Here is a 224,171-nt window from a genome sequence, read left to right as displayed (position 1 = left end):
GGGAGTGGACGTTGTTGAGCCATCGCGTGATCTTTCACGGCCGCCGCGTCTGCCACGCCCGTCGCCCGGCGTGCGGGGTGTGCGTCCTGGCCAAGGACTGCCCGTCTTTCGGTGCCGGCCCCACGGATCCGATCACGGCGGCAGCGCTGGTCAAGGGCCCCGAGACCGAGCATCTGCTGGCGCTCGCCGGGCTGTGAGCAGGTCTGCGCGCTGGACCGCGGTGGTGCTGATCGTCTTCGTGGCGCTGGCCGTCGCGCTGTGGCGGGAGATCGGGACGGATCGGACCACGGCACCGGGCTCACCTGAGGAGGCGCTCACCGCCCGCGATCACCGCGACGCGGACACCCCCGCGGCGCTGCAGGGCCCGCGGGCAGCGGCTGATCTGCCACCGTGCCCGCGGCCGGGTCCCCAGCCGGGACCGCCCGCCCTGCGCGGGATCACCCTGGAATGCGCCGGCAACGGCGAACTCGTCGACGTCGCGCCGGCGCTGGCCGGGCGCCCGGTGGTGCTCAACCTGTGGGCCTACTGGTGTGGACCGTGCACCGACGAGCTGCCGGCGATGGCCGAATACCAGCGCCGGATGGGAACCGAGGTGAGCGTCGTGACCGTGCACCAGGATGAGAACGAGTCGGCCGGTCTGATGCGGATGGCCGAACTCGGCGTGCACCTGCCGATGCTGCAGGACGGCCGCAGGCTGGTCGCCGCCGCGCTGAAGGTGCCCAACGTCATGCCTGCCACCGTCGTGCTGCGGGCGGACGGTAGCGTGGCCGAAATCCTGCCCCGGCCGTTCGCCCACGCCGACGACATCGCCGCGGCGGTGAATCCATCGATAGGAGTGCCGGGATGAGCACGCTCGATGCCGGCCAGAACGCCGGTGTGACGCCGGCGGCCACGCCCGAGTGGCTGCGCGGGCTGGTGGACAACGTCGGCCGGGTGCCGGACGCGTATCGGAGCCGGGTCCCCGCCGACGTGCTCGCCGCGATCGCGGACGCCAACTCCTCGGCGACCCGCTCCGGCACCAAACGCGATGCGGCGGTGCTGGTGTTGTTCTCCGGGCCGCAGGACGCGCCGGCCGGCGGGCTGCCCGAGGACGCCGACCTGCTGGTCACGGTGCGGGCGTCCACGCTGCGCAACCATTCCGGCCAGGCCGCTTTCCCGGGTGGGGCAGCCGACCCGGAGGATGGCGGCCCGGTGGGCACCGCCCTGCGCGAGGCCAGGGAGGAGACCGGGGTGGACACCGCCAGGCTGACACCGCTGGCGACGCTGGACCGGATGTTCATCCCGCCCTCGGGGTTCCACGTGGTGCCGGTGCTGGCGTATTCGCCGGACCCCGGCCCCGTCGAGGTCGTCGATCCCGCGGAGACGGCCATCGTGGCGCGGGTACCGGTCCGCGCGTTCACCAATCCGGAGAATCGGCTGATGGTCTACCGGCAGCAGAACACCAGCCGTTTCGCCGGCCCGGCGTTCCTGCTCAACCAGATGCTGGTGTGGGGATTCACCGGCCAGGTGATCTCGGCGCTGCTGGATGTCGCGGGCTGGGCCCAGCCCTGGAACACCGGCGACGTGCGCGAACTCGACGAGGCAATGGCGCTGGTTGGGCGGGCCAGCCAGTACGGTGTAGAGCAATAATGACCTCGTCTCAATGGCTTGACCTCGTCATCCTCGCCTTCGCCGTCGTCGCTGCGCTGTCGGGTCTGCGCTCCGGTGCACTCGGCTCGTTGCTCTCCCTGGTCGGCGTCGTACTCGGTGCCGTCGCCGGGGTGCTGCTGGCCCCGCACATCGTCAGTCATATCGACGGGGCGCGCACGCGGCTGTTCGCGACGCTGTTCCTCATCCTGGCGCTGGTGGTGATCGGTGAGATCGCCGGCGTGGTGCTCGGCCGTGCGGTGCGCGGCGCCATCCGCAACCGACTGCTGCGCGGTGTCGATTCGCTCGTCGGTGCGGGTCTGCAGCTGGTCGCGGTGCTGTTGGCCGCCTGGCTGCTGGCCGCCCCGCTGACCTCGTCCAGCCAGCCCGGTCTGAGCGCGGCGGTGCGCGGCTCGCGGGTCCTCACCGAGGTCAACGGGCTCGCGCCGGAGTGGATGCGCAAGGTGCCGACCCGGCTGGCCGGCTTGCTGGACACCTCCGGTCTGCCCGATCTGCTGCCGCCTTTCGGGCGCACCCCGATCGTCGCGGTGGACGCACCCGACGGCGCCTTGGTCAACACCCCCAACGTCGCTGCCGCCCGCGCCAGCGTGGTCAAGATCCGCGGCGTCGCCCCCAGCTGCCAGAAGGTGTTGGAGGGCAGCGGGTTCGTCATCGCCCCGAACCGGGTGATGTCCAACGCGCACGTGGTGGCCGGTGCCGAGACCGTCACCGTCGAGGTGGACGGCAAGTCCTATGACGCCACCGTCGTCTCCTACGACCCCGACGAGGACATCTCGATTCTCGCGGTGCCGGACCTGCCCGCGCCGCCGTTGCTGTTCCACGACGCCGAGGCCAAACCGGCGACCGACGCCGTCGTGATGGGGTATCCCGGTGGCGGCGAATTCACCGCGACCCCGGCGCGCATCCGCGAGACCATCGAGCTCAACGGGCCCGACATCTACCACACCACCACGGTGAACCGGACTGTCTACACGATCAGAGGGACCGTCAAACAAGGCAATTCGGGCGGCCCGATGATCGACACCGACGGCAAGGTGCTCGGGGTCGTGTTCGGCGCGGCCGTCGACGATGCCGATACCGGATTCGTGCTCACCGCCGAGGAAGTGCTGCAGCAGCGACTCAAGGTCGGCAACACCGCGCCGGTGCCGACCGGCAAGTGTATTTCTTAGCGCGGATACACCTGGGTCAGGAATCGCGTCAGCTGCGCGTTGACGGCCTCCGGGGATTCCTCGTGGGCGAAGTGCCCGGCGTCGTCGATCGAGACGAAATGCCCGCGCGGCGCGAACTGGCGGGTGCGGTGCACCGGATCGGTGAGCACATACGGATCGGCGTCACCGCGCATGTGCAGGACGGGAATGGCCAGCGGCCGTTTCATCGACCGCATGAACCGGCGGCCCTCGGCGCGTAACTGGCTGCGGACTGCCCAGCGCTGATACTCCAGTGCGCAGTGGGTGGCCCCAGGAATCCGGGCAGCCGTGCGCACATGCGCAATGGTCTCGGCGAAGTCCTCGGAGACCTGCCATTTCGCGCTCGCCCGGGCGCGGACCAGGTGTTCCAGCCCGGCCGCGCCATTGCGGGTGAGTTCACGCTCGGGCCAGAATGGCACCTGGTACCGCAACATCGACGGCAGCAGCGCTCTGCCCTGGTCGAGCCGGGTCAGGGCGGAGGCCCGCAACGCCACCGGATGCGGTGAGCTGACCAGTCCGATGGCCGTCACCGCGCGCGGGTGCAGGACCGAGGTGGCCCAGCACACCAGCCCCCCGTCGGCATGTCCGATCAGCGTCGCGCTGCGATGCCCCAGCGCGCGCACCAGACCGGCCGTGTCACCGGCCAGGGTCCAGCCGTCGTACCCGCGCGGGGGTTTGTCGCTGCCGCCGTAGCCGCGCAGATCGACCGCCACCACCCGCGCGCTGGTTCCGGCGGCCAGGCCCCGCAGTTGGTGACGCCACGACCACCAGAACGAACCGAAGCCGTGCAACAGGATGACCAGCGGGCGGTCAGGATTGTCGGCCTGGTCGTCCGGTGAACGCTCGGCCTCCACCACGTGGAAGCGGATGCCGTTCGCGTGGACCTGAAGATGACGCCACGGGCCGTCGAGGTAGACCACCGACGGATCGGGCGGGTGCATTTACCAGCCCGACGGGTCGGTCGGAGCCGGGCGCGCCACGTCGGGGGTCTTGTCGTGGCCCGGGGTCAGCGCGGCCGGGATCTCCCTGACGGTTTCGATCGTCTGCTGGGGCCCACGGATCCGGCGCACCTTCAGATAGCCGAACAGCGCCAGTGCACCGGTCGTCAGCACCATGAGCACGAAGACGATCAGGAAGGCGACCCACCGCCAGATCCACTCATCGAGCAGCTCGGCCAGGAAGAAGAAAAAGAAGAACGTCGAGTAGAACAGCACCACCAGGGCGGCGATGAAGAAGATGCTGCCGGTGAGGCCCTTCTTGACGTCGCGGGTGATCTCGGCCTTGGCCAGCTCCACCTCGGCGCGTACCAGGGTCGACACCTGCGCGGTGGCGTCCTTGACCAGGTCGCCGATCGACGGGTCGACCTTCGGGGCATGCGGGTCAACGAGGGGAATGGATGCGACCGTGGTCGGCACGCCGTTCTTGCTTTGCCCTGTCGTCATGGGGCTATGGTGCCATGTCGCGTCACATCCATCGATCCAGCCCGACGATAGGATGGGTGCCGGTCGTCGGGGCCATGTCGAATTGAGGATGCTTGTGAGACACCGCTGGCATGCGGCGGTCGCGGCGGCTGTGACGGCCCTTGCGACGATCGTGACCGCACCGATGGCCCACGCCGCCGGCCCGGTCGATCTGGGCGGCGGGTCCGGCATCGTGATCGAGGGGGACACCTTCTGCACGCTGACCGCGATCGGTAACGACGCCTCCGGCAGGCTCATCGGATTCACCTCCGCACACTGCGGCGGGCCCGGTGCGAAGGTCGGCTCGGAAGCCGTGCCCGACGCCGGGGTACTGGGCACCATGGTCGCGGGCAACGACGGGCTGGATTACGCGGTGATCGAGTTCGACCCGCAGAAGGTGCGTCCCGTCGACACTGTCAACGGATTCCGCATCGACGGTATCGGTCCCGATCCGGGTTTCGGTGACGTCGCGTGCAAGCTCGGGCGTACCACCGGCTACTCCTGCGGGGTCACCTGGGGGCCGGGCAAGGATCCGGGCACCATCCTCAACCAGGTGTGCGGACAACCCGGCGATTCCGGCGCACCCGTCACCGTCAACAACCGGCTGGTCGGCATGATCCACGGTGCCTTCACCGAGGACCTGCCGACCTGCATCGTGAAATACGTGCCGTTGCACACCCCGGCGGTCACCGTGTCGATGAACGCCGTGCTGGGTGACATCGCGGCCAAGAACCGCCCGGGGACGGGATTCGTTCCCGTCCCCTGAGCCGATTCCCCGTCGGTTACTTGCTCGCGCGGATGGCCTCGAACACGCTGGGGTCCACCAGGGTTGAGGTGTCGCCGAGCTCGCGGCCCTCGGCCACGTCGCGCAGCAGCCGCCGCATGATCTTGCCGCTGCGGGTCTTGGGCAGCTCGGGCACGACGTGGATCTCGCGCGGTTTGGCGATCGGTGAGATCTCGATGGCCACCTGGGTGCGCAGTTCCTCGACCATGCCCTCGGTGCCGCCGTGCGCGCTGGCCTTGAGGATGACGAACGCGCAGATCGCCTGGCCGGTGGTGTCATCGGAGGCGCCGACGACGGCGGCCTCGGCTACCCCGGAGTGCCCGACGAGGGCGGATTCGACCTCGGCGGTGGAGATCCGGTGTCCGGAAATGTTCATCACATCGTCGATGCGGCCCAGCACCCAGATGTTGCCGTCCGAGTCGTAGCGCGCGCCGTCACCGGCGAAATACCAGCCCTGTTCGGCGAACCGGGACCAGTAGGTGTCCGTGAAACGCTCCGGGTCACCCCAGATCCCGCGCAGCATCGCCGGCCACGGTTGATCGAGCACCAGGTACCCGGTGACGTGCTCGGCTTCGTCGGCGCCGGGCACCAGTTCGTTGCCGTCATCGTCGACGATCTTGGCCGAGATACCGGGCAGCGGGGTCATCGCCGAGCCGGGTTTGGTGGCCGTCACACCGGGCAGCGGGGAGATCATGATCGCGCCGGTCTCGGTCTGCCACCAGGTGTCCACGATGGGGGCCTTGCCCGCGCCGATGTACTCGCGGTACCAGCGCCAGGCCTCGGGGTTGATCGGCTCGCCCACCGAGCCGAGCAGCCGCAGGCTGGACAGATCGTGGGCGGCGGGGATCTGGTGGCCCAGCTTCATGAAGGTGCGGATGAGCGTCGGCGCCGTGTAATAGATGGTGACGCCGTATTTTTCGATGATCTCGAAATGCCGGTGCTCGGTCGGCGAGGTGGGCGTGCCCTCGTAGACCACCTGGGTGGCGCCGTTGGCCAGCGGGCCGTAGGTGATGTAGGTGTGCCCGGTGACCCAGCCGATGTCGGCGGTGCACCAGTACACGTCGGTCTCGGGTTTGAGGTCGAACACGTTGTAGTGGGTGTAGGCCGCCTGGGTGAGGTAACCACCCGAGGTGTGCACGATGCCCTTGGGCTTGCCGGTGGTTCCGGAGGTGTACAGCAGGAACAGCGGCTGCTCGGAATCGAACGCCTCGCAGGTGTGCTCGGCCGACGCCGGCTCGACGGTCTCGTGCCACCACCGGTCGCGGCCGTCGGTCCAGTTCACGTCTATCCCGGTGCGGCGCACCACCAGCACGTGCTGCACCGACGGCTGATCCGCCACGGCTTCGTCGACCGCGTCCTTGAGCGAAGCCGCCTTGCCGCGGCGGTACTGCCCGTCCGTGGTGATCACCAGCTTGGCCGCGGCGTCCTCGATCCGGGCCGCCAGGGCGGTCGCCGAGAACCCGGCGAAGACCACGCTGTGCATCGCGCCCAACCGCGCACACGCCAGCATCGCCACGATCGCCTCGGGCACCATCGGCATATAGATGGCGACCCGGTCCCCGGCCACCACCCCCAACTCGGTCAGCGCGTTGGCCGCCTTGCAGACGTCCTCTTTGAGCTGGGCGTACGTGATATCGCGGGCATCGCCGACGGGCTCACCCTCCCAGTGGATCGCCACCCGATCACCATTGCCGGCCTCGACGTGGCGGTCCACACAGTTGTAGGCGACGTTGAGCTTGCCGCCGACGAACCACTTCGCGAACGGCGCCTGCGACCAGTCCAGCACCTCGGTGAACGGCGTCGCCCAACTCAACCGGTTGGCCTGGGTGGCCCAGAACCCCAACCGGTCGGCCGCGGCGTCGTCGTACAACTGACCCGTGGCATTGGCATTCGCCACGAAATCGGCGGGCGGCGGGTAGACGGACGGAACGTCGGCATGCGTCAGCGGCGGTGTGGTCATGGGTGTGAGCGTAGTCACCGAACGTTGCACAAGTGTTGGAGCGTCACAGCGTGCTGCGGGCGGCGGGGCCGCTGCGATGAACGGTCGGGGAATCGGCGCCCAACGGTCGGCTAGCGTGCTCGTTGTGACCGACCCACTTGCACCACTGGCCGACCTCGAAGGGGTGACGGCTGCCGGCGAAGAGGCCCGGGAGGCGCTGGGCCGGGCGCACCGGCACCGAACCAACCTGCGGGGCTGGCCGGCGACCGCGGCCGAGGCGTCACTGCGGGCGGCGCGGGCCTCGTCGGTGCTCGACGGCGGCGCGCTGAGCCTGAATGAGTCGGGTGACCCCGACGCGGTACTCGCGGGTGCGCTGCGGGTGGCCGAAGTCCTGGAGGGTGGAGCCGGCGCGCTGATCGGGGTGTGGAAGCGGGCCCCGCTGCAGGCGCTGGCCCGGCTGCACGCCCTGGCGGCCGCGGATCTGGTCGGGGATGACCAACTCGGCCGCCCGCGGCCGGACCCCGAGGTGGGCCCGCGCCTGGAGTTGCTCGCCGATCTGGTGACGGGCGGCACCAAGGTTCCGGCGTTCGTGCTGGCGGCGGTGGCACACGGGGAGCTGCTGACCCTGGCGCCGTTCGGGGTGGCCGACGGTGTGGTGGCGCGCGCGGTGTCGCGGTTGATCACCATGGCCAGCGGGCTGGATCCGCACGGACTGGGTGTGCCGGAGATGTTCTGGATGAAACAGTCCGGCAATTACCGCGCGGCCGCGCGCGGATTCGCCTCGGGAACGCCGAACGGGCTGGGCGCCTGGCTGGTGCTGAGCAGTCAGGCACTGCATGCCGGTGCGCGAGAAGCACTTTCGATCGCCGAGGCGGCGAAGAAGTAGGGAAATACGAAGCGGGCGACGTTCCGGTATCGGACCTGCATCCGATTCGGCTCGCCGCCCGCTAGCACGGACTCCGGTTACCAAGCGTGCTCTGGTGGCTGCGTGGGTGGCCTCGGCGTTCTTCCGTTGCGCTCTGTCTGCGATCCCACCCAAGGGATCGTCGATGTCAGCCGCTTTCGCAATTCCGCAGGCCCGCAACACTTTTACCTCTATCGCGGTATGTGCTCCGCGTGGGTGCCGGGATCCGTGCTGGGAAGTTCGGTTCGGGAGATCACACCTTCTCTTCTGGTGTGGCCTTGGCCTTACCGCTCTTCCGTGACTCCTTTGTACTCCGTGACCGCGATCACATCAAGGGTCAATTGATGCCGATTCCGGATCGTTACGCGGCTCGGTGTCACTACGACCGGGTGTCGTACTACCGGCCTTGAAATACGAACCGGCGCAACAACGAATACGTCAGCGCCCCGCCTGCCAAGGCGCTGAGGCTCACCGCGAACGTCGTCGCGACGGCCGCCCCGGACGGGGCGGGCAGTCGGTCCCGCAGGGATACCGGCCGGCTGAAGGTCAGGACGGGCCAGTCCCGCGAGGTCGCCTCCTTGCGCAATGCGCGGTCGGGATTGACCACCGTGGGATGGCCGACCGCTTCCAGCATCGGCAGGTCGGTGACCGAATCGGAGTACGCGTAGCAGTGCTCGAGTGCGTACCCCTCGCGCGCGGCGAGCTCCCGGATCGCGTCGACTTTGCCCTCGCCGTAGCAGTAGAACCCGACCTCGCCGGTGTACTTGCCGTCCTCGACGACCATCCGGGTGGCCATGGCATGAGTGGCGCCAAGGGCGCGCGCGATCGGCGCGACGATCTCCTCGCCCGAGGCGGAGACCACGACGACGTCACGTCCGCACAATTTGTGGTCGGCGATCAGGTTCGCGGCTTCGTCGAATACCAGCGGATCGACGATCTCGTGCAGGGTCTCGCCCACCACCGAGCGCACTTGCTCGACATCCCAGCCGGCGCACATTTCGGTCAGGTACGTGCGCATCCGATCCATCTGCTCGTGGTCGGCACCCGACATCAGGAAGAGGAACTGCGCATAGGTGGACTTGAGGACCGCGCGGCGATTCAGTAGTCCTTGATCGAAGAATGGTTTGCTGAACGCCAGCGTGCTGGACTTTGCTATCACGGTCTTGTCGAGATCGAAGAATGCCGCCGTGCGGACAGGTTGCCCGGATTCGGCGCGGCCATCTGCGGCGGCGGGTGCGTCAGGGGTCCCGTCGGATACCGTCACGACGCCCAGCATAGGCCCGTGCCAGGGGAGGCTTCTCCCATAGCTGGGAAAGTGGCAGCTCACACGCGGTATCGCTAACCGCTGGTTTTTCCGTTCCCGGACGCATTCTCTGGCAAGCGCAACTTGCGCCGCGGGACACGCTCGTGTGTATAGTGAGCATTACCCGGCTTATGTCGGGTGTGGATCAGCCCGACCCCCCGGGGCTGATACACGACGACCTCCGCCTCCTCCCCCCCTGGCGGGGGTCGTCCCTTTTCTGGGGGTTTTTCTTTCGGCCCGCAGGGGCAATCTCATCCTCCCGGCGTTGCGGAATGTCATTCTCAGTGTCGAGTTCCGGCTGGATTCATCCACAGTTGCCGATTCATCCACAGATGTTCAACCGCCCTCTGGCGTGTGGTCGCCGTCTGTTCGCACAGTGGGTGGGTGACCACTTCCGGGACGGCTTCGGTGCTGGCGATGCTCGGTGACGGGCCGATGCGCGATGACGTCGACCGGGTGGCCGCCGCGGCCGGTGTCCGGGTGGTGCATGCCGGTGAACCGTCCAGTCGAGCGGTGTGGACCGGTGCGCCGGTGGTACTCCTCGACCGCGTCGCCGCCCAGCGCTGCGTGGCGCACGGACTGCCGCGCCGTGACCGGGTGCTGCTGCTGTCGCCTGCCTTGACCAGCCAAGACTGGGAATCCGCGGTCGCTGTGGGTGCTGAACGGGTGTTGCACCTGCCAGGACAGGACGGGGAGCTGGTGGCCACGCTGTCAGCCGCTCCGGACGGCCGCGGTGCGGGTCCGCGGCGTGGTCCGGCAGTGGCGGTGCTGGGCGGAACCGGTGGTGCCGGTGCCTCACTGCTGGCGGTTGCCATCGCGCAGGCGGCGGCCGAGGCTCTGCTGATCGACGCCGACCCGTGGGGCGGCGGCCTGGATCTCGCGTTGGGTAACGAGGGTGAGCCGGGGCTGCGCTGGCCCGATCTCCGTCTGAGTGAGGGCCGGCTCGGCTATGACGCCCTGCGCGACGTGCTGCCGACCCACCGCGGGGTCACCGTGCTGTCGGGCGGCCGGATGGGCACCGAGATCAGGCCCGGCCCGCTCGCGGCGGTCATCGATGCGGGCCGCCGCGCCGGAGTGACCGTGGTGTGTGACGTGCCCCGGCAGCCCGGCCCGGCCACCGAAACCGCGATGCGTGCCGCCGACCTGGTCGTCCTGATCACCCCCGCCGACGTGCGGTCCACGGCTGCGGCCGCCGTGACGGGCGGGTGGGCGGGTGCCATCAATCCCAATGTCGGCCTGGTGGTTCGCGGCCCGGCTCCGGGTGGATTGCGGGCCGACGATGTGGCGCGGACGGTGGGCCTGCCGCTGCTGGTGTCGATGCGCCCGCAGCCGGGCCTGGACGGCTCGATGGAGCGCGGTGGACTGCGGGTCCGGGCCCGATCGCCGTTGGCGACAGCGGCCGGCCGGATTCTCGCCCTCCTACGGCAACAGCGGGTGGCGGTGCCGGGATGACGGCATCGTTGATCGAGCGGGTCCGCGAAAGGCTGGCCGTCGAGGATATTCCGTTGCGGCCGGCGGTCGTCGCCGCCGCCATCCGCGCGGAATCGGGCGGTCTGCTCGGCGACACCGATGTGCTTGCCACCATGCGGGTGCTGCAGACCGAACTGACGGGCGCGGGCCTGCTGGACCCGCTGCTGCGCCTGCCCGGTACCACCGATGTCCTCGTCACCGCCCCGGATGCGGTCTGGGTGGATGGCGGAAACGGTTTGTACCGCACCGAAATACGCTTCGCCGACGAAGAGGCGGTGCGGCGGCTCGCGCAACGGCTGGCCCTCGCCGCGGGGCGCCGGCTCGATGAGAACCAGCCGTGGGTGGACGGCCAGCTGACGTGTCTGGGGTCCGACCCGGTGCGGTTGCACGCGGTGCTCCCACCGGTCGCCGCCGGCGGGACGTGTCTGTCGCTGCGCGTGCTGCGCCCGGTCGACCAGGACCTCGATGCGCTGATCGACACCGGGGCCATCGCCGAACCCGCCGCCCGGTTGCTCGATCAGATCTTGCGGGCGCGTCTGGCGTTTCTGATCTCCGGCGGCACGGGTGCGGGGAAGACCACGCTGTTGGCGGCGCTGTTGGGCGCGGTCGACGCGGGGGAGCGGATCGTCTGTGTCGAGGACGCCGCGGAGCTCGCGCCCCGGCACCCGCATCTGGTCAAGCTGGTGGCCCGGGGCGCCAACGTCGAAGGTGTGGGCGTGGTGACGGTGCGCGACCTGGTCCGACAGGCCCTGCGGATGCGTCCCGACCGGATCGTGGTCGGTGAGGTGCGCGGCGACGAGGTCGTCGATCTGCTGGCCGCGCTCAACACCGGTCACGACGGGGGAGCGGGCACGGTGCACGCCAACAGCCCTGCGGAGGTGCCGGCCCGGCTGGAAGCACTGGCAGGCGCGGGCGGGCTGAGTCGCGCGGCGCTGCACAGTCAGCTCGCGGCCGCGGTCTTATCTGTAACGACTCCGGAGGTGTGTACGACTGTGTACGACGTGGAGTCGACACCACTGAATGTCCCTTGGAGACAGTGTTATCTGTAACGGTGTAACCGACGTGAGATCGCATCAGCCGACTCCGCGTGGCATCATGTAGTACCGGCATCCGCAACTGCACTCGGCGTGTACTGCTCGGATTTTTCCAGTGGACTCATCGAACGCGGTCACGTTCATGTGCGAACCCTCCATGTGCCCGCACGCAGGGCAGCGCGACAGCTTGGCCTTCAGGGATTCGGGCATAGATAAGCAGACCGCGTGATGCGGGAGGCCAATCCGACCGCCATTGAGGTCAAACTCCGCCTCGCCCTCTGGGATATCTTCACCGCACGTTGTGCACTGATCCGCCATTTTCACTTCTCCTAACTTTGAGTTCCTTCGTCGTGCACATGCGAAGCTGATCAGCTGAAGCCGGACACGCCCTACCCATGTGTAATTGGTTGGGACCGTTGGCGATGGGCGCGTCCGTCCGGTTCGTTACAGATAAGCACCGCAGGTGGTGCTGCACGTGCGCCGAGACGCGACTGCCGGCCGCAGGCTCGTCGAGATCGCGGTGCTGGAGCGCGGCACCGACGGATGTGTGCGCGCGGCGACGGTATGGCATGCGGACCACGGATTCGGTTCTGGTGCAAAGGTCTTGGACCAGTTCATCGCCGACAGGAGCGGCCGATGATCATCGCCGCGCTGCTGCTGGCCGCCGCCCTGCTCGTCACGCCTCCGGTCGCCCGGATACGGCTGGGCGTGGCAGGACGCCGGATCGCCGGCCACCTCCCGCCGTGGGCAGTTGTGGTGGCGGGCGTCGCGGTGGCTGCGTTTGTCCTACCGCTGGGGACCGTGGTGGCCGGCGGGCTGATCGGCGCGACGGTGCTCGCGCGTCGTCATCGGGCCCGTCGCCGCACGCGAATGCGGTCGGAAGCGGCGGCGTTGCGCGATGCCCTCGACGTCCTGGTGGGTGAGTTGCGGGTGGGCGTGCACCCCGTGGTGGCCTTCGGCGTCGCCGCCGGGGAAGTCGACGGACCGGTGGCGCAGGCATTGCGCGGTGTGGCGGCCCGCGGGCAGCTCGGCGCCGACGTGGCCGCCGGACTACGGGTGGCCGGCCGGACATCTGCGCTACCCGCACACTGGGAACGCCTGGCGGCGTGCTGGCAACTCACACAGACCCATGGCCTGGCCATCGCCACGCTGATGCGGGCCGCCCAGCGCGACATCATCGAGCGCGAACGGTTCTCGGCCAAACTCGATGCCGGCCTGGCCGGTGCGCGCGCCACGGCCACGATTCTGGCGGCGCTGCCGGTGCTCGGTATCGCGCTCGGCCAGCTCATCGGTGCCGACTCGCTGCAGTTCCTGGTCTCCGGCGGAACCGGTGGCTGGCTTCTGGTCATCGGTGTGGCCCTGTGCTGCCTGGGATTGTGGTGGTCGGACCGGATCGCCTCGGGAGCCCTGGAATGACCTGGTCCGCTTTGCTTCTGGCTGCCGCTCTGCTCGTCGGCACCGGACCCGTTCGGTCCGGGATTCGGCCCGCGGAGCCGACACCGGTACGTCCGGCCTCGGATCCGCTGGCCGCGGCATCGTGTTTCGACATCCTGTCCGCCTGTCTGGGCGCGGGCATGGCCACCCCGGCCGCGGCCGCGGCGGCAGCCGCCCTGGCTCCCGCGGAGCTCGCCGAACGGCTCACTCGCGCAGCAGGGTTGCTCGCGCTGGGCGCGGACCCGGCCGCCGCCTGGGCGCAGGCCGAGTCCGCCTCCGACCCACATGGCGAGTCGTTGGCCCGGATGGCCAGGCGCTCCGCCGAATCGGGGGCGGCGCTGGCTCAGGGGGCCGCCGAACTGGCCGATCAGGTGCGCAGCGAAGCCGGTGCCGCGGCAGAGGCCGCCGCAGGACGGGCTTCGGTGCTGATCGCCGGACCGCTGGGTCTGTGCTTCCTTCCGGCGTTCGTCTGTCTGGGCGTGGTGCCGGTGGTCGCCGGGCTGGCGGGCGATGTGCTGGGGTCGGGCCTGCTGTGAAGATCACATCCATCGAGGGGAGAAGCAATGGTAAGGAACATGATTCGGTCATTTCAGGCGAGAATGACGGTGATCGCCACCGACGAGTCCGGCATGTCCACCGTCGAATACGCGATCGGCACGATCGCCGCCGCGGCCTTCGGGGCCATTCTCTACTCGGTGGTGACCGGCGATTCCATCGTCACCGCGCTGTCGAACATCATCACCCGGGCGCTCAACACCAATGTCTGAGCGCCGATGACGGGGCGGTCACGGTCGAGGCCGCGTTCGCGGTCGCCACACTGGTGGCGGTTCTGGTCTTCTGTGCGGCGGGCCTCACCGCGCTGGGCATGCAGGTGCGCTGCATCGACGCGGCACGGGAGGCGGCACGACTGGCCGCACGCGGCGCCGACGGGACCGCGGCCGTCGAACGGGTCGGCCCCAGGGGCGCGATGGTGGCGCTGCGGCGAGACGGTGCGTTCGTCGTCGCCCGGGTCAGTGCGAAATCGCCACTGCTACCCGGTGTCACCGTCGCCGCCGAAGCAGTGGCGGCCGTCGAACCCGGTCAGTGACGACCGCGGTTCGGCGACGCTGATCGGCGCGGCCATGGTGGGCGTGCTGGTCGCGGTCACCATGGGTATGGCGGTGCTCGGAACGGCGGTCATGGCCCGGCACCGGGCGCAGGCGGCAGCCGATCTGGCCGCCCACGCCGCGGCTACCGCACTGCCATCGGGCCGGCACGCCGCCTGTGCCCAGGCGACGTCGGTGGCCTCCGCGATGGGGACGGCACTGTCGGGTTGTGTCATCGACGGACTGGACGCGGTGGTCACCGTCGACGCGGTCACCGGGGTGCGGCAGTGGCGAGCCCGCGCGCAGGCCCGGGCGGGCCCGGCGTGATCAGCCGTGCGGATCGGCCGATTTGCCCAGCCGCAACAGCGTTTTCAGGGAGGGCCGGGAGCTGGGTTCGGCGGGCTCGGCCACCATCGCACCCTGCTGGGCGGCGGCGAGTTCCTCATCGGTCGGCAGCCGCAACGCCAGCAGCGCGGCGATGGTGTTCTCGTCGATTTCGACGCGGGTGGCCGTCACGTGGATCGGGGTGTAGCCGCCGTCGTGGGACCGCAGACCCAGCACGCGGGAGGTCGGGCCGACCGCGAATTCCTGTGCCATCGAGAGGATCTGGTGTTCGTCTGCGGGATCGAGGGTGGGGGCGTCCACCTCGGTGGCGCGCCAGTCGTAGAACGGGCAGGGCTCATCCAGCCACTTCAGCAGGCGCCAGCTGTTGAGGTCCACCAGGGCTCGGTGGACGCCCGGCGTCGCCAGCCCGTCGAGGATGCGCTGGGCCAGATCGTCGGGTCGCGGCACCGGTTCTTCACGCTCGGCGCGCCAGTTCATCGACCGGCAGATCAGCCGCTCGGTGCCGTCGTCCTGAGGTTCGCGACGGGCCCGGGCCACGAAGCCGACGGCGATGGGCGCGCCCCGGTAGTCGGTGACATTCCAGGTGCTGCACATGACATTGCCAGGTTTGGCGCGGATCACCATCGACAGCACACTGGATTCGTCCGCGTTGAGTGCGTGCGCGGGCAGGTCCTCGGCAAACGCGCGACCGTGCGTCGCCTCCCGGGACGCGTCGCGGCCACTGATGGTCAGTGATTCGGGCGTATCGGTTGCCACACCGGAATCCAGATCCCATTTGAGTGGCCCGATCAACGGGCGTTCCGGCGCCTCGATATCCGGCGGTCCGATCCACAGCTGCACACCATGGATCACCCCGTCGGACATCCGCACCACGTCGGTGCGAATCACGCGGTCGTGTTTGGAGGTGATGCTCGTCAGTGGCTGTCCGCCGCGGACGGTTTCGCCGATCGCCGACTGGATCGCCATCAGGTGCGGATTCCGTCGCAGAAACGTCGTGATGGGCACGAGGTTCTTGGTGCGTGACCCCTGGGCGACCACTGCGGGCTCGTCTCCGAGCGTCTCCACGAGCAGCCAGTCGTGGTCCATGGAGAGCAGTTTAGCTGGCGGTGGGCAGCCCGCCGGTAATTTGCGGTAGCAACGAAATCCATCGTATGAGGCTGGTCCGCGCCGGTGATCCGGTGTTAGTGCGGTGTCGCTGCGCCCCGGCCGGGTTGCGGGTGCCCAGGTCTCGGGGTATTTTACGTCGGCACCGGGTTTCGCCGGGTTGAAAACGGATCGCGTCGTCCGACCGTTTGTCGCAGTGTTCATGTGCTCGGCATGCCGGCATCGGTGCGTCGAGGCGAGCAAATCACGATTCTCGAGGGGTGAGTCGTCACCGCTCGTGGCGAGCCAGTATGCCGAGCACCATGCGCAGCACGGTGATCGCGCCGGCCTTGTCCAACGGGTCATTTCCGTTGCCGCACTTGGGCGACTGCACACACGACGGACATCCGGACGGGCATTCGCACGCCTCGATGGCTGCCGCGGTGGCGTCCCACCACGTGCTGAACTGGCGGAACCCCCGGTCGGCGAACCCCGCGCCGCCCGGATATCCGTCGTAGACGAAGATCGTCGGCAACCCGTCCTCCGGTCCGGATGCGGTCGACACCCCGCCGATGTCACCGCGGTCGCAGCTGGCGACCAGTGGCAACAACCCGATGGCCGCATGCTCCGCGGCGTGCAACGAGCCGGGCACCTGCAGCATGTCTATACCGTTGGCGGCCAACAACTCCGGTGTGAGTGTGCACATCACCGCGACGGTGTCCAGTGTGCGTGACGGCATGTCGAGTTCGACGAAGTCGATGACCTCGCCGTCGACCCGGCGACGCAGATACCCGGTCACCGTATTGGTCACCGATACCGGAACCAGCCCAAGTGTGATGGGCCCGAACGTGTTTCGCTCGCCGGGGCCGGTCACGCTGATATCGGTGACTTCCCGGGCCGAGGTGGTGTAGCCGGGGTCCTCGGCGTGCACGAAGGCGATCCCGTCGTCGAAATCGAGCGAATCGACCAGATAGCTCTCACCTTGATGCAGATAGACGGCGCCGGGATGGACCGCGGCCGGGGCCTGACCGGTGCCGGTGGTGCCCAGCATGCGCCCGGTGCCGTCCTCGAGGATCGCGATCTGACCGCCCGTCCCGCCCCGGATGTCGACGGCGTGATGCGGGTCGACACCGGGGGTGGGGAAATACCCGCCCGCCCTGCGCCGCAACAGGCCGTCGTCGACCAGTTCGCCGGCGACGGCCTCGGCGCTCCAGGCCCGCACCTCGGCATCGGACAGCGGCAGTTCGGTGGCCGCACACAACAGCTGCGGGCCCAGCACGTACGGATTGGCCGGATCGATCACCACCCGTTCGATCGGCTTGTCCAGCAGCGCCGCAGGGTGGTTCACCAGGTAGGTGTCCAGCGGGTCGTCCCTGGCGATGAGCACGATCAGCGCGCTCTGTCCCCTTCTGCCCGAACGGCCGGCCTGCTGCCAGAACGAGGCGACGGTACCGGGGAAACCGGCCAGCACCACGGCGTCCAGCCCGGCGATGTCGACGCCGAGTTCGAGTGCGTTGGTGGTCGCCAGTCCGCGCAGCTCCCCTTCGGAGAGCGCGTGTTCCAGTTCCCGGCGGTCCTCGGCCAGATAACCGGCCCGGTACGACGCGACCTGACCGGCGAGCTGCGGTGCCACTTCCTCCAACCGGTCCCGCGCCCCGAGCGCGGTGAGTTCGGCACCCCGCCGGGATCGCACGAAGGTGAGGGTGCGCGCTCCCTCGGCCATCAGATCTGCCATCACGCGGGCGGCTTCGGCACCCGCCGACCGCCGCACCGGTGCGCCGTTCTCGCCGACGAGATCGCCCAGCAGAGCCGGCTCCCACAGCGCGACGGTGCGCTCACCGTGCGGCGATCCGTCCTCGGTCACCGCGGCCACGGTCTGGCCGATCAGCTCGGCGGCGGTCTCCCCGGGCAGCGCCGTCGTCGCGCTGGCGAAGATGACGGTGGGTGTGCCCGAGTACCGCTCGCACAGCCGCAACAGGCGGCGCAACACCATCGCCACGTTCGACCCGAAGATGCCGCGGTAGTAATGGCACTCGTCGACGACGATGTAGGTGAGGTTGCGCAGGAACACCGCCCAGCGGGCATGGTTGCGCAGCAGTGACAGATGGATCATGTCGGGGTTGGAGAAGATCCACCGCGACCGCTCGCGGGCGAACCGGCGGGCCTCGGTGCTGGCATCGCCGTCGTAGGCGCTCGGTGCGATATCACGCAGGTTCTCGACCGCCAGGGTGAGGGCTTGCGCGCTGCGCAACTGATCGTGACCGAGTGCTTTGGTCGGGGAGAGATACAGCGCCCTGGCCCGTGGATCGGCGGACATCGCGGTGAGGATCGGCAGTTGGTAGGCCAGCGACTTACCCGATGCGGTGCCGGTTGAGAGCACCACGTGGCGACCCTGATGTGCCAGCTCAGCGGCGGCCAGTTGGTGCGACCACAAGCCGGTGATCCCGCGGTCGGCGTAGGCCGCCACCACGGCGTCGGGAGCCCACTGTGGCCACGGCCGGCGCTGTGCACGGCGGGCGGCCAGATCGGTGACGTGCCGCAGCGGATGTTCGCCGGCCGGCGTGCCGTCGATCGCACGGGCCAGCAGTTCGCGCCCGAACTGCGACCCCGATTCGGCCACCGAACCGCTCACCTGCTTCCTTTCTCAAATTCCGGGAGGATTCCCGGGATGTGTCCCCAGGTGAATTGTTAACTACCGGATCGTGCCGACACTGTCGCAGACGCCCCGAACATGATTCACTTATCGCGGTCGCAGCTTCTGTGTTCGTGTACTCGCACTCGCAGGATCGTCGTTGCGATCGCGGTTCCTGCGAGGGTTGTGAGTCGGGTCAAGTTCCGACGACTCCACGAAGGATTGGCGGTCGGAACGGGCCCGGTACACCGGAAGTCGGTGAACCGCACCCGGTAAGAGAAGGAATGTACGGAAAATGCCACAGGGAACTGTGAAGTGGTTCAACGCGGAGAAGGGCTTCGGCTTCATCGCCCCCGAGGACGGCTCCGCTGACGTTTTCGTCCACTACACGGAGATCCAGGGGTCGGGCTTCCGCACCCTGGAGGAGAACCAGAAGGTTGAGTTCGAGGTCGGCCAGAGCCCCAAGGGCCCCCAGGCCACCGGCGTTCGCGCCGTCTGAGCCACGCGCTGTTCGATCTACTGAGTCTGACGGAGCACCCCCGGCCACGCCGGGGGTGTTTTCGTTTACGACGCCGTTAGTGTCGGACGTGTGAGTCAGCTGTCGTTCTTCTCGGCTGAGTCGATACCACCTCAGGTAGCCGACCTCACGGGGATTCTGGCGGCGTCCGGCCAGGTGGTGATCTCCGGCGATGAGGCGCGGCTGTCGGTGGTCGTCGACCGGCTTTGGCGTGCCGAGGGGCTGGCCGAGATGATCACCGACGCCGGCTTGGTCCCCGAGATCGCCCGCACCGACGAGAACAACCCGCTGGTGCGCACCGGCATGGACACCCGGCTCGCCGGTATCGCCCGGGACTGGACCAGGGGTGCGGTCAAGACGGTGCCGGCGCAGTGGTTGCCGGGCCCCCGGGAGCTGCGGGCCTGGGTGCTGGCCGACGGGCTGCCGGAGGCCGATCGGTACCTGCTCGGTCTGGACCCGCACGCGCCGGACACCCACGCGGCGCTGGCGGGGGCCTTGATGAGGGTGGGAATTGCGCCCACTCTGATCGGTACCAGGGGGTCGCGTCCGGCGCTGCGAATAAGTGGTCGCCGACGGCTGTTAAGGCTGGTAGAGACGGTGGGGGAACCTCCCGGCGATATCGACGCGTTCGCACAGTGGCCACGAATATAAGGACAGGTGGCGGGCGAGCCAGTTTGCGTTGGTAGGCGTGGGGTGCGAAATTGTCAGTTGCTGTCGCGCCCCGAGGCGTGGAGAAGTGGAGAGTAAGAGCAGGTGGCTGAGGAGGACCGGAGCCGGGGAGGCGCCGGTAACATTCGGCGGCTCGTGATAGTCGAGTCGCCGACCAAGGCGCGCAAAATAGCCGGCTACCTGGGCTCCAACTACGTCGTCGAATCCTCCCGCGGACATATCCGCGATCTCCCGCGCAACGCCGCCGACGTCCCGGCCAAGTACAAATCCGAGCCGTGGGCCCGACTCGGGGTCAATGTCGACGACAACTTCGAGCCGCTCTACATCGTCAGCCCGGATAAGAAGGCCACCGTCGCCGAGCTGAAGGATCTGCTCAAGGGTGTCGACGAGCTCTATCTCGCCACCGACGGTGACCGCGAGGGTGAGGCCATCGCCTGGCACCTGCTGGAGACGCTGAAGCCGCGTATCCCGGTCAAGCGGATGGTGTTCCACGAGATCACCGAACCCGCCATCCGCGCGGCGGCGGAGAACCCTCGCGACCTGGACATCGACCTGGTCGACGCGCAGGAGACCCGCCGCATCCTGGACCGCCTCTACGGCTACGAGGTCTCACCCGTGCTGTGGAAGAAGGTCGCGCCCAAGCTGTCGGCCGGCCGGGTGCAGTCGGTGGCGACGCGCATCATCGTGCAGCGGGAACGCGAACGCATGGCGTTCCGCAGCGCCGGCTACTGGGATGTCACTGCCGAACTGGACGCCAGCGTGTCCGACCCGCAGGCATCCCCGCCCAGGTTCACGGCGAAGCTCAACACCGTCGACGGCCGCAGAGTGGCCAGCGGTCGCGATTTCGATTCACTCGGCGCGGTGCGCAAACCCGACGAGGTCATGGTCCTGGACGAGGCCGCTGCCAACGCCCTGGCCGCCGGTCTGCGCGGCGAGCAGCTCGCGGTGTCCTCGGTGGAGCAGAAGCCCTACACCCGTAAGCCCTATCCGCCGTTCATGACCTCGACGCTGCAGCAGGAGGCCGGCCGAAAGCTGCGCTTCTCCTCGGAGCGCACCATGAGCATCGCGCAGCGGTTGTACGAGAACGGCTACATCACCTATATGCGTACCGACTCGACGACGCTGTCGGAGTCGGCGATCAACGCCGCGCGTACTCAGGCCGGGCAGCTCTACGGCGAGGAGTACGTGCACCCGTCGCCGCGGCAGTACACCCGCAAGGTGAAGAACGCGCAGGAGGCGCACGAGGCCATCCGGCCCGCCGGTGACGTCTTCCAGACCCCCGGGCAGCTGCACAGCGCGCTGGACACCGACGAGTTCCGGCTCTACGAGCTGATCTGGCAGCGCACCGTCGCCTCCCAGATGGCCGACGCCCGTGGCACCACGCTGTCGTTGCGGATTTCGGGTCAGGCTCGTACCGGCGAGCAGGTGGTGTTCAACGCCAGCGGCCGCACCATCACCTTCGCCGGCTTCCTGAAGGCCTACGTCGAGAGCCTCGATGAGCAGGCCGGTGGCGAAGCCGACGACGCCGAGAGCCGGCTGCCCAACCTGACCCAGGGGCAGCGCGTCGACGCCGCAGGTCTGACCGCCGACGGGCACACCACCAGCCCGCCGGCCCGCTACACCGAGGCCTCGCTGATCAAGGCCCTCGAAGACCTCGGTATCGGCCGGCCGTCGACCTACTCGTCGATCATCAAGACCATCCAGGACCGCGGCTACGTGCACAAGAAGGGCAGCGCCCTGGTGCCGTCCTGGGTGGCGTTCGCCGTCATCGGGTTGCTGGAACAGCATTTCGGGCGGCTGGTCGACTACGACTTCACCGCGGCGATGGAGGACGAGCTCGACGAGATCGCCTCCGGCAACGAGCGACGGACCAACTGGCTCAACAACTTCTACTTCGGTGGCGAGCACGGCGTGGAGGGGTCGATCGCCCGCGCCGGCGGCCTGAAGCATCTGGTGGGCGGCAACCTCGAGGGCATCGACGCGCGGGTGGTCAACTCCATCAAGCTGTTCGACGACGCCGAGGGGCGGGCCATCAACGTCCGGGTCGGCCGTAACGGTCCGTATCTGGAGCGGATGATCGTCGATCCGGAATCTCCCGACGGCGAGTTGAAGCCGCAGCGCGCGAATCTCAAGGACGAGCTGACTCCCGACGAACTCACCCTCGAGCTCGCCGAAAAGCTTTTCGCCACACCGCAGGAGGGTCGCTCGCTGGGTGTCGATCCGGAGACGGGCCACGAGATCCTGGCCAAGGACGGGCGTTTCGGCCCGTACGTCACGGAGGTGCTCCCGGAGCCGCCGGAGGGCGGGAGCGCAGCGACTGGGGGGAAGGGCAAGGAGGATCCCGAAGACGGGGTCACGGCCAAGAAGGGTAAGAAGCCGACCGGGCCCAAGCCGCGCACCGGCTCGCTGCTGCGCTCGATGGATCTGGAGACCGTCACCCTCGAGGACGCGCTGCGGCTGCTTTCGCTGCCCCGCGTCGTCGGCGTGGACCCGGCCTCAGGCGAAGAGATCACCGCGCAGAACGGCCGCTACGGCCCATATCTCAAGCGCGGCACCGATTCCCGGTCGCTGGCCACCGAAGAGCAGATGTTCACCGTCACCCTCGACGAGGCGCTGAAGATCTACGCCGAACCCAAGCGACGGGGCCGCCAGGGTGCGGCCACCCCGCCGCTGCGCGAACTGGGTACCGACCCGGTGTCCGAGAAGCCGATGGTGATCAAGGACGGCCGGTTCGGCCCGTATGTCACCGACGGTGAGACCAACGCCAGCCTGCGTAAGGGCGACGACGTGCTCACCATCACCGATGCCCGCGCCTCGGAGCTGCTCGCCGATCGCCGGGCCCGCGGTCCGGTGAAGAAGGCCGCGAAGAAGGCGCCGGTGAAGAAGGTTGCTGCCAAGAAGACGCCGGCCAAGAAGGCACCGGCGAAGAAGGCCGCCAAGAAGGCCTGAGCCGGTCTCAGGTGGCCGCGTCGTGGCCGATCTGGATGCGCCCGCTCGGGGTGGCTCGTACCAGCGGCCGGGCCAGTTGGGTGGGCATGGTGCGGCCACGCAGTTCGACGATCTCGCCGACATCCCAGCGCAGGGCCTCCGCGTCGAGTGCGCCGCTGACCGCGATCGCGGAGGCGAGCACATGGCCGGCCTCCAGCTTGGCGAGCTCGGTCAGCCGTGCGGCCTCGTTGACCGGGTCGCCGATCACGGTGTACTCGAAACGGGCCTGCGCGCCGATGTGTCCGGCGATGGCCCGCCCGGCCGACACCCCGATGCCGAACTCGGTCTGGCCCAGCACCGTCACCAGCTCGTCGTGCAGTTCGCGGGACGCGGCCAGCGCGGCGCCGGAGGCGTCAGGGTGTTCGATCGGGGCGCCGAAGATGGCCAGCGCGGCGTCACCCTGGAACTTGTTGACGAAGCCGCCGTGCCTGTTCACGGTGTCGACGATGACGCGGAAGAACTCGTTGAGCAGGTTCACCACCTCGGAGGCGGGCACCGTCGACGCCAGCTGCGTCGAACCGACGAGGTCGACGAACAGGACCGCGACATCGCGTTCCTGGCCACCGAGCTCGGTGCCCCGCTCCAGGGCGCGACGGGCGACGTCCTCGCCCACGTAGCGGCCGAACAGGTCACGCAGGCGTTGTCGCTCGGCCAGGTCGCGGACCATGTCGTTGAATCCGGCCTGCAGCAACCCCAGCTCACTGGCGTCATAGATCTGCATGTGTGCGTTGTAGTTGCCGCGCTGTACCTCACCGAGGGCCCAGCGCAGCTGCCGCAGCGGGTCGGCGATGGACATCGCCACCAGCACCGTGCCGGCCAGCCCGATCACCAGGGCGGCGATGGCCAGCAGCAGCAGGGGAGTGTTCAGGCGTTCGGCGGGTGCGGTGAGGATGGCGAACTTGCTGGCCACCAGCGCCAGCACGATGGCCAGCAGCGGCACCCCGGTGGACAGCACCCAGGTGAGCACCTGGCGCAGGATGACCCCGGGTGCCCGGAAGTTCTCCGGCACCCCGCCACGCAGCGCGGCCACCGCGACGGGGCGCAGCACCCGCTCGGACTGCAGGTAGCCGATGATGGCGGTGGCGGTGGCGCCCAGTGCGGTGGCCACCGCGACGACGGGCGCGGACTTGCTGGCCACCGGCCAGCTGGCGACGATGAACACGATCGAGCCGAGCAGCCAGTTCGAGACGCTGATCAACGTGCGGTAGAAGGGCATCTTCAGCGCGCGGACGCGGGCCAGCCCGGTGATGGTCGGATCCCCGTCGGCGAGCAGGGTGTCGCGCCGCTGCCAACGGATGACCGGAAGCAGCAGCCGCAGACTGAGGTAGGCGCCCACCGTGAAGGCCACGAACAGGTAGCCCAGGAAGACCGCCAGATTGACGGCCGGCAGGTCCTGCAGCTGGATGCGGTCCTCGGCGGGCAGCCCGAACCGGAGGAAACCCAGGACGAACAGTGCGCCGATGATGTCGGACTGCACCATGCCCAGCGTGAACACCGGCCACGGCGTGCGCGCCACCCAACGGACGAATGCGCTGATCCGTCCGATCGGGTTGGTTAACGTGCTCACCCGTTTACCGTATCGGTCGGGTGTGACCTCGTGCGCCGCTGTGATGCCCCGTGTCCGGACGTCCCACTACTGTTTGAGCGGTGGGAAGCGGTGTATTCGAGCGATTGGTGGGCCAACACGCCGTGGCGGCGGAGTTGGTGGCCGCCGCGCGCGCCGCGCGCGGTGATTCCTCTCACAGCGGGCTGACAGCGGGTGGGATGACCCATGCCTGGCTGATCACCGGCCCGCCGGGGTCCGGCCGCTCGATCGCCGCGGTGTGTTTTGCCGCCGCCCTGCAGTGCCAGTCCGAGGGTGAACCCGGCTGCGGTGAATGCCGCGCCTGCACGACGACCATGGCGGGCACCCACTCCGATGTGCGGCGCATCATCCCGGAGGGGCTGTCCATCGGAGTCTCGGAGATGCGCGAGATCGTGCAGATCGCCTCGCGGCGCCCCGGTACCGGCCGCTGGCAGATCGTGGTGGTCGAGGACGCCGACCGGCTCACCGAGGGCGCCGCCAACGCGCTGCTGAAGGTGGTGGAGGAACCGCCGCCGTCGACGGTGTTCCTGCTCTGTGCCCCGTCGGTGGATCCCGAGGACATCGCGGTCACGTTGCGGTCGCGCTGCCGGCACATCGCGCTGGTGACGCCACGCTCGGAGGCCATCGCGCAGGTGCTGGTCGACAACGACGGCCTGACCGCCGAGGTCGCCGCGTGGGCCGCCTCGATCAGCGGTGGTCATGTCGGCCGGGCGCGCCGGCTGGCGACCGATCCGGAGGCCCGCCAGCGCCGCGAACGTGCGCTGGGACTGGCCCGCGACGCGGCCACCCCGGCCAGGGCGTACGGCGCCGCCGAAGAGCTGGTGACGACGGCCGAGGCGGAGGCCAAGGCGTTGACGGCCGGCCGGAACGAGACCGAGACCGAGGAATTGCGCACCGCGCTCGGCGCGGGCGGCACCGGCAAGGGTGCGGCCGGCGCGATCCGCGGTGCGGCCGGGGCGATCAAAGACCTGGAGAAGCGGCAGAAATCACGGCAGACCCGGGCCTCCCGGGATGCGCTGGACCGGGCCCTGATGGACCTGGCGACCTATTTCCGTGACGCGTTGGTGGTGTCTGCGGGTGCGGGCGGCGTGACGGCCAACCATCCCGATATGCACGACAAGGTCGCGGCCCTGGCGGCGCATGCGCCACCGGACAAACTGCTGCGCTGTATCGAAGCGGTACTGGGGTGCCGGGAGGCGCTCGAGATGAATGTGAAACCGAAATTCGCCGTCGACGCCATGGTCGCGACGGTGGGGCAGGCCCTCAAGAGCTGAGTGGGGCCACCTTTTGGGAGGCGGGCGGGAACTACCGTAGACTCACCTGCGCCTGCCAGATCGGCCAGGCACCGCCGCCCTAGCTCAGTCGGTAGAGCATCTCACTCGTAATGAGAAGGTCGCGGGTTCGATTCCCGCGGGCGGCTCTCTCCACCCCCACCGCCGTTTGGTGTTGTGCGGCCGGTCATCAGCCAGTAGTCGTTGCAGCCGGTGTGGCTTGCGATCTTCAGGCAGACATCGTCGAGGTCGCGCGGTCGGCGACCTTCAAGCTCCCATCCGCGCCACGACGTGCCTTTGACGCCGCACGCGAAGGCCGCTTCTTTGATGTTCCAGCCCATGCGCTGGCGCACCATCGCTAGTCGCGCTCCAAAGGCGCTGTCGTCTGGTACCCATGGTCGCGATTCTGGCTCCACGCTCATGGGTGACATTTTGCACGTTCCGCACTGTTCGCGCAATCTGCCCGGTTTGCACGCCTAGAAGCGAATCGCACCGTAAGTGGACCTTGACACTACTTACACGGATGTGATTCTCTTTCGGCATGCCCAAAGTGGACCTTATTACTACAAGCGGTGTTGCTGATCGCTTCGGCGTTGATTCGTCAGCGGTGCGCAGATGGGTCTCCGAGGGCAAGATCACGCCCGCATTCACCACGCCCGGCGGGCACTACCGCTTCCGCCTGAGTGATATCGAGGCGCTGCTCGGGGTCGAGGCTTCCGCGTGAGCGCCGCCGAGGTGTTCGGCGACGACGGCGTGATCCACATGCACGCCTACGTCAAAGGCCTATCCGAGGCTAAGCGGCGGACCAGCCACCGCGATCGAGATGCCCGGGCCAATCAAAAAGTTCAATACTGCGCTCTCACCGGTATCCAGATCAGTCGCCTCCATGACCGCGACGCCGTGGGTCCCAAGCGTGGCCTTACGCATCGCCTCGAAGATGTCCTGCGCGTGCTCCGTCATCACGGCGTAACGCTGACCTCCGTAGTGCAGCACGTGCGTGAACTCACCCATCGACAGACCTTCGGTCGTCATGATTCTTCTCCTTCGCTCGTCGTTGACACCGGAAGCGTAGGAGACCGGCCGGTGGCGGGCGGTACCACGCCGACCGCCACCGGCCACCCCGACGAACCCTGCTGGGGCGACCGATGAACCTCGACGGCCTACTGCTGGCCTTCGCTATCGCCGCCGCGCTGCGCTTCGGCGCCTGGCTGGCATTCCGCAGAACTTCCGGCGCCCGCGGGGTCCCGGACTGGTGTGGCCCGGCTGGGGAAGTCGGGCCACACCACCCACAGCACCACCTCTAGATCGGGCGCCACGCCCCGGTCCAGGGGGCGCGACGCCCTTCGACATCAGGAAAGAAGGGCAAATCCCATGTCAACAACCAACTCTAATTCCGAACAGTGGCGGGTCGTGCCCAGCCACCCGGAATACGAGGTGTCCGACCGCGGACGGGTCCGAAGCGCTACCTCTGGCGCACCCATACCGCAACACCTCAAATCCCAGCGTGGCTACCCGAGCGTAAGCGTGCCCCGCGGGAAAACGCCGTACGTGCACGCGATGGTTCTTGAGGCGTTTATCGGACCCCGGCCAAGCGGTGCCGTCACTCGACATATCAATGACGATCCCCGGGACAACCGGTTGGAAAATCTGACTTGGGGGACGCACTCGGAGAATGCTCTGGATCGAGTAGCAAACGGCAATGACCCGTACGCGCGGCGCACCCATTGCAAGAATGGCCACCCCCTCACAGGCTCCAATGTCTGCCCTGGCCTGAGCTTTCGCCGCTGCCGTACTTGCCAGCGACTCGCCAAACAACGATCCCGCACGAGGCTTCAGTCAGCCCTGATCCCGGCAGGTGCGCAGTGATTACGCGTGCCGTCACCAACGAACTGTCCGCGAAGGTCGGCCACCAGCTCCGCACGGCGATCTTCACGCCGGCCGACGCGCGCCGCCTGGCCGCGCTCGCCGCCCAGCAGCAGGGGGCCGCCCAGTGATCGCGCTGCTGCGCCGCCACCTCTACCGCGGCCGACACCGAGCCAACCGATTCAGCCTGCGCGTGACCGACCTGAAGGAGCAATCATGCTGAGAGAGAAAGTCATTCCGATCATGTGGCTGATGATGGCCGCCGTCGAGGTCGGGGCCTGCATCGGGGTGATGGCCCGATGAAATCGATTCGCGTACAGGGCCCGTTCCTGTCCGACGCCGAGCGGAAGGCGGCAGCGACCGGTTACACCGGGCCCGCGGCCGACACGTCGAAGCTGCTCGGCAAGTGGGAGCCGGCCGAGGGGCGGAAGTTCCGGCCGTCGCCGATCTTCGCCGCGCTGCAGGGCAAGCACATCTATGCCGGGACAGTCGATCCGGCTGTGGTTGCGCATCGTCGGAAGCGTAACAAGGCTGCCCGCCGGTCGCGTCGCATCAACCGCCTGGCAGGTGCACGATGACCGACAGTGTGACCGCCGCTGGCGGCGGACGCGGCGAGCCGGCAGCCATCCATAGTCGCGGTGCTGTAACCGTCGGTGCCTGCGGTGGCGGCGGTGGCCGACCTCGATCCGTGTCCGCTGAGTTTCAGCTCCTCGACCTACCGACGCGTATGCGGCTCGCAGCCGGCGTCCTCGAAGAGGCCACCGTCGAGTACCACCGCGGCGTGGCGCTCGCTCGGGCTGTCACCGATATCGAGTGGAGCCCATCCAATCTGCGGCACGTCGCCGAGCAGCTCGACGCTCGCGCGGTCCAGGAGCGCACCGAGGCGGCACTCATCCGCCGTCTGTCGAAGATCCACGAGGCCAACACCAGCGATCTCCCGGCGATCGTCGGGGCGATCATGGCTGACTTCGACGTGACGCCAAAGGCGGGTGTCCAGTGACGCTGCTGAATGGTGGTCTCGCGAAGGCCAAGAACATCAAGACGATGGGTGAGTTCGCCGACCAGTTCATCCTCGGCATCACCGACGAGGAATGGCGGATCTGTGCCGCGCTCGGTGGTGCGGTCGACATCATCTCGCTCATCGCGCTCGTGGCCGCGATCCGGACAGCACCGGACTACCCCCTGCCGCCGGATCATCCACTCAACCCGGCAAGCCGATACGCCGAGCAGGTGGCGTCGTGAGCAGCGGGCGGCCATTCACCGAGGCCGACGCCCAAGCCGCGAAGACGCTCCTCGAGGAGGGTGCTTCGTACCGGGAGGTGGCCCGCACGCTCGGCCGGAACGCGTCGATCATCTGCCGGCGGTTTCCCGGCCGCGGCTGGTCGGAGGACGTGAAGCGGGAAGCGGCTCGCACGCAGCAGCTGATGCGGCGGCGCGGCGGATGGATCGCGCTGTGACCGCGCCGCCGGTGAAGTGCCAGGGGTGCGGGTACTCCAGCCGCCACACCCGCCAGCTCGTCGGCGAAAAGCTCAGCCACCAGGCGTGCTGCCGAATGTGGTTGTGCGCGGCATGCCGAGATCAACGCGGGTGCACAGGGGAGTCTGATCACGTGGCGCTCCCGGGGGTACGCACCGATCTGCCGCCTGGCGTCCCACCAAATGACGCCATGTACTCGCCACTCGTCGTGCCCGAGAACATCTACCACGCAGACCCCACCAGCTTGTCGTCGACTGGGGCGCGCACGCTGATCAGGCAGACCCCGAAGCAGTTCTACAACGATCGGCACGAACCGCAGAAGCCTAAGCCCGAGTACGACTTTGGCCACTGCGCACACAAGATGGTGCTCGGCGAAGGCAACCAGTTCAAGGTCATGGACCCAAAAATTCATGGTCTCACCGCGGACGGTAAGCAGTCCCAAAAGCCCACAGCGACCGGCATGTGGAAGGCCACTGAGGCGAAAGCGCGGCTGGACGGTCTGACGCCGATCACGAAGGCACAGATGGAAACTGCACAACGTATGGCAGGCGTTGTGTTTGACCACCCGTTAGCACGCAACCTGTTCACAGACGGCACCGCCGAGATGTCTGGCTACTGGCATGACGACGCGACGAGAATCCGCTGCAGGTTGCGCACCGACTGGATCACCGAACCGACAAAACGTCGGCCTCGCCGCATCGTCGTCGACTACAAGCAGTCGACCTCTGCGGAGGTAGATCACTTCGAAGACATGGTGTTTAAGTTCGGCTACCACCAGCAGCAGGCCTGGTATGAGGACGGTCTGATCCAGCATGGGTTCGAAGGATTCGGATTCGTGTTCGTCTTGCAGTCGAACAAACCCCCGTATGACGTTGCCGTGTGCGAGATCGACCCCGAGATTGTAGATCTGGGGCGGCGTTTGAACCGTCGAGCCATCGAGATCTACGCAGAGTGCGAAGCCAGCAATGAATGGCCCGGCATCCCCCCGGTTGTTCACCGTGTCGGCATGTCGAACTGGCGGCGGGAACGCCAGGAATCCCTACTACACGTCGCCAGCTAGTCCACGCCCGGAAGGAAACATCCAATGACCACAACCGATATCGCCACCCGCGGAGAATCCGCCATCAACGTCCTGCCCGCCGCGCACAACCCATCTGCCGTCGCGCAGCAGATGCTCGTCGCGCACGCCGAGATGATGCAGACCGCCTACGAGCTGGCCTCAAAGATGGTGCTGACCACGATGGTGCCCACCCGGTTCTTCCGGAAGGAGGAGGACGCCACCGCCGCGATCCTGTACGGCGCCGAGCTTGGCCTGAACCCGATCCAGTCGCTGCAGCGCATCATCCCGATTCACGGCATGCCGTCGCTGGAGGCCCGGACGATGGTGGCGCTGCTCAAGGCTCGCGGTTACCGCATCCGCACCTCTGCCCAGTCGGAGGAGTCCGTCACCGTGGTCGGTGTCGATCTGGAAGGCGATGTCTACGAGTCGACTTGGACTATCGAGCGCGCTACCAAAGCTGGCTACGTGCCCGAGATCGACCCGAAGACCGGCAAGTACAAGACCAACGCGCGCGGCAATCTGCAGGGCAACGAGAAGTACATCACCGACCCGATCGCGATGCTGAAGGCCAAGGCCCAGTCCGAGGTGTGCCGCGAAATGGCGCCTGATGTCCTGCTCGGTATCTCGTACACGAGCGAGGAGCTGGAGTCCGAGCGTTGGGATGATTCGGCGCTTCCACCCGCGCCGACCGAACGCGGCGTGGCGAAGCCCGTCACCACCGACGACATCCTCGGCGCCCCGGCTCCCGCTACGAAGCCGAAGCGCACCCGCGCGAAGGCTGCGGCACCCGCTGCCGAGCCGCCCCAGGACGCCGAAGTGGTGGACGATCCCGCGGACAACACGGAAAGCAACAATGCCGGTAGAAATTCCACACCGAATGAAGCAAATCCGGACAAACCGCAGGTAGACGAGTCGGCCGAGGCCTCGATCTCGGGGGAAAAACCGGAACCACCTGCGGACAATCCGCCGGCCGCCACCGCGCCGAGCTCGGATCTCGAAAAGTCGGCCCGCGCATCGCTGACCGGCGCCATCTTCTCGCTGTTCGGTGAGGTCGACCTGGCCAAGAAGGAGAACCACGAGGACCGCCTGGTCGTCATCGAGGCCATCGTCGGCCGCCAAGTCGCGTCCTCGAATGAGCTGACCACCGACGAACTGCAGAAGCTGCGCAACTCGCTACACGGCCACAGCGAGGCCGGGACACTCGCCGACGCCGTCAACGACTGGCTCAACGCAGCCGCGCTGAAGGAACTCGAAGCCGAAGAAGCCCAGGCTTCCAATGACTGAGCGCTGGCGGCCTGTTCCCGACTGGGAGGACCTCTACGAGGTGTCCGACCATGGCCGCGTCCTCGCAAAGCCGCGGCAGGTCCTCCGGTGCCACTTGACCAACCAGCCTGGCCGGATGCTCAAGCCCGAACTTGCAGGGCCGCCGTGGAAGAAGTATCTGCGGGTGACCCTCAAATCAGGTGAGCGGCAACGGCGGATCAAGGTCCATCACCTCGTGCTGCTGGCATTCGTCGGGCCGCGCCCGCCGGGCCTCCACGCACTCCACTGCGACGACGACCCGCTGAACAACCATCTCTCGAATCTTCGGTACGGCACGCCGTCCGAAAACCAGCACGATCGCTTCCACCGCAACACAACCCAACCGATAGGAGTCTGACCATGCTCGTTACCGATAAGCCCGAAGACATCCCGACCACCAACGCGCTCGACAACGTCGAAGACCCGGACGCCAATCTGGAGATCAAGCCCGCGTACCTCGCGCTGGGCACCACCCCCGCCGCAGTAGTGAATCCGCCGGCAGTCGGCGATATCGAGTACTTCATGGTGCGCACCCGCTGCACAGGAGAGCATGGCCCGCTGCTGCGCTCCGATGGTGAAGTGCGCTACCGCCGCGATCTCCAGATCCAGGCCATCTGGAAGCCGGGCGATCCGGAGCCGGAGATCGAGAAGACCCAAGCCCAGAAGGACGCCGAGTCCGCGGCCGAGGCGGCGGCGAATCAGCCGACGCTGTTCGACGGCCAGGATCCCGACGCCGACGATGAGGGTGTTGACGGCGAAGGGTCCGACGACGAGTCGGATGCAGAGGTCGAAGAGCACGAGGTCGACCGCCCCGGCTTCTCCGACGCCGAATAGCCCGTGGGCACCGGGAGAGAGCACTACGCCGGCACCGTTCTCGGGTTCCTGGTGCAGTGCGAGATTTGCCCGCAGCGTGCCATGGTGGCCGCCCAGCCGTCTGAGGACGGCTGGGTGTGCCCCCGCTGCACCGAAGTGACTGGGCCCAGCCCCGATCCGGCCTCCGAGGCCGACGACGAGTACCCGATCGGGAAGGTGCGCGGCTGATGGCGATCGGGCGTGGTGTCGATCTGGACATCATCGAGGTCAAGCGCGAAGGCCAGCCGTTGACCGGCGACGGCGGCGAGTCGGTGATCCTGCCGAATCGCGTGCTGCTCAACGGTCTGCCGGTGCTGGTGCCGTCCGAATCACCGATCTATATCAGCGCGGGTGACACCACGGCGGTGACCGCGACGCTGAAGGTGTTCGTCAACCGGCTGTCCATCCACGCCGAGCACCCGGTCGTGGATGATGTCGACCCGCCGCTGTACGAGCAGCTGTGTGGTGAAACCGACTGCAATCCAATCCAACTCAGCCGCATTATTTTCGCGGCCTCATGCCTACGAAGCGCATGGTGATGCTGACCTTAACTGACATGTTCTGTGGCGCCGGCGGATCGTCGACCGGCGCCATCCAGATCCCCGACGTCGAAGTGGTAATGGCGGCGAATCACTGGCCACTGGCCATCGAGACGCATAGCGCCAACCACCCCACCACTGATCACCGCTGTGCTGATCTGTCGCAGATCAGCCCGCGCCTATTCCCTCGTACGACGATGGGGTGGTTCTCGCCAGAGTGCACGAACCACACCATCGCGAAAGGCCGCAAACGCGCTGATGCGCAGCCGGACCTGTTCGGCGAGATCCTGCCCGACGAGGCCGCCGAGCGGTCTCGGGCCACCATGTGGGACGTTGTCCGCTTCACTGAATACCACCGCTACGAGCTGGTGTTCGTCGAGAACGTCGTTGATGCCTATCACTGGCAGCCTTTCCGAGCGTGGCTGATGGCGATGGACAGCCTCGGATACGAGCACCACATCGTGTTCGTCAACAGCATGCACGCACAGGCGTTTGGGCCCGGCGCGCCGCAGTCCCGCGATCGCATGTATGTCGTGTTCTGGCGCAAGGGAAACCGACGCCCTGACTTCGACCGGCTCACCCGGCCGGCGGCTGTGTGTCCAACCTGTGGGCCTGTCCGCGCCATCCAGTCCTGGAAGCGTGCCGACCGGCCTCTGTGGGGCCGCTACCGCGCACAGTACGTCTATCGGTGCCCGAACGTGGCTTGCCGCAACCAGACTGTCGAACCGGCGTTCCGCTCGGCCGCTGAGATCATCGACTGGGATCTGCTCGGTCAGCGTATCGGTGACCGAGCGAAGCCACTCGCGGACAAGACGATGGCCCGCATTCAGGCGGGCATCGAACGGTACTGGGCGCCGCTGCTGGTCCCGGTGGAAGGCCGTGACGGTAAGCGAGCGACACCAGCCGGCCAGCCGGTTAGGACCATGACCGCTCGGGCCGAGACAGCGCTGGCGTTCATGGCCGAACTGCGCGGCGGCGGGTCGAAGCATCGGCCGGTATCGGATGCTCTGGCTACCGTCACCGCATCCGGCAACCATCACGGCCTGGTGACCGCCTACTACGGCAACGGGTCGACAAAGCCCGCAGGTGAGGCGCTGGCCACGGTCACCGCCACTGAGCGCCACGCCTTGCTCACGCCGACCGGCGGAACCTGGCGCGACGCCGCGGCACCGGATACAGATCCCATCGCAACCCGCACCACCCGCGAGACGGACGGCCTGGCGTTCGGACCGGCCATCGACATCAACGATGTGCTCTTCCGGATGCTGGAGCCGCGAGAGACGAAGCGGGCGATGGACTTTCCCGCCGACTACGTGATGCGAGGCAACCGGCGCGAACAGTCCCGGCTCGCAGGCAACGCGGTGTGCCCGCCGAACGCGCGAGATCTCGTAGGCGTTGGCGTCGAATCGCTGACCCCCGGATCGGAGACGACAGCGTAATGCCGTGGTTCAACGTCGATGACGGCTTCGCCAACAGCAAGCCCGTCATGCGCATCCCGCGCCGGTACCGGACAACGGCGATCGGCCTCTGGACCCTCACCGGCTCGTGGTCGGCCAAGGAACTGACGGACGGACACATCCCCGCCGAGGTGGTCGAGGAGTTCGGCGGAACCCCGAAAATCGTCGACCTGCTCGTCGACTCCGGACTGTGGGAGCGCGTCGAGGACGGCGTGCAGTTTTCGAATTGGGCGAAGTGGCAGAAGACCAAGCAACAGGTTGTGGATTTCCGTGCGGCTGAGGCTGAACGGAAACGCAAGCAGCGCGAGCGCATCAGTCGACCGTCTAAGCAGGGGGAACGTGAAATGTCCCGCAACGGTCACGAGACTGTCCCGACGTCTGTCCCGGTGGGACACCAGCGGGAGTCCGCCCTACCAACACCAGAACCATTACCAACACCATCACCATCACCTAATCCTGTGGTTACGTATGGGGGAGAGGTCACCTCAGCAGACGCGGGCGTGAACACCCCGCCCCCCGAGTTCTGCCCGCAGCATCCGGAAGGCACCGACGCGCCGTGCCGCGCCTGCGGCGGCGCCCGGCAGCGACGCCAGGCATGGGAAGCCGAGCACGGCAGCGCCGTCGAGGCATCGGCGGCCGCGGCGAAGGCCGAGCGCAAGCGGGTCCTGGCCGACTGCCCGGATTGCGACGAGTACGGCTGGACGACCGACGAGACCGGCCAGACGACACCGGATTCGGTGAAGTGCACCCACGGCGCCGCGGTGGTGTCCCATGCCTGATCGCAACGCCGAGCTGCTCGCCGCGGACCGCGCCGCCCGGCTGCAGGCCTACGAGGCCGGGATCGCCGAGTACCACGACCAGCACCCGGAAGCTGGCGCACACCTCACCCGGGCCGCCATCGCCAACTGCAGGCTCTGCGACGACGACGGGTACCGCGGCCTGCAGGCGTGTGACCACGTCGACCGCACCGCGGCGGCGGCCCGCGGCTCCGCGCTCGTCCGAGCCCAACTCCCACCCCGGAAGGACCAGCGATGAACCGCACCTGGTGCTGCAACACCCCGATCACCGGACCACACATCAGCGGGTGCATGTTCTCGCCCGACGCCCCAATCGACTACCTCGACCCGGCGGTGGTGCTCCCCGAAGGTCACGTGTGGTTGCCGAGCGAGATGCAGATGATGGCCGCCCGAGCGGCAATCTCGCGCTACATCACCGACATCGCGCTCAGCCACCTGAACCCCACGCCGAAGGTGCTCGACACGATCATCCACGCCGCCGTGATCGCTATCCGCGAGGTGCGCGAATGATGCCCACCGACGACCTGGCCGCCATCGCCCACCTCGACTGGAAAACCGTTCGCTGCCAATGCGAAATGCACGGCTGCGACAAGGACTGCAAGAGCAACGCCGCCGTCCAGGTCGAATTCCACGCACTCGACCACTGCAACACCCAGGCCGCCGACACCAAGATCAACCACTTCGGGAACTACACGTTCCTGCTCTGCCTCAAGTGCCTGTCCGACCTGACCATCGTCGTCGCCCAACATCTGGTCCGGCTCAACATGATTGGCCGCTATACCTGCGGAACCTGCGGTGCGCCAGCGCGAGACACCCGGCCTGATGTCCTGCGCGAGGTCAAGCAGCTGTGAGCAACGTAGAGGCGAGATTCTGGGCGAAGGTTGACCCCTCGGGTCCATGGTGCGAACTACTGGGCAGCAACTGCTGGGTCTGGTTGGGCAGCACGAAAGGCAAAGGCGGGTACGGATCGTTCTTCTCTGGCAGAGGCGAGACCACCGGCGCGCACCGTTACTCGTACGAGCTACACGTCGGCCCGATCCCGGCTGGAGCCGATATCGACCACCGTTGCCACCGGCCAAATTGCGTGAACCCGAGCCACCTCCGGCCGTCGACCCGCAAGCAGAACATGGAGAACCTCACAGGTGCCCATAGTGATTCACGGACAGGCATCCGCGGAGTATGGCGGCATCGCGGACGCTGGCGCGGCGCCGTTATGCACTTCGGGAAGCGCGTCTACGTCGGCGTATTTGACACACCAGAGCAAGCCGAGGCCGCGGTAGTCGCGAAGCGCAATGCCCTGTTCAGCTTCAACGATGCCGACCGTATCGAGGTGGCCGATGTCTAAGGAATCGATCTCGCGTGACCGTTGGCGCCAAGGCGGCCAGGCCAACTACTCCGATTGGTGCAAGGGCTGTGGACTCCACCTGAAGGCGACCGGTCAGCACCGCGCCGATTGCACCATGTTCCCGCCACCGTGCCAGGTCTGCCTGTACTACCCCGCCGTCAACGGTCGCCACCGCGACGACTGCCCACACCGGAAGGACCAAGTCGCATGATCATCTGGTGCCAAGGATGCAACACCGTCCCAATGGAAATGGGGCCCGGTAAAGAGATCGGCGAACCGGCCGACGCTTTCCACCACCAGCACTACCTCCGCCCGCTCTGCGTGATCTGCATGGCCGCGCGGCTCGCACTCAACACCGTCTCAGAGCTGGTGACCGGGCAGACGCTCTACCAATACCCGGAGTACTTCGGCGAACCACCCAGCCCATACACGCTCTCCGCGGCGCCGCATACCTTCCGGCGGCCCCGATGATCGTCGTCGGGATCGACCCCAGTCTCACCAGCACGGGCGTAGCCGTCATCAAAGACGGACGCCTCGTGCACCACAACCACCACGGCCGGCCAGGCAAGAACGGCGCGAGCTACCAATCGCGCAGTCGACGTATCCGCCGCCTCGCCGCTGACGTCGTCAACGACGTCGGCCGCTGGAAACCTGACCTCGCGGCCATCGAGCAGCACCCCTACGCAGTCGGTCACCAAGGCAACGAATTTGACCGAGCTGGCCTGTGGCACGGCATCTTCGGCCAACTCGACTGGCTCGGTATCCCTACCGTTGTGGTGCACCCCTCAACGCACAAGGTCTGGCTGACCGGCAAGGGCAACTCGAAGAAGGCCGAAGTCGTCGCCGCGGTGCAAGCCATGTACCCCGGTCAGACGATCACCTGCGACGACGAAGCCGACGCGATCGGCCACGCACTCATCGGCGCATTCCACCTCGGCGAACCCATGCCATTCGACGTGAAGCCCCGGCACACCACCGGACTAGAGAAGGTGCAATGGCCAGCCACGGCGTGATGATGAACGTCTGCCAGGCATGCAAGCGCCAGGCCCAGCTCTACCTCTGCGACGACTGCGAGACCACCCTGGCCAACATGCTTGACCAAATCCCTTGGCTGCTCGACGAACTCGACGCCCGCATCCAAGGAATGGACCGCATCCCCCACGGCACCATCGGCCGCCAACGCCGCCCGCACGAAATGTCCGTCATCGACTTCGATGCCTGTGAGACCGCCCGCGAGACACGAAAGATGCTGCAGCAGTGGGTGGAGACGGTCACCAAGAAGCACACCGGCCGCATCCCGCCCGGACTCGACACCAACGCCACCCGTGACTTCGCGCGGTGGCTACAGGTCAACACCGCGGCCATCGCGCGGCTCGACTGCGCGGGCGCGCTCTACCACGACATCAACAAGCTCGTCGGCGCCAGCCAGCGCGGCGGCCAGCTCGTCACCGCAATCAACCGCGTTGAACGCCACTTCGCCGGACCCTGCCCAACCGTCCGCGGATACGACAACACCGGCAAGCCCATCGAATGCGGACACGGCCTGTACGCCGACGTAGACGAGCGCACCGTGGTCTGCCCAGTGTGTGACCAGAAGATTGACGTCGCACGCAACCTCGACAAGGCCGCCGTCGACCGCGACCTGCTACCAGAACCGAAGCTGCTGGAGGTGCTCAAGAACCTCGGTGAACCGGTCTCCCGCGTGAAGCTCTACCAGTGGATCCGTGAAGGCCGGATCCGGCCGCGTGGATGGATGCACCAGGGCAAGATCGTCCAATTCCGCATCCGCCGCGGCGATCCCGCCGTCTACAGCCTCGCCCGGGCGCGCAAGCTCCGCACCAAGGAAATCGGCCAGTGACCGACGACGAGCTCACCGTCCGATACGAGCGCTGGCTCCCGCCGGCACCAGAGCCGGAACTGCCACGGTTGCCGGCCAAGTGGGACGGCCGCCCGTTCCCCGGACGCTGTACCCACGTCGACGACCAGGGCGCCCAATGCGACAACCAAGCCATCAGCTCGATCGGCTGGTGGGACGGCGGCGGCCCCGGCCTCGGCAACTGGCGTCAAATCGCCCACTGCCCAATCCACTGAATTCAGTTACCGCGTCCGCGCTTCTCATACTCCGAACGGTGATAGTCGCAGCAGGCCGGACCCCAAAACTCGTCGTAGTAGCCGAACCCGAGATCGTCGTCGTAGTGGTAGTGCGGATCCGGCAGCGGCACGCCATTGACGAACTTGATCCCCCAGCTATGCGCTGGCACCTGCTCGGCCACTATGCGCCTTCGCGTTCGATCAGCTCGTCGATCGCGATCCGGAGCACCTTGGACACCCCGACACCGCGGCGGTCCGCGATCACCTTGAGCTTGTCCCGGGTCACCTCCGGCACGCGGGTCTGAACAATCGGGGAGTGCTTCCCGTCGCCGGTCAGCGACTTCCCACCCGGCACGAGAGTCTCGGCATGGCCGCGCGCCTTCGCGAGCACGTCGGCCGCAATCTCGTCGGCCCGCTCGTCGGTGAGACGCGCACCGTCGACGATCACCTCGGTCTCAGCCAGGTCGACGTCCTCGATCTCGGCGTCGCTGAAATCGAAATCGGCCGGGCGGATGTCCTTGTCGCTCATGGTGTTCACCAGTTCTTCCGGTAATGGATGGGCATGGCGTGGATCAGGGTCCACGAGTCGGCATCGCGGTCGTCGGCCACCAGGATCATCTCGAAACGGACGCCCTTGCTGTCGGTGCCGATCAGGTACGCACGGTTGCCGTCGACCAGCAGCGGGTTCCCGGCATTGCGGAGCGCGGCCAACATGTTGGCCCGGCTGCCGATGCGCCGACGAGCCTTCGCGGTGACCTTGATCCGTGTGCGTCCCATGTATCGAGTATGTCATACATAGTCGCTCAAAGTCAACGTGTATGTCATACATACTCGCCGAGTATGCCCGCGAACCCACGCACGCGCAAGAGCTGTTAGCTGGATGCCCGACACACCGGATGGCCCGCCAACGTTGCGACCTGCAGATTTATGAGCGATACTCCGATTTGCCGAAGGCACAACTGTCTGGAGACCCAGATTCCTCGGCCATTCGCCGCTTAGCTAAGCAGCCCCCATCATGACAGCACCCTCATACAGCGCTGTCCACGCCCGCGTCCAGAACGCCCGTGGACGGGCAAGACGCCACGCCTGCATCGACTGCGGTCGACCCGCGCGCCAATGGTCATACGACCACGCCGATCCAGCCGAACTAGTCGACGCCCGCGGCATGGAATACAGCACGGACCCAACGCATTACGATCCCCGCTGCAACCCCTGCCACCGCGCCTTCGACAGTGCGTACCGGAAGCAGGGCATTCCCCGGCTGCACGCCCTGGCCGCCGAGCTCGAACCGCAGATCCGTGCAGCGATTGCCGCACGGAAGGAAGCACGCAAGGCCAGCGACGTGCTGGCTGTCGAGTACTGGGACGACGAGCTGGAACGCTTGTCCGCCCCGTTGCGGAACGACCCGCGTGCCGAGCGCACCGCCTAGAGCCTGCGCACGCTGCGGAAAACCCGCGCCAAAGGGTCAACGATGCGCGTGTCGCCCTGCCTGGGAAGGCTCAACCCACGTCGGCGGCCACGACGACCGACGCATGGCCGGATCGATGAAGGCCTACCGCCTCCAGTTCCCTTACTGCGCACACCCCGGTTGCACACGCCTCGGTGACCACGTCGACCACATCGTGCCCCTGGCCGAGCTCACCAAGAACGACCACCGCCGATACGCCTGGTCCAACTACCAGACCCTCTGCGAGCCACACCACCAACAGAAGACCACCGCGGACGCCCTCCGCGGCAAGACCAGATTGAGGTAACCCATGGACCCCGAGCTCGCCCCGCCGCTGAACGTCACGATCAAGCAGCTCAGCATCGCTCGACTCTGGGACAAGGACTTCAAGCTGCTCGCCTCCGCGCTGGTCGACCCCGACATCACGCCGGACCGCATCAGGATCACCGTCGAAGGCGACGGCCCGATGCACGGAGCAGTCCGCACCATCGTCAACGAGGGCTCGATCCTCGACGTCCACCACCTGACGATCGATCCCGAACCGACGAAACTGTGTGACTTCGCCAACCGTATTGGCGCCATCGTCAACCAGATCTCAGTCGACACGAGGCTCTGCGAATGCGGCCGCCCGATCATCACCACAAGCATTCGCGCCAGCCGGATCCCCGCATGAGCTGGCAGACCGGCGTGGCCCGTGTGCTCCACGACAACGGCCCCACCATCATCGTCAGCTGCCCACACTGCAAAGGCCGACACAAACACGGACGCGGCATGGCAGGCTCACGCAACGTCGCGGCCGGATGCCACGCGGGACACAGCCGCTGCCGCTCCTACGCCATCCCAGCCATCCCGAAACCCGCCGATGCCTGACCTCGACGCTCCACGGGCCACACAGCCCCAGCACGAGGCCACCCACAGGGGTAAGGGGGTCCGCATCTCCACGACCGCCACCCACGCCCCCCGCCGCGGTAGCTCTGAATTTTTCTGCACAACCTCCTCACAGTGGGGGGTGTGACCGGTGGGGGCTCAGCAGCCGGCCACGTTGCTGCTGCTCAACGGCCGTAAAGAGGGCCAGGACAGCGCGGGTCGACCGGTTCCGAAGCCGCCGGCATTCAAGCGGCTGGCGCCGAATCCGCCCACGTGGCTGTCCCGCGAGGCGAAGGCCGAGTGGAAGCGCGTCGTGCCGGGCCTGGTGCTGTTGGACCTCGTGAAGCCGGAGGATCGGGCAACGCTGACGGCCTACTGCGAGGTGTGGTCGCGGTTCGTGAAGGCGACGCGGGATATCGCGAAGAACGGCCTGGTGGTTCGCAACACGTCGGTGCGCAAGGACGGCACCGAGTCGACGTGGTTCACCAAGAATCCGGCGGTGGCCATCGCCGAGCAGGCCGAGACACGGCTGCGGCAGTACGCGAATGACTTTGGGCTGACGCCAGCCGGCGAACGCAACGTGTCGAAGCGGGATGATGACCGCGGGTCGGACGAGATCAACCCGTTCGCAACCGGCGCGCTCGGCGACGACTGACAGCCCCTGGGCCGACGTCGATCTCGACGAGCTGAAGCTCAGCCCCGAGGTCGCCTGGTATCTGGAGGACCGCGGGTATCCGGTTCCGGACTGCCCGCCGCTGATCAAGACGCCGGAGCCGCGGGACTTCCCGGGTGCCCGGTTCGATCCGGCGCGGGTTGACAAGGTGATCGCGGCATTTCGGCAGCTGCGCCACACCAAGGGCCGGTTTGCGGGCCAGCGGTTCGATCCGGACTGCTGGCAGGTGGCGTACATGATCGCCCCGGTCGCCGGGTGGGTGCATCGCTCGATCGACTCGGGCAAGTGGGTGCGCATCATCACGATCGCGTACTTCGATATGCCGCGTAAGAACGGCAAGACGACGACGGCGGCCGGGTGGGGCATCTACCTGACGGCCGCCGATGACGAGTTCGGTGCCCAGGTGGTCGCGGCCGCGACGACGAAAGAACAAGCCGGGTTCGTCTTCGAGCCGATCCGACAGCTGGTGAACAAGTCGCCGGGGCTGAAGCGGCACCTGCGGGCTCTGAAGCATCGGATCACGCACGCGGCCAGCGGTAGTTACTTCCAGCCGATCGCGAACGCAGGTGATGCGCAGCACGGCGCAGACATCCACGGCGGGATTGTCGACGAGCTGCACCTGCACAAGGACATGGTGCTGATCGAGGCACTGGAGACCGGCACCGGTTCGCGTGAGCAGCCGCTCATCATCTACATCACGACGGCGGACGCCGGGCGGCGGCACACACCGTATGACGAGAAGCGGCAGCTGATCGAGAAGCTGGCGCGCGGTGTGCTGAAGCGGGCCACCACCTACGGCGTGGTGTTCGCCGCGGAGAAGACCGACGACCCGTTCGCGGTGTCGACGTGGAAAAAGGCGAACCCCGGCCTGGGGATCTCGCCAACCATGCGGTTCATGGTCGAGGCCGCGGAGAAGGCCAAGGATTCGCCGGCCGAGCTGGCCCGGTTCCTGCGGCTGCATCTGGGGATCCGGACCAAGCAGGAAACCCGATATCTGGACGTGGATCACTGGGACGTCAACGCCTCGATAGTGATTCCGGAGAGGTTGAAGGGTCGCGAGTGCTATGGCGGCCTGGACCTCGGATCGACCTCGGACCTCACGGCGCTGCTGTGGGTGTTCCCGAACGACGACGGCACGTTCGATCTCCTGGCCCGGCATTGGGCGCCAGAGGATTCGATCGCGGCGCTCGACGAGCGGACGGCGGGCGCGGCGTCTGGGTGGGTGAAGCAGGGCTGGCTGACGACGACGCCGGGCAACGTGACGGACTACGACTTCATCGAGGCGCAGATCGGCCGGGACCGGGATGAGTTCCTGGTCAAGGAGATCGCTTTCGACCGCTGGAATTCGCAGCAGCTGATCAACAACCTGATCAGCGACGGCGCTCCGATGATCACGATGGGCCAGGGCTTCGCCAGCATGTCGGCCCCGACGAAGGATCTGCAACGGCTGATCCGGGTCGGTGCGCAGGTGGATGACCAGGGCGTCCCGGTGAAACCGATAGTGCGGCACGGCGGCAATCCGCTGCTGCGGTGGGAGATCGACAACTTCGCGGTGGTGATGGACCCCGCGGGAAATGTGAAGCCTGACAAGGCGAATGCCGGCGACAAGATCGACGGTGTGGTGGCACTCATCATGGCGATATCGCGAGCGATCGCGGCCCGTGAAGCGGCGGCCACCTCGGCATATGACGACGACGAAGGCGAAGGGCTGATGGTGGTATGAGGCGCAGGCATCCTGGGCTGAACCGGCAGGTGCTGGTATCGCTGTTCTCGGGCAACGCGGTATCGGGTGTGCTGGTATCGACGCCGGGCCGGTTCCTGGTCTTGAAGCGCTGCCAGATTCACGACGAGGGCGCTTCGGCGCCGTCGCCCGCTGATGGCGAAATCGTCATCGACGCAGTGAATGTCGACTACGTGCAGATCGTCGGCGACTGATGTCGTTCGTCGTCTCTGGCGGGTCGGTGCAGAGCTTGTCGCGCGCGAGCTTCAACGTGCCGCTCCGATTGCCGGTGTCCGCGTCGGCGATGCCGTGGGAGTACGACAAGCTGTGGCGCACCCAGCCCGCGGTGCGCACCGTCGTCACATTCCTGGCCCGCAACATCGCCCAGCTCGGCCTGCCGCTGTACCAACGCGAGAGCGACACGGAACGGAAGCGGCTGCAAGATCATCCTCTGGCGACGCTGCTGCGCCGGCCGAACCCGTGGACCACGCGATACCGGTTCATCAACGCGCTGGTGCACGACTACGCCATCTATGACGTGGCGTACCTACTGAAGTCGAAGGTCGACGACGGCACCGTGGGCCTGATCCGACTGCCACCGTCGATGGTCACGCCCAAAGGCGATAACTGGCTGACCCCGGCGCAATTCGAGGTGGTTGGCACCAAGGAACGCAAGACATACGACGCCGATCAGGTGGTGTACTTCCGCGGTTACAGCGCCAACGAGGACGTCGGGGTGTCCCCGCTGGAGTCGCTGCGGCAAATCCTGCTGGAGGACTGGGCCGGGTCGCGGATGCGCGAGCAGACCATGAACAACGGCGCCCGGGTATCGGGTTACATCAAGCGGCCGCCGAAGACCGAATCCGGTGACTGGTCGAAGGAATCGCGGGATCGGTTCCGGGAGCAGTGGCAGCAGCAGTATGTCGGCGAAGGCGCGAAGGCTGGCGGAACACCGATCCTCGAGGACGGCATGACGTTCGTTCCGGCCGCCCAGACCGCGAAGGAATTGCAGTACGTCGAGGGTCGGAAGCTGACTCGAGAAGAGGTCGCCGCGGCGTACTTCATCCCGCCGCCCATGGTCGGGATCTTGGATCACGCCTCGTTTTCCAACATCACCGAGCAGCACAAGATGCTGTACCAGGACACGCTCGGGCCGTGGCTGACGATGATCCAGGACGAGATCGCGCTGCAGCTGGTGCCCGACTTCGAGAAGTCCAAGCCGCACGACTTCTACGTGGAATTCAACCTGCGGGAGAAGCTCACTGGCGCATTCGAGGAGCGTGCCAGTGCGATGCAATCGGCGATCGGTGGTCCGTACCTGACTGTCAACGAGGGTCGGGCGATGGACAACCGGCCGCCGGTCGAGGGCGGCGACGAGTTGATCCGGCCGCTGAATGTCACTCAGAACGGTGATCAGAACCCGGTGCCCGCCGAAGATGGCGGCCCGGCGCCAGCGACGACACGCACCGAGAAGCCGCCGGCCGAACCGGACGACGAGCAGGACCAGGAGGACTGATGCTCACCAAGAACACACCGGTATCCAAGGTGAAGGCCGGTCCTGATGACGGCTTGGCCGAAGGCGAATTCATCGTCTATCCATCCACATTCATCAAGCAGCCCGACGCCTATGGCGACATCGTGGCACCAGGCGCGTTCCTCAAGACCATCGCGACGTGGAAGAACTCTGGTCTGGTGCTGCCGGGTCTGTTCGGTCACCGCATGGACGACCCCGATTTCTACGTGGCCGGCGCCCAGGACATGGGCGAGGACGGGCACGGCTGGTGGGTCAAAGGCCTGTTCGATCTGGAGTCGCCGAAGGGTCCGCACGTCTACCGGCTTGTGAAGGGCCGCAGGCTCAATCAGCTGTCGTTCGCGTACGACGTGATCGACGCGGCGGGTGTCGAGCTGGAGAACGGTGTCCGCGCGTACGAGCTGCGCGAGCTGAAGGTCTATGAGTTCTCGTTTGTGCCGATTGGCGCGAATCAGGACACGTCGGTCGTGGCAGTGAAGGCAATCGCCGAGCACGTCATCATCGACCTCAAAGCTGGCCGCGTGCTGTCGGCCAAGAACGAGAGCGCATTACGCGACGCCCACGCCGCTATCGGCACGGTGTTGTCAGCTCTCGACAGCAGCACATCTGACGAGGGGAAGGCCAGCGGTGATGGTCCGTCTCGCAAGGAATCCGAGGCATCGGGTACCGGTGAGGCCAGCCAGGAGCCGTCCGTCGATACCTCGGCGCTGGATCTGCTGGAGCTCGATATCGAGCTCGGCGCAACCAATTCCGAGATAGGAGCAGCAACATCATGATGACGGCAACCAAGCTGGCGGACCTCCAGAAGGCCGCGCTGGCGCAGACCGCGAAGGCCCGCGAGATCATCGAGGCCAACCCCGACAAGGCGCCCAGCGAGTGGGGTGACAACACCCGCGTCGACTACGACACCGCGATCAAGGCCGCCAAGGATCTGCTCGATCAGATCAAGACGGCCAAGCAGGATCTGGCGATCCTCGATCAGGCCAAGGGCCTGGCCGCGGAGATCGGCGAGCCCGCCGTCGAGGACCTGGACGTCCAGGGCAAGCAGCCGATCCGCGAGCGGGTCAAGGCACTGGGCCTGCAGGTCGTGGAGTCGCCGGAGTTCAAGGCGATGCTCAAGCCCTTCGGCGGCCTGGACGCCGCGCGTATCCCCGAGAAGGCGCGCATCCAGTCCGACCCGATCGGCATCAAGGGCCTGTTCGTCGGCGGCACCGACACCAGCGCGGGCGCGTTTGTGGTCAACGAGCAGACCGGCATCGTGGAGATGCTCGGCCGCAAGGAGCTCAAGATCCGCGATCTGGTCTCCGTGCGTCGGACCGGTTCGGACACCGTGGAATACGTCGAGCAGACCGCACACACGAACGCCGCGGCGGTCGTGCCGGAAGCCACCAGCTCGGCGGCACCGCAAGCTCCGGCCGGCACCGTGCAGGCCGACCTGGTGCGCGATCCCAACGGCGGCTACAAGCCCGAGGGCTCGTGGGCATTCGTGCGGCGCACCGCGGTCGTCAAGACCATCGCCGAATGGGTGCCGTCCACCAAGCGAGCACTCGCCGACGTCGCCCAGCTGGAAGGGCTGATCAACGACGAGCTGCGCGCCGACATCGCCGAAGCCGAAGAGAGCCAGATCCTCTCGGGCGATGGCACCGGTGAGAACTTCACCGGCATCCGCAACTGGTCGGGCATCCAGACCCAAGCCTTCTCGACCGACATCTTCGAGACCGCCCGTAAGGCGATCACGAAGGCGCGCGTCGTTGGCCGGGTCAACCCGAATGCCATCGTGGTCTCCCCGGCGACGGCCGAGATCATCGACCTGGCCAAGGACCTGAACGGCCAGTACCGCTACGGCGGTCCGCAGTCGATCGGCCCGCGCACGCTGTGGGGCCGGCCGGTCGTCGAGTCGGAGACCCAGCCCGACACCGACATCCTGGTCGGCGACTTCTCCAAGGCCGTCCTGTGGGACCGGGAGCAGACCACGGTGACGATCTCGGATTCGCACGCCGACTTCTTCATCCGGAACATGGTCGCGATCCTGGCCGAGGAGCGGTGCGCGTTCGCCGTCACCCGTCCGAAGGCCTTCGTCAAGGCCGCGCTGTCCTGACCTGATGGCGCTGTTCAATTCGGGCTCGGCCGGGGCGACCCCTCGGCCGGGTCCGACTTCACAGAAGGGTGACCCCATGGGGCTCAAGGAATACGACGTCGAAGTCAACGGTCACGCGACCACGCTGCAGCTGTCCGATGAGGACGCCAAGGAGCTGGGTCTGACCAAGAAGGATCTGGCGTCGGCGCGGATCGAGGCGGCGGCCAAGGCGGAGGCCGAGGCCCGCGAGGCGGCGGAAGCCGCGGCACAGAAGGAGGCCGAGGAGTTGGAAGCCAAGAAGGTCGCCGAGGCGGCGGCCGAAGCCGCCCGGGCGAAAGCTGCTGCAGCACCGGCCAACAAGCAGGCGAAGGCGCCGAGCACCAAGCAGGCCGCCGCGGCTGCTGACGCGCTCGGTGCCGGATCCGCCGGTGGTAGCACCGAGGGCGCTCAGGCCTAATGCCTGAACTCAACGCAGCTGCCGTCGAGCAGTACACCCAGGGACGGCTTCACCGTGACGATCTGGAGACGTTGCGACTGTTGCCCGCTGGGATTGCTGCTGCTCGACGGTACTGCGGGTGGCACGTGTCACCGGTGATCGATGACGACGAGATCACCCTCGACGGGCCGGGGGGCCGGCTGCTCACGCTGCCGACCCTCCGGCTCGACGAGCTGACCAAGCTCACCGAGGACGGTATCGACCTCGTGCTCGCCGATCTCGAAATCTCCGGTAAGGGCATGGTCCGCAAGCGCTCTGGGGCGTACTGGACCTGCCGATTCAGTGGCCTCGTGGTGAAGATGACCCACGGCTTCGATGACGCCGATGACTTCAACGCCGCGGTCCTCTCGTGGATCGACCGTTCATCAATGGCATCGGTCGGCGGCCGGCCCACCGTGGTCGGCCCCTTCCAGTACCCGTCCGAGGCGATGGCCGCCGGGTCAGCTTTCAGCGACGTTGAGCGGTCGCTGCTCGACAAGTACCGGCTGGAGCCCGCGGCGTGAGCGAGCTGGTCACGATCACCCCGCAGGCCGAGCCGAACACTGACGGTGACCCGCAGCCCGCCGGGGCGCCGTTCGATGTGATGGCCATGGAGATCGCACCAGGCAACACTGTGAGGCGCTTCGGTGTCGGCGGCGACCTGGACTCGGTGGAGTTCACCGTGTTCCTGCCGTTGCGGCGCCGGATCCCCGACACCCAGGACTACCAGGCGACCGTCGAGGCGCTCACCGACAACTTCCGGATCCTGGTCCGGGACCGCGATTGCGCCGGCCGCGCCCAGGTATGGGATGCCGGCGGACGTGGCGGTGTCGTGGTCCTCTGCCATTCGGCGCGGGGCAAGGCGTGATGGCCCAGAAGCCGGGGTTCAAGCGCAACGCCAAGGTCGTCGAGCAGATCCTGAAGAAGGGTCCGGGGCTGCAGGCGGCGCTACGCGCGGCGGCCGCGAAGGTCGCTGCGGACATCGGCGGTGAGGCCGTGCTCGAAGAGTACGAGACCGACCGTTTCGTGGTCGGGATCAAGGTGCCGGCCGACGCGCAGGCACGCGATGGTGTGGCGACGCGGGCGGCAGGGCGTGCGGGGCTGACGCCGGGATGATTCCCGATTACGTGCGGGGTGTGAAAGACGCTCTGCGCGCAGCTCCTACGCCGTTCGACGCGACGCTGGAGGTCCCCGCCACCTTCGATGTGGTCGCCGGGACACCGGTGGTGCTGGTCGCCGACGACGGCGGACCCCCGGTCCTGCGCGGCCCGTGGATGGCCAAGGCAACCCCGTACCTGACGGTGCTGCGGCTCACCAGTTACGCGACCGGCCGCACCGTGGCCCGCGAAACCGTCGTCAACGCCGCGGAGTTCGTCGTGGCCAACAAGCCGGGCATTGCCCGGATCGAAAGCGTCTCGGTTCCTCTCATCACGAAGGACCGGGAGACAGGCGCCATGTTGGCGTCGATCACGGTGTCGGTCACCGTGAGGCAAACCGCTTAACCCCTTTCAAGACAAGGAGATTGCTATGGCTGGTGATGCCAGCAACATCTCGATCCTGGTGACCGGTGACGTGTTCATCTTCGATCCGGACGTGGTGTTCGTTGCGGGTACCCATGTGCCCGCTGATATCGACGCGGCGCTGCCCGCGGCGTGGTTGCCCGGTGGCCTGATGAAGGGCGACCCGGGTGCTGAGATGCCGCGCGATATCAACCGCGCCGACGTCGACACCTGGCAGCAGGGCGTCGTGCTGGAGCGGTTCAAGAATCCGAAGTCGACGCTGAACTTCAACCTCTACGAGGACAACGAAGCGACGGTGATCCTGGTCCGACCGGGCAAGGTGCCCCGCCCGGTGATGACCTACGTGGCATTGGAATTCGTACACGAGGACGGATATCTGGAGCGCCGGATCTCGAAGAAGAAGGCGACGTTCTGGGTGCCCAAGGACGACAAGACCGAGGACGTCAAGGGGCGTGACGTCCAGGTCACGCTCACTCCGGATGGTCAGGACATCTGGACGATTCAGGAAGGAATCCCGGCATGAGCGGTATCCACAAGCGGCGCGGTCGCGTCCTCATCGAGTTCACGGAGGACACGGTCGACGAGCTCGACGGCTCGCCGAAGCGTCGGATCGGCGAGCAGGTGTGGGTCGATCCGGCATCGGCGAAGTCGTTCGTCGACATCAAGAGCGTGGCGAAGCGGGTCGAGGACGAGCCCGAAGTCGTCGACGCCGAGGTGGTCGAGGACGCCATCGAGGGCCAGGCGCCGGAGACCAGCGACACGGTGCCCGAGGTCGCCAAGGTCGAGGACGAGAAGCCGGAGAAGGCCCCCGTCAAGGCGGCCGGCAAGACCGCCGGCAAGCAGGCCACCGAAACCCCGGTGACCGACGCGCCGCCGGTCGGTGACGCGTAACCCCATAGAGGCCGAAGCAGCGGGCCAGGAATTCGTCACCGCGGACTACCGCGGCCACGAGTTCCTGGTCCCGCTCGACCTCGACCGCTGGCCACTCGACAGCATCCGTCGCTGCCGGCTCCTGAACACCACCACCAAACAGATCACGGTCAACCAGCAGCTGCTCGTCCTGGCGTTGCGCGAGCTGCTCGGCGCCCAGTGGCCCGCGTTCGTGGCGGCCACCCCGAAGAAGCGGCACCTGGTCCCAGCATCGAATGCGTTCGCCGCGGCGGTCGGAGTCCCGGCTGACGAGGGCATCAAGACCGATATCGCATTCGGCGGCGTCCCCCGCCTGCTTAACCTGATCGACGAGTGGCCCGGCAAGGTCGAATCTGACCTGAACCGGTTCTGGCACATCGACTACCGCGATCGGTGGCGATTCACCCGCCGCGGCCAGCGCAAGCTCACCCTGCGCCAGATCCACGAGCGACTGTCCAATCTGCCGGTCGATTCGGCGCTGGCGATCGCGATCAACAACGGCCGGCTGCACTACACGAACACCGATCTGCTGCTGATGGATCTGTTCGAACTCTGGGCCAAGCGCCGGCACCCGTCCAGGCCGATGTCGGCGGCCGAGAAGCGGGAACGTGATGCCGTCGCAGCCAAATCCGAGCAGGACGCAGCAGACCACAAGGCCCGGATGGACAAGCGCCGCGCCGCTCAGAAGAAGACCACCGCGCTCAGCAGTGCGCGCGCGAACGCTCAACGAGCCCTACAAGAGGAGACAGCCCATGCCCAAGGATGAGAAGAACCCCGCCGAAGATCAGGAATCGTCAACGGTCACGGTCGAATTCAACGGCCAGAAGTTCACGATCCCCCAGGACTCCGACGACTGGCCGACACAGGCGTGGATCGCGCGCGTGCAGGCCTCCACGACCGGCACTCTGCTCGACTGGCTGAAGTTCGTCGAGCAGCTGGTCGGCCCGAAGCAGTGGAAGCGGTTGACGGACAACACCACCAAGGCCGATTTCAAGCGGTTCCTGGACGTGTTCCTGACCGCGGTGGCCAAGGAATGCACGCTGTAAATGTCCGGTAACGAGCTGGGCGAGTACTACACGCTGCCGGTCATCGCCTCATTCGAGGGGATCGACAAGCAGGTCGAGTCGAAGCTGTCGAAGGTCTTCGGCGGGATCGGCAAGAAGGCCGGCGGCGAGATGGCGGCCGGTGCTGCCGATGGCCTGAAGGCGCTGGAGCGTGAGGTCGAGGCGGCGTCCAAGGCGTATCAGAAGCTGAAGGACAAGGCCGACGACGCGCTCGGCAAGGTGCGTGTCGAGGAGGAGAAACTTGCCAAGGCTCGCGCTGGTGGCAAGTCGGATCAGATCGCGGCGGCCGAGGAGCGGCGGGCGAAAGCTCTCCGGGACTCAGCGCGCGCGGCCAAGGATGCTGAGGCGAGCGAAAGGTCGCTGCACGATGCCCAGCAACGGCTCGCAGACGGGACTGATGATCTCGGCGGCCGGTTCGGGAAGCTGTCCGGCTCGTTGTCCAGCGTGGGCGCGCTCGCCGGTGGAGTCGCGCTGGCCGGTATCGCTGCGCTGGGCGCGGGCGCGCTCACTGTCGGCAATCGGCTCTACGAGCTGGGCTCTCAGTTCGATGATCTGTCGGACAGCCTCCAGACGAAGACGGGCCTGTCCGGAGACGCACTCGACCGGCTGAAGATGTCCGTCGAGGAACTCGGCACGACCAACGTCCCTTCCACGTTCGGCGAGATCGGCGACGTAGCAGCGGAAGTCACCCGCAGCTTGCACCTGACCGGCGAGCCGCTGGAAGAGATGACGTCGCGTCTGGCGAACCTGCAGCGCATGGGCCAGGACGTCAACATCCGCGATCTCGGCAAGGCGTTCCGCGCTTTCGGTGTAGATGTCGCTGACCAGCCCGCCGCGCTCAACGCGCTGTATGAGGCGTCGACCAAGAGCGGCCTTCAGATCGACGACATGACGGCATCGGTCGTCAAGAGCGGTGCGGCGCTGCGTGCCGCCGGCCTGGACTTCGGAGAGTCCGCCGCGCTGGTCACCACCTTCGAAGAGGCCGGTCTGGATGCGGACAAGATGCTGGCCGGCATCACCAAGAGCGCGGTGGTGTTCGCGAAGGACGGCAAGACCGCGTCGCAGGGGCTGCGGGACACCGTTGCCGAGATCAGCCGGTTGATCAAAGCCGGCGATCAGGCTGGCGCGCAGAACCTGGCCAACAAGGTGTTCGGCGCGAAGGGCGGCGTCAACTTCTTCGACGCGATCAAGTCAGGCAACCTTGACGTGCAGGCCCTCTCAGACTCACTCAATCAGTCCGGGCTGGACATCAACGATGTGTCGGACGACACCGCCGACTGGGCCGAGCGCTGGCAGGACCTCAAGAACGAGGTCGCAGTCGCGTTGGAGCCGTTGGCAGGCAGCGTCTTTGACGGTGTGAACGACAAGCTCACGGAACTCTCTGAGTGGGTGTCCGGGCACAAGGGTGAGGTCATCGACTTCTTTGTCGATTTCGGTGAAGCGGCGATCAGTTCAGCAGAGGTCACCACGAAGGTGATGGCCGGCATTGTCGACCTGGTCCATCTGTTCGACACGCTGGTGATGAAGAGCCTGAGCTGGCTTCCGGGCTACGACGACGAGGCGGCGAAGGCATTCAACGACAGCCTCGGTGACCTGAGCGTGAAGTTGAATGCGGCTGCGGACGGTGATCTTTGGAAGACGCTGCGGGATGGCATTCACAATCTGGGCGAGGAGGCCAAGAATGCTGCCGGGAAGAACGACGATCTGAGCACCTCCGTCGACGGCATTGGCACCGCGGCGGGCACAGCGTGGGACAACGTCAAAGGCCTCAAGGCGGAACTCTCGGCGATCGGCAATCTGCCGGTCCCTGCATTGCTTGGCCAGGCACCGGCACCGGGGCAGGGCGTTCCGGGTCAGAACCCGCTCGATGTTCTCTCGGGGCCGCCCTCTGGTCAGCTCCCCGGTCTGCCGCCGCTGATCCCCGGCGGGGGTGGCCGCGGTGCGGGATTGAATCTGCAGATCGCCGCAGCCGGCGGCGCAGGTGGTGTTCCACGCAAGGTGGGTAGTGATGCTGGACTGCTGCCGCAGACCGTCGCGGTGAAGGACGACATCGCGTCGAAGTTCACTGAGATCAGCGATATCGGCGGGTACCGGGCTGATGCCAACTTCCCGAATGAGCACCCCTCGGGCAAGGCGATCGATGTCATGATCCCGAACTGGAATACCCCGCAGGGCAAGGCCTACGGCGATCAGGTCGCCGCCGAAGCGCTGAAGCAGCCCGGCGTGTCCTACGTGCTGTGGCAGCAACGGCAGTGGAACCCGGACGGCACCTCGACGCCGATGGAGGATCGCGGCGGGTCGACAGCGAATCACCTGGATCACGTCCACGTGCATGTTGAGCCGGGCGGCAAGGACACCGATGCGCCGGCCCAGGGGCAGACCTATCGAACGACTAGCGCGACCACGTCCCTGCCCGGCACATCGACGGGCCAGAACCCCAACAAGGTGAGCGCATTCGGCGCCAGCTACGAGCCCGGCAAGGGCACACCGGGCTACAACGAGGACGGCGAGCCCGGTTACTACGAGCAGGACCCCAAGGCGATCCGGCAGGCTCAGCAGGCGATCGACGATGCGAATGAGCGGGTCAAGCGCGCGGATCAGGCGGTGGCGCAGGCCGAGGCGCGGCTGGCCGAGCTGGACGCCGACGCATCCGAGTCGCAGCAGCTGAGCGCTGAGAACGCCGTCGAGAACGCCAAGTCGGATGCCGCCAAGGCCCGCCGCGAGGCCGACGACGCGAAGACCGACGCGGCCGAGACTTCCAGGGGCAAGTTCACCGCGGCGAAGGAGGCCAAGAAGAAGGGCGGCAAGGACGGCGGTTCCGGCCTGGGTCCGATCGGAGAGATATTCGGCTCGTTCCTGAAAGAAACCACGGGCCTGGATATCTCGTCCTGGCCGATCATGCAGACCGCGAGCACTCTGCTGAACAACATCGTCCCGATGGTGTCGCAGTACCAGTCCGGCGAGTGGACACCCGGCGGCCTGCTGGGCGATGCGCTGGGCACGACGTCACCCACCCCGTTCGGTATGCCCGATATCGCGGTCCCGCCGATGCCCGCTGACGGTGTGCACCCGGGCTCTGGGCAGCTTCCTGGTCCCGCCCCGGTGACCATCGACGCCTCTACCACCATCGCGGGCAACGTCGGTTGGTCGGCCGACGAAATCGACAAACGCCAGCAGCGCAACCAGCAGCGCGCCATCCCGAGGATCCCCATCCAATGACCGCACCTGTGATCCGGCCGCGCTGGCGTGACGTCCCCGCCCACCGCGCCGCCAACGGCATCAACATCAAATGGATCGGCTGCAACGATCGCGTCTGGGATATCGGCGGCTACAACGAGGGCGCCCAGGGCGTCATCATCACCGGCCCGATCTCCGGCATGGTGCACGTCCCGTTCACCAGCGTCTGGTCCGAACCCGCTTACGGGCCGCCCCGTTTCGAGCGCATCGTCGACGAGCGCCGCGAGATCAGCATGCGCGTGATGACCATGTCGGACACCGAATACGGTTGGTTCGACACCGAATCGCTGTGGTGGGACGGCATGACCGGCGACAACCCGGGATGGTTCTGCCCGTTCACCCGCTGGGGCGGCGAGTACTACCTCCCGATGCAGCTCCTCGACAAGGTCGAGACACCGCTCGAGGTTGATCCCACGGTCAACGGCGGCAACATGCAGGAGTGGGACATTCTGCTGGCAGCTGACGGCGAGCCGCGGTGGCGCCAGCCTGACCGCCGGCCGGAACCGTGGTTGGTGCGCCAGTCCGATCCCACGATGTATGTGAAGCGTGACAGCGGGAAGCTGGCCCCGAAGATCCCCGTCAAGGCCGGAAAGATCATCGTCGCGAACGCCTCGACGATCCCGACCTGGCCGGTCTACGTGGTCAGCGCGCCGGGCCGGTGCTGGCTGCCAGATGGGCTGTCCGGGCGCATGATCCGCGTCCCGCGCCTGTACGCAGGGGAGACGTGCCTGATTGACACCGACCCGTCGCACCGTATCGCGATCAGTGAGAAGGATCCGGTGCAGAACTGGATGCTGAACATTCTCGACAACGCCGAGCTGCTCAAGTGGCTGGGCATCGATATCGGCCAATCGTCCACTGAGACCGTGCTGGAGCGCTTCGACGGGCAGGGATTCACCCAGCCGATCCCGGCGAACACCGTTGCGACGCTGCCGATCTACCACTCACAGGTCGGTGCGCGGGTGTCCGTGCGCCTGCCGCAGCGCTTCGAGAGAGCTATCAGCTAAGTGGTCGCTGCCGCCACCCGCCTCCCGCACTGGGACGGCGGGCATAACCCGTTGGGGACGTGGTGCTGAGCGCCACCGAGTTCGCGCAGATGGAACACCATCTGTTCGATCGCCGCCACGCCTACCTCACGCGGAAGATCCCGAAGCCGCTGATCCGCGTGTGGGACAAGAACCACAAGTTCCTGGCGCGCATCGAGATTCCGGAATCGTGGGATTGCGAGGAGCTGGCCCACGACGACGGCATGTCGCACATCGAGATCGTCGGCAAGGACAACGACTGGCTGCGCGAAATCATCGTGTTCAAGACGCGCCCGGCCGAGGACCTCCACGTCACGATCGACCCGGACCCCGAGAAGCCCACGGATTTCAAGAACCGTTGGGGCGGCAAGGTCGACACGATCGAGGACGTCGAGGAGCGCGGAAAGCCCACTCGGACAACGCTCAACGTCGTATCGAACCGGAAGCATCTGGAGCATATTTACCTGGCTGCGATGCCTCTGCTTCCCGAGGCCGTGCAGATCCCGAAGATGTTCCTCTGGGGTGGCAGCTGTGTCACGGCGTGCGCCACCGCGACGATGATCAACCTCGCGCGTATCTACACGCTCAACGGTTGGTCGCCGATCCCGCGCCGGGTGTTCTCGCCGCAGACGTGGCTGGAGAACATCTCCCCGCTGAACTGGCCAGTCCAGGTGATGCCGGTCAACCCGGTCTTCGATCAGTCGCGGTGGGTGACGTTCGGCGCCAGGTGGAAGGACGCCAAGACGATCCTGACGCCGGTCATGAAGGACGCCGGAGTCATCTGCCACGCGTACACATGGCTGCCGGGAGATCCGGCCCCGTACACCGTGTTTGGGCCGGATCTGGCCGAGAAGCTCAAGCCCACCCGCGCGTGCGTGATCCTGTCCTTCGAGGACCAGTCCGGCGTCGGCGGACCCACGGGCACCGCGATCGACGGCCTGCTCAACCTGTTCGCGGCCACCGCCGATGACCTGATCACCGAATCGCTGATCAACGTCGACAGCGACGGCGACGGCGTCACCGACCCGTTCATCCGCAAGATCCTCGGTGTCGCACCCAAGCGGCCCCCGTTCGTGTACCGCGACGTCGGCTATGGCGGCGCCGAGAAACGCACGATGGTGATCCACAAAAGCCGAGCACTTCGGATTCTCACTGGCGGGAAATCACCCCAGTGGGTCAACATGGCCATCACATTCGCAATCCGTTATGGCATAAGCCAATTGGCGAATGTGATCCTCGGAACCCAGGCCACCGGCACCGAGGGTTTGGACAACCTGTATCAGGGTCAGCTCGACGACACCCTGCTCGCCTTCATCGCATTCGTTGACCCACGCCGCACCGATGAGGTTGGCCCGTACGGATTCAATGAGTACTTCGAGGTCGGGTCCGGGTCCGCATTCACCATCAGCTCGGTCATGACGCTGCGCGAGGGCTGGTGGAAGACCAGGCCTTACACGTCATTCAAGTTCGACGTCGGCGACGGCTCACCGTACGTGCTCGGCGAAGACGTCCGCCTGGGCTCACGCTGCTCGGCCGAACGCCGCCACGTGCTCTACACCGACCAGATCATGGCGGTCAAGCGCGGCGGCACCCGCAAGGGATCCAACCGCCCCACCTTGTCATTCGGCGACGACTCCCGCGAAGAAGACCCGCTGGCGCAGGGGTTTTCGGCCATCGCGAACATCGCAAATTTTGCAGCCCTCCTAGCTGGAAGTGGGGATATGTTTTGAGCAAAGAGATTCCGGAGCGCGTCGGCCAACGTGCCTTCGACCGTTGGACTCTCGGCGAGAACGGCTGTCACATCAGCACGTACTCGGTGCAGTCGCGCGGCTATGCGCAGATCGGCTGGCGCGACGAGAAGGGCAACCACGGCACCACCGCGCACCGGGCGGCGTGGGTGCACGTTCACGGCCAGGTCGCCGATGGGTTCGACGTCGATCACTGCAACCCGGAGCACTGCGACAAGCGGTGTGTGAATGTCGACCATCTGCGGCTGCTGACCGTGGCTCAGAACCGCCGGCAGGAGGGGCGCGGGTTCCCGCTGGGGTTCTGTAAGCGGGGTCATCCGAACAGCGGGCGGGTGCAGAACCACCGTGGCGCGTGGATCTGCCCGACGTGTAAGCGCGACCAGACTCGTGAGTCGTATCTGCGTTGCCAGGCGCGGAAGGCGGCTGCCTGATGCCGTACCAACAGTCCGCGGACATGATCAACCCGAACACGTTCCCGTACATGAACGCGGTCCCGAAGATGGATCTGCCCGCTTTCCTTGATCGGGTGGACCGGCTGCGCGACGCGATGACCGACCCCGTGGGGCCATCTGGTGTCGCGATGATGGTCGACGAGGGCTCAATCGCCAACATTGCCTTCCACCTGGCGATGGCCGGCGGGGACGTCGATGACGAGAAGTCCTACATCTGGCCCGATGTTGACGAGGACGACGCCGGCATGTTCCGGCTCATCAACTGGCGACTCAAGTCCGAGTTCGATCCGCCACCGAAGGCCGAGGTGGACCCCGAAGAGGTCGAGCGCATGGCCGCCCGGGCGCGCGAAGAGCTGGACAAGCAGCTCCCGAAAGAGGTGCGCGACTTGCTCCTTCAGCAGATCGCGAAGGAATTCACGGTGGACACCACCGAACCTGACGACGAGAAGAAGGGCGGCGGGGCATGACCATTCCACTCGGTGAACCCACATTCATCGGCAATGCTGATGTGCGGCTGGGGTTCTGGGGTATGCCGCGCCAGGCAGGCGACCCACGCCGGGTCGGCGGCACGTTCACCGTCGTCAACGGTGAGGGCGAGCTGCTCCTCGACGTGTTCATCGGCCCGAAGGGCGACCCCGGCGAGCCGATGCCGGTCATGGATGTGCAGTGGGACTCCTCGGTGGCCACCATCGGCGACCTGCCCGACGTCACCACCCTCAACGAGTCCGACAACGGCCGGGCATGGATCATCGGCACCACCTGGTACGTCTACGTCGACAAGATCGGCACAGACGGCACCTACAAAGCTGTCGACGCGGGCATCCCCGGCCCGCGCGGCATCACACCAGATGTGAACTTCACGGCCAGCTTCCGCGAAACGTCCGACCCGGATGACGACGACATCAACGTCACGCCGGCCGGCACGCTGGTCGCGCCGTGGTTCAACATCGAATTCCCGTCCGAGAAGCTGCGCGGACCGGTGGGCCCGTCGACGATCCTGCGCGGTGCACCGGACTACGACAACACCCTGCCGCCGCAGGACGGCCAGGGGATCGTCTGGTCGGACTTGCTCGGCAAGTTCAAGCCCGGTGATCTGTCGCCGACCGCGGCCACCATGGTCACGATCCCGGAAGCGAATTTCACGGCATACCAGGGCAACGCGGGCCGCCAGCTGTTGGCGTCGTTGGATCTCGATCCACTGGCCTACGCCTGGTACCCGGACGTGACGGGGCATCTCTACTGGGCGCGCTACAGCCCGAACATTCTGTCTCCGTCGTCCGCGCAGGTCGAGATCGAGGTCCGTATCGGGATCACCGGGGCGTCCACGGGTGAGAACGAGCCGCTGTGCGGCCTGGGCCGGTACGACCCGTCGACGCTGGACTCGTTGACGGTGTCGCACATCCACCCGCACTTCTCCGACACCGAGGACCCGACTCGCGCGGTCGGCCCGGACTCTGGCACCGGGCGCGTGCCCGCCGGCCAGGCGATGACGCTCTACGTGTTCGGGCACAAGAAGGGCGGCACCGGCTCGTGGAAGTTCACGACGCCGCAGTCGCAGGTCCGGCTGCTGCAGTTCCCGGTGTCCTGACATGGCCTGGGATCGGCGGCGGCCCGATAACGATCGGTCGCCGCTGCGGAACCTGCTGGACTTCGAGAGTATCGATGACACCGTCCGAAAGTCTGGCAACCCGATCAATCAGGCTCTCGCCGGGTTGGGCCAGTTGTTCAATCTCCCCACGCCGACAGACGTCATCAACGCGGTCAACAATGGCGTCGAGGCGATCTGGGACGGCATCACCTACTTCGCCCGGCTCATCGGCGGTTTCCTCGACCCCTTCCAGATCCCGATCCTGGACCCGTCGAAGATCTTCAATCTGCCCGGCCTGTTCACCAACTTCGATGACGTTCTCAAGGGGATCTTCAACGGCTGGTTTGGATCTGGTGCGACCGGCACGGTATTCGAGGTCACCTACACCATCGAGAGCATCAAAGATGCGGTGGTCAACGGCTACACCGTGCACACGATCACCTCCGATGAGGTGAACTGGGTTGTCCCGTCGCCGCTGCCCGCGGAGTTCAACGTCGGCATGTTCAGCGGCGGGAAGACCGGCAACAACGGTTCCTCCGGCGGCGGTGGCGGTGGCATCGGCGGCCTGCACGGCTCGTACATCGTGCACCGCGTAGACCTGACAGGCATCACGGCCCTGGACACACGGATCGCGACGGCCGGCAACCTGTCCTACGTGCGCGAGCACAACGCCACCCCGCACACCGGGGCGATCCTGGCGCAGTCGGCGGTGCACGGGTCCGCAGGCGGGATGTCCACTCCGCTGGGCTACACCCCGTCCGCGTCGATCCCCGGATCTGGCGGTGACGGAAGCGATTACAACACGTCCAACGGCACACCGGGCTCACCGTCGCTTCTGGCTACCGGCGGCAATCGTGGCGGCTCAGGGTCGTTCGGATCGTCGGGTTCCCCCGGCAACTCGGTATCGGCCGGCGCATCGGTCAAGTGCGGTGGCGGCGGTGGTGGCGGTGGCGGCGCGGCGACCGTCGCACTGAACGGTGGCGGCAACGGCGGGGCCGGCGGCTACCCCGGCGGCGGGGGTGGTGGTGGCGGCGCATCCAACGGGCTGCCCGGCTCCGGTGGCAGCGGCGGGCCCGGGGCGCCCGGCCTGGTGATCTTCTACTACAAGTAGGTGGGATAGATGGAGACAGCAACCCTTGTCACAGAGAATGTTTCGCACTTCTGCCCGATGACGAACTTCTATCAATGTTCGGATGGCACGTACCTGCTCGTCACGATTCCCCGGCTCAGCACAGACATGGTGCACGAGATGCTCGGTGTTCGGGTGCCCATCGTGCAGCTGCACCTACCCGACACGGCTGATGTGTTCCGGGCAGACGCGGATGCGGTGGTGCTCGACGCCGATGGCGACCCGTCCAACGGTATGACGCCGCTCGTATCAGTGCCAGGGTGCGAAGTCTTTGCCGAGGCGCTCGCCGCGGCGGGTTACACGCTCACAGCCACAGAGGAGGCCTGATGGAACGACCGCGCACATACCAGGATCTGCGGGAGGATTCGCCGACGTTCGGCGCCGTCGCGGTGAAGCTGCCGGAGGGCAGCACGCTCGGCGATTACGGTGCGATGACGCTCGACCGCGGCGGCAACTACCCGCGGGCTGCCCGGATCGAGGGCTGGACCGAGCTGGTGCCGGTCGTCGGCGAGCAGCCCGCCCTTCCGCCCGGCTCTGGTGCCTGATGGCCTTCCGCACCTTCAGTGGCCGCCGGTTCTCTGAGAACGGCTGGCCCTACGTTGACGAGGGCTCCTGCAAGTGGTTTCAGGTTGCTCCGGGCGTCTCGATGCAGATCCAAGAAGGCGCCCCCTACGAGGTGCTGGGAGCATTCGCACGGGACTACCACGAGTTCGTCGAACCGATCTTCGACCCCGACTGCTGCTGCTGGACACCGGGCAACTCAGTGCCCTCGTCCAATCACCCCGGCGGGACCGCATACGACCTCCGGTGGCAATCGCACCCCTTCCAGAAACGCGGCAGCTTCACCACGGCGCAGCTCCGCACCATCCAGGAACTGCTCGACTGGTACGAGGGCACTGTCTTCTGGGCTGGCATCGACTGGAAGAAGCTCGACAGGTCGCAGGGCGGCTGGGGCTCGCCGATCGATGAGATGCACTGGCAGATGGGCTACGGCACTTACGACCAAGCCGCCGGCCGCGTCCAGCCCTGGGTGAGCGACTTCATCGCCCGCAAGATCCGGACGGACGGATTCTCGACGTTCCGCCGAGGTGGAACTGGCGGCGCGCCGACGCCGAGCGTGGATGCAGCTGCGGTCCTAGCGAAGGCTGCCGGCATCCCCATCGCCAAGGCCACTGAGATCCTCCCGGAGGTGGCGGCCGGCCTGCGGGGAAGTCAGTGCACGTCGGTGCTGCGCATCGCTATGTGGCTCGCCCAGGTTGGCCACGAGTCGGACAACTTTGAGGCCACCGAGGAGTACGACAAGGGCGACGGCGGCGTCACCGAGAGGTGGATCTACCTCGGCCGCACCTGGATCCAGCTCACCTGGAAGTCCGCGTACGCCGGTTTCGGCAAGTGGTGCTGCGACCGCGGTCTGGTCACCGACCCGAACGTGTTCGTCAACAATCCCCGATCGCTCGCTGGCCTCCAGTGGGCAGGCCTCGGCGCCGCTTACTACTGGACGGAAACCGTTCGGACTCAGCGCAAGTACCACACGCTCAACGAGGCGTCCGACGCTGGCGACGTCCTGGTGGCCACCCAGATCATCAACGGCGGTACCAACGGCTTGGAAGACACCAACGGCCGTCCTGGACGCCGCACCCGATACAACCGGGCGCTCGCGCTCGGGGACCAGTTGCTCACCCTCACAACCCAGTCAGGAGACGACGATTTCATGTCAGCACTCAACGCCGACGAGCAGCGCGAGGTACTCAACCTGCTGCGCGTGCTCGCAAAGATCCCCTACCCGTCGCGGTCGCCGCTGCGCCGCCTCGGTGAGGGCAACATCGACACCATCGCCGGGATCGGGCTGAACGAGGACGGCAACGTGCACGTCCTGGTATCCATCCTGCTCGGGCTGGTGGGCGACCCGAACACGCTCGACGATCTCGCCGAGCTGGCCGACGCCGATCTCACCAAGTTCCCGGACCGGGCCGGAGGCAAGGCCTTGGCGCACCGGATTCTCGTCTTCATCGCAACCATCAATCCCACCGTCCTGCAAGGAGTTACGGCATGAACACGATCATCAAAGCCCGCGAGAATGCAAAAGCACTGGCTACCCTGATGGGGTCGTTGGCCACGTTCTTGGCGGCGGTGAACGCGCCGCCGCAGTGGCAGCTGTGGGTCGGCGGGTCCGGCGTGGTGCTCACCAGCCTGGCCACCTGGGGCGTGCCGAACCGGCCCCGGGACACCGCCACTCCGGTCGATGAGCGAGTTATCGGCGACGTGCAGGCCGCCGTCCAGGACCGCGATGCTCAGGCGGCAGCCGCTGCGGACGCAGACACCCGGCTCGGGAACATCCTGCAGGGGATCACCGAGGTCATCGGCGCTACGCCGGTTGTCGGGCCGGGCGCTGCCGCTGCGGTGGATCTCGTCGAGGCGTTCCTGAAGTCCTCCCGGCGGTGACCGGGTTGACGCCCTTCAATCCGGATTCGTGGATGGACGTGGTGGTGCTCATCGTGCTGGGCATTCTTGGGCTTTCCGCCACCGTGGTTCCCTTGTGGCTGAAGGCGAAATCCACACAGTCACAGGTCGCCGAGATCCACGAGCAGACCGTCAACGATCACGGCGACGAGGTGAATCTGCGCGTCCAGCTCGATCGCATGGAGCAGAGCCAGCTTCTCCTCGATGAGCGGATGGTGTCGATGGCCAGCCAGCAGGACGAGGCGGCGGCCGATATCCGGGGCTTCCGGAAGGACTTCGGGGAGCTCCGGGGCGAGATGCGTGAGGACCGCGGGAATCTGCGCGATCTGGAGCGGCGCGTGACCGGCTTCGCGCGGCGCGTGCATCCGGATCAGATCCCGCCATAGACCTCTGCCCGGCGTCGTCCGACGCGGTCGCGGTAGGGCTGTGCTGCGGCCAGCTCCGACGCCGGGCAGAGCCCGAATGAATCAGATCAAGCGGAACACACTCCCGAGGAGGGCGTAATGGCTGTGCCGATGTTCTGGGTGCCCTACCTGAAATGGGACGCGTTCGTCGCCGATGCGCCGGCCGAACTCGGCGGCGACGTCGATACCGACCCGGAAGAGAAGGGCATCCACGGCGGTGTCGAGATCACCGCGAAGTTGTCGAAGGGCGATATCCGTGCGATCCGCGGGTTCACGGAGCCGAAGACGCGGCTGTACTCACTGGCCAAGCAGGACGCCCGCCTCGATGACGGACTGCTGAAGCTCACGGCGGCACAGGAGGAGTTCGGCCTGCTGGCGAAGTGCTCGATCCTCGACCTTCCGGATGACGTGGACATCGTCTACACGTTCCGGCCGCACCACGTGACCTACAACGGTGCGGCGCAGGATCTGCCGACCATCACGGTCAAAGCCCCCGTGGTGCCGGATGATTGGGATGTCGCGGTGTCGGGCCCATTCACCCAGAACCTCGCGGATATGGAGTGGCTGAACGAGTCGACCGCGGCCAAGGGTGGATTCATCATCCGCCAGGTGCCCGACGACGTGACGCTGGTGGGCCCGAACTCGGTGCAGTTCTGGGCCAATGGTTCTCCGCTCGGTGACCCGATCCCCCTGGTGCTGAGCGGCGGGTCCGGACCGACGAGCACTGATGGCTTGCCGGAGGGCACGGCCAATAAGTACTTCACGGATAGCCGGGTCGATGCGCGGATCACCGCGGCGCAGCTGGTCGCGAAGGCCGCGGCGTCGACGTCAGGGTTCGGGTTCGTCGACAATGACCCGGCGCTGGCGGCCAACTCCGGCACGAAGCTCGCGACACAGCAGGCGGTCCGCGCGTTCGTGGCCGCCAAGATCGCCGAGCTGATCGGCGCCGCACCTGCCAGCCTCGATACCTGGACCGAGCTCGTCGCCGCGATCCAGGCCGACCAGGGCGCCATCTCCGGCATCATGACGACGCTCGGCACGAAGGCGACCCCGGCCGACATCACGGCGGCGACGGACGCTCTCGTCGGCGGTGCGACCAGCGCGGGCAACACGCTGAAGAAGCTCGAAGATCTGATCACCGCTTTGAGCGCGTCGGTCGGCGGGGCCCCGCCGATGAAGTTCAACACCACCACGAGCGCCTGGCCGTCGCGCCCGTCTGTGAGTTTCCCGGTCTTCTGGGTCGGCGGCGACGCGCCAGTCGATCGCCCACCGGGCTACCAGCCCAGTGATGTGTGGTTCCCTGCGACGGGTGACGACATCGACCTCGGGGTGGTGCTGGAAGCGCTGCAAGGTATCTCGGCAGCGGCGAACACGGTCCCGTACTTCGACGCGATCAACCACGCCGCGAGTCTTGCGTTCAAGATCGCGTTCTCCGCGACGCCGACCGACACCGCGATCGTCAGCGAGAAGTGCGTGAAGAACTACGTCGACCGGATGCCCAACCAGACGAAGACCGGCGACTACAACGTCGTCGGCACGGACAAGGGCACGATGATCGAGCACAACAACTCGACGCCCGCGACGTTCACGGTCACGAACGACTTCGAGGAGGGCAATGTGGTGGCGTTCCGCCAGAAGGGCACGGGCACACTCACCATCGCGGCAGGCGCTGGGCTCACCAAGGACGGGGCTGGCGGGAAGTTCCGCACGGCAGGCCAATTCTCGGAGTGCTCGATTCACTTCGACACGCCCACGCACTTCTACGTGACCGGCGATCTGATCGTCTGATGGTCACCGCCACCCGCCAGCGACGGCGGAACCACACCAAGCCGAACGTCGCAGGGCTAACGTCCTGGGGCTACGCCAGTTTCACCGCGAGCGTGACACCGCCCGATATCTCCAGCCTTGCGCTCAACGCCGGTGCTGGCGCGGTTGCTGTCGACGCGAACAGGCGTCTCCAGCCTGCGTTCACAGGGGCGAGCAGCACGTTCTACAGCGCGGCTCGGGGGCCCGCGATGGATGACGGCCCGTACAAGGTATCCGCGGGGCACGGTGGCGGCACGTCGTCAACCGACCGCGGTTACGGGCCGGGCTACAGCAATGGCGACGGATCGATCGCCGTGTTCGCGACGTGCTTTCAGTCGGGGTCCGGCCGACTGTTCACCGCGATCGGCGGCACCATCACCCAGCGGTCTACCGGCAGCACAGCTACATCAGCCACCGGTACCGATGTCATCGACATCCGATATGCCGTAAGCGGTTCAGACATCGTCTACACCGTCTACAAGAACGGCACTGCGACCAACCTGACGTGGACCGACACTGATGCGGCCATCGTTGGCATCCCGGGGCGGTACCCGATCGACGTCCTGCGATCCATTCGTACGGCCGGAACCAACTATCAGTCCCCCGGCAGTGATCTATTCCAGGCGGTGATGCTCTGATGCCCATCGTTGCGAAAGAAGACGGCTGGGAACTTCCGACCGCGCTATGGGAGCGCACCCGCGCCAGTCACCGATACGACCCGGTACGCGGCCTGATCCCCTCCGGAGTGGTCACGGTCGGCGCGTTCTCCGCGGCGGCCCAGACCTACACGAACCTGGCGACGATCCTGTGGAACTCGGGACTGTTCAGCACCCAGGGCCAGCACTGGCAGGCGGTCGATGGCACACCGAGTAACGGGTGCAAGAACGTTGCGACGCCCCGCATTTCGGGTGGTTCGCCGATCAATCACGTCATCGCGTTCGAGTTTCTGCATGCCGGCGGGAACCTCGACGTGGTGATGGTCGGCAGCGCCTCCTACGACTGCCAGGTCTTCGTGGAGTACTTCGGCAAGCTGTACAAGGCCACTGCCGCCCCGGTGGTCGGCACGACGCCCGGCGTCATCCACCTGCCGCTGACATTCCCAGCGGGCTACACGGGCCGGGTCCGGGTGCACATCGGCGGCGCCGCGCTGGTCGGCATCAAGACCGAACAGAGCTCGATCGTCGCGAAAGCCCCGGACCGCCCATTCGCGATCCTCGACGGCGGCAAGTGGGCCGACGCAGCCGGGCTCAAGCAGGCCTCCGGCACGTCCTACCTCACCGCCGGGGTCGCTGAGCTGTTCTTCGAGCGCACCGGCATCGTCACCGCGGCCCGCGGGATGCCCTCGGGATTCTTCTACAACGGTAGCGCCACGGTCTCGGACGATACGCCCGCAGCAGACGGCGGCAGCCGGTTCTTCTCAGCCAGCCGAAAGGCGATCCTGGAGTCGGACTTTCAGGACAAGCCACTGTTCTACATCCTGCTCGGCACCCTCGACGACGGCGGTCGATCCGGTGCGACCGGCGCCAGCAATGGCCCGATGGCCACCCGCGCTGACGAGTGCTACGCGTGGTTCCGCAGCAAGGACACCCGATGCTTCATCCTGCACGTGTCACCGCCGCCGTTCACCGGGGCCGGTGGCCCGGGCACCGTCACGGGCCCGCCCACCGCTGACAGCAGTAACGATTTCAACCGGCGCGAGCAGGCCGCCGCGATTGCTGACGTCGAGAACGCCGCCTATCTGAATCTGTTTGGGCCGACCGCGCCGGCATTCAACCTGGCGCAGCAGGCGCCGCTCATCGGTGCTGACGGGCAGAATCCGAACCGCGACGGTAACGCGTGGCTGGCCGCACTGCTGGCCGTCGAGGCGGGCAAGCAGATCGTCGACACGCTGCGCGCGAGGCGGATTCGGTGAGCAAGTTCTCCGATTATGTCCTGCTCGGTGACTTGATGAAGCCGGTGGCCGGGATCATCCCGTCTGGGATCCTGGCCACCAATGAGATCAGCGCAACCGCGCTCAACTTCACCTCCGGGGGCCGCACGGCCAAGGAATACCGGTGGGGGGACTGGGCGACCAACACTGACGGATCGCAGACCAACCTTCGACGGCTGGACGGATCGGTTAGCGGCGGCGCAGGCGGAAGCTACGACGCGGCCAATCCCTACCCATTCAATACCCTTGGGCAGAAATGGATTAGGCATATCAGGCCCACGCTGTCTGGCCCGCAGACGTACGGCGGCGTGTGCAATTGCGCGACTCCCAGACGGTTCAGCGCGCCTGGTGCCGGGCTGAGTGACGAGATCTTCCCGCACATCACCGAGCTTGAATTCCTGTTCACCGGTATCGCGTTCTCCGACGTGCACATGAATCTCGGCGGCAACAACACCGCGCCGAACTACGCCGGCAACATCGAAATGTTCATCGAGGTTGACGGCGATTACTACGCCTGCCAGACGACGCCGATGCTCGTCACGAGCACGAGCGGGTACCACACATTTCACAACGTGGTGTTCAACAACTGGCAGTCCGAGACGAAGATCAAGCTCCGATTCGGCACGTGTGGTTTTACTGGGATCCGCACGGACACAACGTCAATCATCCGTCCATCGCCCTATCAGGCCCCGATCGGCATGGAAACGGACTCCTACGGCGAGACGTCGCAGGCACTGTGCACTGACAACGTCAACCAGTTCTACCTCGGCACGATCTACCGCCAGATGTGGATGCTCTCCACGATTCCGATCGTCGGGTTCGGCCAAGGCTCAACAGGGTTCTTCACGAACGGCGCGGGCTACGTCACGGACGACAGCGTCGGCACAGCGGTCAATACCGTTTTCCCGGTCGGAAACGTCACCACCACAGGGCTCTCCCGCTACTTCTCGGGGGCAGGTGCCGGATTCTCGTCGCGGCGCGGTTGGATGACCGACGCCAACACCGCAATCCAGGGCATCGGCAAGCCAGCATTTCAGAACTACGTCGGAGAGTTCTTCGGCGGACCACTGGGCACCCGGCCGCTCGCGCTCGGCGTCCTGGGGACGTGGAACGACCGGTCGCTGCTCACGAACATCACCGACGCCCAGATGTACGCGCGCATCGCCGAAAACTGGGACTGGGTGCATAGCGTCGATCCGTACTGCCAAGTTGTCCACTTCGGGGTAGAGCCGTTCGACGATGGTCTGTTCAACAACAACACGGGCGTGGGCAGTGTCGGTGCGCCGCGTGACGGTGACAGCGGCGACGTCTACACGAAGGCGCAGCGGCGGGCCGCGCAGGAGCGCGACTGGGTGAAGTTCGTCAACATGTTCGGTCCTGACGCTGCGAGCCGCTGGTGGACCGGGATGGGGCCGGCACTCGCGTCGGCCGGCGGCACCCGCGGTGTGCCGACGAACTCTCAGCAGGCCCGCCTGCTGTCCACCGTCGACAGCATCCACCCGGACCTACCCGGAACGGTCTACCTCGGCACGAAGATGATCCTCGACGGGTTCGCGGACCGGCCGGTGCACAAAGACCGCGTCAACGGACTCCGGTAGTTACTTGCGTCGGCCGCGAAGGGTGTGCTGAATCGCGAACGCGGTCCAGATCAGCGTCCACATCCCACCCCACAACATCCACAGGGTGCCCATCGTGGCCGATACGCCACCGTGCGGTTCTGTGGCGCGAGACAGCAGCGGGATGCCGAACAGCAGAGTCCCGAGCAGCGAGAAGATCGCCAGCAGGGCGAATCCGTAGTGGATGGTGAACCGGCGCTCGGCTGCCTCGCCGGTCGGCGGGGCCGGCAGATCCAGCCACTTCGCGCCGTCCCAGTACTTCTGCTTACCAGGCGTGAATGGGTCCGGGTACCAGCCCGGGGCCGGTTTCGGTGCGCTCATGACCGCACACCATAGCTGCGCTAACAGGTGGCTCGCAGTCCATGCTCAGGATTGTCACTCGCACGTACCCAGCACCACCTACGGAGGCGTCCCCCACCGTGGGCCCCCGTTGGGGTTCATATTCTCGCCAAATGTGGTGGTGATCAGGTATCTCGGTGTCACGGAAGTGGCCGAACGCACCGGGCTCACCGTCAACACGGTGAAGTCCTACAGCAAAATCCCCGGCCGCATGCCCCAACCTGACGTCATGATCGGCCGTGTCAAAGGCTGGCTCCCTGAGACAATTGACCGATGGATCGAACGCCGCGGCCAACGCCCCGGCGCGCACCAGAATGACGACTAGGCCGCATCGGCATCGGCGTCCCGCCACTCGGCGCTCACGATCGCCTGCGCCTCCGGAGACAGCGGCTTCGGAAGCGCCACCCGGAACGGGTCCAGACACTCGATACCCTCTGCTCGGCGCCGAGCAGATACCAGCGTGTAGATCTCCGTGCTACTGAGATTCTGATGCCGCAGCAGCACCTGCACGGTGCGCACGTCGACGCCGGCCTCCAGTAGCGCAGTGGCGAACCAATGCCGCAAGCAGTGGCCGGAGCCAGCCACACCGGCCCGGATCATCGCCTCCTTCACGGTCGAGCAGATCGACTCCCGCCGCTGGTGACCGCGGTCGACCCCGGCGAACCAGAATCCACGCCGGGGCATCTGGTACGCGATCTCGATGACCCGGTGGTGCAGCGGCAACGTGGCCTCGACGCCACCCTTGCCGACCACGGTGATGGTGCGCTCCACGAGGTCCAGGTGCTCTCCCTTGATCTTCGCGACCTCGTGCGCGCGGAACCCCTGAAACGCCATCAGCAGAATCATGGCCTTGGTCCGGCGGTGCGATCGGACGGCTAGCAATCGCTGCATTCCTTGGTTCGACACCGGCCGTGGCTCGGTCCTCGGCCGCTTCGACTTGGTGATATTGATCATCGGGTTATCGACGCGCTCGTCCTGCTTCTGCAGCCACAGGAACCACGCCGCCAGCTGCGTGTGATAGGTCCATCTCGTGTTGGCGCACCACTCGCCACCCTCGGCCAGCCAGCTCGCGATGTCGTCTGCGCTGGCGCGGTCCGGCTCGACGCGGCACCACGCGGCCATGCGCATCACGGTCGCGACGCGCTCGTCGACGGTCCGCGCGGATAAGGACTGAGCAAACTGCCACGTGCGCCATTTTTTGACGATTCGGGGGAGTTCGGGGCTGCGAATTTCCGCGCGCGATATTTCGTTCACAGTCGCAAAGTTATCCACCCGCAGCGAATTCACAGACTGTTTCGTCGTCACCATTCGGCCAACCTTTGATCACGAAACATGGCACGTCACGATGGGTCTGCGGGATCGGCAAGGTACATCCGTGCCAGCACGTCAACCCACTGTCGCGCGTACTCCTCGTCGCCAACAGTGAACGCCATCCCCGGAGGGCAGCCGATGGTGCCTGTGGCGTCCAGGCCGAGCATCACGAACCAACTGCCCGGCTCGGCGTAGTTGCCGGTGTGCGGCGAGGCCGACGCGATCCAGTGCAGACCGTCACCCGCATAGGCGCTGAACCCAGGTAGGCCGTCAGTGCGCTCGGTGACGGTGTAGACCTGCTGTGTCGCGGTCACGCTGGGATCCTGCCCGGCACGTCAGCGGGCGACCATTCCCGGCGCCGCGGTGGAGCCAGGGGAACTACGTTGCTCCAGGAAAGTGGGACGATCGCACCCCGATTGGTTGCCTTGTAATGAGAAGGTCAGGGGTTCGATTCCCCTGGGCGGCTCTCTTTGTTTCTGCAGGTCAGGCCGGTTGCGTGGCTCGGTGCCACGCCAGCGGGTTGAGTTCCCGGTAGGGATCCTCGGCCCGGATCGCGAGCAGCTCGTCGAGCGTGCGCTCCAGCGTCTTCTTGGTTTCCTCTCGGATCGTCGCGACCCAGTCCTGCTCGTCGATACCGGCGGGTTTGGTGGTGTCGATCGGCGGGGCGAAGCGCAGGTACATGCGCTGCGGTCGCGGGATCAGGGTCGGCCCGATACCGCGCAGCAGCGGCATGGCCATATCGGGCTTGCCGCCGAGCTTCTCGGCCAGGCCCTGGCTGAACCGTCCCCACAGACCGTCACGCCGGGTCAGGCTGGTGTAGACGTCGTCCCCGCCGATCAGCGCGGCGGGCACGATCGGGTAGTCGTTCTCCACAGACAATCGGGCGAAGCCGGCACGGCCCTCCCAGCGCAGGGTGTTCTGCTCGCCCTTGAATTTCGCGATCTCGCGCCCGCCGCCGGGGAACACCAGGATGGGCTGGTTGTGCCGCATCAACTCGCGCGCGGAGTCGGGTGCGCCGACGGTCGCGCCGAAGGCGGCCATCAGGTCGGCCACGGGGAACGGCATCTTGCCGAATCCGCGGTCGGTGAGTGGCCGGACCAGGTTGCCGAGCTCGCGGCGCACCACGTAGGGGATCAGGAATCCCTCGACGCCGGCCTGAGAGTGGTTGCCCACAACAGGAATCGGCCGTCGCGGGGGAGGTTCTGCAACCCGTCGACATACGGTCGGTACAAATCGACCAGGGGTGCGGCGGCGTCGGCGGCGGTCTCTGCGGCCCGGCGCATGGCCCGGATGTGACCGGGCGGGTCGATCAGGGTGTCGACGTTGGTCATGGCGGAGGAAGTCATGACTCCAGAGTACCGAACGAACTAGTTCGTCTGGCTATGAACCGGCTGTGAGAAGCATGACTGCGCGGGCGATGAGATCAGCCGGCCTCGGCTTGTAGCGCGTCCCGGCGCACCGCGAGGCGCTGCCACAGGTCTTCGAGATCGATATCGTGGGCCTGACGCGGCCTGCGCTGATGGAAGCGCGTCTGGTCGAAGCTCTCCGGGCAGGCGAACTTGTGCAGCTGCAGACAAGTCGCCGGCCAGCGGCTTTCGAGGACATCGTCGAGATCGATCACCTGGCGGGACTGCCGCCGGATGGCGAACCGGTTACCGGCCGCGCTGTCCTCGGTGGGGTGCATCCGGGCATCGAAGAGCTGCCAGCTGCCGTAGGCCAACTGCAACCAGACCGTCTCGGTATCGCAGTGCGGGCACGGTGCGACGACCGAGGGTCGAGAATCTGGCCAACTCATGTGCAGCAGCGTAGGGAATGGCACCGACAAGTCCTCTCGGCACACGCCGGGGCCGCGCAGAAACTACTTCGGTGCCACGAACCCGACGGGCCCCGATGCGATGCACACCGACAGCGCCGCGGTGTTGGCCCGCACCTTGATGGCCGCACCGGCGCCGGACAGCCGGACGAACACCCGGTTCAGTCCCGGCCGCACCGGCACCTTCGCGGTGTTCCCTTCCGGCAGCGTCATCGTCAGGGAGCCGTCGTTGTTGGCCAGGTAGTTGATCTCGGCGGTCCAATCGGCGGGTAGCAGTGGTCCATCCAGCGGCATGGTGACCTCGTCGTCGGGTTGGACGAGGTAACCGCAGTGCGGTGCCGGGCCGGGCGTGATCGTGCGCACCCAGGTGACCTTGGCGTCCAGTAGCCGGCCCACGCTGTCGAACATCCGGAGTTCAGTTGTGGCGGTGGCGAATTCGGGGCGCGGACGGACCAGTGCGAACATATGGCTGGCCAGGTTCTCCGGCCACGCCACCCGCTGCAGGATCAGCGGATCCACCTCCTGGTCCAGCAGCGGGGTGCCCACCGCGGCCAACCCGGCCCGGGCATTGGCCACATAGACCGGCACCGGACTGTCCCGCCAGACCCGCAGGAACGTCACCGTCGAATACAGACTGCTCGCCACGAAGGCGACCGCGACGGCTCCAACCACCACCGTGCGGGTCGCGGAGGCGTCCAACCGAGGTGACGGGCGGTTGGGCGCGCAGAACGCCACGGCGGCCAGCAGGGCCAGCACCACCACGAGATCGGGCAGATACCGCAACGTCTGCGCCAATTCCAGTGCGGTGAACCGGGAGGACCGCATCAGATAGATCGGAACCTGGCAGGCCACCGCGTAGCCGAGCGCCGCGGCCCACACCGCACCGATCCGCTGCTTGCGGGCCCACGACACCGCCAGCACCGCCGCCAGCACCAGCCAACCCAGCACCATCACGGTCGTACCCGGCGTGGCCCACGGCGAGGCCGGTGCCCAGCGTTGCCACTCCCACGGTCCTCCGGCCAGTCCCGGCACGATCGCGTGGGTCACCGAGCGCCGCAACAGGTCCCACGTCATGACGGGATCCAGCGTCCAACGCTTCTGGTCGACCACCGCCAGATACACCCCGATCCAGGCCGCGGTGACGAGCAGCAGCGACAGCCACAGCGCCCGTCCCCGCTGCCACACCACCCGCACCGAATCGCCGCAGACGTGGGCCAGCAGGGCGGCGACCGCGAAGGCGACGAACGGGATGACGGCGGCTTTCTCGAAGAACAACAGCGTGCCGAAGTACACCAATACCGCCGAGATCAGATGGCGTCGATTGCCGGTGCGTACCAACAGAATCGCCTCGCCGCACACCCACGCCAGCCCGGCCTGCAGCGGCAGCGAGTTCAGCCCGGCCGCCCACCACGCGAAGGCCGGCACCGTCAACGGGGTGAACAAGGCGAAAGTCAAGGGAATCAACAACACCGGACGCCGGCCGAGGATGATCGTCAGCGTCCGCAGCAGTGCCGCCGAAGCCAGCAGCTGCAGCATCAGCAGGCTCAGTGCGGGCAAGGCCCAGTTGAACGGTGCCAGCCGGGTGATGGCCCCGGCCACCAGGAACGCGCCCGGCATGACGTGCCCGTCGTGATCATCGAAGAGATACCCCGGTGACAGCAGGCCCTGGGTGCCGGCGCGGCCGATGAGGATCAGGTCATCCCAGTAGAAGTAACCGCCGAAGGCCACCACGCCACGGATCGCCAGCTGCGCCACGATCAGTGCGACAGCAACGCGGGTCGGCCATTTCATCGCTGCCGACTGTACGGACGCACATCTTTCGTCGCTAAAGTGAGCCCGTGCGCACACTGGTCACCGGAGCTGCCGGATTCATCGGATCTACCCTGGTCGATCGTTTGCTCGCCGACGGGCACACCGTGGTGGGTATCGACGATCTGAGCACCGGTCGGTGGGTCAACCTGACCTCGGCGGAAGCCCATCCCGACTTCACCTTCATCGAGGCGGATATCACCGACGCCGACCTCGGCGCGATCGTTGCCGAGGCCGAACCGGAGGTGATCTTTCACCTGGCCGCCCAGATCTCGGTGCGGCACTCCGTGGACAACCCGCAGTTCGATGCCACGGTGAATGTCGTGGGCACCATCCGGCTCGCCGAGGCCGCCCGCGCGCACGGTGTCCGCAAGATCGTGCACACCTCGTCGGGCGGATCCATCTACGGCACCCCGCCGGTGTACCCCACCGGCGAAGACGTGCCGACCGACCCGGCGTCGCCGTACGCGGCCAGCAAGGTGGCCGGCGAGGTCTACCTCAACACCTTCCGTCACCTGTACGGCCTGGACTGCTCGCATATCGCGCCCGGAAACGTCTACGGCCCGCGCCAGGATCCGCACGGCGAGGCGGGTGTGGTGGCGATTTTCGCCAAGGCGCTGCTGGCCGGCCAGGCCACCAAGATCTTCGGCGACGGCACCGACAGCCGGGACTACGTCTACGTCGACGACGTGGTGGACGCCTTCGTGAAGGCCTCCGGCGAGGCCGGCAGCGGCCAGCGCTTCAACGTCGGCACCGGGATCAGCACCACGGTCCGCGATCTGCACTCTGTGATCGCCAAGGCCGTGGGCACCGCCGACGACCCGGAGTTCTACCCGCCGCGCCTGGGCGACCTGCGTAAATCCCAGCTCGACATCAGCCGCGGTGCCGAGGTGCTGGGCTGGCGTCCGCAGGTGGACATCGACGAGGGCATCGAGCGGACGGTCGAGTTCTTCCGCGCCTGAAACGGCAAGAAGATTGTGAGCGCTCGCTATCTAACCTAGGGTGGCGGGATGCCCTATGACGTGATCATCCGCGACGGACTGTGGTTCGACGGCACCGGCCGGCCGCCGCTGACCCGCACCCTGGGAATCCGCGACGGCGTCGTCGCCGACATCTCGGCGGGGGCACTCGATGAGACCGGCTGCCCCGACGTCATCGACGCGGCGGGGAAATGGGTGATCCCCGGCTTCATCGACGTGCACACCCACTACGACGCCGAGGTGCTGCTCGATCCTGGCCTGCGCGAGTCGGTACGCCACGGTGTCACCACCGTGCTGCTGGGTATGTGCTCACTGTCCACGGTGTACGCCGACACCGAGGACGCCGCCGATCTGTTCAGTCGCGTGGAGGCCGTGCCGCGCCAGTATGTGCTCGGTGCCTTGACCGACCACAAGACCTGGACCGACCCGGCCGGTTACGTCGATGCCATCGACGCCCTGCCGCTCGGCCCGAATGTGGCGTCGTTACTCGGACATTCGGATCTGCGCGCCTCGGTGCTGGGACTGGATCGCGCCACCACGCGCGATGTGGTGCCCACCGACGCCGAACTGGAGACCATGGCACAGCGTCTGGAGCGGGCGCTGGACGCCGGGATGCTGGGCATGTCCGGGATGGACGCGGCGATCGACAAACTCGACGGCGACCGGTTCCGTTCCCGGGCGTTGCCGTCCACCTTCGCCACCTGGCGGGAACGCCGTCGTCTGATCAAGGTGCTGCGCAAGCGCGGCCGCATCCTGCAGAGCGCGCCCAATGTCGCCAAAATCCAAGAGGCGCTGAACTTCTTCCTGGAGAGCAGCGGATGGTTCGGCCGGCGCCGCGGGGTTCGGATGAGCCTGCTGGTCTCCGCCGACGCCAAATCCTCACCCGGGGCCGTGCACATCCTGGGGCCCGGCGTTCGGCTGCTGAACCGCATCCTGAACTCGCAGGTGCGGTTCCAGCACCTGCCGGTACCGTTCGAATTGTATTCGGACGGCATCGATCTGCCGGTGTTCGAGGAGTTCGGGGCCGGCACTGCCGCCCTGCATCTGCGTGATCAGCTGGAACGCAACACACTGCTCGCCGATCCCGAGTACCGCCGCCGCTTCCATCGCTCCTTCGATCGGCGCAAGCTCGGACCGGCGCTGTGGCACCGCGATTTCCACGATGCCACCATCGTCGAATGCCCGGACGCCACGCTGATCGGCAAGAGCTTCGGGCAGATCGCCGACGAACGCGGTATCCATCCGCTGGACGCCTTCTTGGACGTACTCGTGGAGAACGGGGAACGGCGTGTCAGGTGGACCACCATCGTGGCCAACCACCGGCCCAAGCAGTTGGACAAGCTGGCCAAGGAGCCGTCGGTGCACATGGGCTTCTCGGATGCCGGTGCGCACCTTCGCAATATGGCGTTCTACAACTACGCCCTGCGCATGCTCAAGCGGGTCCGCGATGCCGACCGCGCCGGTCGGCCGTTCTTGACCACCGAGCACGCCGTGCACCGGCTCACCGCCGAGGTGGCCGACTGGTTCGGCCTGGATGCGGGCACCCTGCGCCGCGGGGATCGCGCCGACTTCGTGGTGATCGACCCTGCCGCCCTGGACGATTCGGTGAACGAATACCACGAGGCGACGGTTCCGTTCTACGGCGACCTGAGCCGGATGGTGAACCGCAACGACGCGACGGTGGTCGCGACCGGAGTCAACGGGCAGGTGGTCTTCCGCAACGGTGAGTTCCGCGACGGCTACGGCGCCACCGTCCGCTCCGGCCGGTATCTGCGGGCCGGGTCGGATTCCGCGTCGCTGCGCTCGCCTCGGTTGAATTCCCCGTCGCTGCGCTCGCCTGGCGCGGCCACGGTCTGAGATGGCGCGGACCCAGCAGCAGCGGCGCGAGGAGACGATCGCCCGGTTGCTCGACGCGAGCATCGAGACGATCATCGAAATCGGTTATGCCCGCGCCTCTGCGGCGGTCATCTGCAAGCGCGCGGGCCTGTCGGTGGGCGCGTTGTTCCGGCACTACCCGACCATCGGGGATTTCATGGCCGCCACCGCCTACGAGGCGCTGCGCCGTCAGCTGGAACTGTTCAGCAAGCAGGTGGTCCAGATACCGACCGGCGAGCCCGCGCTTCCGGCGGTGCTGACGGTCCTGCGCGATATCACCGGCAACGACACCAATGCGGTGCTCTACGAATTGATGATCGCCGCCCGCACCGACGAGAAGCTGCGCGCCACCCTGCAGGATGTCTTCACCGAATACAGCGCGAAGATCTTCGAGGCGGCCAGCGCCGCGCCCACCGCCGAACAGTTCCCGGACGGAACCCGCGCGGTGGTGACCGGATTGCTGACCAACACGTTCGACGGCGCGGCCATGCTGCGGCCGGTGCTGTCGGATCCGGAGTTCGAGGCCCGCAAGATCGAACTGCTGGCGAAACTGCTGGGCGGCTACTGAGCCGGATCGTCGGACGGTGCGCGTGCCCCGTCGAGCGCCACCGCACGCGCCAGCCGCGCGAAGCGCAACTCAAGATCCTTGAACCGCATGTAGGTACTGATCGTGGTGAACAGGAACGCGATGATCAGTGCGTACTCCAGCAGATCCGCCCCGCGCTTCACCCCGAGCCAGTTGGCCACCACGGTGGTGTCGTCGGGGCGCACGATCGCGTAGATCGCCGCGATGACGAACAGCAGGTAGCCCAGCTTCACCCAGGCCTTGGCGTGCGCGCTGCGCCGCGACCGCAGCAGGTAGACCATCAGCGTGATGATCGAGGCGATCAACAGCACCTGGATCCAGTTCATCGGGACATCCTCCCGCGCAGCAGGCCGTCGAACAGGATGTTGACCCCGTTGACCAAGGGCTGGCCCTTGGACTTCGAGTAGTCGGTATAGAGGATCTCGACCGGCTCTTCGGCCACCCGCCAATGGTTTTCGACTGCCAGCGCGATGAACTCGCCGGCGTGCGCCATCCCACTCATGGTGATATTGAGCTCGTCGGCCACGACCTTGTCGAACACGCGCAGCCCGTTGTGGGCGTCGGTCAGGCCCAAACTGCGGCTGTGCGGGCTGATGATCGCCGCGGCCCGCAGGATGACCCGCTTGAGTGGAGGGGTGTGGGTCACCGCACCGCCGAACCGGGTCCCGATCACCACATTGACGTCATCGCTGGCAAGCCGGTCGATCATCCGGATGACGTCCTTGACCCGGTGCTGGCCGTCGGCGTCGAAGGTGACGAACACCGCCGCGCCGGGACGTGCGCGCGCGTACTCCACGCCGGTCTGGATCGCCGCACCCTGCCCGAGATTCACCGGGTGGCGCACCACATGCGCGCCCGCGGCGTACGCGGCATCGGCGGTGCCGTCGCGGCTGCCGTCGTCCACGCACACCACATGAGGAAAGACGGTGCGCAGATCGGCGACGACGTCGGCGATGACGCTCGCTTCGTTGAAGGCGGGGACGACGATCCAAACGTCCTGGTACGAGGTATCGATGGGCACCAAAATACACCGGCTTCAGTGCGGTGGCCGCAGCCGCTCCGATCCGCGGCGGGAGCCGCGGGCCAGCGCGGCCAGGTGCACGGCGATTCCCGCCACCGGTCCGCACAGCAGCGCGACGATCGTGCGCGTCTCCAGTTCGAGGGGCAGCAGCAGAAGAAGGGTCGCGGCGACCGTCGCACTCACCCACCCCGTCGCGTAGGCGCGGTGCAGGGCGGCGGCCACGGTGGCGGCTCCGGTCAGCGTCAGCAACGCGATGGCCACCGCGCCGGCCGTGAGCCAGGCCAGCAGCCCGCCGCCGGCCACGTAGTCCGGGCCGAACGCGGCCCGCAACAGCCACGGGCCGGCGAGGCCGGCCGCAACGATGCCGACCAGCCCGATCGCGCCCACCACCAGGGCCGGGGTGACCAGCGCACGCAGGCGTTCGTGCGGCTTGTCGACGAAGTAGGCGATCAGATTGCCCTGCAGTGCGGTGAGCGGCACCAGCAGCGGGGCCCTGGTCAGGGTGACGGCCAGGATGACGACGCCGCCGGTGGCGCCCAGATGCGCGGTGGTGGCCTTGAGCAACACCGGAAAACCCATGATGAGGATGGCGCTGGCGCCCGCGGCGGCGATGGAGTGCGACGCGCCGGCCAGGAAGGTGCGCACACTGCCAGGGGTGGCGAGCACCGCGGCCGCCCGGCTTGCCGGGGATGCGAGGAGCAGCAGCAACCACGCCACCGAACCGGCGACCGTCGCCCACAGATAACCGGCCAGCCCCCACCCGGCCAGGAAGCTGGCCGCCGCGATCACCACGCGCAGGCCGGCGTCGGTGACCATCAGCGCGCCGTACTGGGTCCATCGGTCCACGCCGGCGAGCATGCCCAGCAGGGTGGCGTGCATACAGAAACCCGCCAGCCCGATGCTCAACAGCAGCACGGACAGCAGCCGGGACTGGGCGAACACATGGGCCGACCACAGCGGCGCGGTGACCGCGATGAACACCGCGGCCGCAACGCCCAGGCCTGCGGCCACCTGCATCGGATGCGTGCGCGGACCGGTGACGGCGGCGGTGTGGCGGGCGGCGCGGACCTCGCGAGTGGCCTCCTGCAACAGGCCGAAGGCGGCTCCGGTCACCAACCCGAACGCACCCCAGAACACCCCGAACAACGAGAAGCCGGCCGGCTCCAGACTGCGGGCCGCCAGGTAGAGCACGGCGTAGCCGCACAGCGCGGACACCGCCGTGGCCACCCCCACCCGGGCGACGCTGTTGCGTGCGACCGGCCCCCCTGTCACGCGTGGCTCACAGGTCCGGCACGGCCGTCGAGTACAACCAGGCATCCCACAACGGGCGCAGTGACACGGTGGCGTGATTGGCGGCCAACCCGGTGAAATCGTCGGTGACGGCGGTGCTGTGCCGGTACCGGGTCGTCCAATCCTTCAGCAGGGCAAAGAAACTCGGGTCGCCGATCACGCCGCGTAGCGCATGCAGCGCACATGCTCCCCGCTTGTACACCCGGTCGTCGAACATGTCGGCGGGGCCGGGGTCGGTCAGCAGCAGATCCTGGGGCGAATGCTGCAGTCTGCGGTGATACGAACGGGCTCGCTCGTCGGCGCTGGGTCCGCCGGACTCCTCCGACCACAACCACTCGGCGTAACAGGCGAATCCCTCGTGCAGCCAGATATCGCGCCAGCGGCGCACCGTCACCGAATTGCCGAACCACTGGTGGGCCATCTCATGGGCGATCAGTCGTTCCGCGGTGCGCTTGCCGTCGCAGTGGTTGGCGCCGAAGATCGAAAGGCCCTGCGCTTCAAGCGGAATCTCAAGGTCGTCATCGGTGATGACGACGGTGTAGCCGTCCGCGAGCGGGTACGGCCCGAAGAGCCTGGTGAACAGCTTCATCATCTGCGCCTGCCGGCCGAAATCGTGATCGAAGTTGCGGCGCAAGCGGTCGGGCAGAACCGCATACATCGGTACCGGGCTCTTCTGCAGGCGGAGCCGCTCGTACATCCCGATCTGCAGGGTGATCAGGTAGGTGGACGTGGGTTCGGCGAGCTCGTAGGTCCAGATGTTCAGGCTGGCCCTGTTCTGCCGGGATACCAATTCGCCGTTGGCGATCGCGTAGTACGGGTTATCGGTGGCGATCCTGATACGGAAGCTGGCCTTGGCGGCCGGGTGGTCGTCGCACGGGAACCACGATGCCGCGCCGTTGGGCTGCCCGGCGACCAGGGCGCCGTTGGTGAGTTCTTCGAAACCGACTTCACCCCAGAGGCTTCGGATGGGGCGCGGGGTTCCGCCGTAGCGGATCGCGATGGTCATCGCCGCCCCGGCGGGCAGGCGGTTGGGCAGGGTGATGTGCAGCTTGCCGTTCGAACATCGGAACTGGTTGGGGCGGCGCCCGTTCACCGTGACCTTGGCGACGGCCATCGGGTCGGCCAGATCCAGGGTGAACGTGCGCAACTCGGCCAGTGTCACGGCGGTGATGGTGGCCGAACCCGACAGCCGGTTGGCCGAGACCTTGTACTCCAGATCCAGCTCGTACCGCGACACCCGGTAGCCGAAGTTACCGTTGCGCGGCAGGTACGGATCGATGACGGGCGGGCTGGTGGCCGCACCGGCTGCCTTCCTGGCCGCCTTTTTCGGGCTCACGCGTTCTTCTTCTTGCGCGACGGATCCCACACCGCGATCGGGTTACCCTGCCAGCGTGAGAACGGGGGCACCTCGTCACCGCGCATCACCAGTGACGCCGGACCGACGGTGGCCCCGGCGCCGATCTTGCTGGCAGGCAACGCCACACAGTGCGGTCCCAGGGTGGCCCCGTCCTCCAGGACGACGGTGTCCATCCGCATGATCCGGTCGTGGAACAGGTGCGTCTGCACGACACAACCACGGTTGACGGTGCTGCCGGCACCCAGGCGCACCAGATCGGCCTCGGGCAGCCAGTAGGTTTCGCACCACACACCGCGGCCGATCTTGGCGCCGAGCCCGCGCAGCCAGATGTTCATCACCGGCGTACCGGTCGCCGCCCTGGCGAACCACGGCGCGGCGACCGTCTCGACGAAGGTGTCCGATACCTCGTTACGCCACACGAACGAGGACCACAGCGGATGCTCGACCGCCCGGATGCGGCCGATGACAAGCCATTTGGCGAGGACGGCGATACCGCCGGCCACCGCGCCGGCAGTCAGCAGCACCAGCCCGCCGGCCAGGGCGGTGAGTGCGTATCCGAACGCGCCGGCCAGTGCCTGCAGCCCGGCCAGCACCGCGACGCCGATCCCGAAGGTCACGATGACCGGGATGATGCGGCAGGTCTCCACCACCGAACGCATGATCTTCAGCTTCGTCGACGGCTGGAAGGTGCGCAGCACGTCGGCATCGGTCGGGTTGCGGCGCAACCGGATCGGCGGGCTGCCCAGCCACGAGGAACCGGCCTTGGCTTTGTGGGGTGCAGCCGAGAGCACCGCGACCAGTCCGTCGTCGGGAACCCGCCGTCCGGGCTGGGTGATCCCGGAGTTACCCAGGAAAGCCCGCTTGCCGATGGTGGCCCTGGCGACGTGGATCCAGCCGCCACCGAGCTCATAGGAGGCGACCATGGTGTCGTCGGCCAGGAATGCGCCGTCCTCGACCACGGTGAACTTCGGGGTGAGCAGGGCGGTCGAGATCTCGGTGCCCTTACCGATCTTCGCGCCGAGCAGCCGCAACCACCACGGGGTGAGCAGCCCGGCGTAGATCGGGAACAGGTAGTTGCGGGCGGCATCCATCAGTCGTTCGGTGGCCCACAGCTGCCAGCCCACCCGGCTGCGCACCGGGTGATAGCCCTCGCCGAGGCCGATGGACAGTACCCGGACACCGATGACCGTCAGCGCGGCGTAGGTCGCCATGGCCGCCAACGCCGCGACCGGGGTCCACAGCAGCGCCGGGCCGGTCGCCGCCGCGGGGCTGGCGGTGCCGCGGATGCCCCAGGCCAGCACGGCCAGGCCGGCGGCCAGGGCCGTCAACGGCAAGGCGCCCAACAACATCGACGTCACGCCGTAGATCGTCACCCACACCGTCGCGCGTGGCGGGCGTTCGTCGGGCCAGGGGTGCCGGGCCTTGCCGGATTTCGCCGCCGGCGAGCCCTTCCAGTACTGCCCGTTCTTCACCTTGCCGACCACACCGGATCCCGGTGCCACGTCGGCGTTCTTGCCGACCACCGCGCCGGGGAACAGGGTGGTGCGTGCGCCGATGGTGGCGTCGTTGCCGATGCTGATCGGCCCGACATGGAACAGGTCGCCGTCGATCCAGTGCCCGGTGAGGTCGACCTCGGGCTCGACCGACGCGCGGTGGCCGATGGTGAGCATCCCGGTGACCGGTGGCGCGGAATGCAGATCGACGCCCATGCCCACCGAATTACCCAGGGCGCGTGCGTAATACACCAGCCATGGGGCTCCGGCCTGATTCTCGGCGCCGCTCGCGTCGGCGAGCCGTTCGGCGAACCACACCCGCAGGTGTTCGGACCCACCGCGGCGGTAGGTGCCGGGCGCCAAGTTGGACAGCAGCGTCCGGGCCCCCAGCACCGCGATCCCCATCCGGCCCGGCGGGGTGATGAACACCGCGAAGCCGGCCAGGATGATCCACCAGTTCAGGTGCACCGCCCACGGCACCAGATGGGTCGCGGCGGCAATGTTGTTGAGCACGCTCAGCCAGATCACCCACTGCAGGCCGGTCAAGGTGGCCAGGGGTACCGACATCGCCACCTGGGCCAGCTGGGTGAGCAGCGGTGTGGGGGCGACCTCGCGGGTGTGGACTTCGGGAGGCGGGGCGAGCTCGTCGAGATAGCCGGCCAGGGAGCCCAGACGGGGATGGTCGTAGAGGTCGGCGACGGTCACCTGCGGGTAGCGCGACCGGACCGCGGTCACCAGCTGAGCGGCCGACAGCGATCCGCCGCCGAGGGCGAAGAAGTCCGCCTCGGGTCCGTCCACCGTCGCGCCGAGCACATCCCGCCACAGCCCGGCCAGCCAGCCGGTGGTGCCGGTGCCCAGGTCGGGTTCGTCCTCTGGGCCGGCGCCCGGGGGTGGCCACGGCAGCGCATTGCGGTCGACCTTGCCCGACGTCCGGGTTGGTAGCTCGTCGAGCAGCACCAGTCGCGGGACCAGCGCGGCGGGCAGTGCGGCGGCCAGTGCGGCCCGTGCCGCGGTCAGATCGAAAGCCGGGTCGGCGCTGGCGATGTAACCGACCAGCAGCGGGGTGCCGCTGGCGGTCTTGCGCACCGCGGCCGCGCCGCCGCTGACCCCGGGCAGATGCACCAGGGCCGAGTCCACCTCGCCCAACTCGATGCGGCGGCCCCCGACCTTGACCTGATCGTCGGCGCGGCCCTGAAAGTAGAGGCCGTCCGCCTCCAACCGCACCAGGTCCCCGCTGCGGTACGCCCGGTCCCAGCCGAGGCTCGGCATGGGGGCGTATTTCTCGGCGTCCTTCTCCGGATCCAGATACCGGGCCAGGCCCACCCCGCCGATGACGAGTTCACCGACTGCGCCGAGGCCGACGGGTTGCCCCTCTTTGTCCACCACCGCCAGGTCCCAGCCCGGCAGCGGCAGGCCGATACTCACCGGCCCCTTGCCATTCAGCGGCGCGGCGCACGCCACCACCGTCGCCTCGGTGGGGCCGTAGGTGTTCCACACCTCGCGTCCTTCCACGGCCAGGCGCTCGGCGAGTTCGGGCGGGCAGGCCTCGCCGCCGAAGATCAGCAGTCGCACCGCTTCCAGCGCCTCGGCCGGCCACAGCGCGGCCAGCGTCGGCACCGTCGAGACCACGGTGATATCGCGGGAGACCAGCCACGGGCCCAGATCCATCCCGCTGCGCACCAGTGAGCGGGGGGCGGGCACCAGACAGGCACCGTGCCGCCAGGCCAGCCACATCTCCTCGCAGGACGCGTCGAAGGCGACCGACAATCCCGCCAGCACCCGGTCACCCGGGCCGAGGGGACTCGACTGCACGAACATCCGCGCCTCGGCGTCGACGAAGGCGGCCGCGTTGCGGTGCGTCACCGCCACGCCCTTGGGCGTGCCGGTCGAACCGGAGGTGAAGATGATCCAGGCATCGTCGCGGTTCAGCGGCGGCGCCGCGCGCCAGCCGCGCGATGAGCCGGTCGCCCGAACCAGGCCCTTCTCGGTGATCACCGCGACCACCTGGGCCTCGCCGAACACCAGTGCCGCGCGCTCGTCGGGGTCGTCGGCATCCACCGGGACGTAGGCGGCGCCGCAGGCCAGGGTGGCCAGGATGGCCGTGTAGAGCGCGTAGCTGCCCGAGGGCATCCGGATGCCGATGCGGTCACCGCGGCCGATCCCGCGCGCCGCCAGCCACGCCACGCTCTCCTCGATATCGCCGATCAGTTCGGCGTAGGTGAGCTGGACCTCGCCGTCGTCGATGGCGGGTGCGTCGGGGTAGCGACGCGCCGTGTCGTAGAGGATGTCGACCAGCGTGCGAGGCTCCGGCGCCGAGGAAGACAAGAGGTACTGAGGAGGGATCGCCGGTACGGGTGCCGCTGTCACCCGTACAAACTACTGGGCCCCGGTGACGGGCACGTGATGACGCACGGGGGCGGGGACATTCCCTTTGGGTCTGGCTGCTTTGTGGTCTGGGTGATCGCAACCGTATGCAGTCTCACGTGCCGCACCTACTGTGGCGGCGTGCGGTTATTCCTGGCAGACGATGCGTGGAGCGAGTTGACGTCCGGTGCCGAGCCGGTGGTGCGGGTGGCGGCCGCTGATCTCGGTCAGGCCCGGCGGGCCCGAGCCAGGTTGCGGGGCGGCCCCGAACGGGTCGCGGTGATTCTCGACATCGAGGTCACCGTGGCCGCACACGGTGATGTCCGGGCGGCCTATGCGTCGCTCGACGGTAAGACCGCGGGCGTCCGGTACGCCGGAACCGTGGACGGGCTGGCCGGGCTGATCGCCGATATCGAATCGGCCGAGGTCGCCGATGGCGTAACGCTGGTCGCGGCGGACTCCCCGCAGGACCTGCGCGGGCTGGGCGAGGACGTGTTGCGCCGGCTTGCCGAGCGGGGTCGTATCTCGGCCTGAGTCTGCACCATTGCTAATGCAATTCATGCATTAGTGCGCGCCAAAATAGTCTTGGACATGAATTGATCAGGGTCCTAGCGTTGAACGCGTGACCACCCGACTGACCGCCCGCCCGACCGGCCAGATGCTCATCGCCGGCAACCCCGTCGCCGGAACCGGTACCGAAATCCGGGGATTCAATCCCGCCACCGGCCAGACGTTGGAGCCCGCCTACCGCTACGGCGACGAAGCGCATGTGGACGGCGCCTGCGCCGCTGCCGCCGAGGCGTTCGGCCCGTACCGGGCGACCACCTCGGAGCAGCGCGCCCGGTTCCTGGAGACGGTGGCCGCGAGTATCGAGGCGATCAAGACCGAGTTGGTGGAGCGCGCCGTCGCCGAGAGCGGGCTACCCGAGCCGCGGATCGCCGGCGAGGTCGGCCGCACCACCGGTCAGCTGCGGCTGTTCGCCGCGGTGCTGCGCGAGGGCAGCTGGAACGGCGCACGAATCGACCCGGCCCAACCCGACCGCAGCCCGCTGCGGCGTCCGGACATCCGGCAGCGCGAGGTACCGCTGGGTCCCGTCGCGGTGTTCGGCGCGAGCAACTTCCCGCTGGCGTTCTCGGTCGCCGGTGGCGACACCGCCTCCGCGCTGGCGGCCGGCTGCCCCGTGGTGGTGAAGGCGCACGACGCCCATCCGGGCACCTCGGAGCTGGTCGGGGCGGCCATCGCGCGCGCCGTCGCGCAGAGCGGGATGCCCGCGGGCACCTTCTCGCTGTTGTTCGGTTCCGGCCCCGGGCTGGGTGTCGCGCTGGTGGCCGACCCGCGCATCAAGGCCGTCGGATTCACCGGATCACGCTTTGCCGGAATGGCTTTGGTGGCCACCGCGGCCGCTCGACCGGAGCCCATCCCGGTGTATGCGGAGATGAGTGCCGTCAACCCGGTGTTCCTGCTCGACGGTGCACTTGCCGCGCGTGGTGCCGAGATCGGCACGGCGTTCGTCGGGTCGCTGACCATGGGCTCCGGGCAGTTCTGCACCAACCCCGGGCTGGTGCTCGCGGTGGACGGTCCCGGCTTGGAGGACTTCCTGACCGCGGCCGGCACCGCGCTCGCCACGGCCGCGGCGACCCCGATGCTGACTCCGGGTATCGCCGCGAGTTACGCCAAGGGGGTGGACACGTTGCGCGCCGTGTCCACCGAGGAAGCCCGTGGCCAGGCGGCCGCCGGCGAGACCTATTGTCAAGCCGCCTTGTTCAGCACGGACGCGGCGACCTTCCTGGCCACCGACGCGCTGCAGGCCGAGGTGTTCGGAGCCTCGAGCGTGCTCGTGCGGTGCGCCGACATCGAGGAGATGGTGGCCGTCGCCGCCGGCCTGGACGGCCAGCTGACGGCCACCGTGCACGCCGAGGAATCCGACTATCAGGTGGCGGCCGAGCTGTTGCCCGTACTGGAGCTCAAAGCCGGGCGCATTCTGTTCAACGGCTGGCCCACCGGGGTCGAGGTCGGGCATGCCATGGTGCACGGCGGGCCGTACCCGGCGACCTCCGACTCGCGCACCACGTCGGTGGGGGCCAGGGCGATCGAGCGTTTTCTTCGTCCGGTGTGTTACCAGGATGTCCCCGACGCCTTGCTGCCCAGCGTCATCGCCGACGGCAACCCGGACGGTGTGTGGCGCCGGATCGACGGCCAACTCACCCGCGACTGACGTCAATCAGTCCACGGCGAGATCAACCTCGAAACGTCGGCCGCGTAATCGGTTTCAGAGGGCATCGGTTTCAGAGGGCGTCGTAGATCAGCCGGAAGTACCGGTCGGTGCGAGGCGACCCCTCGACGCCCGGGCCCATCTTGTTCATCACGTACGCGATGGTCGCGTGGCGGTCCGGATTCATGGTCTCCCATGACCCACCCCAGCCGCCCCAGAAGCAGATCTTCTCGTCGGGTACATACGGAATCGTCTCGGGCTTGGGCAGGCCGAAACCGAGGCCCCAGCGCAACGGATGGCCCGCGAGCACCAGATCGGGTCCCTCCAGCTGGACCTCGAAGATCTTCTCGACGGTCTCCGGCCGCAACAGGGTGACGCCGTCGACGGTGCCGCCGAGTGAGATCACCGACAGGATCTTGGCCAGCGCGCGGGCATTGGTGTGCCCGTTGGCGGCGCCGATATCGGCCGCGCGCCAGGCCGCGGTGTTGGCGATGCCCGGCTCGGGGGCGGGGCCGGTGAACGTCTTGAGCATCGGCTCCGACCACTGATCCAACGGTGGGAACTCGAAACGTTCTGTGGCTGGGACGATCTCGGCGATCCGGTCGGTGTCCTCGGGTGCGCCGATCTGGAAGTCGGCGCCCAGCGGCCCGGCGATCTCGTCGCGTACGAAGTCCTTGAGCGGGCTACCGGTGACGCGGCGCACCACCTCGCCGATCAGATGCCCGTAGGTCAGCGCGTGATAGCCGGACGCGGTGCCGGGTTCCCACCACGGGGCCTGGGCGGCCAGCGCGGCGGTGGACCTGTCCCAATCCAGGATGTCCTCGGGGACCACCGGCTGATCCCAGCCCGAGACACCGGAGGAGTGGGTGAGCAGGTGACGGATCTGCACGCCGTCCTTGCCGTTGGCGGCGAACTCGGGCCAGTATTCGGCGACGCGGTCGTGTGCGGCGATGAGGCCGCGGTCGATGAGCATCAGCGCGGCGAGGGAGGTGACGGTTTTGGTCGACGACCACACGTTGACCACAGTGTCCGCGGCCCAGGGCCGGGTTCTGGCGGCGTCGGCATGACCGCCCCACATGTCGACGACGCTCTGGCCACCGATATCGATGGCAATGGCCGCGCCGACCTCCTCGCCGTCGGCAATGGCGGTCTCCAGCGCAGCGGCCACCTGAGCGAAGCGGTCGTCCCAATGTCCTTGCAAGGTCATCGGGCCATCATCTGCCAGATTCAGGAGCTGGCAGCCCAGATTTGTCGAACCTGTTGCAGCCCTTGCGAAGTCAACGTGCCGAACAGGCGCAACCGGGCCATTCCGCCGTCCGGGTAGATATCGAGCCGGGCCTCGGTGACCGGGCGGTCGTCCCGGATCAGGAACCGGTGCCGGGTATCGGGTTGCAGATCGGTGCGTGGCAGCAACTCGAACCAGTCGCCGGTGCCGTCCCGGCCCGACAGTCGCGCCCAGCCCGGGGCGTTGCCGACGAAGTAGGAGGTGTCCAGCTCGGCGGCTGCCAGCACGCCCTGGTTCGCCAGGTGTACCTGCACCCAGTCGTTCCCGGCATCGCGGCGCCGGGAGGTCTCCCAGCCCTCACCCATGTGCCGGGGCGTGCCGGGCAGCAGCAGGTTGTTCGGCGAGCTGTAGAACATGTTGGAGCAGGCGGTGATCCGGCCGCCGTTCTCCAGGGCCGCCAGATCCAGCGGCAGCGCCTCGGCGAAACTGGGATCGAGTAGACCTTCGCCGTGCACCCGGAACCGTGCGATCCCGCCATCGGGGTACATCGACAGACGCACATGCGTCCACCGTCGGGTTGATTTGACCGGGAACGGGTTTCGGGTATCGCCGTTGACCGCGCTGCGCTCCACGATGGGCGTCCACTCGGTCTTGTGCACCAATTCCTCGACCGAGGGATGGCCCGTGACGTTGGCCGCCTCGACCGAGATGTGCGGCGGATAGTTGCCGGTGAACCAGGCGGTGTCGACGACCACACCGCGCACCACGCCGGCCGTCCCGAGCCGCACGATCGCCGAATCGCAGGAATCGGCGGTGGCGCCGCGGCGCCGCCGCGTCTCCCAGCCGTCATAGACCTGGCCCTTGTGCCCGAACGTCGCGGGCCGGAACTCGGCCGCGGCGGGGGTGATCAGGTTCTCCTTCTCGGCGAACAGATCGTCGTTGGCCCATATCACCGCGCCGCCGGCGGCACGCGAAGCCAGATCGGGGAAGGCCAGGAAGTGTGGAGGGGTACTACTGCTCACGCGCAGAGCCTAATGGCTCACCAGTTGTCGAACCCGCCCTCGGGCCCGAGCATCCGCTCCAACCGGGTCCGGTTGATCTTGGCCAGTTCGTTGCGCACCACCTTGCGCTCGGTCTCGACGTCGTTGTGCATGCGGTCGGCGATGGTGGTGAGCACGTCCGGCGCGCACAGGCCCGCGACGTACATCACATAGTCGAAGCCGAACCGGTCCCGGTAGCTGTCCTCGGCGGTTCGCAGGGCGGCCCGCTCGCTGTCGTCGCAGGGCCGTACCGAGCACGGATAGGCCTGCAGGATCGCGTCGACGGACTGCTCGGACAGGGCGAACAGCAGCGCGTCCGCGCGCCGGAACAGGCTGTTGTGATCGGGATAGGGCCGCCCGCCGGCCAGATCGCCGGCCAGCGTCACGCAGTGACAGCACTCGTAGAGCGCGTGTACCGCTTTGCGTTCGGGCAACGCGTTGAACGCGTCCAGGCCGATCCCTTGATGCATCAGCACAAAGCCCATGATCGAAGGCGCAAAGCACGGCGGCGTTACCCCGTGTTACGGCAGTGCTAAATCACTTACCAAAGCGAAAGTTCGGGCGGGCTCGGCCCGGCGCGCCGATCAGTGACCTGTGGTCTTGAAACGCTCGACGGAGCGCGCCAGCTCGGCCTCGGCGGCCTCGCGTCCCGCCCAGTCGGCAGCCTTGACGAACTTGCCCGGTTCCAAGTCCTTGTAGTGCACGAAGAAGTGCTTGATGGCGTCCAGCTCGAAGGACGACACATCGCTGAGATCCTGGATGTGATCCCAGCGCGGATCACCCGCGGGCACGCACAGCACCTTGTCGTCACCGCCGGCTTCGTCGGTCATCTGGAACATCGCCACGGGCCGGGCCTCGACGATCGCGCCGGGGAAAACGGACTCGGGCAGCAGTACCAGTGCGTCCAGCGGATCGCCGTCCTCGCCGAGGGTGTTCTCGAAGAACCCGTAGTCGGTGGGGTAGCCCATCGGGGTGTAGAGGTAGCGGTCCAACTTGACCCGCCCGGTCTCGTGATCCACTTCGTACTTGTTGCGCGATCCCTTGGGGATCTCGATGACGACGTCGAACTGCACGCTCAAAGCTCCTCCATGGGCACTGTGTCTGTGGGGGTCGCCACCTGACGACGCGGGTCCACCCTAGAGGTACCGATACCCTGCTCTATATGCGGCCCGCTCGGTGGCGCCGATCCACCCACCTGGTGATCGGCCTGGTGGTACTGGTGCTCGTTGCTGCCGTCATCGGGGTCGCCGCGGTGCTGACCTCGGGTGACACCTCGGCCCGCAATACCGACGCGGTCCGGCCGCAGCCCGCCCCGGCGACCGCCGCGCCCGGCGTGCAGGCCCTGGCCGACGACACCGACAAGCCGTCCCCGGCGGGCCTGGCCGCCGCGCTGGCGGGTCCGTTGGCCGACCCCAACCTGGGGGCGCTGACCGGCAGGGTGACCGACGCCGGCACCGGCGCCGAACTCTGGGCCCAGGGCGCCACCATCCCGATGCTGCCGGCCTCGACCAACAAGGTGCTCACCACCGTCGCCGCACTGGCCACCCTGGACCGGGACGCGACGCTGACCACCACGGTGCTGGCCGGCCCGACGCCCGGTCTGGTGGTGCTGCACGGCGGCGGCGACCCGACGCTGTCGGCGGCACCCGCGGACAAACCCACGTGGTACAAGGGGGCGGCCCGGATCAGCGATCTGGCCGATCAGGTGCGGCGCAGCGGTGCCACCGTGACCGCGGTGCAGGTCGACCTGTCCGCGTACAGCGGGCCCACCATGGCGCCGGGCTGGGATCCCGCCGATATCGACGGCGGCGATATCGCCCCGATGGAGTCGGTGATGCTCGACGGGGGACGTATCCAGCCGGTGTCCGCCGAATCGAGACGCTCCACCACCCCGGGCCTGGACGCCGGCCGCGCGCTGGCCGCCGCGCTGGGCGTGGATCCCGCGAGCGTGACCGTCGCCTCCGGGCCGGTACCGGATGCCCGGGAGATCGCCTCGGTGAAGTCGCCGCCGTTGCTGGAGCGGCTCCGGCAGATGATGAACGAATCCGACAATGTGATGGCCGAATCGACCGGCCGTGAGGTTGCCGCGGCGCTGAACCGGCCGCAGAGCTTCGACGGCGCCGTGGCCGCAGTGCTGACCCAACTGCGCGGTGTCGGCGTGGATACCGCGGGCGCCGTGCTGGTGGATTCCAGTGGCCTGTCGGTCGACGACCGGTTGACCGCCGACACGCTCGACGGTGCCGTCGCCGCCGCGGTGAGCGGGGAGCACCCCCAGTTGCGTCCGCTGCTGGACGTGCTGCCGATCGCCGGTGGCAGCGGCACGCTGTCCAACCGCTACCTGGACACCGATGCCGGTAAGGCCGCCGCGGGCTGGCTGCGGGCCAAGACCGGATCGTTGACGGCGGTGAACACCCTGGCGGGCATCGTCACCGACAAGAGCGGGCGGGTGCTGACGTTCGCGTTGATGTCCAACAACGCCGGGCCGACCGGCCGGACGTCGCTGGACGCACTGGCCGCGGTATTGCGGTCCTGTGGGTGCGGCGGATGAGCGACCGGGGAAGTGATTCCCGCAAGTTGACCATCGGTGGCGCCGTCGACTGGGAGTTGGCCGCCACCGTGGGCGCGAAACTGGCCCGCCCCGCCCCGGCCACCACCGACTACACCCGCGATCAGGCCGTCGCCCAGCTCGCCGAATTGGCCCGCCGCGCAGAGCAACCGGTCCGCGAGGTGACCGGGCTCAACGAAGGCGCGGACATCACCGAAGCACGGGTGGTGGACCGCCCGCAATGGGTACGGGCCGCCACCGGATCGATGCGGGTGATGACCGGAGGCAGCGATACTCCCGGCGGATTCCTGACCTCGAAACTCACCGGTGCGCAGACCGGCGCGGTGCTGGCCTTCATCTCCTCGGGCATCCTCGGTCAGTACGATCCGTTCACGGCCGGCCCCGAACCCGACGGCACCGGCGGGGAACTGCTGTTGGTGTACCCGAATGTCATTGCCGTGGAACGGCAATTGCAGGTCGACCCGACGGATTTCCGGTTCTGGGTGTGCCTGCACGAGGTGACGCACCGGGTGCAGTTCCGAGCCAATCCGTGGCTGGCCGAACATATGTCGTCGTCGCTGTCGACGCTGACCCACGATGCCGGCGAGCAGGTCGGGGACGTCGTCGGCAGGCTCGCCGGCTATGTGCGTGATCAGCGCAAAGGTGAGGTCGCCGACCAGAATCCGGGCGGTGTGGTGGGACTGTTGCGGGCCGTGCAGGCCGAACCGCAACGCCAGGCGCTGGACCGGCTGCTCGTGCTGGGCACCCTGCTGGAAGGGCATGCCGAACACGTGATGGATGCCGTCGGGCCGGCGGTGGTGCCGTCGGTGGCCACCATCCGGGCCCGGTTCGATCATCGTCGACAGCGCAAACAGCCCCCGCTGCAACGGATTATCCGTGCGCTGCTCGGCTTCGAGGCCAAGATGAACCAGTACACCCGCGGTAAGGCTTTCGTCGACGAGGTGGTCGGCCGGGTCGGCATGGCCCGCTTCAACACCATCTGGACCAGTGCGCAGACGCTGCCGTTACCCCCGGAAATCGAAGAGCCGCAACGGTGGATCGACCGGGTGCTGTAGCCGAACTGCGCGCCGCGGTCGGCGCGTTCGCCGCGGCGCACGACTGCGAGCGCTGGTGCGTCGGACTGTCCGGCGGCGCGGACTCGCTGGCCCTGACCGCGGTCGCGGCGGCGCTGCGTCCGACCGTCGCGCTGATCGTCGACCACGGCCTGCAGGCCGGCTCGGCCACCGTCACGCAGACCGCCCGCCAACAGGCGCTGAATCTGGGATGCGTTGACGCACAGATTCTTACGGTGGACGTGGGTGCCGCGGGCGGGCCGGAAGGGGCCGCCCGTACGGCGCGCTACCGGGCGCTGGATCACGCGCGCACCGGGCTGCCCGTGCTGCTGGCGCACACCCTCGACGACCAGGCCGAGACGGTGCTGCTCGGGCTGGGCCGCGGTTCGGGCACCCGGTCCATCGCCGGCATGCGCGAATTCGACGCCCCGTGGGGCCGCCCGCTGCTGGCCGTACGCCGCGCAGTGACCAGGGCCGCGTGCGCCGAACTCGGTCTGACTCCCTGGGAGGATCCGCACAACGCCGACCCCCGCTACACCAGGGTGCGGTTGCGCACCGAGGTCCTGCCGCTGCTGGAGGAGGTGCTCGGCGGCGGGGTTGCCGGCGCACTGGCCCGCACCGCCGCCGCACTTCGCGAGGACACCGAGGCCCTGGACGCGCTGGCCGAGCGGACCCTGCCGGAGATCATGCGGGGCGAGGGCCTGGAGACCGCCGCACTGGCCGCACTGCCGGCCGCGGTGCGACGTCGGGTGATCAGGCTGTGGCTGCTCGAGGGCGGTGCTCGCGATCTCACCAGCCTGCAGATCCGCCGGGTGGATGCGCTGGTCACCGCCTGGCACGGGCAGGGCGGGGTGGCCGTCGGATCCGCGCTGCGGCGGGCGCGGCTGTTTGCGGGCCGCCGCGACGGGGTGCTCACGATGCACACCGAAACTGTGTGACGTTGGAGCACGGCGGGTTTACGTGGCACGCTGTGGGCGTGCCCGCGCAATCCGCTGCCGAGATGTACCCCGGCGATATCAAGTCGGTGCTGTACACCGAAGAGCAGATCCAGACGCGCACCGCCGAACTCGCGGCCGATATCGCCGAGCACTACGGCGCGCTGGTCGAGGGCGAGGACGATCTTCTGCTCGTCACGGTCCTCAAGGGTGCGGTGATGTTCGTCACGGACCTGGCCCGCGCCATCCCGCTGCCCACCCAGCTGGAGTTCATGGCCGTCAGTTCGTACGGGTCCTCGACCTCATCCTCGGGGGTGGTCCGGATTCTCAAGGACCTCGACCGCGATATCAACGACCGGCACGTGCTGATCGTCGAGGACATCGTCGACTCCGGACTCACGCTGTCCTGGCTGCTGCGCAACCTGGCCACCCGGCGCCCGCGCTCGTTGCGGGTGTGCGCGCTGCTGCGCAAGCCGGAGGCGGTCCGCGCCGATGTGGACATCGCCCACATCGGTTTCGACATCCCCAACGAGTTCGTGGTCGGGTACGGCCTCGACTACGCCGAGCGCTACCGCGACCTGCCGTTCATCGGCACCTTGGAACCCAAGGTGTACGAGCACCCGTAGACGGCGCAGAATGCGGTGATGACCGAATCAGCCCTTCGGATCTGTCCGCTGTGCGAGGCCACCTGCGGACTGGTCGTGACCATCGACCGCTCTGACGGCGCGGCCCGCATCACCCACGCTCGAGGCGACGCCGACGATGTGTTCAGCGCCGGCTTCGTCTGTCCCAAAGGCGCCAGCCTGCCCGGACTGGACAACGACCCGGACCGGTTGAGTCGCCCGCTGATCCGGCGCGACGGCGTGCTGGTCGAGGCGAGCTGGGACGAGGCGTTCGATGCCGTCGCCGCCGGCCTCGGTGGCGTCCTCTCCGCCCATGGAGGGACGTCAGTCGGTGTCTACCTTGGCAATCCGAATGCGCACACCGTCGCCGGAGCGCTGTACGCGCCCGTGATCGTCAAGGCGCTGGGCACCCGGCAGGTGTTCTCCGCGAGCACGCTGGACCAGATGCCCAAACACGTCTCGCTGGGCTACCTGTTCGGCAGCCCCGTCGCCTTCACGGTGCCCGATATCGATCGCACCGACCACCTGGTGATCATCGGCGCCAATCCGATGGTGTCCAACGGATCTCTGGCCACCGCCGCCGACTTTCCCGGCAAGCTGCGGGCGCTGCGCCGCCGCGGCGGCCGCCTCACCGTCATCGATCCGGCGCGCACCCGGACTGCCGCGCTGGCGGATCGTCATCTCGCGCCACGGCCCGGCACCGACGCCGCGCTGCTGTTCGCGGTCGTGCACGTCCTGTTCGACGAGGGGCTCACCGACCTGGGGGAGATCGCCGCGCAGGTCGACGGTGTCGATGAGGTGCGCGCGCTGGCGGAGGCTTTCGCGCCGGAGACCGTCGCCGAACACTGCGGTGTGCCCGCCGCGGAGATCCGGGAGCTGGCCCGCGAGATCGCGGCGGCACCCTCGGCCGCGGTGTACGGCCGAATCGGCACATCCACAGTCGAATTCGGCACCATCGGCAGCTGGCTCGTCGATGTGGTGAACATCCTGACCGGCAACCTGGACCGGCCCGGCGGAGCGATGTTCCCGCTCGGCGCGGCGGCTCCCGCGCCGCGCAAACCCGGGCCGGGGCGCGGGTTCGTCACCGGCCGGTGGCACAGCCGGGTGTCCGGGCATCCCGAGGTGCTCTCCGAACTGCCCGCGGCGGCACTGGCGGAGGAGATCGACACCCCGGGCGACGGCCAGCTCAAGGCGGTCATCACGATCGCCGGTAATCCGGTGCTGTCGGCGCCCGACGGGGCCCGGCTGGACCGAGCGCTGGCGGGTGTCGGGTTCATGCTGTCCGTCGACCCCTACCTCAACGAGACCACCCGGCACGCCGACGTCGTCCTGCCCCCGCCGCCGCCGTCGGCGAGCCCGCATTTCGACTTCGCGCTCAACAACCTGGCCGTGCACAACAACGTGCGCTACACCCCACCCGTGCTGCCCCCGGCCGACGGCCGGCCCGATGAAGCCGAGATCCTGTCCCGGCTGGCCCTGATCCTGTACGGGGTGGGCCCGCACGGCGATCCCGGACTGGTCGACGACCAGGTGATCGCGGCAACCCTGGCCAAGGCGACCACCGATCCGAACTCACCCGTGCACGGCCGGCCGGTCGAGGAACTGGCCGCGGTGCTGACCGGGGTGCGTGGGTACGAACGCCGGCTGGACATGATGTTGCGGCTGGGTCCGTACGGCGACGGGTTCGGTGCCCATCCGGACGGACTGACGCTGGACAAGGTCAAGGCGGCGCCGCACGGTATCGACTTGGGTCCACTGAAACCACGGCTGGCGCAGGTGATCTCGACGCCGTCGGGCAAGGTGGAGCTGGCGCCACCGGCACTGGTCGCCGACACCGCCCGGTTGCGGGCGTCGATCGGCCGCGCAGGCGAGGCATTCGTGCTGATCGGGCGCAGGCACCTGCGATCCAACAACAGCTGGATGCACAATGTCGCGGCGCTGACCGGCGGCAGCAACCGGTGCACGTTGCAGGTGCACCCCGACGACGCTGCCGAACTCGGCCTGACCGATTCGGCGAAGGTGCGCGGGCCCGGTGGCGAGGTGATCGTGCCGGTCGAGGTGACGCCGGGCCTGCGCCGCGGTGTGGTGTCGCTGCCGCACGGCTGGGGTCATGACCGCGCGGACACCAGGCTGGCCGTCGCGGCGACCGAACCCGGGGTGAATGCCAATCAGCTCAACGACGGCAGCGCGCTGGATCCGTTGTCGGGGACCGCGGTGCTCAACGGCATCCCCGTCGATATCGCGCCTGCCGGCTAGGTCAGCTCCCAGACCACCGTCACCGAGAACCCGACGGTCTGCTGTCCCGGCTCCAGCGGGACGGCTTCGGCCATCGCGGCCCGCGGCATCGGCATCGGTGTCGGCGGCGGCGTGGCACCGGTGGTTTCGGAGATGGAGATGACCTTGCCCAGGGTCAGCCCGGACAGCTGGGCGTACTGATCGGCACGGTCCTTGGCGTCGTTGAAGGCGCGTGTCCGGGCGTCCTTGACCAACTGCGAGTCGTCCTCGATCGAGTAGTTGATCGAATTGATCCGGGTGGCCTCGCCGCCGGTGTTGGCGATGAGCGACAGGATGTTCGACGCGGTGTCGATCTTGCGGATCTTGACCTCGATCGAGTTGCTGGCCCGATAGCCGGAGATGGTGGAGCCGTCGATGTTGTACTGCGGCTGCAGCGACACCTGGGAGGTGCTGATGTCCTTTTTGTCGACGCCGGCGCCACCGAGGGCGGTGATCACCGCCTGCTGGCGCTGGCTGGTCTGGTTCAGTGCCGCGGTGATATCGGGTGCGGTGGCCTCCATCGACGCCGACACCGTCAGCGTGTCCGGGGTGCCCTGCACCTTGCCGCTACCGACCACCGTCACCTGACGCGGCGCGTGGGTGCCGGACGACGCAGGGGAGGCGGGTTTCGCATCACAGGCGGCGACGCCGACAACAACCGTCGCGGCGACTATGGCCAGACGGATGGCGGCACGCAGTGCAAGGGGCATGTTCGCACCCTAGCGGCTGGACGGATCGGTCCAGCTAGATCACCTCAAGCCGGCCAGGAACTCCAGGAGCGCCGCGTTCACCTCACCGGGGCGTTCCTGCTGCAGCCAGTGGCCGGCGCCGTCCAGCAGCACCTCGCGGTAGGCACCGGTGACCACGTCGTGCACCCGGTGCCGCGGCGTGAACGTCAGGACGGGATCGGCGCTGCCGGCCAGGAAGAGGGTGGGCACGGTGATGGTGCGCGCCGGAGTCACCTCCGTGAGCTCCCAGTTGCGATCGAAATTGCGGTACCAGTTCAGCGGCCCGGTGAACCCGGTCCGTTCGAACGCCGCGACGTAATGCTCGAATTCGTCCGCGCTGATCCAGTCCGGAAGTGACGGGAGCGGAGTCTCGGTGAGATCGGTGACCGGCGCGGTGAAACCCTGCATCGCGACCATGCGTGCCATGGTGTCGCGCACATCGCGGGCCATCTGCGCATCGGCGACCCCGGGCTCCTGGAAATGCAGGATGTAGAAGAACCCGTCGCCGACGAGCCGGCGCCAGATCCGGGTCGGCGGTTCCGAGGCCCGGGGCACCGGCGGCACGCTCAGGGCTGCCACGGCCGCCACCCGGTCCGGGTGCAGCAGCGCGAAGTTGCACACCACCGGGGATCCCCAGTCGTGCCCGATCATCACCGCTCGTTCGGCACCGATGTCGTCGAGCAGGCCCGCGAGGTCACCCGTCAGCGCCACGATGTCGTAGTCCTCGACCGCCGGCGGCCGCGAGGAGCCGCCGTAGCCGCGCTGGTCAGGGGCGATGACGTGGTAGCCGGCCGCCGCCAGAGCCGGGATCTGGTGTCGCCACGAATACGCCAGTTCGGGGAAGCCGTGGGCCAGTACGACCACCGGTGCGCCCCGTTCGCCGGCCTCGGTGATCCGAAGGGTGACGCCGTTGGTGTCGACTGACCGCTCCGTCGGGGTGACCACCAATCCACCAAAGCACACTCCGTTCCCATGGTGGGAACTGCCGATCGTTGGTCTAGCGGTAGCCTGAAAGTTCTCAACTGCGCTCATTGGAAGGACCGGGTCGGCTCACACCTGCCGGCGAAAGACATCGATGAACCGTAAAAACGTGATCCGCACACTCACCGCGATCGCGGTCGTGCTGCTGCTGGGTTGGTCCTTCTTCTACTTCAGCGATGACACGCGCGGGTACAAGCCCGTCGACACCTCGGTGGCGATGGCGCAGATCAGCGCCGACAACGTCAAGAGCGCTCAGATCGACGACCGCGAACAGCAGGTGCGTCTGGAGCTGAAGTCCGGCAACGGCGACACCGAGAACAGCGACAAGATCATCACCAAGTACCCCAACGGGTACGGCGTCGACCTGTTCAATGCGCTTACCGCGAAGAACGCCAAGACCAACACCGTGGTCAACCAGAGCAGCCTGCTCAGCTCGCTGCTGATCTATATGTTGCCGCTGCTGCTGCTGGTCGGCCTCTTCGTCATGTTCTCCCGGATGCAGACCGGCGGCCGGATGGGCTTCGGGTTCGGCAAGTCGAAGGCCAAACAGCTGGGCAAGGACATGCCCAAGACCACCTTCGCCGATGTCGCCGGCGTGGACGAGGCCGTCGAAGAGCTGTACGAGATCAAGGATTTCCTGCAGAACCCCAGCCGCTACCAGGCGCTCGGCGCCAAGATCCCCAAGGGTGTGCTGCTGTTCGGGCCGCCCGGGACCGGTAAGACGCTGCTGGCCCGTGCGGTGGCAGGCGAAGCCGGTGTGCCCTTCTTCACGATTTCAGGGTCCGATTTCGTCGAGATGTTCGTCGGTGTCGGCGCCTCCCGCGTGCGGGACCTGTTCGAACAGGCCAAGCAGAACAGCCCGTGCATCATCTTCGTCGACGAGATCGACGCCGTGGGCCGTCAGCGTGGCGCCGGGATGGGCGGCGGCCACGACGAACGCGAGCAGACGCTCAACCAGCTGCTGGTCGAGATGGACGGTTTCGGCGACCGCCAGGGCGTCATCCTGATCGCCGCCACCAACCGGCCCGACATCCTCGACCCGGCGCTGCTGCGTCCCGGCCGGTTCGACCGGCAGATCCCGGTCTCCAACCCGGACCTGGCCGGGCGCCGTGCCGTGCTGAAGGTGCACTCGGCGGGCAAGCCGATCGCCCCCGACGCGGATCTGGAAGGACTGGCCAAGCGGACCGTCGGCTTCTCCGGCGCGGACCTGGCCAACGTCATCAACGAGGCCGCGCTGCTCACCGCCCGCGAGAACGGCACGGTCATCACCGGCGCGGCGCTGGAGGAGGCCGTCGACCGGGTGCTCGGCGGCCCGCGCCGCAAGGGCCGCATCATCAGCGAGTTCGAGAAGAAGATCACCGCCTACCACGAGGCCGGGCACACCCTGGCCGGCTGGGCGATGCCGCACCTGGATCCGGTGTACAAGGTCACCATCCTGGCCCGCGGCCGGACCGGCGGGCACGCGGTCGCCGTCCCCGAGGACGACAAGGGGCTGCAGACCCGCTCCGAGCTGATCGCGCGCCTGGTGATGGCGGTCGGTGGCCGTGCCGCCGAGGAGCTGATCTTCCGTGAGCCCACCACCGGCGCGGTGTCCGATATCGAGAACGCGACCAAGGTGGCCCGGGCGATGGTCACCGAGCACGGCATGAGCCCCAAGCTGGGTGCGGTGCGGTACGGCACCGAACACGGCGATCCGTTCCTCGGCCGTACCATGGGCACGCAGGCCGATTTCGGCCACGAGGTCGCCCGCGATATCGACGACGAGGTCCGCAAGCTGATCGAGGCCGCCCACACCGAGGCGTGGGAGGTGCTCACCCAGTACCGGGACGTCCTCGACATCCTGGCCGGTGAGCTGCTGGAGAAGGAGACGCTGCACCGCCCCGACCTGGAGCGGATCCTCGTCGACGTGAAGAAGCGGCCCCGGCTCACCATGTTCGACGAGTTCGGTGGCCGCATCCCCTCGGACAAGCCGCCGATCAAGACCCCGGGCGAGATCGCGATCGAGCGCGGCGAGCCCTGGCCGCCGCCGGTGCCCGAACCGGCATTCAAGGCCGCCATCGCCAAGGCCAGTGCGGCGGCCCAGGCCGCGCCGCAGAACGGTCATGGCAACGGCAATGGAGCCGGGGCCGGTCACGGCCACAGCAACGGAGCCGCCAACGCAGCCCCCAACGGTGCGCAGCCCGACTACGGTGCGCCCGCGGGCTGGCACGCTCCCGGCTGGCCGCCGCGCGACCAGCAGGGCTACTGGTATCCGCCGAACCAACCCCCGCAACATCAGCAGCCCCCCGGCTACCCGCCGCATCAGCAGCAGCCGTACCCGCCCTACCCGCCCACCCACGGAGAACAGGCACCCGAGGAGCGCCGATGACGGCGAGTGATGTCACTGCAGCGTTGCGTGACTTCGATCAGCCGCGCGCCGAGGCCGCCGTGCGCGAACTCCTGCTGGCCGTGGGTGAGGACCCGGATCGGCACGGTCTGATCGACACTCCCGCCCGGGTGGCTCGCGCCTACCGGGAGATCTTCGCGGGGCTGTACACCGATCCCGACGCGGTGCTCAACACCACGTTCGACGAGCAGCACGACGAACTGGTGCTGGTGAAGCAGATCCCGATGTACTCCACCTGTGAGCACCACCTGGTGTCGTTCCACGGCGTGGCGCATGTCGGCTACATCCCGGGCCTGGACGGCCGGGTCACCGGGCTGTCCAAGATCGCGCGGCTGGTCGACCTCTACGCGAAGCGTCCACAGGTTCAGGAGCGACTGACCGCACAGGTCGCCGACGCCCTGATGCGCAAGCTCGATCCGCGCGGGGTGATCGTTGTCATCGAGGCCGAGCACCTGTGCATGGCGATGCGTGGGGTGCGCAAACCGGGTGCGGTCACCACGACATCGGCGGTACGCGGACAGTTCAAGACGGACAAGGCATCCCGGGCCGAGGCACTGGAACTGATCCTGCGGAAGTGAGCGTCGCTTCCCTCTCCCCGGTCGTGATGGGTGTCGTCAACGTCACCGACGACTCCTTCTCCGACGGCGGGCAGTTCCTCGACCGGGACCGGGCCGTGACCCACGCCGTGGCGTTGGTGTCCGACGGCGCCGCCGTCATCGACGTGGGCGGCGAATCGACCAGGCCCGGTGCCACCCGGGTGGATGCCGCGGTCGAGATCGGCCGGGTGGTACCCGTCATCGAAGATCTTGCAGCCCAGGGAGTCACGCTCAGCATCGACACCATGCACGCCGCGGTGGCCGAAGCGGCGCTGGCCGCCGGTGCGCAGATCGTCAACGATGTGTCGGGCGGCCGCGCGGATCCGGCGATGGCCGGCCTGATCGCCGAGGCGAAGGTGCCGTGGATTCTGATGCACTGGCGTTCGGTCGGAGCCGACGAGCCGCATGAGGCGCCCCAGTACACCGATGTGGTGACGCAGGTGCGTGACGAACTGATGCGCAGTGTCGACGCGGCGGTCGAGGCCGGGGTGGATCCGGGCAAGCTCATCATCGACCCGGGGCTGGGCTTCGCCAAGACGGCCCAACACAATTGGGCCCTGCTGCGGGCGCTGCCCGAATTCGTCAGCACCGGGATCCCGGTGCTGGTGGGTGCATCCCGCAAGCGTTTCCTGGGTGCCCTGCTGGCCGGCGCCGACGGCGAACCGCGGCCTCCGGCCGGCCGGGAGACCGCGACCGCGGTGGTCTCGGCGCTGGCGGCGCGCGACGGCGCCTGGGGTGTCCGCGTCCACGATGTGCGGGCATCCGTCGATGCGCTGAAGGTTGTGACGGCGTGGGGAGGGTCCGATGGCTGATCGAATCGAATTGCGCGGCTTGACTGTTCGCGGATACCACGGCGTGTTCGAGCATGAGCGCCGAGACGGGCAGGACTTCGTCATAGACCTGACGGTCTGGGTGGACCTCGCGGTGGCCGCCGCCAGCGACGACTTGGCCGACACGCTGGATTACGGCGCGTTGGCCCAGCGGGCCGCCGGCATCGTCGCCGGGCCGCCGCGGAACCTGATCGAGACGGTGTCGGCGGAGATCGCCGAGGACGTGATGACCGACCCGCGGGTGCACGCGGTGGAGGTCGTGGTGCACAAGCCCAGTGCGCCGATCCCGTTGACGTTCAGCGATGTCGCGGTGGTGGCGCGCAGGTCCAGGCGCGGGATGCGGGAGCGCCCGTGACCCGCGCGGTGCTGTCCATCGGTTCGAACCTGGGTGACCGCCTCGGGCATCTGCAGTCGGTGGTCGACGGCCTCGGGGTGGCGGTGCGCGCGGTCTCACCGGTGTACGAGACCGATGCCTGGGGTGGGGTCGAGCAGGGCCCGTTCCTCAACGCCGTCGTCCTCGCCGACGATCCCGGGCTGAGCCCGGCCGGCTGGTTGCGGCGCTGCCAGGATCTCGAGACCGCAGCCGGGCGGGTGCGCGAAATACACTGGGGGCCACGCACTCTGGATGTCGATATCGTCGCCTGCCGGGACGGACTGGAGCAGGTGCGCAGTTCCGACCCCGAGCTCACGCTGCCGCATCCCTACGCGCACCTGCGTGCCTTCGTGCTGATCCCGTGGCTGGCCGTCGATCCGGCCGCGCGGCTCTGGGTGACCGGGCTGGACCGGCCGGTGACGGAGCTGCTCGCCGAATTGGACGCCCGTGAGCGGGACGGGGTCCGGCCCACCGACCTGGTACTGAGCAACTGATGGGCCCGACGCGTAGGCGCGACCTGGTGTTCGTGGCCGCGGCGGCGGCCATCGTGGGATACCTGCTGGTGGTCTGGCTCTACCGGTGGTTCCCGCCGATCACGTTGTGGACCGGGGTGTCGTTGCTCGTGGTGGCGGGTGCCGAAGCCGGCTGGGGCTACGTGGTGCGGGGTCGGGTTCGCGATGGGCGGATCGGGGTGGGTGCCGGCCGGCTGCACCCGCTGGCGGTGGCCCGCTCGGTGGTGACGGCGAAGGCGTCGGCGTGGCTGGGCGCTCTGGTGTTCGGTTGGTGGCTGGGGGTACTGGGCTATCTGCTGCCGCGCCGAGGTATCCGGATCCCGCACGAGGACATCCCCGGGTCGGTGGTCGCCGCGTTGTGCGCGCTGGCGCTGGTGGCGGCGGCCCTGTGGCTGGAGCATTGCTGCAAGTCCCCGGACGAGCGCGAGCAGCCCCGGGATGCGGCGCCGGAGTAGCCGAATCTGCTCGAATCGCCGCGGTGGTCGACACGCTATGCGAGCTGTGACCGGTACAGTCAGCCCATGACCGATCCGTCCCGCGGCATGCGCGTTCGACGCGTTTCCCGCAGGCCGGGATGGATCCTGCTGTCGGTGTTGCTGGTGCTGGCCATCGTCGCCAGCTCGGTGCTGGTGTTCACCAACCGGGTCGAATTGCTCAAACTCGCAGTCGTGCTGGCGTTGTGGGCGGCAGTGGTCGCCGCGTTCGTCTCGGTGATCTACCGCAGGCAGAGTGACGTCGATCAGGCCAAGGTGCGTGATCTCAAACTCGTCTACGACCTCCAGTTGGACCGGGAGATCTCGGCCCGCCGCGAATACGAACTTGCCGTGGAGTCACAACTGCGCCGGGAACTGGCCGCGGAGCTGCGTGCCCAGGCCGCCGACGAGGTGGCGGCGCTGCGCGCCGAGTTGGCGGCGCTGCGCAACAATCTGGAGATCTTGTTCGACACCGACCTCGATCAGCGGCCCGCACTGGAAACCGATCGCCCGGCGGGACGGGTGATCGCCAGCCGGATCGATATCGAGGAACGAGTGGAGTCCTTTGCCTCGCGCAGGGCCGAGCCCCGCACCGAGGAGAGTCCGATCATCGACGTGCCCGCCGAACCTCATGTGCCCGAGTATCAATGGGGTCCGTCGCAGCCCGCCGGTGGCGCCCATCGCAGGGCCGGTGAAGCAGAGCAGCCGGCACCGTGGAGCGCGCCGCCCGCGCGGGAGCCTGCACCGCCCCCGCCGCCGGCACGAGAGTCGGTGTGGCAGCCCCAGCCCCAGCCCGCGCCCCAGCCGCCGGTTCAGCCGCCGAGTCCGCCGCCGCCGGCATGGACGCCCCCGGCCCCGCCGCAGGCGCCGCCGCGCCGCCCTGCCGCCGACTGGCGGCCGGCACCGGCCGACGGCGAGTGGATCCCCGCAGGCGCTCCGGGCAGCAACTGGGTGGCGCCACCCGTCGAACCGATGCCGCCGCCGGTGCCCCCGGTGCACCCGGGTCCGGCGATGACCCCGCCGCCCGTGGAGACCCGCCGCGGTCGCCATTCCGGCGCCGACGCCGACGCGCCGCCCCGCACTCCACGCCCTACGGTGCCCGCCGAACCTGCGCCGTCACCGACGCTGGCCACCCCGCCGCTACCCCCGGAGCCCAGCCGCTCGGCCCGGCACCGCAGCGCCGACGAACCCGCACCGCCCGAGGAGACGTCAGAAGAAGCCGCCGGTCAGCATGCGGGTGGCCAGCCGGTCTCGGAGCTGCTGTCGCGGCTGCAGGCGGGAAATTTCCAGGGCGAGCGAGGCGACGGGGGAAGCGCCGGAGGCGGGCGGCGTCGCCGCCGTGACGAGTGAGCTAGGCTCATGCCGACCGTCTGGTACCTGCAGGGCAGGACTGGAACGATATTTCTGAGAAGTTTGCGAGGTCACTGCGATGGTGCAGTCCGCTTCGGCGTCGGAGCCTGCGTGGGAGGGCCCGGATGGGTTTCGCCCGGCCCGGCTGACGGTCGGCGTGGTGTCCGCAGGTCGGGTGGGGTCCGCGCTCGGGGTGGCACTCGAGCGGGCCGGCCACGTCGTGGTGGCCTGCAGCGCGATATCGCGCAAGTCACGGGATCGGGCCGCCCGCCGACTGCCGGAAACGGCGGTGATGCCCGTCCATGACGTCGCTGCCCGCGCCGAATTGCTGCTGCTGGCGGTCCCGGATTCCGAACTGGCGTCGCTGGTCTCGGGCCTGGCTGCCACCGGGGTGGTGCGCCCCGGCACCATCGTCGCGCATACCTCTGGTGCCAACGGTGTCGGCGTGCTCGCACCGCTGACCGAGCAGGGCTGTATCCCGCTGGCCATCCATCCGGCGATGACCTTCACCGGATCCGATGAGGACATCGCGCGGTTGCCCGATACCTGCTTCGGTATCACCGCCGCCGACGAGATCGGCTACGCCGTCGCGCAGGCACTGGTACTGGAGATCGGCGGTGAGCCCTTCCGGGTGCGTGAAGACGCCCGCACGCTCTATCACGCCGCCCTCGCACATGCCAGCAACCATCTCGTCACCGTGGTGCTGGACTCGCTTGCGGCCTTGCGCACCGCGTTGCGCGGCCAGGAGTTGCTCGGCCAGGAACTGGTCGGCGACGCACCGGGCGGGCTGGCCGAACGCATCGTGGGTCCGCTGGCCCGGGCGTCGCTGGAGAACGCGCTGGCGCGTGGGCAGTCCGCCCTCACCGGCCCGGTGGCCCGCGGCGACGCGGCTGCGGTGGCCGGCCACCTGCATGCCCTCACCGAGACCGATCCCGAACTGGCACAAGCCTATCGGGCCAATTCACTGCGCACCGCCCAGCGGGCGCACGCACCGAAGGAAGTGTTCGACGTGCTCGCACGGAAGGTGACCGATCAGTGAATGCGACCACGTCGCCGAAGTTCGTCGCCGGTCAACTCAACGTCTACACCCGCCCCGCTGACGTCGCCGACCTGACGCGGGCGCTGCGGACCGCCGGTCGGCGGGTGACGCTGGTGCCGACGATGGGTGCACTGCACGAAGGGCACCTGAGCCTGGTCCGCGCCGCCAAGAAGGTGCCGGGCGCGGTGGTCGTGGTGTCGATCTTCGTCAATCCGTTGCAGTTCGGGGCGGGGGAGGATCTCGACGCCTACCCGCGCACACTGGACGCCGATCTCGAGGCCCTGCGCGGCGAAGGTGTGGAGGTGGTGTTCGCCCCGAGCGCGGCCCAGATGTATCCCGCCGGCCCGCGCACCTCGGTACATCCCGGTCCGCTCGGTTCTGATCTCGAAGGTGCCTCGCGCCCAACGCACTTCGCCGGGATGCTGACCGTCGTTCTGAAGCTGCTACAGATCGTCCGGCCGGACCGTGCCTACTTCGGCGAGAAGGACTACCAGCAGCTGGTGCTGATCCGACAGATGGCCGACGACCTCAACCTCGACACCCGCATCGTCGGCGTGCCGATCGTCCGGGAGTCCGACGGTCTGGCCATGTCGTCGCGTAACCGCTACCTCAGTGAGACGGACCGGGAACAGGCGTGCGCGCTGTCGGCGGCCCTGCTTGCCGGAATGTACGGCGCGGGTGAAGGTGTGGAGTCCGCGCTGGATGCCGCTCGTGCGGTGCTCGACGAGGTACCGGCGATAGAGGTCGACTACCTGGAGGTGCGCGACACCTGGCTGGGGCCCCCGCCGGAGCAGGGCCGGGCCCGGATGCTGGTGGCGGGCCGGCTCGGCGGCACCAGATTGCTGGACAACATCGCCATCGATATCGGTGTACCGTCCGGTCCCGGTCCGGACGTCGAGTACGACGAGCACGAATTGCCCTGGAGGAACTGATGTTACGCACGATGCTCAAATCCAAGATCCACCGTGCCACCGTCACGCACGCCGACCTGCACTACGTCGGCTCGGTCACCATCGATGCGGACCTGATGGACGCGGCCGACCTGCTCGAGGGCGAGCAGGTGACCATCGTCGACATCGACAACGGCAACCGACTGGTCACCTACGCGATCACCGGTGAGCGGGGCAGTGGCGTGATCGGGATCAACGGTGCGGCAGCGCATCTGGTGCATCCCGGAGATCTGGTGATCCTGATCGCCTACGGCACGATGGAGGACGCGCACGCCCGGGCGTACCAGCCCAGGATCGTCTTCGTGGACGCCGACAACCGGCAGATCGACCTGGGTTCCGATCCCGCCCACGTGCCGGCCGACGCTTCCGGCCTGATGTCACCGCGCTGATGCTGCTCGCGATCGACGTCCGCAACACCCATACGGTGGTCGGTCTGGTGTCGGGTTCCCGAGACCACGCCAAGGTCACCCAGACCTGGCGCATCAGAACCGAATCCGAGATCACCGCCGACGAATTGGCGCTGACCATCGACGGGCTGATCGGCGACGCCACCGAACAGCTGACCGGCGCCACGGCCCTGTCGACGGTGCCCTCGGTGCTGCACGAGATCCGGCTGATGCTCGACCAGTACTGGCCGGCGGTGCCGCATGTGCTGATCGAGCCCGGTGTGCGCACCGGGATCCCGCTGCTGGTCGACAACCCGAAGGAGGTCGGCGCGGACCGGATCGTGAACTGCCTGGCGACATTCCACAAGTACGGCACCGCGGCGATCGTGGTCGACTTCGGATCCTCGATCTGTGTCGACGTGGTGTCGGCCAAGGGGGAATTCCTCGGTGGCGCCATCGCGCCCGGTATCCAGGTGTCCTCCGATGCCGCGGCGGCCCGTTCGGCCGCGCTGCGCCGCGTCGAGCTGACCCGGCCGCGGTCGGTGATCGGCAAGAACACCGTGGAATGCATGCAGGCCGGGGCAGTGTTCGGATTCGCGGGACTGGTCGACGGTCTGGTGAGCCGGGTGCGCTCCGACGTCGACGGTTTCGCGGGCGGCGACGTCGCGGTCGTCGCGACCGGCCACACGGCGCCCCTGGTGCTTCCCGATCTGCGCACCGTCGAGCACTACGAACCCAACCTGACCCTCGACGGCCTGCGCCTGGTGTACGAACGCAACCGCGACAACCAGCGGGTTCGCCGCCCGAGCTAGAAGAACGTCCGGACCAGGTCGACGACGCGGTCCGCGTCGTCGAGCACCGGGATCAGCCGCCATTTGTCGAATGTCGTGCACGGGTGTGAGACGCCGAACCCGAGCCAGTCGCCCACCTCGACCCGGTGACCCGCGGATGCCAGGTAGGCGTGCTGGTCGTTGAGTGCGGTGACGCGCGCTCCCGGCAGGTGCAGGGGCACCGGCAGTCCGGCGTCGAACGAGATATCGCGCCGGCCCATCGTGACCAGCGCGAGGTCCGGTTCGGGACGGGATACCACCGGCGCCCACACCTGCAGGGCCGGGTGCAGGGGCAGGGGGGATGCCGCCGCGTACAGCCCGTCGTCGTGGGTCAGATAGCAGCCGCTGCGCAGGATCACCCGGGTTGCCGCGCCCGCCAACTCATCGACGACCACATCGGGGTAGGTGCTGCCGCCGGCGGTGAGGATCACCTCGTCCGTCTCGAACAGCGCGGACAGCCGGGTCACCGCGGCGCGCATCTCGGCCAGGTAACACCGGACCTGTGCGGTGGCCCCGTCGCTGCGCACGCCCGTGCGAGCTGCTTCGTAGCCCGCCACCCCGACCAGGCGCAGCCGTGGGGACGCCGCCGCGGCGCGGGCCACCTCGTCCACCTCGGCGGGGGTGCGACAGCCGGTCCGGCCGCCCGCCATCCCGACCTCGACGCAGACGTCCACGCGGCGGTCGGCACCGGTCAGCGCGGAGGTCATCAGTTGCACGCCCCGTACCGAATCCACCCAGCACACCGCGCTGAAATCGGGGTCTGCGTCCAGTTCGGCGGCCAGCCAGCTCAGTCCGGGCGCATCGACGAGCTCGTTGGCCAGCACGATCGCGGGTACTCCGAACGCCCGGTACACGCGCGCCTGACCGATGGTGGCCACCGTGACCGCGCAGGCACCCGCGGCGGCCTGCCTGGCGTACAGCTGGGGTGACATGTGGGTCTTACCGTGCGGGGCGACGGTTACCCCGCGGTCGGCGCACCACGCGGCCATGGTGGCGAGGTTGTGCCGCAGGGCCGGCTCGCGCAGTACGCACACGGGCCCGGTCGGTCCCGCGTCGAACAACTGCGGCGCGGCCGCCAGCACCTGGGCCGCGGTGGCGTCCTGCCAGGCCACCGGAATGCCCTTGAAACGCCAATCCAGCCGCTGCTCGTACAGTGCTGCGACGGCTGCGTGCGTTGGTGGGTTCACCTGTTCATTTAAGCTGGCACGTCGTGAGTTCTTCTGATGTTCCAGGTCCGCCCGTGGCAGCTCCGATCGAGTCCGACGATATTCCGGAGCAGTACCGGATTCGTCAGGCCAAGCGCGCGCGCCTGATCGCGGAGGGCCGCGATCCGTACCCGGTCGAGGTGGCTCGCACCCACTCGTTGGCAGAACTCCGGGCGGCCTATCCGGACCTGGAGGTCGACACCCAGACCGGTGATCAGGTCGGCGTCGCCGCGCGCGTGGTCTTCGCCCGTAACTCGGGGAAGCTGTGCTTCGCCACGCTGCAGGACGGTGACGGCACGCAGTTGCAGGCCATGATCAGCCTCGCCGAGGTGGGACAGGATTCGCTGGACGCCTGGAAGGCCGATGTCGACCTCGGTGACATCGTGTTCGTCCATGGCCAGGTGATCAGCTCGCGGCGCGGCGAACTGTCTGTGCTCGCCGATTCCTGGCAAATCGTGTCGAAGGCATTGCGGCCGCTACCCGTGGCGCACAAGGAGATGAGCGAGGAAACCCGGGTCCGGCAGCGTTATGTCGACCTGATCGTCCGTCCGGAGGCACGCACCATCGCACGGCAGCGTGTCGCCGTGGTGCGGGCGGTCCGGTCCGCCCTGGAGCGCCGGGGTTTTCTCGAAGTCGAGACACCGATGCTGCAGACGCTGGCTGGCGGAGCGGCGGCCCGGCCTTTCGTCACCCACTCGAATGCGCTCGACGCCGATCTGTACCTGCGCATCGCCCCGGAGTTGTTCCTCAAAAGGTGTCTGGTGGGCGGTTTCGAGAAGGTGTTCGAGTTGAATCGCAACTTCCGCAACGAAGGTGCCGATTCCACACATTCGCCGGAATTCGCGATGCTGGAGACTTATCAGGCGTACGGGACCTATGACGATTCCGCGCGGACCACCCGCGAAATTGTTCAGGAGGTGGCCGATGAGGCGATCGGCACAAGGGCGGTCCCATTGCCGGACGGCAGCACGTACGACCTCGACGGTGAATGGCAGACGCTGGAAATGTATCCCTCGCTGTCCGAGGCACTGGGTGAGGAGATCACGCCGGAAACCGGTGTCGCGCACTTGTGGTCCATCGCCGATCGGTTGGGTGTGGAGATTCCCGCCGATCGCGGCTACGGGCACGGAAAACTGGTCGAGGAACTGTGGGAGCACACCGTCGGCGACCACCTCTGGGCGCCGACGTTCGTGCGGGATTTCCCCGTGGAGACCACCCCGCTGACCCGCGCTCACCGCAGCATTCCCGGGGTGACCGAGAAATGGGATCTCTACATCCGCAAATTCGAATTGGCCACCGGTTACTCGGAATTGATCGACCCGGTGATTCAGCGGGAGCGGTTCGAAGACCAGGCGCGTGCCGCGGCGGCGGGCGATGACGAGGCAATGCGCCTGGACGAGGATTTCCTCGCCGCATTGGAGTATGCGATGCCACCCACGACGGGCACCGGAATGGGCATCGACCGGCTGTTGATGGCATTGACGGGTCTGTCGATTCGGGAGACGGTTTTGTTCCCGATTGTGCGCAGACAGGCCAACTGATCCGACGCGGTCGGTGAGTTGTTGTTCGGATTCGGATCCTATGCAAATATTGCTTTGGGGACGGGGACGAACAACAACAGCCACAGAAGGGTCAGTGTGAGCTAATGGCGAAGAAAGTAACTGTCACGTTAGTTGACGATTTCGACGGTGAAGCAGCAGCAGATGAGACCGTCGAATTCGCCATCGACGGGGTGAGCTACGAGATCGACCTTTCTTCGAAGAACGCCGCGAAGCTTCGCAACGATCTCAAGCAGTGGGTGGAGGCGGGTCGCCGGGTCGGTGGCCGGCGCCGTGGTCGTTCCGCCGGGTCCGGTCGAGGTCGCGCCGCGATCGACCGGGAACAGAGCGCCGCCATCCGGGAGTGGGCGCGCCGCAACGGACACAATGTCTCGACCCGCGGCCGGATCCCCGCCGAAGTCATCGACGCGTTCCACGCAGCAACCTAGGCGATCATTGCCAGACGGCCGTCCCGCCCGTTCGGGCGGAGCCGTCTGGCCGTGCGGTCCCCGCCGTCTCGTTTCGCTACAGGCGAAGCGCGACACGTGTCGGCCGGGAAACGTCGGGTACCCCTTGCGCGTTACGTAAGGGCACGCAGCCGTACAGCAGGCGTGTTGCAGTCGCTGCGGGTGGGGCAGGTGTTCGCCGAGGTTCTCTGGAAGCGCAACCAAGGCAACGCACCCGTCGCAGCGGCCCATTAGAGTGGACGTCAGGCAACGTGTGGCTGGCAGCTCAAGCCGCGCCCCTCGTGAGAAGGCCTTAGCAGGAAGAGCAGGTAAGCACCGATGTTCGAGAGATTCACCGACCGTGCCCGCAGGGTCGTCGTCCTTGCGCAAGAAGAAGCCCGGATGCTCAACCACAACTACATCGGCACCGAGCACATCCTGCTGGGCCTCATCCACGAGGGCGAGGGCGTCGCAGCCAAGTCGCTGGAGTCCCTCGGCATCTCCCTTGAGGGTGTGCGCAGCCAGGTGGAGGAGATCATCGGCCAGGGCCAGCAGGCCCCGTCCGGGCACATCCCCTTCACCCCGCGCGCCAAGAAGGTGCTCGAGCTCAGCCTGCGCGAGGCGCTGCAGCTGGGCCACAACTACATCGGCACCGAGCACATTCTGCTCGGCCTGATCCGTGAGGGTGAGGGTGTGGCCGCCCAGGTGCTGGTGAAGCTGGGCGCCGAGCTGACCCGCGTGCGTCAGCAGGTCATCCAGCTGCTGAGCGGCTACCAGGGCAAGGAGGCCGCCGAGGCCGGTACCGGTGGCCGTGGTGGCGAGTCGGGCAACCCCTCGACCTCGCTGGTGCTCGACCAGTTCGGCCGCAACCTGACCGCGGCCGCGATGGAGGGCAAGCTCGACCCCGTCATCGGCCGCGAGAAGGAAATCGAGCGGGTCATGCAGGTGCTGAGCCGCCGCACCAAGAACAACCCGGTGCTGATCGGTGAGCCGGGCGTCGGTAAGACCGCCGTCGTGGAGGGTCTGGCGCAGGCCATCGTGCACGGCGAGGTTCCCGAGACGCTGAAGGACAAGCAGCTCTACACCTTGGACCTCGGTTCGCTGGTGGCCGGCAGCCGCTACCGCGGTGATTTCGAGGAGCGCCTGAAGAAGGTGCTCAAGGAGATCAACACCCGCGGCGACATCATCCTGTTCATCGACGAGTTGCACACGCTCGTCGGTGCCGGTGCCGCCGAGGGCGCCATCGACGCGGCCAGCATCCTCAAGCCGAAGCTGGCCCGCGGCGAACTGCAGACCATCGGTGCGACCACGCTCGACGAGTACCGCAAGTACATCGAGAAGGATGCCGCCCTGGAGCGCCGGTTCCAGCCGGTGCAGGTGGGTGAGCCGACGGTGGAGCACACCATCGAGATCCTCAAGGGTCTGCGGGATCGGTACGAGGCGCACCACCGCGTCTCGATCACCGACGGTGCCCTGGTCGCCGCGGCCACCCTGGCCGACCGGTACATCAACGACCGGTTCCTGCCGGACAAGGCGATCGACCTGATCGACGAGGCGGGCGCCCGGATGCGTATCCGCCGGATGACCGCTCCGCCGGACCTGCGCGAGTTCGACGAGAAGATCGCCGACGCCCGCCGGGAGAAGGAATCCGCGATCGACGCGCAGGACTTCGAGAAGGCGGCCCGGCTGCGCGACTCGGAGAAGCAGCTCGTCGCGCAGCGCGCCGAGCGTGAGAAGCAGTGGCGCTCAGGCGATCTCGACGTGGTTGCCGAGGTCGACGATGAGCAGATCGCCGAGGTCCTGGGCAACTGGACCGGTATCCCGGTCTTCAAGCTGACCGAGGCCGAGACCACTCGCCTGCTGCGCATGGAAGATGAGCTGCACAAGCGGATCATCGGCCAGGAGGACGCGGTCCGCGCGGTCTCCAAGGCGATCCGCCGCACCCGCGCCGGGCTGAAGGATCCCAAGCGCCCGTCGGGCTCGTTCATCTTCGCCGGCCCGTCCGGTGTCGGTAAGACCGAGCTGTCCAAGGCGCTGGCGGAATTCCTGTTCGGCGATGACGACGCGCTCATCCAGATCGACATGGGCGAGTTCCACGACCGCTTCACCGCGTCGCGGCTGTTCGGTGCCCCTCCCGGCTACGTCGGCTACGAAGAGGGCGGCCAGCTCACCGAGAAGGTGCGGCGTAAGCCGTTCTCGGTGGTGCTGTTCGACGAGATCGAGAAGGCGCACCAGGAGATCTACAACACCCTGCTGCAGGTCCTCGAAGACGGTCGTCTGACCGACGGTCAGGGTCGCACGGTCGACTTCAAGAACACCGTGCTGATCTTCACCTCGAACCTGGGCACCTCCGATATCTCCAAGGCGGTGGGTCTGGGCTTCACCTCCGGTGGCGGGGAGAACAACTACGAGCGGATGAAGCTCAAGGTCAACGATGAGCTCAAGAAGCACTTCCGGCCGGAGTTCCTGAACCGGATCGACGACATCATCGTGTTCCACCAGCTGACGCAGGCCGAGATCATCGAAATGGTCGACCTGATGATCGGCCGGGTCTCCAAGCAGTTGGCGGCCAAGGACATGACGATGGAGCTGACCGAGCAGGCCAAGTCGCTGCTGGCCAAGCGTGGGTTCGACCCGGTGCTGGGTGCCCGGCCGCTGCGCCGCACCATCCAGCGCGAGATCGAGGACGCACTGAGCGAGAAGATCCTCTTCGACGAGGTCGGACCGGGTCAGCTCGTCACCGTCGATGTCGAGGGCTGGGACGGCGAGGGCCAGGGCGAGAACGCGAAGTTCACGTTCTCGGGCAAGCCCAAGGAGTCTGCCGAGGCCGATCTGGCTGCCACGGCGGCAAGCAGCGAATAAACAGCCCAAAAGAAGTGGCCCCCCGCGTGCGCGGGGGGCCACTTCTTTTGGGCTGTTTACCGGACTCCGAGCGCCGGGCCGACGGTGGTGTTCCAGGACTCCTGCATCTCCGATTCGAACAGGCCCCAGGTGTGGGATCCGTCTGGACGGACGATGTAGGTGATCGGCACTCCGGCGGCGCCCGCGGCGTCGGCGAAGGCCTTGGTGCTGTCGGCCACGATGCGCTCGATCAGCCCGCCGGTGAAGTTCGGTCCGAAGCCCTCCGGTAACCGGTCGACGGAACCGACGTTGCCTGAGCCTGATGCGGCGACGTAGACGGCGGTGCCCTTCAGCGCGCCGACATTGCGGGTCGGGTCGTGCTGGATCCACAGCGGTCCGCCGCCGGGGCCCCACATGTTGTCGGCGCTCAGGCCGCCGCCCATCAGTGTCATGCCCACCTGCCCGGGATCGGCCGACGGGTTGAGCATGCCGCTGTAGGAGGCGACGGCGCGGAACAGGCCGGGAGCCTGCACGGCGTAGTCGACGGCCGTACCGCCGGTGCTGGACAACCCGCCGACGGCGTTGCGACCGTTGGTGTTGTACTGCTTGTTGATCAGCGGCGGCAGCTCCTGGGTCATGTACGTCTGGTACTGCTTGTCGGCGTCGTTGACCCAGTTGGTCCACCAACTGAACTGACCGCCCAGCGGGGACACCACGTTGACGTTCTTGTTCGCGAAGAAACCCTGGATGTCGGTCATGCCGAACCAGGACTTGGCGCCCGGTGCGAAGTTGCCGCCGGGGTCCAGGTTGTCGCCACCGTCGATGCCTGGCAGCAGGTAGAAGGTCGGTGCCCCCGAGGACCGCGCCTTGAACACGTCGTTGACGACGATCTTGTTCATGGCCGGGGAGTACACCGAGACCTTGTCCCAGCGGTCGTTGACATGCTCGATACCCGTGATGTGCGGACCGTCGGCGGTCGCGGTGGGTGCGGTGAGGAACGGCAGCGCGACGAGCAGTGCGATGGCACACGTACGGATACGACGTATGAGATGAGTCACGGGCTGATTATGTGGGGGCTCTCATTCACAGGCAACACTTGGCGGGGGCGCGCCGGACAGGTCCTTGCGTGGTCAAACATCAGGTGCCGTGCGACATTCGGCGAGAACAGCAAACGGACCCGCCCGCCGCGCCGACGGATTTCCCGTACTGGGTACACCGAAGCGGGTTGCGGCGCTTACCATGCATGTTGTAATCGACGGACGAGGAATCTGGTGTAAATCCAGAACGGTCGCGCCACTGTGAAAGTCAGACCCGACTCCGTTGTTGCCTTTGTCACTGGGACGCAAGATCCCGAAAGGAATGTGGACATGACTTCTCCTGAGGCGCATCAGACCCGGGTGCCCGCCATCGATCTCTCCGCCGCGCGCGCCGTGGTGTGGTTGTCGGCGACCGCTTTCCTGGCGCTGCTGGTGCTCTACTTCGTCGGTATGGACCAAGGTGCCACCTCGGTGTTCGGTAACAACACCTACGTGCACGAGTTCGTGCACGACGCGCGGCACCTCCTCGGCTTCCCCTGCCACTGATCAGGGCATACGGGATACACCAATGGAAAAACACCTCATCGGGCGCGGTCTGCTGGCCGGCGCCCTCGGCGGCTTGGCCGCGTTCGTCTTTGCAAAGATCTTCATCGAACCGGTGATCGGCCGGGCCATCGACTTCGAGGACGGTGTCGGCGCCGCTCGTGAGTCCCTGGAGGGCCATGCGCACGGCGCCCACGAGCACGGTGTCGAACTGTTCACCCGCGGCGTGCAGTCCAATATCGGTATGGGCTTCGGCGTACTGGCCTTCGGTCTGGCCATGGGTGCGCTGCTGGCCGTCGTCTTCTGCGCGACGTACGGCCGGGTGACCACTCTGTCCGCACGGGCGCTGTCGGTGTTGGTTGCCGGCGGCATGCTGCTGTCGCTCTGGGTGGTCCCTGCGCTGAAGTACCCGCCCAGTCCCCCGGCGACCAGCCTGGACGAGACGATCAAACAGCGGACCATGCTCTACCTGCTCGTCGTGGTGCTCTCCGCGGGTCTGTTCGTCGGATCGGTATTGCTGGGCCGGCGGCTCGCGCCGCGGTTCGGGGTCTGGAACGCCACTCTGATCGGGGCTGCCGACTACATCGTGTCGATGGCGGTCGTGTTCCTGATCCTGCCCACGATCGACGAGATGCCGGGACCGGTCACCGACGCCGCGGGCACGATCATCTTCCCCGGTTTCGCCGCCGACGATCTCTACGAGTTCCGGCTGTATTCGCTGGGCACGCAGGTGGTCATGTGGGCGACCATCGGGCTGGTGTTCGGGGCTTTGGCGTCGCGACTGCTCGAAGGCAAGCGCTCGGGGTCCGGTCTGTCGGAGGCCAGTCTTTCCGCGTGAGCGAAACCCGGTGAGTGAAGTCGTCCGGCTGACCCTGGTGTCACATGCCATGACCGATGCCATGGCGGCCGGGCGATTCCCCACCGACGAACCGCTCAATGCCCTCGGGCACCGCCAGGCCGATGCCACGGTCGACCTCGGACCGGTGGACATCGCCCTGTGCGGCCCGGAGCAACGGGCGGTGCGGACCGCCGAACTGCTGGGGCTGCGCGCCCGCACCGAATCGGCGCTGGCCGATCTGGATTGCGGCAGGTGGCGGGGCGATGTCCTCAGTGGCGTCGATCCGGCAGAGCTGGCGGTGTGGCTCACCGATCCGGGGCAGGCACCGCACGGTGGCGAGACGATCGTCGACCTGATCGCCCGGGTGCGGACGTGGTTGGACACGTTGACCGGCACCCGTGCCCGGGTGGTCGCCGTGACGCACCCCGCCGTCATCCGGGCGGCGATCCTCAACGCCCTGGACGCGCCGCCGAAGTCGTTCTGGCGCCTGGATATCGCGCCGGTGAGCCGTACCGTGATGCATTTCCGCGGGCACACCTGGACGGTGCGCTCGCGCCCCTAACCGTGATGCGCCAGGGCCCACATCTGCTTGATGACGGTCATCAGCCAGCCCGCGGTGCGCACACTGTAGAACCGCGGCCAGTTCGTCTGCAGGCTCAACACCCAGGCCTGGCCGGCGCGGTCGACCGCGTACCAGCTGAAGGTGAGTTCGCCGGGCAGGTTGCCCGCCTTGGCGCCGATATAGGGCCACTCGGTGCGATCCAGATCGATACCGGGGATGAACGACATGATGTCGCGCACGGGCGCGGCCACCCCGACCGCCCCGGTCTGCAGGGCGGCGTGCACCCGGCAGATATCCTCGGCGCTGCCGTACCACTCGGCTCCGTACGCCGACGCGGGGGAGTGGGTCCGCAGCGGATCGGGTTCATAGGGCCGGGTACTGGTCTGCTGCAGCAGGGCTCCGCGGCCCGCGGCGTCGGCGTGTTGCCACTGCGCGCGCAGATCGGGCTCGCCCCAACCGATCGAGAAGATCTCGTGCATGGTGGGGAACGGCGTCATACTCGCCGGATCGTGGTGCCCGGCCGCGACCAGCGCACGTTCGACCGCTCCCGGGCCCAGTCGCCCGATCAGCAGGTCGGTCGCCATGTTGTCGCTGGTGGCGATCATTTTTCCGGCGGCATCGCGTACCGATATCTGCGCACCTGGGGGCAATTTGTCGAAACCCGACGATCCGAGCTTCTTGGCTTCGGCGGTGATGGTCAGCCGGTCATCCCACGCCAGCGTGCCGGCCTTGACGGCATCGGCCACCGCGTAGAGCACGTAGAGCTTGAAAATCGATGCCAGCGGCAGGGATTGGGTGGTGTTGGTGCCCGCCACCTTCACACACTTGCCGTTGTCGACCTTGGACAGCTGGTAGGCGTAGCGCGCACCGGTCTTGGCGAGCACCGCGTCGACGTCGGCCCAACTATGCAGGGCCAGAGGCTGATTCGTCACCGTCATGCGGTCGACCAGGGTGCTGCTGTCATCGGTGCGCAGCTCGATGTCCTGGCGCGCGCCGTAGGACGTCACCACGTGCAGGGTGGCGGCACCGGCTCCGATATCGACACCGGCCAGCGTGTAGGGCCGGTCCCACCACATCATGTCCATCGTGGTGCCGATATCGTCGACCTGAGAAGGCACCGCAAGGGTTTTCACCCCGACCGGACCGATCGGCCAGTCCGAATTCAGCATGTCCATCAGCTGTTTGGCGCGCACGCCCGGCGGCGTGTTCGTCCTGATGACGGCGTCACCCGCGTTGGCGGGTGGTGTGCTGGCCGGTGTGCAGCCGCCCAGCGATACGGTGGCGAGGGCGAGGGTGCCGATCAGCGCCGCGAAGCGGCGGGCTGCTCGAGCACCGTCAGGACGCGGTGCCGGTCCCCGCAACGTCCAACACAACCTCGAACTCCAGAAGTGATGCACCGGTGGCCACCGGGTTCTTCTGCTGACCGGCATGTGCTTCCACGGCGGGGCCGTTGGCCCACGCCTGGAACGCCTCGTCGGACTCCCACTGCGTCACCACGAAGTAGCGGTTCTCGCCCTTGACGGGGCGCAGCAGCTGGAAGCCGAGGAAGCCCGGCTGGTTGTCCACGGCGTGCGCGCGGTGCGCGAACCGCTTCTCCAGCTCCGGGCCGGCGTCGGGCGGGACCTCGATGGCATTGATCTTCACGACGGGCATGCGACTGAGGTTACCTGGGGCCGCCTACCCGGACACCCGCGCGGCAGGATGGCGACATGCGCGCCGCACTTCTGACCGCCAGGGGAGGTCCGGCCGATTCGGCCGGCGCCCCATTGGTCCTGGTACACGGGTTGATGGGACGCGGCAGCACCTGGTCGCGTCAGCTGCCGTGGTTGACCCGGTTCGGGGCGGTGTACACCTATGACGCCCCCTGGCACCGGGGTCACGAGGTCGAGGATCCGCATCCGGTCAGTACCGAGCGTTTCGTGGCGGATCTGGCCGACGCGGTGGCCGAGCTGGGCCGGCCGGCGATCCTGATCGGGCACTCCATGGGTGGGTTGCACTCCTGGTGTCTGGCCGCCGCGCGGCCGGAACTGGTGAAGGCCGTGGTGGTGGAGGATATGGCGCCGGACTTCAAAGGCCAGACCACGGGGGCCTGGGAGCCGTGGCTGCATGCGCTGCCGCTCGAGTTCACCTCGGCGCAGCAGGTTCATGACGAGTTCGGTCCGGTGGCCGGGCAGTACTTTCTCGATGCCTTCGACCGGACGCCGTCCGGCTGGCGCCTGCACGGCCGGCCCGCCAGATGGCTCGAGATCGCGGCGCAGTGGGGCACCCGTGACTACTGGGAGCAGTGGCGGGCGGTCCGGGTACCGGTTCTGCTGCTGGAGGCCGGGGGCACCGTCGCCCCACCGGGCCAGATGAAACGGATGGCAGAGCTCGGGCACCGCACCACATATCTGCACGTACCGGGGGCCGGCCACCTCATCCACGACGATGCGCCCGAGGAATATCGCGCCGCGGTGGAGTCGTTCCTATCGACGTTCGCCCAGGACACCTGAGGACGGCCAGGCGGGGGACTCCTCGAAGCGGGTGCGGATCGCATCCAGGTCGTGCTGGATGCGGGCCGCGTCAGAATCGCCGGAACTCCGGGACGCATCGGGGTCGATGTCGAACACCCGGTCCCACGCCGAGACGGGGACCCGGAACTGGTCAAGGTGCAGACGCAGGACATGTGAGCGATTGGCCAGCCAGCCCAGGGTTATCGCGAGGGCGAAGGGGGCCAACAAGATCAGGATGGCGAGGGCAACGGTCATGGCAGTAATTCTTCGACAGTCGATATCCAGCCGAACAGTGGCAGCACTGCCCCAGTTGGATAAGATGCTGCCATGATGAAAAGCGTATCGGCGATGGTGCTGAACGGTCTAGCGGTTTTCGAGTTCGGGGTCATCTGCGAGGTCTTCGGAATCGACCGGTCCGCCGATGGCGTGCCCAACTTCGACTTCAAGATCTGCGGTCCGGTCGCCGGTGCGCCGTTGCGCACGTCGGTGGGTGCTCAGATCACCCCCGATCACGATTTCTCGGCGCTCATCGGCGCCGACCTGGTCGCCGTCCCCGCCGTCAGCACCCGGTACGGCGAATATCCCGAAGAAGCCCTGGAAGCACTACGCGCGGCCGCGGCCGCCGGCTCGATCATCCTCACCGTGTGCTCGGGCGCCTTCGTGGTCGGTGCGGCGGGCCTGCTGGACGGACGGCCGTGCACCACGCACTGGATGCACGCCGACGAACTCGCGCGCATGTATCCGACCGCGCGGGTGGACCGCAATGTGCTCTTTGTCGACGACGGCAACCTGATCACCAGTGCCGGTACCGCCGCCGGTATCGACGCCTGCCTGCATCTGGTTCGGCGCGAGCTGGGCAGCGAGGTCACCAACAAGATTGCCCGCCGCATGGTGGTGCCGCCCCAGCGCGACGGCGGCCAGCGCCAGTACATCGACCAGCCCATCCCGATGCGATGTTCGGAAGGATTTGCCCCGCAACTGGATTGGATCCTGGCCAACCTCAAGGAACCGCACACCGTCGGCACCCTGGCCGCCCGCGCCAGCATGTCGGCGCGCACCTTCGCCCGACGCTTCGTCGAGGAGACCGGCACCACCCCGATGCAGTGGGTCACCGACCAACGCGTGCTCTTCGCGCGGCGGCTGCTGGAGGAGACCGACCTGGACATCGACCGCGTCGCCGACCGGTCGGGCTTCGGTACCGCGACCCTGCTGCGCCACCACTTCCGCCGCGTCATCGGGGTGACCCCATCGGACTACCGGCGCAGTTTCGCCCGCGCGTCGTGAATTTCGCCCTCGCCCGCCAGTGCGAACAGGCCGTCGGCGGTCTGCTCCACCAACCCGTCGACCAGGAGTGAGTCCAGGGCGCGGTCCCGCTGGGCGGTATCGGAGGTCCAGGCCACGTCCAGGGCGGCCCGGGTGACCGGCACGGTGCTGCCGCGCAACACGTCGAGCAACCGGCCGCGCACCTGACGATCGGTGCCCGCATACTTCTGCACCCGGCGCGCCGGTGTTTCGCCGGCCTCCCTGGTGGGATAGCCCGCAGCGCGCCAACCGCAGGAGCTCAGTGGGCACAGCCCGCATCTCGGGCTCCGGGCCGTGCACACGATTGCGCCCAGCTCCATCAGTGCGGCCGAAAAACGTTGGGCCGCAGCATCTTCTTCGGGCAACAGGGCCGCAACGTCGTCGAGGTCACGGGCGCGGGCCGGTGCCTCGTCGCGAGCGTGCACGGCGCGCGAGAGCACCCGCCGCACGTTGGTGTCCACCACCGGCACCCGCTTGCCGTAGGCGAAACATGCCACCGCCCGTGCGGTGTAGGCCCCGACCCCGGGCAGCGTCAGCAGTGTCTCCACATCGTCGGGCACCACGTCGCCATGCTCGGCCGCGATGGTCATCGCGCACTCGTGCAGACGCATGGCCCGCCGCGGGTAACCCAGCTTGCCCCAGGCGCGCAGCACCTCGGCGGGTCCGGCGGCCGCGGTGGCCGACGGCGTCGGCCAGCGGGCGATCCAGTCCAGCCAGATCGGCTCGACCCGCGACACCGGCGTCTGCTGCAGCATGAACTCGCTGACCATGATCTGCCACGCCGACACCCCCGGTCGGCGCCACGGCAGGTCGCGCTGGGCGTGACCGAACCAGGTGATCAGCTCGAGCGAGTCGATGGTCGGGTCGATCGTTGCCGGCGTCTCGGGCAGAATGGGCGTCATGCCGAACTCGAACCCGATATCCGCGTGGAAGGCACTCAAGGAGGGTAACGAGCGCTTCGTCGCCGGCGAACCGGTGCATCCCAGCCAGGGCATCGCCTACCGGGCGAGCCTGACCGCTTCTCAGAAGCCCACCGCGGTGGTGTTCGGCTGCGGTGACAGCCGGGTGGCCGCGGAACTCATCTTCGATCAGGGTCTCGGCGACATGTTCGTGGTCCGTACCGCGGGACACGTCATCGATTCGGCCGTGCTCGGGTCCATCGAATACGCGGTGGTGGTACTCAACGTGCCGCTGATCGTCGTGCTCGGACACGACAGTTGCGGCGCGGTGAAGGCCACCCTGTCGGCGCTGGACGAGGGTGCGGTGCCCGGCGGCTACATCCGTGACATCGTCGAGCGCGTCACCCCGTCCATCCTGCTGGGCCGCCGCGACGGTCTGACCAGGGTCGACGAGTTCGAGACCCGGCACGTCACCGAGACCGGCGTGCAGTTGATGGCGCGGTCGACCGCCATCGCCGAACGGGTGAATGCCGGCACGCTGGCCATCGTCGGCCTCACCTACCAGCTGTCCGACGGCAAGGTTGTGTTGCGAGATCATCTCGGTGATATCGGCGAGGCTTGACGCGTAAGCGCGGATCGGATAAAAGCCTGAGGCCGACACGCCGGGCCGCCTCGGACGGCAGCGCGTGAGCGCGGCTTACCGTTGAGATCGTGCTTGACGTCGAACCGCATGGTGGCCCTACGCCGTCCCAGATCTACCGACGGCGCCGGATTGCGGCGATCGGTATCGCGGTCGTCGTACTCATGGTCGTCGTCGGCATCGTGGCGATCGTGGTGGCAAACAGCACCAGCTCGGGAACACCGACCGCGGACAAGACCGCGGCGACAAGTGCCAACGCGGCGCCCACTCCGCTTCCCGGTGAGACCCCGGGCGTGAAGACACCGGTGGTGCCCGCCCAGCAGGCACCGGTACCCACGCCGACGCCGACCGCGGCGGTCACGCCGCCGCCGGTGCTCAAAGAGGGTGACGACTGCCCCGATTCGACCCTGGCGGTCAAGGGCATCACCAGTGCCCCCGACTATGTGATGGGCGATCAACCGAAGTTCACCATGGTCGTGACGAATATCGGGCTGGTGGCGTGCAAGCGTGACGTCGGCGCGGCCGTGCTGTCGGCCTACGTCTACTCGCTGGACAACAACCGGCTGTGGTCGAACCTGGACTGCGCCCCGTCCAACGAGACCCTGGTGAAGACCTTCAACCCGGGCGAACAGGTCACCACCGAGGTGACCTGGACCGGCATGGGTTCGGCCCCGAACTGCCCGTTGCCCCGCTCGCCGATCGGCCCCGGCACGTACAACCTGCTGGTGCAGCTGGGTAATCTGCGGTCGGCCCCGGTGCCGTTCATCCTGGCCGAGTCCAAGCCCGCCGACCCGGGCGCACCGCCCGCCGAACCGGCGGCACCCCCGGCCGAGCCGGCACCGGCCGAGCCCGCACCCGCACCGGGCGGATAGTCAGGCCAGCTGGTCGGCGATCGTCGACTCGGCCAGCTGCGACAGACCCTCGCGGATATGCCGGGCCCACATCGAGCCGATCCCGTCCACCGATTGCAGATCGCTGGCGCTGGCCGCGAGCACACCCTGCAGCGACCCGAACGACCGGACCAGCAGGTCGACATGGGCGAACTGCAGTCGCGGGATACCTGCCATCGCGCGGTACCCGCGTGAGCTCATCGCCGAATCCTGCGCCTCGACCGTCGACGGATAGCCGAAAACCCTTGCCAGAGCTGTGAAGTCGAGCAACTCGTTATCGGAGAGCGCGTCCAGCTCTTCCATGGTCGCGGTGACCTGAGCGGCACTCGGCGGATCCGGGTTGGCGTGATAGTCCCGCACGATCAGTTCTCGGGCGGTGCCGTTGTCACCCACCAGCTCCTCCAGCTGCAGCTGTAGCTGCCGCCCGTCGGTCCCCAGCTCGACCACGTCGGCGTCGATCTCCAGGCTGATCCGGCGGACCATCTCCAGGCGCTGCACCACGGTCATGACATCGCGCAGCGTGACGAAGTCCTCGATCTCGGCCGTCGAGAGCTGGCGGTTGACCTCGTCCAGGCGCGACTTGTAACGCTCCAGGGTGGCGATGGTCTGGTTGGCTCGCGACAGGATGGTCGGGGTGTCCGGGACGACGTGGCGCTCGCCCGCGACGTACACGGTCACGATGCTCATCGAGTGGCTGACCGAGATCACCGGGTAGCCGGTCTGTACCGCGGTGCGTTCCGCGGAGCGGTGCCGTGTGCCGGACTCCTCGGTTGGGATGGACGGGTCCGGCACCAACTGGACGTTCGCCCGCAGAATCCGGGTGCCGTCACTGGACAGCACGACGGCACCGTCCATCTTCGACAGCTCCCGCAGCCGGGTCGGTGCGTAGCGGACATCGAGGGCGAACCCGCCGTCGCAGATCGCGTCCACGCTGTCGTCGTAGCCGAGCACGATGAGCGCGCCGGTGCGGCCGCGCAGGATGCGCTCCAGGCCGTCACGCAGGTCGGTGCCCGGCGCCAGCCGCCCGAGCGTTTCGCGCAGTGTGGGCCGCGTCAGATGCACCACAGTGCGGCCCGCCCTGGACTTCACCGACATCGCGCCTCCTTGGATTGGCCGCCATTGTCCGTGATGGACTTCAGAACCCGCAATGCCTCGCCGATGTTGGCCGCGGTACTGATGCGCAGCCCGGCCGGCACATCGGTGACCCCGGGTGGCACCACCGCGTGCCGGAAACCCAGCCGGGCGGCCTCGGCCAGCCGCCGTTCCATCCCGCTGACCCGGCGTAGATCCCCGGCCAGACCCACCTCGCCGATCGCCACCACGGTGGCCGGGACGGGCAGGTCGGTCTGCGCGGAGGCGATGGCCAGCGCCACCGCAAGATCCGAGGACGGGTCGGTCAGCCGCATCCCACCCACGGTGGACAGGTAGATGTCGTTGCCGCCCAGCCGCAGACCGGCCCGCTTCTCCAGTACCGCGGTGATCATGGCGGCCCGGGCGGAGTCGATACCGCTGACCGCGCGCCGCGCGGTGCCCTGGGCCGCGTTGCCGATGAGGGCCTGAACCTCACCGAGCAGCGGCCGTTTACCGTCCAGCGTGACCGTCACCGCGGTGCCGGAGACCGGGGCCGGGCGCTGGTCCCGGAACAGCCCGGACGGGTCGGCGACACATTCGATACCGTTGTCGCGCAACAGGAAACAGCCCACCTCGTCCGAGGCCCCGAAGCGATTCTTGACACCGCGCACCATCCGCAGTGCCGATGCCCGGTCGCCCTCGAAATGCAGCACCACATCCACCAGATGCTCCAGTGAGCGCGGGCCGGCGATGGCTCCGTCCTTGGTGACGTGGCCGACCAGCAGCAGGGACAGGCCGTCCGGTCCGGCGGATTTGGCGTAGGACGTGAGCGCGGTGGTGACGGCGCGGACCTGGGTGACGCCGCCGGTCACGCCCTCGGCCTCGGTGGTGGACATCGTCTGCACCGAATCGACCACGACCAGGCTGGGCCGGACCGCCTCGATATGGCCGAGCGAGATCTGCAGATCGGATTCGGCCGCCAGGTACATCTCGTCGTGGGTGCACCCGGTGCGCTCGGCCCGGAGCCGGATCTGGCCGGCCGACTCCTCGCCGGACAGATAGAGCGCCCGCTTGCCGTCGCGGGCCCACCGGTGGGCCACCTCCAGTAGCAGCGTGGACTTGCCGACGCCGGGATCCCCGGCCAGCAGCGTGACCGAGCCCGGCACCAGGCCACCGCCCAGGACCCGGTCCAGTTCACTGACCCCGGTCGGGAGGTGCCGCGTCACCCCTGGGTCGATCGAGGTGATGGGGACGGCAGGGGAGGTCGGGGCCACCGCGCGGCGGACCGACTTCCCGTCGAGTGAGGTCAGTGCCGCGACTTCGTTGACCGTGCCCCAGGTGCCGCAGTCCGAGCACCGCCCGACCCATTTGGGCGAGACGTGGTGACACTCGGAACACCGGAATTGCGAACGTACTTTCGAAGCCACGCTCAAACGGTAACTGCCGGGGGCGACAGATCCGTCAGATCGTCAGTGGTGTCCGCCCGTGTCGGCAGCGGAGCCTTCGGGTGCCTTCTCGGCTCCCGCATTGGGCTCGCCGTCGCGGCGCGGGGTCTCACCGGCCGAGATCGGCACGGCGACGGTGGTCTGGCCGGACTTCTCGAAGTCGAAGGTGAAGTGGTAGGTCAGCCCGTTGGTGATCGGCTTGGTCAGGGCCACCTCGGCGGTGACCGCGTCGGCCCGTTCGGCGGCGTCGAGCGCCTTCAGCTGGCCGTCCGGTTCGCCGACCACCAGCACGCCGGCGGCCGGGACGGTGCCGTCACCGGTCAGGGTCACCTCGCCGATGTCGGAGGTGATCGACACGAGCTTGTCGTTGACATCCGCCGAGTTGTTGGCGGCGACCAGCAGCAGCTCGACATCGCTGCCCGGCTGGACGTAATCGGAGGTCTGCGGGGCGCGCAGGTGCACATTGCGCAGGGCGATGTTGCCCGCCGTCGCGGCCGCCCCGTTGACGGCCGGTTCTTGGGTCGCGGTCTGGGACACCTGGCCGGAGCCGCAGCCGGTCAGGGCGACGCTGGCCATCAGCGCGCATGCGGTCAGGCCGGTGAGGGCCGTTGCGCGCCTATCGAAGCGGTTCTTAGAGACCACTGCAGCCACTGGAGCCTCCTGATCGGCCGACGGAATTCAACTATGCACAGTAGTAGGTCGGCATCGGCCGCGGTAGCGGAGGGTTGGGCAGGGCCGATCGACGGTCCCCGCCGCGCTCCGGATGGACCGCTCGTGGGTCGGCGCGAGTTCCGAAAACCGTTGTGCCGTTGCACGTATTGGCCACCGTGTCAACCCCTAGTCTTCACTTCCTATGCCCCTGACCTGCATAGTTGATCCGCGCGTGTGGGTGCCCCGTGCTAAGATTGAGAAGTGAAAGGGGCTCTAATCTGATGATTTTCAAGGTCGGAGACACCGTCGTCTATCCACACCACGGTGCTGCATTGATCGAGGCGATCGAAACCCGCACCATCAAAGGCGAGCAGAAAGAGTACCTCGTCTTGAAGGTCGCCCAGGGCGATCTCACCGTTCGAGTCCCAGCTGAGAACGCCGAATATGTGGGTGTGCGCGACGTTGTGGGCCAGGAAGGCCTCGACAAGGTATTCCAGGTACTGCGCGCGCCGCATACCGAGGAGCCGACCAACTGGTCGCGCCGGTACAAGGCAAACCTGGAGAAGCTCGCATCCGGGGATGTGAACAAGGTGGCCGAGGTCGTTCGCGATCTCTGGCGCCGGGATCAGGAACGCGGTCTGTCCGCCGGCGAGAAGCGAATGCTCGCCAAGGCGCGTCAGATCCTCGTGGGTGAGCTCGCGCTCGCCGAGAACACCGATGACGAGAAGGCTGAGACCATTCTCGACGAGGTGCTGGCCGCAGCTTCCTAGTTGTTCCCGTCGATCGACTACTAGACGTGGAACTGCCGCGCGTCGGTCTGGGTACCGACGTTCATCCCATTCAGGCGGGGCGGCCGTGTTGGCTGCTGTGCCTGCTGTTCGACGATACGGACGGCTGCGCCGGACACTCCGATGGTGACGTCGCAGCACATGCGTTGTGCGATGCGCTGCTCAGTGCCGCCGGTCTCGGCGACCTGGGCAGCGTGTTCGGCACCGATCAACCACATTGGCGGGGCGTCACCGGCGCCGACATGTTGCGCCATGTGCACAACCTGGTGCGGGCCGAAGGCTTCCGCGTGGGTAACGCTGTCGTGCAGGTGATCGGTAACCGGCCGAAAGTCGGGCCGCGGCGTGCCGAGGCGCAGGAACTGCTGTCCGAACTGCTGGATGCGCCGGTCTCGGTATCGGCGACCACCACCGACGGCCTCGGTCTGACCGGTCGCGGTGAAGGTCTGGCCGCGATTGCGACGGCGTTGCTCGTTTCGGCCGAATAGGCCGGTAGGCTGGCCCGTCGTGAGTGAAGCGAACGGTTGGCCGAGGTGACTGGGCTGCGGCTATACGACACCCTCTCGGGTGGCGTTCGTGATTTTGTACCGCTGCGGCCCGGCCATGCCTCCATCTACCTCTGCGGGGCCACCGTTCAGGGGCTACCCCACATCGGACACGTCCGCAGTGGGGTCGCCTTCGACGTACTGCGGCGCTGGCTGACCGCGAAGGGTTTCGACGTGGCGTTCATCCGCAACGTCACCGATATCGACGACAAGATCCTGAACAAGGCCGCCGACGCGGGCCGGCCCTGGTGGGAATGGGCGGCGACCTTCGAGCGGGCGTTCACCCAGGCCTATGACGCCCTCGGGGTGCTGCCGCCGTCGGCCGAACCGCGGGCCACCGGGCACATCACCCAGATGGTCGAGTTGATCGAGCGGCTCATCGACCGCGGCCACGCCTATGCCGCGCAGGGCGATGTGTACTTCGACGTGCTCAGCTACGCCGAGTACGGCGCGTTGTCCGGGCACCGGATCGACGACGTCCACCAGGGTGAGGGCGCCGGTACGGGAAAGCGCGACCAGCGGGACTTCACCCTGTGGAAGGGCGCCAAGCCGGGGGAGCCGTCCTGGCCCACCCCGTGGGGCCCGGGCCGGCCGGGCTGGCACACCGAGTGTGTGGCGATGTGCGAGTCCTACCTCGGACCGCAGTTCGACATCCACGCCGGTGGGATGGACCTGGTGTTCCCGCACCACGAGAACGAGATCGCCCAGGCCAAGGCGGCCGGAGACGGTTTTGCGCAGTACTGGCTGCACAACGGCTGGGTCACCATGGGCGGCGAGAAGATGAGCAAATCGCTGGGCAACGTGCTCGCGATTCCGGCCGTACTGCAACGAGTTCGGGCCGCCGAACTGCGCTACTACCTGGGCAGTGCGCACTACCGGTCGATGCTGGAGTTCTCCGAGAACGCACTGACCGACGCCGCCAAGGCCTACACCGGCGTGGAGGAGTTCCTGCACCGGGTGCGCAACAGGGTCGGCGCCGTGGTGCCCGGCACGTGGACCGAGAAATTCGGTGCGGCCCTCGACGACGACCTGTCGGTGCCGATCGCCCTGGCCGAGGTGCATTCCACCCGGGCCGAGGGCAATCGCGCGCTGGATGCCGGCGACCACGAAACCGCCCTGGCGGCAGCGCAGTCCGTGCGGGCGATGATGGGCATCCTGGGGTGCGATCCGCTCGACGAGCGCTGGGAATCGCGCGACGAGACGTCGGCCGCGCTGGCGGCGGTGGACGTACTGGTGCACTGGGCGTTGGCGGGCCGGGCCGAGGCCAGGGAGAATAAGGACTGGGCGGCCGCGGACGCGATCCGGGATCGCCTCAAGGAGGCCGGAATCGAGGTCACCGACACCGCAGACGGACCGCAGTGGTCGCTGCTTGAGGGAGACACGAAATAGATGGCCGGTAATTCACAGCGCCGCGGCGCCGTCCGCAAGGAAGGCACCAAGAAGGGCCCGACCGTCGGTTCCGGCGGTGTGCGCAGGCGCGGGCTGGAGGGCAAGGGCGCCACGCCGCCCGCACATCAGCGGCCGCACCACCCGGCGGGCAAGAAGGCCGCCAAGGTGGCCCGGCAGAATCAGGGCAGGCAACAGCGCAAGACCGATGAGGTCGAGGTCGTCCTCGGTCGTAACCCCGTGGTGGAGTGTCTGCGGGCCGGTGTCCCGGCCACGGCACTCTGGGTGATGCTCGGCGTGGATGCCGATGAGCGGATCACCGAAGCGGTGAAGCGCGCCGCGGATTCCGGTATCTCCATCCTGGAGGTCCAGAAGCATGATCTGGACCGGATCGCCAGCAATGGGCTGCATCAGGGCCTGGCGCTGCAGGTGCCGCCGTACAGCTACACCCACCCGGACGACCTGCTGAAGGCGGCGCAGAGCGACAGCACGCCCGCTCTGCTGGTGGCTCTGGACAACATCTCCGATCCTCGCAACCTGGGTGCCATCGTGCGCTCGGTGGCGGCCTTCGGCGGGCACGGAGTGGTGATCCCGCAACGGCGTTCGGCCTCGGTGAGTGCGGTGGCCTGGCGTACCAGTGCGGGTGCCGCCGCCCGGTTGCCGGTGGCCAGGGCCACGAACCTCAATCGGACGCTGAAGAGTTGGGCCGACGCCGGTCTGCAGATCGTCGGCCTCGATGCCGGCGGCGACACCGAACTCGACGACTGGGACGCGTCGGTGCCGACGGTCGTGGTGGTGGGATCCGAGGGCAAGGGGCTGTCGCGCCTGGTCCGGGAGAACTGCGATGCCATCGTGTCCATCCCGATGGCCGGTCCGACCGAGTCTCTCAACGCGTCGGTGGCCGCGGGTGTGGTGCTGGCCGAGATCGCCCGGCAGCGCCGCCGCTAGAGGCCGAACACCCGGACACCGGCCCACAGGCACACCACCGCCACCACCAAGCTGAGCGGGACGGTGAGCAACCCGACCCGGGTGAACTCGGCGACGCCCGCGGTCATGCCCTCGCGGCGGATGATGTTTCGCCACAACAGGTTCGCCAGTGACCCTGGGTAGGTGGCGTTGGGTCCCACGTTGACGCCGATCAGCACGGCCAGTACGGCCGCCGGCCCGGCCGCTGCCACCACCGGGAGCAGCACCAGCACGGCCGGCAGATTGTTCACCACATTGGAGAGCGCCGCCGCCGCCGTGGCGATCAGCAACAGCGCCGGCAGCGAAGTGCCCAGCGGCACATGGGTCTTCATGAAATCGCCCAGACCGTGTCGCATCACGGCGTCGACGATGACACCCAGGCACAGCACGAACACCAGGAACGGCACGTCGACGGCTTTGGCGATGCCGGTCACGCTGCTGCGCCCGCGTGCCAGGCTGCGCACCCCCAGCACCACCGCACCGGCGAGCGCCGCCCAGGCGGGCGCGATGTCGAGGGCCGAGGTGACCGCGAAGCCGGCCAGGGTGAGCCCGAGCACGACCAGGACAAACACCGGGATGTCGGCCGGCGGCGGCGGTTCCTCGTGCGGCGAGGGCGCGGCCAGCTCACGCCTGAAGATCAGGCGCAACAACAGGTATTCGACCGCGATCACCGCCAGCCAGGGCAGCACCATCACGGCCGCGAACATGGCGAACGAGATGCCCGCGGCGCCGAAGGCGAGCAGGTTGGTCAGGTTGGACACCGGTAGCAGTAGCGAGGCGCTGTTGGACAGGTGCGCGGTGGCGTAGGCATGCGGTTTCGGTGACACGGCCAGGGTCCGGGCCGTCGCCAGCACGACCGGGGTCAGCAGCACCACCGTCGCGTCCAAGCTGAGCACGGCCGTCGTCGCCGCGGCGAGCACGAACACCCCACCGAGCAGGCGGTGCGGATCGCCACGGCTCAGTCGGGCCATCGTGGTCCCGGCGGCCCGGAACAACCCCTCGTCATCGCATATCCGCCCGAGTGCCAGCACGGCGGCCAGAAAGCCGGTCACCGGGAGCAGTCTGCCGATCTCCTCCGCAGCCGAGTCCATGGTCACCACACCGGTGAGCAGGAGCAGCCCGGCGGCGGGGGCGGCCACGGCGACCTCCGGCCAGCGGTGCGGCCGCACCATGGTGAAGACCAGGACGAGCGCGAGAAGGGCGGCCGAAAAGGCCAGCGGGGTGTTCAAGGTTCGGTCAGATCCAGGGATCCGTCGGCTGCCACAACGTCGGCAGGTGCAGGGTGACCCCGTCCTGCTCGGCGAGTCGGGCCAAGACCCGCATCGATACGTCGAGGTCGTCCGCCGCATAGGGCAAGGCCCGGAGCGGCACGTCCAGCGGCCGGAAGAAATCGTCCCAGTGGATCAGCACCACCCGGCGCGCACCGACGGTGCGCACGGTCTCGGTCCAGTAGTCGAGCAGATAGCGCTCGGACTGCAGGCCCAATTGACCGATGCCCAGGTAGACGACCTCGGCGCGGTACCCGGCCAGCGCACCGGGGACGAAACCGGCGCTGCCGACGATCAGCAGTCGCCGGTCCGACGGGCGATGATGCACCACCGCGGACCATGCTTCGCCACATCGATATGCCTTCGCCCGCACCGGCGGGCGCACCGGTGCGGCGATCGGGCCGGGGAACCGGTCGGGTGGGCAGTGCTCGCCGGCGACGAGCGTGATCTCGAAAGCGCCGAGGCCCACCGGAACACCTGGAGTGGCGATGACGACCTTCCCGGGTGCCAGTCCGTGCCCGAGGTGGGCCACCGAATCGCCTCCCACCAGCGCGGCGCCCGTACGTTCGGCCACCACTGCGGAGTCCATGGCGTGATCGAAGTGGGTGTGCACCGGCAGCACCGCATCGAGGCTGCGCACCCCGAGCCGAGCCAGACAGCCGTCGATGCGCGGTGTCGACGGTGCGATGCGGGCCAACCCGACCTGCCGCAGGGAAGGCCGGCTGAAGAACCCGTCCGTCATCACCGCTGAGGTCCCGTCGTCGACCACGAGTGTGGTGACGCCGGCCCAGGTGACCGTCAACGGTGCCGGGCCGGCCGCGGGCAGATCGAAGAACCGCGCATAGTCGCCGAGGTCCGGGCGTCCGGGTTTCAGGCGCATGCACCCACCCTAGGGGGCGGGACGCACCCCGTATCGCCGGTGGAACTTCTCGACCTGGCCGGCGGTGTCGATGCGCCGGCTCGATCCCGTCCAGAACGGGTGGGAATCGCTGGTGACGTCGACGACGATCAGCGGATAGGTGCTGCCCTGCCAATCGACTGTGCGGTCGCTGGTCGCCGTAGAGCGGGTCAGGAACATCGCCCCGGTGTTGGCGTCGGCGAAGACGACGGGGTGGTAGTCGGGATGGATCTCAGCCTTCATTGCTTGCCTCCTTGTTCGCGTCGACATCGGCCTGCAGTGAATCGCAGGGGTCGTGATGCCAATCTCCGAAGGGATCCGGGTAATCCGCCCAGTCCCGCGGTCGGGCCAACTCGTCATCGGTGAGCAGCGCCCGGTTCAGTGCGCCGGTGATGACGTCCGGGTCGGCGCCGCACACCAGGGCGGTCATCGCGATGTGCCGGTCGCCGAAGCGGTCGTCCCAGATCGAGCCGGCCAGCGCGATGCGCTCCGGGTCGACATAGGCGCGGTCGGCCGGGTCCATGTCCGCCAGCCAGGTTCCGCAGTGCCCCACGCCGAGCCCGCCCCCTGCGGACTCGATCCAGACGACTGCATCGGGTTGGCTCGCGATCCAGGCCCGGCCGCGGATGCGGACCACGCCGTCGAGCAGATCGTCGATCGCATGATGTAGCCGGAGTGGGTGAAAAGGCCTGCGCGCGTTGAACTCCAGCAGGCGCACCTCGCCATCGGGCCGCAGCGGTGGTTGGCCGGCCAGCAGCGGATCGTGTGGATCGTCGGGTCGGCCTCGGCGGGCCAGCGGATCGAGGTTCGCCAGGGCCAGTTCCACGTTGTCGGTACCGACGGTGATCCGGGCCCGCGGTGCCAACCGGCGCAGCACCGCGAGGGTGGTGGCCTCGGGTGCGGTGAGCACCAGCACATCGGCGAACTCGGCCTGGGCCACCACCACCTGCGCGACAGTCTGGGAATGCTCGAGCTCGACCTCCAGATCGTCGTCGCCGAGTGCCTGGGCGAGCCAGCCTTCGGACTCGATTCCGGTGACCACGGCGGTGACGACGACATCGCGGCCGGCGGGCCCGTCGATGTAGCCGGGGCCGATGTGAAGGGGAGTGCGTTCGATCGCGGTGCACAGCGACTCGGGGTCGGCCCAGGTGGGCAGGGTGACCGCGATCCGGGACACGTCCTCACGCCGGTGCAGCCGCCGCAGCAGGGGCAGCAGGTCGGCGCGGATGGCGCAGTTCAGACACCCGGTGACCTCGATCGGCCACACGGAGATGATCCGCCGCTCGGACCGCATCTCGGTGATCTGCCGAATCGCCAGATGTCCTTCGATCGCATAGCCGACGCTGATCGTGCCCGGGGAACGGATCAGGGTGTCCGCCACCTCGTCTGCTGTTCCCTGACCGGCCACCAGCACCACTGGGGTCCGCATCGCGCCTCCTGAGCTGCTCTATTGAAAACGATTGCCATTAACTCGGTCCGTACGCTACCGTGCCGACGTCGACTTGTCGAAAATCGTTTTCATTAAGCACAGGAGGTACACGTGTCGGCGCACTGCCAAGTCACCGGCCGGACACCGGGTTTCGGTAACCAGGTGTCACACTCGCACCGGCGCACCCGCCGCCGCTGGAATCCCAATATCCAGCTCAAGACGTACTACCTGCCCTCCGAGGGGCGTCGGGTCCGGCTGCGGGTCAGCGCCAAGGGGATCAAGGTCATCGACCGGGACGGGATCGAGGCCGTCGTCGCCAGATTGCGTCGGAACGGAACGAAGATCTGATGGCCCGCAACGAGATCCGGCCCATCGTCAAGCTTCGATCCACGGCGGGAACCGGCTACACCTACGTCACCCGCAAGAACCGCCGCAACGACCCGGACCGGCTGGTGCTGCGCAAATACGACCCGGTCGTGCGTCGGCACGTCGATTTCAAGGAGGAGCGCTGATGGCCAAGACCGCCAAGATCGTGGCAAACGAGCGACGCCGTGCGACGGTGGCGCGCCATGCGGAGAAACGCGCCGCGCTCAAGGAGATCATCCGGCTGCCGTCCAGCAGTGCCGAGGAACGCGCGGCTGCCCAGGCGGCCTTGCAGCGGTTGCCGCGTGATGCCAGCCCGGTGCGGGTGCGCAATCGGGATTCCGTCGACGGCCGGCCGCGGGGGCACCTGCGCAAGTTCGGGCTGTCTCGGGTACGGGTGCGCGAACTCGCGCATCGCGGCGAGCTGCCCGGTGTGCGGAAGGCGAGTTGGTGATGGCGGACAAGCGCAAGCGGTCCGCCGCGCCGGAGATCAAGCGGCCCAAGGTGAACCGGCTCAAGGCGCTCGGTATCAGCCATGTCGACTACAAGGACGTGACCGTGCTGCGCACCTTCCTCTCCGAACGCGGCAAGATCCGGTCGCGCCGGGTGACGGGGCTAACGCCGCAGCAGCAGCGACAGGTCGCCACGGCCATCAAGAACGCCCGCGAGATGGCGTTGCTGCCCTAACCGGTGAACGCCGCGAGAGTGGCCCCCTCGGCCTCCAGGCGGGACCGTACGGCGTGCGCGATCCGCACCGCATCCGGTGAATCACCGTGTACGCAGACGGATTCCACGGTGACGGCGACGGTCGATCCGTCGATCGCGGTCACCTGGCCGTGTCGCACCATCGAGGTCACCCGCTCGGCGATCCGCTCCGGGTCGTGGAGCACCGCATCGGGCTGGCGGCGCGATACCAGCTGACCGTCGGCGCGATATGCCCGGTCGGCGAACGCCTCGGCCACGGTGCGCAGGCCGAGTTCGGTGGCCGCTTCGAAGAACGCCGAACCGGCCAGGCCGAGTACCGGCAGCGCGGGATCGACGGCATGCACCGCCGCGGCCACGGCCATGGCCTGGTCTCGGTGGGTGACGATCGAGTTATAGAGTGCGCCATGGGGTTTCACATAGGACACCGACGACCCTGCACTCTGGGCGATGGCCTGTAGTGCGCCGATCTGGTAGATGACGTCGGCCCGCAGGTCCTCGGGCTCGGCATCGATGAACCGGCGCCCGAATCCGGCCAGGTCGAGATAGCTCACCTGGGCACCGATGCGCACGCCACGCTCGACGGCGGCCCGGCAGGTGCGCACCATGCCGGCGGGGTCACCGGCGTGGAAGCCGCAGGCCACGTTCGCGCTCGTGACGATGTCGAGCATGGCGTCGTCATCGCCGAGGCGCCATATTCCGAAACCTTCACCGAGGTCGGCGTTGAGGTCGACTCTTACGCTCATGGCTGTCGATTCGCTCCGCCAGCCTCGCTCATGGCCGGCAACTCCGCACGCGGCCAACAGTTCTCCGAGACGAACTCGGGCAGCGGGCGCCCGAAGGCCCAGTTGTCGATCTCCAGGGCGGGCCGCGGCGGGAAGTCCGGAACCGGACCCAGGCAGAGGATGGCCACCGGCTCGGCATCGGCCGGCATGTTCAGCAAGGCGGCCAGCCGGGCCGGGTCGAAGAGGGACACCCAGCCCATGCCCAGCCCTTCGGCGCGCGCGGCGAGCCACAGATTCTGGATCGCGCAGGACACCGAGGCCAGGTCCATATGCGGCATGGTGCGGCGACCGAAGACGTGCGCCTGTCTGCCCTCGCCGAGGGCCACCACGAACAGCTCGGCGCACTCCAGGATGCCCTCGACCTTGAGCTCGAGGAACTCCTCGCTGCGGGTGCCCAACGCGGCCGCCGTCGCCCGGCGCTCCTCGTCCACCAGGTCGTGCATCTGTACGCGCAGGGCCGGATCGGTGATCCGGATGAACCGCCACGGCTGCATCAACCCGACGCTGGGCGCGGAATGGGCGGCCGCGAGCAGGCGTGCCAGCACGTCGGCGGGAACCTCCGCGCCCGGGACGAACCGGCGCATATCGCGGCGCTCGGCAATGGCCCGGTACACGGCCTGGCGGTCGGTATCGCTGAACGCGTGATCGGTCACCATCGCAGCCTAGGCTGGTCGGATGAGCACGCGTGCGCAGGTTCTGATATCGGCGGCAGAACTAGCCGAAAGGGTTGAATCAGGTTCCCCCGTGGCGATTCTGGACGTGCGCTGGCAGTTGGCCGAGCCCGACGGCCGGGCGGCCTTCGAGCGGGGCCACCTGCCTGGCGCGGTCTACGTATCGCTTGAGGACGAGTTGTCCGACCACCGGGTGAGCGGCCGCGGCAGGCACCCGCTGCCCTCCGGCGCGGCCGTGCAGGCCGCGGCGCGCCGGTGGGGCGTGCGTGCCGGCGTGCCGGTGGTGGTCTACGACGACTGGAACCGCGCGGGTTCGGCCCGGGCCTGGTGGGTGTTGACCGCAGCCGGGATCGGCGACGTGCGCATCCTCGACGGGGGCCTGGCCGCGTGGCGCGGCGACCTGGCGACCGGCCCATCGAGCGCCGAGCCGGGCGATGTGACCGTCGCGCATGACGATCTGTACGCCGGCGCCCTTGCGACCCTGACCGCCGAACAAGCCGCCGAGGCCCCGGTGCTGCTTGATGCCCGCGCTCCGGAACGGTTCCGCGGTGAGACCGAACCGGTGGACCCGGTGGCTGGGCACATCCCCGGCGCACGCAACGTGCCGAGCACGGCGGTGCTGGCCGCCGACGGCACCTTCGCGCTGGACGCGCTCCCCGAATTCGCGGGACCCGTCGGGGCGTACTGCGGCTCCGGCGTCACGGCCGCGGTCCTGGTGGCGGCATTGACGGCCGCGGGTGTGGACGCGGCATTGTTCCCCGGGTCCTGGTCGCAGTGGAGTGCCGATCCGGCGCTGCCGGTCCAGACCGGGGACTGACCGACGTCCTCAATGCGTGTGGGTGACACCCCAGGCCGGCAGCGGGTCGGGAAACCCGGTCCAGTGGTCTTCGCCGAGGCTCAGTTCGGCGTCAGTGAGCAGCGCCTCGCGTAGCAGCGCGTCGATCCGGTCCCGGTCGATGCGCACGCCGATGAACACGATCTCCTGCCCCGGGGCGATCTCCGTGGACGACCAGTACTGCGCCGGCTCGATCACCAGATTCGGGCCGGCCTGCGACCAGATGGCGGCGATCGCGGGACGGCTGGCGATCCAGCAGAAACCCTTGCTGCGCAACAGTCCCCGCATCTGCTCGAGCGCCGACGCCAGTCGTTGGGGGTGGAACGGCCGATCGGCGCGGAAGGTCATCGAGGCGATGCCGTACTCCTCGGTCTCGGGGGTGTGGCCGTCGGCGATCTCCTCGTCCCAGCCGGGTGCGGTCGCGGCGGCGACCGGGTCGAACAGTCCGGTGTCGAGCACCTCGTCCAGGTCGACCACGCCGTGGTCGGCGCGGATCAGTTTCGCCGACGGGTTGAGTCGGCGCAGGAGTGTCTCGACCGCACCGAGCCGGGCGGCCGACACCAGGTCGGTCTTGTTGAGCAACAGCACGTCGGCGAACTCGACCTGGTCGACCAGCAGGTCGGCGATGTTGCGGGCGTCGCCGTCACCTGCGCTCATATCCCGTTCCGCCAGCGCCTGTCCGCGGGCCAGCTCGGTCAGGAACGTCGACGCGTCCACGACGGTCACCATGGTGTCGAGACGGGCCAGCTCGCCGAGACGGAAACCGTCCTCGAACTGCCACTCGAAGGTCGCCGCGACGGGCATCGGTTCGGAGATCCCGGTGGATTCGATCACCAGCTGGTCGAAGCGGCCCTGCCGGGCGAGGGTGCCGACGGCTTCCACCAGGTCCTCGCGCAGCGTGCAGCAGATACAGCCGTTGGTGAGCTCGACGAGCTTCTCCTCGGTCCGGATCGCAGAGCCCATCTCCGAACCCCTGGCATCGGCGCGGTCGAGGTGGCCCTGGCCGGCGATCAGCGCGGCATCGATGTTGATCTCGCTCATATCGTTGACGATGACGGCGACCCGTCGGCCGTCCCGGTTGGCCAGGATGTGGTTGAGCAGGGTGGTCTTTCCGGCGCCGAGGAAACCGGACAGCACCGTCACCGGCAGCAGCACGTCGGATGGCATGGCTCTCCTTAATGAAAATGATGTTCAAGAAAACAGGATCCCGGTGCGCGGGACTTAATGCAAACGGTTATCGTTATCGACATGACCGCCACGAAGACCCTCCGCGCCCTGGCAGCCGGTGTTCTGCTCGCCACCCCGTTCGCCCTGGCCGCCTGCTCAGGTGAAACCACCACCGCCACGTCGACGACGGTCGCCGGTGACTGCCCCACCACCCCGGTCGACGTCGTGGTCAGCGTCGACCAGTGGGGCGATATCGTGTCGCAGCTCGGCGGCAGCTGCGCCCGCGTCAAGACCTTGCTGGCCAGCTCCTCGGTGGACCCCCACGACTACGAGCCGTCGCCTGCCGATGCCGCGACGTTCCAGGGCGCCAAGCTGATCGTGGTCAACGGCGCGCACTACGACGAATGGGCCAGCAAGTTGGCCGCGAGCTCGGCACCGAACGCGCCGGTGATCAACGCCGCCGAAACCGGCGGCGAGGAGCCGCACGAGGATCACGGCACGGCTGGCGATCACGATCACGACCACGGCGAGGTCAACCCGCACGTCTGGTACAACCCCGCGACGGTCACGGCCGTCGCGGATGCGGTGACCGCCAAGCTTGGCGAACTCGCCCCGGCGGCGAAGGATTACTTCGCCGACCGGCGCAGCGCATTCACCACCTCGATGCAGCCCTATACCGACACGATCGCCAAGATCAAGACCGGGGCGGCCGGTAAGACGTATGCCGCGACCGAGGGAGTGTTCGACTACCTGGCCGCTGCCGTCGGCTTGCAGAACAAGACCCCGGCCGGCTACCAGGCCGCGGCGAACAACGAGACGGATCCCTCCCCGGCCGACCTGGACGCCTTCCTCAAGCTGTTGAATGCCAAGGGTGTCGATGTGCTCATCTACAACACCCAAACCGAGGGATCCGTCCCCGAGCAGCTTCGCGATGCGGCGCAGAAGGCAGGCATCCCCGTGGTGAACGTGACCGAAACGGTGGCGCCGGGAGCCAAATCGTTCGAGGCTTGGCAGGTGGACCAACTCACCGCCCTCGCCAAGGCCCTCGGTGTCTGACTCTGACGCGTCCAGACCTGGGCCCGCCGCCCCCGCCCTGTCCTTCGAGGATGTCAGCGTCGTCCGCGGCGGCCGGCTGATCTGGTCGGAGGGCACCTTCGATGTGCCGGCCGGCGGGATCGTCGCCGTCATCGGCCCGAGCGGATCCGGCAAGACCACCCTGCTGCACGCCGTGCTCGGCACCATCCCGGTGAGTTCGGGCACCATCCGGGTGCTCGGCAGACCACCAGGCGCCGCCACCGGACTGATCGGCTACGTCCCGCAGAACTATGCGGTCGCCGCGGGTAACGCCATCCGGGCCTGCGACGCGGTCCTGCTCGGACTGACCGGGAACCGGTGGGGATTCGGCCGGGCCAGCGCCGCGGAGCGGGCGCGGGTCGCCGAGGTACTCGCCGCCGTCGATGCCACCGACTTCGCCCACCGCAGACTGTCCCAGTTGTCCGGTGGACAGCGTCAGCGCATCGCCATCGCCGAGGCGCTGGTCGCCGAACCTCAGCTGCTCATCCTCGATGAGCCACTGACCGCCCTGGACGTGCGCAATCAGCGGGATATCGTCCGGCTGCTGGCCAAGATCCGTGAGGAGCTCGGCGTGACGATCCTCGTGGTCGCCCACGATCTGAACCCGCTGCTGGCCGTGCTCGACGGCGCGATCTACCTGCTGGACGGTCACGCGCATTTCGACACCACCGACGAAGTGGTCGACGCGGACCTGCTGAGCCACCTGTACGGCACCTCGGTTCAGGTGGCGCACACCCCGCAGGGCGACATGTACGTGCGGAGCATCTGATGCACACCACAGTGCTGGCCCTGGGCTATCAGGACAACTGGTGGCAGATCCTGACGTCGGCCTTCATGCGCAACGCGCTGCTGGGCGGCACGCTGGTGGCCCTGGCCGCCGGGTTGATCGGCTACTTCATCGTGGTGCGCAACAGCGCGTTCGCGGCGCATGCGCTGGCGCATATCGGCTTTCCCGGCGCGACGGGTGCGGTATTGCTCGGGCTGCCCGTCACGGTGGGCCTCGCGGTGTTCTGCGTCGGTGGGGCCCTGGTGATCGGGGCCCTGGGCAAGCGCGCCGACGAACGGGAGGTGGCGACCGGGACCGTGCTGGCGGCGGCGACCGGGCTCGGCCTGTTCTTCAGTTCACAGGCCACCAAGAGCAGCAGCACCGTCACCAACGTGCTGTTCGGCAACCTGCTCGCGGTGACCCATGAGCAGCTCATGTCGTTCGGGGTGGCCGTCGCGGTGCTGGCCGCGGTGATCGCATTCGTCTACCGGCCGTTGTTGTTCGCGTCGATCAATGCCGAGGTCGCCGAGGCCAAGGGGGTTCCCGTCCGGGTGCTGTCGGTCGTGTTCATGGCGCTGCTCGGGCTCGCGGTGACGATGGCGGTGCAGGCCGTCGGGACCCTGCTGCTGTTCGCCTTGGTGGTCACCCCGGCCGCCACGGCGATCATGCTGGTCGCGCGGCCCGGGCTGGCGATGTTGGTCTCCACCCTGCTGGCGGTGGTCTCGGTGTGGACCGGCCTCGCGCTGTCGGCGATGTTCAACGTTCCACCGAGTTTCGTCATCGTCACGATCGTCAGCGGAATCTGGTTGGTGGTGTGGGCAATCGCGCAACGCACCGGAACGGATCGGCGAATCGCGCCGCCACACGGCGCCGTCGGCACCGACGTCCACTAACCTCGGAGAGCATGTCCAGAAGTCCGGCGCCCAGGCGACGGGCGACACTGGCCTCATTGGCCGCTGAACTCAAGGTTTCGCGGACGACGATCTCCAACGCGTACAACCGTCCCGATCAGCTTTCGACGGAACTGCGCGAGCGTGTGCTGGCTGCGGCCAAGGAAATGGGTTACCCGGGACCGGATCCGGTGGCGCGATCGCTGCGCACCCGCAAGGCGGGCGCCGTCGGTTTGATGCTCACCGAACCGCTCGACTATTCGTTCAGCGATCCGGCGGCGCTGGATTTCGTTGCCGGGCTTGCCGAGTCATGTGAAGAGGCCGGGCAGGGTCTGTTGCTCGTGGCGGCGGGCCCCAACCGCAGCGTGGCAGACGGCTCGGCGGCGGTGCTGTCGGCCGGCGTGGACGGCTTCGTCATCTATTCGGCCTCTGACGACGACCCCTACCTGCCGGTGGTGTTGCAGCGTCATCTTCCGGTCGTCGTCGTCGATCAGCCCAAGGATGTGCCGGGCAGTTCCCGGGTGTGCATCGACGATCGGGCGGCCATGCGTCAGCTCGCCGAACATGTTGTGGGCCTTGGGCACCGCGAGATCGGGTTACTCACCATGCGGTTGGGCCGGGACTGGCCGCATCCGGACCCGGCCCCGGCCGTCGCCGAGCGGGACCGGTTGAACACCCCGCATTTCCATGTGCAGCGCGAACGTGCGCACGGACTGTTCGACGCGATGGCCGCGGCCGGGCTGGACCCGGCATCGGTGACGGTGGTCGAAAGCTACGACCACGGGCCCAGCTCGGGCGGGTTGGCCGCCGATGTCGCGCTGGCGCGCAACCCGCGCATCACGGCGCTGGTGTGCACCGCGGACGTGTTGGCGCTCTCCGCGATGGATTCCCTTCGGGCGCGCGGGATCTATGTGCCCGGGCAGATGACGGTGACCGGGTTCGACGGAGTGCCCGAGGCGCTGCGACGGGGTCTGACGACGGTGGTCCAGCCGAGTATGGAGAAGGGCCGACGGGCCGGCCGGCTGCTGCACAACCCGCCGCGCTCCGGGTTGCCCGTCATCGACATGCTGGCGACCGAGCTGATCCGCGGTCGCACCGCGGGGCCCCCGTCCTGACCAGGAAGCTCCTGATCAGCGGCGCGCCGCCACGAGGAACTGCAGCACCTCGGCCACATCCGCCGGCGTGTCCACGCGGTAGCGGGCCAGGGTCTCGCCCGGTCCCACCTTCACCGCGACATCGGAGTCCCGCATCCGCGCGAACGCCTTCTCGTCGGTCACATCGTCACCGAGGAAGACCACCGCGGTCGCGTCGTGCGTGCTGCGCAGTGTGTCGACGGCCTCGCCCTTGTCGGTGACGATCACCGCGAACTCCAGCACCGCCTTGCCCGCGGTGAGGTGCGCATCCCAGGACTGGGCGGCCGCGCGGGCTTCGGCCAGCGCGGAATCGGCTTCGGCGGCAACGGCGTTGCGCACGTGCAGGGCGACACTGGCCGGTTTGGTCTCGACGGTCACTCCCGGTCGTCCGGCGGCGATACCGCGCAGGGTCGCGATCATCGTGTCCAGCAGCTCGGTGTCTATGGTGCGCACGAAACCGGTGTCGAACTCGGCGCCGTGGCTGCCGATCAGCGCGACGGTGTCGGGCATCCCGGACAGCTCGCGCAGCACACTGCGGGCGCGCCCGGAGATCAGCGCGGCGGTGGTATCGGGCAATGCGGACAGCGCCACCAGAGCTTCGGCGGCGGCGGGCAGGGCTCGCGCGTCGGCCGGATTGTTGACGATCGGCGCGAGGGTCCCGTCGAAATCGGAGGTGACCAGGAGGCGGGGGGTCTCGGCGATGGCAGTCAGCGCGTGCCGCAGATCATCCACCCTGGACCACACCTCCGTCGCTTCGCTCGCTCCCGTCACACCTTAGGCTGATCCCCGTCGCCGATGAGCAACCGGACCGCCAAGTCGAGGCGTTTGCTGACGTCGGTGGCCGAGGCCCGCCGGGTCAGCCACGCCAGCAGATTCGACAGCCACACATCGGAGATCACGCGCGCGATGTGGTACTGGTCTTCGGTCGGTTCGCCGTCGCTCATCGCGCGGGCGAACATCGAATCCATCAGCTTGCCGACGTGATCGACTTCACCCGCCGCGGAGGCGTCGGCGAAAACGAAGGCCCGCGTCATGGCCTCGGTGAGCAGTGGGTTGCGCTGCATGGACCGGTTGAGCCGGCCGACCATCATGTTCAGCCGCTGGTACGGGGTGCCGCCGGTGAGCGAGGCCCGGTCGGTCTTGGCGTCGATCCGCTCGAACTCACGGCCCAGCGCCGAGACCAGCAGATGCACCTTGGACGGGAAGTAGCGGTACAGGGTGCCGACGGCGACATCGGCGCGTTCGGCGACCGCACGCATCTGTACTGCCTCGTAGCCGCCCTTGGAGGCGATGGCGAGGGTGGCGTCCAGGATGCGCTTGCGGCGCTCGCGCTGTGCTTCTGACCCCAGTTCGGATTCGGCGAGGACGGCCACCGTCGTCACCTGACGTGGTGAGTCAGAACCCGTTCCGGGCTGTGCTGGTGACGACATTGGGTGGAGTGCTCCTTCGTACGGCGTTCTTCATCAGAAAGATACGCATGCCGACAGCTAATTTCCCACCTCCGAGCACCTTGGACAAGCCGACATCGAGCGGTCGCAACAGTCGTGTCCTGCCGTGATGGCGGTCGACTTGACGTTCGAACGCTGGCACTATTAGAACACGTTCTAGTGGGAAGCGTGGCCTTCTCACCCAATGGCGAGGAGTTGCCCGTGTCCGTGAAGGCGCCGAAGAACGACACGTCGGACCGGTTTGCCGCCCGAGAACTGGTGCGGAGCTGGGCCGCCGGCTCGAATTCGATCACCGCGGTGCGTGATGTGGAGCTCGGTGACCCCGACGCCTGGCGGGCCCCGTACGACGGTTTCGCGCAACTAGGGGCGTTCGGTGTCGCGGTCCCGGAAGAGCACGGCGGCGCGGGGAGCACCATCGAGGATCTGCTGGGCATGATCGACGAGGCGGCCGCCGCCCTGGTGCCCGGACCGGTCGCCACCACGGCGCTGGCCACGTTGGTCGTCGATGACCCGGAGGTGCTGGAGGCGCTGGCGGCCGGCGAGCGCAGTGCGGGCCTGGCACTGGAATCCGACATCACGCTCTCCGCCGGGACGGCATCCGGTTCGGCCAAATGGGTGCTCGGCGCCGATCCGTCGGGTGTGCTGGTGCTGCCCGCCAGGGGGCAGGAGCGCAGCGACTCGGGGGACGACACCGGCGGTGAGTGGATCCTGGTGGACGCTGCTGCCGACGGGGTGACCATCGAAGACCTGGAGGCCACCGACTTCTCCCGGCCGCTGGCGCGAGTCACGCTGACCTCGGTGCCGGCTCAGGTGCTGTCCGCCCCGGCCCGCCGGGTCGAGGATCTGGTGGCCACCGTCCTGGCCGCCGAGGCCGCGGGCACCGCCCGCTGGCTGTTGAACACCGCCACCGAGTACGCCAAGGTGCGTGAGCAGTTCGGCAAGCCGATCGGCAGCTTCCAGGCCGTCAAACACATGTGCGCCGAGATGTTGCTGCGCAGCCAGCAGGTGGCGGTGGCGGCGGACGACGCTGCGGCCGCGGCATCGGACGGGTCCGATCCCGAGCAGTTGTCCATCGCCGCCGCGGTGGCTGCGGCAGTGGGAATCGACGCCGCCAAGGAGAACGCGCGGGACTGCATCCAGGTGCTGGGCGGTATCGGGATCACCTGGGAGCACGACGCACACCTGTACCTGCGTCGGGCTTATTCACTGTCGCAGTTCCTCGGCGGCCGGTCGCGCTGGCTGCGGCGTATCGCCGAGCTGACCCGGGCCGGGGTGCGTCGCCAGCTGCATGTGGACGTCGCCGAAGCCGAGGCCGTGCGCGCCGAGATCGCCGCCGCTGCGGCAGATATCGCCGCGCTGCCGGAAGAGCAGCGGCAGCGCGCGCTGGCCGAGTCCGGTCTGCTGGCGCCACACTGGCCCAAGCCCTACGGCCGCAATGCCACGCCCGCAGAACAATTGGTGATCGATCAGGAACTCGCCGCGGCGCACGTGGCGCGGCCCGACATCTCCATCGGCTGGTGGGCCGCGCCGACGATCCTGTCCGCGGGTACACCCGAACAAATCGAGAAGTTCATCCCCGGCACGCTGACCGGGGATATCTACTGGTGCCAGCTGTTCTCCGAGCCGGGTGCCGGCTCGGACCTGGCCGCGTTGCGCACCAAAGCCGTTCGTACCGAGGGCGGTTGGCTGCTCACCGGGCAGAAGGTATGGACCTCCAACGCACACCGCTCCAACTGGGGTATCTGCCTGGCGAGAACGAATCCCGATGTGCCCAAGCACAAAGGCATCACCTATTTCCTGGTGGAGATGGACGCCCCCGGTATCGATATCCGCCCGCTGCGTGAGATCACCGGGGATGCGCTGTTCAACGAGGTGTTCTTCGATGATCTGTTCGTCCCCGACGAGCAGGTCATCGGGGAGGTCGACGGTGGCTGGCCGCTGGCCCGCACCACGCTGGCCAACGAGCGGGTCGCCATCGCCACCGGCGGCGCGCTGGACAAGGGGATGGAACATCTGCTGGACGTCCTGGACGGCCGCGAGCTCGACGGTGCCGAGGCCGATCGACTCGGCACGTTGATCGTCGCCGCGCAGGTGGGTTCGCTGCTGGACCAGCTGATCGCCCGGCTGGCGGTCGGCGGACACGATCCCGGGGCGCCGTCGAGTGTGCGCAAACTCATCGGTGTGCGCTACCGCCAAGGCCTTTCAGAGGCCGTGATGGATTGCCTGGACGGTGCGGGCATCGTCGATTCCGCGGATGTTCGGTACTTCCTGAACACCCGGTGCCTGTCCATCGCCGGCGGCACCGAGCAGATCCTGCTCACCCTGGCCGGGGAGCGCCTGCTCGGTCTGCCGCGCTAGGTAGCCCGCCAGCATCTCGACGATCGCGTCCTCGAGCTGCTGGGCGTCGACCGGTGCCGTGATGAGCCGGTGCACCAGCGACTCGATGGTTGCCACCGTGATCCGGGCGGCGAGAACCGGGTCGGCGGCGGTCATCTCCGGATGGGTGCGCAGCAGCTCGGCGGTGACCGCCACCGCGCGCTGCTCGGCCTCGCGCAGGCGGGCCAGCAGAGTGGGCGAGCGCGGTGCCTCCTCGAACAACACCCGGTGCAACGCCGGGTTGTCCCGGTGGTTGTCGATGGTGGCCCGGACGAACAGCCGCAGCGTGTCCGCCAAACCGGCGGGCAGCCCGGCTGACGCGCGCTGCGCCACCAGCGCCGTTCCGGCATCGAGATGCGCATCGGTGAGCGCCGACAGAATCGCATCCTTGTTGGGGAAGTACTGATACAGCGATCCGATGGACATCTCGGCGGCGGCCGCAATGCGATTCGTGGTCCCCGCGGCGTATCCGTGGGTACTGAAAACATGAGCAGCTGCATCCAGCACCCGCTGCCGGGTCTCTATCGAACGGGCTTGTCTCGGCTGCTTACGCGACCGGAACCGGTCGGTCGGGGTCATCATCACCTCCGGGTGAAAAGCGAGTAGTCAGCCGCGGCAAGGCCTTCGGAGAATGGAAGTCATGCAGCGAGTACACGTCGAGACCATTCTGCCCACCGATGCCGATGAGGTCTGGCGGGCCATGCACTATCCGGTGACGTTCCTCTACGTGTGCCGTGGGCTGTTCGGCATGCCGGCGCTGGCCGGGCGCAGCGCGCCGCTACGCGTGGGCGAGCGCGGATCGGGGTGGCTGTTCGTCTTCCACCTCTTTCCCGCCTACCGACATACCTTGGAGATCCTGGGCGCCGACGAGGCCACCCGCACCATCACCACCCACGAGTACGGCGGAGTGCTCAAGGCCTGGAATCACACCCTGCACGTCGAGCCTCTCTCGGAAAACCGTTGCCGCTACAGCGATACCGTGGACATCGATGCGGGTGCACTCACCCCGGTGATGGTGCGTGTCGCGCGGGGACTGTTCGCCTATCGGCAGTGGCGCTGGCGCCGTCTGGTGGCCCGGCATCTCACGTCGGAACCGGTCAGCTGAAGGTGGTCTGCGCGCAGGCGCTCGGGGTGGTCACATTCACCCCGCCGAATACCACCTGGATGTCCGAGCACACGATGAATCCGGCTTTCAGGTTGGGCTGGCCGGTGCGCCAGTCGGTTTGTACCGAGTCGCCGTCGACCGCGAAACGCTCCATCGGGCCACCGCCGAAGTAGGTCACCGAGATCTGATAGTCGGTGATCGACTTGTAGGCCTTGGACAGCACGTTGTCGTGGTTGGCGCCCTTGAGTTCCCGCGGCATGCCGGCCGGGGCGCTGTACCAGGCGTTCTGATAGACGTCGCGGTCGGTGCTGCGGACCGTGACGGTCTGCCGGGCCCAGGTGTCCCCGGGCAGTCCGACGGGGCCGTCCGGCGTCAGCAGGTTGACCTGGGTGTTGAAGAAGCACCGGCCCTCGCCGCCCGCGCAGTTGGCGGTGACGTGCATCTCGACGGTGCCGTTGGGTGTCGGTATGGACGTCGTCGCGGTGTTCACCCCGGCGGCGGCCACCGGACTGTTGAGCGCGGCGACCGAACACGCGGCCGCGAGCACTCCTGCGAACTTCTTCACGGCAAACTCCCTGTGGTCGGTCCGGCAGATGTTAGCCCGGGCGCTATTCGTCGTAGGTGACTTCCACGGAATCCGAGGTGGGCAGCGCCTGGCACGCCAGGATCAGCCCTTCCGCCAGATCGGACGGTTCCAGCACGTCGTTGATCTGCATCTCGACGTCACCGGATTTCTTGACCACCGCGCAGGCCCCGCAGTGGCCCTCCCGGCAGGAGAACGGGGCATCCAGCCCCTTGTCGAGCAGCACGTCGAGCAGCTTTGCCCGGCGCGGCCAGGCCACCTCGTGGGTGGTGCCGTCCAGGGTCACCACCGCGGTGGCCGGACCTTCATCGCTGCTGTCGGAATCTCCCACGTCGAGCACGACGCGTGCGAACGGGTCGGAGTCCAATGACTTGAACACCTCGATGTGAATGCGGTCGGCGCCCGCGGCCTTGAGGGCTTCCTCGGCGGCGGTCATGAAGGGTCCCGGCCCACAGATGAAGGCGTCGTGCCCGGCGTACGGGCCCACCAGTCCGGCCAGAGTCGTGGCGCTGGGCAGGCCTTGCACCGTCTCCAGCCAGTGGATCACCGTCAGCCGATCCGGATATTTGGCGGACAGCTCACGCAGCGTGGCACCGAAGATGACCGAGTTCTCGTCGCGGTTGGCGTACACCAGCACCACCCGGCCGGCGCCTTCCGACAGTGCCGATTTGCAGATCGCCAGCATCGGGGTGATACCGCTGCCGGCCGCCAGCAGCAGGAAATCGGTGTCCAGGGTCTTGGGGACGAAGGTGCCCGACGGGGCCAGCACGTGCATCCGCATACCGGCATGGGCGTTGTCGCACAACCAGTTCGATGCGTACCCCTGCGCGGTGCGCTTCACCGTGACGGTCAGCTCGTCACCGGTGAACGGCGAACTCGACAGCGAATAGCAGCGGGCCACCGACCCGGTCCGGTCGCTGGGGACGCGCAACGTCAGGAACTGGCCCGGTGCGTACCGCAAGCGGTCGGCCGGGACCGTGCTGCCTTCCGGCACTGCGAACACCAGCGACCGCGCATCCGCGGTCTCCTCCACGACCCGGGTCACCTGCAGTTCGAGCACGTGACTGCCCAGCGGCTCATCCGTCACGCCGCTCCGCGGCTCATCCGCCACAGTGGACCCCTCTCCTCACCCCGATAACTAGAACATGTTACAAAAACGAACTTGTGCAGGTCCAGCCGCTGAATCAATGCCCTGCTCGACACAAATCGTAACGTGTTCTAATCTCTGTCTAGTGGTGGATCTCGATCCAGGAGGCAATTCAGTGACGTCCATTGAACAGCGTGACGTGCAGGCGGTCCTCGCCGGCATCGATGATCTGCTGCCGAAGCTACGCGAGCGGGCCCAACTCGCCGAGGACCAGCGCCAGGTCCCGTACGAGACGGTCAACGAACTCGATGAAATCGGCTTCTTCAAGCTGCTGCAGCCCGAACAGTGGGGTGGCCTGCAGGCCGACCCGACGTACTTCTACGAGGCGGTCCGGCGGCTGGCGAGCGCGTGCGGCTCCACCGGCTGGATCAGCTCGATCATCGGTGTGCACAACTGGCATCTGGCGTTGTTCGACCAGAAGGCCCAGGACGAGGTCTGGGGTGACGACCCGTCGGTTCGGGTGTCGTCGTCCTACGCGCCGATGGGTGCGGGCATCGTCGTCGACGGCGGCTACCTGGTCAGTGGCGCCTGGCAGTGGTCGTCCGGTAGCGAGCACGCCAGTTGGGCGTTCCTCGGCGGCCCGGTGATCAAGGACGGCCGCCCGGTCGACTTCGGCAGCTTCCTGATCCCGCGCACCGAGTACACGATCGACGATGTGTGGCATGTCGTCGGCCTGAAGGGCACCGGCAGCAACACCGTCGTCGTCAAGGACGTGTTCGTGCCCACGCACCGCTTCCTGTCCTACAAGGCGATGAACGACGGCACCGCGGGCGGGTACGAGAACAACACCGCGCCGGTGTACAAGATGCCGTGGGGCACCATGCACCCCACCACCATCTCCGCGCCGATCGTGGGTATGGCCTACGGCGCGTACGCCGCGCACGTCGAGCATCAGGGCAAGCGGGTGCGCGCCGCGTTCGCCGGTGAGAAGTCCAAGGACGACCCGTTCGCCAAGGTCCGCATCGCCGAGGCCGCCAGCGATATCGACGCCGCCTGGCGCCAGCTGATCGGCAATGTCGGTGACGAGTACGCACTTCTGCAGGCGGGCAAGGAGATCCCGTTCGAGTTGCGCGCCCGCGCTCGCCGCGATCAGGTACGTGCCACCGCGCGCTCGATCGCCTCGATCGACCTGCTCTTCGAGTCGGCCGGGGCCACTGCCCTGGTGACGGGGGCTCCGCTGCAACGGTTCTGGCGTGATGCGCACGCCGGCCGGGTGCACGCCGCAAACGAGCCCGAGCGCGCCTACCTCATCTTCGGTAACAACGAGTTCGGTCTGCCGCCCGCGGACACGATGGTCTGATGACTGCGGTATCCGAAATCACCTTCGCGTCGACCTCTCGGTACGCGCAGGTCCGCGAGGACATGCGGCTGCACTACCACGAGGCGGGCGATCCGTCGGCCGATACCATCGTGCTGCTGCACGGCGGCGGACCCGGCGCGTCCAGTTGGTCGAACTTCGCGAAGAACATTCCGGTGCTGGCCGAGCACTTCCATGTGCTGGCCGTCGACCAGCCCGGCTACGGTCATTCCGACAAGCACACCGAACACGAGCAGTACAACCGCTACAGCGCCACCGCGCTGCTCAATCTGTTCGACCATCTCGGTATCGAACGTGCTGCGCTGGTGGGTAATTCACTGGGCGGCGGTACCGCGGTGCGATTCGCCCTGGACAACCCGAAGCGGGCCGGCCGACTGGTGCTGATGGGCCCGGGCGGGCTGAGCGTGAACCTGTTCGCGCCGGATCCGACCGAGGGCGTGAAGCTGCTCGGCCGCTTCGCCGGGGACCCGACCCGGGAGAACATCGAGAAGTTCCTGCGCATCATGGTGTTCGACCAGAGTCTGATCACCCCCGAGCTGGTCGAGGAGCGCTTCCAGATCGCCAGCACGCCCGAGTCGCTGGCGGCCACCAGAGCGATGGGAAAGTCTTTCGCGGGCCCGGATTTCGAACTCGGCATGATGTGGCGCGATGTGTACAAGCTGCGTCAGCCGGTACTGCTGATCTGGGGACGCGAGGACCGGGTCAACCCACTGGACGGGGCGCTGGTGGCGGTCAAACAGATTCCCCGGGTGCAGTTGCATGTCTTCGGCCAGTGCGGCCACTGGGCGCAGCTGGAGAAGTTCGACGAGTTCAACAAGCTCACCGTCGATTTCCTGACGGGTTAGAAAGGCAGCACCATGAGCATCAAGTCGCTGGGGTACATGCGTATCGAGTCGACCGATGTCGCGGCGTGGCGGGAGTTCGCGCTGAAAGTGCTCGGCATGGTCGAGGGTGACGGCACCACCCCGGGTGCGCTCTACCTGCGGATGGACGAGGTTGCGGCCCGCCTGGTGATCGTGCCGGGTGACCAGGACCGCCTGCTCATCTCCGGCTGGGAGGTGGCCGACGCGCCCGCGCTGCAGAGCCTGCGCGAGACCCTGGCCAAGGCCGGGGTCACCTTCACCGAAGGCACTCGTGAGGAGAAGTCCGAGCGCCGGGTCGAAGGATTGATCCGTTTCAGCGACCCGGCCGGGAATGTGCTGGAGGCGTTCCACGGCGCCCAGTACCTGGGCCGCCGGTTCGTCAGCCCGTACGGCCACAAGTTCGTCACCGCCGAGCAGGGCCTCGGGCACGTCGTGCTCACCTGTGACGATGACGTTGCGGCGCAGGCTTTCTACCAGGACGTGCTGGGCTTCCGGCTGCGGGACTCGATGAGCCTGCCGCCGCAGCTGGCAGGCCGCCCCGCCGACAGCGACCCGATCTGGCTGCGCTTCTACGGCTGCAACCCGCGCCACCACGCGCTGGCCTTCATGCCGATGCCCAACCCGACCGGCATCGTGCACCTGATGGTCGAGGTGGAGAATTCCGACGATGTCGGCCTGTGCCTGGATCGCGCGCTGCGCCGCAAGGTCAAGATGTCGGCGACGCTGGGCCGGCACATCAACGACAAGATGCTGTCCTTCTACATCAAGACCCCGGGCGGCTTCGACATCGAATTCGGTTGTGAAGGGCTCGAAGTCGAAGACGAAAACTGGGTGGCGCGGGAGAGTACCGCCGTTTCCCTGTGGGGCCACGACTTCAGCGTCGGCTTCAAGTAACCATGGGCGTTCAGCCGATCGACCCGCGCACCTTCCGTCATGTGCTGGGGCAGTTCTGTACCGGCGTCACCGTGATCACCACGGTCCACGACGACGTGCCGATCGGTTTCGCCTGCCAGTCCTTCGCCGCACTGTCGCTGGATCCTCCGCTGGTGCTGTTCTGTCCCACCAAACAGTCGCGGGCCTGGCAGGCGATCGAGGCCAGCGGCCGGTTCTGCGTCAACATGCTGCACGAGAACCAGCAGCACGTATCGGCCCAGTTCGGTTCGAAAGCCCCGGACAAGTTTGCCGGAATCGACTGGAAGCCTTCCGAACTGGGTTCACCGGTGCTCGACGGCACGCTGGCGCACATCGACTGCACGGTGGCTTCGGTGCACGACGGCGGGGACCATTTCGTGGTCTTCGGTGCGGTGCAGTCGATGTCCGAACCCCAGGCGATCAAGCCCCGTCCGCTGCTGTTCTACCGCGGCGAGTACACCGGGATAGAACCGGACAAGAACACCCCGGCGCAGTGGCGCGACGATCTGGAGGCGTTCCTCACCGCCACCACCTCAGACACCTGGCTGTAGTGGCGCGAGCATGCGCATCTCCGTCTAATCTCCCGTGCGCGAAAGCGTGACGTCGAGCTCGACCTTGGCCGGGCAGTCGCCGGTGTAGTCCTGATACGACTTTCCGACCAGACCCAGCAGCGGGTCCTGCGGGCCCTGCGGCAACGGCAGGTCATCACGCGAGGACTGCCGCACTTTGCCGATGTTGTCGGTGCAGTGCGCATCCCCATCGGGGAAGTTGGCGGTGAAATGGCCGTCGCCGTAGATCATCACGAACAGATTGTGGGTATCGGGGCTCGTCATCAGGGAGATGCAGCGGTCGCCGGTGCGCAGGCAGAACGTCGTCGCGTTGTAGGTGTGTGCCGGGAACACCTCACCGGTCTGGGGGTAGGTCTGGGTGTAGACGTAGGTGCCCCGCAATGCCGCGCCAGGCGCGGTCTTGAGGGGTGGCTCGGCCGCGGGATCCGGAGGCTGGGTGCTGTTGTCCGCACCGCGGGTGGGGGCCAGGGCCATGGCGCGTTTGTTGGCGCACAGTGGTGGTGCGGTGGCCCAGGTGTACTCGCCTTCGAAGGAACCGTCGATGCGGGCCTTCAGTTTGATGATCGTCCAGCCCTGCGCGTCGACCTCGACATCGCCGACCTTGCACTTGTCGGGTGCTTCGCGAACCATCAGCCAGTCGCCGTCGACATAGTCGAACACCAGGTTGTCCGACGCGGGAGCGTCGGGCTTGCGCGGGTCGATGATCGCCACGGTGGCCACGCAGGGGCCGCCCTCACGGCAGGTGGATCGTGCCACCCATGTCTCGGTGCGCGCGGTACCCGCGACCGGCTTGCCGTCCGGGGTGGCGATCGGGCCGATCTCGACCTTGAACGAGCCGTTCAGGACGGGGCCGGCTTTCGGGGCTTCGGCTTCCTTACCGGGCATCCCGAGCGTGAACAGACACGCCGCGAATCCGCCGAGCACAGTGGCGATCAGCGCCGCCGCAGCCAACAACTTCACCAGGGTGCGTTGCGCGCCCTTGCTCAATCCGAGTGCCATCGCGCTACAGGATGCCATCTCGGCCGCGCTCAGTTGTCGATATGCGTCCCCACGAAGTCGATCACCGTGGCGGCCACCTCGCGGTGCACGGTCTCGTTGAGCACATCGTGGTGTGCCCCGGCGAACTCGGCGAGGCGTAGCGGGCCGATCTGTTCGGCATAGGTCCGCACCGGGCCGATCGGCGCGATGGGGTCGGCGGTGCCGTGCACCGCGAGGGTCGGCACCGCCAGCGCAGGCAGTTCGGTACCGAACCGGTCCCAGGCCGCATCGAGGGCGCGGGCGAGCGGTGCGCCATCGGCGTCGACGAATGCCAGCGGGTCGTTCTCCAATGAGTCGACGTAGAACGCGTCGCCGGACAGCCAGCTGGGGTCGAGATCGAATTCGGAGTCGGTGTCCAGCAATTCGGGGATGGGGATCAGCGGCGCACCGGAGACCACCGCCGCGCGATAGCGGTCGGGCTGCTCCAGTACCCGCAGCAGGGTGACCACCGCACCGAATGAGTGCCCGGCCGCGATCAGCGGCAGGCCCGGCCGGTTCCGCTCGACGATCGCGGTCAGTTCCTCACCCAGCGCCGAGCTGTCGGCCAACGTGCCGAAGTTCCCGCGCGGACCCGGGCTGAGCCCGTGACCGCGCTGATCCACCGCCCACAGATCGATCCCGGCGGCATTCAGCGTGAAACCGTACCGGTGGTACAGGCCGGTGTGCTCACCGAAGCCGTGCAGGAAGACGAGGGCGGCGCGGGGATCGCTTGCGGCCCAATGCCGGTAGTAGGCGCGGGTGTCGCCGGATTCGAGGAAGGGCATGACATCACTGCATCAGGTGACGCGGGCAACGACAAGCGTTTCGCTCACGGCGCACCGAGCAGGATGTCGTGCTGGTCGGCCATCTGCCGGCGGATCGCCTCGACCACGGCGGACACCTCGGGCCTGCGTAAGGTCTCGGCCCGAGTGACGAGCCAGTAGGTCAGCCGCGGCGAAACCGCTTCGGGGAGCACACGAACGAGGTCGGGCCAGCGGTCGGCCATGAAACACGGCAACAGGCCGAGGCCGGCGGCGGCACGGGTGGCCTCCACGTGGACGAAGACGTTGGTCGACGAGATCGACTCCTGGGTGGCCGGTGCGAAATTCGCGGCCAGATCGAGGTCGTCGACCTGCAGCATCGAATCGATGAAGTAGACCAGCGGATGATCCACGACCTCGTCGACGGAGGTCGGCGTGCCGCGTTCGGCGAGGTAGTCGCGCGACCCGTAGAGGCCCAGGCAGTAGTCGCCGAGCCGGATGGCGAGCGCCCGGCGCACGGTGGGCGCCCCGACCACGATCTCGATGTCGACGCCGGAACGTTGTTGGCTGGCGCGCCGGGTGGCGGCGACGATCTCGACGGCGACTTTCGGATGGTGGCGCTGGACCTGGGCGGCCGCGGGTGCGGCGATGTAGGCGCTGAAGCCATCGGTCGCCGAGATCCGTACGACACCGGCCAGCGTGGGCGACTGGCCGGGGGAGCCGCTCAACGACTGCACCGCGGTCTCGACGGCTTCTGCGGCGGCGAGCACCTCCCGCCCGCGGTCGGTGAGTTCCCAGCTGCCGCCGACGCGGGTGAGGACCCGGGCGCCGATCGCCTCCTCGAGGGCGGCGATGCGGCGCGAGATGGTGGTGTGGTTGATCCCGAGGTGTTCGGCCGCGGTGACGTAGCGCCCGGTCCGCCCGACGGCCAGCAGGATCAACAGATCATCGGCGCTCGGCAGTCCCATATCTGCAGTTTTGCAGACGCGTCCTGCGCATCTGACCATTGTTTCGATCGTGACGTGCATGAATACTCACCCCTATGTGTGCTGCCGATCACAATTCCGCCCCGACGACCGGTCTGAAGCGCGTCGTGACCGCATCCATGGCCGGCACGGTCGTGGAGTGGTACGAGTTCTTCCTGTACGGCACCGCGGCGACGCTGGTGTTCAGCAAGGTCTTCTTCGCCGAGACGACCAGCGAGCTCAACGCGATCTTCCTGGCCTTCGCCACCTATGCGGTGGGCTTCGTGGCCCGCCCACTCGGCGGCATCGTGTTCGGCCATTACGGCGACAAGTTCGGGCGCAAGAAACTGCTGCAGTTCTCCCTGCTGCTCGTCGGTGCCGCGACCTTCCTGATGGGCTGCCTGCCCACGTTCGGGCAGATCGGTTACTGGGCGCCGGCTCTGCTGGTGACACTGCGGTTCATCCAGGGCTTCGCGGTCGGCGGTGAATGGGGTGGGGCGATCCTGCTGGTCGCCGAACACAGTCCCGACCGCAGCCGCGGCTTCTGGGCCAGTTGGCCGCAGGCCGGCGTGCCGGTGGGCAACATGCTTGCCACCGTCGTGCTGCTGGTGCTGACCTCGACACTGTCGGACGCAGCGTTCCTGGCCTGGGGTTGGCGGGTCGCGTTCTGGCTGTCGGCGGTGGTCGTGCTGATCGGCTATTACATCCGCACCAAGGTCACCGATGCACCGATATTCGTGGAGGCGCAGGAGGAGGCCGAACGCATCAAGGCCACCTCGTTCAGCGTCGTCGAGGTGCTCAAGCGCTACCCGCGTGGCGTGTTCACCGCGATGGGCCTGCGGTTCGGCGAGAACATCATGTACTACCTGGTCGTCACGTTCTCCATCACCTATCTGAAGGTGTCGGTGGGTGCGGACACCAGTTCGATCCTGTGGTACCTGCTGGTCGCGCACGCCGTGCACTTCGCCGTGGTGCCCTTGGTGGGCCATCTGGCCGACCGGTTCGGCCGCCGCCCGGTGTACATGGTGGGCGCGGTGCTGGGTGGCACGTGGGGCTTCTTCGCCTTCCCGATGATGAACAGCGGCAACTACCTGATCGTCACCGCGGCGATCACGCTCGGCCTGATGATCCACGCCCTCATGTACGCGCCGCAGCCGGCCATCATGGCCGAGATGTTCCCGACCCGGATGCGGTATTCCGGTGTGTCCCTGGGCTATCAGGTGACCTCCATCGTGGCGGGCTCGCTCGCTCCGCTGATCGCGGTGAAACTGCTGGAGCTCTACGACTCGCCGGTGCCGATCTCGATCTACCTGGCCGCCGCGTGCGGCATCACGTTGATCGCGGTGCTCTACAGCCGGGAGACCAACGGTATCGACCTGCGGACCCTCGACGACGCCGACGCGCGCGAGATCGCCGGGATGCGTGCATGAGTGAGCTGTCCGGTCGAACGGCACTGGTCACCGGCGGGGCGAGTGGTATCGGCGCGGCCTGCTCCCGCGAGCTCGCCGCACGCGGCGCCCATGTCACCGTCGCCGATCGGGACGGCGAGGGTGCTGCGGCACTGGCCGACGAGATCGGTGGGACGGCGTGGCAGGTGGATCTGCTCGACGTCGCCGCGCTGGAGAGCCTGACGTTGCAGGCCGACATCCTGGTGAACAATGCGGGCGTGCAGCAGGTTGCGCCCATCGCCGAGTTCCCGCCCGCGGCCTTCCGCATGCTGCTCACCCTGATGACCGAGGTGCCCTTCCTGCTGGTTCGTGCCGCCCTGCCGCATATGTACGCCCAGGGGTTCGGTCGCATCATCAATCTGTCGTCGGTGCACGGGTTGCGCGCCTCGGAATATAAGGTCGCGTACGTGACGGCCAAGCACGCGCTCGAGGGACTGTCCAAGGTGACCGCCCTGGAAGGTGGGCAGCATGGTGTCACCAGCAACTGCGTGAACCCCGGCTATGTGCGGACGGCGTTGGTGGACAAGCAGATCGCCGATCAGGCCCGCACCCACGGCATCGATGAGCAACAGGTCATGGAGCAGATCATGTTGAAGGAGAGCGCCATCAAACGTCTGGTCGAACCCGAAGAGGTGGCCGCGCTGGTGGGGTGGTTGGCCGGTCCGCACGCGGGCATGGTGACGGGCGCGTCCTACACGATGGACGGCGGGTGGAGCGCCCGATGACCGAACCCCAGTGGGAGCCGACGGCGGCCGGTATCGAGGCGGCGCGGATCACCGACTTCGCGCGTTTCGCCGGCCGGCCGGCCGACTATCCGGCTCTGTGGCGGTGGTCGGTCGACGAGCCCGCCGCCTTCTGGGGTGCGCTGTGGCGGTACTTCGAGCTGGGTGAGATACCCGGTGACGTGCTGGCAAACAGTGATATGCCTGGGGCGCAATGGTTCCCGGGCGCCGTACTGAACTACGTCGATCAGATCGCCCGGCAGGCCCGCACCGACCGCCCGGCCATCCTGTGCATCAGCGAGGACGCGCCGGACACCGAACTGTCCTGGGCCGAGCTGCTCGGGCGCACCGCCGCGTTCGCGGCCACCCTTCGTGGCCTCGGGGTGGGGCCCGGCGACCGGGTCGTCGGCTATCTGCCCAATATTGCCGAAGCGGTCATCGCGTTCCTGGCGACGGCCAGTATCGGTGCCGTCTGGAGTGCCTGCGGCCAGGACTACTCGGCCAAGGCGGCGCTGGACCGGCTCGGTCAGCTCGAACCGGCGGTGCTGGTGACCGCCGACGGCTACCGGTTCGGCGGCAGAGCACACGACAAGAGCGCCGACGTCGCCGAGCTGAGGGCCGGCCTGCCGACCCTCAAGGCGACCGTTTCGGTGTCCCGGCTGGCACCCACCCCGGCTGACTACCTCGATTGGGCCGAGGTCAGCGCGCCCGGCCCTGATGCCCTGACCACCACCGCCGTGGACTTCGACCACCCGCTGTGGATTCTGTTCTCCTCGGGGACCACGGGACTGCCGAAGGGAATCATCCACGGTCACGGCGGCGTGCTCGTCGAGCATCTGAAAGCCGTTGCCCTGCAGAGCGATATCGGGCCAGATGACACGTTCTTCTGGTTCACCAGCCCGAGCTGGATGATGTGGAACTTCCAGGTGGCAGGCCTGCTGGTGGGCGCCACCATCGTCTGCTACGACGGCAGTCCGTCCTACCCTGCACCGGACACCCTCTGGGAGCTGACCGCCCGGCTCGGGGTCACCGTGCTGGGTACCAGCCCCGGCTATGTCCTCGGCTGTGCCAAGGCCGGCGCGGTACCCCGCGCCGATCATGATCTGTCCGCGCTGAGGACGGTCGGAATCACCGGTTCGTCGCTGCCACCGTCGTCGGCGTTGTGGTTGCGCGACAACGTCGGTGAGCAGGTCCAGGTCGCCTCCATCAGCGGCGGCACCGATGTGGTGTCGGCGTTCATCGGTGGTGTGCCGACGGTCCCGGTGTGGCCGGGGGAGCTCTCCGCGCCCTATCTGGGGGTGGCCTTGGATGCCTGGGACGAGTCCGGCAAGCCGGTGCGCGGTGAGGTGGGTGAGCTCGTCATCACCAAACCGCTGCCGTCCATGCCGGTGGCATTCTGGAACGATCCGGACGGAACCCGGTACCGCGAAGCCTATTTCGAGATGTTCCCCGGGGTGTGGCGGCACGGGGACTGGATCACCATCACCGATCGCGGCAGCATCATCGTGCACGGCCGATCCGATTCGACGCTGAATCGGCACGGGATCCGGATGGGCAGTGCCGATATCTACCAGTCGGTGGAACGGCTGCCGGAGATCGCCGAGGCGCTGGTGATCGGCGCCGAGCAGCCCGACGGCGGATACTGGATGCCGTTGTTCGTGGTGCTGGCCGACGGGGTGCAGCTCGACGATGCGCTGGTGGACAAGGTCAAGCAGACCATCCGTTCGCAGGTGTCCCCGCGCCATGTGCCCGACGAGATCATCGTGGCGCCTGGCATCCCGCACACCCGCACCGGCAAGAAACTCGAGGTGCCCATCAAAAAGCTGTTCCAGGGTGCCGATCCGGAACGTGTGGTGGAACGCAGCGCGGTCGACGACCCGGCGCTGTTGGACTGGTACGTCACGCAGCGTCGAACATGACCAGGTCGACACTGAGCCCGCCCTCGGTGATGCTGATCCGTCTTCGGATCGGTGGCCCCGGTAGCGGTGGGGCGATGGATCGGTAGGTGGCACCGGTCGGAGTGGTGAAGTCGGCCTCATGCCGGCCGTCCCGCTCCCGGGTGCGTACCCGCCACCCCGGTGCTTCCTTGGCGTAGTTGCACGCCTCGCACTCGCCCAAGCCGTTGAGCGCGCTCGTGCGTCCGGTCTCGCGGTGCGGTCGCGCGTGATCCCGGTGCCGGATCGGGGCATCGCAGTACGGGGTGCGGCACGTCTGGTCCCGCAGTCCGATGAAGGCCGCCAGCCCTTTCGGGAAGATTCGCGAGCGCGATTCCATCGCGACCAGTTGTCCGCTCTCGGGGTGCCGGTAGAGCCGGCTCAGCGTGGCTTTGGTGGCTTCGTCGACTGCGGCGTCGCCGACCATCTTGCACGCGAACCCGGCGGGCACCGGACCGTACCCGTCCAGCCAGGCAGGTTCGTCATCGTCACCGGCCAGGGTGGTATCGGCCATCACCAGATTCAGGGACACCGGTACGGGCTGCTCGGCCGGCCGGCCGGTGACGCGCTCGACCACTGTATCCGCCATGACCTGGCCGCGGGAACGACCGTCGAAGGTGGTGTCGGCTTCCCGCTTGAGCGTCGCGTACACCGAGACTCCTTGCGCGACGGGCAACAACACCGTCAGGTAGGTCATGGTGTCCGGTGCGGGGCGGATCCACACGCCGCGGTCCCCGGCCGCTTTCGCATGGCGTTCGACCACGGCTGCCGCATCCAGACGCACGGTGATCTTCTTGGCCTCGGCCGCGATCCGCTTGTCGCCCCAGGTCACGAGTCGTGAAGTGTCGCTGCACAGTTCGGCATCCAGCTGCCGCCGATGCGCCACGGACAGGCAGGCCGACTCCCGCACGATCAACGTCGCGCGCCACTCGGTGAGCATCCCGCGTTCCAGCGCCGCCAAGGTGTGCGGCATCTCCCGGACCAAGGCGGTGGCCAGCCCGAGATGTTGGCCACCGCGCTTGGGGGCGGCCCGGCGGGCGAGGGCCACCTCGTGGGCCAGCCCGCGCCCGCGCTTCTTCTTCGGCACTCCTGCGGCCGCCTCCGCGGCATGGCGTTTGGTCGCCCACGCTTCCGTCGCGCGGGCCTGCGCCGCGGCCGCGGCGGCCTTGAGGTGTTCGAGTCGCTCGACCACATCACGCAGCGTCGCCTCGTCGGCCTCCGTGTCGACCTGGATGTCGATATCGAACAAACTTTCGAACATGCCGTCGACTGTACGCGCGGGCACCGACAAGTTCAGCGTAGCCAGGAGCCCATCCGTGTCAGGGCCTCGGTGATCTCGGCCGCGGCCCCGGCGAAGGACAGCCGGACGAACGAGCCGCCGTGCACCGTGTCGAAGTCAACACCGGGGGCGATGGCAACCCCGGTGTCGGCCAACAGCTTTGCGCAGAACGCCAGGGAGTCGTCCGAGTACCGGGAGATGTCGGCGTAGACGTAGAACGCCCCGTCGGCCGGTGCGAGCCGGTCCAGACCGATCTCGGGCAGCCCGCGCAACAACAGGTCCCGGTTCACCGTGTACTCGCCCACCAGGGCGTCGGCGGTGGCCAGCGACTCCGGGTCGAAGGCGGCCACCGCCGCCAGCTGCGGCAGGGTGGGTGGGCAGATGGAGAAGTTCCCGGTCAGACGGTCCACGGCGCGGCGCAGCGGCTCGGGCACCAGTAGCCAACCCAGCCGCCAGCCGGTCATTGCGAAGTACTTCGAAAAACTGTTCACCACAATGGCATTGCGTGACGTCTCCCACGCGCAGCTGGTGGCCGGAGCGCCCGGGTACACCAGCCCGTGGTAGATCTCGTCGCTGACCAGTTGCACCCGGTTGGCGTCACACCACGTCGCGATCGCGGCCAGCTCGGCGGGGGCGATGACGGTCCCGGTCGGGTTGGCCGGGCTGGCGATGATCAGCCCCTGCACCGGCGGGTCCAGCGCCTCCAGCATGGCCACCGTCGGCTGGAACCGGGTGTCCGGGCCGCACGGCACCTCGACCACCTCGCAGCCCAGCGCCGAGAGGATGTTGCGGTAACACGGATAGCCCGGGCTGGTCACCGCGACCCGGGCACCCACGTCGAAACACGCCAGGAACGCCAGCAGGAAGCCGCCCGTGGAGCCGGTGGTGACGACGACGGCGTCCGGCTCGACGTCGATACCGTGCCGGTCGCGGTACGACGCGGCGATGGCCTCGCGGAGCTCCGGAATGCCCAGGGCCACGGTGTAGCCGAGGTTGTGATGCTCCAGGGCGGCGGCGGCGGCCGCCCGGACCGGTGCCGGGGCCTGCGCGCTGGGCTGCCCCGCGGACAGATTGACCAGATCTCCGTGGGTGCGCTGCCGCTCGGCAGCGGCCAGCCAGACGTCCATGACATAGAACGGCGGGATGCCCGCACGCAAAGCAACGCTCACCGAAGCCAGGCTAGTAGCACAATCGTCGAATGAGTCCAGTTGTGGTGGGGGTAGGGCCGGTCAGCGCTGACGACGTCGTCCGGGTGGCGCGTGGAAACGCCGCGGTGGTCATCCCGGAGGACGCGATCGCCGCCCTCACGGCCAGTAGGGCCCGGATCGAGGCGCTCGCGAACAGTCCCGCGCCGGTATACGGGATATCCACCGGGTTCGGTGCGCTTGCCACCAGGCACATACCGCCAGAGTTGCGAACCAAACTCCAACGCAGCCTGATTCGCTCACATGCCGCGGGGTCGGGGCCCGAAGTCGAGCGCGAGGTGGTGCGGGCGATGATGCTCTTGCGCCTGGCGACGCTGACCACCGGCCGCACCGGTGTCCGGGCGGAGGTGGCCCAGGCGTACGCGGGCCTACTGTCGGCGGGCCTGACCCCGGTGGTCTACGAGTACGGCAGCCTCGGCTGCTCGGGTGATCTCGCCCCGCTGTCCCATGTCGCACTCGCGGTGATGGGCGAGGGGCACGTCCGTACCGCCGACGGCACACTGACACCGGCTGCCGACGCCTTGGCCGCACACGGCCTCACGCCGATCACCTTCGCCGAGAAGGAGGGGCTGGCCCTGATCAACGGCACCGATGGGATGCTCGGCCAACTGGTCCTGGCCCTGGCCGATCTCGATCGGCTGCTGGTGCTCGCCGATGTGGCCGCCGCGATGAGCGTGGAGGGCCTGCTCGGTTCCGATCGCGTCTTCGCGGCGCATCTGCAGGCGCTGCGGCCCCAACCCGGTCAGGCCGTCGCTGCGGCGAATATGACCCGGATCCTGCGCGGGTCGCCCATCGTCGCGAGCCACAGTGGACCGGACTGTCCGCTGGTGCAGGACGCCTACTCGCTGCGGTGCGCCCCGCAGGTCGCGGGCGCCGCCCGCGACACCATCGCACACGCCCGCAACGTCGCCGACTGGGAACTGGCCAGCATCGTCGACAATCCCGTCATCACCGATGCCGGAAACGTGGAATCCAACGGGAACTTCCATGGCGCACCCGTGGCGTACGTGCTGGACTTCCTGGCCATCGTCGTCGCCGATCTGGCGAGCATCAGTGAACGTCGTACCGACCGTTTCCTGGATGCGGCACGCAACCGCGGGCTCAATCCGTTCCTGGCCGAAGACCCGGGCGTCGACAGCGGGCACATGATCGCGCAGTACACCCAGGCCGCGATCGTCGCCGAACTCAAACGTCTGGCCCAGCCCGCGAGCGTCGACTCGATCCCATCCTCGGCCATGCAGGAGGACCATGTGTCCATGGGCTGGTCGGCGGCTCGCAAACTGCGCAGGGCCATCGATGGGCTGACCCGGGTACTGGCCATCGAAGTCCTCACCTCGGCAAGGGGAATCGATATGCGGGCGCCGTTGCCACCCGGCCCGGCGACCGCTGCGGTCATCGCCGCCGTCCGCGGCAGGGTGGACGGCAGCGGGCCGGATCGGTACCTCGCCCCGGAGATCGACGCCGTCGTCGGACTGGCCCGCGACGGTTCTCTGGTCCGCGCGGCGGAGACGGTGACCGGCAGCCTCAGCTGAACTGGTCGGCGTCGCCGACCAGTCGCCCGAGATCGTCGAGTAGTGCTTCGGCGGCGGCGAGGTCGCCCCGCAGATCCCGATCCCGGTCATCCCAGGGCAGATCCGCCGTGAGCGCCATCGCCTGGCCCGCGACGCCGGCGAAATGCTGGTGCAGACCACGTTGCCGCAACAACCGGACCGCCCCGACGAGTTCGCAGCACAACAGCACCCGGTACGCGGCCACCGATCGTTCGAGTTGCAGCGCGCTCTGGGAGGCGAAGGTGGCGTCCTCCTCCATCCCGCGGGACAGCACCAGCGTGCCGACCGATGCCGGTTGCGCGGCGGCCCGGATCTCGGCGATCGCCCCTGCCGCGACGTACTCCACCATCATGAGGCCGGAGGAGCCGTCCTCGGCCGAAGCGAGGAAAGGGTTGCGGCCGTTGGTCTCCGGGTCGTTGAGCATGCGGATCCGGGAATGCGTGATGGGCGCGGTCAGCGCCATCGCCAGCGTCGTTCCGTCGAGTTCCAGTGACAGGGCCGCCTGGTAGAAAGCACCGTGGTGGACCACCTGATCGCCGTCGATGTCGAACAACGGGTTCTCCTGGGCCGTGTTCAGCGTCCGTTCCAGTTGCCCGACAATCGAATTGAGGGTGGCCACCACACTCGCCTGGGCGACCGGATAGACCCGCAGTCCGTACGGATCCTGGATCCGGGCCGGGATGTGGGCGGGGTGGCCCGCCCCCGTGAACAGCGAGCGCAATCGGGCGGCGACGGCGTCGACCTCCGGCGCGGCCGCGGCTCGTGCGGCGGCGGCCGAGAATGCCGACGGGTTGCCGTCCAGCGCCAGGAAGCTGAGGGTGTAGATGATGCTCGAGGCCCGTTCCAGGCGACTCAATTCGGCGACGGCGAGACAGCTGCGGCCGACCGTCAGTGCGCTGCTGCTCATGAACGGCAGGGCGCTGTCGGCGTGCCATTGCGGCATCGGAGCCAACGGCCTGGTGGCGGGACGCTCGCCCATCAGGGTCAGCGCGGTGCCGGCGAGCGCGGCCAGATCGCCCGTTCCGATCGACGCGTAGTGGCGTAGCTCCGGCAGGGTGTCGTCGTTGAGCATCCGCTCCAGCCCACCCAAGATCTGCGGATCCAGACCGGAACCGGGCACGCACAGCTGCACCAGACGCACCGCGAGCATGGCGCGCACCGTGCGGCCGTCGAGGGGATCACCCGCGTCCGCGGCATGGCTGCGCAGCAGACGCATGCCGTAGGTGTCGTCGTCGGGCAGCACCGGTGTGCTGCGATTCGCACCGACACCGGTGGTGCGGCCGTAGGTGGCGAACCGCGAGCTCAGCGCGTCGGCTTGCTCGTGCGCGTGGGTGACGGCCGCGAGGATCGCCGGTGCCACCGCGACCCGATCGAGCCGTTCGGCAAGCGCCACGACATCGGCGATGGTGCCCGCTCCGTTCAGCACGATCATCGGAAATTCTCCTCGTTCTCCACCGCCTGCGAGCGATGCGTCCTATCATCACCGAAAGTCCAAAGATTCCGCTAGATGGAAATCAGATTTTACTTAGCGGAAATTTGGCGAGCATTGGACGAAACGTCGGGGCCCTACTTTTGGGACTCGACGAAAGGAGGTCGAGGTGGCGGAAGCGTCCACACGGACCGTGGAACGGGCACTCGCACTGCTGGCCACCGTGTGCGAAAGCGGCGGGACGAACCTCGTCGACAGCGCCCGGGACTGTGAGCTCGCGCCGAGCACCGCACTACGGCTGCTGCGCACGCTCGAGACCACCGGCTTCGTCGCCAAGGACGAGTCCGGCGTCTACCGGCCCGGCGGCCGCATCATCCAACTCGGCGCGCAGGCGCTGAGCAACGAATCGCTGGTGGATCTGACGCAACCCACCATGGATGCCGTGGTGGCCGCCACCGGCGAATCGGCATATCTGTCCGTGCGGGGGCACGGTGACACCGCGCTCTACCTCAACATCGTTCAGGGCACTCACTCGGTCCGGCACGCCAGTTGGGTCGGCAGGACGGTTCCGCTGGACACGTCGGCAGCCGGCCACGCGCTTCGCGGGGACATCCCCGCCGAGGGGTACGTCGTCATCGGAAGCGGCGTCGAAGCCGACGTCACCGCCATCGCGTGCCCGGTGCGTTCGGAGGCTCGAATCGTCGCGGCACTCAGCCTCGTCATTCCGAGCTATCGCCTCACTGCGCCGGACACGGCACGGTACGGCCACATATTGGGGTCAGCCGCCGCGGAGGTGTCCGCCCAGCTGAGCCGATCCGCCAAACCTGGCCCACCAGAAGGACAGTCATGATCACATTCGACACCGTCTCCAAGGTGTACCCCGATGGCACCGTCGCCGTAGACGGGCTGACGCTGACCGCACCCAACGGAAAGATCACCACGCTGGTCGGCCCCTCGGGCTGCGGGAAGACCACGTCGATGCGGATGATCAACCGGCTCATCGAGCCCAGCTCGGGCACGATCGCGCTCGACGGCGTCGATACGCAATCCCTGGACCGGGTGGCGCTGCGCCGCAAGATCGGTTACGTCATCCAGAACGCCGGGCTCTTCCCGCACCGAACGGTGGTCGACAACGTCGCTGCACTGCCTCGGCTGCTCGGTGGCGGAAAGAAGGAAACCCGTTCGGCAGCAATGGAACTCCTCGAACGTGTCGGATTGGATGCCAAATTCGCGCGCCGGTATCCCTGGCAACTCTCCGGCGGCCAGCAGCAGCGTGTCGGTGTGGCGCGGGCACTCGCCACCGATCCACCCTTCCTGCTGATGGACGAGCCCTTCAGTGCCGTCGACCCGATTGTCCGCAACCAATTACAGGACGAGTTCCTGCGTCTGCAGGCCGATATCTCCAAGACCATCGTGATGGTCACCCACGACATCGACGAGGCGCTCAAGTTGGGCGACCAGGTGGTGGTGCTCCGAGAGGGCGGAACCCTGGCTCAGGCGGCGACGCCGGCGGAACTGCTGGCAGCCCCGAACGACGCGTTCGTCGCCGACTTCGTCGGCTCGGCCCGCGGCTATCGCGCACTCGGCTTCCACAATTCCGATGACCGTCTCACGTTGAACGACGAGCCGACCATCGCTGTGGGACAACCGTTATCGGTGCTCCCGGGTGGCCACGGACGATGGGTACTGGTCGTCGACTCCGCGCGCGTGCCGCGAGGCTGGGTGGATACCGCGAATGTCGCGGGCGATCAGGTACGCGAGGGTGATGTCAACCTCAGCGGTACCACTGCACGTCGCGGTGATCCCCTGCGCGATCTGCTCAACTCGGCGCTGTCCAGCCCGAGTGGGCGCTGCGTGGTCACCGACGAGTCCGGCGTCCTGCTCGGCACCGCAACCGATCACGACGTCATCGATGCGATCAGGCGCGCCAGAGGGGTCGACGGCGGGCAGGAGCACAGCGACCGGGGAATCGGGATCCCCTCATGAACTGGATCTCGTCGAATATCGACCGCATCATCTCGTTGACCATCAGTCATACCTGGCTGACGCTGGTGCCGACGTTGATCGGTCTGGTCCTGGCCCTGCCGCTGGGCTGGTGGGCCCACCGCTCGGGACGCGGATACGCCGCCATCGTGGGAATCGCCGGCCTGCTCTACACGATCCCGTCACTGGCGCTGTTCATCATTCTTCCGGTCATCCTCGGCACCAAGATCCTCGACCCGGTCAATATCGTGGTGGCGCTGACGCTCTACACGCTGGCGCTGCTGGTGCGTGTCGTCGCCGACGGTCTCGGATCGGTACCGCATGACACCGTCGCCGCCGCCGAAGCCATGGGTTACCGCGGGTGGCAGCGCCTGCTACTGGTCGAGCTCCCCGTCGCCGTCCCGGTGATCGCCGCCGGCTTGCGGGTCGCGGTGGTCTCCAACGTCAGCATCGTCACGATGGCGGCCCTGCTGGGTATCCCGCAGCTGGGATCGCTTTTCACCCAAGGTTTTCAGCTCAGGCTGTACGTTCCGCTGATCACCGGGGTGGTCCTCTGCGTGGTGCTCGCCGTGATCTTCGACGGTCTGATCGTCTGGCTGAACAAACTGCTCACCCCGTGGCGGCAGAGGACGGTGACCGCGTGAACATCATCGGCTGGTTCACCGATCCGGCAAACTGGACGGGATCGGGCGGGATCCCCATGCAGATCGGCTATCACCTGGTCTACTCGGCCGCCGCGCTCCTGGCCGCTGGGGCCATCGCGGTGCCGCTCGGCATCGTCATCGGCTGCACCGGACGCGGCGAGGCCCTGATCGCCGGGTTCGCGAACGCGCTGCGCGCGCTGCCGTCGCTCGGGCTTCTGGTGTTGCTGTTCCTGGTCATCTCACCGGTGGTTGCAGGCCAACTCGTGTACATCCTGCCCACCATCGTCGTGCTGGTGCTGCTGGCGGTGCCGCCGATCCTCACCGGAACGTATGCCGGAATCCAGAGCGCCGACCCCGACGCGGTCGGGGCCGCTCGCGGCATGGGGTTCACCAAACGTCAGATCCTGTTGCGGGTGCAGCTCCCGTGCGCGTTGCCCCTGATGATCTCCGGAATCCGCAGCTCCACCCTGCAGATCGTCTCGACCGCCACCATCGCCGCATACCTGGGTCTGCAGGGCCTGGGCCGGTTCATCCTGGACGGCCGGGCAACGGCAAACTTCGCCGAAATGGCAGGCGGCGCAATCCTTGTCGCACTACTCGCCATCATCCTCGAATTCACCTTCGCCGGCGCAGGCCGGCTCATCGTGTCGCCCGGACTGCGACGCGCCACGGCGAAACCCGACTCGTCTGTCCACAACACCACCACCACCGTCAGTTTGGAGAAAGCACCATGAAGAAGCGCACGTTCCTCACCTCCCTGAGCCTCGCCGCCGCACTCGCCCTGTCCGCCTGCGGCGGAGGTGGGGGCGACCCACTTTCCGGCGGCGGCGACAACAAGGGTTCCGCGGGCTCGCAGGTGGTCATCGGCTCCGCCGACTTCACCGAGAGCCAGCTGATCGCCAGCATCTACTCACAGGCGTTGCAGGCAAAGGGCGTCAGCGTCAAGGAACAGTTCAACATCGGCAGCCGTGAGGTCTACATCCAGGCGCTCAAGGACAGCTCCATCGATCTGGTCCCCGAATACACCGGTGCGCTGTTGAGCTATCTGGATCCGAAGTCGACGGCCGCGACACCGGATTCGGTGACCTCCGAACTCAAGACCAAGCTGCCCGAGGGTATCTCGATGCTGACGCCGTCTCCGGCCGAGGACAAGGATGTCGTCGCGGTCACCCAGGCCACCGCAGACAAGTACAAGTTGACGACCATCTCCGATCTGGCGCCGGTGGCCGGGGAACTGGTGCTGGGTGGGCCCGCGGAATGGAAGACCCGTCAGCAGGGTGTGGTCGGTCTGCGCGATGTCTACGGCCTGAACTTCAAGGACTTCGTCAGCCTCGACGCCGGCGGCACCCTGACGATGACCGCACTCACCAATGGCCAGATCCAGGCCGGCGATCTGTTCAGCACCGACCCGGGCCTGAAGGCCAACAAGCTTGTGGCCCTGGAGGACAACAAGAACCTGTTCGCCGCCGAGAACGTGGTGCCGCTGATCAAGGCGGGTAAGCAGAACGACACGGTCACCAAGACCCTGGATGCGGTGTCGGCGAAACTCACCACCGATGACCTCATCTCGATGAACGCCGAGGCTGCCACCGGCACGAACCTGGCCGACATCGCCAAGAAGTGGCTGGCCGGCGCCGGCATCAACGGCCAGTGAACACCCCTCTCGTCAAAGGAACTCCACTCTCATGACCGATTCTGTGACCGCGGGTCCGCGGCCCGTCCGTGCCGCTCGCGGGACCGAGATCTCCTGCAAGGGCTGGCAACAGGAAGCCGCCCTGCGCATGCTGATGAACAACCTCGACCCCGAGGTGGCCGAACATCCCGACGATCTCGTCGTCTACGGCGGCACCGGACGCGCGGCCCGCAGCTGGGAGGCCTTCGACGCGATCGTGCGTACCCTGCGCTCGCTCGAAGACGACGAGACCATGCTCATCCAGTCCGGAAAGCCGGTCGGCGTGTTCCGGACCAATGTGTGGTCGCCCCGTGTGCTGCTGGCGAATTCGAATCTGGTCGGCGACTGGGCCAACTGGGAGCAGTTCCGCAAGCTGGAAGCCGAAGGCCTGATGATGTACGGCCAGATGACGGCCGGCTCGTGGATCTACATCGGTACTCAGGGCATCCTGCAGGGCACGTTCGAAACCTTCGGCGCCGTCGCGCGCAAGCGGTTCGGCGGCACGCTGGCCGGCACCATCACCCTGACCGCCGGGGTGGGCGGCATGGGTGGCGCCCAGCCACTCGCGGTCACCATGAACGACGGGGTGGCCATCTGCGTGGACTGTGACGAGACCCGGATCGACCGGCGTATCGCCCATCGCTACCTCGATACCAAGGCGGCCGATATCGACGAGGCGCTGAAGCTGGCCGTCGAGTCGCGAGATGCCAAGCGGGCGCTGTCGATCGGTCTTGTCGGCAATGCCGCCGAGGTGTTCCCCGAACTGCTGCGACGCGAAGCCCCGATCGACATCGTCACCGATCAGACCTCGGCCCACGATCCGCTGTCCTACCTTCCCATCGGTATCGACATCGAGGATATGAAGAAGATGGCGGACAAGGATCCCGCCTACTTCACCGAGCAGGCCGAACTCTCGATGGCCAAGCATGTCGAGGCCATGGTCGGTTTCATGGACCGCGGCGCGGAGGTCTTCGATTACGGGAACTCGATCCGTGACGAAGCCCGAAAGGCGGGTTACGGGCGCGCGTTCGACTTCCCCGGTTTCGTGCCGGCCTATATCCGGCCGCAGTTCGAAGAGGGGCTCGGTCCATTCCGCTGGGCCGCGTTGTCGGGTGACCCCGCCGATATCGCCGCGACCGATCGAGCCATATTGGAACTGTTCCCCGAGAACGACCATCTGCGCCGCTGGATCACCATGGCCGGCGAGCGGGTGGCCTTCGAGGGACTGCCTGCGCGCATCTGCTGGCTGGGCTATGGCGAGCGGCACCGGGCCGGGTGCAAGTTCAACGAGATGGTCGCCTCCGGTGAACTGTCCGCGCCGCTGGTCATCGGGCGCGATCATCTGGACTCCGGCTCGGTCGCCTCGCCCTACCGCGAAACCGAAGCCATGCTCGACGGTTCCGACGCGATCGCCGACTGGCCGCTTCTCAACGCGCTGGTGAGCACCGCATCCGGAGCGTCCTGGGTGTCGATCCACCACGGCGGCGGGGTGGGCATGGGCCGATCCATCCATGCCGGGCAGGTGTGTGTCGCCGACGGTACCGACCTGGCCGCCCAGAAGCTGGCCAGGGTGCTCACCAACGATCCCGGGATGGGCGTCATCCGGCACGTCGACGCCGGCTATGAGCACGCGGCCGAGGTGGCTCGGGACCGCGGGGTCCGTATTCCGATGTGGGAGGACGCGTGAGCGACGCTCGCGGAGCGAACCGACAGACGAGCACCTTCGATACGCTGTGGCCGGCGATCCTCGACATCGGCCGTAACCCGGCGAATGGCGGCTATCGCCGGTTCGCCTGGAGCGACGCGGATTTCACGTTGCGGGAATGGTTCGTGGGTGAGGCGGAACGCCGCGGCTTGGACGTCGAGGTGGACCGCAACGGCAACCTGTGGGCATGGTGGATGCCGCCGGGATGGTCGGGAGACCCGCGGGACGCGTTCGTGACGGGCTCGCATCTGGACTCGGTGCCCGACGGCGGTGCGTTCGACGGGCCGCTGGGTGTCGTATCGGCTTTCGCCGCGATCGATATCGTGCGGGAGCGCGGTGTGGTGCCAGCCATCCCGGTCGGAGTGGCCGCATTCTCCGATGAGGAGGGTGCCAGGTTCGGGGTGGCGTGTGTCGGATCGCAACTGTCCACCGGGGCACTGACCGCGGACCGGGCTCGTGGGCTGCGCGATATCGACGGAATCACCCTGGCGGAGGCCCTCGTTCGGGCAGCGCGTGACCCGAACCAGCTCGGGCCTGACCGGCACCTGGCCGAACGGGTCGGCGTGTTCGTCGAACTGCACGTCGAGCAGGGCCGGGCGCTGGACCTCATCGACGCCCCGGTCGCGGTGGCGTCCTCGATCTGGCCGCACGGCCGGTGGGAGTTCACGTTCGACGGTGAGGCCAACCATGCCGGCGCCACCCGGCTGGTCGATCGCCGAGATCCGATGCTGGCGTTCGCCTCGTCGGTGCACACCGCTCGCGCGCAGGCGCAGGCCCACCAGGCGGTGGCGACCTTCGGCAAGGTGCTGGTATCCCCCAATGGGGCCAATGCCATCCCGTCGCAGATCCGCGCCTGGCTGGACGCCAGGGCCGCCGATGAGGCGACCTTGACGGCCCTGGTCGAGGCGATCTCCGCCGAAGCCCACGGGCACGCCACCCTCGACTCGGTGGGCCTGCAGGTGGTTGCCGAATCGATCACGCCCATCGTCGAATTCCCGGAAGGTCCGCGGGCACGCCTGACGAAGGCCCTGGGGCGACTCGGAGAAATCCCGGTGCTGCCCACCGCGGCCGGCCATGACGCCGGCATCCTGTCGGCTCAGGTCCCCACGGCAATGTTGTTCGTACGCAATCCGACCGGTGTCTCGCACTCGCCGGCCGAACACGCGGAGATGGACGATTGCAACGAGGGTGCGGAGGCGCTCGCCGATGTGATGGCCGACTGGATCTCGTCGTGACCGAGACCTGGTGGTGTGAGCACGCCTGGCTCGGCGGGGACACCGTGGACACGGGTGTGGTGATCACCGTCGACAACGGCCGGATCAGTTCGGTACAACCGGGAACGCCGGCGCTCCGTGTGCCGAATCGGCTGTACGGCTTGGTGATCCCTGGTATGGGAAACGCGCACTCCCACGCGTTTCACCGCGCGCTGCGGGCCGGCACCCAGCGGGACCGCGGATCGTTCTGGACCTGGCGTGACCTGATGTACCGGGCCGCCGACCGGCTGGACCCGGACCGGTACCGGGCGTTGTCGCGGGCGGTCTACGCCGAGATGACGCTCGCCGGGATCACCTCGGTCGGGGAGTTCCACTACCTGCATCACGACACCGGCGGCCGGCGCTACGGGGATCCGAACGCGATGGGACACGCCCTGATCGACGGTGCAGCCGATGCCGGCCTGCGGCTGACCCTGCTCGACACCTGCTATCTCAGTTCGGCTCCCGACGGCGCACCACTGCAGGACGGCCCGCAGCTGCGCTTCGGCGACGGCAGTGGAGAAGGGTGGGCCGAACGGGTGGAAGCCCTGCGTGCCCAGGCGCACGGCCGGAGCGGTCTGCTGATCGGTGCGGCGCTGCACTCGGTGCGGGGTGTTCCGGTCGAAGACATGCCCGCAGTGGTCGACTGGGCAGACGCGAATCATGCTCCGCTGCACGTGCACTCGTCCGAGCAGCAGGCCGAGGTCGAGCAGTGCCTGTCCGTGCACGGGCGTACCCCGACCGCCGTGCTGAAGGATGCCGGCGTGCTCGGGCCACGCACCACCGCGGTACACGCCACCCATCTCACCGACGATGACCTCGCCGATCTCGATGCCACGGCCACCGGGGTGTGCTTCTGTCCCACCACCGAACGGGATCTGGGCGACGGGATCGGTCCGGCGCCCGCACTGCTCGGCACCCGCGGACTGTTCAGCCTCGGATCGGACAGCCACGCCGTGATCGACCTGTTCGAGGAGGCCCGGGCGGTCGAACTGGATGAGCGACTGGCCCGTAGGCAGCGCGGCATCATCGATGCTTCCAGGTTGCTGCAGGCCGCAACCGTCGGTGGGCAACACACACTGGGCTGGACCGATGCGGGTGCGATCCAGGTCGGCGCGCGTGCGGATTTCGTTGCCGTGGATCTGAACTCGGTGCGCACGGCAGGTGGCGGCGCGACGCCGGAGAACATCGTGTTCGCGGCAACGGCAGGCGATGTCACCGATGTCGTGATCGACGGCCGGGTCGTGGTGGCCGAGCGCAGGCATCTGCGTATCGACGCCGCCGCCGAATTGGGTTCGGCGATCGACGACCTGCTGGTGTGCCTATGAGCACCCTGTATGACGGTATCGCCGAACTGGTCACCAACGACCCCGCGCAGGGCGACGGAACTGCGCTGGGTGTCATCAGCGACGGCGCCATCCTCGTCGAGGGTGAGGTCATCGCCTGGGTCGGCCGCCAGGTCGATGCCCCCGCGGCGGCGCAGCGCGTCGACTGCGGCGGGGTCGGTGTCATCCCCGGTTTCGTCGACAGCCATGCGCACCTGGTGTTCGCCGGTGAGCGGTCGGCGGAATTCGCCGCCAGGATGGCTGGTCTGCCGTATGCGGCGGGCGGAATCGCGACAACGGTGGCGGCGACGCGTCAGGCCGACACCGCGACGCTGACGGCGGGAGTAGGCCGCCTGGCCGGTGAGCTCCTGGCGGCCGGTGTCACGACCTTCGAATCCAAGAGTGGGTACGGCCTCAACGTCGCCGACGAGAGCCGCTCACTGGTCGTCGCGCGCGAATTCACCAGCGAGACCACCTTTCTCGGTGCCCATGTGGTCCCCGCGGAGTACCGCGACAACCGCGACGCCTATGTCGAGCTGGTGACGGGTCCGATGCTGGAGGCCTGCGCACCGTACGCCCGCTGGATCGATGTGTTCTGTGACCGCGGGGCTTTCGACGTCGACGAGTCGCGCGCCATCCTGACGGCGGGCAGGGCGGCCGGTCTGCAGCTGCGGGTGCACGCCGGTCAACTCGGTCCCAGCGGCGGGATCCAGATGGCGGTACAGATGGGTGCCGCTTCGGTGGACCACTGCACCTTCGCCACCGACGCCGATATCGAGGCGATGGCCGCCGGCGATACGGTCGCCACGCTGCTACCCGGCGCGGAATTCAGCACGCGGGCGCCGTGGCCGGACGCGCGCCGGATGATCGAGGCCGGCGTGACGGTGGCCATCGCCACCGACTGCAACCCCGGCAGCTCGTTCACCACGAGCATGCCGTTCTGTATCGCCGTAGGGGTCCGGGATATGAACTTCACTCCCGCAGAGGCGCTCTGGGCGGCCACCGCCGGTGGCGCGGCAGCGCTGCGACGCGACGATATCGGAGTGCTGGCGCCGGGGAAGCGCGCCGACTTTGTCTGCCTCGACGCGCCGTCGTACATCCACCTGGCCTACCGGCCGGGCGTACCGCTGATCCGCACTGTGGTGCGCGGCGGACAGCGGGTCTAGAACACCTCTGCTTCGAGCCGGCGCAGATGGTCGCGCGGGGGACCCAGCAGCTGCGCGCTGCCGTGCGCCCGCTTGAAGTACAGCTGGATGTCGTGCTCCCAGGTGATCGCGATACCGCCGTGCATCTGGACGGCCTCGGCGGTCACCGCGGACAACGCCTCACTGGCCAGCACCCGAGCCAGCGCCGCGGACGCGGGCGACGGCTCGGCGATCGCATCGTCGACGACGGCCCGGGCGGCGGACACCTTCACGTACAGGTCGGACATCCGGTGCTTGAGCGCCTGGAAGCTACCAATCGGGCGGCCGAACTGCACCCGGTCCTTCGTGTAGGCGACGGTGAGGTCGAGAGCCCTTGCCGCCGCACCGATCTGCTCGGCCGCCACCAGCAGGGCGGCGATATCGGCCAAGCCGGGATCGGCGCCGAGGACGGTCGTCTCACCGGCGGTGACGGCCGACAGCCGACGGGTCAGGTCCATGGTGGGTTTGGCCTGCGCGGTGAAAGTGTCCCAGCGGGTCAGGTGCTCGCCGTCCGCCGCGATGACCACGTCCGCGATATCGCCGTTGACCACGATCTCGGGATCGAATACCACCGCGCCGATCGAGGTGCCCTCAGCCAGTCCCTCCAAGGGTTGGTGCTCATCGACGGCGAGCAAGGCCAGCTCGGCGAGCGTGGTACCGAGCAGCGGCGTGGGCACCAGATTGCGGGCCAGCTCCTCCAGCACCACTGCGGCGTCGGCGAGTTCGCCGCCGGCGCCGCCGAGTTCTTCGGGAACCACCAGTGCGGCCGCGCCGACCTGCTCGCACAGCAGCTTCCACAGCGACGCGTCATAGCCCTGTTCGGAGGCCATCGCCGTGCGTACGGCTTCGGGTCCGGCGTGCTTCTCGACCAGTGCGGCGACGGTGTCGCGCAGCAGTTCGCGTTCTTCACTCATGGTCTTACAAAGCCTCCAGCAGTCGGCGTCGGTGCAGGGTGGGATCGCCCCAGGCCGAGCGCAGCGCCTGCACCCGCAGCAGCAGCAGCGACAGGTCGTGTTCCTGGGTGAAGCCGATGGCGCCGTGGGTCTGTAGTGAGGATCGTGCGGCCAGCAGCGCGGCGTCGGCCGCGGCCACCTTGGCTGCGCTGATATCGCGTGCGGTCTCCGGCGAACCCTCGGCCAGGGCCAGCGCCGCGCCGTACACCAGCGGGCGGGCGAGCTCGACGGCGATGTGCACGTCGGCCAGCTTGTGTTTGAGTGCCTGATAGGAGCCGATGATCCGGCCGAACTGGGTGCGCTGCTTGGCGTACTCGACGGACTGGTCGAGCATGGCCTGGCCCGCGCCGACCAGTTGGGCAGCGGTGGCCAGCACGCCGAACTCATACGCGCGGGCGGTGTCCGCGGCCTGCGACGGGCCGGATGCGGTGACGTCGAACAGCGTCCGGGTCGGGTCCACGGACTCGTGGGCCGCGCCCCCCTGAATGTCGATGCCGGCCTCGGCGACCTGCCCGTCGGTGGCCAGCAGGGTCAGCCCGGCCACGTCGGCATTCACCGCGCGCGGCACCGACGGCGGCAGTGCGACGGTGGCGATCAGCTCGCCCGATGCGAGTTGTGCGGACCGTTCGCCCCACTCCTCCACGCCGGCGAGCAGAATCGGCGCCACGGCGATGGATTCGGTGACCGGTCCGGGGACCGCCCAGTAGCCGAGGCGTTCCAGGGCGACCACCAGATCCACCGGGTGCGCGTCGATGCCGTCGAACTTCTCCGGCACCAGCAGCGCCGTGACCCCGAGGTCGGCCAGCTGGGCCCACACCTTGCGGCCCGCGGCGGTGTCACCGGAGGCCCAGGCGCGCACGGCGGCGGGCACATCGGCAGCGCTCAGGGCGGCGTCGATACTGGACGCGAAATCTCGCTGCTGATCGTCGATCTCGAAGTTCACTTCGGCTTCCCCCCAGAAATCTCACGCGGCAGGCCCAGCAATCGCTCGGCGATGATGTTGCGCTGGATCTCATTGGTGCCCGCATAGATCGGGCCGCCGAGGGCGAAGAGCAGCCCCTCGGTCCAGTGGTCCACGATCTCGGCGTCTGCGCCCTGCATGTCGAGGGCGGTCTGGTGCAGTGCGACGTCCAGCTCGGACCAGAACACCTTGGTCACCGACGACTCCGCACCCAGCTCACCGCCGCCGGCCAGCCGGGTGACGGTGCCGAAGGTGTGTAGCCGGTAGGCCTGGGCCTTGATCCAGGCGTCGGCCACCCGGTCGGTGAACACCGGGTCGGGGTTGGACTTCCACTGCGCGACAAGTCGTTCCGCGGGCGCGAGGAAGCGCGCCGGGCTGCGCAGCGACATCCCGCGCTCATTGCTCGACGTGCTCATGGCCGCGCGCCAGCCGTCGTGCACACCGCCGATGACGTCCTCGTCGGGCACGAACACGTCGTCGAGGAAGATCTCGCCGAAGCCGGTGTCACCGCCGAGCTGGGCGATCGGTCGTACGGTGATGCCCTCGGCCTTCAGATCGAACATGAAGTACGTCAGGCCCTTGTGTCGTTGTGCTTCCGGGTCGGACCGGAACAGGCCGAAGCCGCGCTCGCCGAACGGCGCCCGCGAGCTCCAGATCTTCTGCCCGTTGAGCTTCCAGCCGCCGTCGACCTTGGTGGCGGTGGACCGCAGGGAGGCAAGGTCGCTGCCGGACTCGGGCTCCGACCAGGCCTGGGCCCAGATCTCCTCGCCGCTGGCCATTTTCGGCAGGACACGGTCCAGCTGTTCCGGCGTGCCGTGCGCGAACAGGGTGGGGGCCAGCATGGAGGTGCCGTTGGCGCTGGCCCGGCCGGGCGCGCCGGCGCGGAAGTACTCCTCCTCGAACACCACCCACTGCAGCAGCGTGGCGTCGCGGCCACCGTACTTCTTCGGCCAGGCGATCACCGACAGGCCGGCGTCGAACAGGATCTTGTCCCAGCGCCGGTGCTGCTCGAAACCCTCGAGCGTGTCGTAGGACTTGGTGGGGAAGGAATCCCGGTTCGCAGCGAGAAACTCGCGGACCTCCGCGCGGAACTCTTCGCTGTCGTCGTCGAACTTCAGATCCATTAGATCATCTCTCGCAGCTGTGGTTTGACCACTTTGCCTCCTGGGTTACGCGGCAGAACATCGAGGAACACCACCGAACGGGGCACCTTGAAATTCGCCAGATGCTCACGCGCATGGGCGATCACCGTCGCCTCGTCGAGCTGGGTTCCGGGCTTGACCACCACGAATGCCTTGCCGACTTCGCCGAGCCGGTCGTCGGGAACCCCGATCACCGCGGAATCGGCGATGCCGTTCAGCCGGGCGAGCACCTGCTCGATCTCGGCGGGGTACACGTTGAACCCGCCGCAGATGTACATGTCCTTGAGCCGGTCGGTGATGGTCAGATTGCCCGCGTCGTCCACGGTGCCGATATCGCCGGTGTGCAACCAGCCGTCGGAATCGATGGCGGCTGCGGTGGCCTCCGGATCGTCGAGGTAGCCCAACATCACATTCGGGCCACGCAGCAGCACCTCGCCGGAGTCGTCGATGCGCAGTTCGAAATCCGCGATCGGCCGACCGCACGTGGTGGCCACGGTGACGGCGTCGTCGTCGGCCCGGCACATGGTGCCGAATCCGCTGGCCTCTGTGAGACCGTAGGCGGTGAGCACGATGTCGATATCGAGCTCCGACTGCATCCGTTCGATGAGCACCACCGGCACCACCGCCGCGCCGGTCACCGCGAAGCGCAGTGAGCTCAGGTCGTACTGGTCGCGGTTCGGGTGGTCCAGCAGCATCTGGTAGATCGTCGGCGGTCCGGGCAGCACGGTGATCTTCTGATCGGCAACGGTTTTCATCGCCAGTTCCGGATCGAAGGTCAGCTGTGGAATGAGGGTGGCGCCGGTTTGCAGGCAGGCGAGGATGCCGGCCTTGAACCCGAAGTTGTGGAAGAACGGGTTGATGCACAGATAGCGGTCGGCGCTGGTGACCTCACCGCACGCGGCCCAGGCGGCCGACGCGTCCAACGACTGCCGGTGTGCACACCGCACACCCTTGCTGCGGCCGGTGGTGCCGGAGGTGAAAAGGATGTCGGACACGTCGTCGGGCTGCACCGCGGCGGCCCGTGCGTCGACCTCGGCCAGAGCTTCGTTCTCCTCGCCGCGGGCCACGAACTCGTCCCAGGTTCCGTCCTGTTCCTCGATGGGCACCCGCACGATGTGGCGCAGCGCCGGCAGCGCGTCCCTGTCGAGCTGTTCGGTGCGGTCCGCGCCGAGGAATCTGCCGGCCGCGATCAGCAGCGGAGCCTCGGTGCGGGCCAGGATGTCGGTGGCCTCGCTGGCGGTGTATCTCGTGTTCAACGGCACGACGACGGCGCCGGCGTAATGGGTGGCCAGCGCGGCGACCACCCAGTGCCACGTGTTGGGGGACCAGATCGCCACCGGGTCGCCTGGGGCCACACCCAGGTCGACGATCGCCGCGGCGGCCTGGCGGACCTCGGTGCGCAGCTGCCCGTAGGTGAGGCGTTTATCCGGCGTGACCAGGGCGTCATGCTCGGACAGCTGTACGGCAATCCGGTCCAGCACCGCTGGAACGGTCCGCTTCACGCTCGTCATTGACGCTCCTCTAACAAAGCAAGTGCTTGGTAGGTTAGCCTACAAGGGTGATAGAGGTCGAGGACTTCCGGGCCGAGGTCCGGCAATGGCTCGCCGATAATCTCGTCGGCGAATACGCGGCGCTGAAGGGCCTCGGTGGCCCCGGTCGCGAGCACGAGGCATTCGAGGAACGCCGGGCGTGGAATCAGCATCTGGCCGCGGCAGGACTGACCTGCCTGGGCTGGCCCGAGGAACACGGCGGCCGCGGTCTGACCGTCGCGCACCGGGTCGCGTTCTACGAGGAGTACGCCAAGGCCGATGCCCCCGACAAGGTGAATCACTTCGGTGAGGAACTGCTCGGGCCCACCCTCATCGCGTTCGGCACCCCCGAACAGCAGGCACGGTTCCTGCCCAAGATCCTCGACGTGACCGAACTGTGGAGTCAGGGTTACTCCGAGCCCGGCGCGGGCAGTGACCTGGCCAACGTGTCGACCTCGGCTGAACTTGTGGGCGACGAGTGGATCATTAATGGCCAGAAGGTGTGGACGTCGCTGGCGCACTGGGCCCAGTGGTGCTTCGTAGTGGCCCGCAGCGAGAAGGGCTCCAAGCGGCACGCCGGACTGTCCTACCTGCTGGTGCCGCTGCAGCAGCCCGGCGTCGAGATCCGTCCGATCATCCAGCTCACCGGCGACTCCGAGTTCAACGAGGTGTTCTTCGACGACGCCCGCACCGACGCCTCGCTGGTCGTGGGGCAGCCCGGCGACGGGTGGCGAGTGGCCATGGGCACGCTGACCTTCGAGCGTGGCGTGTCGACCCTGGGGCAGCAGATTCGCTACGCCCGTGAGCATTCCAATCTCGTCGAGCTGGCCAAACGCACCGGCGCGGCTGACGACCCGCTGATCCGGGAGCGTCTGACCCGGTCCTGGACCGGCCTGAAGGCCATGCGGTCTTATGCGCTGGCCACCATGGATGTTGAGCAGCCCGGCCAGGATAATGTGTCGAAGTTGTTGTGGGCCAACTGGCATCGCGAACTCGGCGAGATCGCCATGGACGTGCGGGGCACCGCCGGACTGACCCTTGACGACGGTGAGTTCGACGAATGGCAACGGCTGTACCTGTTCTCGCGCTCGGACACCATCTACGGCGGCTCCAACGAGATCCAGCGCAACATCATCGCCGAGCGGGTGCTCGGCCTACCCAGGGAAGCCAAAGGATGACCGACCTCTCAGCAGTACCCAAAGAGATTGACGGACACGGACTTCTGAAGGGCAAGGTGGTCCTGGTGACGGCCGCCGCCGGCACCGGCATCGGCTCGACGACCGCGCGCCGGGCCTTGCTGGAAGGCGCCGACGTCGTCATCTCCGATTTCCACGAGCGCCGCCTGAACGAAACCCGCGAGGAACTGGCGTCTCTCGGGCTGGGCAAGGTGGATGCCGTGGTCTGTGACGTCACCTCCACCGAGGCCGTCGACGCCTTGATCGCCGGTGCCGTGGAGAAGGCCGGGCGGATCGACGTGCTGGTGAACAATGCCGGCCTCGGCGGGCAGACCCCGGTCATCGAGATGACCGACGACGAATGGGACCGCGTCCTCAATGTCACGCTGACCTCGGTGATGCGGGCCACCCGGGCCGCGCTGCGGTACTTCCGCGAGGTCGAGCATGGCGGGGTCATCGTGAACAACGCCAGTGTGCTCGGCTGGCGTGCCCAGCACTCGCAGTCGCACTATGCCGCCGCCAAGGCCGGCGTGATGGCGCTGACCCGTTGCAGTGCAATCGAAGCCGTCGAATACGGGGTGCGTATCAACGCGGTGTCCCCGAGTATCGCCCGGCACAAGTTCCTGGAGAAGACATCGTCGGCGGAGTTGCTCGACCGTCTCGCCGGCGACGAGGCCTTCGGCCGGGCAGCCGAACCGTGGGAGATCGCCACCACCATCGCCTTCCTGGCCAGCGACTACTCCAGCTACCTGACCGGCGAGATCATCTCGGTGTCGAGCCAGCGCGCGTAGCTTTCTCCACCCGATAGCGATTCCGCAGATTTCTGTGAATTTGTGGGTTAGCGTCCGATTTCATGCAACAGCTATCGGCGTGGATGGGTGCGGGCCTCGTGACGGCGGGTGTCTCGGCGGCGATGCTCGCCGGCGCGGGCGTGGCTGCGGCCGACACCCCGTCCGGTTCGGACACCGGCACGTCCTCGGCGAGCGCCAACGAGCCGAAGTCCACCACGCACGAACCCGCTGAGACCAAGGCGCCCACCGAGGAAGCCGCCGAAGAGAATTCGGCCAAGCCCGCCGCGACCACCAAGCGTAAGAAGAAGACCCGCGTCACCGCCACTCGCGAGTCGGCGACCACCACGGCAGGCACCACCGCCGACCCGGAACCCCCCGCGGAAAAGCCCGCGCACCGGCGCCGCGCGACAGCGGCGACGGCAAGTCCGACGGTGACCCAGGCGGCCACCCCGACCTCCGAGTCGGCGACGAGAGCGGCCTCGACCACGGTCGCGGTGACCGCTGCGCCCGCCGCCAAAGAATCTGTGGCCCAAAAGGTGTCCGCCTATGCGGCTCCGTTCGCGGCGGCCGGCGCCACCTCCACCCCTAAGGCGCCCGCGGTCGTCGGACTGATCCAGTCGGTCGTCGCCGGTGTCGCGCGCGAGGTCCGGGTGATCATCAACGGTGTCAGCACCGTCGCGGCGGCCGCCGTGCACGCGGTGCAGGTCGTCGCCACCGGCCCGATTCCCAAGTCGCCGGCCGGATTGTTCCAGCACTTCGTCTACACGCCGGTGCACACCGTGGCCGAAGCCTGGATCGACACCGAACTCGGGCACCAGGTCAACGGTGCCATCAACAGACTGGCCGGATCGTATGTGATCGGTGACGGAGCGGCGGGCACCGCCGAACACCCCGACGGTGGTGCCGGCGGCTGGCTGTTCGGCGATGGCGGCGCCGGCTGGACCAGCACCGTGGCCGGGCAGGCCGGTGGCGCGGGTGGCAGGGCTGGGTTGGTCGGCGACGGCGGCATGGGCGGAGCGGGTGGAACCGGGGCGGCCGGTGGCCGCGGGGGGACCGGTGGCCAGCTGATGGGGATCGGGGGCAGCGGCGGCGAGGGCGGGGCCGCAACCACCGGTGGCGCCGGCGGTGCGGGCGGTGACGGGGCCGGGCTGCTGTTCGGGATCGGCGGCGCCGGAGGGCACGGCGGCGACGGCGTGGACGGCGGTCGTGGCGGAAACGGTGGCGACGGCGCGCGGTTGCTGGGCAGCGGCGGCGACGGTGGCGACGCCGGTGACAGCGGTGTCGGGGGTGCCCCGACCGGCCTGCCCGCACTCGGTGGTGCCGGTGGGAATGCGGGTCTGCTCGGAACACACGGTGAGGTAGGGCGTTTCGGTGCTTCCGGCACCGTCGCGGTCACCGCGGGCGGTACCGGCTTGTCCACCACGGGGACGTGGATCACCAACGGCGATGGGCAGGTCGTCATCCTGCACGGCGTCAACGAGGTCTACAAGCTGGCACCCTTCGAGCCGGCCGCCAGCGGTTTCAGCGAGGACGACGCGCAGTTCCTCGCGGCCAACGGGTTCAACGTGGTGCGCCTCGGCGTCATCTGGGCGGCGGTCGAGCCCCAGCCCGGTGTCTACGACACGGAGTATCTGGCGTCGCTGTCGCAGACGGTGCAGATGCTGGCCGACCACGGCATCTACACCCTGCTCGACATGCACCAGGATCTCTACAGCAGCACCTTCGCCGGGGAGGGCGCCCCGGAGTGGGCGACACAGACCGGTGGACTGCCCAACCAGAACTTCGGCTTCCCGGGCAGCTACTACCTGAATCTCGCGATGAACCATGCCTGGACCCAGTTCTGGAACAACGCCGAGTCGCCGACGGGGCTGGGTCTGCAGGATGCCTACGCGCAGATGTGGGAGAACGTCGCAAGCTATTTCAGCGGCAACACCGCGGTGATCGGCTACGACATCATGAACGAGCCGTTCCCCGGATTCTCCTGGCTGCCAACCCTGCTCGGGAGCCCGTTCTTCGGGTACCAGCAGTTGACCCCGTTCTACAACCAGGTCATCTCGGCGATCCGGGCCGTCGACCAGACCACTCCGGTATACATCGAGCCGGCCAATCCGGCGGTGTCCGAGATCCTGGACATCCTCGGGTTCCCCACCAGCCTCGGCACGGTGAGTGACCCGAATGCCGTTCTGGCATTTCATGATTACTGCGGTGGATCGAGCCTGTCCGCGCTGTGCGGGTACATCGCCAAGGCGCTGGCCCGGGGCGCCCACCACTACGCGGCTCAGCACGGGATCCCGGCCTTCATGAACGAGTTCGGGGCCACCAGCGCAAAGGGTGATCTGACCAAGCAGATGCGCGCCGGCGACAGCTACCTGATGAGCTGGTCGGTGTGGGCCTACACCGGCAAGGGTGATATCACCACCAGCGGAACGCATGACGGTGAGGCGCTCGTCTACGACCCGGCGCTGCCGCCGACCGGTGACAACGTCAACACCGGCAATTTGGGCATCCTGTCCGCGCCCTACCCGCAGGCGGTATCGGGCACCCCGAAGTCATGGTCCTACGCCGACGGCACCTTCGCGTTCAGCTATTCCACGGCCAAAGCCGACGGCTCGGGCACCTTCGCGGCGGGCGCGCAGACGACGATCTCGGTCCCGGCGGTGCAGTTCCCGAACGGCTACCAGGTGAGCGTCGTGGGCGGGCACGTCGTCTCGGCCGCCAATGACGCGAAGCTCGTCATCGCCGCGGATGACGGTGCGACCGCGGTGAGTGTCACGGTGACCGGTGCGGCGGCGGGCGCGACTGCGGCCTGAGTGCCAAGCGCCACATATTCGACCTAGCAAGCGCTTGGTTGCTATGCTGCGATGATGGCGACGGAACCGCCCGGGCAGCCGGCGAGCAGGCGTGACGAGCTCCTCGAGCTCGCCGCCACGATGTTCGCGGAGCGCGGCCTGAAGGCGACCACCGTCCGCGATATCGCCGACTCCGCGGGCATCCTGTCGGGCAGCCTGTACCACCACTTCAAGTCCAAAGAACAGATGGTCGAAGAGGTGCTGCGGGACTTCCTGGACTGGCTGTTCGCCAAGTATGAACAGATTGCGGCCACCGAGGCCAGTCCGCTGGAGCGCCTCAAGGGGCTGTTCCTGACCTCTTTCGAGGCCATCGAGCACCGGCACGCGCAGGTCGTCATCTATCAGGACGAGGCCAAACGCTTGTCATCGCTGCCGCAGTTCGCCTTCGTCGACAAACGAAACCGCGAACAGCGCAACATGTGGCTGGACCTGCTGAACCAGGGCATCGCCGACGGCTCGTTCCGGCCCGACCTCGACGTCGATCTGGTCTACCGCTTCATCCGCGACACCACCTGGGTATCGGTCCGCTGGTACCAACCGGGAGGACCTCTCACGGCCGAGGAAGTCGGCCGCCAGTACCTCGCCATCGTTCTCGGCGGCATAACGAAAGAAGGAGATCAGTAATGGGTGAGGCGTACGTCATCGATGCCGTTCGCACTGCGGTCGGCAAGCGTGGAGGATCGCTGTCAGGAGTGCACCCGGTCGACCTGGGTGCCGCCGCCTGGCGCGGGCTGTTCGGGCGAAACGATCTGGACCCCAGCGCGGTCGACGATGTGATCGCCGGCTGCGTGGACGCCATCGGAGGCCAGGCCGGCAACATCGCCCGGCTGTCATGGCTTGCGGCGGGCTACCCTGAGGAAGTTCCAGGGGTGACGGTCGACCGGCAATGCGGTTCGTCGCAGCAGGCCATCTCCTTCGGCGCACAGGCGATCATGTCGGGCACGGCGGACGTGATCGTCGCCGGCGGCATGCAGAACATGAGCCAGATCCCGATCAGCTCGGCGATGATCGTCGGCGAGCAGTTCGGTTTCACCTCGCCCACCAATGAGTCCAAGAGCTGGCTGCACCGGTACGGCGACCAGGAGATCTCGCAGTTCCGCGGCTCCGAGATGATCGCCGAGAAGTGGAACCTCTCGCGGGAGGATATGGAGCAGTACGCCCTCACCAGTCACCAGCGGGCGCAGGAAGCCATTCGAGCCGGTTACTTCGAGAACGAGATCATCCCCGTCCAGGTCGACGGCGTCGGGTTCGTCACCGATGAGGGTCCGCGAGACACCTCGCTGGAAAAGATGGCCGGCCTCAAGACCCTGGTGGAGGGCGGTCGCCTCACCGCGGCGATGGCCAGCCAGATCGCGGATGGTGCCAGTGCCGTACTGCTCGCGTCGGAAGATGCGGTGAAGACGCACGGACTCAAGCCGCGCGCCCGTATCCACCACATCAGTGCCCGGGGCGCCGATCCGGTGTACATGCTCACCGGCCCGATCCCGGCCACCCATTACGCCCTGGAGAAGACCGGCCTGTCGATCGAGGACATCGACACCGTCGAGATCAACGAAGCCTTCGCGCCTGTGGTTCAGGCCTGGATCAAAGAGACCGGCGCGGACCCGGCAAAGGTAAACCCGAGTGGTGGCGCCATCGCCCTCGGACATCCGCTCGGTGCCACCGGAGCCAAGCTGTTCGCCACCATGCTGAACACATTGGAGCGCACCGGCGGCCGCTACGGGTTACAGACGATGTGTGAGGGTGGCGGCACCGCGAACGTCACCATCATCGAACGTCTCTGACCCGGCACGAACAGGGGCGCGGCGCCAAGTTTCCTCCCCCAAGATTCCATCAAGGCGCCGCGCCCATTCTTTGTCTCACCAGCCCATTCGGGGCTCCCGGACAAAGGACCTGCGATGCACACCATCGTCAAGACGGCGGTCGCCGTCACCGCGGCCACCGTCGCCGCGGCATTCGCGATTCCCGCGGCCGCACAGGCGGCATTCCAATCGCCCTCGTCCAACATCACCTGTTACATGGGGCACGACCCCAGTGGAGCCGGGTCCGTCACCTGTGCCATTGCGCAGAAGTACTGGACTGCTCCGCCCCGGCCCGACGACTGCCACCTCGACTGGGGTAGCAGATTGCGACTGGAACAGGCACTGCCGGCCCGCTTCGCCTGCTACGGCCAATCGATGCCCGCACCCGAACAGACGCTGGCCTACGGGACGTCCCTCTCCGACGGCACCCTGGTCTGCTACAGCAAGACCACCGGGATCACCTGCAGCGACACCTACACCGGCCACTACTTCAAGGTGTCGCGGGAGGGCTACGAGCTCGGCTGACCGAGTTGTCCAGAGGAGGCTTTATCGCCGGGTCGGAACGTCGCGGCCTGCGTCGCCCGGGTTCGCCGCTCTAGGGTGCAGGCGTGGGCAATTCTGGAGACAGCGCGGCGCAGAACCAGAGCTTGCTGACCGTCATCATCGCGCTCGGCGCGAATGTGCTTATCGCCGTGGCCAAAACAGCGGTGGCGAGTGTGACCGGATCGGCATCGATGCTGGCCGAGGCGGCGCATTCCTGGGCCGACACCGGTAACGAGGTGTTTCTGCTGATCGGGACTCGCAGGTCGGAGAAGCCGCCGGATGCCGAGCACCGGCTCGGCTACGGCCGGGCCGGTTACATCTGGTCGATGTTCGCGGCCTTCGGGCTGTTCAGTGTCGGGGCCGCGGTGTCGATCTGGCACGGGGTGCAGTCACTGGGCGGCGAGGCAGAAGCGACATCCTATGTCTGGGCCTATGCGGTGCTGGGGGTGTCTTTCCTGCTGGAGGGCACCTCGTTCCTGCAGGCCTTGAACCAGACCAGATCCGGTGCGGCACAGCGCCGGATTCACCCGCTTCGCTATGTCCGCGTGATGTCGAATCCGATGCTGCGGTCGGTGTTCGCCGAGGACTTCTCCGCGCTGATCGGCATCCTGATCGCCGCCGCCGGCATTCTGGCCCATCAGCTCACCGGACACGCGGTCTGGGATGCCATCGGCTCGATCCTGGTGGGCGTCCTGCTCGGTGGTGTCGCGCTCTTCCTCATCGGACGCAATATGGACTTCCTCACCGGTGAGGCCGTCCCGCCACTGGCACGCAATGCGGCGCTGGAGAGTCTGCTGGAGCACAAGGATGTCGAGCGGGTCAGCTACCTGCACATGGAATGGGTAGGTGCGGACCGGATCTACCTGGTGGCCGCCGTCGACCTGGTCGGCGATGCGGCTGAGTCCAATGTCGCCGCCCGGCTCAACGCCATCGCCGACGAACTGCAGTCACGGCCGACCATCGTGCGCGCCGTCCTGACGCTGACTCGGCCGGGTGACCCCACCGATCTACGGCCGGACGAGCTGCCGGACTGGTACCGCTGAGCGGTGCGGGGCGGGTCGAGAGTTATCGGTGTTGGTAGGCGTCGACGCTTCACGTCGAGCAGACTGAGATCATGACCGACCGAGGCACCGACGACAGCGACCGGCACCGCCCGGAGTTCCATCCGTATCACCACCCGGCCGCCGGGTGGGGAGCGGCCGTCAGCGTCACCAAGTTCCTGGCCCGTGAACGTGAGCCGTTCGACGGACCCCGGGCCATCATGAAGATGAATCACGAGAACGGTGGGTTCGACTGCCCCGGCTGTGCGTGGCCCGATGACCTCAAGGGCCTCAAGCTCGACATTTGCGAGAACGGCATCAAACACGTCACGTGGGAGATGACGCGCAAGCGTTGCGGTCCGGAGTTCTTTGCCGCGCATACGGTCTCCGAGCTGGCGGGCTGGAGTGACTTCGCGCTGGAAGACCAGGGCCGGCTGACCGAACCGATGGTCTACAACCCGGATACCGACCACTATGAGCCGATCGGCTGGGCGGAGGCATTCGCCTTGGTCGGCGGGGCCCTTGCCGATCTCGACGACCCGAATCAGGCCGCGTACTACACCTCGGGCCGACTCGGGAACGAAGCGACTTTTCTCTACCAGCTAATGGCCCGCGAGCTGGGGACCAACAATCTTCCGGACTGTTCGAACATGTGTCACGAGGCGAGCGGGCGCGCGATGCAGGCCGCGCTGGGCACCGGTAAGGGCACCGTGGACCTCGCGGACTGGGAGACGGCCGACGCCCTGTTCGTTCTCGGGGTCAACGCCGCGTCCAACGCGCCCCGGATGTTGACCGCGCTGTCGGAGGCCTATCGCCGCGGCGCGCAGATCGTGCACATCAACCCGCTCGTCGAGGGCGGCGCCACCAGGACCATCATCCCGCACGACTTCCTGCGGATGGCGACGTTCAGATCGACCAAGACCAGCACCTTGAACCTGCAACCCAGGATCGGTGGCGATCTGGCCCTGATCCGTGGCATCGCCAAAGTCGTTCTGGAACAGTCGAAGACCGACCCCAAGGCGCTCGACATCGAATTCATCGAACGCTTCACCGCCGGTTTCGAGCAGTACCGCAGCGTGGTCGAAGCCACCCCATGGGACGAGATCGAGCGGAAATGCGGGGTGACCGAGCGTGATATCCGCAGTGCCGCAAAGATCTACCGGGATGCCGACCGCAGCATCATCAGCTGGTGCCTGGGTGTCACCCAGCACGAACACGGCGTCGACACCGTCCGCGAAATCGTCAACCTGCTGCTGCTGCGGGGCAATCTGGGCCGGGAAGGCGCGGGGCCGTCGCCGGTGCGCGGCCACAGCAATGTGCAGGGCAACCGCACCTGCGGTATCGATCACCGACCCACCGAGGACTTCCTGGGCAGGCTGGCCGAGGTCTGCAAGATCGACCCGCCCCGCGCACACGGCCTGGACACCGTCAGGACCATCGAGGCCATGCACAGCGGCGCGCTGAAGGTGTTCGTGGGTATGGGCGGCAACTTCGCCGCCGCCGCACCCGACACCGAATACACCTATGCCGGGCTCCGGAAATGCGAACTCACCGTGCAGGTCAGTACCAAACTGAACCGCAGCCACATCGTCCACGGCCGCCGCGCCCTGATCCTGCCCTGCCTCGGCCGGACCGAGAAGGACCACCAGCGCTCAGGCGTGCAGTCCTGCTCGGTGGAGGATTCGATGAGTATGGTGCACCTGTCGCGCGGAATGAAGACGCCCGCATCCCCGGAGCTGATGTCGGAGCCGGCCATCATCGCGGGTATTGCCGCGGCAGCCCTGCCCGGCAGCGCCACACCATGGCAGTGGTACGTCGAGGATTACGACCGGATCCGCGACACGATGGCCAGGGTGCTTGACGGATTCGAGGACTTCAACCGGCGGGTCCGCCTGCCGCTGGGGTTCCGGATCAAGCAGCCGGCCCGTGAACTCGTCTTCCTGACTCCTTCGGGCAAGGCCGAATTCTGGTCGCCCCCGCTGCCCGACGACAGTGTCGCCGACGACAGCCTCGTCCTTGCGACACTGCGGTCGCACGATCAGTGGAACACCACCGTCTACTCCGACAATGACCGCTACCGCGGTGTGAAGAATTTGCGCACGCTGGTCTTCATGAACGCCGAGGACATGGCCGATCGGGGGATTCGGGAGTTCGACGAGGTCGATATCGTGGCCACCGCACGTGACGGGAGCACGCGATCGCTACGCCGGTACAAGGCCATTCCGTACAGCATTCCCCGAGGGAACGCCGCCGGCTATATGCCGGAGATGAACGTGCTGTGCGCCATCGGCGATTACAGCACGCAGAGCGACCAGCCGATCATGAAGAACATCAAGGTGCGGGTGCAGCGCTCCGGCTGACTTCGGCGACAAGCGCAACCGGAGTCACGCCCGGATGTATTTGGCGGCCGACTCCAGATGCTCGATCGCCTCGGCGACGATCGCCGGAACCAGCTCCGCGCAGGTCGGCAGGTCGTCGATGATGCCGGCCACCTGACCGGAGGCCAGCACGCCGGCGTCGGTGTTGCCCTCGACCAGGCCGGCCTTGAGCAGCATCGGGGTGTTCGCGGCCATCACCACCTGGGACCAGGTCAAATCCTTGCCGTGGCGCATGGCCAGACCATCGGTGACCATCGACTTCCAGGTCATGCCGGACATCTTCTTGAACTTCTGGGCATTGGCCACCGCGGCGGCCAAACCTCGTACCGGAGAGCCACTTTCGAGCTTCTCGACCAGGCCGGTGCGGAGCACTCGGTGTGGCATCCCGTCGACGCGGGTGGATACCACCGTGCCGTCCAGCGCCGCCTCCAGATAGCGCCGCTTCACCGCGTCGGGCACCGTCGAATCGGCGGTCAGCAGGAAGCGGGTACCCATTGCGACTCCTGCGGCACCGTAGGACAAGGCGGCGGCCAGCCCGCGACCGTCGAAGAACCCGCCCGCGGCGATCACCGGCATGCCGGTGTCGGCGACGGCGTCGAGCACCGAGGGCAGCAGCAGCGTGGTGGCGATCGGGCCGGTGTGGCCACCGCCCTCACCGCCCTGCACGATGACCGCGTCGGCCCCCCAGCTCGCCACCTTCTTGGCGTGCTTGGCCAGCCCGACCGAGGGAATGACCACCACGCCGGCTTCTTTGAGCCTGGCGATCAGGTCGGGCTTGGGAGCCAGGGCGAAGGAGGCGACTTTGACTCCTTCGCGGATCAGGAGGTCGACGCGATCATTCGCGTCGCCGGCGTCGGCACGGATATTGATGCCGAACGGTTTGTCGGTGGCCGCCTTGACCTTGGTGACCGCGGTTTGCAGTTCCGCGAGCGTCATGGTCGCCGAGGCGAGGATGCCCAGGCCGCCCGCGTTGGAGGTCGCCGCAACCAGCCGGGCACCAGCGACCCAGCCCATCCCGGTCTGCACGACGGGGTGTTCGATACCGACCAGTTCGGTCAGCGGTGTGACGAGCTTGCTCATGGCTAGACCTTGACTTCCTTGTCGCGCAGCGACTTAGGATCGATCACCTCGCGCAGCAGGCGCTGCTCGTCGGCGTTCGGCAGACGTGTGGTTGGGGCATCGGCCAGCCCGTGCACCTCGAAGGACGTATTGTCGGCCACGTGTTGTGCGTCGACGCCGGGGTGCAGCGAGACTGCGCGGAACTGGTGGTCGGGGCCGTTGAAATCGAACACCCCGAGGTTGCTGACCACCCGGAAGATGTTGGCGAAGCGGTAGGCGGGATTGTCGGGATCGATCTTGTCCCAACCGATCCCGGACACGATGTCCACGGTATCGGTGAACACCCTCTTGGAGTGGTTGCCCACGAAGTAACTGGTGGCGTGGTTGATGGTGTTGCCGGGTGCGCCCCGCACCCCGAACATCTGGCGGGTCGGGTGCTGCACCGGTCCGAACGCAGACAGGTTCTGGTTGCCGTACCGGTCGATCTGGTTGGCGCCCATCACCACATGCCGCCGGCCCCAAGCCAGGGTCTCGAAGACCCGGCCGAAGGGCATCCAGCCCTCGATCGCCGCCGGCGCACCGATGGCCGGGGTGTCGGCGATGATGCGGGCCTCCCCGTCGGTCAGCACGATATCGGGGGAGAAGGTCAGCCGCGCCAGTCGGGCGCCGATCTGCACGATGGTCGTCATCGGCGACACCATGATCTCGCCGGCGTCGCGGAACAGCTCGGCGCACGCGACGGCGCACACCTCGGCACGGGTCACCGACATCACTTGGCCCCTTCTTTCTGTGCTTCGGCGAACTTACGTACCGCTGCTTGGTAATCGGCCTCGCTGCCGGACAGGTAGGTCGCGACGAACTCGGCCCAGGTCTCTTCGGAGCCGGCCGCTTCCGCGTAGTGGCGCTGGAACTTCTCGTCGCGCTTGTAATCGGGTTCGTTGGTGGTGAAATGCGCACCGCCCGGCGCTTCGACCACCGCGTCGACCATCATCCGGTTGATCAGGAGTTGCTGCGGTACGACGGATTTCACGAGCTCTTCGGTGGACACCACCTTCTCCACGCTCAGGAAGCGCTTCTGGGCCGACATCAGGAACAGATCGTCGAAATACGGGTCGATCCCGGTGTAGGCGGCATTGCCGCGCTCGTCGCCGAGGTTCATGTGCACGAACGCCGCGTCGAGATTCAGCGCCGGCATCGCGATCAGTTCCTGGTTGTCATAGGGCGATTTCACCGTCTTGAGCTCGTCACCCCAGAACGCGCGCACATCGCTGCCCAGCCCGGCCCGGATCGGCAGGAACGGCAGGCGTTGTGCGGCGGCCTGCAGGCCACAACGCAGCATGCCCTCGTCCATCTCGCGCGCCTCGATGGCGCCGGTGGTGCGGACCTTGGCGAACCAGGGATCGTAGAACGGCGGCGAGTCCAGCGACACGAAGCCGTAGTAGACGCGCTTGACCTTGCCCGCCGAGCACAACAGACCCAGATCCGGTCCGCCGTAGGTGACCACGGTCAGATTCGTGACATCGGTGCGCAGCAGCGCCCGGATGAAGGCCATCGGCTTGCGACGCGAACCCCAGCCGCCGATACCGATGGTCATCCCGCTCTCGATGGATGAGACGGACTCCTCCAGAGTTGTTCTCTTGTCGGACATTATTTCCCCGCTCGCTTCGCTCGTGCCCGCCGAATCATTTGGACCCCTTGTCGGTGCTGGCGAAGGCGTCGCGGTGCTCATCGGACACACCCGCGAGGTTGAGCTCGAAGGTGAAGCCCTGCTCCATGCGGTATCGCGCGGTGACCGGCTGTACGTCGATGAAGTTCAGCGCTTCCTTGGCGGCGCGGATCACCCGGGTGTCCTTGCTGGCGATATCGCGGGCAACTCGCAGTGCCGATTCGTCGAGATCGGCGCGCGGTACCACCTCGTGCACGGACCCGAAGTGGTGCAGGGTGTTCGCGTCCACGGTGGCCGCGGTGAAGAACAGCCGGCGCATCAGATGCTGGGGCACCAGCCGGGACAGGTGGGTGGCTGCGCCCAGGGCGCCGCGTTCCACCTCGGGGAGGCCGAACTTCGCGTCGTCGGAGGCGACGATGACATCGGCGTTGCCGACGAGCCCGATCCCGCCGCCGACGCAGAAGCCGTTGACGGCCGCGACCACCGGCACCTCGCATTCGTACACGGCTTTGAATGCGTGATAGCAGCCGCGGTTGGCGTCGATGAGCGCGGTGAAGCCTTCGGTGTTCTGCATCTCTTTGATGTCCACGCCGGCGTTGAAGCCGCGGCCTTCGGCCCGCAGGATCACCACGTGGGTGCTGCGGTCACGGCCGGCGGCGGTGATGGCATCGCCGAGCTCGAACCATCCGCGGGACGGGATGGCATTGACCGGTGGGTAGTTGACGGTGACCGAGACGATGCCCGGTTCGACTGTCGCGGTGGTGATGGTCATCAGTCACTTCCTGGAGGGGTCGCTACCTAAGCAAGCACTTGCTTGGTACGCTAGCACAGTGACTGACGCGGCTGGAATCAATCTGCAACTCGCGGGCCGGGTGGTCCTGGTGACCGGCGGGGTGCGTGGGGTCGGCGCCGGGATCAGTGCGGTGTTCGCAGCTCAGGGGGCCACCGTCGTGACGTGTGCGCGCCGCCCGGTGGAGGGTTCGCCGTATGAGTTCCATTCGTGCGATATCCGGGACGACGATTCGGTGAAGGCCCTCATGGACGCGATCGTCGCTGCCCACGGCCGTCTGGATGTGGTGGTCAACAACGCCGGCGGCTCGCCCTATGTGCTCGCCGCCGACGCCTCGGCGAAGTTCAGCACCAAGATCATCGAACTCAATCTGCTCGGTGCGCTGTCGGTATCCACGCACGCCAACGCCGTGATGCAGACCCAGGACACCGGCGGTTCGATCGTCAACATCTCCAGCGTCAGTGGGCACCGGCCGACGCCGGGCACCGCGGCCTACGGGGCAGCCAAGGCGGGTATCGACAACCTCACCTCCACCCTGGCCGTGGAATGGGCGCCCAAGGTGCGGGTCAACTCGGTGGTGGTCGGCATGGTGGAGACCGAACAGTCCGAGCTGTTCTACGGCGACGCCGACTCCATCGCGGCCATCTCCAAGAATGTGCCTTTGGGTCGCCTCGCCAAGCCGGCCGATATCGGTTGGGCAACAGCGTTTCTGGCTTCCGAAGCAGCGTCCTATATCAGTGGTGCCTCGCTACAGGTGCACGGCGGTGGCGAGCCGCCGCACTACCTGAGCACCACGACCGCCGACATCAAATAAAGGAGAGACAACAATGGGTTTGCTTGACGGCCGCGTGGTCATCGTGACGGGTGCCGGTGGCGGGATCGGCCGGGCGCATGCGCTCGCCTTCGCCGCCGAAGGGGCGCGCGTGGTGGTCAACGACATCGGTGTCGGTCTGGACGGTTCGCCCGCCGGTGGCGGCAGCGCCGCACAGAGCGTCGTCGACGAGATCGTCGCTGCCGGCGGCGAAGCCGTCACCAGCGGCGCGAACGTTGCGGACTGGGCACAGGCCGAGGGGCTCATCCAGACCGCGGTCGACGCGTTCGGGGGGCTCGACGTGCTGGTCAACAACGCCGGCATCGTGCGGGACCGGATGTTCGCCAACACCTCGGAAGAGGAATTCGACGCCGTCACGGCCGTCCACCTCAAGGGGCACTTCGCCACCATGAAGCACGCCGCGGCCTACTGGCGAGCCCAGTCTAAGGCCGGTAACACCGTCGACGCCCGCATCATCAACACCAGCTCGGGCGCCGGTCTGCAGGGCAGTGTCGGGCAGGCCAACTACAGCGCATCCAAGGCGGGTATCGCCGCGCTGACCCTGGTGGCCGCCGCGGAGATGGGCCGTTACGGCGTCAGCGTCAACGCGATTGCGCCGTCGGCGCGCACGCGCATGACCGAAACCGTGTTCGCGGACATGATGTCCACGCAGGGCGCCGATTTCGACGCCATGGCCCCGGAGAACATCTCACCGCTGGTGGTATGGCTGGGCAGTGTCGAGGCCAAGGGCGTCACGGGCCGGGTGTTCGAGGTCGAAGGCGGCATCATCCGGGTCGCCGAGGGCTGGGCCCGCGGCGCCGAGATCGACAAGGGTGCAAAGTGGGATCCGGCCGAACTCGGCCCGGTGGTCACCGACCTGCTGGCCAAGTCCCGCACACCGCTGCCGGTGTTCGGCGCCTAGGCACCTGGGCGCCCGCTCGGCCCCCGGCGCCGTGGCGCGGCGGGGGCCCGCTTACGCGGGATCGCAGATGACGATCGGGATCTTGCGCTCGGTGTAGGAGCGGTAGTTCACGAAGTCGGCGTACATGGCGTCGAGCTTGGGCCAGTACTCGTCGCGCTCGGCGTCCGTGGCGTCACGTGCGGTCAGCGTCAGCGTTTCGTGCTTGGTCTGGAACGACACCTTCGGGTGGGCCCGCAGGTTCAGGTACCACATCGGGTTGGTGTCGCGACCACCCTGCGACGCGACCAGGACGATGCGTTCGCCCTCCTGGAGGTACAGCAGCGGGCTGTCGCGGAGTTCACCGGATTTACGGCCGGTTGTGGTGAGGATGCCGACCTCGGCGCCGTGCAGGAACTTGTCGCCCAGGCGGCCATTGGTCTTCTTGAACAGCCAGGTCTGAGCGCGTGACATCCATTTGATCGCGGTGCCAACGCCCTTCGAGTTCAGCGACTCGATCTGTTTGGGGCTGAGCGGACGCGACTGCTTGGCAGGCTTGGACATCGAGGTGCGGACCCTATCGACTGATGAATGGTGTCAGTGCGGCGCGGATGTGGTGGATCTGCGCCGCACCACTGGGATCGGACGCCGGGATCAGGAAGGTCTCATCGACATGCGAGTTCACCCGGCGGCCGAACAGTCGCGGTTTGGTCAGCACGTCGAACTTCGCCCGGACGTGGTCGCCGTCGACGGTGAACTCGGGTGGTGTCGTCGCTTCGATGATTTTGAACTGCGGACCGTGGTTGAGGCTGCGCCGCAGGTGATCTCCGGAACGACCGGTCTTCAGGCCCATCTCGATCCGGATGCAGTCCGGTGTGAACGGCACGTCATCGGCACGGTGTGTCACCAGGGCATCGATATACGCCTGGGCCGCCGCGATACGGTCCGCTTCTGACAGTGACACCGACGGGCTCAGATTCTTTCGATGATGGTGGCGGTGGACAGGGCGCCACCCGCACACATGGTGATGAGCGCGGTGCTCCTGTCGGTCCGCTCGAGCTCGTGCAGCGCCGTGGTGATGAGCCGCGCACCCGTCGAACCGACCGGATGGCCCAGCGCGATCGCGCCGCCGTTGACGTTGACCTTGTCCATATCGGCGTCATGCACCCGCGCCCAGGACAATACGACCGAGGCGAAGGCCTCGTTGATCTCGACGAGGTCGATATCGCCGAGCTTCATCCCGGCCTTCTCCAACACCCGTGCGGTGGACTGGACCGGCCCGTCGAGGTGGTAGTAGGTCTCGGCGCCCACGTTGGCCTGCGAGATGATCCGGGCCCGCGGCTTCAGGCCATGGGCTTTGGCCACATCGCTGTCCATCCACAGCACCGCGGCGGCGCCGTCGGAGATCTGCGAGGACGTACCTGCGGTGTGAATACCGCCCTCGATGACCGGCTTCAACGACGCCAGCCCCTCCAGGGTGGTGTCGCGCGGGCCCTGGTCACGAGACACCGGCGCCCACTCTGCGGTCGGCTGCTTGTTCTCGTCGAGGACCGGTGCCGAGATCGGGGAGATCTCACGATCGAAGCGGCCCTCGGCCCAGGCCTGCTTGGCCTTGGCCTGGGACGCCAACCCGAGGGCGTCCACATCGGCGCGGGTGATGCCGCGGCGCTTGGCGATCCGCTCGGCGGCGTCGAACTGGTTGGGCATGTCGATATCCCACGACGCGGCGCGGATGAGGCTGCGGTCGGGACCGGCGTTGGCACCCAGCCCGACCCGGCTCATCGCCTCGATACCGCAGGCGATGCCGACGTCGATCGCGCCGGTGGCGATCAGGCCCGCGATCAGATGGTTGGCCTGCTGGGCGCTGCCACACTGGCAGTCAATGGTCGTGGCGCCGACGTGTTCGGGCAGACCGGCGGTCAGCCAGCCCACGCGGGTGATGTTGTTGGACTGCTCGCCATACTGGGTGACGCAACCGCCGATGACCTGCTCGACGTCACCTGCGTCGATGCCGGCCCTCTCGACCACGGCGCGCTGCACGGCGCCGAGAAGCTCGGTGGCGTGCAGGCCGGACAACCAGCCGTTGCGCTTGCCGATGGGGCTGCGGGTGGCTTCGACGATGACAGGGTTACCCATGTCGCCAGGCTAGAACACGTTCCATTAGTCTGACAAGCCGCGATGCCCCCGTGCCTTTTATCTGCGGTGGAGGCATGTTTTACTGACACTAGAACACGTTGCATTCTTAGGAGCGCAAAGCTATGCCATCCATCATCCCGAGCGACTTCGATCTCCTCGACGCGGCACTCAACCTGGAGCGCCTCCCCGTGGAAGAGCTGGCGGAACTTCGAAAATCCGAGCCCGTCCACTGGGTGGACGTGCCCGGTGGCACCGGCGGATTCGGTGACAAGGGCTACTGGCTCGTCACCAAGCATGCCGACGTCAAAGAGGTGTCCAAGCGCAACGACATCTTCGGCAGCTCGCCCGACGGTGCCATCCCGGTGTGGCCACAGGAGATGACCCGCGAGGCGGTCGACCTGCAGAAGGCCGTGCTGCTGAATATGGATGCCCCGCAGCACACCCGGCTGCGCAAGATCGTCTCCCGCGGATTCACCCCGCGCGCGATCGGCCGCTTGGAGGCCGAACTCGCCGAGCGGGCCCAGAAGATCGCGCAGGCCGCGGCCGCCGAGGGCTCGGGCGACTTCGTCGAGCAGGTGTCGTGTGAACTTCCGCTGCAGGCCATCGCCGGTCTGCTCGGTGTGCCACAAGAGGATCGCGACAAGCTGTTCCGCTGGTCCAACGAGATGACCGCCGGCGAGGATCCTGAGTACGCCGACGTCGACCCGGCGATGTCCTCGTTCGAACTCATCACCTACGCGATGAAGATGGCCGAGGAACGGTCCAAGAACCCGACCGAGGACATCGTCACCAAGCTCATCGAGGCCGATATCGAGGGCGAGAAACTGTCCGACGACGAGTTCGGCTTCTTCGTCGTCATGCTCGCCGTCGCGGGCAACGAGACCACCCGAAACTCCATCACCCACGGCATGATCGCCTTCTCGCAGCACCCCGAGCAGTGGGAGCTCTACAAGAAGGAGCGCCCCGGTACCACTGCCGACGAGATCGTCCGCTGGGCCACGCCGGTGTCGGCCTTCCAGCGCACCGCGCTCGAGGACACCGAACTGGGCGGCGTGGCGATCAAGAAGGGCGAGCGTGTGGTGATGTCCTACCGCTCGGCCAACTTCGACGACGAGGTTTTTGACGCTCCTCACGACTTCAATATCCTTCGGGACCCGAATCCGCACGTCGGGTTCGGCGGCACCGGCGCGCACTACTGCATCGGCGCCAACCTGGCTCGGATGACCATCAACCTGATCTTCAACTCGGTCGCCGATCACATGCCCGACCTGAAGCCGATCGGCGAGCCCGAGCGGCTGAAGTCCGGCTGGCTCAATGGTATTAAGCATTGGCAGGTCGACTACACCGGTAAGTGACCAGTCTGTCACTGGCCGCATAGGCTCAAGGAGGAGTCGGGTGGATTTCAGTCCAAACCCGGAACAGCAGGCTGTCGCCGATGTGGTGACCTCTGTGCTCGACCGGGACAATAGTTGGGATGCACTGGTTTCCGGTGGCGTGACCGCGCTCGCCGCACCTGAGCGGCTCGGTGGTGACGGTCTCGGGCTGCTCGAGGTGGCCACCGCGCTGACCGAGATCGGGCGGCACGGCACCATCAGCCCCGCGTTGGCGACCCTCGGTCTCGGGTTGGTGCCCCTGCTCGACCTCGCCTCGGCGGAGCAGCAGGACCGCTACCTGGCGGGCGTGGCCCAGGGGTCGGTGTTGTCGGCGGCGCTGAACGAGCAGGGCGTGTCGCTGCCGGAACGGCCTGCCACTGTGCTTTCCCCGTCGTCCGACGGCTATAAGCTCAATGGCACCAAAATCGGTGTGCCGTATGCCGAGTCGGCGCAATGGCTGCTCGTCACCACCGACAGTGCGGTAGTCGTCATCGCGCCGACGGCCGCGGGTGTGGCGCTCACCAAGACGCCGACCTCCAACGCGTCCGACGAGTACGTCGTGACGTTCACCGACGTGCAGGTGCCGGCGGTCGACGTCCTCGAGGGCGCCACCGTGGCACGGGTCAACCAGCTGGCGCTGGCGACGATGGGTGCGTTCGCGGCTGGTCTTGTCGCGGGCGCGCTGCGGTTGACCGCCGACTACGTGGCCACCCGCGAGCAGTTCGGTCGACCGCTCTCCACCTTCCAGACCGTTGCCGCACAGCTGTCCGAGATCTATATCGCCTCGCGCACCATCGATCTGCTCTCCACGTCCGCGGTCTGGCGGCTCGCGGAGGATCTGGACGCCGCCGAAGATCTGGCCATCCTGGGCTACTGGCTGACCTCGCAGGCCTCGCCCGCCATGCGTCTGAGTCACCATCTGCATGGCGGTATGGGCATGGACATCACCTATCCGATGGATCGGTACTACTCCTCGATCAAGGACCTCACCCGGCTGCTCGGGGGTCCGACGTATCGCCTGGATCTGGTGGGAGCCTGAATGGGCGAGCGAAGCGACGGGAAGCGCGGCCGGACGAGCGAGGCGACGGGAAATTGAGTATGTACATCGATCTGACCCCGGAGCAGCGCAAGCTGCAATCCGAACTGCGAGAATATTTTTCGACTCTCGTTACGCCCGAAGAAGCACAGGCGATGGAGAGCGACCGGCACAACGAGGCCTACCGCGCGGTGATCAAGCGGATGGGCACGGACGGCAAGCTCGGCGTCGGCTGGCCCAAGGAGTACGGCGGCCTGGGCTTCGGCCCGATCGAGCAGCAGATCTTCATCAACGAGGCGAACCGCGCCGACATCCCGCTGCCGATGGTGACGCTGCAGACCGTCGGCCCGACCCTGCAGGTGCTGGGCACCGAGGAACAGAAGAAGAAGTTCCTGCCGGGAATCCTCTCCGGTGACGTACATTTCGCGATCGGCTACTCAGAACCGGATGCCGGCACCGACCTGGCGTCGCTGCGCACCACCGCGGTGCGCCACGGTGACGAGTACATCGTGAACGGCCAGAAGATGTGGACGACGGGCGCACACGACGCCGACTACATCTGGCTGGCCTGCCGCACCGATCCCGAAGCCGCCAAGCACAAGGGCATCTCGATCCTCATCGTCGACACCAAGGATCCGGGGTATTCGTGGACCCCGATCATCTTGTCCGACGGCGCACATCACACCAACGCGTCCTACTACAACGACGTCCGGGTGCCCGCCGACATGCTGGTCGGCGAGGAGCACGGCGGCTGGAAACTGATCACCACCCAGCTCAACCACGAGCGGGTCGGCCTCGGTCCGGCCGGTCGGGTCGCCGGGATCTACGAACACGTGCGGGCATGGGCCGAGAAGCCGGCCGCCGACGGTGTGGCCCCGATCGAACACGATGACGCGAAGCACCTGCTCGGTCAGATCAAGGCCATCTGGCGGATCAACGAGCTGTTGAACTGGCAGGTCGCCGCGTCCGGCGAGACCATCGCCGTTGCCGATGCCGCTGCGACCAAAGTCTTCTCCACCGAACGCATTCAAGAGGTGGGCAGGCTGGCCGAGGAGCTCGTCGGCCGATTCGGCAACCCGGCCGATCCGGACACCGCCCATCTGCAGGACTGGCTGGACAAGATGACCAAGCGAAACCTGGTCATCACGTTCGGCGGCGGGGTCAACGAGGTGATGCGCGAGATGATCGCCGCGTCCGGGTTGAAGGTGCCGAGGGTTCCCCGGTGACCGGCACGAACGATCTGCAGGCCGGTATCGACGCCATCATCGCGTCGGGACGCGGTGAGCCGACGGTCGGCCGGGATCCGGTGAACCTGCCCATGATTCACCACTGGACCGATGCAATCGGCGATACCAACCCGATCTACGTCGACGATGCCGCGGCCCGGGCGGCCGGGCACGACGGCATTGTTGCGCCGCCCGCCATGATCCAGGTATGGACCATGATGGGGCTGGGACGCGCGCGCTCGGAGGACGATCCGCTGGCGCGGGCCATGAAACTGTTCGACGATGCCGGATACGTCGGCGTCGTCGCCACCAACTGCGACCAGACCTATCACCGCTACCTGAAGCCGGGTGAGCAGGTGGCCATGAGCGCCGAGATCGTCAGCATCATCGGGCCCAAGCAGACTGCGCTGGGTGAGGGCTACTTCATCAATCAGAAGATCCGCTGGCACGTTGCTCGTGAAGACGGGGCTGACGAGGAAGTCGCCGATATGGACTGGCGCATCATGAAGTTCCTGCCGAGAGCGACGCCTGGCCAGGAAGATTCAGCCGAAACCGCGTCGCTGCCTGAGGATCTCGACCCAGACAAGCTGATGCGGCCGTCCTCGTCGCGTGACACCAAGTTCTTCTGGGATGGTGTCAACGCGCACGAGTTGCGTATCCAGCGCCGTCCGGACGGCACGCTGCAGCATCCGCCGGTGCCGGCGGTGTGGGCCGACAAGGACGCGCCGACGGATTATGTCGTCGCCTCCGGCAAGGGATCGGTGTTCAGCTACGTCGTGCACCATGCGCCGAAGGTGCCCGGCCGCAGCTTGCCGTTCGTCATCGCCCTGGTCGAGCTCGAGGAGGGCGTCCGCATGCTCGGCGAGCTGCGCGGAATCGAACCCGAGCAGGTGAAGATCGGATTGCCGGTGCGTGCAACGTATCTCGACTTCCCCGACAGTGAAGTCAGCCCGGCCTGGTCGCTGTATGCATGGGAGCCGCAAGCATGAGTGTGACGGCCGAGGTCGGGACCAAGTTGCCCGAACTGCAGATCTACGGTGACCCGACGTTCATCGTGTCGACCGCCATCGCGACCCGCGATTACCAGGACGTGCACCACGACCGGGACAAGGCACAGGCCAAGGGGTCCAAGGACATCTTCGTCAACATCCTGACCGACACCGGTCTGGTGGGTCGCTATGTCACCGACTGGGCCGGTCCGAACGCGATCGTCACGTCGATCAAGCTGCGCCTCGGTGTGCCCTGGTATGCCTATGACACCATCACGTTCCGTGGTGAGGTGACCGCGGTCGAGGGTGACCTGGTGACGCTGAAGGTAGTGGGTAGCAACAGCCTTGGCGACCATGTCATCGCCACGTCCACGCTGACATTGGGGGACAAGTGACGCTGTCGAGCAAGGCCGGGTTGTCCGGAAAGGCGGCGATCGCCGGTATCGGCGCCACCGACTTCTCCAAGAACTCCGGCCGCAGCGAGCTGCGACTGGCCGCCGAGGCGGTTCTCGACGCCTTGGCCGACGCCGGCCTCGAACCGTCAGATGTCGACGGGCTCGTGACCTTCACCATGGACTCGAACCTGGAGACCGCCGTCGCGCGGTCGACCGGAATCGGGGACCTGAAGTTCTTCAGTCAGATCGGCTACGGAGGCGGCGCCGCCGCGGCGACCGTGCAGCAGGCGGCTCTCGCGGTCGCTACGGGGGTCGCGGAAGTCGTGGTGGCGTACCGGGCCTTCAACGAGCGCTCGGAGTTCCGCTTCGGTCAGGTGATGACCGGTCTGACGATCAATGCCGACTCCCGCGGTGTGGAGTACAGCTGGTCCTACCCGCATGGATTGAGCACACCGGCCGCCTCGGTCGCAATGGTCGCCCAGCGATACATGCACGAATACGGCGCCACCAGTGCGGATTTCGGTGTCGTGTCGGTGGCGGACCGCAAGCATGCGGCCAACAACCCGAAGGCGCACTTCTACGGTAAGCCGATCACCATCGAGGACCACCAGAACTCGCGGTGGATCGCCGAACCACTGCGTTTGCTGGATTGCTGCCAGGAAACCGACGGCGGGGTGGCCATCGTCGTGACCACCCCCGAGCGGGCCAAGGACCTCAAGCATCGGCCCGCGATCATCGAGGCCGCCGCCCAGGGCGCGGGAGCCGATCAGTTCACCATGTACTCCTATTACCGCGATGAGCTCGGGCTGCCTGAGATGGGTCTGGTGGGTCGGCAACTGTGGGAGCAGAGCGGACTGACGCCGACCGATATCCAGACGGCGATCCTGTATGACCACTTCACCCCGTACACGCTGATCCAGCTCGAGGAGCTGGGCTTCTGCGGTAAGGGTGAGGCCAAGGATTTCATCGCCGGCGGGGCCATCGAACTCGGCGGACGACTGCCGATCAACACCCACGGCGGTCAGCTCGGTGAGGCCTATATCCACGGGATGAACGGGATCGCCGAGGGCGTGCGTCAGCTGCGTGGGACGTCGGTCAATCAGGTCGACAACGTCGAGCATGTTCTCGTCACCGCCGGTACCGGTGTGCCCACATCGGGTCTGATCCTGGGCTGACGGATCGGGGCGCCGGCGGCGCCTGGTGCGTTTTGAAATCGTCATAGCAAATTTAGTAGTCCAGCTAGTAGTATCCGTCTGGATCGCTGCGGTTACGTCTGGATCGCACTTGTCCGGAGCCTCGGATTTCGTTCGATGGACTATCTGGTGGTCGCGAGCGTGCGGAATCCGGACTGCTGTGGGTGGCCTTTGAACAAAAGGTCGACTTACTAAAACTATGACCAGGCATTCTGCCACTCGGTAGTGGCAGAATGCCTAAGAACCTGTACTTAGCTGGGTGGATGTGCTATGCGGTGACTTACGTCAAGGCGGTCTGCTCAGCGAGACTACTTGCACTCGCAAGGCTTGCCCGACCGTTATTTACGTGCACGTTGACCGTAATTATGGCAAATGCCTACAATCTGCCCATCGCAGGTGTGGGGCCTGCTGGCGGTAAAGGGTCACGGGGGTGGGACCATTGACAGTCCAACGAATGTCACGAACGGTGGTGTTGACCAGGCAGCATGTCGTGCCGAGTCGGATGTCCTATCCGGCGCCCGACAAGTCGAGCCAGTGAAATGGACTCAAGCACTGGTGATCTGACCGTTAAGGCACCACACGTAGCGATTGCACCAGGCGACGCCACTGACGATCTCGCCGAGGCGTCGCGAGGTCATTCGTCGGGAAACGGCCGTCGATCAGCTAACCCGAGATCATTTCCGGTCCGTCGTGACGAACCGCTCGGGTGGGATCTGGCGCCGAACGGCCGGTGGGCAGAGACCCGCCAGGAGCTGGCCGACGGGCTGACGTTGCTTCATGACGTGCGGGTGTTGATCGTTGATGACTGCACCCTGTACCGCGACTATCTGTACGGCGTCCTTGCCGCACATGGTGCGGTGGCGCCGGGAGTGGCCTGGGATCTGCCGTCGCTGGTCGCCGCATTCGACTCGACACTGCCGCGGGTGATTCTGCTGAACATGGCGTCGCGAGACAGCGCGACGCTGTTGCGTCATGCGCTGGCCTTGGGTCCGCATCTGCGCGTGGTGGTGCTGGGGGTCTCGGAGGATGACGAATCGGAGATCGTCGCCTGCGCCGAGGCGGGTGTGGCCGGCTATCACCTCCGAACCGAATCGCTCGACGATCTCATCGATTTGATCCGCAAAGTTGCTGCGGGAGAATCGCTTTGTTCGCCGAGGGTCTCGGCCATCCTCCTCCGTCGGCTGTCAGCACTGGCCTCGCAGCGACCGCCGGCCTCCAAGGAACTAGTCCTGACCGCTCGCGAGATCCAGATCTTGCGGATGCTGGAACTGGGTCTTGCGAATCGGCAGATTGCCGAAGAACTCTGCATTGCCATCCACACCGTCAAAAATCACGTGCACAGCTTGTTGACCAAGCTCGGCGTGAGTACCCGGGCGCAGGCCGCGGTGGTCGCCCGCACCCTCCTGCAGCCCGAGGATCCCCCCGGGTACCAATCCGGGATCTAGTCCCCGATTCAATCTGGAATTCGCTCTGATGGTCCATGTACCAACGCCTTTCGGCACCCGATAGTGAAGTGGTGTTTGGGGGATTAACTCAGGAGGCCGCCGAATGGTCGCTGGTGGCACTCGATCAGAGGTGCGCAGAATCCGATCGCGGGGCCCGATGATGTGCGGCATCATCGCATGCCGGACGGAAGGCTCTGCCGTCGAATATCTTCGGGTGGGGCTGCGCCGGCTCGAGTACCGCGGATACGACTCGGTCGGCATGGCGCTGCGGACGACCGGCGGCGATATCGCCCGACTTCGAACGACCGGCCGCATCGGAGCCCTGGAAGCTCTGCTCGACGATTGGGCGGGCCCCCGGTTCGACGGGGCCGGGATCGGCCATACGCGGTGGGCGACCCATGGCGCGGTGACCGAAGGCAATGCCCACCCACATGTCGACTGCGCCGGACAGATCAGCTTGGTGCACAACGGGATCGTGGAGAACGCGGCCAGCCTGCGTGCTGAACTGGATCGTGCCGGACACACTTTCGTCACCACGGTGGACAGCGAAGTTCTGTGCCATCTGATCGAGGACGAGCGGCGGCGCGGCACTGATCTGGTCCGGGCGCTGCAGAACGCGCTGGCCCGCGTGCACGGCTCATGGGCGCTTGCGGTGTTGGAGCAGGGCAGCGGCCGAATCATCGTCGCCGCCAAGGGTTCCCCACTGGTGGTCGGACACACGGCAGAAGGTGACTTCGCCGCGAGCGATATTGCGGCGATCGCGGATTGGGTCGACGAATACCGGGTGCTCGGTGACGGCGATATCGTCGAACTCGCACGCCCTGACAGTTGGCGTCGCGGTGGGATCGTCATACCGCCGCCCGCACTCACCCGCTGCCCATGGCGCGGCCGGGATGTCGAGTTGAACGGTTACACGGACTACATGGCCAAGGAGATCGACGAACAACCCGAGGCGGCAGCCCGGGTGCTCGACGAACTTGCGGACGGCATCGCCAACGGTGCGCTCTGGGAGCAGCTGAACCTGCCACCGTTCGAGCGGCTGCGGGTGATCGGTTGCGGGACGTCCCTGAATGCCGGGAATGTGCTCGCCAACCTGGCACGCCGGCTCGGCGGGGTTCCCACGACCACGGTCAGCGGAAGCGAAGCGGCACAAGAAGTCCCGGATACAGCGCAGCTGGTTGTAGCCATGAGTCAGTCCGGTGAGACGGCTGATGTGTTGCGGGGCGTGCAGACCGGCGCGGTCGGTATCTCGCCCGTGCTCGCACTCACCAACAACCCGCAGTCCACGCTGGCCCGGTTGGCGGACGCCGTCGTCGGAAGCTCAGCCGGGCCCGAGATCGGTGTGGCCGCCACCAAGACTTTCATCTGCCAGGTCATCTCCGCTGCGGCGCTGATGATCTCGGCTCTGGTAGGGATGAATCGGGTCTCGGCCCGGTCGGCCGCGGCACTCGTCGACGATCTCCGTCGTGTGCCGGACCAGCTGGCCGCCGCGAGTGCCGTCGCCAAATGCGTCATCCCGCCGCTCGTCGACCAATTCGCAGCCGAGGCCGGATTCATCTTCATCGGACGGGGACTGGGGCTGCCGTACGCGGCCGAAGGTGCGCTCAAACTCAAGGAACTCACCTACAGGTGGGCCGAGCACTATCCGGCCGGAGAACTCAAGCACGGACCGCTCGCTCTGGTCGGTGTGGGCACGCCCGTGATCGTCATCGACAACGGCGACCCGAAGCTCGCCGGTAACGTCGCGGAGGTTCGAGCCCGCGGTGGTCATGTCATCACGGTCGGGTGCGCTGGTGGCGCCATACCGGTCGTCGATGATCCCGCCGCGCCGTGGGGCCCGATCGCGGCGACGGTACCGCTGCAGATACTGGCCCGCACGATGGCGCTGGCCCTGGGGCGCGACGTGGACAAACCGCGGAATCTCGCCAAATCCGTGACGGTCGAGTGAGTCGGGAGCAGTGCCATGAATTCGATCGGGGCAGCCACCGTGACAGGCTCGTCGACCACGTGGCGCGACGTGGTCGACGACTTCGCCGCCGCGGCCCGTGACTGGCCGGAACGCACTGCCATCGTGCACAACGGGACAACGATCAGCTACCAGCAGCTCGCAGAACGCATTCGGGAGACGGCAACGTGCTATCGCGCCGGCGGAGCCGGGAGTTCGTCTCGTCCTGTCGGTGCTCTGGTCACTCATACGCCCGCGATGGTGGAGCACCTGATCGGGATATTGCAGGCCGGCGCAGCGTACAGCCCGATCGCTGCCGCCCTCCCGGACGCCCGGATACAGAGTCTGGCTGCGGTGCTCGGTATCGAGCATCTGTATGCCACCGTCCCCGGCATGTGCGGAACGGCGGAACTGCAGGTCAAAATCCTTGACAAGAAGATTGCGGCAGCGGATACCGGATCACCACAGCCGATCTGTCGGCCGGCCGACGCGGCCTACGTGCTCTGCACCTCGGGTTCCACCGGAGTGCCGAAACCCGTTGTCGTATCACGATATGCGCTGTCGGTCACGGTGCGGGCGTTGCGCCGGCTCTTCGATCTCACGCCTGACGACCGTGTGCTCCAATTCGCCTCGCTGGGTTGGGATACCTGCCTGGAGGAGATACTGCCCGCGCTGACATCCGGCGCGGCACTGGTTTTCGACGATATCGCACACTCCGGTTCATTCCCTGCCTTCGTGCGCATGCTGGCCGAGCTCGGTATCACCGTGCTCGACCTACCGACGGCATTCTGGCACGAGCTGGTGTACTTCCTACACGAAGAACACGCGACGCTACCGGCTTGCGTCCGGCTGGTCGTGATCGGCGGTGAGCGGGTCGATCCGACCCGGCTGCGGCAGTGGCGCGAACTCGGCATCGGTCACGTCACACTGCTGAACACCTACGGTTGCACCGAGACGACAATGATCACCCATGCCGTCCAGCTGGCCGGTCCCGGGACCGAGCCGGAAGTCGCGGCCGAGGCTGCCGAGGCGCCGCTCGGCCGCAGGCTGCCGCATGTGCGCGACCATGTGACCGACGAAGGTGAGTTGCTGGTGGCGGGCCCCAGCCTGGCAGACGGATACCTCGGGTCTCCGGAACTCACCGCGGCCGCATTCCCGCTCGCCGATCGCGACTGCGGACCGCAACGGTGGTTCCGCACCGGGGATCTGGTCGCCCGGGGGGAGAACGGTCTGCTGTATCCGCGCGGCCGCATCGACGAACAGGTGAAAGTCTCTGGTGTGCGGGTACATCCGGCCGAGATCGAGACGCAGTTGATCACGCACCCCGCTGTCGGAGGCGCGGTCGTCGTCGGTGAACGGGTACTGGGCCGCACCTCGTTGGCGGCGTACGTGGTCGCGGTCGCGCCGACCACCTCGGGTGAGCTCAAGCATTACCTACGTCAACGCCTGCCGAGCCAATTCGTGCCCAGCAGAATCTCATTCGTCACCTCGATGAAGTACACCACGAGCGGAAAAGTCGATCGAGCGGCAACGCAGCGGGCCGCCGAGGATCACCGAAGCCAAGGAGCAGAGCGATGAGCGCAGACCATATCGTCGAGATCTTCCGTAGGGTGCTCAACACCCGCGAGGTGGGCCCGCACTCCGACTTCTTCGAACTCGGCGGTGATTCACTGTTGGCCACCCGGGTGCTCAGCGCGATCGCGCGGGACTTCGGGGTGGAGTTGTCATGGGACGATTTCAGCGAAAGCCCTTCGGCGGAAGGGCTGTTCACCAAAGTGATCGCGGTGGCGCAATGAACGCAGCGGCCGGCATGCGCGTTCTGGTCGTCGGTGCTGGTCTGGCGGGATTGACGGCGGCTCTCGATCTGGTGGCCGCGGGCGCGGAGGTGACCGTGCTGGAGGCACGGGACCGGGTGGGTGGTCGCATCCACGGCGTCTCGATGCCCGGCGGTGTCACGGCCGACGGGGGCGCTGCGTATCTCGGCGCACGGCACACCGAACTGCTGGCACTGGTGGGCGAGCACGGGCTCAGACTGGTTCCGGCCACGATGACCGGGGACAGCACATTCCTGCTGTCGGGCCGCCGGACCACCAGCGCCAGCCGGATGCCCCCGCTGGACGCGGTTGCGCTCGGTGGCATGTTCGATCGCCTCGACGAACTCGTGGCCGATGTCCGCCCGGATGCGCCGTGGCAGAGCGCCGACGCGGGCGTGCTCGATCGCCTGTCTGCGGCAAGCTGGCTGGCCCGCGAGATTCGCCATCCGGACGCGCGCACCTTCTTCCCGTTGTTTCTCGGCGAGATGATGGCGGCCGATCCGGCCGCGATCTCCGTCCTGCACATGGCTTTCTATCTGAGGTCCGGCGGGGGTATCCGCTATCTCAACGCCTTCGAGGGTGGGGCGCAGGAATGGCGGATCGACGGCGGCGCGCAGTTGCTGTGCCAGGCACTCGCCGAACGGCTCGGCGCACGGGTTCGGATGGGGCAGCCGGTGTGCGCAATCGAGCAGAGCGCCGGCGACGTGGTGGTCCAATGTGATGGGGCGTCCGGTGCCCGTTCTCGGTATCGAGCGGACCGGGTGGTGCTCGCCGTGCCACCGCTGTTGGCGCAGCGAATCGAGTTCCGGCCCGCTCTGCGTGCGCTGCGCGCGACGGCGGTCACCGGTCGCGGTTGCGCGGTCAAGGTGCAACTGGGCTATCCGGCCCCGCTGTGGCGTGAGTTCGGCTTGTCCGGATGGTCGGTGAGTACGAACGGGCCCTTGCTGTCCACGGTCGACGACTCTCCGCCGGATGGCTCAGCCGGTGTGCTGACCGGTTTTGTCACCGGCGCGGCGGCAACCGCATTCTCCGCGCTGTCGGCGACAGCACAACGGGATGCGGCCCTGGCGCACATCGGCCGGATCTTCCCGCAGTTGCCGGCGCCGACGCAGTGCACCGTGACGGACTGGCTTGCCGAGAAGTACAGCAGGGGATGCTATGCCGCCCTGTTCGGTCCGGGCGACTGGTTGAACCTGGGGCCGACGCTGACCGATCCGCACGGCCACGTGCACTGGTGTGGCACCGAAACCAGTCTGGAGTTCTTCGGGTTGATGGAGGGTGCGATCAGATCGGGCCGGCGGGTCGCGGCCGAGCTGATCCACGGCGACGAACGGACACCTGTCTCGGAGAAGGTGCTGTCCAGATGACGTCACTGACCGAAGCCATCGAACCCGAGCGGGCCGGATTCGCCGCGGCGGTAGATCAGCCGTATACCTATGTACGCAGGAATCTTTCAGAGCCGGACTGGCGGCGCTACCCGGGCTGGGCACTGGTCACCGAGGCGCAGTGGCACGATCCGCAATGGCAGCGGGCGCACTCCGTCAAGACCATCGACCAGCTACGCGCCGTGGTGGGCGACCTGCTCGACGATGGGTTCTACGCCGATCTGGCCGCCGATCAGCAACAGCGGGCGACCATGTCGATGCTGGTGCCGCCGCAGATGCTCAACACCATGGCCGCGCACTGTGCGCCGGAGCGCCGTTGGTTGACGGAGGCCTTCTACACCGATCCGGTCCGGCGTTACATGTTGCCAGTCCTCAGCGACCGAGAGCCGGTGTGGGAATCGCACCCCTACGCCGAACGGGATTCGCTACACGAAAGCGATATGTGGGTGGTGGAGGGACTGACCCACCGGTACCCGACCAAGGTACTCGCCGAGCTGCTGTCGACCTGCCCGCAGTACTGCGGGCATTGCACCCGGATGGATCTGGTCGGCAACTCCACACCCACGGTCAGCAAGGCCAGGCTGACGCTCAGTCCGGCGGAACGGCAGGGCCGAATGCTGGATTACCTGCGAGCCACACCGTCCGTGCGTGATGTCGTGGTATCCGGCGGAGACGTGGCCAATGTGCCCTGGCCGCGGCTGGAATCGTTTGTCGCGCAGCTACTCGACATCGACACCATCCGTGATATCCGGCTGGCGAGCAAGGCGTTGGCCGCGCTGCCCCAGCATTGGCTTCAGCCGAAGGTCGTCGACGGCGTGGGTCGCGTCGCTCAGCTGGCCGCCGCCCGTGGCGTCAACCTCGCGCTGCACACCCATATCAACCACGTGCGGTCGGTGACTCCGCTGGTTGCCGCGGCGGCGCGGGCCCTGCTCGGCGCGGGGCTGCGAGATGTGCGCAACCAGGGCGTGCTGATGCGCGGCGTGAATGACACTGCTGACGATCTGCTGGACCTGTGCTTCGCTCTACAGGGCGAAGCGGCAATCCTGCCGTACTACTTCTACATGTGCGACATGGTGCCCAGTGCGGAGCACTGGCGGACCCCGCTGTGGCAAGCGCAGCAGTTGCAGTTGTCGATCATGGGCTATCTGCCGGGTTTCGCGACACCGCGAATCGTCTGCGATGTGCCGTATGTCGGTAAGCGGTGGGTGCATCAGGCGGTCCGCTACGACCGCGACCTGGGGATCTCCTACTGGACCAAGAACTACCGCACCGGTTTGGACGCTGCGGATGTCGGTGCCCTGAACCGTGTCTACCCGTTCTACGACCCAGTGGGCAGTCTGCCGGAATCCGGGCAGGCATGGTGGCGGGACAATGACTCACCGCACGTTCGGCCGGTGACGTCAACGGTGTGCGGGGACCGATGACAGCCGAGGTGAGTCCGATCACGGACGCCGACATCGCGGTGGCCGCGGAGTTCCTTCGGACCAATCACAATGACCGGACTCCTTGGACCGCATCGTGTTCGGCTCCGTGGGAGGATAAGGCCCCCAATCACGGATTCATGCTCCGTGACGGGGAGCGCGTCGTGGGCGTCCTGCTGGCTCTGTACTCCGAGCGGTTGGTGGCGGGCCGGCTGGAACGGTTCTGCAACATGGGCTCGTGGTGCGTGTTGCCCGAATACCGCGGCGAGAGCATGTCTCTGCTCAACGCGATGTTGGCGCAGGAGGGCTTTCACTTCACCAGTCTGTCCCCGAAAGAGGGGCCTCGGGAGATTCTGGCCTGGTTGAAGTTTCGCTATCTGGACACCTCGGCCGCTCTCATTCCCAATCTGCCGTGGCCGACCTTCCGGTGTGGCACGAGGATCAGTGCCGATCCGGACGTGATCGAACGGTCACTGGTCGGATCGGGGCTGGCACTCTACCGCGACCATGCACAGGCGCTCGCCGCCCGGCACCTCGTCCTGACCCGTGGTCAGGAGTCCGGCCACGTCATGTACCGCGAGTTCCGGTACATGGGCGCACTGGGCTACGCGATGATCCTGCATGTCAGCAACCTTGACCTGTTCCACCGTTCGTTAATCCCGCTGACCCGCCACTTGTTGGTCAGGCGGGGACTGGTGGCGACCCTCGCTGAATTGCGCACCATCGAACACCGGCCCCTGCTGTCCTTCAGCCTGAACAACAGGCCGAAGATGTACTCCAGCCCGAGTCTGGAACCGAAGCAGATCGACTACCTCTACAGCGAGCTGGCGTGCGTTCCGTGGTAGCCGGTCGGCCAATTCGCCGGTGCTGAGGGGTGATTGCCATGGTGGGAATTGTCATGGGTGCGGTAGCGGTTGTCGGCATCGCCACCGTGGGCGTGTTCGGGATTCTGATAGCGATCAATATCGCACTGCTGTTGCGTCTTCGATCGAGAATCCCGCAGTGCCGGCTGTGGGAGTCCACCGATTCGTGGTGAAAGGTACGTCAGGCCGGGCTACTTCGGCGACGCGGTGTTGCCGAGATGCGGCATTGCTGAGCGTTGATGCGGCTGTTCGCCGTTGAGCGGGAACGCAACTCATCGCACCGCTGATCTGATTGTCGTCGTGCGGGTCGACGGTCCGCGAGGATCTAGTTCGCATCGCCCGAAGGACCAGGTCTCGGGCGGGTGCGATCCGGATCCGTCGGCGATCCCGTACCGGGATCGGATCCCGTTCGCGTCCTGCGGATCTGACGCCCCGCACCTCGGTGTTCCGGTCATCCGGTGCAATGCCTGATGACGTGCGTTCACCTGGCGTGATACCCACCGTGTCCATACGTGCGCCGGCGACGGGTTAGGCTTTGCTCGTCGGAGTCTGAATATGTTTTGCTGCAATCACTTCCGTGCCCCCCGATGTACTACGGCTAGTCCCTGGAACTAGATCGGGATTCAACCGAAAGATCGCTCCGACGGTCCATGTACGGGACCGGTGGGGGACCCGATAGTTAAGGGGTGCGTGACGAATTAGCTGTTGATGGCGGTGGGGGATCGCCGGCGTGGCCCACCGCGGTGCCGGGGACGGACGTGCCATGCGGTCTCTAGTCACCGGCGCGGCCGGATTCATCGGCTCCACGCTCGTCGACCGTCTGTTGGCCGACGGCCACCAGGTCATCGGAGTCGACAACTTCACGGCGGGCAGCGTCGCGAACCTGAAGGACGCGATGAGGTGGAACGAGCGCAGGCCCGGACAGTTCAGGCTGATCTGCCTCGATGTTCAGGCGCCGGAGCTCGCGGGTGTGATCGCGGGGGCCAACCCGGACATCATCTTTCATCTGGCGGCGCAGATGGATCCGCAGGTATCGGTCATGGATCCGCAATTCGACGCGCGCAGTAACGTACTCGGCACGATCAATCTCTGTGAGGCGAGCCGCCGGTCCGGGGTTCGGCGAATCGTGTACGCGGGCTGTCGGGACGCCCGGTACGGCATCGGTGCGGGACGGCCGCCTGAGGGGAGCGGCCGGACCAATCCGGTCTCACTACATGGGGTCGCCAAGATCGCCGCCGAGATGTATCTGTGCGCCTACGCCGAGATGTACGATCTGGCCCCGCTGTGCCTCGCCTTGGGCAGCGTCTACGGCCCGCGTCAGAATCACCGTGGCCCGGGCAACGCCATCGCGGATCTGGCGAGTGCCATGATCGCCGGCGGTTCGCAGATCAGGGGCTGGGACAACATTCGTGCCAGTGACTACGTGTACGTCGATGACGCGGTGGACGCACTCGTACGTGCCGGTCATGCGCCCGTGCAGATCACCGGCACGTGCGATATCGGCACCGGCACTCCTACCCGGTGCCCTCTGGAGTGGACTCCCCTGGTTGATCTCCCGGACGGGATCGCCCGGACGGTCCGTTGGCTGACTGACCTCACGGCGACCGATCCCGCTTCGGAACGCGAAGAAGTGTCACGGAGAATTATTTCTGCAGAGCGTATTTCGCACGGCGTGGATCTGGTGGGCTGACCATGGCACACCTCAACACGGTCAGTCAGGATCCCGGCAAGCGAGCGATCGCCGCACCAGCCCGACGGGCGGAGCCGGCGGCCCGACGAGTTGTCATACCGCTCAGCGAAGTCGGCACCCCGCCGGCCGCCGTTATCGAGCGCTTACGTTGGCAACGGCAGTACGTCACTCGGCTACGCGTGGCCGATACCGCGGTGGTCGCCGGCGCCGTGATGCTGGCGCAGTATGTGCGATTCGGCAGTACCGTCACCTCACCCGGACCAGTGAGTCACCTTGTGACCGCCTTCTCGATCGTGATCGCCGCGCTGTGGTTGTCGATGCTGGCGGGCTTCCATACCCGGTCCGCCAAGGTGGTCGGTGCAGGAGCCGAGGAGTATCGGCGAGTCGTCAACGCGTCCCTGGCGACCTTCGGGGCCATGGCGATCGCCGAACTGGTGGTCAAGCTGGAGCTTTCCCGCGGTTACCTGGTGGTGGCGCTTCCGGTCGGGACGTTTGGTCTGTTGCTGGGCAGGTGGGCCTGCCGGAAAGTCGTTGTCCGCGAACGGGGCAAGGGCCGATGCCGGACGGCGGTTCTGGCGGTCGGCGAACGGGATGCGGTGGCGCACCTGGTTGACGAGTTGGTCGACAATCCGTCGGACGGCTATCACGTCGTCGGGGTGTGCATCCCGGGATACCGGGGCGCGCAGGGTGCGGTCCTCACAGTCGCAGGCCTGGACATCCCGGTCGTGGGTGACGAGAACTGCGCTGTGCAGGCGATCAGGGCATGCGGTGCGGACACGGTCGCAGTGGCGGGTACCGGACACTTCGGCGTCCATCGACTCCAGCGGCTGATCTGGGAACTCGAGCCGATGGGTGTCGACCTGATGGTGTCGCCCGGGGTCGTCGACGTGGCATTGTCGCGTCTGGCGATGCGGCCGATGTCAGGTCTACCGCTGTTGCAGATCGAGAAGCCGCAATATCGCGGCGCCAAGTGTTTCCAGAAGCGTGCGTTCGACTTCTGCTTTGCCTTGGCCGCGCTCACGGCGACACTGCCCATCCTCGTCGTCGCGGCCACGGCCATCAAGCTCACCAGCCGAGGACCCGTCTTCTACGCTGCGGAGCGCATCGGCATCAACGGGAAGCCGTTCTCGATGCTGAAGTTCCGCAGCATGGTGGTGGGTGCCGATCAACAGCTCGCGAGCCTGTCGACGATGAACGAGAGTGACGGCCTGCTGTTCAAGATCCGCGATGATCCTCGGGTCACCCCGGTCGGCCGCATCCTGCGCCGATTCAGCATCGACGAGCTGCCGCAGTTCATCAATGTGTTGCGGCAGGAGATGAGTGTCGTCGGCCCACGACCACCGTTGCGGCCGGAAGTCGAGTCCTACGACTGCGATGTGCTGCGCAGGCTCCTGGTCAAACCCGGTATCACCGGGTTGTGGCAAGTCAGCGGGCGATCCGATCTGTCCTGGGACAGGTCTGTTCGTCTCGACCTCTCCTACGTCGACAACTGGTCGATGGTGGGCGATGTCCTGATCATCGCGAAGACCCTGCGAGCTGTCTTGGCTCGCACGGGTGCCTACTGAGGGGGGCGACGTGACGTTCGAGATCGTGAAACCCACACGCGTGGACGGAAAAGGAGAGTGACGGGAATGCGGACACTCGTCACCGGCGCAGCCGGCTTCATCGGTTCGACCCTGGTCGACCGGCTGCTCGACGAGGGGCACCAGGTCGTCGCCATCGACAACCTCAGCACCGGCGTCACCGCCAACCTCGACCACGCCCGGAGCCGCTTCGAGTCGGCCGGGGACCGGTTCACCTTCCGGCAGCTCGACATTCGCGCACCGGAGTTGATCGAGATCATGGCGGCGGCCAGACCCGACGTGGTGTTTCACCTCGCAGCCCAGGTCGACCTCCGCGCCTCGGTCGCCGACCCCCTGCACGACGCCGGCTGCAATGTGCTCGGGACGATCGGGGTGCTGGAGGCCTGCCGGCATGCCGGTGTCGATCGAATCGTCTACGCCGCGTCGGGCGGATCCCGCTATGGGGCGCCGACCGCTCTTCCGGTGCGCGAATCCACGCCTGCCGATCCTCGATCACCCTATGCCGCTGCGAAATTCGCCGGTGAAGTCTATCTGTCCTGTTATGCCGAGCTGTACGGTATGTCGGCAATCCGGCTGGCCTTGGCCAACGTCTACGGACCTCGACAGAACCCGCGGGGTGAGGCCGGGGTGATCGCCGTCTTCGGCAGCAGGATGCTCGGCGGCCGACCGGTCACCGTGTTCGGGGACGGGACAGCCACCCGTGACTACGTGTATGTCGACGATGTCGTCGACGCGTTCGTTCGCGCCGGCCGGGCACCATCGACAACTCGGGGAATCTTCAATATCGGGACCGGGCGGCAGACGACCACCAACGAGGTGCATCGGCTGATCTCCTCGGCACTGGGTGCGACGGCACGACCCCGTTACGCACCGGCCCCGCCGGCAGAAGTACAGGCCATCGCGCTCGACGTACGCAGGGCCGAGGAGGAACTCGGCTGGGTGCCGGCCGTCGCCGTCGAGGAGGGGATTCGCCGCACCCTCCAGTGGCTGCGTGCCGGTTCGAAGCCCGAGCTGGTCGAGGCGTAGAGGTGGGAGGGCCGGCACCGATGACGAACACGGCCGCGCGACGTGCACTGTGGGTCTCCACCAGCACCGCGACCAGGGGCGGTATCGCCTCCTATGTACGGGCCATGCAGCAGACACCGTTGTGGAGTGAGTGGGAGGTCCGCCACGTTGTCACGCACCGCGATGGCTCGACCACGCAGAAGATCGCGACGTTCGCGCTCGGGGTGGTGCGGTTCGTCATCGAACTGATCCGGTTCCGGCCGAACGTGATCCACCTGCATTCCAGCGCCCGTGGCAGCTTCGCCCGGAAATCCCTCCTGCTGTGGATCAGCAGGCCGGCCCGGGTGCCCGTCGTCCTGCACATGCATGGTTCGGCTTTCCAAGCGGACTGTGAGCAGTCGCCGCGACTCGTCCGGGCGGCGATCGGGGCGACCCTGCGCCGGGCCGACGCCTTCGTCGCGCTCGGCGACCTGTGGGCAGCCCGGATGCAGATGACCGCTCCGTCCGCGCGGATAGTCGCGATTCCCAACGCCGTGCGTCTGGCGGACTGCAACGTCCAGCCGCCGCCGGGTGCGCCCGTCAGCGTGGCCTTCCTGGGCCGCATCGGCGATCACAAGGGGACGTTCAGACTGCTCGAGGCCTGGGCCAAGCTGGTGTGTGAACCGGGTTTCAGCACGCCGCACGGATACCTGGCGACCTTGACGATCGCCGGAGACGGCGAGGTGGAGAAGGCTCGTCGGTACACCCGCGAGCTCTGCCTGGAAGACACCGTCGACGTGCACGACTGGCTGTCGGAGCGGGAGACCGGTGAGCTGCTCGACCGTGCTCAGGTGTTGGTGCTGCCCTCACGAAACGAGGGGCAGCCGATGGCGGTGCTGGAGGCGATGGCCCGCGGTGTGTGTGTCGTGGCCACCGACGTCGGTGGACTACCGGAGATGATCGGCGGGGAATGCGGTCTGCTCATCCCGCCGGAGGACACCGAGGCGATCGCCGTGGCGCTGCGCACGGTCGTCTACGACCATGACCTGCGTGCCCGCTATGGGGCGGCCGCCCATGCCAGGGTCCGGGATCACTTCGACACCTCCCGCATCGCGAGTCGGATCGACGCGCTCTACCGGCAGGTGTGCCGATGAACGGTCGACCGATCCGGGCATTGTTCGTCGTTCCTCTATTGGGAGCGGGCGGAGCCGAACGACATCTGACCACCGTGCTGCCACGGATGGATCCGGCGCGGTTCACCCCGTCGGTGGTCTGCATCGGTGGCGAGGGCGATCTGTTCGCCGATCTGGGCGCCGCCGGCATCGCGGCGACGGCACTGCACCTGCGAAAGTGGCAAGCCGCTCGTGCACTGCGCGCACTGATTTCGATCATCCGGCGGGACCGGCCCGACCTCGTGGTGGTGTCGGGTTACAACGCAGAGACTCTCGGCCGCATCGCCGCCCGCATCGCCGGGGTCCGGCACACGATCATGTGGGTGCACAACGCGAGTGAGATCACCCCCCGCGGAGTTCTTCATCGCGCCGTGGACCGCGGCCTGATCCGCTGGACGAGCGGCTATTTCGGTGTCGCCAAGGTGCAGCGAGAATTTCTGGTCCAGGAGCGCGGGTACCCCGCGGGGAAGATCCGCACCATCCACAACGGCGTGGATCCGGCGCTGTTCGACACCGCCACCGACCGCGGCGTCCTCACCGAATTCGGGGTGGATCAGGACGACCCGGTGGTGGGCATCCTGGGCTCGCTGCGGCCGGAGAAGGACCACGAGACGTTCCTGCGGGCCGCGCGCATCGTGATCGACGAGGTACCTCGGGCGAGGTTCCTGGTGGTCGGCGACGGCGTGTGCCGTTCCCGGCTCGAAACATTGTGCAGTGCACTGGGGATCGCGGCGAACGTGCATTTCGTCGGTGCCCGTGCCGATGTGGGCCGAATGCTCTGCGCGATGGACGTCTTCGCGCTGACCTCCACCACCGAGTGTCTCCCGATGGCCCTGCTGGAGGCCATGGCATGTGCCCGTCCGGCGGTCTGCACCGCCGTCGGCGGAGTCGTCGAGGTGGTCGAGGACGGAACGACGGGATTCCTGGTACCGAAACAAGACCCAGCGCAGCTGGCGGCCAAGATCGTCGGCCTGCTGTCGGACCCGCACCGGGCGCGCCGCATGGGGAGGGCGGGGCGCCGCCGCGTTGAGACCGAATTCGGTTTGGACCGCAGCGTCGAAGCGGCCCAACGGGAGATCGAGGGTCTGCTCAGTGCCGAGTACACACAAGTAGGGGGAGTCCACGCATGAAGAAGCGACACATACTGATCCTCGTCGAGAACCTATCGGTGCCCTTCGACAGGCGCGTCTGGCAGGAAGCCCGGGCCCTGACGCGGGCGGGGTTCAAGGTCAGCGTCATTTGTCCCAAAGGGGACAACCAGGACACCGAGCCGGAGGAGACGATCGAGGGTGTCCGTATTCTGCGTTACCCGCTGCGGGCGGCGACCGGCGGCCCGGCGGGGTATCTGCGCGAGTACCTCCTCGCCCTGTGGCACACCTTGCGGCTGGCGATCAAAGTCCGCCGGACTGCGCGTATCGACATCGTTCACGCGTGCAACCCGCCGGATCTGCTGTTCCTGATCGCCGTGGCTCTGCGCCCCGGCGGCGCCCGCTTCGTCTTCGACCAGCACGACTTGGTGCCGGAACTGTTCCTCTCGCGCTTCCCGAGCGGTGGACGGCTGCTCTACCGGTTGACCCGCTACGTCGAGCGGATGACCTATGCCGCAGCGGATGCCGTCATCTCGACCAACGAAAGCTATCGGCGGGTGGCGATCGAGCGCGGTGGCATGTCACCGGACCGGGTCACGGTGGTGCGCAGCGCACCGGACCTGAACCGTTTCAACCTCCGGTCCCCGGACACCAGCCTGCGCAGGGACAAGCGCCATCTGCTGGCGTACCTGGGCGTGATGGGACCTCAGGACGGTGTCGACTATGCGCTTCGGGCCGTGCAGCGGCTGCGCGACGAGATCGGGCGCGACGACTTCCGCTGTATCTTCATGGGCGCCGGCGATGTGTACGGTGACATGGTCTCGCTGAGTGCAGAACTCGGCGTCGACGATATCGTCGAGTTTCCCGGCCGGGTGCCCGATGCCTATGTCGAGCGCTGCCTTTCCACCGCCGATGTGTGTCTGTCGCCGGATCCGTTGAATCCTCTCAACGATGTGTCGACGATGAACAAGGTGCTCGAATACATGGCGATGGGGCGCCCCATCGTCTCCTTCGACCTCGCCGAGGCGCGGGTATCTGCCGGTGACGCAGCGGTATACGTGCCGGGTAACGATGAACTGTCCTTTGCCCGAGCAGTCGATGCACTGTTGCGCAATCCCGAGCAGTGTCGACAGATGGGGGAGCTGGGCCGCCGCAGGGTCGAAGAGGAGCTGTCCTGGGAGGTATCGAGTCGGGCGCTGGTCCGGTTCTACGCCGAGCTGTTGGGTGTCCAGCAGCCCAGCGAAGAGCCCGCCATCGTCGATCTGCGGCCCGCCGTGACGCCGATTCCGCTTCACCGGAACAGGATTCCCGTACAACGGGTCGGTGCGCGGGTGCCTGTACTGCGCGCCGGAGCGGCGTTGGAGGAATCGACAGGTGTCTAAGCTCGCCTGGTATGCCGGCCGCGCGACGGCGATGTCGCCCCGCGAGGTGGTCTGGCGCGCCCGGCGCGTGGTCGACACCCTGACCAACCGGGATGGATTGCGTGAGTACGCCGACTCCAGGATGTTGACAAATCTCGGCTCCGACTGGACCGCGTTGCTGCAGGATTTCCGCGACGGTATCGGCAGGCCGGTTCTTCTCGATCAGGAGCGGGCCGGCGAGGTGCAGAGCCAGCACCTCGCGCAGGTCGGCCGGCTCCTGGTCGAGGCCGACCGTGTACTCGCCGGCGATCGCACCTATTTCGGTCACCGCACGGTCAATGTCGGGCGTGCCGTCGATTGGAACCATGACCCGATAGCCGATTATCACTGGCCGGCTGTCGCAGGCAGCAGGATCGACCATCGGGCCGGCCGGCGCGACCCGAAATGGATCTGGGAACTCAATCGCCTACAGCATCTTCCGCTGTTGGCGCAGGCATGGCTCTACACCGACGAATTGCGTTACAGCGAAGCGGCCTTCGCGCACCTCGATTCGTGGCTGGACCAGAACCCGATCGGCTGCGGCATCGCCTGGCGGGGCGCTTTCGAAGTCGGCGTCCGGGCGATCTCGGTGGCGCTCGGCGTACAGGGACTCCGCAACGCACCGGCAATGACGACATCGAGATACCGCCGTATCGTCCGGATGCTCGATGCCAGTGCACGGCACTGCTGGCACGCGCGCTCGCGGTTCAGTTCGGCCAACAACCATGTGGTCGGCGAACTGGCCGGATTGGTGACCGTGCATCTGCTCTTCCCCGAACTGTCCGCTCCCGCAGCGTTGTACGGGCGTGCGTTGGACACCCTCACCGAGGAAGCGGACCGACTGATCCTGCCCGACGGCGCCGGCGCCGAGCAGTCGGTCGCGTATCAGATCTTCACCGCGGAATTGCTGGCCGTGGTCGTGGCACTGCTGCAGCTCAGTGGTGAAAGGGTGCCGGTCCGGTTGACCGAGGCGCTCAACCGCGGCGCGGCATACCTGGTATCCCTGGTCGGTACCGAAGATCCGGATCCCCGGTACGGGGATGACGACGATAGTTTTGCAGTGCGGCTGGGTGCCGAACACAAACGCACGGTCCGCGAGCATCTCGGGATCGTCGGGGCGGTCACCGCACATGCGACCGCTGCCAGATACGGACACCGCACCCTCACCTCCGCCTGGTTGGGCAACGCGTTGTGCACATCCGCCGGCCGGCCGGGTGTGGGTGGCGACGATCCGACGCCCAGCGCCTATGCGCCGAACGGTGGGCTGGTGGTGCTGCGACACGGCCGCCGGCGACTCACGATGGATGTGGGCCCCCTCGGCTATCCGGCGACGGCGGCGCACGGGCACGCCGACGCGCTCGGCATCACGCTCAGCGTCGAGGGGCGCGAGTTGGTCACCGATCCCGGGACGGCCAGCTTCTACGGGGACCCTGCCGTGCGCGATATGCACCGCGGTACCCGCACCCACGCGACGGTGTGCATCGACAACGTCGACCAATCGTTGATCGGCGGACCGTTCTATTGGCGGAGCCGGGCCCGCACGACCGTGCATTCGGTCGATCTCGACCGCGGCGTCGTCGACGCCGAGCATGACGGATACTGCCGGCTCGACGACCCGGTGGTGCACCGGCGCTGGCTCATCGCGCCGGCCGAGGATCCGGTGGTGATCGTCGTCGACCTGATCTGCGGGCTGTCCGATCATGACGTCGCGGTGTCGTGGCCGCTGCACCCCGATCTGGTGTCGACACCCACGCGGACGGGCCAGCGGATCACCCGTGACGGTGAGCCGGTGCTCGAACTCTGTTACGCCGCAACGACGACGATCTGGCCGGAACAGGTACGGGCGGACGGCGCGTCGAATCTGGGGTGGTGGTCGGACCGGCTCGAGGCCAGGAGACCGGCCTGGCTGGTCGGAGCCCGTTGCCGATCCGGCGCGCCGGTGGCGATCCTGTCGGTGCTTCATGTCGGCGACCCCGGGGTGACGGCCGCACCCCGCATAGTCCGAGAGGGCTCGGCGCTCAAGGTCAGCTGGTACCAACAGGACGGCCAGCACGGATTGACGATCGATGCCGGCCGGCGAGGTGCGGTGTCCGGTGTGTCCCTGTCACCGTTGATGGGATTGGTGGGTAAACGATGAGCGATACCTTGTCGCATTCGGTCAGTGTGTTCGGGCTCGGCTACGTCGGGTGCATCAGTGCGGCCTGCCTGGCCTGGCTGGGGCATCGGGTGATCGGAGTGGATGTCAACCCGGACAAGACGGAGGCGCTCCGCCGGGGGGTGTCGCCGGTGGTCGAGGAACGAATAGGCGAACTCATCGCCGAGGTCGTCGGCTCGGGGGATCTCAGTGTGAGCACTGATCCGGTCGCCGCCGTCGCGAGTACGGACCTCTCACTCGTCTGCGTCGGTACGCCCTCTGCCCACGGCGGGGGGTTGTCGACCGCGTACCTGGAACAGGTCACCGACGAGATCGGTGCGGCGCTGGCGGTGAAGCAAGGGTGGCACGTCGTCGTCTACCGCAGCACGATGGTGTCGGGTACCTGCGAGGACGTCCTCATCCCCCGGCTGGAGGCGGCCTCGGGCAAGCGGGCGGGACGGGACTTCGGAGTGTGCGTGAATCCCGAGTTCCTGCGCGAGGGCACGAGCGTACGCGACTTTCTGGATCCACCGAAAACCGTTGTGGGGGCCACTGATACCCGAGGCGCGGAGATGGTCTTGGGTCTGTACGCCGGGCTGCCGGGCCCGCGGTTCCAGGTCCCGATACCGGTGGCTGAGATGACGAAATACGTCGACAACAGCTTCCACGCCCTCAAGGTCGGCTTCGCCAACGAGATCGGCGCCATCTGTTCCTCCCTGGCGTTGGACTCGCATGCGGTGATGGACATCTTCCTGGCCGACACCAAACTGAACATCAGTACCGCCTATCTGCGACCGGGATTCGCGTTCGGCGGCTCCTGTCTGCCGAAGGACGTCCGTGCACTCACGCACGCCGCGCGCCGAAACGATCTCGATGTTCCGCTGCTGGCGAATCTCCTGACATCCAACGAGAGTCACATGAGACGGGCCGTCGATCTGGTGCTCGCCAACGGACGGCACAAGGTGGGGATCTTCGGATTGTCCTTCAAACCGGGAACCGACGATCTTCGCGACAGTCCGATGGTCGAGCTCACCGAACGGCTGATAGGCAAGGGATTTCACGTCAAGATCTACGATGCGACCGTCATGCTGTCCCGGTTGACCGGAGCGAACCGCACGTATATCCGCCAGCAACTGCCTCACCTCGGCGAGCTGCTGACCGACGATGTCGACGCGGTCCTCGACCACGGCGAGGTGCTGATCATCGGGTCGCGGGAGCCCCGGGTTGTCGAGGCGATCGCACGGGCCGGGGCGGACCGGCTCATCATCGACCTGGTGCGGCTGCCCGATGCCGGGCAACTGCGGGGTGCGCCGAACTATCAGGGGATCGGCTGGTGACCGAGGTGCCGTCGGTGGTGCGCGCCGTGCCGGACAGCAGCACGAGGCCGGGACTGAAGATCGTCATGATAGGGCCGTATCCGCTCGAACCCGGGCTGGTGCGCGGTGGGATCGAGTCGGTGACAAGCACACTCGTCCCGGCCCTGGCGGAGCGCGACGATGTGGACAGTGTGACGGTGCTGCGCTTCCACGATGGTGACGCGCCGGCTGAATATCGGCGTGAGGGCCCCAAGGTCGAGATCCACTGCGTGCGCGGGCAACGCCGACTGCGGGCGATCACCAGATCGTTCCTGGACGTGCGCAAGGCGCGCAGGCTGGTGGCGCAGGTGAACCCCGACGTGGTGCACGGACAGGAGATCGGACTGTACGGCGATATCGCTCAGCGATGCCGCACGGACGCCGTGATCACCGTGCACGGTGTGACGTTCACCGACACATCGCCGGACACCCTCGACGACGGAAGCCTGCAAGGCAGGTTGCGGGACAGACTGATCCGCCGGTTGGAAAGGCGGGTGCTCGGCCGCGCCAAGGTCGCCATCTCCATCTCGAACTGGGACTCCCAGGTGCTGGATGCACCGATCCGGGGTACCCGTGTGAGCATTCCGAATCCCGCCGGCGCGGAGTTCTTCGCCTTGGCGCCGCCGAAACCGACGCAGCCGCACCTGCTTTTCGCCGGAGTGTTCACGCCCCGTAAGAACCCGGTCGGTCTGGTCAGCGCGTTCGCACGCGTGCGGAGGTCCGTACCGCAGGCCCGTCTCACTCTCGTCGGCCCGCAGCCCGACCCGGCTTACGCGAAACTCGTCGAGGACCGGGTGCGCGACTTCGGTCTCGAAGACTGTGTCGACATCGTCGATCTGGTCGGCACCGAACGCATGCGGTGCGAGATCTCCAGCGCCCGCGCGGTCGTGTTGTTCTCTCGCCAAGAGACCGCACCGACGATCCTCGCGCAGGCGATGGCGGCGGGCAAACCGGTCGTGGCGAGCCGGGTCGGCGGGGTGCCGGAAATGGTGCGGGACGGGGAGACCGGATTTCTGGTTGACCCCGACGATGAGGTGACACTCGCCGACCGAATGGTGAAACTTCTTGCCGACCAGGAGCTGTCGCTCGAGATGGGGAGACGCGCACACGACGTTGCGGTGCAACGCTACACCGCGGCTGCGGTCGCCGAGATGACCGTCGACGCCTACCGGAAAGCCATGGCATAGGAGCATGACGATGACCAGAACGAGGGATGTGGCGGCACGGCTGCTGTGCGCGCTCGGAGTGCCGAGGTTCGCGCGGTGGCGGCACTCGCGCCAACTGGCGATTCTCATGTTCCA

Annotated in this window: 239 protein-coding genes, 1 tRNA gene and 2 pseudogenes (2 of these 242 running past the window's edge); 175 read left to right on the top strand and 67 right to left on the bottom strand. The window is 67.3% G+C overall.

Annotated elements, in window-relative coordinates:
* The 4 genes in view from nth to marP are tightly spaced (each overlapping or abutting the next) and all read left to right on the top strand, a layout consistent with a single transcriptional unit that may run on beyond the window.
* Positions 1–197: the 3' end of an endonuclease III gene (gene nth, locus FHU31_RS25310; protein ID WP_263988020.1), read on the top strand. The gene continues 568 nt to the left of window position 1, outside the view; 197 of the gene's 765 nt are visible here — the last part of the coding sequence; its start codon lies beyond the left edge, outside the window; its stop codon occupies positions 195–197.
* Positions 194–847: a TlpA family protein disulfide reductase gene (locus FHU31_RS25305; protein ID WP_167163463.1), complete on the top strand. Its 654-nt coding sequence runs from the start codon at positions 194–196 to the stop codon at positions 845–847. The genes nth and FHU31_RS25305 overlap by 4 nt, the downstream gene beginning before the upstream one ends.
* Complete coding sequence (locus tag FHU31_RS25300) at positions 844–1,629, top strand: NUDIX hydrolase (protein WP_167163462.1); 786 nt, start codon at positions 844–846, stop codon at positions 1,627–1,629. The genes FHU31_RS25305 and FHU31_RS25300 overlap by 4 nt, the downstream gene beginning before the upstream one ends.
* The gene (marP, locus tag FHU31_RS25295) at positions 1,629–2,816 is read left to right on the top strand and encodes an acid resistance serine protease MarP (protein ID WP_167163461.1); all 1,188 of its coding nucleotides are present in this window, start codon (positions 1,629–1,631) and stop codon (positions 2,814–2,816) included. Before FHU31_RS25300 ends, marP begins: the two co-directional genes overlap by 1 nt.
* On the opposite strand, the gene FHU31_RS25290 is transcribed toward marP, so the two are convergent.
* Both FHU31_RS25290 and FHU31_RS25285 read right to left on the bottom strand, forming a co-directional pair.
* Complete coding sequence (locus tag FHU31_RS25290; protein ID WP_167163460.1) at positions 2,813–3,775, bottom strand: alpha/beta fold hydrolase; 963 nt, start codon at positions 3,773–3,775, stop codon at positions 2,813–2,815. The genes marP and FHU31_RS25290 overlap by 4 nt on opposite strands.
* Entirely contained in the window at positions 3,776–4,276 is a 501-nt protein-coding gene (locus FHU31_RS25285) for a phage holin family protein (protein WP_167163459.1), read from the bottom strand. It lies immediately after the preceding gene.
* Between the two features lie 88 nt (positions 4,277–4,364).
* Here FHU31_RS25285 and FHU31_RS25280 point away from each other — a divergent pair, with 88 nt between their 5' ends.
* Positions 4,365–5,060 carry a S1 family peptidase gene (locus FHU31_RS25280; protein ID WP_167163458.1) on the top strand — a complete coding sequence of 232 codons (696 nt, stop codon included), beginning with the start codon at positions 4,365–4,367 and terminating at the stop codon, positions 5,058–5,060.
* Positions 5,061–5,076: 16 nt separating this feature from the next.
* Here FHU31_RS25280 and acs read toward each other — a convergent pair whose 3' ends face one another.
* Entirely contained in the window at positions 5,077–7,038 is a 1,962-nt protein-coding gene (gene acs / locus FHU31_RS25275; protein WP_167163457.1) for an acetate--CoA ligase, read from the bottom strand.
* A gap of 124 nt (positions 7,039–7,162) precedes the next feature.
* Between acs and FHU31_RS25270 the strand changes: the two genes are divergently transcribed.
* A complete protein-coding gene (locus FHU31_RS25270; protein WP_263988021.1) occupies positions 7,163–7,903 on the top strand; it encodes a Fic family protein in 741 nt (246 codons plus the stop codon).
* Between the two features lie 415 nt (positions 7,904–8,318).
* Here the strand turns inward: FHU31_RS25270 and FHU31_RS25265 are convergent, their stop codons facing one another.
* Positions 8,319–9,197 (bottom strand): HAD-IB family hydrolase, encoded by an 879-nt coding sequence (locus FHU31_RS25265; protein ID WP_167163455.1) that lies wholly within the window; start codon positions 9,195–9,197, stop codon positions 8,319–8,321.
* A gap of 444 nt (positions 9,198–9,641) precedes the next feature.
* Here FHU31_RS25265 and ssd point away from each other — a divergent pair, with 444 nt between their 5' ends.
* The 8 genes from ssd (at position 9,642) to FHU31_RS31685 (ending at position 14,574) form a co-directional block, all read left to right on the top strand.
* Positions 9,642–10,676 (top strand): septum site-determining protein Ssd, encoded by a 1,035-nt coding sequence (gene ssd, locus FHU31_RS25260; RefSeq protein ID WP_167163649.1) that lies wholly within the window; start codon positions 9,642–9,644, stop codon positions 10,674–10,676.
* Entirely contained in the window at positions 10,673–11,743 is a 1,071-nt protein-coding gene (locus FHU31_RS25255) for a TadA family conjugal transfer-associated ATPase (RefSeq protein ID WP_167163454.1), read from the top strand. Before ssd ends, FHU31_RS25255 begins: the two co-directional genes overlap by 4 nt.
* 448 nt (positions 11,744–12,191) lie before the next feature.
* Positions 12,192–12,368, top strand: a complete 177-nt coding sequence (locus FHU31_RS25250) for a conjugal transfer protein TrbB (protein ID WP_167163453.1) — start codon at positions 12,192–12,194, stop codon at positions 12,366–12,368.
* On the top strand, positions 12,365–13,144 hold the full coding sequence (locus FHU31_RS25245) for a type II secretion system F family protein (protein ID WP_167163452.1): 780 nt from the start codon (positions 12,365–12,367) through the stop codon (positions 13,142–13,144). The genes FHU31_RS25250 and FHU31_RS25245 overlap by 4 nt, the downstream gene beginning before the upstream one ends.
* Positions 13,141–13,698 (top strand): type II secretion system F family protein, encoded by a 558-nt coding sequence (locus FHU31_RS25240; RefSeq protein ID WP_167163451.1) that lies wholly within the window; start codon positions 13,141–13,143, stop codon positions 13,696–13,698. The genes FHU31_RS25245 and FHU31_RS25240 overlap by 4 nt, the downstream gene beginning before the upstream one ends.
* A gap of 27 nt (positions 13,699–13,725) precedes the next feature.
* Positions 13,726–13,929, top strand: a complete 204-nt coding sequence (locus tag FHU31_RS25235; RefSeq protein ID WP_167163450.1) for a DUF4244 domain-containing protein — start codon at positions 13,726–13,728, stop codon at positions 13,927–13,929.
* Positions 13,926–14,249 carry a TadE family type IV pilus minor pilin gene (locus FHU31_RS31690; protein ID WP_234901678.1) on the top strand — a complete coding sequence of 108 codons (324 nt, stop codon included), beginning with the start codon at positions 13,926–13,928 and terminating at the stop codon, positions 14,247–14,249. Before FHU31_RS25235 ends, FHU31_RS31690 begins: the two co-directional genes overlap by 4 nt.
* Complete coding sequence (locus FHU31_RS31685) at positions 14,200–14,574, top strand: Rv3654c family TadE-like protein (RefSeq protein ID WP_263988116.1); 375 nt, start codon at positions 14,200–14,202, stop codon at positions 14,572–14,574. The genes FHU31_RS31690 and FHU31_RS31685 overlap by 50 nt, the downstream gene beginning before the upstream one ends.
* Here the strand turns inward: FHU31_RS31685 and FHU31_RS25225 are convergent, their stop codons facing one another.
* Together FHU31_RS25225 and FHU31_RS25220 are read right to left on the bottom strand one after the other, a co-directional pair.
* The gene (locus FHU31_RS25225) at positions 14,575–15,678 is read right to left on the bottom strand and encodes a PAS domain-containing protein (protein WP_167163448.1); all 1,104 of its coding nucleotides are present in this window, start codon (positions 15,676–15,678) and stop codon (positions 14,575–14,577) included. It lies immediately after the preceding gene.
* A gap of 286 nt (positions 15,679–15,964) precedes the next feature.
* The gene (locus FHU31_RS25220; RefSeq protein WP_409371249.1) at positions 15,965–18,307 is read right to left on the bottom strand and encodes a DNA 3'-5' helicase SftH; all 2,343 of its coding nucleotides are present in this window, start codon (positions 18,305–18,307) and stop codon (positions 15,965–15,967) included.
* A 295-nt stretch (positions 18,308–18,602) separates the two neighbouring features.
* On the opposite strand from FHU31_RS25220, the gene FHU31_RS25215 reads away from it, so the two are divergent.
* From FHU31_RS25215 to topA, 3 genes are all read left to right on the top strand, one after another.
* On the top strand, positions 18,603–18,806 hold the full coding sequence (locus FHU31_RS25215) for a cold-shock protein (protein ID WP_006243848.1): 204 nt from the start codon (positions 18,603–18,605) through the stop codon (positions 18,804–18,806).
* Between the two features lie 90 nt (positions 18,807–18,896).
* Positions 18,897–19,475 carry a hypothetical protein gene (locus tag FHU31_RS25210; RefSeq protein ID WP_167163447.1) on the top strand — a complete coding sequence of 193 codons (579 nt, stop codon included), beginning with the start codon at positions 18,897–18,899 and terminating at the stop codon, positions 19,473–19,475.
* 102 nt (positions 19,476–19,577) lie between these two features.
* The gene (gene topA, locus FHU31_RS25205) at positions 19,578–22,442 is read left to right on the top strand and encodes a type I DNA topoisomerase (protein ID WP_167163446.1); all 2,865 of its coding nucleotides are present in this window, start codon (positions 19,578–19,580) and stop codon (positions 22,440–22,442) included.
* A gap of 7 nt (positions 22,443–22,449) precedes the next feature.
* Here the strand turns inward: topA and FHU31_RS25200 are convergent, their stop codons facing one another.
* Positions 22,450–24,048 (bottom strand): adenylate/guanylate cyclase domain-containing protein, encoded by a 1,599-nt coding sequence (locus FHU31_RS25200; RefSeq protein WP_167163445.1) that lies wholly within the window; start codon positions 24,046–24,048, stop codon positions 22,450–22,452.
* An 80-nt stretch (positions 24,049–24,128) separates the two neighbouring features.
* Here FHU31_RS25200 and FHU31_RS25195 point away from each other — a divergent pair, with 80 nt between their 5' ends.
* The 3 genes from FHU31_RS25195 to FHU31_RS25185 all read left to right on the top strand — a co-directional run bounded on the left by FHU31_RS25195 (position 24,129) and on the right by FHU31_RS25185 (position 26,061).
* Positions 24,129–25,340 (top strand): DNA polymerase III subunit delta', encoded by a 1,212-nt coding sequence (locus tag FHU31_RS25195; protein WP_167163444.1) that lies wholly within the window; start codon positions 24,129–24,131, stop codon positions 25,338–25,340.
* A gap of 73 nt (positions 25,341–25,413) precedes the next feature.
* Positions 25,414–25,486: transfer RNA gene (locus tag FHU31_RS25190), tRNA-Thr, on the top strand.
* 392 nt (positions 25,487–25,878) lie between these two features.
* Positions 25,879–26,061: a MerR family transcriptional regulator gene (locus FHU31_RS25185; protein WP_167163443.1), complete on the top strand. Its 183-nt coding sequence runs from the start codon at positions 25,879–25,881 to the stop codon at positions 26,059–26,061.
* 59 nt (positions 26,062–26,120) lie between these two features.
* Here FHU31_RS25185 and FHU31_RS25180 read toward each other — a convergent pair whose 3' ends face one another.
* Positions 26,121–26,369, bottom strand: a complete 249-nt coding sequence (locus tag FHU31_RS25180) for a hypothetical protein (protein WP_167163442.1) — start codon at positions 26,367–26,369, stop codon at positions 26,121–26,123.
* 128 nt (positions 26,370–26,497) lie between these two features.
* The gene (locus FHU31_RS25175) at positions 26,498–26,653 is read right to left on the bottom strand and encodes a hypothetical protein (protein WP_167163441.1); all 156 of its coding nucleotides are present in this window, start codon (positions 26,651–26,653) and stop codon (positions 26,498–26,500) included.
* A 55-nt stretch (positions 26,654–26,708) separates the two neighbouring features.
* Here FHU31_RS25175 and FHU31_RS32225 point away from each other — a divergent pair, with 55 nt between their 5' ends.
* The 22 genes from FHU31_RS32225 (at position 26,709) to FHU31_RS25070 (ending at position 38,119) form a co-directional block, all read left to right on the top strand.
* The gene (locus FHU31_RS32225; RefSeq protein WP_167163440.1) at positions 26,709–27,203 is read left to right on the top strand and encodes an NUMOD4 motif-containing HNH endonuclease; all 495 of its coding nucleotides are present in this window, start codon (positions 26,709–26,711) and stop codon (positions 27,201–27,203) included.
* Positions 27,200–27,331 carry a hypothetical protein gene (locus FHU31_RS31910; protein WP_263988115.1) on the top strand — a complete coding sequence of 44 codons (132 nt, stop codon included), beginning with the start codon at positions 27,200–27,202 and terminating at the stop codon, positions 27,329–27,331. Before FHU31_RS32225 ends, FHU31_RS31910 begins: the two co-directional genes overlap by 4 nt.
* Positions 27,332–27,499: 168 nt before the next feature.
* Complete coding sequence (locus FHU31_RS25165; RefSeq protein WP_090364893.1) at positions 27,500–27,778, top strand: hypothetical protein; 279 nt, start codon at positions 27,500–27,502, stop codon at positions 27,776–27,778.
* Positions 27,779–27,888: 110 nt separating this feature from the next.
* Complete coding sequence (locus FHU31_RS25160) at positions 27,889–28,200, top strand: hypothetical protein (RefSeq protein WP_167163439.1); 312 nt, start codon at positions 27,889–27,891, stop codon at positions 28,198–28,200.
* Positions 28,197–28,442 carry a hypothetical protein gene (locus tag FHU31_RS25155; protein WP_167163438.1) on the top strand — a complete coding sequence of 82 codons (246 nt, stop codon included), beginning with the start codon at positions 28,197–28,199 and terminating at the stop codon, positions 28,440–28,442. The genes FHU31_RS25160 and FHU31_RS25155 overlap by 4 nt, the downstream gene beginning before the upstream one ends.
* Complete coding sequence (locus FHU31_RS25150; protein WP_167163437.1) at positions 28,439–28,657, top strand: helix-turn-helix domain-containing protein; 219 nt, start codon at positions 28,439–28,441, stop codon at positions 28,655–28,657. The genes FHU31_RS25155 and FHU31_RS25150 overlap by 4 nt, the downstream gene beginning before the upstream one ends.
* Before the next feature lie 227 nt (positions 28,658–28,884).
* Entirely contained in the window at positions 28,885–29,736 is an 852-nt protein-coding gene (locus FHU31_RS25145; RefSeq protein ID WP_167163436.1) for a PD-(D/E)XK nuclease-like domain-containing protein, read from the top strand.
* Positions 29,737–29,760: 24 nt separating this feature from the next.
* A complete protein-coding gene (locus FHU31_RS25140) occupies positions 29,761–31,020 on the top strand; it encodes a hypothetical protein (protein ID WP_167163435.1) in 1,260 nt (419 codons plus the stop codon).
* On the top strand, positions 31,013–31,396 hold the full coding sequence (locus FHU31_RS25135; protein ID WP_167163434.1) for an HNH endonuclease: 384 nt from the start codon (positions 31,013–31,015) through the stop codon (positions 31,394–31,396). Before FHU31_RS25140 ends, FHU31_RS25135 begins: the two co-directional genes overlap by 8 nt.
* A gap of 2 nt (positions 31,397–31,398) precedes the next feature.
* Positions 31,399–31,872, top strand: a complete 474-nt coding sequence (locus tag FHU31_RS25130) for a hypothetical protein (RefSeq protein ID WP_167163433.1) — start codon at positions 31,399–31,401, stop codon at positions 31,870–31,872.
* A 3-nt stretch (positions 31,873–31,875) separates the two neighbouring features.
* Positions 31,876–32,079 carry a hypothetical protein gene (locus tag FHU31_RS25125; RefSeq protein WP_167163432.1) on the top strand — a complete coding sequence of 68 codons (204 nt, stop codon included), beginning with the start codon at positions 31,876–31,878 and terminating at the stop codon, positions 32,077–32,079.
* Positions 32,079–32,429 (top strand): hypothetical protein, encoded by a 351-nt coding sequence (locus tag FHU31_RS25120; RefSeq protein ID WP_167163431.1) that lies wholly within the window; start codon positions 32,079–32,081, stop codon positions 32,427–32,429. The genes FHU31_RS25125 and FHU31_RS25120 overlap by 1 nt, the downstream gene beginning before the upstream one ends.
* Complete coding sequence (locus tag FHU31_RS25115; RefSeq protein WP_234901642.1) at positions 32,423–33,868, top strand: DNA cytosine methyltransferase; 1,446 nt, start codon at positions 32,423–32,425, stop codon at positions 33,866–33,868. The genes FHU31_RS25120 and FHU31_RS25115 overlap by 7 nt, the downstream gene beginning before the upstream one ends.
* Positions 33,868–34,665: a hypothetical protein gene (locus FHU31_RS25110; protein ID WP_167163430.1), complete on the top strand. Its 798-nt coding sequence runs from the start codon at positions 33,868–33,870 to the stop codon at positions 34,663–34,665. The genes FHU31_RS25115 and FHU31_RS25110 overlap by 1 nt, the downstream gene beginning before the upstream one ends.
* A complete protein-coding gene (locus FHU31_RS25105; protein WP_167163028.1) occupies positions 34,658–34,921 on the top strand; it encodes a hypothetical protein in 264 nt (87 codons plus the stop codon). The genes FHU31_RS25110 and FHU31_RS25105 overlap by 8 nt, the downstream gene beginning before the upstream one ends.
* The gene (locus tag FHU31_RS25100; RefSeq protein WP_167163429.1) at positions 34,918–35,193 is read left to right on the top strand and encodes a hypothetical protein; all 276 of its coding nucleotides are present in this window, start codon (positions 34,918–34,920) and stop codon (positions 35,191–35,193) included. The genes FHU31_RS25105 and FHU31_RS25100 overlap by 4 nt, the downstream gene beginning before the upstream one ends.
* Positions 35,190–35,534, top strand: a complete 345-nt coding sequence (locus FHU31_RS25095; RefSeq protein ID WP_167163428.1) for a hypothetical protein — start codon at positions 35,190–35,192, stop codon at positions 35,532–35,534. The genes FHU31_RS25100 and FHU31_RS25095 overlap by 4 nt, the downstream gene beginning before the upstream one ends.
* On the top strand, positions 35,531–36,028 hold the full coding sequence (locus FHU31_RS25090; protein WP_167163427.1) for an HNH endonuclease signature motif containing protein: 498 nt from the start codon (positions 35,531–35,533) through the stop codon (positions 36,026–36,028). The genes FHU31_RS25095 and FHU31_RS25090 overlap by 4 nt, the downstream gene beginning before the upstream one ends.
* Before the next feature lie 243 nt (positions 36,029–36,271).
* Entirely contained in the window at positions 36,272–36,499 is a 228-nt protein-coding gene (locus FHU31_RS25085; RefSeq protein ID WP_167163426.1) for a hypothetical protein, read from the top strand.
* Entirely contained in the window at positions 36,496–37,041 is a 546-nt protein-coding gene (locus FHU31_RS25080; RefSeq protein WP_167163425.1) for a RuvC family protein, read from the top strand. Before FHU31_RS25085 ends, FHU31_RS25080 begins: the two co-directional genes overlap by 4 nt.
* Positions 37,023–37,886 carry a DUF1922 domain-containing protein gene (locus FHU31_RS25075; protein ID WP_234901641.1) on the top strand — a complete coding sequence of 288 codons (864 nt, stop codon included), beginning with the start codon at positions 37,023–37,025 and terminating at the stop codon, positions 37,884–37,886. Before FHU31_RS25080 ends, FHU31_RS25075 begins: the two co-directional genes overlap by 19 nt.
* Positions 37,883–38,119, top strand: a complete 237-nt coding sequence (locus FHU31_RS25070) for a hypothetical protein (protein WP_167163424.1) — start codon at positions 37,883–37,885, stop codon at positions 38,117–38,119. Before FHU31_RS25075 ends, FHU31_RS25070 begins: the two co-directional genes overlap by 4 nt.
* Positions 38,120–38,121: 2 nt before the next feature.
* Here the strand turns inward: FHU31_RS25070 and FHU31_RS25065 are convergent, their stop codons facing one another.
* The 3 genes from FHU31_RS25065 to FHU31_RS25055 are packed head-to-tail and all read right to left on the bottom strand — an operon-like array spanning position 38,122 to position 38,896.
* Positions 38,122–38,289, bottom strand: a complete 168-nt coding sequence (locus FHU31_RS25065; RefSeq protein WP_167163423.1) for a hypothetical protein — start codon at positions 38,287–38,289, stop codon at positions 38,122–38,124.
* Positions 38,290–38,300: 11 nt separating this feature from the next.
* Complete coding sequence (locus FHU31_RS25060; protein WP_167163422.1) at positions 38,301–38,648, bottom strand: DNA-binding protein; 348 nt, start codon at positions 38,646–38,648, stop codon at positions 38,301–38,303.
* A gap of 5 nt (positions 38,649–38,653) precedes the next feature.
* Entirely contained in the window at positions 38,654–38,896 is a 243-nt protein-coding gene (locus tag FHU31_RS25055) for a hypothetical protein (RefSeq protein WP_167163421.1), read from the bottom strand.
* 238 nt (positions 38,897–39,134) lie between these two features.
* Here FHU31_RS25055 and FHU31_RS25050 point away from each other — a divergent pair, with 238 nt between their 5' ends.
* The 35 genes from FHU31_RS25050 (at position 39,135) to FHU31_RS24880 (ending at position 67,779) form a co-directional block, all read left to right on the top strand.
* Positions 39,135–39,548: a hypothetical protein gene (locus FHU31_RS25050; protein WP_167163420.1), complete on the top strand. Its 414-nt coding sequence runs from the start codon at positions 39,135–39,137 to the stop codon at positions 39,546–39,548.
* Between the two features lie 103 nt (positions 39,549–39,651).
* A complete protein-coding gene (locus FHU31_RS25045; protein ID WP_234901640.1) occupies positions 39,652–39,873 on the top strand; it encodes an HNH endonuclease signature motif containing protein in 222 nt (73 codons plus the stop codon).
* Between the two features lie 3 nt (positions 39,874–39,876).
* Entirely contained in the window at positions 39,877–40,239 is a 363-nt protein-coding gene (locus tag FHU31_RS25040) for a hypothetical protein (RefSeq protein WP_167163419.1), read from the top strand.
* Complete coding sequence (locus tag FHU31_RS25035) at positions 40,236–40,436, top strand: hypothetical protein (protein ID WP_167163418.1); 201 nt, start codon at positions 40,236–40,238, stop codon at positions 40,434–40,436. Before FHU31_RS25040 ends, FHU31_RS25035 begins: the two co-directional genes overlap by 4 nt.
* A 172-nt stretch (positions 40,437–40,608) precedes the next feature.
* On the top strand, positions 40,609–41,088 hold the full coding sequence (locus FHU31_RS25030; RefSeq protein ID WP_208411365.1) for a phage terminase small subunit P27 family: 480 nt from the start codon (positions 40,609–40,611) through the stop codon (positions 41,086–41,088).
* Positions 41,027–42,829, top strand: a complete 1,803-nt coding sequence (locus FHU31_RS25025; protein WP_234901639.1) for a terminase large subunit — start codon at positions 41,027–41,029, stop codon at positions 42,827–42,829. The genes FHU31_RS25030 and FHU31_RS25025 overlap by 62 nt, the downstream gene beginning before the upstream one ends.
* On the top strand, positions 42,826–43,041 hold the full coding sequence (locus FHU31_RS25020) for a hypothetical protein (protein ID WP_167163417.1): 216 nt from the start codon (positions 42,826–42,828) through the stop codon (positions 43,039–43,041). Before FHU31_RS25025 ends, FHU31_RS25020 begins: the two co-directional genes overlap by 4 nt.
* On the top strand, positions 43,041–44,342 hold the full coding sequence (locus tag FHU31_RS25015; protein ID WP_167163416.1) for a phage portal protein: 1,302 nt from the start codon (positions 43,041–43,043) through the stop codon (positions 44,340–44,342). The genes FHU31_RS25020 and FHU31_RS25015 overlap by 1 nt, the downstream gene beginning before the upstream one ends.
* Complete coding sequence (locus FHU31_RS25010) at positions 44,342–45,133, top strand: HK97 family phage prohead protease (RefSeq protein WP_167163415.1); 792 nt, start codon at positions 44,342–44,344, stop codon at positions 45,131–45,133. Before FHU31_RS25015 ends, FHU31_RS25010 begins: the two co-directional genes overlap by 1 nt.
* On the top strand, positions 45,130–46,455 hold the full coding sequence (locus FHU31_RS25005; RefSeq protein WP_234901638.1) for a phage major capsid protein: 1,326 nt from the start codon (positions 45,130–45,132) through the stop codon (positions 46,453–46,455). The genes FHU31_RS25010 and FHU31_RS25005 overlap by 4 nt, the downstream gene beginning before the upstream one ends.
* A gap of 76 nt (positions 46,456–46,531) precedes the next feature.
* The gene (locus FHU31_RS31275) at positions 46,532–46,891 is read left to right on the top strand and encodes a hypothetical protein (protein ID WP_208411364.1); all 360 of its coding nucleotides are present in this window, start codon (positions 46,532–46,534) and stop codon (positions 46,889–46,891) included.
* Complete coding sequence (locus FHU31_RS24995) at positions 46,891–47,433, top strand: hypothetical protein (RefSeq protein ID WP_167163414.1); 543 nt, start codon at positions 46,891–46,893, stop codon at positions 47,431–47,433. Before FHU31_RS31275 ends, FHU31_RS24995 begins: the two co-directional genes overlap by 1 nt.
* A complete protein-coding gene (locus FHU31_RS24990; RefSeq protein ID WP_167163413.1) occupies positions 47,430–47,777 on the top strand; it encodes a hypothetical protein in 348 nt (115 codons plus the stop codon). The genes FHU31_RS24995 and FHU31_RS24990 overlap by 4 nt, the downstream gene beginning before the upstream one ends.
* Positions 47,777–48,025 (top strand): hypothetical protein, encoded by a 249-nt coding sequence (locus FHU31_RS24985; RefSeq protein WP_167163412.1) that lies wholly within the window; start codon positions 47,777–47,779, stop codon positions 48,023–48,025. Before FHU31_RS24990 ends, FHU31_RS24985 begins: the two co-directional genes overlap by 1 nt.
* A 20-nt stretch (positions 48,026–48,045) precedes the next feature.
* Positions 48,046–48,411 carry a hypothetical protein gene (locus tag FHU31_RS24980; protein ID WP_167163411.1) on the top strand — a complete coding sequence of 122 codons (366 nt, stop codon included), beginning with the start codon at positions 48,046–48,048 and terminating at the stop codon, positions 48,409–48,411.
* Between the two features lie 25 nt (positions 48,412–48,436).
* On the top strand, positions 48,437–48,952 hold the full coding sequence (locus FHU31_RS24975; protein ID WP_167163410.1) for a hypothetical protein: 516 nt from the start codon (positions 48,437–48,439) through the stop codon (positions 48,950–48,952).
* Positions 48,949–49,320: a hypothetical protein gene (locus FHU31_RS24970; RefSeq protein ID WP_167163409.1), complete on the top strand. Its 372-nt coding sequence runs from the start codon at positions 48,949–48,951 to the stop codon at positions 49,318–49,320. The genes FHU31_RS24975 and FHU31_RS24970 overlap by 4 nt, the downstream gene beginning before the upstream one ends.
* Entirely contained in the window at positions 49,310–50,104 is a 795-nt protein-coding gene (locus FHU31_RS24965; protein WP_167163408.1) for a hypothetical protein, read from the top strand. The genes FHU31_RS24970 and FHU31_RS24965 overlap by 11 nt, the downstream gene beginning before the upstream one ends.
* Positions 50,091–50,384, top strand: coding sequence for a hypothetical protein (locus FHU31_RS24960; RefSeq protein WP_167163407.1), 294 nt, complete (start codon positions 50,091–50,093; stop codon positions 50,382–50,384). The genes FHU31_RS24965 and FHU31_RS24960 overlap by 14 nt, the downstream gene beginning before the upstream one ends.
* On the top strand, positions 50,385–53,621 hold the full coding sequence (locus FHU31_RS24955) for a VldE C-terminal domain-containing protein (RefSeq protein ID WP_167163406.1): 3,237 nt from the start codon (positions 50,385–50,387) through the stop codon (positions 53,619–53,621).
* Positions 53,618–54,646 carry a hypothetical protein gene (locus FHU31_RS24950; protein WP_167163405.1) on the top strand — a complete coding sequence of 343 codons (1,029 nt, stop codon included), beginning with the start codon at positions 53,618–53,620 and terminating at the stop codon, positions 54,644–54,646. Before FHU31_RS24955 ends, FHU31_RS24950 begins: the two co-directional genes overlap by 4 nt.
* 62 nt (positions 54,647–54,708) lie before the next feature.
* Positions 54,709–56,394, top strand: coding sequence for a Gp37-like protein (locus tag FHU31_RS24945; protein WP_308206758.1), 1,686 nt, complete (start codon positions 54,709–54,711; stop codon positions 56,392–56,394).
* Entirely contained in the window at positions 56,391–56,843 is a 453-nt protein-coding gene (locus FHU31_RS24940) for an HNH endonuclease signature motif containing protein (protein ID WP_167163404.1), read from the top strand. Before FHU31_RS24945 ends, FHU31_RS24940 begins: the two co-directional genes overlap by 4 nt.
* Entirely contained in the window at positions 56,843–57,331 is a 489-nt protein-coding gene (locus FHU31_RS24935) for a phage gene 29 protein family protein (protein WP_167163403.1), read from the top strand. The genes FHU31_RS24940 and FHU31_RS24935 overlap by 1 nt, the downstream gene beginning before the upstream one ends.
* The gene (locus FHU31_RS24930; protein WP_167163402.1) at positions 57,328–58,452 is read left to right on the top strand and encodes a phage tail protein; all 1,125 of its coding nucleotides are present in this window, start codon (positions 57,328–57,330) and stop codon (positions 58,450–58,452) included. Before FHU31_RS24935 ends, FHU31_RS24930 begins: the two co-directional genes overlap by 4 nt.
* Position 58,453: 1 nt before the next feature.
* Complete coding sequence (locus FHU31_RS24925) at positions 58,454–59,563, top strand: hypothetical protein (protein WP_167163401.1); 1,110 nt, start codon at positions 58,454–58,456, stop codon at positions 59,561–59,563.
* 9 nt (positions 59,564–59,572) lie between these two features.
* Complete coding sequence (locus FHU31_RS24920) at positions 59,573–59,908, top strand: DUF7572 family protein (RefSeq protein WP_167163400.1); 336 nt, start codon at positions 59,573–59,575, stop codon at positions 59,906–59,908.
* The gene (locus FHU31_RS24915; RefSeq protein ID WP_167163399.1) at positions 59,908–60,126 is read left to right on the top strand and encodes a hypothetical protein; all 219 of its coding nucleotides are present in this window, start codon (positions 59,908–59,910) and stop codon (positions 60,124–60,126) included. The genes FHU31_RS24920 and FHU31_RS24915 overlap by 1 nt, the downstream gene beginning before the upstream one ends.
* Positions 60,126–61,634 (top strand): glycoside hydrolase family 19 protein, encoded by a 1,509-nt coding sequence (locus FHU31_RS24910; protein WP_167163398.1) that lies wholly within the window; start codon positions 60,126–60,128, stop codon positions 61,632–61,634. Before FHU31_RS24915 ends, FHU31_RS24910 begins: the two co-directional genes overlap by 1 nt.
* On the top strand, positions 61,631–62,023 hold the full coding sequence (locus FHU31_RS24905) for a hypothetical protein (protein WP_167163397.1): 393 nt from the start codon (positions 61,631–61,633) through the stop codon (positions 62,021–62,023). The genes FHU31_RS24910 and FHU31_RS24905 overlap by 4 nt, the downstream gene beginning before the upstream one ends.
* A complete protein-coding gene (locus tag FHU31_RS24900) occupies positions 62,020–62,427 on the top strand; it encodes a DUF2746 domain-containing protein (RefSeq protein ID WP_263988114.1) in 408 nt (135 codons plus the stop codon). Before FHU31_RS24905 ends, FHU31_RS24900 begins: the two co-directional genes overlap by 4 nt.
* A gap of 117 nt (positions 62,428–62,544) precedes the next feature.
* Complete coding sequence (locus tag FHU31_RS24895; RefSeq protein WP_167163395.1) at positions 62,545–64,233, top strand: hypothetical protein; 1,689 nt, start codon at positions 62,545–62,547, stop codon at positions 64,231–64,233.
* A complete protein-coding gene (locus tag FHU31_RS24890; protein WP_167163394.1) occupies positions 64,233–64,889 on the top strand; it encodes a hypothetical protein in 657 nt (218 codons plus the stop codon). Before FHU31_RS24895 ends, FHU31_RS24890 begins: the two co-directional genes overlap by 1 nt.
* On the top strand, positions 64,889–66,163 hold the full coding sequence (locus FHU31_RS24885) for a hypothetical protein (RefSeq protein WP_167163393.1): 1,275 nt from the start codon (positions 64,889–64,891) through the stop codon (positions 66,161–66,163). Before FHU31_RS24890 ends, FHU31_RS24885 begins: the two co-directional genes overlap by 1 nt.
* The gene (locus FHU31_RS24880; RefSeq protein WP_167163392.1) at positions 66,160–67,779 is read left to right on the top strand and encodes a hypothetical protein; all 1,620 of its coding nucleotides are present in this window, start codon (positions 66,160–66,162) and stop codon (positions 67,777–67,779) included. Before FHU31_RS24885 ends, FHU31_RS24880 begins: the two co-directional genes overlap by 4 nt.
* Here the strand turns inward: FHU31_RS24880 and FHU31_RS24875 are convergent, their stop codons facing one another.
* Complete coding sequence (locus FHU31_RS24875; protein ID WP_167163391.1) at positions 67,780–68,118, bottom strand: DUF2510 domain-containing protein; 339 nt, start codon at positions 68,116–68,118, stop codon at positions 67,780–67,782. It abuts the gene before it with no gap.
* Positions 68,119–68,251: 133 nt separating this feature from the next.
* Here FHU31_RS24875 and FHU31_RS24870 point away from each other — a divergent pair, with 133 nt between their 5' ends.
* Positions 68,252–68,461: a helix-turn-helix transcriptional regulator gene (locus FHU31_RS24870; RefSeq protein ID WP_234901637.1), complete on the top strand. Its 210-nt coding sequence runs from the start codon at positions 68,252–68,254 to the stop codon at positions 68,459–68,461.
* Here FHU31_RS24870 and FHU31_RS24865 read toward each other — a convergent pair.
* The 5 genes and pseudogenes from FHU31_RS24865 to FHU31_RS24845 all read right to left on the bottom strand — a co-directional run bounded on the left by FHU31_RS24865 (position 68,458) and on the right by FHU31_RS24845 (position 73,051).
* Entirely contained in the window at positions 68,458–69,444 is a 987-nt protein-coding gene (locus tag FHU31_RS24865) for a tyrosine-type recombinase/integrase (RefSeq protein WP_208411362.1), read from the bottom strand. The genes FHU31_RS24870 and FHU31_RS24865 overlap by 4 nt on opposite strands.
* Before the next feature lie 32 nt (positions 69,445–69,476).
* Complete coding sequence (locus tag FHU31_RS24860) at positions 69,477–69,761, bottom strand: hypothetical protein (protein ID WP_167163390.1); 285 nt, start codon at positions 69,759–69,761, stop codon at positions 69,477–69,479.
* Between the two features lie 169 nt (positions 69,762–69,930).
* Positions 69,931–70,793: pseudogene (locus FHU31_RS24855) on the bottom strand (lysophospholipid acyltransferase family protein).
* Between the two features lie 77 nt (positions 70,794–70,870).
* Positions 70,871–71,242 (bottom strand): hypothetical protein, encoded by a 372-nt coding sequence (locus FHU31_RS24850; protein WP_167163389.1) that lies wholly within the window; start codon positions 71,240–71,242, stop codon positions 70,871–70,873.
* Between the two features lie 63 nt (positions 71,243–71,305).
* The gene (locus tag FHU31_RS24845) at positions 71,306–73,051 is read right to left on the bottom strand and encodes a hypothetical protein (protein WP_167163388.1); all 1,746 of its coding nucleotides are present in this window, start codon (positions 73,049–73,051) and stop codon (positions 71,306–71,308) included.
* A gap of 47 nt (positions 73,052–73,098) precedes the next feature.
* Between FHU31_RS24845 and FHU31_RS24840 the strand changes: the two genes are divergently transcribed.
* From FHU31_RS24840 to FHU31_RS24830, 3 genes are read left to right on the top strand one after another with little or no spacing between them, the layout of a single operon-like run.
* Positions 73,099–74,031, top strand: coding sequence for an SDR family NAD(P)-dependent oxidoreductase (locus FHU31_RS24840; RefSeq protein WP_167163387.1), 933 nt, complete (start codon positions 73,099–73,101; stop codon positions 74,029–74,031).
* Between the two features lie 48 nt (positions 74,032–74,079).
* Positions 74,080–75,906 carry an N-acyl-D-amino-acid deacylase family protein gene (locus FHU31_RS24835; RefSeq protein WP_167163386.1) on the top strand — a complete coding sequence of 609 codons (1,827 nt, stop codon included), beginning with the start codon at positions 74,080–74,082 and terminating at the stop codon, positions 75,904–75,906.
* A 1-nt stretch (position 75,907) separates the two neighbouring features.
* Complete coding sequence (locus tag FHU31_RS24830; protein ID WP_167163385.1) at positions 75,908–76,492, top strand: TetR/AcrR family transcriptional regulator; 585 nt, start codon at positions 75,908–75,910, stop codon at positions 76,490–76,492.
* Here FHU31_RS24830 and FHU31_RS24825 read toward each other — a convergent pair.
* From FHU31_RS24825 to FHU31_RS24805, 5 genes are read right to left on the bottom strand one after another with little or no spacing between them, the layout of a single operon-like run.
* Entirely contained in the window at positions 76,486–76,836 is a 351-nt protein-coding gene (locus FHU31_RS24825; RefSeq protein ID WP_167163384.1) for a DUF2304 domain-containing protein, read from the bottom strand. The two genes, FHU31_RS24830 and FHU31_RS24825, sit on opposite strands and share 7 nt — an antisense overlap.
* Positions 76,833–77,531, bottom strand: coding sequence for a polyprenyl-phospho-N-acetylgalactosaminyl synthase PpgS (locus tag FHU31_RS24820; RefSeq protein WP_167163383.1), 699 nt, complete (start codon positions 77,529–77,531; stop codon positions 76,833–76,835). Before FHU31_RS24820 ends, FHU31_RS24825 begins: the two co-directional genes overlap by 4 nt.
* A gap of 15 nt (positions 77,532–77,546) precedes the next feature.
* Positions 77,547–78,803 (bottom strand): hypothetical protein, encoded by a 1,257-nt coding sequence (locus tag FHU31_RS24815; RefSeq protein WP_263988113.1) that lies wholly within the window; start codon positions 78,801–78,803, stop codon positions 77,547–77,549.
* Between the two features lie 7 nt (positions 78,804–78,810).
* Positions 78,811–80,157 carry a M1 family metallopeptidase gene (locus FHU31_RS24810; protein ID WP_167163381.1) on the bottom strand — a complete coding sequence of 449 codons (1,347 nt, stop codon included), beginning with the start codon at positions 80,155–80,157 and terminating at the stop codon, positions 78,811–78,813.
* Positions 80,154–84,038, bottom strand: coding sequence for a Pls/PosA family non-ribosomal peptide synthetase (locus FHU31_RS24805; RefSeq protein ID WP_167163380.1), 3,885 nt, complete (start codon positions 84,036–84,038; stop codon positions 80,154–80,156). Before FHU31_RS24805 ends, FHU31_RS24810 begins: the two co-directional genes overlap by 4 nt.
* 138 nt (positions 84,039–84,176) lie before the next feature.
* Between FHU31_RS24805 and FHU31_RS24800 the strand changes: the two genes are divergently transcribed.
* A complete protein-coding gene (locus tag FHU31_RS24800) occupies positions 84,177–84,569 on the top strand; it encodes a hypothetical protein (RefSeq protein WP_170847102.1) in 393 nt (130 codons plus the stop codon).
* Between the two features lie 124 nt (positions 84,570–84,693).
* Positions 84,694–86,250: an aldehyde dehydrogenase (NADP(+)) gene (locus FHU31_RS24795; RefSeq protein WP_167163638.1), complete on the top strand. Its 1,557-nt coding sequence runs from the start codon at positions 84,694–84,696 to the stop codon at positions 86,248–86,250.
* Between the two features lie 70 nt (positions 86,251–86,320).
* On the opposite strand, the gene FHU31_RS24790 is transcribed toward FHU31_RS24795, so the two are convergent.
* The 4 genes from FHU31_RS24790 to FHU31_RS24775 form a co-directional block, all read right to left on the bottom strand.
* Entirely contained in the window at positions 86,321–87,454 is a 1,134-nt protein-coding gene (locus tag FHU31_RS24790) for a serine hydrolase domain-containing protein (protein WP_167163379.1), read from the bottom strand.
* A gap of 20 nt (positions 87,455–87,474) precedes the next feature.
* Complete coding sequence (gene alc / locus FHU31_RS24785; RefSeq protein ID WP_409371248.1) at positions 87,475–88,494, bottom strand: allantoicase; 1,020 nt, start codon at positions 88,492–88,494, stop codon at positions 87,475–87,477.
* 17 nt (positions 88,495–88,511) lie between these two features.
* Positions 88,512–88,982 carry a 2-oxo-4-hydroxy-4-carboxy-5-ureidoimidazoline decarboxylase gene (locus tag FHU31_RS24780; protein ID WP_167163636.1) on the bottom strand — a complete coding sequence of 157 codons (471 nt, stop codon included), beginning with the start codon at positions 88,980–88,982 and terminating at the stop codon, positions 88,512–88,514.
* A 114-nt stretch (positions 88,983–89,096) separates the two neighbouring features.
* On the bottom strand, positions 89,097–89,585 hold the full coding sequence (locus tag FHU31_RS24775) for an inorganic diphosphatase (protein ID WP_090354106.1): 489 nt from the start codon (positions 89,583–89,585) through the stop codon (positions 89,097–89,099).
* Positions 89,586–89,674: 89 nt separating this feature from the next.
* On the opposite strand from FHU31_RS24775, the gene dacB reads away from it, so the two are divergent.
* The 5 genes from dacB to FHU31_RS24750 all read left to right on the top strand — a co-directional run bounded on the left by dacB (position 89,675) and on the right by FHU31_RS24750 (position 95,944).
* Complete coding sequence (dacB, locus tag FHU31_RS24770) at positions 89,675–91,060, top strand: D-alanyl-D-alanine carboxypeptidase/D-alanyl-D-alanine endopeptidase (protein ID WP_167163378.1); 1,386 nt, start codon at positions 89,675–89,677, stop codon at positions 91,058–91,060.
* On the top strand, positions 91,057–92,133 hold the full coding sequence (locus tag FHU31_RS24765; RefSeq protein ID WP_167163377.1) for an Rv3626c family coenzyme F420 biosynthesis-associated protein: 1,077 nt from the start codon (positions 91,057–91,059) through the stop codon (positions 92,131–92,133). Before dacB ends, FHU31_RS24765 begins: the two co-directional genes overlap by 4 nt.
* Complete coding sequence (tilS, locus tag FHU31_RS24760; RefSeq protein ID WP_167163376.1) at positions 92,112–93,068, top strand: tRNA lysidine(34) synthetase TilS; 957 nt, start codon at positions 92,112–92,114, stop codon at positions 93,066–93,068. Before FHU31_RS24765 ends, tilS begins: the two co-directional genes overlap by 22 nt.
* A gap of 62 nt (positions 93,069–93,130) precedes the next feature.
* A complete protein-coding gene (hpt, locus tag FHU31_RS24755; protein WP_167163635.1) occupies positions 93,131–93,691 on the top strand; it encodes a hypoxanthine phosphoribosyltransferase in 561 nt (186 codons plus the stop codon).
* An 18-nt stretch (positions 93,692–93,709) separates the two neighbouring features.
* Positions 93,710–95,944, top strand: coding sequence for a molybdopterin-dependent oxidoreductase (locus FHU31_RS24750; RefSeq protein ID WP_167163375.1), 2,235 nt, complete (start codon positions 93,710–93,712; stop codon positions 95,942–95,944).
* Here FHU31_RS24750 and FHU31_RS24745 read toward each other — a convergent pair.
* Together FHU31_RS24745 and FHU31_RS24740 are read right to left on the bottom strand one after the other, a co-directional pair.
* Positions 95,941–96,672 carry an SIMPL domain-containing protein gene (locus FHU31_RS24745; protein ID WP_167163374.1) on the bottom strand — a complete coding sequence of 244 codons (732 nt, stop codon included), beginning with the start codon at positions 96,670–96,672 and terminating at the stop codon, positions 95,941–95,943. The two genes, FHU31_RS24750 and FHU31_RS24745, sit on opposite strands and share 4 nt — an antisense overlap.
* A gap of 39 nt (positions 96,673–96,711) precedes the next feature.
* Positions 96,712–97,635, bottom strand: coding sequence for an alpha/beta fold hydrolase (locus tag FHU31_RS24740; RefSeq protein WP_167163373.1), 924 nt, complete (start codon positions 97,633–97,635; stop codon positions 96,712–96,714).
* A 130-nt stretch (positions 97,636–97,765) separates the two neighbouring features.
* Here FHU31_RS24740 and ftsH point away from each other — a divergent pair, with 130 nt between their 5' ends.
* From ftsH to FHU31_RS24685, 11 genes are all read left to right on the top strand, one after another.
* A complete protein-coding gene (gene ftsH, locus FHU31_RS24735; protein ID WP_167163372.1) occupies positions 97,766–100,039 on the top strand; it encodes an ATP-dependent zinc metalloprotease FtsH in 2,274 nt (757 codons plus the stop codon).
* Positions 100,036–100,635: a GTP cyclohydrolase I FolE gene (folE, locus tag FHU31_RS24730; RefSeq protein WP_167163371.1), complete on the top strand. Its 600-nt coding sequence runs from the start codon at positions 100,036–100,038 to the stop codon at positions 100,633–100,635. The genes ftsH and folE overlap by 4 nt, the downstream gene beginning before the upstream one ends.
* Before the next feature lie 26 nt (positions 100,636–100,661).
* Positions 100,662–101,465 carry a dihydropteroate synthase gene (gene folP, locus FHU31_RS24725; RefSeq protein WP_167163634.1) on the top strand — a complete coding sequence of 268 codons (804 nt, stop codon included), beginning with the start codon at positions 100,662–100,664 and terminating at the stop codon, positions 101,463–101,465.
* A complete protein-coding gene (gene folB, locus FHU31_RS24720) occupies positions 101,458–101,838 on the top strand; it encodes a dihydroneopterin aldolase (protein WP_167163370.1) in 381 nt (126 codons plus the stop codon). Before folP ends, folB begins: the two co-directional genes overlap by 8 nt.
* The gene (gene folK, locus FHU31_RS24715; RefSeq protein ID WP_167163369.1) at positions 101,835–102,350 is read left to right on the top strand and encodes a 2-amino-4-hydroxy-6-hydroxymethyldihydropteridine diphosphokinase; all 516 of its coding nucleotides are present in this window, start codon (positions 101,835–101,837) and stop codon (positions 102,348–102,350) included. Before folB ends, folK begins: the two co-directional genes overlap by 4 nt.
* A complete protein-coding gene (locus FHU31_RS24710) occupies positions 102,350–102,823 on the top strand; it encodes a DUF3180 domain-containing protein (RefSeq protein WP_167163368.1) in 474 nt (157 codons plus the stop codon). Before folK ends, FHU31_RS24710 begins: the two co-directional genes overlap by 1 nt.
* Before the next feature lie 66 nt (positions 102,824–102,889).
* Positions 102,890–104,191: a DUF6779 domain-containing protein gene (locus FHU31_RS24705; RefSeq protein WP_234901636.1), complete on the top strand. Its 1,302-nt coding sequence runs from the start codon at positions 102,890–102,892 to the stop codon at positions 104,189–104,191.
* Between the two features lie 79 nt (positions 104,192–104,270).
* Positions 104,271–105,230 carry a Rossmann-like and DUF2520 domain-containing protein gene (locus FHU31_RS24700; protein WP_167163367.1) on the top strand — a complete coding sequence of 320 codons (960 nt, stop codon included), beginning with the start codon at positions 104,271–104,273 and terminating at the stop codon, positions 105,228–105,230.
* The gene (panC, locus tag FHU31_RS24695; RefSeq protein WP_167163366.1) at positions 105,227–106,162 is read left to right on the top strand and encodes a pantoate--beta-alanine ligase; all 936 of its coding nucleotides are present in this window, start codon (positions 105,227–105,229) and stop codon (positions 106,160–106,162) included. The genes FHU31_RS24700 and panC overlap by 4 nt, the downstream gene beginning before the upstream one ends.
* On the top strand, positions 106,162–106,569 hold the full coding sequence (gene panD, locus FHU31_RS24690; RefSeq protein ID WP_090354130.1) for an aspartate 1-decarboxylase: 408 nt from the start codon (positions 106,162–106,164) through the stop codon (positions 106,567–106,569). Before panC ends, panD begins: the two co-directional genes overlap by 1 nt.
* On the top strand, positions 106,569–107,378 hold the full coding sequence (locus FHU31_RS24685) for a type III pantothenate kinase (RefSeq protein ID WP_167163365.1): 810 nt from the start codon (positions 106,569–106,571) through the stop codon (positions 107,376–107,378). The genes panD and FHU31_RS24685 overlap by 1 nt, the downstream gene beginning before the upstream one ends.
* Here FHU31_RS24685 and FHU31_RS24680 read toward each other — a convergent pair.
* Entirely contained in the window at positions 107,375–108,583 is a 1,209-nt protein-coding gene (locus FHU31_RS24680; protein WP_167163364.1) for an alanine racemase, read from the bottom strand. The genes FHU31_RS24685 and FHU31_RS24680 overlap by 4 nt on opposite strands.
* A gap of 53 nt (positions 108,584–108,636) precedes the next feature.
* Between FHU31_RS24680 and lysS the strand changes: the two genes are divergently transcribed.
* The 3 genes from lysS (at position 108,637) to clpC1 (ending at position 113,447) form a co-directional block, all read left to right on the top strand.
* Positions 108,637–110,142 (top strand): lysine--tRNA ligase, encoded by a 1,506-nt coding sequence (lysS, locus tag FHU31_RS24675; protein ID WP_167163363.1) that lies wholly within the window; start codon positions 108,637–108,639, stop codon positions 110,140–110,142.
* Positions 110,143–110,246: 104 nt separating this feature from the next.
* Positions 110,247–110,588 carry a histone-like nucleoid-structuring protein Lsr2 gene (lsr2, locus tag FHU31_RS24670; RefSeq protein WP_090354136.1) on the top strand — a complete coding sequence of 114 codons (342 nt, stop codon included), beginning with the start codon at positions 110,247–110,249 and terminating at the stop codon, positions 110,586–110,588.
* A gap of 336 nt (positions 110,589–110,924) precedes the next feature.
* Positions 110,925–113,447: an ATP-dependent protease ATP-binding subunit ClpC gene (gene clpC1, locus FHU31_RS24665; RefSeq protein ID WP_167163362.1), complete on the top strand. Its 2,523-nt coding sequence runs from the start codon at positions 110,925–110,927 to the stop codon at positions 113,445–113,447.
* Positions 113,448–113,503: 56 nt separating this feature from the next.
* Here clpC1 and FHU31_RS24660 read toward each other — a convergent pair whose 3' ends face one another.
* Complete coding sequence (locus FHU31_RS24660; RefSeq protein WP_167163361.1) at positions 113,504–114,484, bottom strand: alpha/beta hydrolase; 981 nt, start codon at positions 114,482–114,484, stop codon at positions 113,504–113,506.
* Positions 114,485–114,793: 309 nt separating this feature from the next.
* Between FHU31_RS24660 and FHU31_RS24655 the strand changes: the two genes are divergently transcribed.
* The 3 genes from FHU31_RS24655 to FHU31_RS24645 are packed head-to-tail and all read left to right on the top strand — an operon-like array spanning position 114,794 to position 116,406.
* Positions 114,794–115,009, top strand: a complete 216-nt coding sequence (locus FHU31_RS24655) for a CbtB domain-containing protein (RefSeq protein WP_167163360.1) — start codon at positions 114,794–114,796, stop codon at positions 115,007–115,009.
* 22 nt (positions 115,010–115,031) lie between these two features.
* Complete coding sequence (locus tag FHU31_RS24650) at positions 115,032–115,844, top strand: CbtA family protein (protein ID WP_167163359.1); 813 nt, start codon at positions 115,032–115,034, stop codon at positions 115,842–115,844.
* A 10-nt stretch (positions 115,845–115,854) separates the two neighbouring features.
* Positions 115,855–116,406 (top strand): histidine phosphatase family protein, encoded by a 552-nt coding sequence (locus tag FHU31_RS24645; RefSeq protein ID WP_167163358.1) that lies wholly within the window; start codon positions 115,855–115,857, stop codon positions 116,404–116,406.
* Here the strand turns inward: FHU31_RS24645 and FHU31_RS24640 are convergent.
* Together FHU31_RS24640 and mhuD are read right to left on the bottom strand one after the other, a co-directional pair.
* On the bottom strand, positions 116,403–117,767 hold the full coding sequence (locus FHU31_RS24640; RefSeq protein WP_409371214.1) for a serine hydrolase: 1,365 nt from the start codon (positions 117,765–117,767) through the stop codon (positions 116,403–116,405). The two genes, FHU31_RS24645 and FHU31_RS24640, sit on opposite strands and share 4 nt — an antisense overlap.
* A complete protein-coding gene (gene mhuD / locus FHU31_RS24635) occupies positions 117,742–118,059 on the bottom strand; it encodes a mycobilin-forming heme oxygenase MhuD (RefSeq protein ID WP_090354146.1) in 318 nt (105 codons plus the stop codon). The genes FHU31_RS24640 and mhuD overlap by 26 nt, the downstream gene beginning before the upstream one ends.
* Positions 118,060–118,115: 56 nt before the next feature.
* On the opposite strand from mhuD, the gene FHU31_RS24630 reads away from it, so the two are divergent.
* Positions 118,116–118,898 (top strand): alpha/beta fold hydrolase, encoded by a 783-nt coding sequence (locus FHU31_RS24630; protein ID WP_167163356.1) that lies wholly within the window; start codon positions 118,116–118,118, stop codon positions 118,896–118,898.
* On the opposite strand, the gene FHU31_RS24625 is transcribed toward FHU31_RS24630, so the two are convergent.
* Positions 118,872–119,153 carry a hypothetical protein gene (locus FHU31_RS24625; protein ID WP_167163355.1) on the bottom strand — a complete coding sequence of 94 codons (282 nt, stop codon included), beginning with the start codon at positions 119,151–119,153 and terminating at the stop codon, positions 118,872–118,874. The two genes, FHU31_RS24630 and FHU31_RS24625, sit on opposite strands and share 27 nt — an antisense overlap.
* A 72-nt stretch (positions 119,154–119,225) precedes the next feature.
* Between FHU31_RS24625 and FHU31_RS24620 the strand changes: the two genes are divergently transcribed.
* Entirely contained in the window at positions 119,226–120,182 is a 957-nt protein-coding gene (locus tag FHU31_RS24620; RefSeq protein ID WP_167163354.1) for a GlxA family transcriptional regulator, read from the top strand.
* On the opposite strand, the gene FHU31_RS24615 is transcribed toward FHU31_RS24620, so the two are convergent.
* Positions 120,152–121,102: an iron-sulfur binding domain-containing protein gene (locus FHU31_RS24615; protein WP_167163353.1), complete on the bottom strand. Its 951-nt coding sequence runs from the start codon at positions 121,100–121,102 to the stop codon at positions 120,152–120,154. The two genes, FHU31_RS24620 and FHU31_RS24615, sit on opposite strands and share 31 nt — an antisense overlap.
* Here FHU31_RS24615 and FHU31_RS24610 point away from each other — a divergent pair.
* Positions 121,101–121,721 carry a carbonic anhydrase gene (locus FHU31_RS24610; RefSeq protein ID WP_167163352.1) on the top strand — a complete coding sequence of 207 codons (621 nt, stop codon included), beginning with the start codon at positions 121,101–121,103 and terminating at the stop codon, positions 121,719–121,721. The genes FHU31_RS24615 and FHU31_RS24610 overlap by 2 nt on opposite strands.
* An 89-nt stretch (positions 121,722–121,810) precedes the next feature.
* Positions 121,811–122,611, top strand: coding sequence for a hypothetical protein (locus FHU31_RS24605; RefSeq protein WP_167163351.1), 801 nt, complete (start codon positions 121,811–121,813; stop codon positions 122,609–122,611).
* Here the strand turns inward: FHU31_RS24605 and disA are convergent, their stop codons facing one another.
* The 3 genes from disA to FHU31_RS24590 are packed head-to-tail and all read right to left on the bottom strand — an operon-like array spanning position 122,612 to position 125,721.
* Entirely contained in the window at positions 122,612–123,724 is a 1,113-nt protein-coding gene (disA, locus tag FHU31_RS24600) for a DNA integrity scanning diadenylate cyclase DisA (RefSeq protein WP_167163350.1), read from the bottom strand.
* Positions 123,715–125,127 carry a DNA repair protein RadA gene (gene radA / locus FHU31_RS24595; RefSeq protein WP_263987950.1) on the bottom strand — a complete coding sequence of 471 codons (1,413 nt, stop codon included), beginning with the start codon at positions 125,125–125,127 and terminating at the stop codon, positions 123,715–123,717. Before radA ends, disA begins: the two co-directional genes overlap by 10 nt.
* 42 nt (positions 125,128–125,169) lie before the next feature.
* Positions 125,170–125,721, bottom strand: coding sequence for a copper chaperone PCu(A)C domain-containing protein (locus FHU31_RS24590; protein WP_167163633.1), 552 nt, complete (start codon positions 125,719–125,721; stop codon positions 125,170–125,172).
* Positions 125,722–126,077: 356 nt separating this feature from the next.
* Between FHU31_RS24590 and carD the strand changes: the two genes are divergently transcribed.
* The 4 genes from carD to rlmB are packed head-to-tail and all read left to right on the top strand — an operon-like array spanning position 126,078 to position 129,460.
* Positions 126,078–126,566 carry an RNA polymerase-binding transcription factor CarD gene (gene carD / locus FHU31_RS24585; protein WP_024451602.1) on the top strand — a complete coding sequence of 163 codons (489 nt, stop codon included), beginning with the start codon at positions 126,078–126,080 and terminating at the stop codon, positions 126,564–126,566.
* A 26-nt stretch (positions 126,567–126,592) separates the two neighbouring features.
* Positions 126,593–127,069, top strand: coding sequence for a 2-C-methyl-D-erythritol 2,4-cyclodiphosphate synthase (ispF, locus tag FHU31_RS24580; protein WP_167163348.1), 477 nt, complete (start codon positions 126,593–126,595; stop codon positions 127,067–127,069).
* Positions 127,070–127,105: 36 nt separating this feature from the next.
* A complete protein-coding gene (gene cysS, locus FHU31_RS24575; RefSeq protein WP_167163347.1) occupies positions 127,106–128,515 on the top strand; it encodes a cysteine--tRNA ligase in 1,410 nt (469 codons plus the stop codon).
* Positions 128,516–129,460: a 23S rRNA (guanosine(2251)-2'-O)-methyltransferase RlmB gene (rlmB, locus tag FHU31_RS24570; RefSeq protein WP_090354165.1), complete on the top strand. Its 945-nt coding sequence runs from the start codon at positions 128,516–128,518 to the stop codon at positions 129,458–129,460. It abuts the gene before it with no gap.
* On the opposite strand, the gene FHU31_RS24565 is transcribed toward rlmB, so the two are convergent.
* The 4 genes from FHU31_RS24565 to mrf form a co-directional block, all read right to left on the bottom strand.
* Positions 129,457–130,650, bottom strand: coding sequence for an SLC13 family permease (locus FHU31_RS24565; protein WP_234901670.1), 1,194 nt, complete (start codon positions 130,648–130,650; stop codon positions 129,457–129,459). The two genes, rlmB and FHU31_RS24565, sit on opposite strands and share 4 nt — an antisense overlap.
* A 64-nt stretch (positions 130,651–130,714) precedes the next feature.
* The gene (locus FHU31_RS24560; RefSeq protein WP_167163345.1) at positions 130,715–131,626 is read right to left on the bottom strand and encodes an MBL fold metallo-hydrolase; all 912 of its coding nucleotides are present in this window, start codon (positions 131,624–131,626) and stop codon (positions 130,715–130,717) included.
* Between the two features lie 9 nt (positions 131,627–131,635).
* Positions 131,636–131,887, bottom strand: a complete 252-nt coding sequence (locus FHU31_RS24555; RefSeq protein ID WP_167163344.1) for a type B 50S ribosomal protein L31 — start codon at positions 131,885–131,887, stop codon at positions 131,636–131,638.
* Entirely contained in the window at positions 131,877–133,073 is a 1,197-nt protein-coding gene (gene mrf, locus FHU31_RS24550) for a ribosome hibernation factor-recruiting GTPase MRF (RefSeq protein WP_167163343.1), read from the bottom strand. The genes FHU31_RS24555 and mrf overlap by 11 nt, the downstream gene beginning before the upstream one ends.
* A 111-nt stretch (positions 133,074–133,184) precedes the next feature.
* On the opposite strand from mrf, the gene rpmB reads away from it, so the two are divergent.
* From rpmB to rpsR, 4 genes are read left to right on the top strand one after another with little or no spacing between them, the layout of a single operon-like run.
* A complete protein-coding gene (gene rpmB / locus FHU31_RS24545) occupies positions 133,185–133,421 on the top strand; it encodes a 50S ribosomal protein L28 (protein WP_167163342.1) in 237 nt (78 codons plus the stop codon).
* Positions 133,421–133,585, top strand: coding sequence for a 50S ribosomal protein L33 (gene rpmG, locus FHU31_RS24540; RefSeq protein WP_167163341.1), 165 nt, complete (start codon positions 133,421–133,423; stop codon positions 133,583–133,585). Before rpmB ends, rpmG begins: the two co-directional genes overlap by 1 nt.
* Positions 133,585–133,890 carry a 30S ribosomal protein S14 gene (rpsN, locus tag FHU31_RS24535; RefSeq protein WP_167163340.1) on the top strand — a complete coding sequence of 102 codons (306 nt, stop codon included), beginning with the start codon at positions 133,585–133,587 and terminating at the stop codon, positions 133,888–133,890. Before rpmG ends, rpsN begins: the two co-directional genes overlap by 1 nt.
* Positions 133,890–134,123 carry a 30S ribosomal protein S18 gene (gene rpsR, locus FHU31_RS24530; protein WP_167163632.1) on the top strand — a complete coding sequence of 78 codons (234 nt, stop codon included), beginning with the start codon at positions 133,890–133,892 and terminating at the stop codon, positions 134,121–134,123. The genes rpsN and rpsR overlap by 1 nt, the downstream gene beginning before the upstream one ends.
* On the opposite strand, the gene FHU31_RS24525 is transcribed toward rpsR, so the two are convergent.
* Entirely contained in the window at positions 134,120–134,884 is a 765-nt protein-coding gene (locus tag FHU31_RS24525) for a LamB/YcsF family protein (RefSeq protein ID WP_167163339.1), read from the bottom strand. The genes rpsR and FHU31_RS24525 overlap by 4 nt on opposite strands.
* Positions 134,881–135,576 (bottom strand): 5,6-dimethylbenzimidazole synthase, encoded by a 696-nt coding sequence (bluB, locus tag FHU31_RS24520; RefSeq protein WP_167163338.1) that lies wholly within the window; start codon positions 135,574–135,576, stop codon positions 134,881–134,883. Before bluB ends, FHU31_RS24525 begins: the two co-directional genes overlap by 4 nt.
* Positions 135,577–135,598: 22 nt before the next feature.
* Between bluB and FHU31_RS24515 the strand changes: the two genes are divergently transcribed.
* Positions 135,599–136,411 (top strand): sulfurtransferase, encoded by an 813-nt coding sequence (locus FHU31_RS24515; protein WP_167163337.1) that lies wholly within the window; start codon positions 135,599–135,601, stop codon positions 136,409–136,411.
* Positions 136,412–136,420: 9 nt separating this feature from the next.
* Here FHU31_RS24515 and FHU31_RS24510 read toward each other — a convergent pair whose 3' ends face one another.
* The gene (locus tag FHU31_RS24510) at positions 136,421–137,596 is read right to left on the bottom strand and encodes a GTP-binding protein (RefSeq protein ID WP_167163336.1); all 1,176 of its coding nucleotides are present in this window, start codon (positions 137,594–137,596) and stop codon (positions 136,421–136,423) included.
* Between the two features lie 57 nt (positions 137,597–137,653).
* On the opposite strand from FHU31_RS24510, the gene FHU31_RS24505 reads away from it, so the two are divergent.
* From FHU31_RS24505 to FHU31_RS24490, 4 genes are read left to right on the top strand one after another with little or no spacing between them, the layout of a single operon-like run.
* Positions 137,654–138,652, top strand: coding sequence for a metal ABC transporter solute-binding protein, Zn/Mn family (locus FHU31_RS24505; RefSeq protein WP_167163335.1), 999 nt, complete (start codon positions 137,654–137,656; stop codon positions 138,650–138,652).
* Positions 138,645–139,439 carry a metal ABC transporter ATP-binding protein gene (locus FHU31_RS24500; RefSeq protein WP_167163334.1) on the top strand — a complete coding sequence of 265 codons (795 nt, stop codon included), beginning with the start codon at positions 138,645–138,647 and terminating at the stop codon, positions 139,437–139,439. The genes FHU31_RS24505 and FHU31_RS24500 overlap by 8 nt, the downstream gene beginning before the upstream one ends.
* Complete coding sequence (locus tag FHU31_RS24495; protein WP_167163333.1) at positions 139,439–140,329, top strand: metal ABC transporter permease; 891 nt, start codon at positions 139,439–139,441, stop codon at positions 140,327–140,329. The genes FHU31_RS24500 and FHU31_RS24495 overlap by 1 nt, the downstream gene beginning before the upstream one ends.
* 11 nt (positions 140,330–140,340) lie before the next feature.
* Positions 140,341–141,441 carry an Rv3575c family transcriptional regulator gene (locus tag FHU31_RS24490; protein WP_167163332.1) on the top strand — a complete coding sequence of 367 codons (1,101 nt, stop codon included), beginning with the start codon at positions 140,341–140,343 and terminating at the stop codon, positions 141,439–141,441.
* Positions 141,442–141,456: 15 nt separating this feature from the next.
* Here FHU31_RS24490 and otsB read toward each other — a convergent pair whose 3' ends face one another.
* Positions 141,457–142,191, bottom strand: coding sequence for a trehalose-phosphatase (gene otsB / locus FHU31_RS24485; protein ID WP_263987952.1), 735 nt, complete (start codon positions 142,189–142,191; stop codon positions 141,457–141,459).
* 35 nt (positions 142,192–142,226) lie between these two features.
* Positions 142,227–142,889, bottom strand: a complete 663-nt coding sequence (gene kstR / locus FHU31_RS24480; protein WP_167163331.1) for a cholesterol catabolism transcriptional regulator KstR — start codon at positions 142,887–142,889, stop codon at positions 142,227–142,229.
* Between the two features lie 219 nt (positions 142,890–143,108).
* Between kstR and FHU31_RS24475 the strand changes: the two genes are divergently transcribed.
* The gene (locus FHU31_RS24475) at positions 143,109–145,265 is read left to right on the top strand and encodes an acyl-CoA dehydrogenase family protein (protein WP_167163330.1); all 2,157 of its coding nucleotides are present in this window, start codon (positions 143,109–143,111) and stop codon (positions 145,263–145,265) included.
* Here FHU31_RS24475 and FHU31_RS31680 read toward each other — a convergent pair.
* Positions 145,263–145,865: pseudogene (locus FHU31_RS31680) on the bottom strand (TetR/AcrR family transcriptional regulator); the annotation flags it as partial. The gene FHU31_RS24475 and the pseudogene FHU31_RS31680 sit on opposite strands and share 3 nt — an antisense overlap.
* A gap of 58 nt (positions 145,866–145,923) precedes the next feature.
* Between FHU31_RS31680 and FHU31_RS24465 the strand changes: the two are divergent.
* Positions 145,924–146,388: an Rv1443c family protein gene (locus tag FHU31_RS24465; RefSeq protein WP_167163329.1), complete on the top strand. Its 465-nt coding sequence runs from the start codon at positions 145,924–145,926 to the stop codon at positions 146,386–146,388.
* Here the strand turns inward: FHU31_RS24465 and FHU31_RS24460 are convergent.
* Together FHU31_RS24460 and FHU31_RS24455 are read right to left on the bottom strand one after the other, a co-directional pair.
* Positions 146,381–146,953, bottom strand: a complete 573-nt coding sequence (locus tag FHU31_RS24460) for a hypothetical protein (protein WP_167163328.1) — start codon at positions 146,951–146,953, stop codon at positions 146,381–146,383. The two genes, FHU31_RS24465 and FHU31_RS24460, sit on opposite strands and share 8 nt — an antisense overlap.
* 43 nt (positions 146,954–146,996) lie before the next feature.
* Positions 146,997–148,058, bottom strand: a complete 1,062-nt coding sequence (locus FHU31_RS24455; RefSeq protein WP_167163327.1) for a ferredoxin--NADP reductase — start codon at positions 148,056–148,058, stop codon at positions 146,997–146,999.
* Positions 148,059–148,233: 175 nt separating this feature from the next.
* Between FHU31_RS24455 and hsaA the strand changes: the two genes are divergently transcribed.
* The 4 genes from hsaA to hsaB are packed head-to-tail and all read left to right on the top strand — an operon-like array spanning position 148,234 to position 151,762.
* Positions 148,234–149,418: a 3-hydroxy-9,10-secoandrosta-1,3,5(10)-triene-9,17-dione monooxygenase oxygenase subunit gene (hsaA, locus tag FHU31_RS24450; RefSeq protein WP_167163326.1), complete on the top strand. Its 1,185-nt coding sequence runs from the start codon at positions 148,234–148,236 to the stop codon at positions 149,416–149,418.
* A complete protein-coding gene (gene hsaD, locus FHU31_RS24445) occupies positions 149,418–150,281 on the top strand; it encodes a 4,5:9,10-diseco-3-hydroxy-5,9,17-trioxoandrosta-1(10),2-diene-4-oate hydrolase (RefSeq protein WP_090354193.1) in 864 nt (287 codons plus the stop codon). Before hsaA ends, hsaD begins: the two co-directional genes overlap by 1 nt.
* A gap of 12 nt (positions 150,282–150,293) precedes the next feature.
* Complete coding sequence (gene hsaC / locus FHU31_RS24440) at positions 150,294–151,193, top strand: iron-dependent extradiol dioxygenase HsaC (RefSeq protein WP_167163325.1); 900 nt, start codon at positions 150,294–150,296, stop codon at positions 151,191–151,193.
* Positions 151,194–151,195: 2 nt separating this feature from the next.
* Entirely contained in the window at positions 151,196–151,762 is a 567-nt protein-coding gene (gene hsaB, locus FHU31_RS24435; protein ID WP_167163324.1) for a 3-hydroxy-9,10-secoandrosta-1,3,5(10)-triene-9,17-dione monooxygenase reductase subunit, read from the top strand.
* Positions 151,763–151,786: 24 nt separating this feature from the next.
* Here hsaB and FHU31_RS24430 read toward each other — a convergent pair whose 3' ends face one another.
* The 3 genes from FHU31_RS24430 to FHU31_RS24420 are packed head-to-tail and all read right to left on the bottom strand — an operon-like array spanning position 151,787 to position 154,526.
* On the bottom strand, positions 151,787–152,779 hold the full coding sequence (locus tag FHU31_RS24430; RefSeq protein ID WP_167163323.1) for a hypothetical protein: 993 nt from the start codon (positions 152,777–152,779) through the stop codon (positions 151,787–151,789).
* 29 nt (positions 152,780–152,808) lie between these two features.
* Positions 152,809–153,582 carry an alpha/beta fold hydrolase gene (locus tag FHU31_RS24425; RefSeq protein WP_167163322.1) on the bottom strand — a complete coding sequence of 258 codons (774 nt, stop codon included), beginning with the start codon at positions 153,580–153,582 and terminating at the stop codon, positions 152,809–152,811.
* Positions 153,583–153,626: 44 nt separating this feature from the next.
* Complete coding sequence (locus FHU31_RS24420) at positions 153,627–154,526, bottom strand: LysR family transcriptional regulator (protein ID WP_167163321.1); 900 nt, start codon at positions 154,524–154,526, stop codon at positions 153,627–153,629.
* 74 nt (positions 154,527–154,600) lie between these two features.
* On the opposite strand from FHU31_RS24420, the gene FHU31_RS24415 reads away from it, so the two are divergent.
* Genes FHU31_RS24415 through FHU31_RS24405 form a run of 3 tightly spaced genes read left to right on the top strand, consistent with a single transcriptional unit; the run spans position 154,601 to position 158,612 of the window.
* Positions 154,601–155,953, top strand: coding sequence for an MFS transporter (locus FHU31_RS24415; protein ID WP_167163320.1), 1,353 nt, complete (start codon positions 154,601–154,603; stop codon positions 155,951–155,953).
* On the top strand, positions 155,950–156,696 hold the full coding sequence (locus FHU31_RS24410) for a 3-hydroxybutyrate dehydrogenase (protein ID WP_167163319.1): 747 nt from the start codon (positions 155,950–155,952) through the stop codon (positions 156,694–156,696). The genes FHU31_RS24415 and FHU31_RS24410 overlap by 4 nt, the downstream gene beginning before the upstream one ends.
* The gene (locus FHU31_RS24405) at positions 156,693–158,612 is read left to right on the top strand and encodes an acetoacetate--CoA ligase (protein WP_167163318.1); all 1,920 of its coding nucleotides are present in this window, start codon (positions 156,693–156,695) and stop codon (positions 158,610–158,612) included. Before FHU31_RS24410 ends, FHU31_RS24405 begins: the two co-directional genes overlap by 4 nt.
* Here the strand turns inward: FHU31_RS24405 and FHU31_RS24400 are convergent.
* On the bottom strand, positions 158,593–159,888 hold the full coding sequence (locus tag FHU31_RS24400) for a 13E12 repeat family protein (RefSeq protein ID WP_167163317.1): 1,296 nt from the start codon (positions 159,886–159,888) through the stop codon (positions 158,593–158,595). The two genes, FHU31_RS24405 and FHU31_RS24400, sit on opposite strands and share 20 nt — an antisense overlap.
* 32 nt (positions 159,889–159,920) lie before the next feature.
* Complete coding sequence (locus FHU31_RS24395) at positions 159,921–161,033, bottom strand: pyridoxal phosphate-dependent aminotransferase (protein ID WP_167163630.1); 1,113 nt, start codon at positions 161,031–161,033, stop codon at positions 159,921–159,923.
* Positions 161,034–161,104: 71 nt separating this feature from the next.
* Between FHU31_RS24395 and hutH the strand changes: the two genes are divergently transcribed.
* Positions 161,105–162,643 (top strand): histidine ammonia-lyase, encoded by a 1,539-nt coding sequence (hutH, locus tag FHU31_RS24390; RefSeq protein ID WP_167163316.1) that lies wholly within the window; start codon positions 161,105–161,107, stop codon positions 162,641–162,643.
* Here hutH and FHU31_RS24385 read toward each other — a convergent pair.
* Entirely contained in the window at positions 162,636–164,093 is a 1,458-nt protein-coding gene (locus FHU31_RS24385; protein WP_167163315.1) for an aromatic amino acid lyase, read from the bottom strand. The genes hutH and FHU31_RS24385 overlap by 8 nt on opposite strands.
* Positions 164,094–164,259: 166 nt before the next feature.
* Here FHU31_RS24385 and FHU31_RS24380 point away from each other — a divergent pair, with 166 nt between their 5' ends.
* The 9 genes from FHU31_RS24380 to hutI are packed head-to-tail and all read left to right on the top strand — an operon-like array spanning position 164,260 to position 173,838.
* Positions 164,260–164,940 (top strand): IclR family transcriptional regulator, encoded by a 681-nt coding sequence (locus FHU31_RS24380; protein WP_167163314.1) that lies wholly within the window; start codon positions 164,260–164,262, stop codon positions 164,938–164,940.
* Positions 164,937–166,076, top strand: coding sequence for an ABC transporter ATP-binding protein (locus tag FHU31_RS24375; protein ID WP_167163313.1), 1,140 nt, complete (start codon positions 164,937–164,939; stop codon positions 166,074–166,076). The genes FHU31_RS24380 and FHU31_RS24375 overlap by 4 nt, the downstream gene beginning before the upstream one ends.
* Positions 166,073–166,717, top strand: a complete 645-nt coding sequence (locus FHU31_RS24370) for an ABC transporter permease (protein WP_090354213.1) — start codon at positions 166,073–166,075, stop codon at positions 166,715–166,717. Before FHU31_RS24375 ends, FHU31_RS24370 begins: the two co-directional genes overlap by 4 nt.
* A complete protein-coding gene (locus FHU31_RS24365) occupies positions 166,714–167,451 on the top strand; it encodes an ABC transporter permease (RefSeq protein WP_263987953.1) in 738 nt (245 codons plus the stop codon). The genes FHU31_RS24370 and FHU31_RS24365 overlap by 4 nt, the downstream gene beginning before the upstream one ends.
* A complete protein-coding gene (locus FHU31_RS24360) occupies positions 167,448–168,371 on the top strand; it encodes an ABC transporter substrate-binding protein (RefSeq protein ID WP_167163312.1) in 924 nt (307 codons plus the stop codon). The genes FHU31_RS24365 and FHU31_RS24360 overlap by 4 nt, the downstream gene beginning before the upstream one ends.
* A 31-nt stretch (positions 168,372–168,402) precedes the next feature.
* Complete coding sequence (gene hutU, locus FHU31_RS24355) at positions 168,403–170,076, top strand: urocanate hydratase (RefSeq protein WP_167163311.1); 1,674 nt, start codon at positions 168,403–168,405, stop codon at positions 170,074–170,076.
* Complete coding sequence (locus tag FHU31_RS24350) at positions 170,073–171,329, top strand: allantoate amidohydrolase (protein ID WP_263987954.1); 1,257 nt, start codon at positions 170,073–170,075, stop codon at positions 171,327–171,329. Before hutU ends, FHU31_RS24350 begins: the two co-directional genes overlap by 4 nt.
* Positions 171,326–172,675, top strand: coding sequence for a formimidoylglutamate deiminase (locus tag FHU31_RS24345; protein WP_263987955.1), 1,350 nt, complete (start codon positions 171,326–171,328; stop codon positions 172,673–172,675). The genes FHU31_RS24350 and FHU31_RS24345 overlap by 4 nt, the downstream gene beginning before the upstream one ends.
* Positions 172,672–173,838 carry an imidazolonepropionase gene (gene hutI, locus FHU31_RS24340; protein WP_167163309.1) on the top strand — a complete coding sequence of 389 codons (1,167 nt, stop codon included), beginning with the start codon at positions 172,672–172,674 and terminating at the stop codon, positions 173,836–173,838. The genes FHU31_RS24345 and hutI overlap by 4 nt, the downstream gene beginning before the upstream one ends.
* On the opposite strand, the gene ipdE2 is transcribed toward hutI, so the two are convergent.
* The 4 genes from ipdE2 to fadD3 are packed head-to-tail and all read right to left on the bottom strand — an operon-like array spanning position 173,835 to position 178,423.
* On the bottom strand, positions 173,835–174,770 hold the full coding sequence (gene ipdE2 / locus FHU31_RS24335; RefSeq protein WP_167163308.1) for an acyl-CoA dehydrogenase IpdE2: 936 nt from the start codon (positions 174,768–174,770) through the stop codon (positions 173,835–173,837). The two genes, hutI and ipdE2, sit on opposite strands and share 4 nt — an antisense overlap.
* 4 nt (positions 174,771–174,774) lie before the next feature.
* Positions 174,775–175,752, bottom strand: coding sequence for an acyl-CoA dehydrogenase family protein (locus tag FHU31_RS24330; protein WP_167163307.1), 978 nt, complete (start codon positions 175,750–175,752; stop codon positions 174,775–174,777).
* A complete protein-coding gene (locus FHU31_RS24325; RefSeq protein ID WP_167163306.1) occupies positions 175,749–176,894 on the bottom strand; it encodes an acyl-CoA dehydrogenase family protein in 1,146 nt (381 codons plus the stop codon). Before FHU31_RS24325 ends, FHU31_RS24330 begins: the two co-directional genes overlap by 4 nt.
* A complete protein-coding gene (fadD3, locus tag FHU31_RS24320) occupies positions 176,894–178,423 on the bottom strand; it encodes a 3-((3aS,4S,7aS)-7a-methyl-1,5-dioxo-octahydro-1H-inden-4-yl)propanoate--CoA ligase FadD3 (protein ID WP_167163305.1) in 1,530 nt (509 codons plus the stop codon). Before fadD3 ends, FHU31_RS24325 begins: the two co-directional genes overlap by 1 nt.
* Positions 178,424–178,470: 47 nt before the next feature.
* Between fadD3 and ipdE1 the strand changes: the two genes are divergently transcribed.
* The 8 genes from ipdE1 to FHU31_RS24280 all read left to right on the top strand — a co-directional run bounded on the left by ipdE1 (position 178,471) and on the right by FHU31_RS24280 (position 189,001).
* The gene (ipdE1, locus tag FHU31_RS24315; protein ID WP_167163304.1) at positions 178,471–179,619 is read left to right on the top strand and encodes an acyl-CoA dehydrogenase IpdE1; all 1,149 of its coding nucleotides are present in this window, start codon (positions 178,471–178,473) and stop codon (positions 179,617–179,619) included.
* Positions 179,616–180,407 carry a (5R,7aS)-5-hydroxy-7a-methyl-1-oxo-2,3,5,6,7,7a-hexahydro-1H-indene-carboxyl-CoA reductase gene (gene ipdF / locus FHU31_RS24310; RefSeq protein ID WP_167163303.1) on the top strand — a complete coding sequence of 264 codons (792 nt, stop codon included), beginning with the start codon at positions 179,616–179,618 and terminating at the stop codon, positions 180,405–180,407. The genes ipdE1 and ipdF overlap by 4 nt, the downstream gene beginning before the upstream one ends.
* Positions 180,408–180,469: 62 nt before the next feature.
* Positions 180,470–183,217, top strand: coding sequence for a cellulase family glycosylhydrolase (locus FHU31_RS31905; RefSeq protein WP_272953484.1), 2,748 nt, complete (start codon positions 180,470–180,472; stop codon positions 183,215–183,217).
* A 54-nt stretch (positions 183,218–183,271) separates the two neighbouring features.
* Positions 183,272–183,880: a TetR family transcriptional regulator KstR2 gene (kstR2, locus tag FHU31_RS24300; protein WP_090354231.1), complete on the top strand. Its 609-nt coding sequence runs from the start codon at positions 183,272–183,274 to the stop codon at positions 183,878–183,880.
* The gene (gene fadA6, locus FHU31_RS24295) at positions 183,880–185,040 is read left to right on the top strand and encodes a steroid 3-ketoacyl-CoA thiolase FadA6 (protein ID WP_167163302.1); all 1,161 of its coding nucleotides are present in this window, start codon (positions 183,880–183,882) and stop codon (positions 185,038–185,040) included. The genes kstR2 and fadA6 overlap by 1 nt, the downstream gene beginning before the upstream one ends.
* A gap of 114 nt (positions 185,041–185,154) precedes the next feature.
* Complete coding sequence (locus tag FHU31_RS24290) at positions 185,155–185,583, top strand: DUF6636 domain-containing protein (RefSeq protein ID WP_167163301.1); 429 nt, start codon at positions 185,155–185,157, stop codon at positions 185,581–185,583.
* An 83-nt stretch (positions 185,584–185,666) separates the two neighbouring features.
* A complete protein-coding gene (locus FHU31_RS24285) occupies positions 185,667–186,644 on the top strand; it encodes a cation diffusion facilitator family transporter (protein WP_167163300.1) in 978 nt (325 codons plus the stop codon).
* A gap of 71 nt (positions 186,645–186,715) precedes the next feature.
* Positions 186,716–189,001, top strand: coding sequence for an FdhF/YdeP family oxidoreductase (locus FHU31_RS24280; RefSeq protein WP_167163299.1), 2,286 nt, complete (start codon positions 186,716–186,718; stop codon positions 188,999–189,001).
* A 24-nt stretch (positions 189,002–189,025) separates the two neighbouring features.
* On the opposite strand, the gene ipdC is transcribed toward FHU31_RS24280, so the two are convergent.
* The 4 genes from ipdC to echA20 are packed head-to-tail and all read right to left on the bottom strand — an operon-like array spanning position 189,026 to position 192,516.
* Positions 189,026–190,099: a (3aS,4S,5R,7aS)-5-hydroxy-7a-methyl-1-oxo-octahydro-1H-indene-4-carboxyl-CoA dehydrogenase gene (gene ipdC / locus FHU31_RS24275; RefSeq protein ID WP_167163298.1), complete on the bottom strand. Its 1,074-nt coding sequence runs from the start codon at positions 190,097–190,099 to the stop codon at positions 189,026–189,028.
* 2 nt (positions 190,100–190,101) lie between these two features.
* On the bottom strand, positions 190,102–190,851 hold the full coding sequence (gene ipdB, locus FHU31_RS24270; protein WP_167163297.1) for a cholesterol ring-cleaving hydrolase subunit IpdB: 750 nt from the start codon (positions 190,849–190,851) through the stop codon (positions 190,102–190,104).
* Entirely contained in the window at positions 190,848–191,726 is an 879-nt protein-coding gene (locus tag FHU31_RS24265) for a CoA transferase subunit A (protein WP_167163296.1), read from the bottom strand. Before FHU31_RS24265 ends, ipdB begins: the two co-directional genes overlap by 4 nt.
* A 34-nt stretch (positions 191,727–191,760) precedes the next feature.
* Positions 191,761–192,516 carry a (7aS)-7a-methyl-1,5-dioxo-2,3,5,6,7,7a-hexahydro-1H-indene-carboxyl-CoA hydrolase gene (gene echA20, locus FHU31_RS24260; protein WP_167163295.1) on the bottom strand — a complete coding sequence of 252 codons (756 nt, stop codon included), beginning with the start codon at positions 192,514–192,516 and terminating at the stop codon, positions 191,761–191,763.
* Between the two features lie 58 nt (positions 192,517–192,574).
* Here echA20 and FHU31_RS24255 point away from each other — a divergent pair, with 58 nt between their 5' ends.
* Both FHU31_RS24255 and FHU31_RS24250 read left to right on the top strand, forming a co-directional pair.
* Positions 192,575–193,348, top strand: coding sequence for an SDR family oxidoreductase (locus FHU31_RS24255; RefSeq protein WP_167163294.1), 774 nt, complete (start codon positions 192,575–192,577; stop codon positions 193,346–193,348).
* 13 nt (positions 193,349–193,361) lie between these two features.
* Positions 193,362–194,267, top strand: coding sequence for an SDR family oxidoreductase (locus tag FHU31_RS24250; protein WP_167163293.1), 906 nt, complete (start codon positions 193,362–193,364; stop codon positions 194,265–194,267).
* 51 nt (positions 194,268–194,318) lie between these two features.
* Here FHU31_RS24250 and FHU31_RS24245 read toward each other — a convergent pair whose 3' ends face one another.
* From FHU31_RS24245 to FHU31_RS24235, 3 genes are read right to left on the bottom strand one after another with little or no spacing between them, the layout of a single operon-like run.
* A complete protein-coding gene (locus FHU31_RS24245; RefSeq protein WP_167163292.1) occupies positions 194,319–194,807 on the bottom strand; it encodes a nitroreductase family deazaflavin-dependent oxidoreductase in 489 nt (162 codons plus the stop codon).
* A gap of 13 nt (positions 194,808–194,820) precedes the next feature.
* Positions 194,821–195,207 (bottom strand): DUF8021 domain-containing protein, encoded by a 387-nt coding sequence (locus FHU31_RS24240; protein WP_167163291.1) that lies wholly within the window; start codon positions 195,205–195,207, stop codon positions 194,821–194,823.
* Between the two features lie 8 nt (positions 195,208–195,215).
* Complete coding sequence (locus FHU31_RS24235) at positions 195,216–196,379, bottom strand: steroid 3-ketoacyl-CoA thiolase (RefSeq protein ID WP_167163290.1); 1,164 nt, start codon at positions 196,377–196,379, stop codon at positions 195,216–195,218.
* Positions 196,380–196,501: 122 nt separating this feature from the next.
* Here FHU31_RS24235 and FHU31_RS24230 point away from each other — a divergent pair, with 122 nt between their 5' ends.
* The 24 genes from FHU31_RS24230 to FHU31_RS24115 form a co-directional block, all read left to right on the top strand.
* Positions 196,502–197,734 carry a cytochrome P450 gene (locus tag FHU31_RS24230; RefSeq protein ID WP_167163289.1) on the top strand — a complete coding sequence of 411 codons (1,233 nt, stop codon included), beginning with the start codon at positions 196,502–196,504 and terminating at the stop codon, positions 197,732–197,734.
* Between the two features lie 40 nt (positions 197,735–197,774).
* Positions 197,775–198,791: an acyl-CoA dehydrogenase family protein gene (locus tag FHU31_RS24225; RefSeq protein WP_167163288.1), complete on the top strand. Its 1,017-nt coding sequence runs from the start codon at positions 197,775–197,777 to the stop codon at positions 198,789–198,791.
* 59 nt (positions 198,792–198,850) lie between these two features.
* Entirely contained in the window at positions 198,851–200,014 is a 1,164-nt protein-coding gene (gene fadE29 / locus FHU31_RS24220; protein ID WP_167163287.1) for an acyl-CoA dehydrogenase FadE29, read from the top strand.
* Positions 200,011–201,003, top strand: a complete 993-nt coding sequence (locus FHU31_RS24215; protein WP_167163286.1) for a bifunctional MaoC family dehydratase N-terminal/OB-fold nucleic acid binding domain-containing protein — start codon at positions 200,011–200,013, stop codon at positions 201,001–201,003. The genes fadE29 and FHU31_RS24215 overlap by 4 nt, the downstream gene beginning before the upstream one ends.
* A complete protein-coding gene (locus FHU31_RS24210; protein ID WP_167163285.1) occupies positions 200,985–201,398 on the top strand; it encodes a MaoC family dehydratase in 414 nt (137 codons plus the stop codon). Before FHU31_RS24215 ends, FHU31_RS24210 begins: the two co-directional genes overlap by 19 nt.
* 2 nt (positions 201,399–201,400) lie before the next feature.
* Positions 201,401–202,573: a 17-hydroxy-3-oxo-4-pregnene-20-carboxyl-CoA lyase gene (locus FHU31_RS24205; protein ID WP_208411414.1), complete on the top strand. Its 1,173-nt coding sequence runs from the start codon at positions 201,401–201,403 to the stop codon at positions 202,571–202,573.
* A gap of 557 nt (positions 202,574–203,130) precedes the next feature.
* Positions 203,131–204,036, top strand: coding sequence for a LuxR C-terminal-related transcriptional regulator (locus FHU31_RS24200; RefSeq protein WP_167163284.1), 906 nt, complete (start codon positions 203,131–203,133; stop codon positions 204,034–204,036).
* Positions 204,037–204,196: 160 nt separating this feature from the next.
* Positions 204,197–205,984 carry a glutamine--fructose-6-phosphate transaminase (isomerizing) gene (glmS, locus tag FHU31_RS24195; RefSeq protein ID WP_167163625.1) on the top strand — a complete coding sequence of 596 codons (1,788 nt, stop codon included), beginning with the start codon at positions 204,197–204,199 and terminating at the stop codon, positions 205,982–205,984.
* 39 nt (positions 205,985–206,023) lie between these two features.
* Positions 206,024–207,559: an AMP-binding protein gene (locus FHU31_RS24190; protein WP_263987958.1), complete on the top strand. Its 1,536-nt coding sequence runs from the start codon at positions 206,024–206,026 to the stop codon at positions 207,557–207,559.
* Positions 207,556–207,777 carry an acyl carrier protein gene (locus FHU31_RS24185; protein ID WP_167163282.1) on the top strand — a complete coding sequence of 74 codons (222 nt, stop codon included), beginning with the start codon at positions 207,556–207,558 and terminating at the stop codon, positions 207,775–207,777. Before FHU31_RS24190 ends, FHU31_RS24185 begins: the two co-directional genes overlap by 4 nt.
* Entirely contained in the window at positions 207,774–209,162 is a 1,389-nt protein-coding gene (locus FHU31_RS24180) for a flavin monoamine oxidase family protein (RefSeq protein WP_234901635.1), read from the top strand. Before FHU31_RS24185 ends, FHU31_RS24180 begins: the two co-directional genes overlap by 4 nt.
* Positions 209,159–210,604, top strand: coding sequence for a KamA family radical SAM protein (locus FHU31_RS24175; protein ID WP_167163281.1), 1,446 nt, complete (start codon positions 209,159–209,161; stop codon positions 210,602–210,604). The genes FHU31_RS24180 and FHU31_RS24175 overlap by 4 nt, the downstream gene beginning before the upstream one ends.
* Positions 210,601–211,446 (top strand): hypothetical protein, encoded by an 846-nt coding sequence (locus FHU31_RS24170; protein WP_167163280.1) that lies wholly within the window; start codon positions 210,601–210,603, stop codon positions 211,444–211,446. The genes FHU31_RS24175 and FHU31_RS24170 overlap by 4 nt, the downstream gene beginning before the upstream one ends.
* A 38-nt stretch (positions 211,447–211,484) precedes the next feature.
* The gene (locus FHU31_RS24165) at positions 211,485–211,637 is read left to right on the top strand and encodes a hypothetical protein (protein WP_167163279.1); all 153 of its coding nucleotides are present in this window, start codon (positions 211,485–211,487) and stop codon (positions 211,635–211,637) included.
* 590 nt (positions 211,638–212,227) lie between these two features.
* Positions 212,228–213,154, top strand: coding sequence for an NAD-dependent epimerase/dehydratase family protein (locus tag FHU31_RS24160; protein WP_167163278.1), 927 nt, complete (start codon positions 212,228–212,230; stop codon positions 213,152–213,154).
* A gap of 2 nt (positions 213,155–213,156) precedes the next feature.
* Positions 213,157–214,719 carry a sugar transferase gene (locus FHU31_RS24155; RefSeq protein ID WP_167163277.1) on the top strand — a complete coding sequence of 521 codons (1,563 nt, stop codon included), beginning with the start codon at positions 213,157–213,159 and terminating at the stop codon, positions 214,717–214,719.
* A 66-nt stretch (positions 214,720–214,785) separates the two neighbouring features.
* The gene (locus FHU31_RS24150) at positions 214,786–215,763 is read left to right on the top strand and encodes an NAD-dependent epimerase/dehydratase family protein (RefSeq protein WP_167163276.1); all 978 of its coding nucleotides are present in this window, start codon (positions 214,786–214,788) and stop codon (positions 215,761–215,763) included.
* Positions 215,764–215,783: 20 nt separating this feature from the next.
* Positions 215,784–216,875 carry a glycosyltransferase family 4 protein gene (locus tag FHU31_RS24145; protein WP_167163275.1) on the top strand — a complete coding sequence of 364 codons (1,092 nt, stop codon included), beginning with the start codon at positions 215,784–215,786 and terminating at the stop codon, positions 216,873–216,875.
* Complete coding sequence (locus tag FHU31_RS24140; RefSeq protein ID WP_208411352.1) at positions 216,872–218,023, top strand: glycosyltransferase; 1,152 nt, start codon at positions 216,872–216,874, stop codon at positions 218,021–218,023. Before FHU31_RS24145 ends, FHU31_RS24140 begins: the two co-directional genes overlap by 4 nt.
* Positions 218,020–219,363, top strand: coding sequence for a glycosyltransferase family 4 protein (locus FHU31_RS24135; protein ID WP_167163274.1), 1,344 nt, complete (start codon positions 218,020–218,022; stop codon positions 219,361–219,363). The genes FHU31_RS24140 and FHU31_RS24135 overlap by 4 nt, the downstream gene beginning before the upstream one ends.
* Positions 219,356–221,518, top strand: coding sequence for a heparinase II/III family protein (locus tag FHU31_RS24130; RefSeq protein WP_263987959.1), 2,163 nt, complete (start codon positions 219,356–219,358; stop codon positions 221,516–221,518). The genes FHU31_RS24135 and FHU31_RS24130 overlap by 8 nt, the downstream gene beginning before the upstream one ends.
* Positions 221,515–222,852 (top strand): nucleotide sugar dehydrogenase, encoded by a 1,338-nt coding sequence (locus tag FHU31_RS24125; protein ID WP_167163273.1) that lies wholly within the window; start codon positions 221,515–221,517, stop codon positions 222,850–222,852. The genes FHU31_RS24130 and FHU31_RS24125 overlap by 4 nt, the downstream gene beginning before the upstream one ends.
* A complete protein-coding gene (locus FHU31_RS24120) occupies positions 222,849–224,057 on the top strand; it encodes a glycosyltransferase family 4 protein (protein WP_167163272.1) in 1,209 nt (402 codons plus the stop codon). The genes FHU31_RS24125 and FHU31_RS24120 overlap by 4 nt, the downstream gene beginning before the upstream one ends.
* A gap of 10 nt (positions 224,058–224,067) precedes the next feature.
* Positions 224,068–224,171 carry the start of a polysaccharide deacetylase family protein gene (locus tag FHU31_RS24115; protein WP_234901634.1) on the top strand. Its footprint extends 958 nt past the window's final position, so the window shows 104 of its 1,062 coding nt (coding positions 1–104); its start codon is at positions 224,068–224,070; its stop codon lies off the right edge, out of view.

This window comes from Mycolicibacterium fluoranthenivorans (assembly GCF_011758805.1).
GTDB classification, from domain to species: Bacteria; Actinomycetota; Actinomycetes; order Mycobacteriales; family Mycobacteriaceae; genus Mycobacterium; species Mycobacterium fluoranthenivorans.
The sequence above is the reverse complement of the archived record's forward strand: the minus strand, read 5'-3'. Positions and strand labels throughout refer to the sequence as shown.

Excerpts from the sequence above, each read along its gene's own strand:
- FHU31_RS25300 (WP_167163462.1), top strand. The coding sequence starts at position 844 with ATGAGCACGCTCGATGCCGGCCAGAACGCCGGTGTGACGCCGGCGGCC.
- marP (WP_167163461.1), top strand. The coding sequence starts at position 1,629 with ATGACCTCGTCTCAATGGCTTGACCTCGTCATCCTCGCCTTCGCCGTC.
- FHU31_RS25290 (WP_167163460.1), bottom strand. The coding sequence starts at position 3,775 with ATGCACCCGCCCGATCCGTCGGTGGTCTACCTCGACGGCCCGTGGCGT.
- FHU31_RS25285 (WP_167163459.1), bottom strand. The coding sequence starts at position 4,276 with ATGACGACAGGGCAAAGCAAGAACGGCGTGCCGACCACGGTCGCATCC.
- FHU31_RS25280 (WP_167163458.1), top strand. The coding sequence starts at position 4,365 with ATGCTTGTGAGACACCGCTGGCATGCGGCGGTCGCGGCGGCTGTGACG.
- acs (WP_167163457.1), bottom strand. The coding sequence starts at position 7,038 with ATGACCACACCGCCGCTGACGCATGCCGACGTTCCGTCCGTCTACCCG.
- FHU31_RS25265 (WP_167163455.1), bottom strand. The coding sequence starts at position 9,197 with ATGCTGGGCGTCGTGACGGTATCCGACGGGACCCCTGACGCACCCGCC.
- ssd (WP_167163649.1), top strand. The coding sequence starts at position 9,642 with ATGCTCGGTGACGGGCCGATGCGCGATGACGTCGACCGGGTGGCCGCC.
- FHU31_RS25255 (WP_167163454.1), top strand. The coding sequence starts at position 10,673 with ATGACGGCATCGTTGATCGAGCGGGTCCGCGAAAGGCTGGCCGTCGAG.
- FHU31_RS25245 (WP_167163452.1), top strand. The coding sequence starts at position 12,365 with ATGATCATCGCCGCGCTGCTGCTGGCCGCCGCCCTGCTCGTCACGCCT.
- FHU31_RS25240 (WP_167163451.1), top strand. The coding sequence starts at position 13,141 with ATGACCTGGTCCGCTTTGCTTCTGGCTGCCGCTCTGCTCGTCGGCACC.
- FHU31_RS25235 (WP_167163450.1), top strand. The coding sequence starts at position 13,726 with ATGGTAAGGAACATGATTCGGTCATTTCAGGCGAGAATGACGGTGATC.
- FHU31_RS25225 (WP_167163448.1), bottom strand. The coding sequence starts at position 15,678 with ATGGACCACGACTGGCTGCTCGTGGAGACGCTCGGAGACGAGCCCGCA.
- FHU31_RS25215 (WP_006243848.1), top strand. The coding sequence starts at position 18,603 with ATGCCACAGGGAACTGTGAAGTGGTTCAACGCGGAGAAGGGCTTCGGC.
- FHU31_RS25185 (WP_167163443.1), top strand. The coding sequence starts at position 25,879 with ATGCCCAAAGTGGACCTTATTACTACAAGCGGTGTTGCTGATCGCTTC.
- FHU31_RS25180 (WP_167163442.1), bottom strand. The coding sequence starts at position 26,369 with ATGACGACCGAAGGTCTGTCGATGGGTGAGTTCACGCACGTGCTGCAC.
- FHU31_RS32225 (WP_167163440.1), top strand. The coding sequence starts at position 26,709 with ATGTCAACAACCAACTCTAATTCCGAACAGTGGCGGGTCGTGCCCAGC.
- FHU31_RS25165 (WP_090364893.1), top strand. The coding sequence starts at position 27,500 with ATGAAATCGATTCGCGTACAGGGCCCGTTCCTGTCCGACGCCGAGCGG.
- FHU31_RS25140 (WP_167163435.1), top strand. The coding sequence starts at position 29,761 with ATGACCACAACCGATATCGCCACCCGCGGAGAATCCGCCATCAACGTC.
- FHU31_RS25135 (WP_167163434.1), top strand. The coding sequence starts at position 31,013 with ATGACTGAGCGCTGGCGGCCTGTTCCCGACTGGGAGGACCTCTACGAG.
- FHU31_RS25130 (WP_167163433.1), top strand. The coding sequence starts at position 31,399 with ATGCTCGTTACCGATAAGCCCGAAGACATCCCGACCACCAACGCGCTC.
- FHU31_RS25120 (WP_167163431.1), top strand. The coding sequence starts at position 32,079 with ATGGCGATCGGGCGTGGTGTCGATCTGGACATCATCGAGGTCAAGCGC.
- FHU31_RS25115 (WP_234901642.1), top strand. The coding sequence starts at position 32,423 with ATGGTGATGCTGACCTTAACTGACATGTTCTGTGGCGCCGGCGGATCG.
- FHU31_RS25110 (WP_167163430.1), top strand. The coding sequence starts at position 33,868 with ATGCCGTGGTTCAACGTCGATGACGGCTTCGCCAACAGCAAGCCCGTC.
- FHU31_RS25105 (WP_167163028.1), top strand. The coding sequence starts at position 34,658 with ATGCCTGATCGCAACGCCGAGCTGCTCGCCGCGGACCGCGCCGCCCGG.
- FHU31_RS25100 (WP_167163429.1), top strand. The coding sequence starts at position 34,918 with ATGAACCGCACCTGGTGCTGCAACACCCCGATCACCGGACCACACATC.
- FHU31_RS25095 (WP_167163428.1), top strand. The coding sequence starts at position 35,190 with ATGATGCCCACCGACGACCTGGCCGCCATCGCCCACCTCGACTGGAAA.
- FHU31_RS25085 (WP_167163426.1), top strand. The coding sequence starts at position 36,272 with ATGGAAATGGGGCCCGGTAAAGAGATCGGCGAACCGGCCGACGCTTTC.
- FHU31_RS25080 (WP_167163425.1), top strand. The coding sequence starts at position 36,496 with ATGATCGTCGTCGGGATCGACCCCAGTCTCACCAGCACGGGCGTAGCC.
- FHU31_RS25075 (WP_234901641.1), top strand. The coding sequence starts at position 37,023 with ATGGCCAGCCACGGCGTGATGATGAACGTCTGCCAGGCATGCAAGCGC.
- FHU31_RS25060 (WP_167163422.1), bottom strand. The coding sequence starts at position 38,648 with ATGAGCGACAAGGACATCCGCCCGGCCGATTTCGATTTCAGCGACGCC.
- FHU31_RS25055 (WP_167163421.1), bottom strand. The coding sequence starts at position 38,896 with ATGGGACGCACACGGATCAAGGTCACCGCGAAGGCTCGTCGGCGCATC.
- FHU31_RS25050 (WP_167163420.1), top strand. The coding sequence starts at position 39,135 with ATGACAGCACCCTCATACAGCGCTGTCCACGCCCGCGTCCAGAACGCC.
- FHU31_RS25045 (WP_234901640.1), top strand. The coding sequence starts at position 39,652 with ATGGCCGGATCGATGAAGGCCTACCGCCTCCAGTTCCCTTACTGCGCA.
- FHU31_RS25040 (WP_167163419.1), top strand. The coding sequence starts at position 39,877 with ATGGACCCCGAGCTCGCCCCGCCGCTGAACGTCACGATCAAGCAGCTC.
- FHU31_RS25035 (WP_167163418.1), top strand. The coding sequence starts at position 40,236 with ATGAGCTGGCAGACCGGCGTGGCCCGTGTGCTCCACGACAACGGCCCC.
- FHU31_RS25025 (WP_234901639.1), top strand. The coding sequence starts at position 41,027 with ATGATGACCGCGGGTCGGACGAGATCAACCCGTTCGCAACCGGCGCGC.
- FHU31_RS25020 (WP_167163417.1), top strand. The coding sequence starts at position 42,826 with ATGAGGCGCAGGCATCCTGGGCTGAACCGGCAGGTGCTGGTATCGCTG.
- FHU31_RS25015 (WP_167163416.1), top strand. The coding sequence starts at position 43,041 with ATGTCGTTCGTCGTCTCTGGCGGGTCGGTGCAGAGCTTGTCGCGCGCG.
- FHU31_RS25010 (WP_167163415.1), top strand. The coding sequence starts at position 44,342 with ATGCTCACCAAGAACACACCGGTATCCAAGGTGAAGGCCGGTCCTGAT.
- FHU31_RS25005 (WP_234901638.1), top strand. The coding sequence starts at position 45,130 with ATGATGACGGCAACCAAGCTGGCGGACCTCCAGAAGGCCGCGCTGGCG.
- FHU31_RS31275 (WP_208411364.1), top strand. The coding sequence starts at position 46,532 with ATGGGGCTCAAGGAATACGACGTCGAAGTCAACGGTCACGCGACCACG.
- FHU31_RS24995 (WP_167163414.1), top strand. The coding sequence starts at position 46,891 with ATGCCTGAACTCAACGCAGCTGCCGTCGAGCAGTACACCCAGGGACGG.
- FHU31_RS24985 (WP_167163412.1), top strand. The coding sequence starts at position 47,777 with ATGGCCCAGAAGCCGGGGTTCAAGCGCAACGCCAAGGTCGTCGAGCAG.
- FHU31_RS24975 (WP_167163410.1), top strand. The coding sequence starts at position 48,437 with ATGGCTGGTGATGCCAGCAACATCTCGATCCTGGTGACCGGTGACGTG.
- FHU31_RS24970 (WP_167163409.1), top strand. The coding sequence starts at position 48,949 with ATGAGCGGTATCCACAAGCGGCGCGGTCGCGTCCTCATCGAGTTCACG.
- FHU31_RS24960 (WP_167163407.1), top strand. The coding sequence starts at position 50,091 with ATGCCCAAGGATGAGAAGAACCCCGCCGAAGATCAGGAATCGTCAACG.
- FHU31_RS24955 (WP_167163406.1), top strand. The coding sequence starts at position 50,385 with ATGTCCGGTAACGAGCTGGGCGAGTACTACACGCTGCCGGTCATCGCC.
- FHU31_RS24950 (WP_167163405.1), top strand. The coding sequence starts at position 53,618 with ATGACCGCACCTGTGATCCGGCCGCGCTGGCGTGACGTCCCCGCCCAC.
- FHU31_RS24935 (WP_167163403.1), top strand. The coding sequence starts at position 56,843 with ATGCCGTACCAACAGTCCGCGGACATGATCAACCCGAACACGTTCCCG.
- FHU31_RS24930 (WP_167163402.1), top strand. The coding sequence starts at position 57,328 with ATGACCATTCCACTCGGTGAACCCACATTCATCGGCAATGCTGATGTG.
- FHU31_RS24925 (WP_167163401.1), top strand. The coding sequence starts at position 58,454 with ATGGCCTGGGATCGGCGGCGGCCCGATAACGATCGGTCGCCGCTGCGG.
- FHU31_RS24920 (WP_167163400.1), top strand. The coding sequence starts at position 59,573 with ATGGAGACAGCAACCCTTGTCACAGAGAATGTTTCGCACTTCTGCCCG.
- FHU31_RS24915 (WP_167163399.1), top strand. The coding sequence starts at position 59,908 with ATGGAACGACCGCGCACATACCAGGATCTGCGGGAGGATTCGCCGACG.
- FHU31_RS24910 (WP_167163398.1), top strand. The coding sequence starts at position 60,126 with ATGGCCTTCCGCACCTTCAGTGGCCGCCGGTTCTCTGAGAACGGCTGG.
- FHU31_RS24905 (WP_167163397.1), top strand. The coding sequence starts at position 61,631 with ATGAACACGATCATCAAAGCCCGCGAGAATGCAAAAGCACTGGCTACC.
- FHU31_RS24895 (WP_167163395.1), top strand. The coding sequence starts at position 62,545 with ATGGCTGTGCCGATGTTCTGGGTGCCCTACCTGAAATGGGACGCGTTC.
- FHU31_RS24890 (WP_167163394.1), top strand. The coding sequence starts at position 64,233 with ATGGTCACCGCCACCCGCCAGCGACGGCGGAACCACACCAAGCCGAAC.
- FHU31_RS24885 (WP_167163393.1), top strand. The coding sequence starts at position 64,889 with ATGCCCATCGTTGCGAAAGAAGACGGCTGGGAACTTCCGACCGCGCTA.
- FHU31_RS24875 (WP_167163391.1), bottom strand. The coding sequence starts at position 68,118 with ATGAGCGCACCGAAACCGGCCCCGGGCTGGTACCCGGACCCATTCACG.
- FHU31_RS24865 (WP_208411362.1), bottom strand. The coding sequence starts at position 69,444 with ATGGTGACGACGAAACAGTCTGTGAATTCGCTGCGGGTGGATAACTTT.
- FHU31_RS24850 (WP_167163389.1), bottom strand. The coding sequence starts at position 71,242 with ATGAGTTGGCCAGATTCTCGACCCTCGGTCGTCGCACCGTGCCCGCAC.
- FHU31_RS24845 (WP_167163388.1), bottom strand. The coding sequence starts at position 73,051 with ATGAAATGGCCGACCCGCGTTGCTGTCGCACTGATCGTGGCGCAGCTG.
- FHU31_RS24835 (WP_167163386.1), top strand. The coding sequence starts at position 74,080 with ATGCCCTATGACGTGATCATCCGCGACGGACTGTGGTTCGACGGCACC.
- FHU31_RS24830 (WP_167163385.1), top strand. The coding sequence starts at position 75,908 with ATGGCGCGGACCCAGCAGCAGCGGCGCGAGGAGACGATCGCCCGGTTG.
- FHU31_RS24825 (WP_167163384.1), bottom strand. The coding sequence starts at position 76,836 with ATGAACTGGATCCAGGTGCTGTTGATCGCCTCGATCATCACGCTGATG.
- FHU31_RS24795 (WP_167163638.1), top strand. The coding sequence starts at position 84,694 with ATGCTCATCGCCGGCAACCCCGTCGCCGGAACCGGTACCGAAATCCGG.
- FHU31_RS24790 (WP_167163379.1), bottom strand. The coding sequence starts at position 87,454 with ATGACCTTGCAAGGACATTGGGACGACCGCTTCGCTCAGGTGGCCGCT.
- FHU31_RS24780 (WP_167163636.1), bottom strand. The coding sequence starts at position 88,982 with ATGCATCAAGGGATCGGCCTGGACGCGTTCAACGCGTTGCCCGAACGC.
- dacB (WP_167163378.1), top strand. The coding sequence starts at position 89,675 with ATGCGGCCCGCTCGGTGGCGCCGATCCACCCACCTGGTGATCGGCCTG.
- FHU31_RS24765 (WP_167163377.1), top strand. The coding sequence starts at position 91,057 with ATGAGCGACCGGGGAAGTGATTCCCGCAAGTTGACCATCGGTGGCGCC.
- hpt (WP_167163635.1), top strand. The coding sequence starts at position 93,131 with ATGTACCCCGGCGATATCAAGTCGGTGCTGTACACCGAAGAGCAGATC.
- FHU31_RS24750 (WP_167163375.1), top strand. The coding sequence starts at position 93,710 with ATGACCGAATCAGCCCTTCGGATCTGTCCGCTGTGCGAGGCCACCTGC.
- FHU31_RS24745 (WP_167163374.1), bottom strand. The coding sequence starts at position 96,672 with ATGCCCCTTGCACTGCGTGCCGCCATCCGTCTGGCCATAGTCGCCGCG.
- ftsH (WP_167163372.1), top strand. The coding sequence starts at position 97,766 with ATGAACCGTAAAAACGTGATCCGCACACTCACCGCGATCGCGGTCGTG.
- folE (WP_167163371.1), top strand. The coding sequence starts at position 100,036 with ATGACGGCGAGTGATGTCACTGCAGCGTTGCGTGACTTCGATCAGCCG.
- folP (WP_167163634.1), top strand. The coding sequence starts at position 100,662 with ATGGGTGTCGTCAACGTCACCGACGACTCCTTCTCCGACGGCGGGCAG.
- folB (WP_167163370.1), top strand. The coding sequence starts at position 101,458 with ATGGCTGATCGAATCGAATTGCGCGGCTTGACTGTTCGCGGATACCAC.
- FHU31_RS24710 (WP_167163368.1), top strand. The coding sequence starts at position 102,350 with ATGGGCCCGACGCGTAGGCGCGACCTGGTGTTCGTGGCCGCGGCGGCG.
- FHU31_RS24705 (WP_234901636.1), top strand. The coding sequence starts at position 102,890 with ATGACCGATCCGTCCCGCGGCATGCGCGTTCGACGCGTTTCCCGCAGG.
- FHU31_RS24700 (WP_167163367.1), top strand. The coding sequence starts at position 104,271 with ATGGTGCAGTCCGCTTCGGCGTCGGAGCCTGCGTGGGAGGGCCCGGAT.
- panD (WP_090354130.1), top strand. The coding sequence starts at position 106,162 with ATGTTACGCACGATGCTCAAATCCAAGATCCACCGTGCCACCGTCACG.
- FHU31_RS24685 (WP_167163365.1), top strand. The coding sequence starts at position 106,569 with ATGCTGCTCGCGATCGACGTCCGCAACACCCATACGGTGGTCGGTCTG.
- lsr2 (WP_090354136.1), top strand. The coding sequence starts at position 110,247 with ATGGCGAAGAAAGTAACTGTCACGTTAGTTGACGATTTCGACGGTGAA.
- clpC1 (WP_167163362.1), top strand. The coding sequence starts at position 110,925 with ATGTTCGAGAGATTCACCGACCGTGCCCGCAGGGTCGTCGTCCTTGCG.
- FHU31_RS24655 (WP_167163360.1), top strand. The coding sequence starts at position 114,794 with ATGACTTCTCCTGAGGCGCATCAGACCCGGGTGCCCGCCATCGATCTC.
- FHU31_RS24650 (WP_167163359.1), top strand. The coding sequence starts at position 115,032 with ATGGAAAAACACCTCATCGGGCGCGGTCTGCTGGCCGGCGCCCTCGGC.
- mhuD (WP_090354146.1), bottom strand. The coding sequence starts at position 118,059 with ATGCCCGTCGTGAAGATCAATGCCATCGAGGTCCCGCCCGACGCCGGC.
- FHU31_RS24630 (WP_167163356.1), top strand. The coding sequence starts at position 118,116 with ATGCGCGCCGCACTTCTGACCGCCAGGGGAGGTCCGGCCGATTCGGCC.
- FHU31_RS24625 (WP_167163355.1), bottom strand. The coding sequence starts at position 119,153 with ATGACCGTTGCCCTCGCCATCCTGATCTTGTTGGCCCCCTTCGCCCTC.
- FHU31_RS24620 (WP_167163354.1), top strand. The coding sequence starts at position 119,226 with ATGATGAAAAGCGTATCGGCGATGGTGCTGAACGGTCTAGCGGTTTTC.
- FHU31_RS24610 (WP_167163352.1), top strand. The coding sequence starts at position 121,101 with ATGCCGAACTCGAACCCGATATCCGCGTGGAAGGCACTCAAGGAGGGT.
- FHU31_RS24615 (WP_167163353.1), bottom strand. The coding sequence starts at position 121,102 with ATGACGCCCATTCTGCCCGAGACGCCGGCAACGATCGACCCGACCATC.
- disA (WP_167163350.1), bottom strand. The coding sequence starts at position 123,724 with ATGTCGGTGAAGTCCAGGGCGGGCCGCACTGTGGTGCATCTGACGCGG.
- FHU31_RS24590 (WP_167163633.1), bottom strand. The coding sequence starts at position 125,721 with ATGGCCAGCGTCGCCCTGACCGGCTGCGGCTCCGGCCAGGTGTCCCAG.
- carD (WP_024451602.1), top strand. The coding sequence starts at position 126,078 with ATGATTTTCAAGGTCGGAGACACCGTCGTCTATCCACACCACGGTGCT.
- rlmB (WP_090354165.1), top strand. The coding sequence starts at position 128,516 with ATGGCCGGTAATTCACAGCGCCGCGGCGCCGTCCGCAAGGAAGGCACC.
- FHU31_RS24565 (WP_234901670.1), bottom strand. The coding sequence starts at position 130,650 with ATGGTGCGGCCGCACCGCTGGCCGGAGGTCGCCGTGGCCGCCCCCGCC.
- FHU31_RS24560 (WP_167163345.1), bottom strand. The coding sequence starts at position 131,626 with ATGCGCCTGAAACCCGGACGCCCGGACCTCGGCGACTATGCGCGGTTC.
- FHU31_RS24555 (WP_167163344.1), bottom strand. The coding sequence starts at position 131,887 with ATGAAGGCTGAGATCCATCCCGACTACCACCCCGTCGTCTTCGCCGAC.
- mrf (WP_167163343.1), bottom strand. The coding sequence starts at position 133,073 with ATGCGGACCCCAGTGGTGCTGGTGGCCGGTCAGGGAACAGCAGACGAG.
- rpmG (WP_167163341.1), top strand. The coding sequence starts at position 133,421 with ATGGCCCGCAACGAGATCCGGCCCATCGTCAAGCTTCGATCCACGGCG.
- rpsN (WP_167163340.1), top strand. The coding sequence starts at position 133,585 with ATGGCCAAGACCGCCAAGATCGTGGCAAACGAGCGACGCCGTGCGACG.
- rpsR (WP_167163632.1), top strand. The coding sequence starts at position 133,890 with ATGGCGGACAAGCGCAAGCGGTCCGCCGCGCCGGAGATCAAGCGGCCC.
- FHU31_RS24525 (WP_167163339.1), bottom strand. The coding sequence starts at position 134,884 with ATGAGCGTAAGAGTCGACCTCAACGCCGACCTCGGTGAAGGTTTCGGA.
- FHU31_RS24515 (WP_167163337.1), top strand. The coding sequence starts at position 135,599 with ATGAGCACGCGTGCGCAGGTTCTGATATCGGCGGCAGAACTAGCCGAA.
- FHU31_RS24510 (WP_167163336.1), bottom strand. The coding sequence starts at position 137,596 with ATGCCATCCGACGTGCTGCTGCCGGTGACGGTGCTGTCCGGTTTCCTC.
- FHU31_RS24505 (WP_167163335.1), top strand. The coding sequence starts at position 137,654 with ATGCAAACGGTTATCGTTATCGACATGACCGCCACGAAGACCCTCCGC.
- FHU31_RS24495 (WP_167163333.1), top strand. The coding sequence starts at position 139,439 with ATGCACACCACAGTGCTGGCCCTGGGCTATCAGGACAACTGGTGGCAG.
- FHU31_RS24490 (WP_167163332.1), top strand. The coding sequence starts at position 140,341 with ATGTCCAGAAGTCCGGCGCCCAGGCGACGGGCGACACTGGCCTCATTG.
- kstR (WP_167163331.1), bottom strand. The coding sequence starts at position 142,889 with ATGTCGTCACCAGCACAGCCCGGAACGGGTTCTGACTCACCACGTCAG.
- FHU31_RS24465 (WP_167163329.1), top strand. The coding sequence starts at position 145,924 with ATGCAGCGAGTACACGTCGAGACCATTCTGCCCACCGATGCCGATGAG.
- hsaD (WP_090354193.1), top strand. The coding sequence starts at position 149,418 with ATGACTGCGGTATCCGAAATCACCTTCGCGTCGACCTCTCGGTACGCG.
- hsaC (WP_167163325.1), top strand. The coding sequence starts at position 150,294 with ATGAGCATCAAGTCGCTGGGGTACATGCGTATCGAGTCGACCGATGTC.
- hsaB (WP_167163324.1), top strand. The coding sequence starts at position 151,196 with ATGGGCGTTCAGCCGATCGACCCGCGCACCTTCCGTCATGTGCTGGGG.
- FHU31_RS24430 (WP_167163323.1), bottom strand. The coding sequence starts at position 152,779 with ATGGCACTCGGATTGAGCAAGGGCGCGCAACGCACCCTGGTGAAGTTG.
- FHU31_RS24425 (WP_167163322.1), bottom strand. The coding sequence starts at position 153,582 with ATGCCCTTCCTCGAATCCGGCGACACCCGCGCCTACTACCGGCATTGG.
- FHU31_RS24420 (WP_167163321.1), bottom strand. The coding sequence starts at position 154,526 with ATGGGACTGCCGAGCGCCGATGATCTGTTGATCCTGCTGGCCGTCGGG.
- FHU31_RS24415 (WP_167163320.1), top strand. The coding sequence starts at position 154,601 with ATGTGTGCTGCCGATCACAATTCCGCCCCGACGACCGGTCTGAAGCGC.
- FHU31_RS24410 (WP_167163319.1), top strand. The coding sequence starts at position 155,950 with ATGAGTGAGCTGTCCGGTCGAACGGCACTGGTCACCGGCGGGGCGAGT.
- FHU31_RS24405 (WP_167163318.1), top strand. The coding sequence starts at position 156,693 with ATGACCGAACCCCAGTGGGAGCCGACGGCGGCCGGTATCGAGGCGGCG.
- FHU31_RS24400 (WP_167163317.1), bottom strand. The coding sequence starts at position 159,888 with ATGTTCGAAAGTTTGTTCGATATCGACATCCAGGTCGACACGGAGGCC.
- FHU31_RS24395 (WP_167163630.1), bottom strand. The coding sequence starts at position 161,033 with ATGGACGTCTGGCTGGCCGCTGCCGAGCGGCAGCGCACCCACGGAGAT.
- hutH (WP_167163316.1), top strand. The coding sequence starts at position 161,105 with ATGAGTCCAGTTGTGGTGGGGGTAGGGCCGGTCAGCGCTGACGACGTC.
- FHU31_RS24385 (WP_167163315.1), bottom strand. The coding sequence starts at position 164,093 with ATGATCGTGCTGAACGGAGCGGGCACCATCGCCGATGTCGTGGCGCTT.
- FHU31_RS24375 (WP_167163313.1), top strand. The coding sequence starts at position 164,937 with ATGATCACATTCGACACCGTCTCCAAGGTGTACCCCGATGGCACCGTC.
- FHU31_RS24370 (WP_090354213.1), top strand. The coding sequence starts at position 166,073 with ATGAACTGGATCTCGTCGAATATCGACCGCATCATCTCGTTGACCATC.
- FHU31_RS24360 (WP_167163312.1), top strand. The coding sequence starts at position 167,448 with ATGAAGAAGCGCACGTTCCTCACCTCCCTGAGCCTCGCCGCCGCACTC.
- hutU (WP_167163311.1), top strand. The coding sequence starts at position 168,403 with ATGACCGATTCTGTGACCGCGGGTCCGCGGCCCGTCCGTGCCGCTCGC.
- hutI (WP_167163309.1), top strand. The coding sequence starts at position 172,672 with ATGAGCACCCTGTATGACGGTATCGCCGAACTGGTCACCAACGACCCC.
- ipdE2 (WP_167163308.1), bottom strand. The coding sequence starts at position 174,770 with ATGAGTGAAGAACGCGAACTGCTGCGCGACACCGTCGCCGCACTGGTC.
- FHU31_RS24325 (WP_167163306.1), bottom strand. The coding sequence starts at position 176,894 with ATGGATCTGAAGTTCGACGACGACAGCGAAGAGTTCCGCGCGGAGGTC.
- fadD3 (WP_167163305.1), bottom strand. The coding sequence starts at position 178,423 with ATGACGAGCGTGAAGCGGACCGTTCCAGCGGTGCTGGACCGGATTGCC.
- ipdF (WP_167163303.1), top strand. The coding sequence starts at position 179,616 with ATGACCGACCTCTCAGCAGTACCCAAAGAGATTGACGGACACGGACTT.
- FHU31_RS31905 (WP_272953484.1), top strand. The coding sequence starts at position 180,470 with ATGCAACAGCTATCGGCGTGGATGGGTGCGGGCCTCGTGACGGCGGGT.
- kstR2 (WP_090354231.1), top strand. The coding sequence starts at position 183,272 with ATGGCGACGGAACCGCCCGGGCAGCCGGCGAGCAGGCGTGACGAGCTC.
- fadA6 (WP_167163302.1), top strand. The coding sequence starts at position 183,880 with ATGGGTGAGGCGTACGTCATCGATGCCGTTCGCACTGCGGTCGGCAAG.
- FHU31_RS24290 (WP_167163301.1), top strand. The coding sequence starts at position 185,155 with ATGCACACCATCGTCAAGACGGCGGTCGCCGTCACCGCGGCCACCGTC.
- FHU31_RS24280 (WP_167163299.1), top strand. The coding sequence starts at position 186,716 with ATGACCGACCGAGGCACCGACGACAGCGACCGGCACCGCCCGGAGTTC.
- ipdC (WP_167163298.1), bottom strand. The coding sequence starts at position 190,099 with ATGAGCAAGCTCGTCACACCGCTGACCGAACTGGTCGGTATCGAACAC.
- FHU31_RS24265 (WP_167163296.1), bottom strand. The coding sequence starts at position 191,726 with ATGTCCGACAAGAGAACAACTCTGGAGGAGTCCGTCTCATCCATCGAG.
- echA20 (WP_167163295.1), bottom strand. The coding sequence starts at position 192,516 with ATGACCATCACCACCGCGACAGTCGAACCGGGCATCGTCTCGGTCACC.
- FHU31_RS24250 (WP_167163293.1), top strand. The coding sequence starts at position 193,362 with ATGGGTTTGCTTGACGGCCGCGTGGTCATCGTGACGGGTGCCGGTGGC.
- FHU31_RS24245 (WP_167163292.1), bottom strand. The coding sequence starts at position 194,807 with ATGTCCAAGCCTGCCAAGCAGTCGCGTCCGCTCAGCCCCAAACAGATC.
- FHU31_RS24235 (WP_167163290.1), bottom strand. The coding sequence starts at position 196,379 with ATGGGTAACCCTGTCATCGTCGAAGCCACCCGCAGCCCCATCGGCAAG.
- FHU31_RS24230 (WP_167163289.1), top strand. The coding sequence starts at position 196,502 with ATGCCATCCATCATCCCGAGCGACTTCGATCTCCTCGACGCGGCACTC.
- fadE29 (WP_167163287.1), top strand. The coding sequence starts at position 198,851 with ATGTACATCGATCTGACCCCGGAGCAGCGCAAGCTGCAATCCGAACTG.
- FHU31_RS24210 (WP_167163285.1), top strand. The coding sequence starts at position 200,985 with ATGGGAGCCGCAAGCATGAGTGTGACGGCCGAGGTCGGGACCAAGTTG.
- FHU31_RS24200 (WP_167163284.1), top strand. The coding sequence starts at position 203,131 with ATGGACTCAAGCACTGGTGATCTGACCGTTAAGGCACCACACGTAGCG.
- glmS (WP_167163625.1), top strand. The coding sequence starts at position 204,197 with ATGTGCGGCATCATCGCATGCCGGACGGAAGGCTCTGCCGTCGAATAT.
- FHU31_RS24185 (WP_167163282.1), top strand. The coding sequence starts at position 207,556 with ATGAGCGCAGACCATATCGTCGAGATCTTCCGTAGGGTGCTCAACACC.
- FHU31_RS24180 (WP_234901635.1), top strand. The coding sequence starts at position 207,774 with ATGAACGCAGCGGCCGGCATGCGCGTTCTGGTCGTCGGTGCTGGTCTG.
- FHU31_RS24175 (WP_167163281.1), top strand. The coding sequence starts at position 209,159 with ATGACGTCACTGACCGAAGCCATCGAACCCGAGCGGGCCGGATTCGCC.
- FHU31_RS24170 (WP_167163280.1), top strand. The coding sequence starts at position 210,601 with ATGACAGCCGAGGTGAGTCCGATCACGGACGCCGACATCGCGGTGGCC.
- FHU31_RS24165 (WP_167163279.1), top strand. The coding sequence starts at position 211,485 with ATGGTGGGAATTGTCATGGGTGCGGTAGCGGTTGTCGGCATCGCCACC.
- FHU31_RS24160 (WP_167163278.1), top strand. The coding sequence starts at position 212,228 with ATGCGGTCTCTAGTCACCGGCGCGGCCGGATTCATCGGCTCCACGCTC.
- FHU31_RS24155 (WP_167163277.1), top strand. The coding sequence starts at position 213,157 with ATGGCACACCTCAACACGGTCAGTCAGGATCCCGGCAAGCGAGCGATC.
- FHU31_RS24150 (WP_167163276.1), top strand. The coding sequence starts at position 214,786 with ATGCGGACACTCGTCACCGGCGCAGCCGGCTTCATCGGTTCGACCCTG.
- FHU31_RS24145 (WP_167163275.1), top strand. The coding sequence starts at position 215,784 with ATGACGAACACGGCCGCGCGACGTGCACTGTGGGTCTCCACCAGCACC.
- FHU31_RS24140 (WP_208411352.1), top strand. The coding sequence starts at position 216,872 with ATGAACGGTCGACCGATCCGGGCATTGTTCGTCGTTCCTCTATTGGGA.
- FHU31_RS24135 (WP_167163274.1), top strand. The coding sequence starts at position 218,020 with ATGAAGAAGCGACACATACTGATCCTCGTCGAGAACCTATCGGTGCCC.
- FHU31_RS24125 (WP_167163273.1), top strand. The coding sequence starts at position 221,515 with ATGAGCGATACCTTGTCGCATTCGGTCAGTGTGTTCGGGCTCGGCTAC.